At 66.3% G+C, this 229,798-nt stretch carries 206 protein-coding genes and 1 tRNA gene (1 of these 207 cut by a window edge); 108 read left to right on the top strand and 99 right to left on the bottom strand.

What is annotated here, in order from left to right; translation table 11 throughout:
• On the bottom strand, positions 1-543 hold the 5' portion of the coding sequence (locus GTK09_RS01035; protein WP_163460625.1) for a 50S ribosomal protein L21. Its footprint begins 72 nt before the window's first position; 543 of the gene's 615 nt are visible here — the first part of the coding sequence; its start codon is at positions 541-543; its stop codon lies beyond the left edge, outside the window.
• 202 nt (positions 544-745) lie between these two features.
• Positions 746-2,731 carry an aq_1923 C-terminal domain gene (locus GTK09_RS01030; protein WP_163460624.1) on the bottom strand — a complete coding sequence of 662 codons (1,986 nt, stop codon included), beginning with the start codon at positions 2,729-2,731 and terminating at the stop codon, positions 746-748.
• Positions 2,732-2,974: 243 nt separating this feature from the next.
• On the opposite strand from GTK09_RS01030, the gene ahcY reads away from it, so the two are divergent.
• From ahcY to GTK09_RS01010, 4 genes are all read left to right on the top strand, one after another.
• Positions 2,975-4,375: an adenosylhomocysteinase gene (gene ahcY, locus GTK09_RS01025; protein ID WP_163460623.1), complete on the top strand. Its 1,401-nt coding sequence runs from the start codon at positions 2,975-2,977 to the stop codon at positions 4,373-4,375.
• 217 nt (positions 4,376-4,592) lie between these two features.
• Entirely contained in the window at positions 4,593-7,220 is a 2,628-nt protein-coding gene (locus tag GTK09_RS01020; RefSeq protein WP_246217626.1) for a PAS domain-containing sensor histidine kinase, read from the top strand.
• A 109-nt stretch (positions 7,221-7,329) separates the two neighbouring features.
• Positions 7,330-8,865 (top strand): tRNA (adenosine(37)-N6)-threonylcarbamoyltransferase complex ATPase subunit type 1 TsaE, encoded by a 1,536-nt coding sequence (gene tsaE, locus GTK09_RS01015; RefSeq protein WP_163460947.1) that lies wholly within the window; start codon positions 7,330-7,332, stop codon positions 8,863-8,865.
• Between the two features lie 7 nt (positions 8,866-8,872).
• Positions 8,873-9,619: a nucleotidyltransferase family protein gene (locus GTK09_RS01010; RefSeq protein ID WP_163460622.1), complete on the top strand. Its 747-nt coding sequence runs from the start codon at positions 8,873-8,875 to the stop codon at positions 9,617-9,619.
• A gap of 63 nt (positions 9,620-9,682) precedes the next feature.
• Here the strand turns inward: GTK09_RS01010 and GTK09_RS01005 are convergent, their stop codons facing one another.
• From GTK09_RS01005 to gshB, 10 genes are all read right to left on the bottom strand, one after another.
• Positions 9,683-11,833, bottom strand: a complete 2,151-nt coding sequence (locus GTK09_RS01005; RefSeq protein ID WP_163460621.1) for a sodium-translocating pyrophosphatase — start codon at positions 11,831-11,833, stop codon at positions 9,683-9,685.
• A 207-nt stretch (positions 11,834-12,040) separates the two neighbouring features.
• Positions 12,041-13,276 (bottom strand): MFS transporter, encoded by a 1,236-nt coding sequence (locus GTK09_RS01000; protein ID WP_312869528.1) that lies wholly within the window; start codon positions 13,274-13,276, stop codon positions 12,041-12,043.
• Positions 13,273-13,785, bottom strand: coding sequence for a transcription antitermination factor NusB (gene nusB / locus GTK09_RS00995; RefSeq protein ID WP_163460620.1), 513 nt, complete (start codon positions 13,783-13,785; stop codon positions 13,273-13,275). Before nusB ends, GTK09_RS01000 begins: the two co-directional genes overlap by 4 nt.
• Positions 13,786-13,787: 2 nt before the next feature.
• Complete coding sequence (locus GTK09_RS00990) at positions 13,788-14,237, bottom strand: 6,7-dimethyl-8-ribityllumazine synthase (protein ID WP_163460619.1); 450 nt, start codon at positions 14,235-14,237, stop codon at positions 13,788-13,790.
• A gap of 143 nt (positions 14,238-14,380) precedes the next feature.
• Positions 14,381-14,992: a riboflavin synthase gene (locus GTK09_RS00985; RefSeq protein WP_163460618.1), complete on the bottom strand. Its 612-nt coding sequence runs from the start codon at positions 14,990-14,992 to the stop codon at positions 14,381-14,383.
• Positions 14,992-16,140 (bottom strand): bifunctional diaminohydroxyphosphoribosylaminopyrimidine deaminase/5-amino-6-(5-phosphoribosylamino)uracil reductase RibD, encoded by a 1,149-nt coding sequence (gene ribD / locus GTK09_RS00980; protein WP_163460617.1) that lies wholly within the window; start codon positions 16,138-16,140, stop codon positions 14,992-14,994. Before ribD ends, GTK09_RS00985 begins: the two co-directional genes overlap by 1 nt.
• Complete coding sequence (nrdR, locus tag GTK09_RS00975) at positions 16,130-16,648, bottom strand: transcriptional regulator NrdR (protein WP_163460616.1); 519 nt, start codon at positions 16,646-16,648, stop codon at positions 16,130-16,132. Before nrdR ends, ribD begins: the two co-directional genes overlap by 11 nt.
• 97 nt (positions 16,649-16,745) lie before the next feature.
• Entirely contained in the window at positions 16,746-18,062 is a 1,317-nt protein-coding gene (glyA, locus tag GTK09_RS00970) for a serine hydroxymethyltransferase (protein ID WP_163460615.1), read from the bottom strand.
• Positions 18,063-18,448: 386 nt separating this feature from the next.
• A complete protein-coding gene (locus tag GTK09_RS00965; RefSeq protein ID WP_163460614.1) occupies positions 18,449-19,222 on the bottom strand; it encodes an SH3 domain-containing protein in 774 nt (257 codons plus the stop codon).
• Between the two features lie 176 nt (positions 19,223-19,398).
• Complete coding sequence (gene gshB, locus GTK09_RS00960; RefSeq protein ID WP_163460945.1) at positions 19,399-20,337, bottom strand: glutathione synthase; 939 nt, start codon at positions 20,335-20,337, stop codon at positions 19,399-19,401.
• Positions 20,338-20,603: 266 nt separating this feature from the next.
• Between gshB and sthA the strand changes: the two genes are divergently transcribed.
• Positions 20,604-22,028: a Si-specific NAD(P)(+) transhydrogenase gene (gene sthA, locus GTK09_RS00955; protein WP_163460613.1), complete on the top strand. Its 1,425-nt coding sequence runs from the start codon at positions 20,604-20,606 to the stop codon at positions 22,026-22,028.
• Positions 22,029-22,252: 224 nt separating this feature from the next.
• Here the strand turns inward: sthA and GTK09_RS27120 are convergent, their stop codons facing one another.
• Positions 22,253-23,446, bottom strand: coding sequence for an L-tyrosine/L-tryptophan isonitrile synthase family protein (locus tag GTK09_RS27120; protein WP_203560829.1), 1,194 nt, complete (start codon positions 23,444-23,446; stop codon positions 22,253-22,255).
• Positions 23,447-23,846: 400 nt separating this feature from the next.
• Here GTK09_RS27120 and GTK09_RS00940 point away from each other — a divergent pair, with 400 nt between their 5' ends.
• The 8 genes from GTK09_RS00940 (at position 23,847) to greA (ending at position 29,176) form a co-directional block, all read left to right on the top strand.
• Positions 23,847-24,224 (top strand): ArsR/SmtB family transcription factor, encoded by a 378-nt coding sequence (locus GTK09_RS00940; protein ID WP_163460612.1) that lies wholly within the window; start codon positions 23,847-23,849, stop codon positions 24,222-24,224.
• A gap of 25 nt (positions 24,225-24,249) precedes the next feature.
• Positions 24,250-24,780 (top strand): arsenate reductase ArsC, encoded by a 531-nt coding sequence (locus GTK09_RS00935; protein ID WP_163460611.1) that lies wholly within the window; start codon positions 24,250-24,252, stop codon positions 24,778-24,780.
• Entirely contained in the window at positions 24,777-25,484 is a 708-nt protein-coding gene (locus tag GTK09_RS00930; protein ID WP_163460610.1) for an MIP/aquaporin family protein, read from the top strand. The genes GTK09_RS00935 and GTK09_RS00930 overlap by 4 nt, the downstream gene beginning before the upstream one ends.
• Before the next feature lie 40 nt (positions 25,485-25,524).
• Positions 25,525-25,932, top strand: coding sequence for an arsenate reductase (glutaredoxin) (gene arsC, locus GTK09_RS00925; RefSeq protein WP_163460609.1), 408 nt, complete (start codon positions 25,525-25,527; stop codon positions 25,930-25,932).
• A gap of 86 nt (positions 25,933-26,018) precedes the next feature.
• Positions 26,019-26,735, top strand: a complete 717-nt coding sequence (gene arsH, locus GTK09_RS00920) for an arsenical resistance protein ArsH (RefSeq protein ID WP_163460608.1) — start codon at positions 26,019-26,021, stop codon at positions 26,733-26,735.
• Positions 26,736-26,829: 94 nt separating this feature from the next.
• Positions 26,830-27,756, top strand: coding sequence for a class I SAM-dependent methyltransferase (locus GTK09_RS00915; RefSeq protein WP_163460607.1), 927 nt, complete (start codon positions 26,830-26,832; stop codon positions 27,754-27,756).
• Positions 27,753-28,505: a pseudouridine synthase gene (locus GTK09_RS00910; RefSeq protein WP_163460606.1), complete on the top strand. Its 753-nt coding sequence runs from the start codon at positions 27,753-27,755 to the stop codon at positions 28,503-28,505. Before GTK09_RS00915 ends, GTK09_RS00910 begins: the two co-directional genes overlap by 4 nt.
• A gap of 206 nt (positions 28,506-28,711) precedes the next feature.
• Positions 28,712-29,176, top strand: coding sequence for a transcription elongation factor GreA (gene greA, locus GTK09_RS00905; protein ID WP_163460605.1), 465 nt, complete (start codon positions 28,712-28,714; stop codon positions 29,174-29,176).
• 26 nt (positions 29,177-29,202) lie between these two features.
• Here greA and panB read toward each other — a convergent pair whose 3' ends face one another.
• Positions 29,203-30,021: a 3-methyl-2-oxobutanoate hydroxymethyltransferase gene (panB, locus tag GTK09_RS00900; RefSeq protein WP_163460604.1), complete on the bottom strand. Its 819-nt coding sequence runs from the start codon at positions 30,019-30,021 to the stop codon at positions 29,203-29,205.
• Between the two features lie 28 nt (positions 30,022-30,049).
• Entirely contained in the window at positions 30,050-30,898 is an 849-nt protein-coding gene (panC, locus tag GTK09_RS00895) for a pantoate--beta-alanine ligase (protein ID WP_163460603.1), read from the bottom strand.
• A gap of 204 nt (positions 30,899-31,102) precedes the next feature.
• Between panC and GTK09_RS00890 the strand changes: the two genes are divergently transcribed.
• A complete protein-coding gene (locus GTK09_RS00890) occupies positions 31,103-32,332 on the top strand; it encodes an MFS transporter (RefSeq protein WP_163460602.1) in 1,230 nt (409 codons plus the stop codon).
• Positions 32,333-32,341: 9 nt separating this feature from the next.
• Here GTK09_RS00890 and recO read toward each other — a convergent pair whose 3' ends face one another.
• The 7 genes from recO to rpoZ form a co-directional block, all read right to left on the bottom strand.
• A complete protein-coding gene (gene recO, locus GTK09_RS00885) occupies positions 32,342-33,079 on the bottom strand; it encodes a DNA repair protein RecO (protein ID WP_163460601.1) in 738 nt (245 codons plus the stop codon).
• 84 nt (positions 33,080-33,163) lie between these two features.
• Entirely contained in the window at positions 33,164-34,195 is a 1,032-nt protein-coding gene (gene era / locus GTK09_RS00880; protein ID WP_163460600.1) for a GTPase Era, read from the bottom strand.
• Positions 34,192-34,899 carry a ribonuclease III gene (gene rnc / locus GTK09_RS00875; RefSeq protein WP_163460943.1) on the bottom strand — a complete coding sequence of 236 codons (708 nt, stop codon included), beginning with the start codon at positions 34,897-34,899 and terminating at the stop codon, positions 34,192-34,194. The genes era and rnc overlap by 4 nt, the downstream gene beginning before the upstream one ends.
• Positions 34,887-35,621, bottom strand: a complete 735-nt coding sequence (lepB, locus tag GTK09_RS00870; protein ID WP_163460599.1) for a signal peptidase I — start codon at positions 35,619-35,621, stop codon at positions 34,887-34,889. Before lepB ends, rnc begins: the two co-directional genes overlap by 13 nt.
• A gap of 90 nt (positions 35,622-35,711) precedes the next feature.
• Positions 35,712-36,365 (bottom strand): DUF2062 domain-containing protein, encoded by a 654-nt coding sequence (locus GTK09_RS00865; RefSeq protein WP_163460598.1) that lies wholly within the window; start codon positions 36,363-36,365, stop codon positions 35,712-35,714.
• 202 nt (positions 36,366-36,567) lie between these two features.
• Complete coding sequence (locus tag GTK09_RS00860) at positions 36,568-38,781, bottom strand: RelA/SpoT family protein (RefSeq protein ID WP_163460597.1); 2,214 nt, start codon at positions 38,779-38,781, stop codon at positions 36,568-36,570.
• Positions 38,782-38,907: 126 nt separating this feature from the next.
• Complete coding sequence (gene rpoZ / locus GTK09_RS00855; protein WP_163460596.1) at positions 38,908-39,339, bottom strand: DNA-directed RNA polymerase subunit omega; 432 nt, start codon at positions 39,337-39,339, stop codon at positions 38,908-38,910.
• Between the two features lie 390 nt (positions 39,340-39,729).
• Here rpoZ and GTK09_RS00850 point away from each other — a divergent pair, with 390 nt between their 5' ends.
• The 3 genes from GTK09_RS00850 to GTK09_RS00840 all read left to right on the top strand — a co-directional run bounded on the left by GTK09_RS00850 (position 39,730) and on the right by GTK09_RS00840 (position 42,710).
• Entirely contained in the window at positions 39,730-40,317 is a 588-nt protein-coding gene (locus GTK09_RS00850; protein ID WP_163460595.1) for a LabA-like NYN domain-containing protein, read from the top strand.
• 47 nt (positions 40,318-40,364) lie between these two features.
• Positions 40,365-41,048, top strand: coding sequence for a uracil-DNA glycosylase (locus GTK09_RS00845; RefSeq protein ID WP_246217654.1), 684 nt, complete (start codon positions 40,365-40,367; stop codon positions 41,046-41,048).
• 192 nt (positions 41,049-41,240) lie between these two features.
• A complete protein-coding gene (locus tag GTK09_RS00840) occupies positions 41,241-42,710 on the top strand; it encodes a diguanylate cyclase domain-containing protein (protein WP_163460593.1) in 1,470 nt (489 codons plus the stop codon).
• A 4-nt stretch (positions 42,711-42,714) separates the two neighbouring features.
• Here the strand turns inward: GTK09_RS00840 and GTK09_RS00835 are convergent, their stop codons facing one another.
• The gene (locus tag GTK09_RS00835; RefSeq protein WP_163460592.1) at positions 42,715-43,173 is read right to left on the bottom strand and encodes a metallophosphoesterase family protein; all 459 of its coding nucleotides are present in this window, start codon (positions 43,171-43,173) and stop codon (positions 42,715-42,717) included.
• Between the two features lie 112 nt (positions 43,174-43,285).
• On the opposite strand from GTK09_RS00835, the gene GTK09_RS00830 reads away from it, so the two are divergent.
• A complete protein-coding gene (locus GTK09_RS00830; RefSeq protein WP_163460591.1) occupies positions 43,286-44,710 on the top strand; it encodes a DUF2252 domain-containing protein in 1,425 nt (474 codons plus the stop codon).
• 151 nt (positions 44,711-44,861) lie between these two features.
• Here the strand turns inward: GTK09_RS00830 and GTK09_RS00825 are convergent, their stop codons facing one another.
• On the bottom strand, positions 44,862-46,562 hold the full coding sequence (locus GTK09_RS00825) for a hypothetical protein (protein ID WP_163460590.1): 1,701 nt from the start codon (positions 46,560-46,562) through the stop codon (positions 44,862-44,864).
• Positions 46,563-47,014: 452 nt separating this feature from the next.
• Between GTK09_RS00825 and GTK09_RS00820 the strand changes: the two genes are divergently transcribed.
• Both GTK09_RS00820 and GTK09_RS00815 read left to right on the top strand, forming a co-directional pair.
• On the top strand, positions 47,015-47,869 hold the full coding sequence (locus GTK09_RS00820) for a hypothetical protein (protein ID WP_163460589.1): 855 nt from the start codon (positions 47,015-47,017) through the stop codon (positions 47,867-47,869).
• 26 nt (positions 47,870-47,895) lie between these two features.
• Positions 47,896-48,234 carry a hypothetical protein gene (locus tag GTK09_RS00815; protein WP_163460588.1) on the top strand — a complete coding sequence of 113 codons (339 nt, stop codon included), beginning with the start codon at positions 47,896-47,898 and terminating at the stop codon, positions 48,232-48,234.
• 915 nt (positions 48,235-49,149) lie between these two features.
• Here the strand turns inward: GTK09_RS00815 and smpB are convergent.
• Complete coding sequence (gene smpB, locus GTK09_RS00810) at positions 49,150-49,620, bottom strand: SsrA-binding protein SmpB (RefSeq protein ID WP_163460587.1); 471 nt, start codon at positions 49,618-49,620, stop codon at positions 49,150-49,152.
• 161 nt (positions 49,621-49,781) lie between these two features.
• A complete protein-coding gene (gene dapA / locus GTK09_RS00805) occupies positions 49,782-50,663 on the bottom strand; it encodes a 4-hydroxy-tetrahydrodipicolinate synthase (RefSeq protein WP_163460942.1) in 882 nt (293 codons plus the stop codon).
• Between the two features lie 312 nt (positions 50,664-50,975).
• Here dapA and GTK09_RS00800 point away from each other — a divergent pair, with 312 nt between their 5' ends.
• Together GTK09_RS00800 and GTK09_RS00795 are read left to right on the top strand one after the other, a co-directional pair.
• Positions 50,976-53,165: a lytic transglycosylase domain-containing protein gene (locus GTK09_RS00800; protein WP_203560826.1), complete on the top strand. Its 2,190-nt coding sequence runs from the start codon at positions 50,976-50,978 to the stop codon at positions 53,163-53,165.
• Positions 53,166-53,329: 164 nt separating this feature from the next.
• Positions 53,330-54,217 carry an alpha/beta fold hydrolase gene (locus GTK09_RS00795; RefSeq protein ID WP_163460586.1) on the top strand — a complete coding sequence of 296 codons (888 nt, stop codon included), beginning with the start codon at positions 53,330-53,332 and terminating at the stop codon, positions 54,215-54,217.
• A gap of 214 nt (positions 54,218-54,431) precedes the next feature.
• On the opposite strand, the gene GTK09_RS00790 is transcribed toward GTK09_RS00795, so the two are convergent.
• Together GTK09_RS00790 and GTK09_RS00785 are read right to left on the bottom strand one after the other, a co-directional pair.
• Entirely contained in the window at positions 54,432-55,397 is a 966-nt protein-coding gene (locus GTK09_RS00790; RefSeq protein ID WP_163460585.1) for a prephenate dehydratase, read from the bottom strand.
• Between the two features lie 4 nt (positions 55,398-55,401).
• Positions 55,402-56,130: a 3-deoxy-manno-octulosonate cytidylyltransferase gene (locus GTK09_RS00785; protein ID WP_163460584.1), complete on the bottom strand. Its 729-nt coding sequence runs from the start codon at positions 56,128-56,130 to the stop codon at positions 55,402-55,404.
• A gap of 195 nt (positions 56,131-56,325) precedes the next feature.
• On the opposite strand from GTK09_RS00785, the gene GTK09_RS27950 reads away from it, so the two are divergent.
• The 10 genes from GTK09_RS27950 (at position 56,326) to GTK09_RS00735 (ending at position 68,268) form a co-directional block, all read left to right on the top strand.
• Entirely contained in the window at positions 56,326-57,606 is a 1,281-nt protein-coding gene (locus tag GTK09_RS27950) for a c-type cytochrome (RefSeq protein ID WP_163460583.1), read from the top strand.
• 220 nt (positions 57,607-57,826) lie between these two features.
• Positions 57,827-59,848 (top strand): extracellular solute-binding protein, encoded by a 2,022-nt coding sequence (locus GTK09_RS00775; RefSeq protein WP_246217625.1) that lies wholly within the window; start codon positions 57,827-57,829, stop codon positions 59,846-59,848.
• A complete protein-coding gene (locus GTK09_RS00770; protein ID WP_312869525.1) occupies positions 59,812-61,725 on the top strand; it encodes an extracellular solute-binding protein in 1,914 nt (637 codons plus the stop codon). Before GTK09_RS00775 ends, GTK09_RS00770 begins: the two co-directional genes overlap by 37 nt.
• A 172-nt stretch (positions 61,726-61,897) precedes the next feature.
• Positions 61,898-63,025: a microcin C ABC transporter permease YejB gene (locus tag GTK09_RS00765; RefSeq protein ID WP_163460581.1), complete on the top strand. Its 1,128-nt coding sequence runs from the start codon at positions 61,898-61,900 to the stop codon at positions 63,023-63,025.
• A 1-nt stretch (position 63,026) separates the two neighbouring features.
• On the top strand, positions 63,027-64,259 hold the full coding sequence (locus tag GTK09_RS00760; RefSeq protein WP_163460580.1) for an ABC transporter permease: 1,233 nt from the start codon (positions 63,027-63,029) through the stop codon (positions 64,257-64,259).
• Positions 64,260-64,274: 15 nt separating this feature from the next.
• A complete protein-coding gene (locus GTK09_RS00755) occupies positions 64,275-64,559 on the top strand; it encodes a hypothetical protein (RefSeq protein ID WP_163460579.1) in 285 nt (94 codons plus the stop codon).
• A gap of 165 nt (positions 64,560-64,724) precedes the next feature.
• Positions 64,725-66,386, top strand: a complete 1,662-nt coding sequence (locus GTK09_RS00750; protein ID WP_163460578.1) for an ABC transporter ATP-binding protein — start codon at positions 64,725-64,727, stop codon at positions 66,384-66,386.
• Entirely contained in the window at positions 66,383-67,045 is a 663-nt protein-coding gene (locus GTK09_RS00745) for an NUDIX domain-containing protein (protein WP_163460577.1), read from the top strand. Before GTK09_RS00750 ends, GTK09_RS00745 begins: the two co-directional genes overlap by 4 nt.
• Entirely contained in the window at positions 67,042-67,983 is a 942-nt protein-coding gene (locus GTK09_RS00740) for a 2-hydroxyacid dehydrogenase (RefSeq protein WP_163460576.1), read from the top strand. Before GTK09_RS00745 ends, GTK09_RS00740 begins: the two co-directional genes overlap by 4 nt.
• Positions 67,984-68,004: 21 nt before the next feature.
• Positions 68,005-68,268 carry a hypothetical protein gene (locus GTK09_RS00735; protein WP_246217624.1) on the top strand — a complete coding sequence of 88 codons (264 nt, stop codon included), beginning with the start codon at positions 68,005-68,007 and terminating at the stop codon, positions 68,266-68,268.
• A 105-nt stretch (positions 68,269-68,373) separates the two neighbouring features.
• Here the strand turns inward: GTK09_RS00735 and GTK09_RS00730 are convergent, their stop codons facing one another.
• A complete protein-coding gene (locus GTK09_RS00730; RefSeq protein WP_163460575.1) occupies positions 68,374-68,829 on the bottom strand; it encodes a MarR family winged helix-turn-helix transcriptional regulator in 456 nt (151 codons plus the stop codon).
• A gap of 190 nt (positions 68,830-69,019) precedes the next feature.
• Positions 69,020-70,846, bottom strand: a complete 1,827-nt coding sequence (gene typA, locus GTK09_RS00725) for a translational GTPase TypA (RefSeq protein ID WP_163460574.1) — start codon at positions 70,844-70,846, stop codon at positions 69,020-69,022.
• A 392-nt stretch (positions 70,847-71,238) separates the two neighbouring features.
• Here typA and GTK09_RS00720 point away from each other — a divergent pair, with 392 nt between their 5' ends.
• Entirely contained in the window at positions 71,239-71,604 is a 366-nt protein-coding gene (locus tag GTK09_RS00720; RefSeq protein ID WP_163460573.1) for a DUF1344 domain-containing protein, read from the top strand.
• Positions 71,605-71,846: 242 nt separating this feature from the next.
• On the opposite strand, the gene GTK09_RS00715 is transcribed toward GTK09_RS00720, so the two are convergent.
• The 3 genes from GTK09_RS00715 to GTK09_RS00705 form a co-directional block, all read right to left on the bottom strand.
• On the bottom strand, positions 71,847-73,406 hold the full coding sequence (locus GTK09_RS00715) for an alkaline phosphatase D family protein (RefSeq protein ID WP_163460572.1): 1,560 nt from the start codon (positions 73,404-73,406) through the stop codon (positions 71,847-71,849).
• Positions 73,407-73,596: 190 nt separating this feature from the next.
• Positions 73,597-74,202: a hypothetical protein gene (locus GTK09_RS00710; RefSeq protein ID WP_163460571.1), complete on the bottom strand. Its 606-nt coding sequence runs from the start codon at positions 74,200-74,202 to the stop codon at positions 73,597-73,599.
• 43 nt (positions 74,203-74,245) lie between these two features.
• The gene (locus GTK09_RS00705; RefSeq protein WP_163460570.1) at positions 74,246-76,435 is read right to left on the bottom strand and encodes a primosomal protein N'; all 2,190 of its coding nucleotides are present in this window, start codon (positions 76,433-76,435) and stop codon (positions 74,246-74,248) included.
• A gap of 299 nt (positions 76,436-76,734) precedes the next feature.
• Here GTK09_RS00705 and GTK09_RS00700 point away from each other — a divergent pair, with 299 nt between their 5' ends.
• The 3 genes from GTK09_RS00700 to fsa all read left to right on the top strand — a co-directional run bounded on the left by GTK09_RS00700 (position 76,735) and on the right by fsa (position 79,281).
• Positions 76,735-78,279, top strand: a complete 1,545-nt coding sequence (locus GTK09_RS00700; RefSeq protein WP_163460569.1) for a C25 family cysteine peptidase — start codon at positions 76,735-76,737, stop codon at positions 78,277-78,279.
• 1 nt (position 78,280) lies between these two features.
• A complete protein-coding gene (locus tag GTK09_RS00695) occupies positions 78,281-78,529 on the top strand; it encodes an Mtc1 family protein (protein WP_163460568.1) in 249 nt (82 codons plus the stop codon).
• A gap of 98 nt (positions 78,530-78,627) precedes the next feature.
• Positions 78,628-79,281, top strand: coding sequence for a fructose-6-phosphate aldolase (gene fsa / locus GTK09_RS00690; RefSeq protein ID WP_163460567.1), 654 nt, complete (start codon positions 78,628-78,630; stop codon positions 79,279-79,281).
• Positions 79,282-79,387: 106 nt separating this feature from the next.
• Here the strand turns inward: fsa and GTK09_RS00685 are convergent, their stop codons facing one another.
• Together GTK09_RS00685 and dps are read right to left on the bottom strand one after the other, a co-directional pair.
• On the bottom strand, positions 79,388-80,716 hold the full coding sequence (locus GTK09_RS00685) for a cation:proton antiporter (protein WP_203560825.1): 1,329 nt from the start codon (positions 80,714-80,716) through the stop codon (positions 79,388-79,390).
• A 118-nt stretch (positions 80,717-80,834) separates the two neighbouring features.
• The gene (dps, locus tag GTK09_RS00680) at positions 80,835-81,362 is read right to left on the bottom strand and encodes a DNA starvation/stationary phase protection protein Dps (protein WP_163460566.1); all 528 of its coding nucleotides are present in this window, start codon (positions 81,360-81,362) and stop codon (positions 80,835-80,837) included.
• A 209-nt stretch (positions 81,363-81,571) separates the two neighbouring features.
• Between dps and GTK09_RS00675 the strand changes: the two genes are divergently transcribed.
• Positions 81,572-82,246 carry an SDR family oxidoreductase gene (locus GTK09_RS00675; RefSeq protein WP_163460565.1) on the top strand — a complete coding sequence of 225 codons (675 nt, stop codon included), beginning with the start codon at positions 81,572-81,574 and terminating at the stop codon, positions 82,244-82,246.
• Between the two features lie 154 nt (positions 82,247-82,400).
• Here the strand turns inward: GTK09_RS00675 and msrA are convergent, their stop codons facing one another.
• The 4 genes from msrA to GTK09_RS00655 all read right to left on the bottom strand — a co-directional run bounded on the left by msrA (position 82,401) and on the right by GTK09_RS00655 (position 86,459).
• Positions 82,401-83,012: a peptide-methionine (S)-S-oxide reductase MsrA gene (msrA, locus tag GTK09_RS00670; RefSeq protein WP_163460564.1), complete on the bottom strand. Its 612-nt coding sequence runs from the start codon at positions 83,010-83,012 to the stop codon at positions 82,401-82,403.
• 295 nt (positions 83,013-83,307) lie between these two features.
• Entirely contained in the window at positions 83,308-83,733 is a 426-nt protein-coding gene (locus GTK09_RS00665; RefSeq protein ID WP_163460563.1) for a GlcG/HbpS family heme-binding protein, read from the bottom strand.
• A gap of 117 nt (positions 83,734-83,850) precedes the next feature.
• Positions 83,851-84,642 (bottom strand): OmpA family protein, encoded by a 792-nt coding sequence (locus GTK09_RS00660; RefSeq protein WP_163460562.1) that lies wholly within the window; start codon positions 84,640-84,642, stop codon positions 83,851-83,853.
• A gap of 17 nt (positions 84,643-84,659) precedes the next feature.
• Positions 84,660-86,459 (bottom strand): hypothetical protein, encoded by a 1,800-nt coding sequence (locus GTK09_RS00655; protein ID WP_163460561.1) that lies wholly within the window; start codon positions 86,457-86,459, stop codon positions 84,660-84,662.
• A 765-nt stretch (positions 86,460-87,224) separates the two neighbouring features.
• Between GTK09_RS00655 and GTK09_RS00650 the strand changes: the two genes are divergently transcribed.
• The 3 genes from GTK09_RS00650 to GTK09_RS00640 all read left to right on the top strand — a co-directional run bounded on the left by GTK09_RS00650 (position 87,225) and on the right by GTK09_RS00640 (position 89,478).
• The gene (locus GTK09_RS00650) at positions 87,225-88,433 is read left to right on the top strand and encodes a tetratricopeptide repeat protein (RefSeq protein ID WP_163460560.1); all 1,209 of its coding nucleotides are present in this window, start codon (positions 87,225-87,227) and stop codon (positions 88,431-88,433) included.
• Between the two features lie 108 nt (positions 88,434-88,541).
• On the top strand, positions 88,542-88,682 hold the full coding sequence (locus tag GTK09_RS00645; RefSeq protein WP_376767926.1) for a hypothetical protein: 141 nt from the start codon (positions 88,542-88,544) through the stop codon (positions 88,680-88,682).
• Between the two features lie 142 nt (positions 88,683-88,824).
• Entirely contained in the window at positions 88,825-89,478 is a 654-nt protein-coding gene (locus GTK09_RS00640; RefSeq protein WP_163460559.1) for an O-methyltransferase, read from the top strand.
• Between the two features lie 74 nt (positions 89,479-89,552).
• On the opposite strand, the gene GTK09_RS00635 is transcribed toward GTK09_RS00640, so the two are convergent.
• Positions 89,553-90,341: a class I SAM-dependent methyltransferase gene (locus GTK09_RS00635; protein WP_163460558.1), complete on the bottom strand. Its 789-nt coding sequence runs from the start codon at positions 90,339-90,341 to the stop codon at positions 89,553-89,555.
• Positions 90,342-90,544: 203 nt separating this feature from the next.
• On the opposite strand from GTK09_RS00635, the gene GTK09_RS00630 reads away from it, so the two are divergent.
• Positions 90,545-90,760 carry a hypothetical protein gene (locus GTK09_RS00630; RefSeq protein ID WP_163460557.1) on the top strand — a complete coding sequence of 72 codons (216 nt, stop codon included), beginning with the start codon at positions 90,545-90,547 and terminating at the stop codon, positions 90,758-90,760.
• A 251-nt stretch (positions 90,761-91,011) separates the two neighbouring features.
• On the top strand, positions 91,012-92,088 hold the full coding sequence (locus GTK09_RS00625) for a hypothetical protein (protein ID WP_163460556.1): 1,077 nt from the start codon (positions 91,012-91,014) through the stop codon (positions 92,086-92,088).
• Between the two features lie 167 nt (positions 92,089-92,255).
• Here the strand turns inward: GTK09_RS00625 and GTK09_RS00620 are convergent, their stop codons facing one another.
• From GTK09_RS00620 to GTK09_RS00610, 3 genes are all read right to left on the bottom strand, one after another.
• Complete coding sequence (locus tag GTK09_RS00620) at positions 92,256-92,414, bottom strand: DUF3563 family protein (protein WP_163460555.1); 159 nt, start codon at positions 92,412-92,414, stop codon at positions 92,256-92,258.
• A gap of 276 nt (positions 92,415-92,690) precedes the next feature.
• On the bottom strand, positions 92,691-93,728 hold the full coding sequence (locus tag GTK09_RS00615; protein ID WP_163460554.1) for a PRC-barrel domain-containing protein: 1,038 nt from the start codon (positions 93,726-93,728) through the stop codon (positions 92,691-92,693).
• A gap of 489 nt (positions 93,729-94,217) precedes the next feature.
• The gene (locus tag GTK09_RS00610) at positions 94,218-95,720 is read right to left on the bottom strand and encodes a catalase (protein ID WP_163460553.1); all 1,503 of its coding nucleotides are present in this window, start codon (positions 95,718-95,720) and stop codon (positions 94,218-94,220) included.
• Between the two features lie 108 nt (positions 95,721-95,828).
• Between GTK09_RS00610 and GTK09_RS00605 the strand changes: the two genes are divergently transcribed.
• The 3 genes from GTK09_RS00605 (at position 95,829) to GTK09_RS00595 (ending at position 99,242) form a co-directional block, all read left to right on the top strand.
• Entirely contained in the window at positions 95,829-96,737 is a 909-nt protein-coding gene (locus tag GTK09_RS00605; protein WP_163460552.1) for a hydrogen peroxide-inducible genes activator, read from the top strand.
• A gap of 198 nt (positions 96,738-96,935) precedes the next feature.
• Positions 96,936-98,084, top strand: coding sequence for a PQQ-dependent sugar dehydrogenase (locus GTK09_RS00600; RefSeq protein WP_163460551.1), 1,149 nt, complete (start codon positions 96,936-96,938; stop codon positions 98,082-98,084).
• 108 nt (positions 98,085-98,192) lie between these two features.
• Positions 98,193-99,242, top strand: a complete 1,050-nt coding sequence (locus GTK09_RS00595) for a Gfo/Idh/MocA family oxidoreductase (RefSeq protein ID WP_163460550.1) — start codon at positions 98,193-98,195, stop codon at positions 99,240-99,242.
• Between the two features lie 359 nt (positions 99,243-99,601).
• Here GTK09_RS00595 and guaB read toward each other — a convergent pair whose 3' ends face one another.
• Positions 99,602-101,101: an IMP dehydrogenase gene (gene guaB, locus GTK09_RS00590; RefSeq protein ID WP_163460549.1), complete on the bottom strand. Its 1,500-nt coding sequence runs from the start codon at positions 101,099-101,101 to the stop codon at positions 99,602-99,604.
• Positions 101,102-101,393: 292 nt separating this feature from the next.
• On the opposite strand from guaB, the gene purU reads away from it, so the two are divergent.
• Positions 101,394-102,245 (top strand): formyltetrahydrofolate deformylase, encoded by an 852-nt coding sequence (gene purU / locus GTK09_RS00585; RefSeq protein WP_163460548.1) that lies wholly within the window; start codon positions 101,394-101,396, stop codon positions 102,243-102,245.
• Positions 102,246-102,359: 114 nt separating this feature from the next.
• A complete protein-coding gene (locus GTK09_RS00580) occupies positions 102,360-102,779 on the top strand; it encodes a DUF2442 domain-containing protein (protein WP_163460547.1) in 420 nt (139 codons plus the stop codon).
• Positions 102,780-102,927: 148 nt separating this feature from the next.
• On the opposite strand, the gene GTK09_RS00575 is transcribed toward GTK09_RS00580, so the two are convergent.
• Positions 102,928-103,003 (bottom strand) — tRNA-Phe (locus GTK09_RS00575).
• A gap of 231 nt (positions 103,004-103,234) precedes the next feature.
• Here GTK09_RS00575 and GTK09_RS00570 point away from each other — a divergent pair.
• Entirely contained in the window at positions 103,235-103,909 is a 675-nt protein-coding gene (locus tag GTK09_RS00570; protein ID WP_163460546.1) for an HAD family hydrolase, read from the top strand.
• Between the two features lie 88 nt (positions 103,910-103,997).
• On the opposite strand, the gene GTK09_RS00565 is transcribed toward GTK09_RS00570, so the two are convergent.
• Positions 103,998-104,999 carry a KpsF/GutQ family sugar-phosphate isomerase gene (locus GTK09_RS00565; protein ID WP_163460545.1) on the bottom strand — a complete coding sequence of 334 codons (1,002 nt, stop codon included), beginning with the start codon at positions 104,997-104,999 and terminating at the stop codon, positions 103,998-104,000.
• A 222-nt stretch (positions 105,000-105,221) separates the two neighbouring features.
• Here GTK09_RS00565 and GTK09_RS00560 point away from each other — a divergent pair, with 222 nt between their 5' ends.
• Positions 105,222-107,009, top strand: coding sequence for an outer membrane beta-barrel protein (locus tag GTK09_RS00560; protein ID WP_163460544.1), 1,788 nt, complete (start codon positions 105,222-105,224; stop codon positions 107,007-107,009).
• 30 nt (positions 107,010-107,039) lie between these two features.
• Here GTK09_RS00560 and galU read toward each other — a convergent pair whose 3' ends face one another.
• Entirely contained in the window at positions 107,040-107,927 is an 888-nt protein-coding gene (gene galU / locus GTK09_RS00555) for a UTP--glucose-1-phosphate uridylyltransferase GalU (protein WP_163460543.1), read from the bottom strand.
• Positions 107,928-108,253: 326 nt separating this feature from the next.
• Between galU and GTK09_RS00550 the strand changes: the two genes are divergently transcribed.
• A complete protein-coding gene (locus GTK09_RS00550; protein ID WP_246217623.1) occupies positions 108,254-109,465 on the top strand; it encodes a lytic murein transglycosylase in 1,212 nt (403 codons plus the stop codon).
• A 79-nt stretch (positions 109,466-109,544) separates the two neighbouring features.
• Positions 109,545-110,954: an SGNH/GDSL hydrolase family protein gene (locus GTK09_RS00545; protein WP_163460541.1), complete on the top strand. Its 1,410-nt coding sequence runs from the start codon at positions 109,545-109,547 to the stop codon at positions 110,952-110,954.
• A 15-nt stretch (positions 110,955-110,969) separates the two neighbouring features.
• Here the strand turns inward: GTK09_RS00545 and GTK09_RS00540 are convergent, their stop codons facing one another.
• From GTK09_RS00540 to GTK09_RS00530, 3 genes are all read right to left on the bottom strand, one after another.
• A complete protein-coding gene (locus GTK09_RS00540) occupies positions 110,970-112,424 on the bottom strand; it encodes a glutamate synthase subunit beta (RefSeq protein WP_163460936.1) in 1,455 nt (484 codons plus the stop codon).
• 346 nt (positions 112,425-112,770) lie between these two features.
• Positions 112,771-112,980, bottom strand: coding sequence for a hypothetical protein (locus GTK09_RS00535; protein ID WP_163460540.1), 210 nt, complete (start codon positions 112,978-112,980; stop codon positions 112,771-112,773).
• A gap of 318 nt (positions 112,981-113,298) precedes the next feature.
• Positions 113,299-113,553 (bottom strand): hypothetical protein, encoded by a 255-nt coding sequence (locus GTK09_RS00530; RefSeq protein WP_163460539.1) that lies wholly within the window; start codon positions 113,551-113,553, stop codon positions 113,299-113,301.
• 275 nt (positions 113,554-113,828) lie between these two features.
• Between GTK09_RS00530 and GTK09_RS00525 the strand changes: the two genes are divergently transcribed.
• The 3 genes from GTK09_RS00525 to GTK09_RS00515 all read left to right on the top strand — a co-directional run bounded on the left by GTK09_RS00525 (position 113,829) and on the right by GTK09_RS00515 (position 116,354).
• Positions 113,829-114,533 carry a Crp/Fnr family transcriptional regulator gene (locus GTK09_RS00525; protein WP_163460538.1) on the top strand — a complete coding sequence of 235 codons (705 nt, stop codon included), beginning with the start codon at positions 113,829-113,831 and terminating at the stop codon, positions 114,531-114,533.
• A gap of 188 nt (positions 114,534-114,721) precedes the next feature.
• Positions 114,722-115,057: a DUF2794 domain-containing protein gene (locus tag GTK09_RS00520; protein ID WP_246217650.1), complete on the top strand. Its 336-nt coding sequence runs from the start codon at positions 114,722-114,724 to the stop codon at positions 115,055-115,057.
• Between the two features lie 127 nt (positions 115,058-115,184).
• Positions 115,185-116,354 carry a YihY/virulence factor BrkB family protein gene (locus GTK09_RS00515; RefSeq protein WP_163460536.1) on the top strand — a complete coding sequence of 390 codons (1,170 nt, stop codon included), beginning with the start codon at positions 115,185-115,187 and terminating at the stop codon, positions 116,352-116,354.
• A gap of 55 nt (positions 116,355-116,409) precedes the next feature.
• On the opposite strand, the gene GTK09_RS00510 is transcribed toward GTK09_RS00515, so the two are convergent.
• The gene (locus tag GTK09_RS00510; RefSeq protein WP_163460535.1) at positions 116,410-116,988 is read right to left on the bottom strand and encodes a GNAT family N-acetyltransferase; all 579 of its coding nucleotides are present in this window, start codon (positions 116,986-116,988) and stop codon (positions 116,410-116,412) included.
• Positions 116,989-117,308: 320 nt separating this feature from the next.
• Here GTK09_RS00510 and GTK09_RS00505 point away from each other — a divergent pair, with 320 nt between their 5' ends.
• From GTK09_RS00505 to GTK09_RS27310, 5 genes are all read left to right on the top strand, one after another.
• Positions 117,309-119,138: an ABC transporter ATP-binding protein gene (locus GTK09_RS00505; RefSeq protein WP_246217622.1), complete on the top strand. Its 1,830-nt coding sequence runs from the start codon at positions 117,309-117,311 to the stop codon at positions 119,136-119,138.
• Positions 119,139-119,586: 448 nt separating this feature from the next.
• A complete protein-coding gene (gene dapB, locus GTK09_RS00500; RefSeq protein WP_163460534.1) occupies positions 119,587-120,396 on the top strand; it encodes a 4-hydroxy-tetrahydrodipicolinate reductase in 810 nt (269 codons plus the stop codon).
• Positions 120,397-120,464: 68 nt separating this feature from the next.
• The gene (locus GTK09_RS00495; RefSeq protein ID WP_163460533.1) at positions 120,465-121,085 is read left to right on the top strand and encodes a 2,3-bisphosphoglycerate-dependent phosphoglycerate mutase; all 621 of its coding nucleotides are present in this window, start codon (positions 120,465-120,467) and stop codon (positions 121,083-121,085) included.
• An 84-nt stretch (positions 121,086-121,169) separates the two neighbouring features.
• On the top strand, positions 121,170-121,718 hold the full coding sequence (gene fae, locus GTK09_RS00490) for a formaldehyde-activating enzyme (protein ID WP_163460532.1): 549 nt from the start codon (positions 121,170-121,172) through the stop codon (positions 121,716-121,718).
• A gap of 430 nt (positions 121,719-122,148) precedes the next feature.
• Entirely contained in the window at positions 122,149-122,478 is a 330-nt protein-coding gene (locus GTK09_RS27310) for an HNH endonuclease (protein ID WP_163460531.1), read from the top strand.
• Between the two features lie 96 nt (positions 122,479-122,574).
• Here GTK09_RS27310 and GTK09_RS27110 read toward each other — a convergent pair whose 3' ends face one another.
• From GTK09_RS27110 to GTK09_RS00465, 5 genes are all read right to left on the bottom strand, one after another.
• Positions 122,575-122,724, bottom strand: a complete 150-nt coding sequence (locus GTK09_RS27110) for a hypothetical protein (RefSeq protein ID WP_203560823.1) — start codon at positions 122,722-122,724, stop codon at positions 122,575-122,577.
• Between the two features lie 229 nt (positions 122,725-122,953).
• A complete protein-coding gene (minE, locus tag GTK09_RS00480) occupies positions 122,954-123,217 on the bottom strand; it encodes a cell division topological specificity factor MinE (protein WP_163460530.1) in 264 nt (87 codons plus the stop codon).
• Positions 123,214-124,029 (bottom strand): septum site-determining protein MinD, encoded by an 816-nt coding sequence (minD, locus tag GTK09_RS00475; RefSeq protein WP_163460529.1) that lies wholly within the window; start codon positions 124,027-124,029, stop codon positions 123,214-123,216. Before minD ends, minE begins: the two co-directional genes overlap by 4 nt.
• A gap of 34 nt (positions 124,030-124,063) precedes the next feature.
• The gene (gene minC, locus GTK09_RS00470) at positions 124,064-124,834 is read right to left on the bottom strand and encodes a septum site-determining protein MinC (protein ID WP_163460528.1); all 771 of its coding nucleotides are present in this window, start codon (positions 124,832-124,834) and stop codon (positions 124,064-124,066) included.
• Between the two features lie 145 nt (positions 124,835-124,979).
• Entirely contained in the window at positions 124,980-125,657 is a 678-nt protein-coding gene (locus GTK09_RS00465; RefSeq protein ID WP_163460527.1) for a GntR family transcriptional regulator, read from the bottom strand.
• 159 nt (positions 125,658-125,816) lie between these two features.
• Here GTK09_RS00465 and GTK09_RS00460 point away from each other — a divergent pair, with 159 nt between their 5' ends.
• The 5 genes from GTK09_RS00460 to GTK09_RS00440 all read left to right on the top strand — a co-directional run bounded on the left by GTK09_RS00460 (position 125,817) and on the right by GTK09_RS00440 (position 130,952).
• On the top strand, positions 125,817-127,010 hold the full coding sequence (locus GTK09_RS00460; RefSeq protein WP_163460526.1) for a CaiB/BaiF CoA transferase family protein: 1,194 nt from the start codon (positions 125,817-125,819) through the stop codon (positions 127,008-127,010).
• 60 nt (positions 127,011-127,070) lie between these two features.
• Positions 127,071-128,369, top strand: a complete 1,299-nt coding sequence (locus GTK09_RS00455; RefSeq protein WP_163460525.1) for a TRAP transporter large permease — start codon at positions 127,071-127,073, stop codon at positions 128,367-128,369.
• Between the two features lie 26 nt (positions 128,370-128,395).
• Positions 128,396-129,433 (top strand): TRAP transporter substrate-binding protein, encoded by a 1,038-nt coding sequence (locus tag GTK09_RS00450; RefSeq protein WP_163460524.1) that lies wholly within the window; start codon positions 128,396-128,398, stop codon positions 129,431-129,433.
• A 26-nt stretch (positions 129,434-129,459) separates the two neighbouring features.
• Positions 129,460-129,969 carry a TRAP transporter small permease gene (locus GTK09_RS00445; protein ID WP_163460523.1) on the top strand — a complete coding sequence of 170 codons (510 nt, stop codon included), beginning with the start codon at positions 129,460-129,462 and terminating at the stop codon, positions 129,967-129,969.
• A gap of 62 nt (positions 129,970-130,031) precedes the next feature.
• Entirely contained in the window at positions 130,032-130,952 is a 921-nt protein-coding gene (locus GTK09_RS00440; RefSeq protein ID WP_163460522.1) for a hydroxymethylglutaryl-CoA lyase, read from the top strand.
• A gap of 34 nt (positions 130,953-130,986) precedes the next feature.
• On the opposite strand, the gene GTK09_RS00435 is transcribed toward GTK09_RS00440, so the two are convergent.
• From GTK09_RS00435 to GTK09_RS00410, 6 genes are read right to left on the bottom strand one after another with little or no spacing between them, the layout of a single operon-like run.
• Positions 130,987-132,816, bottom strand: coding sequence for an ABC transporter ATP-binding protein (locus GTK09_RS00435; protein ID WP_163460521.1), 1,830 nt, complete (start codon positions 132,814-132,816; stop codon positions 130,987-130,989).
• A gap of 17 nt (positions 132,817-132,833) precedes the next feature.
• Positions 132,834-133,820 (bottom strand): ornithine cyclodeaminase family protein, encoded by a 987-nt coding sequence (locus tag GTK09_RS00430; RefSeq protein ID WP_163460520.1) that lies wholly within the window; start codon positions 133,818-133,820, stop codon positions 132,834-132,836.
• Positions 133,817-135,172, bottom strand: coding sequence for a M20/M25/M40 family metallo-hydrolase (locus GTK09_RS00425; protein ID WP_163460519.1), 1,356 nt, complete (start codon positions 135,170-135,172; stop codon positions 133,817-133,819). The genes GTK09_RS00430 and GTK09_RS00425 overlap by 4 nt, the downstream gene beginning before the upstream one ends.
• Positions 135,173-135,204: 32 nt before the next feature.
• On the bottom strand, positions 135,205-136,125 hold the full coding sequence (locus GTK09_RS00420) for an ABC transporter permease (protein WP_203560822.1): 921 nt from the start codon (positions 136,123-136,125) through the stop codon (positions 135,205-135,207).
• 5 nt (positions 136,126-136,130) lie between these two features.
• Positions 136,131-136,970: an ABC transporter permease gene (locus GTK09_RS00415; protein ID WP_163460518.1), complete on the bottom strand. Its 840-nt coding sequence runs from the start codon at positions 136,968-136,970 to the stop codon at positions 136,131-136,133.
• Between the two features lie 3 nt (positions 136,971-136,973).
• Complete coding sequence (locus GTK09_RS00410) at positions 136,974-138,467, bottom strand: ABC transporter substrate-binding protein (protein WP_163460517.1); 1,494 nt, start codon at positions 138,465-138,467, stop codon at positions 136,974-136,976.
• Positions 138,468-138,602: 135 nt separating this feature from the next.
• Here GTK09_RS00410 and GTK09_RS00405 point away from each other — a divergent pair, with 135 nt between their 5' ends.
• On the top strand, positions 138,603-139,310 hold the full coding sequence (locus GTK09_RS00405) for an FCD domain-containing protein (RefSeq protein ID WP_203560821.1): 708 nt from the start codon (positions 138,603-138,605) through the stop codon (positions 139,308-139,310).
• Between the two features lie 38 nt (positions 139,311-139,348).
• On the opposite strand, the gene GTK09_RS00400 is transcribed toward GTK09_RS00405, so the two are convergent.
• The 5 genes from GTK09_RS00400 to petA all read right to left on the bottom strand — a co-directional run bounded on the left by GTK09_RS00400 (position 139,349) and on the right by petA (position 143,419).
• Complete coding sequence (locus GTK09_RS00400) at positions 139,349-139,891, bottom strand: adenine phosphoribosyltransferase (protein WP_163460516.1); 543 nt, start codon at positions 139,889-139,891, stop codon at positions 139,349-139,351.
• Positions 139,892-139,912: 21 nt separating this feature from the next.
• Positions 139,913-140,233 carry a heme-degrading protein HmuQ gene (gene hmuQ, locus GTK09_RS00395; protein ID WP_163460515.1) on the bottom strand — a complete coding sequence of 107 codons (321 nt, stop codon included), beginning with the start codon at positions 140,231-140,233 and terminating at the stop codon, positions 139,913-139,915.
• Positions 140,234-140,528: 295 nt separating this feature from the next.
• Positions 140,529-141,464 (bottom strand): cytochrome c1, encoded by a 936-nt coding sequence (locus GTK09_RS00390; RefSeq protein WP_163460514.1) that lies wholly within the window; start codon positions 141,462-141,464, stop codon positions 140,529-140,531.
• A 22-nt stretch (positions 141,465-141,486) separates the two neighbouring features.
• Positions 141,487-142,782, bottom strand: coding sequence for a cytochrome b (locus GTK09_RS00385; protein WP_163460513.1), 1,296 nt, complete (start codon positions 142,780-142,782; stop codon positions 141,487-141,489).
• A 19-nt stretch (positions 142,783-142,801) separates the two neighbouring features.
• Complete coding sequence (gene petA, locus GTK09_RS00380; protein ID WP_163460512.1) at positions 142,802-143,419, bottom strand: ubiquinol-cytochrome c reductase iron-sulfur subunit; 618 nt, start codon at positions 143,417-143,419, stop codon at positions 142,802-142,804.
• Between the two features lie 506 nt (positions 143,420-143,925).
• Here petA and GTK09_RS00375 point away from each other — a divergent pair.
• From GTK09_RS00375 to GTK09_RS00365, 3 genes are all read left to right on the top strand, one after another.
• On the top strand, positions 143,926-144,903 hold the full coding sequence (locus tag GTK09_RS00375; RefSeq protein WP_163460511.1) for a helix-turn-helix domain-containing protein: 978 nt from the start codon (positions 143,926-143,928) through the stop codon (positions 144,901-144,903).
• Positions 144,904-145,110: 207 nt separating this feature from the next.
• Positions 145,111-148,614: a S8 family serine peptidase gene (locus tag GTK09_RS00370; protein ID WP_163460510.1), complete on the top strand. Its 3,504-nt coding sequence runs from the start codon at positions 145,111-145,113 to the stop codon at positions 148,612-148,614.
• A gap of 198 nt (positions 148,615-148,812) precedes the next feature.
• Positions 148,813-149,253 (top strand): response regulator, encoded by a 441-nt coding sequence (locus GTK09_RS00365; RefSeq protein WP_163460509.1) that lies wholly within the window; start codon positions 148,813-148,815, stop codon positions 149,251-149,253.
• A gap of 98 nt (positions 149,254-149,351) precedes the next feature.
• Here the strand turns inward: GTK09_RS00365 and GTK09_RS00360 are convergent, their stop codons facing one another.
• From GTK09_RS00360 to betI, 3 genes are read right to left on the bottom strand one after another with little or no spacing between them, the layout of a single operon-like run.
• Positions 149,352-150,029, bottom strand: coding sequence for an endonuclease III domain-containing protein (locus tag GTK09_RS00360; protein ID WP_312869513.1), 678 nt, complete (start codon positions 150,027-150,029; stop codon positions 149,352-149,354).
• A 2-nt stretch (positions 150,030-150,031) separates the two neighbouring features.
• Positions 150,032-151,720 carry a choline dehydrogenase gene (gene betA, locus GTK09_RS00355; protein WP_163460508.1) on the bottom strand — a complete coding sequence of 563 codons (1,689 nt, stop codon included), beginning with the start codon at positions 151,718-151,720 and terminating at the stop codon, positions 150,032-150,034.
• A complete protein-coding gene (betI, locus tag GTK09_RS00350; protein WP_163460507.1) occupies positions 151,717-152,334 on the bottom strand; it encodes a choline-binding transcriptional repressor BetI in 618 nt (205 codons plus the stop codon). The genes betA and betI overlap by 4 nt, the downstream gene beginning before the upstream one ends.
• A gap of 259 nt (positions 152,335-152,593) precedes the next feature.
• Here betI and GTK09_RS00345 point away from each other — a divergent pair, with 259 nt between their 5' ends.
• Together GTK09_RS00345 and GTK09_RS00340 are read left to right on the top strand one after the other, a co-directional pair.
• A complete protein-coding gene (locus GTK09_RS00345; protein ID WP_163460506.1) occupies positions 152,594-154,198 on the top strand; it encodes a bifunctional metallophosphatase/5'-nucleotidase in 1,605 nt (534 codons plus the stop codon).
• Positions 154,199-154,350: 152 nt separating this feature from the next.
• The gene (locus GTK09_RS00340; RefSeq protein ID WP_246217649.1) at positions 154,351-154,899 is read left to right on the top strand and encodes a DUF2585 domain-containing protein; all 549 of its coding nucleotides are present in this window, start codon (positions 154,351-154,353) and stop codon (positions 154,897-154,899) included.
• A 72-nt stretch (positions 154,900-154,971) separates the two neighbouring features.
• Here GTK09_RS00340 and GTK09_RS00335 read toward each other — a convergent pair whose 3' ends face one another.
• The 3 genes from GTK09_RS00335 to GTK09_RS00325 form a co-directional block, all read right to left on the bottom strand.
• Complete coding sequence (locus GTK09_RS00335; RefSeq protein ID WP_163460505.1) at positions 154,972-156,594, bottom strand: alanine/glycine:cation symporter family protein; 1,623 nt, start codon at positions 156,592-156,594, stop codon at positions 154,972-154,974.
• Positions 156,595-156,719: 125 nt separating this feature from the next.
• Positions 156,720-157,151, bottom strand: a complete 432-nt coding sequence (locus tag GTK09_RS00330; RefSeq protein ID WP_163460504.1) for a universal stress protein — start codon at positions 157,149-157,151, stop codon at positions 156,720-156,722.
• Between the two features lie 262 nt (positions 157,152-157,413).
• Entirely contained in the window at positions 157,414-158,646 is a 1,233-nt protein-coding gene (locus GTK09_RS00325) for an ROK family transcriptional regulator (RefSeq protein ID WP_163460503.1), read from the bottom strand.
• Positions 158,647-158,916: 270 nt separating this feature from the next.
• Between GTK09_RS00325 and GTK09_RS00320 the strand changes: the two genes are divergently transcribed.
• The 3 genes from GTK09_RS00320 (at position 158,917) to GTK09_RS00310 (ending at position 161,887) form a co-directional block, all read left to right on the top strand.
• Positions 158,917-159,936, top strand: a complete 1,020-nt coding sequence (locus GTK09_RS00320; RefSeq protein WP_312869512.1) for a sugar ABC transporter substrate-binding protein — start codon at positions 158,917-158,919, stop codon at positions 159,934-159,936.
• Between the two features lie 83 nt (positions 159,937-160,019).
• Positions 160,020-161,105: an ABC transporter permease gene (locus tag GTK09_RS00315; RefSeq protein ID WP_163460502.1), complete on the top strand. Its 1,086-nt coding sequence runs from the start codon at positions 160,020-160,022 to the stop codon at positions 161,103-161,105.
• The gene (locus tag GTK09_RS00310; protein WP_163460501.1) at positions 161,102-161,887 is read left to right on the top strand and encodes an ATP-binding cassette domain-containing protein; all 786 of its coding nucleotides are present in this window, start codon (positions 161,102-161,104) and stop codon (positions 161,885-161,887) included. The genes GTK09_RS00315 and GTK09_RS00310 overlap by 4 nt, the downstream gene beginning before the upstream one ends.
• A 373-nt stretch (positions 161,888-162,260) precedes the next feature.
• On the opposite strand, the gene GTK09_RS00305 is transcribed toward GTK09_RS00310, so the two are convergent.
• The 6 genes from GTK09_RS00305 to GTK09_RS00280 all read right to left on the bottom strand — a co-directional run bounded on the left by GTK09_RS00305 (position 162,261) and on the right by GTK09_RS00280 (position 167,355).
• On the bottom strand, positions 162,261-162,515 hold the full coding sequence (locus GTK09_RS00305; RefSeq protein WP_163460500.1) for a BQ00720 family protein: 255 nt from the start codon (positions 162,513-162,515) through the stop codon (positions 162,261-162,263).
• A gap of 34 nt (positions 162,516-162,549) precedes the next feature.
• Positions 162,550-163,002, bottom strand: a complete 453-nt coding sequence (locus tag GTK09_RS00300) for an Hsp20 family protein (RefSeq protein ID WP_163460499.1) — start codon at positions 163,000-163,002, stop codon at positions 162,550-162,552.
• A gap of 279 nt (positions 163,003-163,281) precedes the next feature.
• Positions 163,282-163,788 carry a peptide-methionine (R)-S-oxide reductase MsrB gene (gene msrB / locus GTK09_RS00295; protein WP_163460498.1) on the bottom strand — a complete coding sequence of 169 codons (507 nt, stop codon included), beginning with the start codon at positions 163,786-163,788 and terminating at the stop codon, positions 163,282-163,284.
• 211 nt (positions 163,789-163,999) lie between these two features.
• Complete coding sequence (locus GTK09_RS00290; RefSeq protein ID WP_163460497.1) at positions 164,000-164,590, bottom strand: fasciclin domain-containing protein; 591 nt, start codon at positions 164,588-164,590, stop codon at positions 164,000-164,002.
• A gap of 420 nt (positions 164,591-165,010) precedes the next feature.
• Positions 165,011-165,445, bottom strand: coding sequence for an alternative ribosome rescue aminoacyl-tRNA hydrolase ArfB (gene arfB / locus GTK09_RS00285; protein ID WP_163460496.1), 435 nt, complete (start codon positions 165,443-165,445; stop codon positions 165,011-165,013).
• 299 nt (positions 165,446-165,744) lie between these two features.
• Positions 165,745-167,355: a phosphoenolpyruvate carboxykinase gene (locus tag GTK09_RS00280; protein WP_163460495.1), complete on the bottom strand. Its 1,611-nt coding sequence runs from the start codon at positions 167,353-167,355 to the stop codon at positions 165,745-165,747.
• Between the two features lie 655 nt (positions 167,356-168,010).
• On the opposite strand from GTK09_RS00280, the gene GTK09_RS00275 reads away from it, so the two are divergent.
• The 5 genes from GTK09_RS00275 to GTK09_RS00255 all read left to right on the top strand — a co-directional run bounded on the left by GTK09_RS00275 (position 168,011) and on the right by GTK09_RS00255 (position 172,258).
• Positions 168,011-168,718: a response regulator transcription factor gene (locus tag GTK09_RS00275; protein WP_163460494.1), complete on the top strand. Its 708-nt coding sequence runs from the start codon at positions 168,011-168,013 to the stop codon at positions 168,716-168,718.
• A gap of 191 nt (positions 168,719-168,909) precedes the next feature.
• Positions 168,910-170,730 carry a sensor histidine kinase gene (locus GTK09_RS00270; protein WP_163460493.1) on the top strand — a complete coding sequence of 607 codons (1,821 nt, stop codon included), beginning with the start codon at positions 168,910-168,912 and terminating at the stop codon, positions 170,728-170,730.
• Positions 170,727-171,179, top strand: a complete 453-nt coding sequence (locus GTK09_RS00265) for an HPr kinase/phosphorylase (protein ID WP_163460492.1) — start codon at positions 170,727-170,729, stop codon at positions 171,177-171,179. The genes GTK09_RS00270 and GTK09_RS00265 overlap by 4 nt, the downstream gene beginning before the upstream one ends.
• A gap of 268 nt (positions 171,180-171,447) precedes the next feature.
• Positions 171,448-171,849 (top strand): PTS sugar transporter subunit IIA, encoded by a 402-nt coding sequence (locus tag GTK09_RS00260; protein ID WP_163460491.1) that lies wholly within the window; start codon positions 171,448-171,450, stop codon positions 171,847-171,849.
• A gap of 127 nt (positions 171,850-171,976) precedes the next feature.
• On the top strand, positions 171,977-172,258 hold the full coding sequence (locus GTK09_RS00255) for an HPr family phosphocarrier protein (protein ID WP_163460930.1): 282 nt from the start codon (positions 171,977-171,979) through the stop codon (positions 172,256-172,258).
• A gap of 430 nt (positions 172,259-172,688) precedes the next feature.
• Here GTK09_RS00255 and GTK09_RS00250 read toward each other — a convergent pair whose 3' ends face one another.
• Complete coding sequence (locus GTK09_RS00250; RefSeq protein ID WP_163460490.1) at positions 172,689-173,060, bottom strand: TIGR02300 family protein; 372 nt, start codon at positions 173,058-173,060, stop codon at positions 172,689-172,691.
• Between the two features lie 310 nt (positions 173,061-173,370).
• On the opposite strand from GTK09_RS00250, the gene aroA reads away from it, so the two are divergent.
• The 3 genes from aroA to rpsA all read left to right on the top strand — a co-directional run bounded on the left by aroA (position 173,371) and on the right by rpsA (position 177,552).
• On the top strand, positions 173,371-174,729 hold the full coding sequence (gene aroA, locus GTK09_RS00245) for a 3-phosphoshikimate 1-carboxyvinyltransferase (protein WP_163460489.1): 1,359 nt from the start codon (positions 173,371-173,373) through the stop codon (positions 174,727-174,729).
• Between the two features lie 171 nt (positions 174,730-174,900).
• On the top strand, positions 174,901-175,554 hold the full coding sequence (gene cmk / locus GTK09_RS00240; RefSeq protein WP_163460488.1) for a (d)CMP kinase: 654 nt from the start codon (positions 174,901-174,903) through the stop codon (positions 175,552-175,554).
• Between the two features lie 294 nt (positions 175,555-175,848).
• Positions 175,849-177,552 carry a 30S ribosomal protein S1 gene (gene rpsA, locus GTK09_RS00235; protein ID WP_163460487.1) on the top strand — a complete coding sequence of 568 codons (1,704 nt, stop codon included), beginning with the start codon at positions 175,849-175,851 and terminating at the stop codon, positions 177,550-177,552.
• Positions 177,553-177,665: 113 nt separating this feature from the next.
• Here the strand turns inward: rpsA and GTK09_RS00230 are convergent, their stop codons facing one another.
• On the bottom strand, positions 177,666-178,745 hold the full coding sequence (locus GTK09_RS00230; RefSeq protein ID WP_163460486.1) for a zinc-binding dehydrogenase: 1,080 nt from the start codon (positions 178,743-178,745) through the stop codon (positions 177,666-177,668).
• Between the two features lie 68 nt (positions 178,746-178,813).
• On the opposite strand from GTK09_RS00230, the gene GTK09_RS00225 reads away from it, so the two are divergent.
• The gene (locus tag GTK09_RS00225; protein WP_163460485.1) at positions 178,814-179,347 is read left to right on the top strand and encodes a TetR/AcrR family transcriptional regulator; all 534 of its coding nucleotides are present in this window, start codon (positions 178,814-178,816) and stop codon (positions 179,345-179,347) included.
• A gap of 33 nt (positions 179,348-179,380) precedes the next feature.
• Here the strand turns inward: GTK09_RS00225 and GTK09_RS00220 are convergent, their stop codons facing one another.
• Positions 179,381-179,914, bottom strand: coding sequence for a glycosyltransferase family protein (locus tag GTK09_RS00220; RefSeq protein WP_163460484.1), 534 nt, complete (start codon positions 179,912-179,914; stop codon positions 179,381-179,383).
• 124 nt (positions 179,915-180,038) lie between these two features.
• Between GTK09_RS00220 and GTK09_RS00215 the strand changes: the two genes are divergently transcribed.
• Positions 180,039-181,196 (top strand): PA0069 family radical SAM protein, encoded by a 1,158-nt coding sequence (locus tag GTK09_RS00215; protein ID WP_163460483.1) that lies wholly within the window; start codon positions 180,039-180,041, stop codon positions 181,194-181,196.
• Between the two features lie 387 nt (positions 181,197-181,583).
• Positions 181,584-182,168, top strand: a complete 585-nt coding sequence (rnhB, locus tag GTK09_RS00210; RefSeq protein ID WP_246217646.1) for a ribonuclease HII — start codon at positions 181,584-181,586, stop codon at positions 182,166-182,168.
• Between the two features lie 86 nt (positions 182,169-182,254).
• Here the strand turns inward: rnhB and GTK09_RS00205 are convergent, their stop codons facing one another.
• The 7 genes from GTK09_RS00205 to GTK09_RS00175 form a co-directional block, all read right to left on the bottom strand.
• Entirely contained in the window at positions 182,255-183,043 is a 789-nt protein-coding gene (locus tag GTK09_RS00205; RefSeq protein ID WP_163460481.1) for a hypothetical protein, read from the bottom strand.
• Positions 183,044-183,116: 73 nt separating this feature from the next.
• Positions 183,117-184,067: an RDD family protein gene (locus tag GTK09_RS00200; RefSeq protein ID WP_163460480.1), complete on the bottom strand. Its 951-nt coding sequence runs from the start codon at positions 184,065-184,067 to the stop codon at positions 183,117-183,119.
• Positions 184,067-185,092 (bottom strand): stage II sporulation protein M, encoded by a 1,026-nt coding sequence (locus tag GTK09_RS00195; RefSeq protein WP_163460479.1) that lies wholly within the window; start codon positions 185,090-185,092, stop codon positions 184,067-184,069. Before GTK09_RS00195 ends, GTK09_RS00200 begins: the two co-directional genes overlap by 1 nt.
• Positions 185,089-186,405: a DUF58 domain-containing protein gene (locus GTK09_RS00190; RefSeq protein WP_163460478.1), complete on the bottom strand. Its 1,317-nt coding sequence runs from the start codon at positions 186,403-186,405 to the stop codon at positions 185,089-185,091. The genes GTK09_RS00195 and GTK09_RS00190 overlap by 4 nt, the downstream gene beginning before the upstream one ends.
• Positions 186,405-187,361 (bottom strand): AAA family ATPase, encoded by a 957-nt coding sequence (locus GTK09_RS00185; RefSeq protein ID WP_163460477.1) that lies wholly within the window; start codon positions 187,359-187,361, stop codon positions 186,405-186,407. Before GTK09_RS00185 ends, GTK09_RS00190 begins: the two co-directional genes overlap by 1 nt.
• Positions 187,315-188,709 (bottom strand): hypothetical protein, encoded by a 1,395-nt coding sequence (locus GTK09_RS00180; protein WP_163460476.1) that lies wholly within the window; start codon positions 188,707-188,709, stop codon positions 187,315-187,317. The genes GTK09_RS00185 and GTK09_RS00180 overlap by 47 nt, the downstream gene beginning before the upstream one ends.
• Entirely contained in the window at positions 188,706-189,407 is a 702-nt protein-coding gene (locus tag GTK09_RS00175) for a DUF4129 domain-containing protein (protein WP_163460475.1), read from the bottom strand. Before GTK09_RS00175 ends, GTK09_RS00180 begins: the two co-directional genes overlap by 4 nt.
• Positions 189,408-189,962: 555 nt before the next feature.
• On the opposite strand from GTK09_RS00175, the gene GTK09_RS00170 reads away from it, so the two are divergent.
• The 7 genes from GTK09_RS00170 to GTK09_RS00140 all read left to right on the top strand — a co-directional run bounded on the left by GTK09_RS00170 (position 189,963) and on the right by GTK09_RS00140 (position 195,742).
• The gene (locus GTK09_RS00170; RefSeq protein ID WP_163460474.1) at positions 189,963-190,355 is read left to right on the top strand and encodes an AGROH133_08824 family phage infection protein; all 393 of its coding nucleotides are present in this window, start codon (positions 189,963-189,965) and stop codon (positions 190,353-190,355) included.
• A gap of 269 nt (positions 190,356-190,624) precedes the next feature.
• Positions 190,625-191,185 (top strand): F0F1 ATP synthase subunit delta, encoded by a 561-nt coding sequence (locus tag GTK09_RS00165; protein ID WP_163460473.1) that lies wholly within the window; start codon positions 190,625-190,627, stop codon positions 191,183-191,185.
• Positions 191,185-192,714 (top strand): F0F1 ATP synthase subunit alpha, encoded by a 1,530-nt coding sequence (atpA, locus tag GTK09_RS00160; RefSeq protein WP_163460472.1) that lies wholly within the window; start codon positions 191,185-191,187, stop codon positions 192,712-192,714. The genes GTK09_RS00165 and atpA overlap by 1 nt, the downstream gene beginning before the upstream one ends.
• Before the next feature lie 73 nt (positions 192,715-192,787).
• Positions 192,788-193,666 carry a F0F1 ATP synthase subunit gamma gene (locus GTK09_RS00155; RefSeq protein WP_163460471.1) on the top strand — a complete coding sequence of 293 codons (879 nt, stop codon included), beginning with the start codon at positions 192,788-192,790 and terminating at the stop codon, positions 193,664-193,666.
• A gap of 27 nt (positions 193,667-193,693) precedes the next feature.
• A complete protein-coding gene (atpD, locus tag GTK09_RS00150; protein WP_163460470.1) occupies positions 193,694-195,133 on the top strand; it encodes a F0F1 ATP synthase subunit beta in 1,440 nt (479 codons plus the stop codon).
• Complete coding sequence (locus GTK09_RS00145; RefSeq protein WP_163460469.1) at positions 195,133-195,360, top strand: eL24 family ribosomal protein; 228 nt, start codon at positions 195,133-195,135, stop codon at positions 195,358-195,360. The genes atpD and GTK09_RS00145 overlap by 1 nt, the downstream gene beginning before the upstream one ends.
• Positions 195,338-195,742, top strand: coding sequence for a F0F1 ATP synthase subunit epsilon (locus tag GTK09_RS00140; RefSeq protein WP_163460468.1), 405 nt, complete (start codon positions 195,338-195,340; stop codon positions 195,740-195,742). The genes GTK09_RS00145 and GTK09_RS00140 overlap by 23 nt, the downstream gene beginning before the upstream one ends.
• Before the next feature lie 139 nt (positions 195,743-195,881).
• On the opposite strand, the gene GTK09_RS00135 is transcribed toward GTK09_RS00140, so the two are convergent.
• Positions 195,882-196,394 carry an RNA pyrophosphohydrolase gene (locus GTK09_RS00135; RefSeq protein ID WP_163460467.1) on the bottom strand — a complete coding sequence of 171 codons (513 nt, stop codon included), beginning with the start codon at positions 196,392-196,394 and terminating at the stop codon, positions 195,882-195,884.
• Positions 196,395-196,623: 229 nt separating this feature from the next.
• On the opposite strand from GTK09_RS00135, the gene cysG reads away from it, so the two are divergent.
• Entirely contained in the window at positions 196,624-198,168 is a 1,545-nt protein-coding gene (gene cysG / locus GTK09_RS00130; RefSeq protein WP_376767925.1) for a siroheme synthase CysG, read from the top strand.
• 77 nt (positions 198,169-198,245) lie between these two features.
• Here cysG and GTK09_RS00125 read toward each other — a convergent pair whose 3' ends face one another.
• Positions 198,246-199,352 (bottom strand): alkene reductase, encoded by a 1,107-nt coding sequence (locus GTK09_RS00125; protein WP_163460466.1) that lies wholly within the window; start codon positions 199,350-199,352, stop codon positions 198,246-198,248.
• 189 nt (positions 199,353-199,541) lie between these two features.
• Here GTK09_RS00125 and GTK09_RS00120 point away from each other — a divergent pair, with 189 nt between their 5' ends.
• From GTK09_RS00120 to GTK09_RS00060, 13 genes are all read left to right on the top strand, one after another.
• Entirely contained in the window at positions 199,542-200,387 is an 846-nt protein-coding gene (locus GTK09_RS00120; protein ID WP_163460465.1) for a 23S rRNA (adenine(2030)-N(6))-methyltransferase RlmJ, read from the top strand.
• A 17-nt stretch (positions 200,388-200,404) separates the two neighbouring features.
• Positions 200,405-201,010 (top strand): hypothetical protein, encoded by a 606-nt coding sequence (locus GTK09_RS00115; protein WP_246217621.1) that lies wholly within the window; start codon positions 200,405-200,407, stop codon positions 201,008-201,010.
• Positions 201,011-201,033: 23 nt separating this feature from the next.
• Positions 201,034-201,633 carry a glutathione S-transferase family protein gene (locus GTK09_RS00110; protein ID WP_163460464.1) on the top strand — a complete coding sequence of 200 codons (600 nt, stop codon included), beginning with the start codon at positions 201,034-201,036 and terminating at the stop codon, positions 201,631-201,633.
• Between the two features lie 298 nt (positions 201,634-201,931).
• Positions 201,932-202,501 carry an OmpA family protein gene (locus GTK09_RS00105; RefSeq protein ID WP_163460463.1) on the top strand — a complete coding sequence of 190 codons (570 nt, stop codon included), beginning with the start codon at positions 201,932-201,934 and terminating at the stop codon, positions 202,499-202,501.
• A gap of 24 nt (positions 202,502-202,525) precedes the next feature.
• The gene (locus tag GTK09_RS00100; RefSeq protein WP_163460462.1) at positions 202,526-203,848 is read left to right on the top strand and encodes a type VI secretion system protein TssA; all 1,323 of its coding nucleotides are present in this window, start codon (positions 202,526-202,528) and stop codon (positions 203,846-203,848) included.
• 105 nt (positions 203,849-203,953) lie between these two features.
• Positions 203,954-204,514, top strand: coding sequence for a type VI secretion system contractile sheath small subunit (gene tssB, locus GTK09_RS00095; protein WP_163460461.1), 561 nt, complete (start codon positions 203,954-203,956; stop codon positions 204,512-204,514).
• Positions 204,515-204,541: 27 nt separating this feature from the next.
• The gene (tssC, locus tag GTK09_RS00090) at positions 204,542-206,071 is read left to right on the top strand and encodes a type VI secretion system contractile sheath large subunit (RefSeq protein ID WP_163460460.1); all 1,530 of its coding nucleotides are present in this window, start codon (positions 204,542-204,544) and stop codon (positions 206,069-206,071) included.
• A 127-nt stretch (positions 206,072-206,198) separates the two neighbouring features.
• The gene (locus GTK09_RS00085) at positions 206,199-206,687 is read left to right on the top strand and encodes an Hcp family type VI secretion system effector (RefSeq protein ID WP_163460459.1); all 489 of its coding nucleotides are present in this window, start codon (positions 206,199-206,201) and stop codon (positions 206,685-206,687) included.
• Positions 206,688-206,800: 113 nt separating this feature from the next.
• A complete protein-coding gene (locus GTK09_RS00080) occupies positions 206,801-207,373 on the top strand; it encodes a GPW/gp25 family protein (RefSeq protein WP_163460458.1) in 573 nt (190 codons plus the stop codon).
• Positions 207,374-207,381: 8 nt separating this feature from the next.
• On the top strand, positions 207,382-209,328 hold the full coding sequence (gene tssF / locus GTK09_RS00075; protein WP_163460457.1) for a type VI secretion system baseplate subunit TssF: 1,947 nt from the start codon (positions 207,382-207,384) through the stop codon (positions 209,326-209,328).
• Positions 209,325-210,416, top strand: a complete 1,092-nt coding sequence (tssG, locus tag GTK09_RS00070; protein WP_163460456.1) for a type VI secretion system baseplate subunit TssG — start codon at positions 209,325-209,327, stop codon at positions 210,414-210,416. The genes tssF and tssG overlap by 4 nt, the downstream gene beginning before the upstream one ends.
• Positions 210,413-213,139 (top strand): type VI secretion system ATPase TssH, encoded by a 2,727-nt coding sequence (gene tssH, locus GTK09_RS00065; protein WP_163460455.1) that lies wholly within the window; start codon positions 210,413-210,415, stop codon positions 213,137-213,139. Before tssG ends, tssH begins: the two co-directional genes overlap by 4 nt.
• 333 nt (positions 213,140-213,472) lie before the next feature.
• A complete protein-coding gene (locus GTK09_RS00060) occupies positions 213,473-214,171 on the top strand; it encodes a hypothetical protein (RefSeq protein WP_163460454.1) in 699 nt (232 codons plus the stop codon).
• 347 nt (positions 214,172-214,518) lie between these two features.
• On the opposite strand, the gene GTK09_RS00055 is transcribed toward GTK09_RS00060, so the two are convergent.
• The 5 genes from GTK09_RS00055 to GTK09_RS00035 form a co-directional block, all read right to left on the bottom strand.
• Positions 214,519-215,355: an FkbM family methyltransferase gene (locus tag GTK09_RS00055; protein ID WP_163460453.1), complete on the bottom strand. Its 837-nt coding sequence runs from the start codon at positions 215,353-215,355 to the stop codon at positions 214,519-214,521.
• Positions 215,352-217,334, bottom strand: coding sequence for a glucans biosynthesis glucosyltransferase MdoH (mdoH, locus tag GTK09_RS00050; RefSeq protein WP_163460452.1), 1,983 nt, complete (start codon positions 217,332-217,334; stop codon positions 215,352-215,354). Before mdoH ends, GTK09_RS00055 begins: the two co-directional genes overlap by 4 nt.
• A 187-nt stretch (positions 217,335-217,521) precedes the next feature.
• Entirely contained in the window at positions 217,522-219,303 is a 1,782-nt protein-coding gene (locus tag GTK09_RS00045) for a CRTAC1 family protein (protein WP_163460451.1), read from the bottom strand.
• Between the two features lie 257 nt (positions 219,304-219,560).
• The gene (locus GTK09_RS00040; RefSeq protein ID WP_163460450.1) at positions 219,561-220,991 is read right to left on the bottom strand and encodes a di-heme oxidoredictase family protein; all 1,431 of its coding nucleotides are present in this window, start codon (positions 220,989-220,991) and stop codon (positions 219,561-219,563) included.
• The gene (locus GTK09_RS00035; protein ID WP_246217620.1) at positions 220,988-222,211 is read right to left on the bottom strand and encodes an ROK family protein; all 1,224 of its coding nucleotides are present in this window, start codon (positions 222,209-222,211) and stop codon (positions 220,988-220,990) included. Before GTK09_RS00035 ends, GTK09_RS00040 begins: the two co-directional genes overlap by 4 nt.
• 182 nt (positions 222,212-222,393) lie before the next feature.
• On the opposite strand from GTK09_RS00035, the gene xylF reads away from it, so the two are divergent.
• From xylF to GTK09_RS00020, 3 genes are all read left to right on the top strand, one after another.
• Positions 222,394-223,446 carry a D-xylose ABC transporter substrate-binding protein gene (xylF, locus tag GTK09_RS00030; protein WP_163460449.1) on the top strand — a complete coding sequence of 351 codons (1,053 nt, stop codon included), beginning with the start codon at positions 222,394-222,396 and terminating at the stop codon, positions 223,444-223,446.
• Positions 223,447-223,676: 230 nt separating this feature from the next.
• Positions 223,677-224,993, top strand: coding sequence for a sugar ABC transporter permease (locus tag GTK09_RS00025; protein ID WP_376767924.1), 1,317 nt, complete (start codon positions 223,677-223,679; stop codon positions 224,991-224,993).
• A gap of 8 nt (positions 224,994-225,001) precedes the next feature.
• Positions 225,002-225,829, top strand: a complete 828-nt coding sequence (locus GTK09_RS00020; RefSeq protein ID WP_163460925.1) for an ATP-binding cassette domain-containing protein — start codon at positions 225,002-225,004, stop codon at positions 225,827-225,829.
• A 90-nt stretch (positions 225,830-225,919) separates the two neighbouring features.
• On the opposite strand, the gene GTK09_RS00015 is transcribed toward GTK09_RS00020, so the two are convergent.
• From GTK09_RS00015 to GTK09_RS00005, 3 genes are all read right to left on the bottom strand, one after another.
• A complete protein-coding gene (locus tag GTK09_RS00015) occupies positions 225,920-226,408 on the bottom strand; it encodes a Kazal-type serine protease inhibitor family protein (RefSeq protein ID WP_163460448.1) in 489 nt (162 codons plus the stop codon).
• A gap of 190 nt (positions 226,409-226,598) precedes the next feature.
• Positions 226,599-227,978 (bottom strand): glutamate--tRNA ligase, encoded by a 1,380-nt coding sequence (gene gltX / locus GTK09_RS00010; RefSeq protein WP_163460447.1) that lies wholly within the window; start codon positions 227,976-227,978, stop codon positions 226,599-226,601.
• A 310-nt stretch (positions 227,979-228,288) separates the two neighbouring features.
• Entirely contained in the window at positions 228,289-229,569 is a 1,281-nt protein-coding gene (locus GTK09_RS00005) for an MFS transporter (protein ID WP_163460446.1), read from the bottom strand.
• Positions 229,570-229,798: the final 229 nt, after the last annotated feature.

Here is a 229,798-nt window from a genome sequence, read left to right as displayed (position 1 = left end):
GTCGATCTTCTCGATGTCCGCATCGGTGAACGCGGCGATCTGCGCGAAGGTGGTGATGCCCTGCGCATTCAGCTGCTTCTCGGCGGCCGGACCGACACCCTTGATGGTCGTCAGCTTGTCGGCCTCGCCGGCTGGCGCCTCGAACATCGGCTTGACGACGATCTCGGTCACGTCGGCGGCCTCAGCGATCTCTTCCTTCGCCGGCTTGGCAGCGGCCTTCGCCTTGCCAGACGGCGCCTTGCCGTCGGTGAGGATCTCGGTGACCCGGATCATCGTCAGGTCCTGGCGATGGCCGCGGGTGCGCTTGGAGTTCTGCCGGCGACGCTTCTTGAAGGAGATGACCTTCTTGCCGCGGGTCTGCTCGACGATCTCGGCCGCCACGGTCGCACCCTCGACGAAGGGAGCACCGATGGAGGAGCCGACCATCAGCACCTCCTTGAAGGTCACGAGGTCGCCGGCCTCGCCGGCCACGCGCTCGATGGTGAACTTGTCTTCCGGGGCGACGCGATACTGCTTGCCGCCGGTTTTGATGACTGCGAACATTTTTTCTCCGTTCGTCAGACAGGCTCTCGTACCTGAATTGGCGCGGGCCGTCTTCTTGTTCAGTCGGTTGCAGGATAAGGCGAATGGGCCATGGACGGACCAATCCCTATAGATCGGCGATGCTATAGTGACCGGCGCGAAAGAGGTCAAGGCTCGAGCGCCGTGCAAGGTGTCTCGGAGACAAAGTCCTCCCGCAGCAGCGTCACCTCGAGCGCGCGGGAATACTCTCGGCAAAGGCCGTTTCGCGCTCTCCGTCGCCGCCCGGGGGCCGCGACGAAGGCTCGGTGGCCTCGCCCGAGCTGCTGCTGCTGTCGCCCGCCCGCGACGGCTCCGACGGAGGTGTCGTGATCGAGCCGCCGGTGGGGCCTGCCTCCGGGCTCACGCCACCGCTCGGCAGTGGGGCGACCGGGCCGGCATCGCCCCGCTCCTCGCTCGGCGCACCCGGCTGGCCGGAATCGCCGGTCGCGGCGCCGGGATCGTTGCCGTCGGCTGCTCCTCCGGCCTCGCCGCCGCCCTCGGCAGGCGGCGCCGCGCCACCGTCCGCCGACGCGCCCGCTTCGGCCGGCTGCGCCGGTTCGTCGCCGCCGAGGATCAGCACCCACAGATCGTCGGTCGCCTTACGAGCCCGATCGAGGGGCAGCACCAGCTTGCCGCTGCCGGCCGCACGGGTGAGTTCGTCGCGAAGCCTTGCTGCGACACGGTCGCCGCCGGCCGCCGCGATCGAGGCCCAGCCATAGGCTCGCATGATGTTACGCGGCATCTCCGCGCCTTCGTAATAGGCATAGGCGAAGCGGCGGATCGTCCCCCAGTCGCGGGTCCGGAACGCCTCGATCTCGCTCGCCCGCTGGCGCTGCCCGACGGGCGTCCGTCGCCAGGTCGCCACCGCCTCGTCCTCCGCGCCGACGATCTCGGCCGGACTGAGGCGCCGGCCGATCGCATCAAGGCTCTCGGCGGCGAAGGCGAGCCCCTCGGCAAGCGCCAGATCGAGGGAGACGTATGTCGGCGCCAGCTTCTCCTGGGCGATCGCCACATAGGGGTTCATGGCGATCGCCTCGGCGAGCAGCGCCACCGCGGTCCGGTTGCCGTCCATTGCCGCCGGCATGATCATTTCCAGCGCCCGGCCGGCATTCTGCGGCGTGCCCCGCCCCTTCAGCAATGTCTCGGCCAGCGCCAGCACCTCGCCGAGCGGCGCGTCCGAGGCGAGTTGGAGCGCCTGCGGAGACAGAAGCGTCTGCGCCACCGTCTGCCCGTCGACGACCTCAGGATCGAGATCCTCGATGTCCTTGGCATCCGCGACGCCGTCGGTGAGCCTGGCGAGGTCGAACGGCTCGGCGGGGCGGAAAACCACCCGTAGTCGGCCGGAATCCTTCAGGAAGGCCTGCACTGCCGCCGACCAGTCACGCGCCTTCTGCTGCAAGGCGGGCGTGGCGCCGCCCGGCAGATCGGCGAACATGCCGGCGATCGCCGCGCCGGCGATGACGGCGGCCGCGCTCCGTGCAGCCTGCGGGCTCAGCCCCTGCTGCCGGCCCAGCACCTCGTAGAGCGCTGGCACGAGCCCCATGTCGGTAAAGGCGACGTCAGCCGAGGCGAGCCGCCCACGAATTTCCGGCCGGCCGCTGCCCGGTTCGCCGTCGATCCGGTCCAGTGGCGCGAGAAAGTGGAACCCCCTCAGATCGGCTTCAAGATCGAAGGCGCCGATGCCGTCGAGGCGCGCCGTCGCCTGCACGACGTAGTCCGCACGCGGGGCGTCGAGATCGAGGCCGACGGTCAGGCTGCCGACGACGATCTTCTTGCCGAGCCTGTCAAGGACCTCGCGCGTCGTCGGATCGAGCGGCAGGCCGCCCGTGTCGACGGCCACGTCGTCGAGGATCATCTGATCGGCGGCGATGCGCATCTGGCCGACCCGGAAATGGACGCTGTCCCGGTCCACTTCGAGCCCGGTCACGACCAGCGAGCGGGTGATCGGATCGTAGCGCCGGCCGTTATAGGTGATCTCGGCGAAGCTGCGCATCGAGGTGACGGCGAAGTCGAAGAGATAGGGCGTATAGGGCAGGACGAGGTCGGCCAGTCCCGCCGGATCGTCGGCGACGCGGTTCTGCTGCAGGGTCGTCTGGGCCGTGGCCGGCGCCGCGACGGACAGGGTCGCAGCCGCCAACGCGAACGACAGCGCGGCGAACTTTCCGGTCATCGTCATCCTCCCAACCGGCCGGCGTTCTCAGCGACGCTTCGGACCGGCGTTACTCTCCTGTGACACCGGCCAATCCTATCCTGCCCGCCGACGGATTCCCAACGCAGAAAATCCGATCAAGACATAAACAAATGTTTATATCCCCTTGTGGCTCTGTGTCTCGCCTGCTAAAGCCAGCGCCAACGCTCGGGTCCGATCCGCGCCCAGTTTCATCATCCACATCAAGGAAGGGAGTTCCCCACCATGAGCGAACAGACCGATTACATCGTCAAGGACATTGCCCTCGCCGATTACGGCCGCAAGGAACTCGACATCGCCGAGACCGAGATGCCGGGCCTGATGGCCTGCCGCGAGGAGTTCGGCGCCGACAAGCCGCTGAAGGGCGCCCGGATCACCGGCTCGCTGCACATGACGATCCAGACCGGCGTTCTCATCGAGACGCTGACGGCGCTCGGCGCCGAGGTCCGCTGGGCCTCCTGCAACATCTTCTCGACCCAGGACCATGCCGCCGCCGCGATCGCCGCCGCCGGCGTCCCGGTCTTCGCGATCAAGGGCGAGACCCTTGAGGAATACTGGACCTACACCGACAAGATCTTCCAGTGGCCGGACGGCCAGCCGTCGAACATGATCCTCGACGATGGCGGCGACGCCACGATGTACATCCTGACCGGCGCCCGCGCCGAGGCCGGCGAGGACGTCCTGTCCAACCCGGGCAGCGAGGAAGAGACCATCCTCTTCGCCCAGATCAAGAAGCGCATGGCCGAGACGCCGGGCTTCTTCACCAAGCAGCGCGATGCCATCAAGGGCGTCACCGAAGAGACGACCACCGGCGTCAACCGTCTCTATCAGCTGCAGAAGAAGGGCCTCCTGCCCTTCCCGGCGATCAACGTCAACGATAGCGTCACCAAGTCGAAGTTCGACAACAAGTACGGCTGCAAGGAGTCGCTGGTCGACGGCATCCGCCGCGGCACCGACGTGATGATGGCCGGCAAGGTCGCGGTCGTCTGCGGCTATGGCGACGTCGGCAAGGGCTCGGCCGCTTCGCTCCAGGGCGCAGGCGCCCGCGTCAAGGTCACCGAGGTCGATCCGATCTGCGCCCTGCAGGCGGCGATGGACGGCTTCGAGGTGGTGCAGCTCGAGGACGTCGTCTCCTCGGCCGACATCTTCATCACCACCACCGGCAACAAGGACGTCATCCGCATCGAGCACATGCGCGAGATGAAGGACATGGCGATCGTCGGCAACATCGGCCACTTCGACAACGAGATTCAGGTGGAAGCCCTGAAGAACCTCAAGTGGACGAACATCAAGCCGCAGGTCGACATGATCGAGTTCGCCAAGGGCAACCGCATGCTGCTCCTCTCCGAGGGCCGCCTGCTCAACCTCGGCAACGCCACCGGCCATCCGAGCTTCGTGATGTCGGCGTCCTTCACCAACCAGACGCTGGCGCAGATCGAGCTCTTCACCAAGGGCGAGCAGTACCAGAACCAGGTCTACGTCCTGCCCAAGCATCTCGATGAAAAGGTCGCCCGCCTGCATCTCGGCAAGCTCGGCGCAAGGTTGTCGGAGCTCACGGAAGAACAGGCAGCCTATATCGGCGTCACCCAGCAGGGCCCTTACAAGCCCGAGCACTACCGCTACTGATTTGCATCTCCCATCAAGGGCGATTCACATGGCCCGGCGAAGCGCAAGCCTCGCCGGGCCATTTCATTTTATCTTTAGTTAAATATTACGGATTGCGCCCGACTCGCCAGCCGCTAATATGTCCGAATCAAGGCTTTCCGATGCGGATTAGAAAGCCTCGACAGAGACGCGTTGAGTTCAGTCTCGATAGCGGCGGCAAAGACGAGGACAGGCTCACATGTCGAAAGACATCGGATCCGGGCGCGGGGGCGCCATCGGATTGCGAACGGATTCCGAAACGGCGAATGCACACGCGGCTCCGCCCAATGCCGTGACTGCCATCATGGCGATCCTCGCCGTCCAGTCTGTCGGGCTGATCTTCCTGCCGGAACGCGCTCTGGCCGCCGAGCCGGGCGCCGCCTTCCAACTGAGCGGGGTGCTTTCAGAGGGCGACCTCCTGCACCTTTCCGTCCTCGCCTTCGTCATCGGCGCGGTGATGCTCGCGGCGACCTTCATGGTCCGCCAGCAGGCTGTCCTGCAAGGCGAAAACGCCGAGCTTCAGGGCCTCCTCCATGACGCACACCTCAGGGCGGACGCCCGCACGGCCCTCCTCGTGGCGGGTGGCGAGCGCATCCTCGTCTTCGCCGGCACCGGGCAGCCGGAGGTCATCGGCCAGATGCCCGGCAGCAATGGCCGCATCCCCGGCGATCCCGAACGCTTCCTGATCTTCGCCGACTGGATGCCGGCCGAAGCGGTTGACCGTCTCGAAGCCGCCATCGCGGCCCTTCTGGACGATGCCAAGCCCTTCCGCATCGCCGTCGACCTCGACGCCGAGTTCGTGGTCGAGGCGGTCGGTCGCACATCGGGCGGCCTCGCAATGGTCAAGTTCACCGTCCTCGAGGGCCTGCGCAAGCGCCTCGACGAGCTGACCAATGCCCTCGCCCGGGCCGAGGCCGAGGTCGAGACGATGCAGCAGCTATTCGACCAGGCGCCCATCGCCCTGTGGATGCGCGACAGGAGCGGCCGGCTGACCTGGGTCAATCGCGCCTATGCGACGGCTGTCGATGCGCCGACGGTCGGCGACGTCCTCGAACGTCAGGTGGAATTCCTCAGCGCCCAGGACCGGCTGCGGGTTGCCAAACAGGTCGCCGAGAACCGGCCCTTCACGGCGAAGCTCTCGACCGTCGTCGAGGCCGACCGCCGCAACTTCAACGTCGTCGAGGCCCTCGGCCCGATCGGCTCGGCGGGCCTTGCCATCGACGTCTCTGAGACCGAGCAGGTCCGCATGGAGCTGCACCAGACGATCGAAAGCCAGTCCGAGACCCTGAACCAGCTCGCGACGGCCGTCGCGCGCTTCGACGAGAAGACCCGCCTGGCCTATTACAACGCCGCCTTCCAGCGCCTGTTCGACCTGACCAATGCCTATCTCGAGACCGAGCCGGACCATGTCACGCTGCTCGATCATCTGCGCACCCGCGGCATCCTGCCGATCGAGAAGCTGGTGCGCTCGGAGATGCGCGAGCAGGACCTCGCCGCCTATCGCGCCACCGAGCCGACCGAAGACATGTGGCATCTCGCCGACGGTCGGACGCTCCGCGTCATCGCGACGCCGCAGCCGCGTGGCGGCGCCACCTGGGTGTTCGAGGACATCACCGAGAAGCTGGAACTCGAGAGCCAGGTGAAGGCGACGGTCCGGCTGCAGCGCGAGACCATCGACTATCTCTCGGAAGCCGTCGCCGTGTTCGGCAGCGACGGGCGGATGCGGCTGTCCAACCCGGCCTTCGCCGACATGTGGGGGATCGATCCCGTCCACCTGGCGAAGGGCGCGCGGATTCAGGCGCTGCCCGATCACTGCCACGTGAACGTGGAGCGGACGCTCGGCCCCGGAGGCGTGGCCGAGCCCGGCCTGTCGCAAGGCTGGCGCCTGTTCGTGGAGCAGGTCACCGCCTTCGACGACCATGGCCGCGACACGTTGCGCGGCGAGATCAGCCTGTCCGACGGCGGCATCTTCAACTACACCATCGTTCCGTTGCCGAACGGTCTGACGATGCTGACCTTCTCCAACATCTCGGAAGCGCGTGCCGCCGAACTGGTCCTGCGCGAGCGCAACGACGCTCTGGAGCAGGCAAACCAGATCAAGACGGATTTCGTCCAGCACGTGAACTACGAGCTGCGTTCGCCGCTGACCAACATCATCGGCTTTTCGGCTCTGCTCCGATCGGCCGAGACCGGGCCGCTGAACGAACGCCAGAGCGAGTATCTCGACTACATCTCTTCCTCGACCTCGACGCTTCTGACCATCGTCAACGACATTCTCGATCTCGCCACGGTCGACGCCGGCATCATGGAACTGGAGCTTTCCGAGGTCGACATCGCCCGCACCGTCGAGCAGGCGGTGGACGGCGTCCGGGACCGCTTCGAGGCAGCCGACATCAGTCTCAGGATCGATCTTGCCGATGCAGGGACGAGCTTCAACGCCGACGGGCACCGGCTGACTCAGATCCTATTCAACCTCCTCTCCAACGCCGCGAATTTCGCCCCGGCCGGCTCGGTCGTCGGCGTCCGCGCCTGGCGTGGCGACGGGCAGATCTCCTTCGAGGTGTCCGACGACGGGCCGGGCATCGCGACGAACCAGATCGACAAGATCTTCGAGCGCTTCGAGGCCGATCCGAGCGGCGGACGACAGTCGGGCGCCGGTCTCGGCCTGTCCATCGTCAAGAGCTTCGTCGAGTTGCATCATGGCCACGTCGAGGTTCGCTCCATGCCGGGGTCGGGCACGGCGGTGATCTGCCATTTCCCGCTCGGCAATTTCCCCCCGGACGAGGACAGCGGCCGCTCCGAACGGTTCAGGGATGCCGCGGAATGATCGCGGCGACGGGGCTTCCCCCATCCGCCCCGCCGATGCACGCGGCGAAGCCATGAACGACGAGAACGAAGCGAAACCTGTGGCGAAACAGTTGGGCACCGCCGTCGATATGGAGAGGGAAATCGCCCGGCTGACGCTTGCCGACGCGAGCGCCACGGAGCGTCTCGGCGTCGACCTCGCGATGGTGGCGAGGCCCGGCGACGTCGTCGCCTTGTCCGGCGATCTCGGCGCCGGCAAGTCGACCCTCGCCCGGGCCTTGATCCGGGCCCTCGCCGACGACGCGGATCTCGAAGTCCCCTCGCCCACCTACACGCTGGTCCAGCCCTACGAGACCGAGCCTCCGGTCGCCCATTTCGACCTTTATCGCCTCGGTTCCGGCGAGGAGCTCGTCGAACTCGGCTTCGCCGAGGCCGCCGCGGCCGGGGTCGTCCTCGTCGAGTGGCCCGACCGCGCGGCCGAGGCCCGCGACGCCGCGACCATCGTCATCGACCTGTCCGTGACGGCGGATGGCGGCCGCCTCGCCGTCGTCGCAGCGACCGGCGCAGCCCAGCCCCGCGTCGAGCGCACTTTGGCCATTCGCCAATTCCTCGCCGCGGCGGGCTTCGATACCGCCCCGCGCCGGCGCTTCTTCGGCGACGCATCGAGCCGGCGCTACGAAACGGTCGCTGCCGGGACGAACACCCTGGTCCTGATGGATGCGCCGCGCCAGCCGGACGGCCCGCCGATCCGTGACGGCCTGCCCTACAGCCGGATTGCCCATCTCGCCGAGGACGTGACGCCCTTCGTCGCCATCGGGACGGCGCTGAAGAAGGCAGGCTTCGCCGCGCCGGCCATCTACCGCGCTGATCTCGACCGGGGCCTGCTCCTGATCGAGCATCTCGGCGCCGGGCAAATCATCGACGCGGAACGACGACCGATCGCCGATCGCTATCTCGAGGCCGCCCGCTTACTTGCCGACTTCCATGGCGTCGCCTGGCCGGGCGAGCTTCAGGTTCCCGGCGCCGGCATCTACCGCGTCCCTGCCTACGACCGCCGCGCCATGACGATCGAGGTCGAACTCTTGCTCGACTGGTACATCCCGGATGCCTTCGGCCGTCCGGCGAGCGAGGACGAGCGGGCGCTCTTTGCAGAATGCTGGAACGCCCTTTTCGACGAACTGGAGCAGGCAGAGACGAGCCTCGTCCTGCGCGACTTCCACTCGCCCAACGTGATCTATCGCCCAAACGCCGAAGGCGTGCACAGGATCGGCCTCATCGACTTCCAGGACGCGCTGATCGGTCCCTCGGCCTACGACGTCGCCTCGCTCGCCCAGGATGCGCGGGTCGACGTTTCGGCCGAGCTCGAAGTCGCGCTGACGGCAGCCTATGTCGCCGGCCGGCGCGCCGAGGATCCAACCTTCGACGCCTTCGCCTTCGAACGCGACTACGCCATCATGGCCGCCCAGCGCGCATCGAAGATTCTGGGAATTTTCGTCCGCCTTCTCAAAAGAGACGGCAAGCCGCAATATCTACGTCACATACCGCGGCTTAAGGGATATCTCGGCCGGACGCTGGGCCATCCCTCCCTGTCCGCCCTCAGCCATCTTTACGGCACCTGGGGCCTCGTCGACGAGACCGGCCCAGGGCGCTACCGCTCGAACGACTGAAAACACCATGCAGATCGCCAAGACCAGGACCCGCCTCAAGCCGAAGACCGCGATGATCCTCGCCGCCGGTCTCGGCAAGCGCATGCGTCCGATCACCTCCACCATGCCCAAGCCGCTGATCGAGGTCCGCGGCCGCGCCCTGATCGACTACGGTCTCGACGCATTGGCGCGCAACGGCGTCGAGACGGTGGTCGTCAACGTCCACTACATGGCCGATCTGATGCGCGCCCATCTGCGGAAGCGCCGGGACATGGAGATCGTCGTCTCCGACGAAACCGACATGCTGCTCGATTCCGGCGGCGGCATCGTCAAGGCTCTGCCCGAATTCGGCACCGATCCGTTCTACGTGCTCAACGCGGACACGTTCTGGATCGACGGCTACCGGGACAATCTCGATCTTCTCGCCGAACTCTGGGACTCCGCCCGGATGGACGTCTCGCTGCTGATTGCCGAGATGCGCCACTCCACCGGCTACGACGGCAATGGCGACTTCGTGATGGATCCGACCGGCCGGCTCTCGCGGGTGCCCGAGCGGGTGGTCTCGCCCTTCATCTATGCCGGCGGCGCCATCCTGAAGCCGGAGTTGTTCGAGGGCATGAAGGCCGAACGCTTTTCGCTGAACCGGATCTTCGATCGCGCGATCGAGGCCGAGCGGCTCTACGGCGTCCGGCTCGACGGCGTCTGGATCACCGTCGGCACCCCCTCCGCCATTCCGCTCGCCGAAGCCGCCTTCCTCGCCAGCGCCGCGGCGTGAGTGAACGGGTGTCCGCGCTCGCCAGCAGATGAAGAAAGGGGCGGCCGAGCCGCCCCTCCCAGATCACTGATGCGCCAGCACCGCCAGCAATAGCAGCGCCACGATGTTGGTGATCTTGATCGCCGGGTTCACCGCCGGGCCCGCCGTATCCTTGTAGGGATCGCCCACCGTGTCGCCGGTGACGGACGCCTTATGGGCGTCGGAGCCCTTCATGTGGCGCACGCCCGCCGCATCGACGAAGCCGTCCTCGAAGGACTTCTTGGCGTTGTCCCAGGCGCCGCCGCCGGAGGTCATCGAGATCGCCACGAAGATGCCGGTGACGATGACCCCGAGCAGCATCGCGCCGACCGCCGAGAAGGCCTGGCTTTTGTCCGAGATCAGATAGACCGCGAAGTAGACGACGATCGGTGCCAGCACCGGCAGCAGCGACGGCACCACCATCTCCTTGATCGCCGCCTTGGTCAGGAGATCGACCGCCCTTGCATAGTCCGGCCGCTCGGTGCCCGCCATGATGCCGGGCTTCTCGCGGAACTGCCGGCGCACCTCTTCGACGACCGAACTCGCCGCCCGGCCGACCGCCGTCATCGCGATGCCGCCGAACAGGAACGGGATCAGGCCACCGAGCAGGAGACCGACGACGACATAGGGGTTGGTGAGCGCGAAGTCCGGCTGGACACCTCGGAAGTACTCGAAACCGTTGCCGGCCTCGGCCTGCTGGACGAAGTACTGGAGGTCGTAGTTGTAGGCGGCAAAGAGCACCAGCGCGCCGAGGCCGGCGGAGCCGATGGCATAGCCCTTGGTCACAGCCTTGGTGGTGTTGCCGACCGCGTCGAGCGCGTCGGTCGAGCGGCGCACGTCGGCGGGAAGACCCGCCATCTCGGCGATGCCGCCGGCATTGTCGGTCACCGGGCCGAAGGCGTCGAGGGCGACGATCATGCCGGCGACGCCGAGCATGGCGGTGACCGCGATGCCGGTGCCGTAGAGGCCGGCGAGCTGGTAGGTCGAGATGATGCCGGCGACGATGACGATCGTCGGCAGCGCCGTCGCCTCGAGCGACACGGCAAGGCCCTGGATGACGTTGGTGCCGTGGCCGGAAACCGAGGCCTCCGAGATCGAACGCACCGGCCGGAAGCCGATGCCGGTGTAGAACTCGGTGATCCAGACGATCAGCCCGGTGACGGCGAGGCCGACGATGCCGCAGATGAACAGGTTGAGGCCGTTGATGGTGATGCCGGCCGAGGACTGGCCGACGTCGCCGAAGCCGACGGTCGCCCAGGTGGCGGCGGCGAGGCCGACGATCGACAGGATTGTCGTCACCCACAGGCCCTTGTAGAGCGCGCCCATGATCGAGCCGTTGGCGCCGAGCCGGACGAAGAAGGTGCCGATGATCGAGGTGATGATGCAGGCGCCGCAGATCGCCAGCGGATAGATCATCACGCTCTCGATGACGGTCGAGCCGGCGAAGAAGATCGCCCCGAGCACCATGGTGGCGACGACGGTCACCGCATAGGTCTCGAACAGATCGGCCGCCATGCCGGCGCAATCGCCGACATTGTCGCCGACATTGTCGGCGATGGTGGCCGGGTTGCGCGGATCGTCCTCGGGAATGCCAGCCTCGACCTTGCCGACGAGGTCGCCGCCGACGTCGGCGCCCTTGGTGAAGATGCCGCCGCCGAGGCGAGCGAAGATCGAGATCAGCGAGGCGCCGAAGCCGAGCGAGACCAGCGCGTCGATGACCGTGCGGTCGGCCGGCTGGAAGCCGAACCAGGCGGTCAGCGCCAGGAAATAGAGGGTGACGCCGAGCAGCGCGAGGCCGGCGACGAGCATGCCGGTGATCGCACCCGACTTGAAGGCGACGCCGAGGCCGGCGCCGAGCGAGCGGGCGGCCGCCTGGGCGGTGCGGACGTTCGCCCGGACCGAGACGTTCATGCCGACGAAGCCGGCGAGGCCGGACAGGATCGCGCCGATGGCAAAGCCCGCGGCGGCGTAGAGAGACAGGAGCAGCCAGGTCAGCGCGAAGACGACGACGCCGACGATGGCGATGGTCGTATATTGCCGGGCGAGATAGGCCTGAGCGCCCTCGCGGATCGCCCCGGCGATCTCCTGCATGCGGGCCGAGCCCTGATCGGCGGCAAGAACGGAGCGTGTAGCCCACATGGCGTAGACGAGCGCCAGCAGCCCGCACAGCGCCACGACCCATAGAATTGTCTGCATGCCGTTTCCTCGCTTGGTCGCAGGCGCTCGGCCGGCGACGATCCCTTTTATGGCTTCGTGAGCCCCGGCCGACTTGCTCCCCCGCGACCAAAGGCAAGCGGAGGTTATATGAGCGCGTCGCCGCGTCAAGCGCAGGGAGTGAAGGCGGGAAATGCAAGGGCAGCGATCGGTCCGGCGGGACCAGCCGGCCCCGTCGCCTCCGCCTGGTCAGCCCGGAAGCAGCCGGGCGCCGGCGCGGCGCGCCTCCAGGGCGATCGCCGCCATGCAGACGAGGGCGATCGGCAGGGCGACGAGGTTCATCGTCTCCCAGCCGCTGGTGACGAAGACCCGTCCCGACATGAACGAGGAAAAGGCCACGGTCGTGAACAGAGCGAGATCGTGAAAGCCTTGCGTCTTGCCCTTCTCGGAAGGCCGGTAGGTGTCGGCGACCATCGCCGTCGCGCCAATGAAGCCGAAGTTCCAGCCGAGACCGAGAAGAACGAGGCCGAGCCAGAACTGCCAGACGGAGATGCCCGACAGGAACACCCCGAAGCTGGCAAGAAGCGCCAGGAGCCCCGCCGCGATGACCCGCTCCTTGCCATAGCGGGCGATCAGCCGACCGGTGAAGAAGCTCGGCCCGAACATCGCCATGACGTGCCACTGGATGCCGAAGAAGCCGATCTCCTGGGGGTGGCCGCAGGCGACGATGGCGAGCGGCGCGCCGGTCATGACGAAGCTCATCATCGCGTAGCTGCCGACGCCGCACAGAAGCGCCGTCAGGAAACGCGGCTGGACGAGGATCTGGGAGAGCGGGCGGGCGGGAGCGGACGGCGCCTCGCCCGGCTCGGCCACGGCCGCGTCGACCACCTTCAGCCGGGACAGCACGAAGACACCGACAAAGCCGAGGATCGAGACGCCGAAGAAGGCGCCGGCAAATTCCGCCGGCCGGAAAAGGCCGGTGGTGAAGTTGACCATCTGCGGGCCGATGACCGCGGCGAACATGCCGCCGGCCAAAACGACGGAGATCGCCCGCGCCTGATAGTCGCGCGGCGCACCGTCAGTCGCGGCGAAGCGATATTGCTGGGTGAAGGCGTTGCCGCAGCCGACCAGCAGCATCGACGCGACGAAGAACCAGAAGGACTGGGCCAGCAGCGCGAAGGCGGCAAGCATCCCGCCGATCGAAACGACCAGCGCCCCGGAGGAAAAGCCGAGCCGCCGCCCGATCGCCCGCATCAGCGCCGCCGCCGGCAGCGCACCGAGCGCGACGCCGACGTTGAAGCCGGTGACCGGCAGCGTCGCCAGCGACTTGTCCTCGAGCAGCAGCCAGGTGCCAGCGAGGCCGCCGGTGGAGATCGCCACCGGGGCGGCCGAGCCGACGATGGCCTGGGCGGCAGCCAGGACGAGGGCATTACGCCGCGCGGTCCTGATCCCCAATCCGCCGACCGGCTCCGCCGCGACGGTCACGGCCGTTCGCGCCTTGCGGCGTTTCCGCCCGCCTCGGGGCGTTGTTCCTTGGCGATCCGGTCGAGCACGGCGTTCACCAGCCGCGGCTCCTCCTCGGTGTAGAAAGCCCGCGCCACGTCGACATATTCGTTGATGATGACTGCGACCGGAACGTCCAGCCGCGAACGGATTTCGAAGACGCCGGCGCGCATCAGCGCCCGCAACGTCGTGTCGAGGCGGGCGAGCGGCCAGTCGGTCGGCAGCGCCTTGTGGATCAGCGGGTCGATTGCCGTCTGCTGACGCACGACGCCCGAGACGACGTCGCGAAACCAGGCAGCATCGGCATCGCGATACTGCTCGCCGTCGATCTCCCGGCCGAGCCGGAAGGATTCGTACTCGGCGACGGTTTCCATCAAGGTCGAACCGCCGACCTCCATCTGATACAGTGCCTGGACGGCGGCGAGGCGCGCTGCGCCCCGCTTGTTGGCGGCCTTCGCCGCCGGCCGTTGCGGCTGCGCGGATTCCACCATCGTCAGGCTCCGAAATGGTCCCGGAGGGCGACCATGCGCAGCGCCGTCCGCGCCGCCTCGCCGCCCTTGTTCTTCCTGTCGGGATCGGCGCGCACCAGCGCCTGTTCCTCGTTCTCGACGGTGAGGATGCCGTTGCCGATGGCAATGCCCTCGTCGACGGAGAGCGACATCAGCGCCCGGGCGGATTCGCCCGCGACGATGTCGAAGTGGAACGTCTCGCCGCGAATGACGCAGCCGAGCGCGACGAAGCCGTCGTAGTCCGTGCCGCCGCCGTCGGCGCCGGACAGGGCGAAGACGATTGCCGCGGGCGCTTCGAGAGCGCCCGGCACGGTGACGACCTCGTAGGTCGCGCCGACTTCCTCGAGTGCGGCCTTGGCGCCAGTCAGGAGATGATCGGCGACGTGCTCGTAATAGCGCGCCTCGACGATCAGGATGTGCGGTTTGGCCGCCATGGGATGTGCCCTTTCAAGGCCTTGTCGCCGCTGGACGCTCTTGCGCGTCTACCGGTCAATCGATGGATCTGCGGATCTTCTGGGCGACGTGGAGCGTAAGATCGAAGGCGGCGCGGAGCCGGAAAAGAAGCGACGCGGTCGCTTCAGCCGGTCGGCGCACCGAACAGGCGCTCGGCATAGCGCGCAATCTGGTCGATCTCAAGATTGACGACGTCGCCGGGCTGCCGTTCGCCCCATGTCGTCACCGCGAGCGAGTGCCGAATGAGCAGGACGTCGAAGACGTCGTCATCGACCGAATTCACCGTCAGCGACGTGCCGTCGAGGCAGACGGAGCCCTTGCGGGCGATGTACTGCTTCAGCTCCTGTGGCGCCCTCAGGCGAAACCGTACCGCCTCCCCCTCGTCATTGCGCGAAACGATCTCCGCCCGGCCGTCGACATGGCCGGAGACGAGATGGCCACCGAGTTCGTCGCCGACCTTCAGGGACCGTTCGAGATTGATCTGCGTCCCCGCCTGCCAGGTGCCGGCGCTGGTCAGCCGCAACGCTTCTTCCCAGGCCTCGACCTCGAACCAGCGAGCGTTCGACGTCGGCTCGGGCAGCGCCGTCACGGTGAGGCAGACCCCGGCGCAGGCGATCGACGCGCCGATGTCGATGCCCCTGGGGTCGTATTCGGTGGCGACGCGGAAGGCCTTGCCCGCCTCGCGCGGCGCGACCTCTTCGATCCGGCCGATGTCGGTGACGATCCCGGTGAACATCAGAGCCTGTCTCCGCAAGAAAATTCGAACCATCTGTCGGCGCCGAAAACGTCCTGGCGCAACAGGTCGAAACGCCGCCGGGCGCCATCGACGTCGATCGGCGCCTTCAGCCCGTCTTCGCCGATCTCGATTGCGCCCTCGGCCAGGATCAGCCGGTCGACCAGCGACGCGTCGAGAAAGCTCGCCGCGATCGTCGCCCCGCCTTCGACCATGATCGAGGTGATGCCCGTCGCGGCGAGATCCTCCAGAAGTTCCGGCAGCGCCACCCGGCCGGTTTCGGGATCCGGGACGCAGGCGACGAAGGAAACGCCCTCCACCGCAAGCGCGGCACGGCGTCCGGCATCGGAACTTTGATAGGTCGCGATCATCGTCGGCACGGTCCGGGCGGTGCGTGCCACCGTCATCTCCGGCGAGGTGCGCAGATGCGGATCGAGGACGATCCGCGCCGGCGAGCGGTCGCCCAAGCCCGGCAACCGGCAGTCGAGCCGCGGATCGTCTTCGAGCGCGGTGCCGGCGCCGACCAGGATGGCGTCGTGGCGAGCCCGCACGAGATGGGTCTGGGCGTCGGAGGTCGGCCCGGTGATCTTCACCTGCCCGCCACCCCGGACGCCGATCCGCCCGTCCCGCGACAGAGCGAGTTTCAGGGTCACTCCCGGCCGGCCGAGGCGGTGCCGGGTGAGATAGCCCTCGATCGTGCGGGCCGCCTCCCCCGCCATCACCTGCGGTGTGACCGAGACGCCGCCCGCAAGCAACATCCCGTGCCCCTTGCCGTTCACCCGCGGATCCGGATCGGCGGCGGCCGAGACCACGCGCGCAATGCCGGCCCTGACGAGGGCCTCGGCGCAGGGCGGCGTGCGGCCGTGATGGGCGCAGGGCTCGAGCGTCACATAGGCCGTCGCGCCGCGCGCCAGTTCGCCCGCCTCGGCCAGGGCGCCGGCCTCGGCATGGGGCCGGCCGCCGAGGGCGGTGACGCCGCGGCCGACGATCCGCGGCCCGCGCCCGTCGCTTTCGTCCCGGACGATCAGCGTGGCGACGGAAGGATTGGTTCCCGTCCGGCCGACATTGCGCATGGCATAGCGGATCGCCGCTGCCATGAAGCGTCGGTCCTCGGGCCGTTCCGGCGAAAAGATCGGATGCTCAGTCGTCATGGGAGTCACTCGGTTCTATCGAGACGGCCGGCGTCGGCGCGATCACAGCCTCCTTGTGGGTCCGCGCCAACTCGCCGATCACCGATTCGAAGTCGCTCGCCTCGGCAAAATCGCGATAGACCGAGGCGAAGCGCACATAGGCGACGTCGTCGAGACCTCTCAGGGCCTCCATCACCATCGCTCCGATCACGTCCGACCGCACCTCGGCCTCGCCCATCTGTTCGAGCCGGCGCACGATGCCGGAAATCATCCGCTCGACCCTCGGGGGATCGACGGGCCGCTTCCTCAACGCGATCTCGATCGAACGGGCGAGCTTGTCGCGCTCGAACGGCACCCGCTTGCCGGATTTCTTCAAGACGTGAAGTTCGCGCAACTGCACCCGCTCGAAAGTGGTGAAGCGGCCCGAACAGTCCGGGCAGACCCGCCGCCGGCGGATCGCCGCGCCATCCTCGGCGGGGCGAGAATCCTTCACCTGGCTGTCCTGGGAGCCGCAAAAGGGACAGCGCATCGTTTCCCCACTCCTGGATTCATACAAAGAAAAGGCCGCGCGAAGGCGGCCTTCTCAGATAAGGATGGTCCGGCTGGCCGAAAAGCTCCCGGCCCGCTCAGATCGCCTGATAGATCGGGAAACGGTCCGTCAGCGCGATGACGCGCTCCTTCACCGACGCCTCGACCTCGGGGTTGCCGTCCTCCGAATTGGACTTGCGCAGGCTGTCCAGCACTTCGAGGATCAGCTTGCCGACCTCGCGGAATTCGGCGGTGCCGAAGCCGCGGCTGGTCGCCGCCGGGGTGCCGAGCCGAATGCCCGACGTGATCATCGGCTTCTGCGGGTCGTTCGGCACGCCGTTCTTGTTGCAGGTGACGTTCGCCCGGCCGAGCGCCTTTTCCGACGCCTTGCCGGTGAGGTTCATCGGGCGCAGGTCGACCAGCATCAGATGGGTGTCGGTGCCGCCGGAGACGATGTCGAGGCCGCCCTCCCGCAGCGTCTCGGCCAGAACCTTGGCATTCTCGCAGACGGCGGCGATGTAGGACTTGAAGCCCGGCTGCAGCGCCTCGCCGAAGGCCACCGCCTTACCGGCGATGACATGCATCAGCGGGCCACCCTGCAGGCCCGGGAAGATCGCGGAATTGATCTTCTTGGCGATCTCCGCGTCGTTGGTCAGAACGATGCCGCCGCGCGGGCCGCGCAGGGTCTTGTGGGTCGTCGAGGTGGCGACGTGGGCATGCGGGAACGGGCTCGGATGATGGCCGGCCGCGACGAGCCCGGCGAAATGCGCCATGTCGACCCAGAGATAGGCGCCGACCTTGTCGGCGATGGCGCGGAAGCGCGCGAAGTCGATCTGCCGCGAATAGGCCGAGCCGCCGGCGACGATCACCTCCGGCTTGGTATCGATCGCCAAGCTCTCGACCTGGTCGTAGTCGATCAGGCCGGTCGAGGTGTCGAGACCGTACTGCACGGCGTTGAACCAGCGGCCGGAGAGGTTGGGCTTGGCGCCATGGGTCAGATGGCCGCCGGCATCGAGGCTCATGCCGAGCAGCGTCGCGCCGGGCTTCGACAGCGCCAGCAGCACCGCCTGGTTGGCCTGGCTGCCGGAATTGGCCTGGACGTTGGCGTATTCGCAGCCGAACAGGGTCTTCACCCGGTCGATCGCCAGTTCCTCGACGATGTCGACATACTGGCAGCCGCCATAGTAGCGCCGGCCGGGATAGCCCTCGGCATATTTGTTGGTGAGGACGGAGCCCTGGGCTTCCATGACGGCGCGCGAGACGATGTTCTCCGAGGCGATCAACTCGATTTCGTGGCGCTGGCGGCCGAGCTCCTTCTCCATGGCGGAGAAGACGTCCGGATCGCTCTCAGAAATGGGGGTCGTGAAGAAACCCGAGAAATCGCTCTTGGCGTCGGCGCTTGGGGCCTGGCTCATGGTGTCACTCTCCTCTGGCGGATGGTCGCTCGGCGGCGGGGCCGGAGCCAGGCGCGAGAAAGCGTACGTGGCTGGCCGCTCACGTGCCGCTTACCACAGCGCCGGGCCATCTCCAAGCAAGCCGACATGCCTGCGCCAAGGTGCAGCTGTTCGCAATGGCCGCGGAGACCGAAATTCGCCCGGCTTTCGCCGAATTCGCTTCTGGTCCGCATCAGTCCGCAGACGATGGACGATCTCGTCCCTCGCAGGATGGCGACCGTGGCGCGTGGCGGACGACCAGTCGCAAAAGCGGCGGCCGGATCTTCGATCCGGCCGCCGGCGCAGCATTTCCTGACGCATGGGCACCTGCGGCGCCGCTCCGTCAGCCATGCGAACCCGCTTCCCCGTCAGTCGACACGATAGAGCGGGACCGGCGGCTTGCCGTCGTTTCCGCCGCGGCCGCCGCGGTCATGGTCGCGGCCCCCGCGATTGCGGTCACCATGGTCCCCACGGCCGCGGCGGTCGAAATCGCCACGGTCCGGCCCGCGGCCGGGACGGTCGAAGTCCGCGCGGTCCGGCCCGCGATCACGATCACGATCACGGAAATCGGGACGCCTGTCGCCACGGTCGCGATCCCGCCCGCGGTCGCCGTAGTCAGGCCCCCGGTGAGGGCCGCGGCCGTCGCGGTCACCCCAATCGCGATCCGGGCCGCGGTCGCCTCGGTGGCGATCCGGGCCGCGATGATCGCGATCCCGGCGATCGCCACGATCCCAATCCGGGCCCCGATGCCCCCGGAAGCGATCGCGGTCGCGGTAGAAGTTGCGGCTGCGATAGTGGTCGCCCCAATAATTGTCGACCGAGAAGGTGATCACCGGCGCGGAATAGGGGTCGAAGTCGTGACGGCCGGAATAGTTGCCGCCGGTCAGTGCGATGTAGTTGGCCGAGATCCAGCCACGCTGGCCGCGGAACCGCACGTCGCACCAGGAGCGGGTCTGCAGGCAGCCGAACACCCTCAGCCCCTCGCCGGCGACGAGAACGTCGACGACCGGATAGTCCGTCGAGGGCCCGGCGCGCAAATTGACGTTGGTGGTCGCGATGGCCTTTTCCGAGGCATGGGCAGAGCCTGCGGGGAGCGCGACGGCGCTCGCCAGCGCCGCCGCTGCGAGAAGCGTCTTCTTCATGATGGGTGTTCCTCCTGCCGAAAAATCCCTGGTCGGGGGCTCCCGACCGTTTCGACTGCAGGAAAACATAGTGCGTCCGAACGGTTCCGTAACGGCGCCTTCATCTGCCGTTCATGTTGAACGGAGACTGAAGGCGCCGTCTGCCGGAAGAATGCCGGCATCGGCCCGGCGTCGCCTCAGAGCCGCGCCTCGATCGCGTCCCAGATCATCGCCGCGATGTCGTTGCCGCCGAAGCGCGAGACCTCGCGGATGCCCGTCGGCGACGTGACGTTGATCTCGGTGAGCAGCCCACCGATGACGTCGATGCCGACGAAGAGGAGGTTGCGCTCCTTCAGCGCCGGCCCGATCCGCGCGCAGATTTCCCGTTCGCGCGCCGTCAGCTCGGTGGCGGTAGCGACGCCGCCGACATGCATGTTGGAGCGTGCGTCGGTCTCGGCCGGGACCCGATTGATCGCACCGGCGACCTCGCCGTCGACGAGGATGATGCGCTTGTCACCCTGGCGCACCTCCTTGAGGTAGCGCTGGACGATGAACGGCTCACGGTAGAGCAGGCCGAAGGTCTCGAAGAACGAGGTGAGGTTGCGGTCCTGCGGGGTGATGTGGAAGACGCCCGCCCCGCCATTGCCGTAGAGCGGCTTCATGATGATATCGCCGAACTCGGCGCGGAACTCCATCACCTCGGCCATGTCCTTGGTGATCAGCGTCTCGGGCATCAGGTCGGGAAATTCGGTGACGAAGATCTTTTCCGGCGCATTTCGCACCTGCGCCGGATCGTTGACCACGAGCGTCTTCGGCTGCACCCGCTCGAGGATGTGGGTCGCCGTGATGTAGGCCATGTCGAAGGGCGGATCCTGGCGCAACAGGACGACGTCCGAGTCGCCGAGATCGCGCTTTTCCGAAGGGCCGAGGGTGAAATGGCTGCCCTCCTCCTCGCGCAGTTCCATCACCTCGCCGCGCACCGTCACCCTGCCGTCGCGCAGCGACAGCCGCTCGGGCGTATAGTGGAACAGCGAGTGCCCGCGCCGCTGCGCTTCGAGGCACATGGCGAAGGTCGAATCGCCCTTGATCGAAATCGACGAGACGTGGTCCATCTGGACGGCGACATCGAGCGCCATGGCGGCATCTCCGCTTAGATCGTGATCGTTGCCGGTGGTGGTAGCGCCGCGCCGGACCGCTGGCAATGTCGGCCGCGTTGATGGATCGGTCACCGCTCGCATCCCATTGCGCCGTGAGCGCAGCGTGGCCTTGCGACGATCCGCCGCCGTTATCCCGGCCGTCAGGCCCGTAAAAGCGTTAGGGTGTATTTGCTGCATTGCAAAAAGCCATTCCGGCAATACCTGGGATCGGACTTTACCAACAATCGTCAAATCGAGGTCCGATCGTGGAGCATTACGACTTCATCGTCATCGGCTCAGGCCCCTCCGGCCGCCGAGCCGCCATCCAGGCCGCCAAGCTGGGGCGAAGCGTCCTCGTCGTCGAACGGGGGCGGAAGGTCGGCGGCGTCTCAGTTCATACCGGCACGATCCCGTCGAAGACCCTGCGCGAGACGGTTCTCAATCTCTCCGGCTGGCGCGAGCGCGGCTTCTACGGCCGGGCCTACCGGGTCAAGAAGGACATCACCGCGAGCGACCTGCGCGATCGCCTGCATCTCACCCTCAGCCACGAGGTCGAGGTGCTGGAACACCAGTTCGCCCGCAACCGCGTCTCGGTGCTGCGCGGCGAGGCGCGCTTCGTCGACGCCCATTCGATCGAGGTCACGGGCGACGAAGGCGACATCCACCATTTCACCGGCGCCAACTTCCTGATCGCCACCGGCACCCACCCGTTCCGGCCGGACTACATCCCCTTCGACGGCAAGACCGTCCTCGACTCGGACGAGATCATCGAGCTCGCCACCCTGCCGCGCTCGATCGCGGTCATCGGCGCCGGCGTCATCGGCGTCGAATATGCGACGATCTTCAACGCCCTCGACGTGAAGGTGACGCTCATCGAGCCGCGCGATTCCATGCTCGACTTCCTCGACAAGGAACTCCTGTCGGACTTCACCTACCAGCTGCGGGACTCAGGCATGGTCCTGCGCTTCGGCCACAAGGTCGAGACGGTGACGAAGACCCCGGACGACTACTGCAAGATCGAGTTCGAGGGCGGCGGCCACGTGCGTGCGCAGATGCTGCTCTTCGCCGCCGGCCGCATGGGTTCGACCCGCGCGCTCAATCTCGAAGCCTGCGGCCTGTCGACCGACCATCGCGGCCGTCTCGCCGTCGATCCCAAGACGCTGCAGACCGCGGTGCCGCACATCTATGCCGCCGGCGACGTCATCGGCTTTCCGAGCCTCGCCTCGACCTCGATGGAACAGGGCCGCGTCGCCGCCTGCCACGCCTTCGGCTTTTCCGCCGTCGAGCCGCCGGAATACTTTCCCTACGGCATCTATTCGGTGCCGGAAATGTCGATGGTCGGCATGACCGAGCGCGAGGTGGCCGAACGCCACATCCCCTACGAGGTCGGAACCGCCCGTTTCCGCGAGACCTCGCGCGGCCACATCATGGGCCTCGACAAGGGCATGCTGAAGATGATCTTCAGCCTGAAGACCCGCCGCCTGCTCGGCTGCCACATCGTCGGCGAGGGCGCCACCGAGTTGATCCACATCGGCCAAGCCGTCCTCAACCTGAAGGGCACGCTCGACTATTTCGTCGAGAACACCTTCAATTATCCCACCCTCGCCGAGGCCTACAAGGTCGCCGCCCTCGACGCCTACAACCGCATGGCCGGCCCCGACGTGGCGCCGCATATTTCGGGCGAGGAGTAGGACCAACTGGACGCGGGAGTTGTTGGGCGGGGTGCAGTCGAGCATGAGCGATGCGAAAGACGCCGATACGGTGGGCAGGTGAGGAACCTGGGGCCGGATACGTCGGCAAAACGCGATCAACCGGTCAGGGCTGATCGTTCTTCCGGGTCTGCGCCACCCCCCGGCGTTCGACGCACTGCCCGATAGCCGGTGGCCGCACTGACCGCCGGCTTCTGGGCGTTATCTCAGGCGGGCCTGTCTTCCAGATAGTGCATGGTGTAGCCGTCCCGATCGGTGATGCGGGTGAACTCGTCGCGCCCGCAGACGAACATTTCGGGTTCCACCGTCATGTAGTGCAGCTTGTATTTCGGACCGAAGCGGATGACGCCGATGCCATGGTAGGGCAACAGGTTCGATCTGAGCTTGTACTCGGGGTAGAGACGCAGGCCGAGCACCGGAATTCCCTTCGTATGGATCGTCGCGCGCAGCGCGCTGGGGAAGAATTCTTCCTCCCAGCGCAGGTCAGCAGCGGCAGCCTTCAGCGCCCGGTATTCGGCGAGGCCCGCCCGCGCCCGGCGATGGAGCTCTTCCGTCGCTTTCCCGGCGCCCGTCCCGCCGAACTGCTCGCGAAGCGCATCGTAACCCAGCTGGCGCTTGGCGGTGTTGATGCTCGCTGCCATGCTGGCGAGCCAGACATCATGAGACTCGGGGCTGAGGCCGTCGGCGAAGGGGTCGTCGTGGAAGCGTGCGGACCAGTGCTCGAAGCTCGCCTGGAATTCCTCGAAGCGACCGGACAGGATCTGCGCCATGTCGTGGAGCTTGATGGTGTCGCCGCAGCCGATCGTCTCGACCATCTGACGCAGAAGATCGACGTAGCGCAGCGCTTCGACGGCGGTCACGCCGAAGGGCAGGCCGTAGAAGGTGCTGTCGGTGACCAGATGGAACACGGCTCCCGCGGGGTACAACTGGCGGATCATCTCGGCGATGTTCGCCATGTGCCGGAGCGAGACCTCCTCGGCGGTCGTCGGCACCGTGAGCTGCAGCCGTTTCACCGGGTTGCGGATGACGCAGAACACGGGAAGCAGGATGCTGATCGGCTCGCCCTTCCCGCAGGCTTCCCTGATCCGACCCTTCCAGATCTCGCTTTCGGCGTAGCGGCTGCGGGAGTTGAACTGGATCGTGCGATGATTGATCAGCTCGAAGATGCGCTCGTGAACGGGCTTGCCGGCCGTCTTCTTCTGGAAGGCCTCCCAATCCAGGCGGCGGATGTGGACGCATTCGGCGAGGATCTGCTCGTCTTCCGGTGCCGTCGGCCGGGTCTTCTGGGGCTGCAGCCTGGGATCGGTCTCGGGCCATGCGTCGTGGAAGCTCAGCCTTGCATCGCTGATGGCCTCGCCATCACGGCCGACGTCGATATAGGACGGTGCGAGATAGTTCATAGGTCTGTTCCTCTGCAATTGGGCTGACGAAATCTGATCCGGCCGGCCGCATTCGGTGAAACGGCCGGAAAAACGGCGTGTCTCGGGCAAGCCCGCTGCCTGGAGCCGGTGCCTGGGCACGGGACTTTGCTTCAGACGCCGGTGATTGCTGAATCAGATCTACCGCGGCTCATCGCGCCGCGCTGTGTCGCGCGTCACGCCCCGGGAGGGACACCGATCGTGGTCCCCGACGTCGTCAAACGGCGTCCGGCGGCGCCCTCGACCGTCGCCCCGACCCGAGCGTCGCAGGCCGTGCCGGCCCCTTTGCTGTTGGCGTGGTGGCTCGCGTAGCCCGACGCCACGAATCCCCAAAATCGGGTCCGGGCTTGAATTCTACAATGATCCTTGTATACTCGTATCCATGGATGATCATCGCGCCGTTTCCGCTCTCGCAGCCCTCGCCCATGCCGACCGCCTCCGGGCGTTTCGCCTGCTGGTCAAGGCGGGGCCTAACGGGCTGCCGTCGGGCGAGATCGCCGAGCGGCTATCGATCATGCCAACGCGGATGAGCTTTCACCTCGCCGGCCTCGATCGCTCCGGCCTCGTCCATTCCTGGCGCGACGGCCGGCAGGTTCGGTACGCCGTGCGCTTCGAAGCGATGCGCGCCCTCCTCGCCTTCCTCGCCGAGGACTGCTGCGACGGACATCCGGAGATCTGCGGCGTCGGCGCCCTCCCGTCATGCGACGAAGGATGCCCGGATGCCGGGAAAACAGCGAAGCGGCGCCAGACCGTCAGCTGAGACATCGTTCCAAAGGGAGGAAGCCATGGCCGACGAAAACTACAACGCCCTGTTCCTGTGCACCGGCAATTCGGCCCGCTCGATCATCGCCGAAAGCATCATGAACCGCGACTTCTCCACCCGCTTCCGCGCCTTTTCGGCCGGCAGCCAGCCGCGCGGCGAAATCCATCCGCTGACGCTCGATCTGTTGCGCCGGCTGAATTTTCCGGTCGAGGGGCTGCGGTCGAAACCCTGGGAGGAGTTCGCCGAGGGCACGGCCGGCGCGCCGCAACTCGACTTCGTCTTCACCGTCTGCGACGATGCCGCGGGCGAGGCCTGCCCGGTCTGGCCGGGCCAGCCGATGAGCGCCCATTGGGGCGTTCCCGACCCCGCCAAGGCAGAAGGCACCCCGGCCGAGCGCGCCCTCGCCTTTGCCGACACCTTCCGCCTGATGAACAACCGGATCTCGATCTTCGGCAGCCTGCCGATCAGGAGCCTCGACAAGATCAGCCTGAAGCGCCGTCTCGACGCCATCGGAACCGGCGCCGCCGAAAATCCGGATAACAAGGTCGCGTGAGCCGCGAGTTCGATCTTCCCCGCCGGCTCGTCGCAGAGGCCCTCGGCACATTGCTCCTCGTCGCGACGGTGGTCGGCTCGGGCATCATGGCCGAGCGGCTGACAGACGACACCGCCCTCGCCCTCCTCGGCAACACGCTGCCGACGGGGGCGATCCTCGTCGTCCTGATCACCATCCTCGGCCCGATCTCCGGCGCCCATTTCAACCCGGCGGTCACGCTCGCGATGCTGCTCCGCGGGGCGATCGGCCGGCATTCGGCCGGCCTCTACGTCGCAGCCCAGATCCTCGGCGGCATCGCCGGCACGGTTGCCGCCCACCTGATGTTCGAAATTCCGGCCCTCGGCCTGTCCGCCCACCTGCGCACAGGGCCCGCCCAGTGGTGGGCGGAGATCGTCGCGACCTTCGGCCTCGTCGGCGTCATCCTCGGCGGCCTCAGGTTCAACGGCCCGGCGATCCCCTGGCTGGTCGGCCTCTACATCACCGCCGCCTACTGGTTTACCGCGTCGACGAGCTTCGCCAATCCGGCGGTCGCCATCGCCCGGGCCTTCACCGACACCTTCTCCGGCATCAGGCCGCTCGACGTTCCGGCCTTCATCCTCGCCGAATGCATTGGCGCGGTGCTCGCCACCGCACTATTTGGCTGGCTGCTGCATCCCGGCACCCGGCTGACCATCCGCGGTGCGCTGCGCGGTGCGGCCGACTGAGCCTTCGCCCCCGATCTACCATCTCGACAGAGAGCTCCCGATGACCGTCACGATCTACCACAACCCGCAATGCGGCACCTCGCGCAACACGCTGGCGATGATCCGCCAGTCGGGCGAGGAGCCGCAGGTGATCGAATATCTGAAGACCCCGCCGAGCCGCGAGACGCTGATCGAGCTTCTCGACATGATGGGCATGAAGCCGCGCGACCTGCTGCGCGAGAAGGGCACGCCCTATCACGAGCTCGGCCTCGACGACCCGGCGCTTTCCGACGAGGAGCTGCTCCAGGCGATGATGGAAAACCCCATCCTGATCAACCGGCCGATCGTCGTCACCGACAAGGGCGTCCGGCTCTGCCGTCCCTCGGAAAAGGTGCTGGAGATCCTGCCGAACCCGGCGATCGGTGCATTCACCAAGGAAGACGGCGAGGTCGTCCAGGCCCGCAACTGACGAGCCGGCCAGCCGCGCACCCCACCGGTGCGACCTCTGCGGCAGGCCAGATGCCCTTCATCAAAACGAACGATCGCTTGCCCCACATGCCCCTTTCAGACCTGCCCAATCTCGTCGACGGCGCCCTCCGGCCCGTCGACCCGGCGCTCTATGCGGCGCCGGGCGATCCCGGCCATGCGCCCCGCATCCTCACTCTCTACGGCTCCCTGCGCGAGCGCTCCTTCTCGCGCTTCGTCGCCGAGGAGGCGGGGCGGCTTCTGACCTTCCTCGGCTGCGAGGTGAAGACCTTCGATCCGCGCGGTCTGCCGCTGCCGGACGCCGCCGGAACCGATCATCCGAAGGTCGCCGAGCTGCGCGATCTCGCGAAGTGGTCGGAGGGAATGGTCTGGGTCAGCCCGGAACGGCACGGGGCGATGACCGGCATCATGAAGGCGCAGATCGACTGGATCCCGTTGTCGGAAGGCGCCGTCCGCCCGACGCAGGGCAAAACGCTGGCGGTAATGCAGGTCTGCGGCGGCTCCCAGAGCTTCAACGCGGTCAACCAGTTGCGCATCCTCGGCCGCTGGATGCGGATGGTGACGATCCCCAACCAGTCCTCCGTGGCGAAGGCCTTCAACGAGTTCGACGAGGCCGGCCGGATGAAGCCGTCGGCCTATTACGCCCGGATCGTCGACGTCTGCGAGGAACTGACGAAGTTCACCTATATGACGCGAGGCCGCTCGGCCGCCCTCACCGATCGCTATTCGGAACGCGTCGAGACGGCCGCCGAATTGTCGAAGCGCGTGAATCAGCGGGCGATCTGAGCCGGCGCGGCGAATCTCGCGGCGCATTCGGCTCCGGCCCATCGGCGGCGACAGGCGCTCTGTGAAAACCGGCCAAAGCTGCTATGGCAACTTGGTGACACAGATCGATCCTTCTCCCCCGCCGCGCAGCGCCGTCTACGGCTCGCCGCCCCCCGACCTCGCGGACGTGCCCGAGGGCGCCGTGCAGCTCTCCCCGCTGCGCCCCGGCGCCGAGACGTTGGAGCACCTGCCCGACGGCACGCTTAGCGAGATCGTCGTCGCCGCGCCTCCCGGCGCGATCGAGCGGCGCTTCGTATTGGCCCATGCGCTGCGCGCGCTGACCCCCGGCGGCTCGTTGACGGCGTTGGCCCCCAAGGCCAAGGGCGGCCAACGCCTGCGCGCCGAACTGGAGGCCTTCGGCTGCGAGGTTTCCGAGCACTTCAAGGCCCGCCACCGCATCTGCGCCGTTCGCCAGCCGAACGCGCCGCACGGCCTCGCCGAGGCGATCGCGGCCGGCTCGCCCGTCACGCTGGAGGGGACCTGCCTTCGCTCGCAGCCCGGCATCTTTTCGTGGGATCGCGTCGATCCGGGCACCTCGCTGCTCTGCCGCCATCTGCCGCCCCTCGCGGGACAGGGCGCGGATCTCGGAGCGGGGCTCGGCATCCTGTCCCTGACCGTCCTTAAATCGCCGCGCGTCGAGGCGCTCACCCTCGTCGAGATCGACCGCCGCGCCGTCGAGGCTTCGAAGGTGAACGTCGTCGATCAGCGCGCGCGCTTCCTGTGGTCCGACGCGCGTCAGGCCGCGCTGGGCGATCTCGACTTCGTCGTCTCCAATCCGCCCTTCCATGCCGAGGGGATCGAGGATCGCGGCCTCGGCCAGGCCTTCATCGTCGCCGCCGGCCGGATGCTGCGTCGCTCCGGCATGCTCTATCTCGTCGCCAACCGCCACATGCCCTACGAAGAGGTGCTGCGCGCGACGTTCCGGACCGTGACGACGCTGGCGGACGAGGCCGGCTACAAGATCTTCGAGGCGCGCAAGTGACGAAGACGCCGACGTCCCGTCTCGACAAGCTCTTGGCCAATCTCGGCTACGCCTCGCGGCGCGAGATCCAGATGCTTGCCAGGAACGGCCACATCCTGCTCGACGGCGCCCCGATCCTGCGGGCCGACACTCGGATCGCCCTGAGGCCCGACCTAGAAACCCGGCTGGTGGTCGACGGCGAGGCCCTCGATCCGTTGCCCGGCGTCGCCCTGATGCTGAACAAGCCGCTCGGCGTCACCTGCTCGCACAAGGAGGCGGGTCCGCTGGTCTACGATCTCCTGCCGACCCGCTGGCGCCGGCGCGATCCCGCCATCTCGACGGTCGGCCGGCTCGACAAGGAGACCTCCGGCCTGTTGCTGATGACCGACGACGGTGCCCTGCTGCACCGGATCATCTCGCCGAAGCGCCATGTCGCCAAGCGCTACCGCGCCCGTCTCGCCCGGCCGCTGACCGGCGGCGAGGCCGAGCTCTTCGCCTCCGGCACCTTGATGCTGGAGGGCGAGGAAAAGCCGCTCGCCCCGGCAAGGCTGGAGATCCTCGGCCCGCAGGAGGCGATCCTGCAAGTCCATGAAGGCCGCTACCATCAGGTCCGCCGGATGTTCGCGGCGGCCGGCAACCATGTCGAAGCGCTGCATCGGGAATCGATCGGCGGCCTGGCCCTGCCCGCCGACCTTCCGCCCGGCGCCTTCCGCCGCCTCGGCGACATCGATCTGGCCGCGATCTTCGCCGAAACAGGCAGCGGCGGCTGACGGCCGCGAACGCAGACGAACGTCCCGCCCGGGATGCCACCACCGCGGCCCCATCCGATCCTCAACGCCGCCGTCAGCAGACCGGCAACGCCGCCCCAGGGCCCGCTTCGCCTCGATCGCTTCGACGGGACGGGTGTTTTGCCCGCCCTCCACGTCTTATATCGTCACCATTGGTTGCAGAATGACCTGCATGGGAGGAACGGTCGATGAGCGTCGCATTCGTCAAGGAACCGAACGAGGACCAGGTCGAGGGCTTGCCGGAGCGCGATCTCGGGACGGAACCGAACTTCGTCACCGACCGGGGCCTCGAGATGCTCGACGCGGAAATTGCCAAAGCCGAGGCATCGCTCGAAACGGCGCGGGAGGCGAACGACAAGATCGCCGTCGCGATGATCAATCGCGACCTCAGATACTGGCGCGCCCGCCGCTCGACCGCGCAGCTCATCGTCCCCGAGGCCGACAGCGACGTCGTCCAGTTCGGCCATAGCGTGACGATCGAGCGCCCGAACGGCAAGGTCCAGACCTACCGCATCGTCGGGATCGACGAGGCGGACCCGGAGGAAGGCCTGATCTCCTACCTGTCGCCTCTCGCCCGCCAGCTCGTCGGCAAGGAAGCGGGAGACACTGTCCGGGCAGGCTCCACCGAGGCGGAAATCGTCTCGATCGAATAAGGGCCGGCGGGCGCGGAGCCCGCGGCTCAGCCCCGCGGCTTGTATGTGTGCTCGGCGGCCGGAAACGTCCGCCCGCGCACCTCCCCGGCATAGGCCTTCACTGCCTCCGAGACCGCTTCGCCGATCGCGCCATAGCGCTTGACGAATTTCGGCACCCGCGCCGTCAGCCCCAGCATGTCGTTGAGGACAAGGATCTGCCCGTCGCAGGCCGCCGACGCCCCGATGCCGATGGTCGGGATCGCGACCGTCCGGGTGATCTCTTCGGCGAGCGGCTCCACCACCCCCTCGATCACCACCGCAAAGGCCCCCGCCCCGGCCACCGCCATCGCATCGCCGAGGATCTTCTCCCGCGCCGCCGCGTCGTGGCCCTGACTGCGAAAGCCGCCGAGCGCGTTCACCGCCTGGGGCGTCAGCCCGACATGCGCCATCACCGGAATGCCGCGGTCGGCAAGAAACGCGATGGTCGGCGCCATATGCGCCCCGCCTTCGAGCTTGACCGCGCCGCAGCCCGTCTCCGCCATCACCCGTGCGGCCGCCCGGAACGCATCTTCGGGCGAAGCTTCGTAGCTGCCGAAGGGCATGTCGACGACGATCAGCGCCTCGGCCGTCGAGTTCACGACCGCCCTGCCGTGGGCGATCATCAGGTCGAGGCTCACGCCGAGCGTCGACTCCATTCCGTGCTCGACCATGCCGAGACTGTCGCCGACCAGGATGAAGTCGACCACCGGATCGACGAGGGGCGCCAGGGCGGCGCTGTAGGCGGTAAGCGAGACGATCGGCTCGCCGCCCTTGCGTGCGAGAATCTCCGGCGCCGTGCGGCGCTTCGCCAGGTTTTGCGCGCTCATCGCCCGCCCTCCGTTCCCAAGGTGTCGTTCAGGCCGGCCGCGCCTCGCGCTGGTCGATCAGGAGCACAGGACCGACCTCTGCCGTCACCAGCACCACCACCGGCCGGTCGATCGTCTCGACCGGGGCAAGGTCGCGCGCGTCGCAGATGTCGAGCGAGCGCAACGTCACGCCCGGCTCGGCGACGATCCTCGCCGTCATCTTCGCCAGGATGCCCGCCGCGTCGCTCTCGCCCGCCTCGATCATCGCCGCTCCCTCGAAGAGCGCCTTCGAGAGCACCCGCGCCGCCTGCCGATCCTGCGGCGAGAGCCGGACGTTGCGCGACGACATCGCCAGCCCGTCCACCTCGCGGACCGTCGGCACGCCGACGATCTCGACCGGGACGTTCAGATCGTCGACCATGCGGCGGATGACGGTGAGCTGCTGGAAATCCTTCTCGCCGAAATAGGCCCGCGTCGGCTGGACGATGTTGAACAGCTTCGCGACCACCGTCGCGACGCCGCTGAAATGACCCGGACGCACCTTGCCGATCAAGATGTCCCCGAGCGGCTTCAGCGAGATCGTCGTCTGCAGCGGCTGCGGATACATCTCCTCGACGCCGGGCGTGAACACCGCATCGACACCTGATTGCGCGAGAAGCGCGAGATCGCGCTCCATGTCGCGGGGATAGGTCGAAAAGTCCTCCGACGGGGCGAACTGCGTCGGGTTGACGAAGATCGAAACGACGGTGATGTCGTTCTCCGCCCGCGCCCGACGCACCAGTTCCAGATGCCCGGCATGCAGGTAGCCCATGGTCGGGACGAGGCCGATACTCCGTCCCGTCTGCCGCGCCCGCCCAAGCGCTGCCCGCAGCGCATCGATCGTGTCGTATCGTTCCACGGGCCTTCGTCCGTTTCCTCGTCGCGAAGGCCTTCTATCGGCTCGGGCCGCCAAGCGGAAGGGCAAAGCCGGCCGCGGGACCTCGAATCCAGCTCGCCCATCGATCGCATTCGCTGATGGCACCTATCGCAATTGCGCGTTTGCCGCCGCGGTTTTGACGGCTACAATTGCAGCGTCGTCAGGTTCGTCCCGAGGTAGATCGTCATGAGCGCCGTTCCCAGCCGAGACAGGCCCGACAACGCCGCCCTGATCGCTATCGGCGCCGGCTGCCTGATCGCGCTCCTGACCTTCGGTCCGCGCTCGGCGATCGGCTTCTTCCAGCTGCCGATGCTGATTGACACCGGCTGGAGCCGCGACGAATTCGCCATCGCCATCGCCATCCAGAACCTCTGCTGGGGCGCGGGGCAGCCGCTTTTCGGCGCCATCGCCGACAAGTGGGGCACCGCGCGCGTTCTGATCCTCTCCGGCCTCCTTTATGCCGCCGGTCTGGCACTGACGGCCGTCGCTCCCTCGCCCTTCTTCCTGACCATCGGCTCCGGCGTCCTCGTCGGCCTCGGCGTCGCCTCCGGCTCCTTCGGCATCGTGCTGGCAGCTTTCGCCCGCCGGGTCTCGGCCGAGCAGCGCTCCTTCGTCTTCGGCCTCGGCACGGCGGCGGGATCGGCCGGAATGTTCCTGTTCGCGCCGCTCTCGCAGGCCCTGATCGACAGCTACGGCTGGTCCGACGCGTTGCTCGTCCTGTCCGCCATCATGCTGCTCGTCCCGCTGCTCTCCTTCGCCCTCAGGGGCAACGGCCAGATCCGACGCGACCTCAAGCCCGAGATCGAGCAGACCATGGGTGCGGCCCTGCGCGAGGCCTTCGCAACCCGCAGCTTCCTCCTGCTCACCTCGGGCTTCTTCGTCTGCGGCTTCCAGGTCGCCTTCATCACCGCGCATTTCCCGGCCTTCCTCGCCGATGTCGGCATCGCGCCGAAATGGGCGGTGATCTCCATGGCGCTGATCGGCTTCTTCAACATCATCGGCTCGATTTCGTCCGGCATCATCGGCCAGCGCGTGTCGAAGCCGCATTTCCTCGCCTGGATCTATATCGGCCGCTCGATCGTCGTGACGGTGTTCCTCCTGACGCCGATCACCCCCGCGACCGTCGTCGTCTTCGCCGTCGTCATGGGCCTTCTGTGGCTTTCCACCGTCCCGCCGACCAATGCCCTCGTCGCCATCATGTTCGGCACGAAATATCTCGGCCTGCTCGGCGGGCTGGTGTTCTTCTCGCACCAGATCGGCTCGTTCCTCGGCGTCTGGCTTGGCGGCTATCTCTACGAGATCTACGGCACCTACGACGTGGTCTGGTGGCTCGGCGTCATCCTCGGCCTCTTCGCAGCGCTAATGCACTGGCCGATCCGGGAGACAGCGGTGGAGCGGCCGGCGCTGGCGCTTTAATGCCCCGGCTCAGCCGACTGGCGGGCGGCCATCCTTCGCCAGGGCAGCCAATAGCCCGTGCCGCGCCTCCGGCTCCTTGATGCCGCGCGGCCCGAAGACGTTGCGGGCGAGGAAGTAACCGGTCAGGCGGAACGCCTCGCGCAGCTCGTCCGCGCCCTCGGCACCGCCCTCCTCTGCCAGAAAAGCCGGCAGGGCGAGCAGCTTGTCGTGCCAGGGCGCGCCGGCCTCGCGGCTGACGGCGCGGCCGGTCTTCGGCGAGACATAGACGAGATCGTCGGTCTGACCGGTCGCTGCGCAGCGCGCGAGATCGAGGCCAAATCCCAGTTCCTCGAGCAAAGCGATCTCGAAGCGCAGCATCAGGGCCGCGACGGTCTGCGGCTCCGTGAGATGCTCGATGAGGACGGCGAGCCCGTCGTAAAGCCGCGGATGCGGGTCGCGCTCGGGCAGAAGCCGGAGATGCGCCGCCGCCAGCTGCACGGCGTTCAGCGCCGCGGCGCTCTCGATCAGCGAGGCGGCGCGGAGCGTCACCGGTTCGAGGATGAAAGTGCCCATGTGCTCGTCGAGTCGCGCCCGCCAATGGGCTTCGACGCTGTTTCCCGGCTGCAGCACCGGTTGCTGGCGCCGCGATCGCCCGCCCCGCACGATGCCCAGATGCCGCCCCCGCGACCGCGTCATCACCTCGGCGATGACGCTCGACTCGCCATGGCGCCGGACGCCGAGAACGATCGCCTCCTCACGCCATTCCATCGATATGTCCCGTCGGGTCGAGAGGCATGATCGGAACCATCAAAGTGCCTGCCGGCGAAGCGACCATCACCAGCCGGCAACCGCTCAGCTCGTGTAGTCGAGCCCCATTTCCCGGTAGCGCTCGGGATCGTCGCCCCAGTTCTCGCGCACCTTCACGAACAGGAACAGATGGACCTTCTGGTCCGCCGCCTCGGTGATCTCCTTGCGGGCGGCCTCGCCGATCGCCTTGATCGTCTCGCCCTTGTGGCCGATGACGATCGCCTTCTGGCTGTCGCGCTCGACATAGATCGTCTGCTCCAGCCGCACCGAGCCGTCGGGCCGGGTCTCCCACAGCTCGGTCTCGACATGGCTGGCATAGGGCAGTTCCTGATGCAGCCGCAGATAGAGCTTCTCGCGGGTGATCTCGGCGGCGAGCTGGCGCAGCGGCAGATCAGAGACCTGGTCTTCCGGATAGTACCAGGGCCCCTCGGGCAGCGCTTTGGCGAGCCAATCCATCAGGTCGCCGCAGCCCGAGCCGTCGAGCGCCGAGATCATGAAGACGCGGTCGAACGCCACCCTGTCGGTGAGTTCCTTGGTCAGGCCCAACAGCTTGTCGCGCTGGATCCGGTCGACCTTGTTGAGAAGCAGCGCCTTGGTCACCGGCCGATCCTTCAGCCGGTCGAGGATCTGCTCCACGTCCTCGCTGATCCCCCGCTCGGAATCGACGATGGCCAGAACGACGTCGGCGTCCCTCGCCCCCGACCAGGCGGTCTTCACCATCGCCCGGTCGAGCCGGCGCTTCGGCTTGAAGACGCCGGGCGTGTCGACGAAGACGATCTGGGCGCCGTCATGCATGGCGATGCCGCGCACCAGCGCACGGGTCGTCTGGACCTTGTGGGTGACGATCGTCACCTTGGTGCCGACCAGCCGGTTGACGAGGGTCGACTTGCCGGCGTTCGGCGCGCCGAGCAGCGCGACGAAGCCCGAGCGCCGCCCGTCCGCCCCGCTACCAGCGGCGACGCCCGCCGCATCCGCGGAGGCACTCTCGGGGCTCTCCGTGCCGGAGTTCTCGTTCGGCGTCCCGTGCGGGGAACCTTCCTCGCCATCCGTCTCGTCGCGGGTCGTCTCGTCGCTCAATCCTGATCCTTCCAGATTCCTTCGCGCCGCAGCACCGCAGCGGCGGCTTCCTGCTCGGCGATCCGCTTCGAGCGGCCCTGCCCTTCGCCCGGCTCGACGCCATCGACGGCGACGCGAATGGTGAACACCGGCTCGTGGTCGGGCCCCGAGCGGTCGATCGTCTCGTAGCGCGGCGCAACCGGACCGCGCTGATGCGCCCATTCCTGCAGCGCCGTCTTCGGGTCGCGCCTCGCGACAACGTCGGCATCGAGACGCTCGCCCCAATGGCGGGTGATGAAGTCACGCGCCGTTTCGAGGCCTTCGCCGAGATAAATGGCGGCGATCAGCGACTCGACGAGGTCGGCGCGAATGTTCTTGGTGCGCTCGCCCTTCAGCTTCTTCAGGTCCGAGCCCTGGCGGACATAGTCGAACAGGCCGATCTCGTCGGCGATCTCGGCGCAGGCATCGGCACTGACGAGCGCGTTGAGCCGCAGCGACAGTTCGCCCTCGTCGGCATCGGGAAACTGCCCGAAGAGACGCTCGGCGATGACGAGACCCAGCACCCGGTCGCCGAGGAATTCCAGCCGCTCGTAGCTCTTCGCGCCACCCTCGCTGGAAAGGCTCGCATGGGTCAAGGCGCGCTCGAAACGCTCCTTGTCACGGATCGGGACGCCGATCCGCTCCTGAAGCTCGTCGAGCGCCTTTTCGCGCTTTACCCGAGCCATGTAAAGAAGCGGCTCGGCCGCAGATCGCTCGGCCACTGCCAGACTTCCAGCGGCGAGACATCGTCCTTGATCGAGAAGAAAATCACCCGCGCCTTGCCGACGAAGTTCTCGAACGGCACGTAGCCGACGTCGAACCGGCTATCCAGCGAGTTGTCGCGATTGTCGCCCATCATGAAGTAGTGGTCCGGCGGCACGACGAATTCGCGGGTGTTGTCGCCCGGCGAGTTCGGCGACAGATCGAGCGTGATGTAGGAGGCGCCGTTGGGCAGGGTCTCGCGATACTGCTCCGCCGTCGTGCCGTCATCGAAGGTAAACTCGCCGGCCGATTCCCGCGGAACCGCCTTGCCGTTCAGATAGAGGATGCCCTCGCGCACCTGCACGTGATCGCCGGGCAGGCCGATCAGGCGCTTGATGTAGTCGACCTCCTCCTCGTGCGGCTTGCGGAAGACGACGACGTCGCCGCGGTTCGGCTCGAAGGACATCAGGCGCCCGTCGAAGACGTCCGGCGAGAACGGAAAGGAGTATTTCGAGAAGCCGTAGCTCCATTTCGAGACGAACAGATAGTCGCCGACCAGCAGCGTCGGCATCATCGACCCGGAGGGGATGGAAAAGGGCTGGAACAGGAAGGTGCGGATGACCAGCGCGAGGAGGAGCGCCTGGATGATGACCTTGACGGTCTCGCCGAAGCCGCCCTTGTCCGTCCGTTCGGCCTGGTCGACCATCGCACTCTCTTCTTGTCAGTTCGCCTTGGAGCGGCGCGGCCGCAGAGCGCCTTCTAACCAGTTGGCGGGCGGGCCGCAACGGCGACGGCGTTAAACTTTGTCCGGCTCCGAGGCGCCGTGTCCACCGGCGTTGCGAGCCTGTTGCATGCGCTGTGCGGCCAGGCGCTCGACCAGCACCTTGCCGGCCTGATCGACGGGCTCGCGCCCCGCCGCGATCTGCCGCCGGCGGTGGGCCTGAAAGCTCTTCACGGCCGAGCGGACGACGACGTAGGACAGCGCTCCGGCGACGAGTCCGAGCGGGATAGAGCCGATCAGCATCGGCTTCACCACCGGATCCCAGATCGCCAGGAGATTGGATGGCGAGAGCGAAGATTCCAGCGTGTCCGGATGCGGTGCGGTGGCGGGTCCCCGCGCGGTGACGAGACGCCCGATTTCGTATGTCGAGGCCCAGATGAACGGAAACGTCGCCGGATTGCCCACGGCCGTCCCGAGGGCGGCGGCCGCCATGTTGCCGGCGACGAGATAGGCGACCGCGAAAGCCAACAGGAAATGGAAGCCGATGAACGGGGTGAAAGAGGCGAAGACGCCCGCGGCAAAGCCGGCGGCCACCGCATGGGGCGCGGCATCGAGACGGATCACCCGCTTGACGAAATAGCGGTAGGAGCGCCTGAACGACCGGCGCGGCCAGAGAAAAGTGCGAAATCGCGCCCAACGGTCTTCGGGCACGCGCCGCCGGAACAACATGGTTCGACAACTCCGAGAGAATTCAACGGACGACGACTTCGCTTCGCTCGTGCATCCATTTGATGAAATGCCGGCCGCCGCCCACCCCGGATGCCTTAAGCCAGCGCTTTGCGGCGAAAGTTTCCCCGTGCCCCAACGGGCGCTCACGATCTTGTCACACCTTGCATGGGCCGTGTCAAAGCGCTCGGCCGAGCCCGAGAGATCAGCCGTTGACGCGCGTGACGTCGGCAACGCAGGGCTTGGCACGCAGCTGCCGGAGCGTCTGTGTGAGATGCTGGATGTCCCAGACCTCGAGCTCGATCACCATCTTGGTGAAATCGGGCGCGGTCGAGATCATCGAAAGATTGTGGATGTTGGCGTCGTTGATGGCGATCGTCTCGGCGATCTCCGCCAACGAGCCCGGCTCGTTCTTCGCCGACAGCATGATGCGAGCCGGGAAACGTTCGCTCATCGCCTCGTCGAGGTCCCATCGCACGTCCACCCAGCGGTCCGGCTCGTCGTCGTAGGCGGTCAGCGCCGGCGACTGGATCGGGTAGATGGTGATCCCCTTGCCGGGGTCGATGATGCCGACGATGCGGTCGCCCGGCACGGCTCCGTCGGGCCCGAAACGCACCGGCATGTCCTCCCCGGCACCGCGGATCGGAATGGCCCTGCCGTTCGTGCGCGCTTTCGCCTTGGAGCGGCCCGGCACGCGGAAGATCATGCCGGCGGCAGTGCGCAGGTTGAACCAACCCTCGTCCTCGCCCTTTTCCGCCGCGCGCGCCGCGCGGCTTTCCTGATAGTCCGGGAACGCCGCCCTCAGGACGTCCGTCGGCTTCAGTTCGCCGCGACCGACCGCGGCCAGAGCATCCTCGATCTCGCGGTGGCCGAGCTTGCCGAGCAGCGGCTTCAGCGCCTCGCGCGAATACATCTTGCCGGCCCGGGCGAAGGTGCGATCGAGGATCTGCTGGCCGATGCCGGAATACTGCTTGCGGATCTGCGTGCGCGCCGCCCGCCGGATCGCCGCGCGGGCCTTGCCGGTGACGGCGATGTTCTCCCAGGCCTGGGGCGGGATCTGGCCCTTGGCGCAGATGATCTCCACCTCGTCGCCATTGGCCAGTTCGGTGACGACCGGCATGATCCGGCCGTCGATCTTGCAGCCGACGCAGTTGTCGCCGACCTCCGAATGAACGGCATAGGCGAAATCGATCGGTGTCGCGCCACGCGGCAGCGCGATCAGCCGCCCCTTCGGCGTGAAGCAGAAGACCTGGTCCTGGAAGAGTTCGAGCTTGGTGTGTTCGAGGAACTCTTCCGGATTGTCGCCGGATGCCAGAAGCTCGATGGTCCGGCGCAGCCAGCCATAGGCATTGGATTCCTTCGACAGATGCACCGCGCCCGACGTCTCGCCGTCCTTGTAGAGGGCGTGGGCGGCGACGCCGTATTCGGCGACGTCGTGCATGTCCTTGGTGCGGATCTGCAGTTCGACGCGTTGGCGCGACGGCCCGACGATGGTGGTGTGGAGCGAGCGGTAGTCGTTCTGCTTCGGCGTCGAGATGTAGTCCTTGAAGCGCCCCGGCACCATCGGCCAGGTGCGGTGGACGATCCCCAGCGTCCGGTAGCAGGCTTCGTCGCTGTCGACGATCACCCGGAAACCGAAGATGTCGGAGAGCTGCTCCAGCGACAGCGCCTTGCGCTGCATCTTGGAGAACACCGAATAGGCGGTCTTCTGCCGGCCGGAGACGCTCGCCTGGATGCCGTTCTCCTTCAGCTTCGCAGTGAGATCCCGCTCGATGGCGGCGATCGTTCCCTCGTGGCGCTCCTTCAGTTCGGCAAGCCGGGCGGTGATCGTCTCGAAGGCATCGAGGTTGAGATGGCGGAACGACAGCTGCTCGAGTTCGTCGCGCATGTCCTGCATGCCCATGCGCCCGGCCAGGGGAGCATAGATGTCCATCGTCTCCTGGGCGATGCGAGCGCGCTTTTCCGGCGCCATCGGCCCGAGGGTGCGCATGTTGTGCAGCCGGTCCGCGAGCTTGACGAGGAGGACGCGGATGTCGTCAGCGATCGCCAGGAGCAGCTTGCGCAGATTCTCCGCCTGCGCCGCCTTCTTCGACACCAGATCGAGCTTTTTCAGCTTGGTCAGGCCCTCGACCAGCTGGCCGATCTTCGGCCCGAACAGCTGGTCGATCTCCTTGCGGGTGGCGTCCGTGTCCTCGATCGTGTCGTGCAGGAGCGCGACGGCCACCGTCGCCTCGTCGAGATGCATGTCGGTGAGGATCGCCGCCACCTCGAGCGGGTGGGAGAAATAGGGATCGCCGCTGGCGCGCTTCTGCGAGCCATGTTTCTGCATGGCGTAGACATAGGCTCTGTTGAGAAGCGCTTCGTCGAGCTCGGGCTTGTAGGCCGCGACCTTCTCGACGAGTTCGTATTGCCGCATCATGGGCTTGGGGCGATCGACTTTGATTGGTGACGGAACGACGAAGGGGGTATCGCCCCATCCGGAACGACACCCCCTAATATAGTGTCAATGCCTGCCGACATTTTAGAGGCAGGCGGCCTCAGCGGCTCAATAATCGTCGGTCTTCTCGGGCGGCACGAGACCTTCGATGCCGGCCAGGAGATCCTCTTCCGACATGCGGTCGAAGGACACCGGCTCGGCATCCTCGGCCGCCGGCTCGACGGCGGCGGGGACCTCCGAGCTCGCCGCGGCGATGAGACGCTGATTCTCCTCGGAGCGACTCTGATCGGGCCGCGGCTCCGGCTCGTCCACCTCGACGTGCTTCTGCAGCGAGTGGATCAGGTCTTCCTTCAAATCGCCGGGCGAGAGCGTCTCGTCGGCGATCTCGCGCAGCGCGACGACGGGGTTCTTGTCGTTGTCGCGATCGATGGTTATGGTCTGTCCTTGCGAGATCTGGCGCGCCCTGTGACTGGCAAGGAGCACCAGCTCGAAGCGGTTCTCGACCTTGTCGACGCAATCTTCTACGGTGACGCGGGCCATGCCTGTCTCCTGCAACGGGTCAAATTCGGTGACGAAGACCCGGACATAGACGTTTCGTCCGCGCGCGGCAAGTACCCCTGCGAACTCACTGGCGGGGCGGTCGGCGGCGGCGGGACAAGTCGGCGGCGGGCCGGCAGCGGCAACGGTGCCGGGTGCCGGAGCGCCCTGGGCCGGGTCTCGAAGCGATCTACCCCTGCCAGCACAGGCAGCAGGGAGCAGATCGGTCCGCATACGGTGCATCCCCCCGATCGGCAGAGGACGGCGCGCCGTCTTGCCGCCGGCCCTTCAAACCTGCTACGGGCGCTGCGTGTGAAGCATCGACTTGCCGATGCCAGAATTCGATATCCGACTATTCAGCTTTACCCCGCTTTCTAACGCGAGTTGCGAAAAATGTTTGATCAACGTGAAAAACTTGCTCTTTTTATCGACGGCGCCAATCTTTACGCAACGTCAAAAAATCTTGGTTTCGACATCGACTATAAAAAGATGCTGAGCTGGTTCCAGCGTCAGGGTTACGTCATTCGCGCCTATTACTATACTGCCTTGATCGAAGACAACGAATACTCCTCGATCCGCCCACTGATCGACTGGCTCGACTATAACGGCTACCGGGTGGTCACCAAGCCGGCGAAGGAGTTCACCGATCCCTCCGGCCGTCGCAAGATCAAGGGCAACATGGACATCGAACTCGCGATCGATGCCATGGAACTGGTCGAGACCGTCGATCACTTCGTTTTGTTTTCCGGCGACGGCGATTTCCGCTCGCTGGTCGAGGCTCTGCAGCGCAAGGGCCGCAAGGTTTCGGTCGTCTCGACACTGAGTTCTTCGCCGCCGATGGTCTCCGACGATCTGCGCCGCCAGGCCGACCACTTCATCGACATCGTCACCCTGCGCGGCGAGATCGGCCGCAATCCTGCCGAGCGCGAGGCCCGCATGGCCCGCCGCGCCGAGGCGGAAACCGAAGACGACGACTACTGAGCCGCAGGCGGGCAGCAGCTTCCATGCCGACCTCGACGACCCAGGCGATGGCTGGCGCCCATCCGGGCACGGCTCATTCCTTCGCCGGCACCTCCGCCGAGCCGTCGCCCGACTGCCCGCGCTGCCCCCGCCTCGCCGCTTTCCGTCACGAATGGCGCGCCAAGGAGCCGTCCTGGCACAATGCGCCGGTGCCGAGCCTCCTGCCGCCCGAAGGGCCGGACGACGTCCGCCTCCTCGTCGTCGGCCTCGCCCCGGGCCTTCGCGGCGCCAACCGCACCGGCCGCCCCTTCACCGGCGACTATGCCGGCGACCTCCTCTATGCGACGCTGACCCGCTACGGCTTCGCCAACGGCCGCTTCGCCGCCCGGCCCGACGACGGGCTGGAACTGATCGGCGCGGCGATCACCAATTCGGTGCGCTGCGTTCCGCCGGAGAACAAGCCCGTCGGCGCCGAGATCAACGCCTGCCGGCCGTTCCTCACAGCGACGATCGACCGCCTGCCCAACCTCCGCGCCATCGTCACCCTCGGCAAGATCGCCCACGATTCCACCGTCCGCACCCTTGGTGGCCGCGTCGCAGCCCACCCCTTCCGTCACGCCGGCGCCACCGATCTTGCCGGTCTGCGCATCTTTTCGAGCTATCACTGCTCGCGCTACAACACCAATACCGGCCGTCTGACGACGGAGATGTTCGAGGCGGTGTTCGAGCAGGTCGCCGGGTTCCTGCGCTAGCAACGGACCGTATGGGCGCATCGCCGCGATCGTCTTGCGCCGCAAGGGCCATGGTCTGCGATCGGAGCGGCCGGATGCAAATCCCGGTTCCGGGACGATTGCGCTGCCGAAACAACGCTTCGTTCATCCTGCTGCATGAGTGCCCCGCCGGCTTATCGAAGTCGTTAAGAGCCGCCGTGTCACGCTTCACCCATGTCGAAGCGCCGCTCCTACCTTCCCGACTCCCGCCGCTGGCTGGCCGTTGCCGTTCCCGCCGGCCTGGCGATCCTGTTGATCGGCGGCCTCGCCTGCCTCCTCCTGGCAATGTCCGTCAGGCAGGCCAACGACCTCGTCATCCAGCGCGATCGGAACCTCGCCGCCTCCGTGCTTCAGCAGGCCTTGCAGAGCATCGCCCGCGACCAGGAGAGCGTGACGGCCTGGGATGAAGCCGTCCTGCATCTTCGCGATCCGATCGATCTGGATTGGCTCGACGACAATATCGGCCTCTGGATGAACATGTATTTCGGACACGAGCGGATCGTCGTGCTCGACCCGCAGGACCGACCGATCTACGCCACGATCGGGAACGAGCGCGTCGACCCGGCAACCTACCAGGAGATCGCGCCGGTCGTGCGGCCTATGATCGCCGCGGTGCGCCGTGCCCTCATCGCCGACGATTGGCGAAGCACCGGTTCCGACGACCGAAGCCCCGGCGCCAAGGACATCCTGGTGATCGGCGGCCACCCTGCCATGGTCGGTGTGAAACCGGTGGTTCCCTCGACCGCCAAGGTCCGGCAGGCGCCCCAGGACGCCTACCTGCATCTCGCGGTCCACTATCTCGACGGCAGCTTCCTGAAGGAACTGCAGCAGCATTACCTTTTCAAGGATGCCCGCTTCTCCTGGCAGGACAGTCCGAAGGCCGACGAATTGTCCTATGGTGTCGTCGACAAGCAGGGCAGGAGCGTCGGCTTCCTGATCTGGAAGGTGCAACTGCCCGGCCAGATCCTGACGGCCCGCATGGCGCCCGCCCTCCTCGGCACTCTCCTCGCCATCCTGCTGGTCGTCGCAGTTCTGGTCGCCGGCCTGCGGAAGGGCGCGCGGGCCCTTCGCGCCAGCGAGGCGCGGGCCCGCCATCTCGCCTATCACGACGTCCTGACCGGCCTGCCGAACCGCGCCTGCTTCAACGAGCGCCTCGCTTCCGCCTGCGCCGCCGGCGCCCCGGGCACCAGCCTCATGCTGCTCGACCTCGACCGCTTCAAGCAGGTCAACGACACGCTCGGCCATCCGGCGGGCGACGCGCTGATCCGCGCCGTCGGGGCGCGGCTCCGGCAGGCCGCACCGGACGGGGCCACCGTCGCCCGGCTGGGCGGCGACGAATTCGCGATCCTCACGCCGCGCATGGCGCCCGCCCATGTCGCGACGCTCTGCGAGACGATCATCGCGGCGATCGGCCAGCCGTTCGAAATCCACGGCGCCGAGGCCGACGTCGGCGTCAGCATCGGCGTCGCCGCGATCGGCAGGGCGGCAACGCCGGACGTGATGATCCGGCGCGCCGACCGCGCCCTCTACCGGGCCAAGCGAGCGGGCGGCGGCTTCTCCGTCGCCGGCGACGACCTCTCGGACGACGGCTTTGCGGACATCTGGGACCTCGATCCGCCGGGCGCAGAGAGCATCGCGGCCTGACCAACTAGCCGATGTCGTGGATCGTGGGCGTCATACCCTCCCCCTCCACCAGCACCGTCGCCACCGTCACCGGCAGCTTGAACCGCCTTCGCCCCGCGCTGCCCGGGTTGAGATACATCACCCCGCCGAGTGTCTCGATGCCCGGCTTGTGCGAATGGCCGGAGATCACCGCGTGATACCCCTCCGCCGCCGGATCGAAGGCGAGGTCGTTCCGGTCGTGGATGACGAAGAACCGCCGCCCGAACAACTCCACCGAAACGGTCTCGGGAAACTCCCGCGCCCACTTCGCCCCGTCGACATTGCCGCGGATCGCCGTCACCGGCGCGATCGCCTCCAGCTGCGGCACGATCTCCGCCGCGCCGATGTCGCCGGCATGGATGATGTGGTCCGCGCCGCCAAGCTGCGCCAGCGCTTCCGGCCGCAACAGTCCGTGGGTGTCCGAGATGATCCCGACGATCGGCATGGCTCTCTCCCCTCCTGTCGATTGCGCGCTCCGCCCATCCGCATGCGCCAGCAATCACGGAACGGCACCCCCGCCGCAGCGTTCCCTATCGAAGCGCAACGAAGGACGGACCATGGCCAAGGGGCAGAAGAAGCAGACGCCGGCGACGAAATCGAAAAAGGTCGAGGTCAAGCCGTCCCGCAAGGCGGAAGGCCGCGTCGAGGCGTTCCGTGCCCTGTCGGCCCGCGTCGCCGCCGGCGAGCAGCTCGTCCCGCCGCTGCACCTCACCGGCCAGGCCCGCCGCGAACATGTCCGCTCCACCCTGCGCGAGGACCACGCCCAGCGCATCGAGCAGCGCAGCGATGCCGCCCGGATGAAGTTCGACGAGCTCGCGAACGACTTCTTCAAGTTCTTCCGCGGCACCGCCCTCCTGTTCTACCGCGACATGGTCGGCGAGGATGCCGACATGCCCTCGGTCATGGCGCTCGGCGACGTCCATCCGGAAAACTTCGGCGTCATGCCCGACGAGCACGGCGCGCCGATCTTCGGCGTCAACGATTTCGACGAGACGATCTACGCCCCCTTCACCTTCGACCTGAAGCGCGGCGCCGTCGGCTTCTGGATCGCCGCCCGCGAGGAAGGCGGCCTGAAGCGCAAGAAGCGGCGCAAGATCGTCGAGGCCTTCGTCAAGGGCTACTTCAAAGCCATGGAGGCCTACGCCGACCATGCGACGGAGAAGAACGAGAGCTACCGGATGGACAACTCCCCCAAGGTGATCCAGCGCCTGTTCGAGGAAGCCTGGGAGGAGCGCGAGGCCTGGCTCTGGGAGGACTATCTCGACGGCTCCGGCCGGGGCTTCCGCGCCTCGGACGAACTGCAGCCGATCTCCGGCGAGATCGACAAGTTCCAGAAGGCCATGGACGACCTCGCCAAGGCCAACAACATCGACGCGCCGAAGCGCGCGGGCGAGCTGAAGGTCAAGGACGTCTGCATGCGCCACGGCCAGGGCACCGCGTCGCTGGGCCTGCCGCGCTACTACGTCCTGATCGAGGGCCCGTCCAAGGACGCCACCGACGACCTCATCATCGAGTTCAAGAGCGCCCGCCGCTCCGCCCTCGACGGCCTCGCCCCGCCGTCGGACTTCAACGCCGGCGACAAGGCCGACCGCATCGCCCACGGCCAGGCGGTGCAACTCGCCCATGGCGACATCTTCTACGGCGCCGTGACGATCGACGGCGAAAGCTTCATGAGCCGCGAGCGCGCCCCCTTCCGCGACGACATCGACCTCGACGAACTCAGCTACCCCACCTGGAAGGAATACGCCGAAGTCTGCGGCGCGGTGCTGGCCCAGGCCCACGCCCTCTCCGACGATCTCGGCCAGATCGACTACGACATCGAACCCTCCATCGTCGCCGCCGCCACCCCGCGCGCCCTCTTCATCGCCGACCTCGTCCGCTTCGCCGAAGAAGCCTCCGACCGCCTCGAAAAAGACCACGCCTTCTTCCGCGAAGACCACGCGCTGGGGGCGTTTGATAGTATTGATATGGTTTATCGGTGAGGGTGGCGGACGGCGCCGATCATTAAGTCAGTATTCATCACGTTCTAGCCTTTAAAAGACAGTTTGCCTTAAATAACAAAAAGTAAAAATCAGCCGTAAATGATAGATTAGTCAGAATCGACTGACAATAATTATAATTGCACGAGTATATTCATCGAATATCCATTATCTTGCCTACCTGCTCTTTGGTCAAGGGTGTGTCGGGCTTGCCTTTTCTAAAATGATTTCGCATGATTCCATACTTGATGCCAATTTCCGACACGACTTGGTCGATGTCAGATTTCACCTCTTCCTTCTTCGCCCGACCGACTATGGTAACGATCGCAGAGCGGTAATACTCTGCCAAGTTCAGTATCACCGATTCTAGATACGAAGGCATCCGACCGGCGTGTACCAACTGGTTTCGGGCGCGGTAAACACGGTGGATTTGCCACCGCACGCGATCATAGTGATCATCCATCGTACAGTTAACCGCCCTAATCGTCCTATAGTCGCGCTGAAGCTTGAAAAGCCGATGTAACGCAAGGGGATTGCTGGCCAGCAGCTTGCACAAATTTTGTTGGTAGGGTGCGTTCTCGGACAGGAAAATTAATTCGGCAAATGCTTCTTGACCGTGCGCCTCGGTAGGCATCGACATAATAATTTTGTTGAGCCGACTCCGATAACGCGGGAGCAACTCGTTGTAGGTCGCGATGACTTGGCGGCGGGCGTGCCGCATGACGATGCACGGCACAATCAGCTTCGCGTAGTGTACGATGCGCGCAACTTCGCTCGGTTCGCTTAGCAACACCTCAATCGCGGACCAAAGAGAAATTAGCCGGTTCTCTGAATTGAAGGAGGTTCGCGCTAATGCGGCGGTTCGGATCGAACTGACGAGTCGCTCCGTCGACGGCTCGTCGAAGTTGCCCACAATATCCGCAGCATAGTTGCTGATGGTACGAGCGCGCGGTACGCGCCTTACCTTCTTCGATGTAGAGATCGGGCGAGGTTTCTCGTTAAAGAAGTCAGACTTTGTGATTGCCCTGCCTGATTGCGCTCGATGGAGCGTGACGTGCATCGTCTGCCCCCACTCACAGTGCATTCCGTGCGGATCGAGAAACACGATAGCCCGCTGCGCGCTAAGGACCTGATAGGCCGAGTCCATTGCCGATTCGGGGTCGAGTGTTTCCACCGACCAATCCAGCACAGACGGCAATAGGTGGGCGTTTTGGTTCTGATCGAGGGTAGCCTCATAGGCGCTACCAGTAATTCGCATTGATGCGTTGAAGCCCAGACCGCGCAGGTAGTTTCCTAAATCACGAGTAACGCCGACCTGAACAAGATAACGGTGATTTTTTCCGTCGAACGTGCCGAGGAATTTTTCGAGCGTCTTGCGCCCCATCCTCACCACAGACCGGGCAAAGAATGTTTCCTCTACGACGTGCCTGATATGGTTTCGCTCATAGCCCAGGTTGATCAGATGCGAGCAGTAAAAGCCAATCAGCTTGCGGTAGTCCATGCGCTGTTTCGGTTGATCGAAAAGCGTCAACAGCAGGTGCTCGATCGTCGCCTTGTAATCTACGGCGATAAGCTTCTCGATGAACTCCAGATGCGACGAAAAATCATCCAAGGAGAAGCTGGTGCCGAGCAGCGTCAGCAAAGAGTCGATCTCGTCGGCCGCCAAGCTCTGCGCCGCCGGATCTTTGGCGAAAGACCACTTCATCTCGTCGACAATTGGGTCAAGAACGGCGCGGGGAACACGCTGGTCGCGAACGTCGTCGATCAGATCAAGCGCCTCATGGACGCGGGCAATAGTATCGAGGGAATAGACCCGAAAGCTTTCAAAAGTCGTCGGGGTCAGCATCTCGCTCATAAGCTGAGCGAATAGAAGGATGCCACGGCTACCGTCCGTATCCGGCCATTTATCTTTCGGTAGACGCATGATCCCCCCCCCACCCAGCACCCGCAAGGACCAGAGTATTTTAGGGACCAGCGGCCTTCAAGTGCACTCATTCGAATGCAAGGACTTCGAGCAGTACGCCAGGGCATGCGGCGTCGCTCCAGCTAATCACGTCAGCGACGACAGGGGCTAGTTCGAAACGAATTTTGTCTGACCGACCGGAATGAGCGCGAAGCTTGGGCCCGGGGTCTCTCCAATACCGATTCGATGGCAATCGCCGCTATATCGCAGCCTATCACGTCGCCCAAGGCAATACTTTTATTCTAGCAAGAACCGTCGTCTACTCGCATTTTATATATGATCCGGGCTGCGATGCCCCTCGCGTTCCCGACAGAGTACCGATTCGCAAGATATGCTGGTGGACAATGAACGATACGGAGCGTGAAATCATCATTCTCAAATCTACTTGGGAAATGATTGATGGAATGGTCAATTGGACGATGTTCGTAAAGACCGATCAGCGTGAGCCGTCTAATTTAATGTTTCAGACCAGCGAACAGGCACGGCTGTTTGTCATCCTGCTCGGCGACTTCCTATCCGAGATACGAGCGTTCAAGGGAGATCCCGTGCCCCTTGGTCTCAAACCGGCCCCCAGCAATGCCCGTCCTTCCGATCTAACGTTCCTTTTTCATCTACGTCAGGTTTGCACTGATCCAAAGCTTGGTCGCGATACGACGAGGCTTTCATCGACGGTCGAGGCATTTGCGAGCTGGCTTGAGCGAGAGTTTACGGCAACGGGTGTGAACCTACCCGCGATTGGCGTCGTTGCGGATTTGCGGGTCACGCGCCTTCGCTACATCAAGATGTGCAGCGACATGGCTAAGCACAACCTGGCTCGGCTCGCGACGAATGTCGGGCATCTGCGTAAGCTGCTCGATCGGGCCGGGCACTCTGTGAGCGAACAGGAGGCGTACCTTGCGGTCGAAAATTTCTTCGAATGGTTCCACCAAGACATTTTCTTCTATCATTCAAGTCAGATCGGCGAGTTCCTGAACAACATCCGCTGGTCAATCTACGACTATCTTCAGACTGAATTCCGGCGTTCATTCCATGTCCCGACGAATTCGACCGCCGACGTTACGAGATATAGCTATCTCGTTCCAGCGGAGATCGACGAACCAGTGGCTGTTGCGATGTATTGGGACGCTATGAACCGGTCGCGGTCCCAGCCTTACATGCAGCGATTCTCGATCCCGGACTACATGAAGCTGCGCTATTGAGGTTTCTCAACCAACAAGAGGACTACATGAGCGATGAGGCCGATGACGGCTCTCCCTGGGTGGCTGTCCTAAACCTGTCGCTCGCCTTTTCACCCCTTGAGGTTGGCAACCCGATCAATCTGAATGTCAGCTTCCGCGAACTGCTTTTGTACGGAGGAAAGGCCAACACGGGCGCAGAGCTGCCGCCTCCTTCCACGGTCGGCACCCCGTTTAAGTTCGGGCGCCGTCTTCATCGCCTCGTCTTTGTTGGGCCCCGTCCCGAGAATGACGAGCCCGCGAAGGTCGCCGCCATCCTGTCCCGATCACGCGCAGCCTCTCCGCGTCGTCATCCTCGGCCCGCAAGGGGCGGGGCCTCGCCCGGTTAGGGGCAGTCCGGTTCCGGACGGGCGTCCTGCCGGTATCCGATCGGCGGCGGAAGCGGGGAGGCATGGATCCCCGTGCTGAAGCACGAGGATGACGAAACGGGGAGGGACGCCGCCTCGTCATGTGGCGTGACGAGCGCGGCAACGGCGCAGAGACAAGGGGTTGCGCTCCGCCGCATGGGCGCCCGCGAAAAAAGATATCCCCGCCCCCAGTCACCACCCCTACAATCCCCTCGCCGCCGTCCCGAGGGACACGAATGATCGCCGGGATCGTTCGGGACGGCGGGCGGTGTCCGCGGCGTGGCCCCTTCCGGAGGGGTTTGCGTCCCGGACGGGTCATGGCTCCGCCGGCCCCTCGCGTACTATGGCGCGGGTGCGGATCGGTCCGCTTGAGGTCGCCGTGCTGAAAAGGCGTGGCGGGTGAAGCGCCGGCAGCCGGTGAGCGCATTCGGTGCGGCCCTGCGGCGAAAGCCGCGAAAGGCCGGGCAGGATGTGGCAAGCCCCAAGGGCCCGCAAAGACACCGCGCGGAGCGCCGGAGGCGAGCCGTTAGACTTTGAATATCGGAGGGCTTGCCTCCGGCGTTCCGCTGTCCTCTCCGTTTGGGGCAGCCTGATCGCTGCGGCGCTTTTCGAAGCGCCCCGGCGAGGAGACTGCAGCCAAACTCGGGGCGCCCCGCGCTGCCGGGGTCTTTGCGCGGGCCTCGCGTCCAGGGGGCGGAGCGGCGGGGTTCGTGGCTTTCGCGGCGGCGCGTCCGTCGATGTCCGGGAGGGCGAAACCATCCCCGCATCGTCATTCTCGGGCCCCGTCCCGAGAATCCAGGGGCGGCGTCTCCACCCGGTCCCCGTGACGCTCCGACCCGCACCGGAGCAAGCCCGGAAACAGGGACCGAAAGGCCGGCATCGAAGGCCCGAAAGCCCTCAGCCTTCCTTCAGGATCCGCGCCTTCTGGCGGTTCCATTCGCGCTCCTTGATGGTCTGGCGCTTGTCGGGGGCGTTCTTGCCCTTGGCGACGGCGAGTTCCATCTTGGCCATGCCGCGATCGTCGAAATAGATCTTCAGCGGCACCAGCGTCATGCCGTCCCGCTGCACGGCGCCGGCGAGCTTGTTCAGCTGGGTCCGGTGGACCAGGAGCTTGCGGCGGCGTTTCGGGTTGTGGTTGAAGCGGTTGGCTTGCAGATATTCCGGCAGGTTGGAATTGATCAGCCAGAGCTCGCCCTGTTCTTCGGTCGCATAGGCCTCGGCGATCGACGCCTTGCCCTCGCGCAGCGACTTCACCTCGGTGCCGGTGAGAACCAGCCCCGCCTCGAGCGTCTCGATGATCTCGTAGTTGAACCGCGCCTTGCGGTTTTCGGCCGCGACGTTCGAATCGGCGGCTTTTTTTTTGGCCATGGTTCAATGCGATGCGCGTGAAGCGCACGTCCTTTTGAGTTGGGGCGGTGACCCGACATCTGGTCCCTGCCGGTCGACGCCACCAGGGGGGACCGCCGCAGCGCAGCCGCGCCGCTTGCCGCAGATCGTAGCACGGCAGGCGGCGGCGCGGGGCCGGATCGTCAGTTGACGAGACCTGCGTGGGCGAGCGCCCGGTCGATCGCCTCGCCGGTCGCAGCCTCGACCGGCACCAGCGGCAGGCGCACGGAATTGGCCACCTTGCCGAGCCTGTCGAGGGCGTATTTCACCCCCGTCGGGCTCGGCTCGATGAACAGCGCCTTGTGCAGCGGCATCAGCCGGTCCTGGATCTCGACCGCCGCCGCATAGTCGCCGCGGGCGCAGGCGGCCTGCATTTCGGCGCAGAGCCTCGGCGCGACATTCGCCGTCACCGAGATGCAGCCATGGCCGCCATGGGCGTTGAAGCCGAGCGCCGTCGAATCCTCGCCGGACAGCTGGACGAAATCCGTGCCGCAGGTCAGCCGCTGTTCGGAGACCCGGTCGACCTTGGCGGTGGCGTCCTTGACGCCGACGATATTGGCGAAATCGCTCGCCAGCCGGCCCATGGTTTCCGGGGTCATGTCGATGATCGAGCGTCCTGGGATGTTGTAGATCAGGATCGGCAGCGACACCGCCTTGGCGATCGCGGCATAGTGAGCGTAGAGCCCGCGCTGGTTCGGCTTGTTGTAATAGGGGGTCACGACGAGGAGCCCGTCGGCCCCGGCCTTTTCGGCGAAGACCGCGAGGTCGATCGCCTCGTGGGTGTTGTTCGAGCCGGCTCCGGCAATCACGGGAACGCGACCGGCGGCGACCTTGACGCAGACCTCGACGACGCGCTTGTGTTCGTCATGGCTGAGCGTCGGGCTCTCGCCGGTGGTGCCGACGGGTACGAGCCCCTTCGAGCCTTCGGCGATCTGCCATTCGACGAAGTCGGCGAAGGTCTCCTCCGCGAACGTGCCGTCCCCGGCGAAGGGCGTCACCAGTGCCGGAATCGAGCCATTGAACATCATTCACTCCCACTCCTCCGGGACTTATGCCGCGGAGTTCGTTTTTATCGCCGAAAGAGCTGCAGCCCGGCCGCGCGACAGGGAACGGCGGCCTCCCGGGCCAGCGGCGCGAACCGTCGCAAGGCTGTCGCTGGTGGGCGACCATATTGAAGCTCGAAAGGGGAAACAAGCGGCCTCGTCGTCGTCCGGAGCTTCGGGAAGAATGCGGACGGTAACAGGAGCTTAACGGCGATCGTGGAAGAATTGACAACCATGCCGGAAACGAAATCGCCGGCGCTCCGACCGACGTTTCGACACCCGATGAGGATGTTCATGCCGAAGCCCTCGCGCCTTGCCCGACTGCTGCTGGTGTCGCTGGCGACCTCGCTGGTCGCGCAGCCTTCTCTCGCGCAGACGGACTTCCTGCCCGATCTCGGCCCCGTGCCGACCGCGCGGCCGGGCGGCGTCGCCATGGGCGTCGGCCTCGATACCGGCCGGTTCGGCGCCGCGGTGCCGGCCCCGATCCCCGCGGGCATTCCCGTTCCCCGCCGGCCGCCGGCCGCGCAGGTTCCGGCCGATGCGACCGCCTTTACCGCCTCGATCGCGGCGATGCCGCGCAGCATGTCGCCGGTCGCGGCGGTCAATGGCCATCTCAAGGACGGGCTGCAGGCGCTTTCCGACGGTAATGCCCGCCGCGCCCGCTCGATCCGCGAGGGCATGACGCCCGGCTCCCTCGACCGCGACATTCTCACCTGGGCGATCGCCCTCGCCGGCGGCAGCGACGTGCCGGCGATCGACATCGCCAATGCCGCCCGCTCGCTCGCCGGCTGGCCGGGCATGAAGGCGCTGCGGATCAATTCCGAAAAGGCGATCTGGCGGGAAGACCGCCCCGCCCGCGAGGTGATCTCCGCTTTCGCCGGCAGCACGCCGGAAAGCCCCGAGGGCGCCATGGCCCTGGCGAAGGCCTATCTCGCCGTCGGCGAGGTCGGCCGCGCCAAGCAGCTGATCCAGAAGAGCTGGCGAACCGAGGTGATGGACCGCTCGACCGAGAGCCGGATGCTGTCGACCTTCGGCACGCTGCTCGGCCGCAGCGACCACAAGCATCGCATGGACATGCTGCTCTACCGCGAGCGGGTGAGCGACGCGGCCCGCGTCGCCAAGCTGGCGGGGGCGAGCGAACTCTACGCCGCCCGTGCGGCGGTGATCCGCAACGAGGGCAATGCCGGACGGCTGCTCGCCGCCGTGCCGCGCTCGCAGCGCTCGGACCCAGGTTATCTCCTCGCGGCGGTCGAACTGAATCGCAAGGCCCACAAGGTCGACGAGGCCGCCGAAATCCTGGCGAACTCGCCGCGCGATCCGTCCACGCTGATCGATCCCGACGCCTGGTGGAACGAGCGGCGCATCGTCGCCCGCGACCTTCTCGATCTCGGCAAGGCGAAACAGGCCTACCGCATCGCCGCCGGCCATTCGGCGCTCGATTCGACCGAGGCGGTGGAAGCCGAGTTCCATGCCGGCTGGATCGCCCTGCGCTTCCTCGGCGATCCCGCCACGGCGTCGCAGCACTTCGCCCGCATCGTCCAGATGTCGAACAAGCCGCTGTCCCTGTCGCGGGGCTATTACTGGCTCGGACGGGCCGCCGAGGCGGCGCGATCGAGCAGCGCCGGCGGCTACTACCAGCGCGCCGCCCATTACGGCGCCACCTATTACGGCCAGCTCGCCGCCTCGCGCCTCGGCCATCGGCCCGGCCCGATCGCCTTTCCGAATCCGAGCAATGCCGAGCGGCAGCGCTTCGCGTCCCGGCCGGCTGTCAGGGCGATCCAGCGGCTCGAGCAGATCGGCTCGGACTGGCGGGCGGATATCCTCTATCGTGGCCTCGCCGAAGAACTCGACAGCCCCGGCGAGCTCGCTCTTCTATCGGTCATGGCGGAGCGGCGCGGCGACCATCATCTCGTGCTGCAGGTGGGCAAGATCGCCTACTGGCGCGGTATCGACGCGCCTGCCCTCGCCTTTCCGATCGGCGTGATCCCGGAAAGCGCCAACATCTCGGCCTCGGGCAAGGCGCTGGCCTATGCCATCGCCCGCCAGGAAAGCGCCTTCAACCCGAAGGCCCGCTCGCCGGTCGGCGCGCTCGGCCTGTTGCAGCTGATGCCGGGCACGGCCAAGAGCATGGCCCGCAAGGTCGGCGTCGCCTATTCGCCGCAGCGCCTGACCGCCGATCCCGGCTACAACGCGACCCTCGGCGCGCAGTACCTCGGCGACCAGATCGACAACTTCGCCGGCTCCTACGTGCTCACCTTCGTCGCCTACAATGCCGGCCCGCGCCGGGCGCGCGAATGGATCGAGCGGTTCGGCGATCCGCGTGGCATGTCGCTCGACCAGGTGGTCGACTGGGTGGAGCGCATCCCCTACACCGAGACGCGCAACTACGTGCAGCGGATCATGGAGAACTATCAGGTCTACAAGATGCGCCTCGGCGCGCCCTTCTCGATCGAGGGAGACCTCGTCAACGGCCGTCGGGGCTGAGGGCGAGACGGCCATGGCGTGATCGTCGCGGTGGCTGCGGCCGCGCGGCGACCACGGTCGTGTAAATTCGGATCGCCGGCTCGAAACCGGCCGCCGGTGCGATAGCTCGAACGTGGTCGGCGGGGAGCAGACGGGTTTCGCCGCCTGATACGGGAGCAGCGGCAATGACGACCACGGAAGGCGAACCCTTCTTCTACGATCACGACGGACTGCGGCTGGCCGGCCGGCTGTGGGGCGAGATCGGCGAGGCTGGCGATGCCGGCGCGCCGCTGCCGATCGTCTGCCTGCCCGGCCTCACTCGAAATTCCCGCGACTTCACCGAATTTGCCCATGCGATCCGGGCGCAGAAGCCCGCCCAACCCCTCGTCGCGTTGGACTATCGCGGCCGCGGCCTGTCACAATACGCCTCCGGCCCCGAAGCCTACACGGTGCCCAGCGAGGCCACCGACACACTCGCCGGCCTCGACCATCTCGGCATTTCCCGCGCTGTCTTCGTCGGCACCTCGCGCGGTGCGCTGGTCATCCACCTCATCGCGGCGATGCGCCTTTCAGCCATTGCCGGCGCCGTCTTCAACGACGCAGGCCCGCGCATCGAGACCGCAGGCCTCCGGCAGATCCGCGACACGGTGGGTGTGGTGGAATCTTTCCCGGATTGGCCGACCGCCGTCGCAGCCGTGGCGTCGTCGCTCGGCCCGACCTTTCCGGCCATGGGCCGCGGAGATTTCGAACGCATGGCTCGCGCCGGCTTCAGAGAGCGCGATGGGACGATCGTCGGCGATTACGATCCCCGCCTCCTGGAGCCGCTGCGGGCGATGGACCTCGCCACCGACCTGCCGGAACTCTGGGAGCTGTTCGATCTGATGAAGGCGATTCCATCGTTCGTCGTTCGCGGCGAGAACTCGGCGTTGTTCTCCGCCGAGACGTTGAGCGAAATGACGCGGCGCCATGACGCCATCGAAACAGTCACGGTGGCCGGCCAGGGCCACGCCCCATTCCTCGAAACGGCGGGGCTTCCCGAGCGCATACTGGGATTTGCCCAGCGGTGCCGATGAGAGGCGTCGGAGCAGAAGCCCCCTCATCATGAGGTGCGCAGCGAAGCTGAGCCTCGAAGGGCGAGGAGGCTTCTGCCGGCACCGCACTCGGACCATGCGAGCGAGGGATCCCACGTTTGTGCGGCGCCCTCGCCCTTCGAGGCTCGCTACGCTCGCACCTCAGGATGAGGGCGACTGAGATGGCGAGCCTGCTTAAGGGCGACGTCAGCCCCCCTCACTCACCGGGCAGCAGCAGCGCCTGACGATTCTCGGCCCCGCGGTAGACTCCGAGATTGCGGTATTCGGCGGAGAAGAAGCGCAGCTCCTCCAGCGCCCGGCCGAGTGCCGGATCGTGCGGATGGCCCTCGACGTCGGCATAAAACAGCGTCGCCGAGAAGCTGCCGCCGAGCTGATAGCTTTCCAGCTTGGTCATGTTGATGCCGTTGGTGGCAAAACCGCCGAGCGCCTTGTAGAGCGCCGCCGGAATGTTCCTCACCCGGAAGACGAAGGTGGTGACGACGTCGCGGCTGACCATCTGGCTGCCATCGTCGCTTTTCTTCGGATCGCGCGCTGCCCAGAGGCTGAGGCGCTGCTCGTCCGGGTCGGCGAAGGGCTGCTGGCCGGGATTGGCGAGGATGACGAAACGGGTGACGTTGTTCGCCGAATCCTCGACGTCCTCTTCCAGAATCGACAGGCCATAGTATTCGGCAGCCAGCCGTGGCGCCAGCGCGCCACGCGTTCGGTCCCCGGCCTCCGACACCTCGCGGGCGGCCCCGGCCGTGTCGCCCGAGACCTGCGGTTTCCAGCCCTGCGCCCGCAGATATTTCCGGCACTGGCCGAGCGCATGGATATGGCTGGAGACGCTGAGGATCTCGCTGCGCTTTACGCCCGGCAGCGCCATCAGCTGAAAATGGATCGGCATGAAATATTCGCCGACGATCTGCAGCCCCGAATCCGGCATCAGGAGGTGGATGTCGGCGACGCGGCCGGCCAGCGTGTTCTCGATCGGGATCATCGCCCGCGCGACCCGGCGCTCGCGACCGTCATGCTCGACGGTGCCACCCTTCAGCGCCGCGAAGGCATCGTCGAAGGACGGGCACGGCAGCGCCTCGTAGACATCGCCGAAGACGTCGCGGACAGCCATGTCGGAGTTGGCGCCGGGTTCGCCCTGGAAGGCGATCATCGGACGGTCGTCGGCCATGGGGTCATGCTCCATAGATTTCGCGCGCCCGGGCAAGATCGTCCGGCCCGTCGACGCCGAGCGGCACCGTATCGACGATTTCGGCGTCGATTCGCATCCCGTTTTCCAGCGCCCGCAATTGTTCCAGCTTTTCGCGGCGTTCCAGCACCGAGGGTGCGAGCGAGACGAATCGCTCGAGGCTCTCGCGGCGATAGGCGTAGAGGCCGATGTGGTGATAGTGCGGCCCCTCCCCCCAGGGCGCCGTGGCGCGAGTGAAGTAGAGCGCATTCAGCCGCCTCGGCCCGGTCGGCGAGCCGACGAGCTTGACGACGTTCGGGTTCACCCGCTCGGCATCGTGAACGATCTCGGCGGCAAGCGTCGCGATGTCGCAGGCCGGATTTTCGAACGGCGCCAGCGCACTGCGGATCGTCTCCGGCTCGACCGTCGGCAGATCCCCCTGGACATTGATGATCGTCTCGGCCTCGCGCTTCGGATCGACTGCCTGCAGGGCTTCATGGATGCGGTCGGAGCCCGACTGGTGATCGATCGAGGTCATCACCGCCTCGAAACCCGCCGCCTCGACGGCCCGGCGGATTTCTTCGGCGTCGGTGGCGACGACGACGCGGCCTGCCGCTGCCGCGACCGCCCGCTCGGCGACGCGCACGACCATCGGCTTACCAGCGATGTCGGCAAGGGCCTTTTTGGGGAGCCGCGTCGAGCCGAGGCGGGCGGGAATGAGGATGAGTGTCGACATGGCGGGCTGCCCGAAATCCTTAATCGTTCTTCGAAGCTTGAGCCGAAGTTTGGAAAGTGACAAAAGACCCCGGCGGCGCGCCTTTTACAGGTGTTGCCTTGAATCGGCAAAAACCCTACGGTCCGGCGCGTCTCACCTGGGGGTCTGCCGAGACGGCTGAGTTGTGGCATTTGATGGGGAGGGTCAGTCCCGCCAATGGATTCGTTTGAGGCCAACAAGATCTTCGGCGCCATCCTCGGCACCGTCTTCGTTCTGTTCGGAGGCAGCATTCTTGCCGAAGGGCTGTTCCATTCCGAGGCGCCGGAACAGCCGGGCTACGAGATCGTCGCCGCGGAGCCCTCCGAGGGCGGCGCCGGTGCGCCGGCAGCCGCGGCGGAAGATCCGCCGATCGCTGCCCTTCTGCAGACCGCTGACGCCGGTGCCGGCGAGGCTGTGTTCAAGAAGTGCACCGCCTGTCACTCGGGCGAGAAGGGCGGCCCGAACAAGGTCGGCCCGCATCTCTGGGACGTCGTGACGCGGCCCGTCGCCTCCGTCTCGGACTTTTCCTATTCCGCGGCCATGCAGGAGTTCTCCCAGGGCGGTTCGGTTCACTGGGACTACGACCACCTCTATGAGTTCCTGAAGGACCCCAAGGCCGACGTCCCGGGCACCAAGATGGGCTTTGCCGGCATCAAGAGCCCGGAAGATCGTGCCAATTTGATCGCCTATCTGCACACGCTGTCGGACAGCCCCGCACCGCTGCCCGAGGCTCCGGCCGAAGGCGAGGCGGCGGCAGGCGGCGGCGAACAGGCGGCGGAAGTCACCGATCCGGCGACGACCACCAAGATGGGCGAAGGCGGCGAAGAGACTCAGGCTCCGGCAGAGGCCGGCACCGCCCCCGAATCAGCCCCGGTCGAAAGCGGCGAGGCGACCATGTCGGCCGAGGGCGTCCAGGGCGAACAGCCGGCTCCTCCGGCCGCCGCTGCCTCCGGCGAGGCGCAGAACCAGCCCGCAGCGGGCAGCGAGCCGAACGCTTCGGGCGCTGACGGCGCCGCCGCGCAGCCGGCGGCACCCGCAGCTGAAAGCGACCAGGCCGCTGCCGGCAACGCCGGCGAAGCGGCGTCCGCCGAGGGCGGTGCGACGCAGGTCGCTCTCGCCGGAGATCCCGCGGCCGGCGAGAAGGTGTTCAACAAGTGCCGAGCCTGCCATGCGGTCGGCGAAGGCGCCAAGAACAAGATCGGGCCGGAGCTGAACGGCATCGTCGGCGAGAAGATCGCGGCCGTCGAAGGCTACAGCTTCTCCTCGGCGCTGCAGGACTACGCCAAGGAGCACCCGACCTGGACGGTCGAGGAACTGCACGCCTGGCTCGCCAACCCGAAGGCGGTCGCGCCCGGCACCAAGATGACGTTTCCAGGCCTCAAGAACCCCAAGGAAATCGACGACGTCATCGCCTACCTCGCCAGCTTCGACGAGAACGGCGCCCAGGCGGGCCAGTGATCCGCCGCTTTTTCGGCTCGCCATCCTGCCATGCCGCAAAGCCCCGGTTCGTCGCCGGGGCTTTCGCTTTTCCCGGCCGCCGTCCATCCGACCGGCCGAGCTCGCAGGCTCGCCGCCGAGATGAACGAATCGTCACTTGGCAGGGTACCCCGATGGTCGCCATAAAGCTGTGCGACACCGGATTCTCGACAGAACGGAACGCTCTTTCGGAGACATGCCCTTGCCGATCCTGACGCGCGCTGCCCATTTCCTCGCCACGTCATGCATTGCCCTTGGACTTTCGATTCCAGCCGGCCATGCACAGGATCAGGGAGGCGCCGCGATCGGCGAAACGGCGCCGCCGGCGGCGCAGGGTGCTCCTGCGGCCGAGCCCGGCGCCGCTTCCGCGCCGGCGAACGACCAGTCTGCGGCGGCTGCCCCCGCCGCTTCGTCCGTAGCAACGCCCGATCTTTCGTCGGCCGGTGAATGGCAGACCTCGATGTCGCTGACCGAACCGTCGAAATATCCGCCGGACTTCCAGCATTACGACTATGTCAATCCCGATGCGCCGAAGGGCGGGACACTGAATTCAGTCGCCACCGGTTCCTATGACAGCTTCAACCCCTTCGTCGTGCGCGGCACGCCGGCTGCGGGTCTCGTCAATTTCGGCGGCGGCCTCCTCTACGACACGCTGATGGAGCAGTCCACGGACGAGGCGTCTGTCTCCCATGCGATGATCGCCGAGGCGGTGCGCTTTCCGGAAGACGATTCCTTCGTCACCTTCCGGCTGAACCCGAAGGCGCGTTTTCACGACGGCGAGCCGATCACCGTCGAGGACGTGATCTGGAGCTTCGACACGCTGAAGGAGCTTCATCCCCAGTGGGCGACCTACTACAAGAACGTCGTCAAGGCGGAGAAGACCGGCGAGCGCGAGGTGACCTTCACCTTCGACCAGACCGGAAATCGCGAGCTGCCACACATCATGGGGGACCTCACGGTCCTGCCGAAGCACTGGTGGGAGGGTTCCGGCCCCGACGGCAAGACGCGCGACATCTCGCAACCCTCGCTGGAGCCGCCTCTGGGCTCCGGTCCCTATAAGATCGGCCGCTTCGTCACCGGCCAGTCGATCGAATGGGACCGGGTCGAGGACTATTGGGGCGCCGACGTCGCCACCCATAAGGGCCGCTACAACTACGACAAGATCGACTACACCTACATCCGCGATTCCAACGCCGCCTGGGAAGCCTTCAAGAAGGGCGGCCTCAACGACTACCGGATCGAGAACAGCTCGCGCCGCTGGTCGACCGAATACGACTTCCCGGCGTTCCAAGCGGGCCAGGTGAAGAAGACGACGATCCCGTCTCACCAGGTGGAATCGATGCAGGCCTATGTGATGAACAACCGTCTGCCGAAGTTTCAGGACCGCCGGGTCCGTCAGGCGTTGACCCTCGCCTTCAATTTCGAGGACATGAACCGGACGCTGTTCTTCGGCCTCAATCAACGAATATCGAGCCATTTCGCCAATAGCGAACTTGCGGCGACTGGTTTGCCGAGCGAGCGCGAACTGAAATTTCTCGAGCCCTTGAAGAGCGAGATCCCGCCGGAAGTCTTCACGAAAGAGTTCGAACTGCCCGTCTATGAAGACAATCGATCCGTACGCGACAATCTGCGCCAAGCGCTCGAGCTGTTGAAAGAGGCCGGTTACGAACTCAAGGGGACAAAGCTGGTCGACGCCAAGACGGGCCAGCAGTTCTCGATCGAGATGCTCGGCAACGATCCCACCGACGCCCGGGTCCTGCAGCCCTATGCCGACAGCCTGAAGCGGCTCGGCATCGATGCCTCGATCCGCATCGTCGATACCAACCAGTTCATCGAGCGCCTGACGAATTTCGATTTCGAAATGGTCGGGATGAAGTACTATCCGCAGTCGATGTCACCGGGCAACGAACAGCGGGACTTCTGGTCGAGCGGGGCCGCCGACGCGCCCGGCAGCCGCAACTATGCCGGCATCAAGAACCCGGCGACCGACAAGCTGATCAACGACATCGTCTACGCCAAGGAGCGTGACGACCTCGTCGCCGCGACGCGGGCGCTCGATCGGGTGATGCTGTGGGAGTATTACGTCGTCCCCCAATGGTACCGGGCGGAGACGTGGCTGGCCTATTGGGACAAGTTCGGCATGTCGGGCAGGCGCCCGGGCTATAGCGAGATCGATCCCTTCGCCTGGTGGATCAAGAGCGCCGAGAAGGCTGCGACGAACTGATGGGCACGACGTTCCGCTTCACCCGCCGCGGCTTCGGCCAGATGGCTCTCGGCCTCGCCGCATCCGCCGCCCTGCCCGGCCGCGGCTTCGCCGCCTCCCCGGTCGAGACGCCGCTGCATGGCCTGTCGGCTTTCGGCGACCTGAAATACCCGGCCGACTTCGCCAATTTCGATTACGCCACGCCGGATGCTCCTGCGGGCGGCCAGTTCAACATGTCGGTGCCGAACTGGATCCTCAACCAGTCGCCGCTCACCTTCGACACGCTCAATACCTTCGTCCTCAAGGGCAACGCGCCGCCACGGATCGAGAAGCTCTACGACGCGCTGATGACGTCGTCCCTCGACGAGCCGGACGCGCTCTACTGCGCGCTGGCAAGCTCGGTGAGCATTTCGGCGGATCGCAACTCATACGTCTTCGCGCTGCGGCCCGAAGCGGCGTTCTCGACCGGCGCCAAGGTGACGGCGGAAGACGTCGTCTTCAGCTACGAGACGTTCAAGGAGAAGGGCCATCCCTCCCTGCAGATCACCCTGCAGGAAGTTGTCGAGGTCGTCGCCGACGCACCGGATCAGGTGCGCCTGGTCTTTTCCGGCAAGCAGACCGACCAGGACGCCCTCGGCGCCTTCGGCATGCCGATCGTGCCGAAGGCGTTCTTCGCCGATACGCCGTTCGAAAGCGTCACCTCCAAGGCGATTCCTGGCAGCGGCCGCTTCGAGATCGGCGCCATGGAATTCGGCCGCTACATCGAATACCGCAAGCGGCAGGACTACTGGGCGAAGGAGATGGGCTTCGCCCGGGGGCTCGACCATATCGACACGATCCGCATCGAGTTCTTCCGCGACCGGACAGTCGCCTTCGAAGCCTTCAAGAAGGGCAACATCGCCTTTCGCGAGGAATTCACTTCGAAAACCTGGGCGACCGACTACGGCTTCCCGGCAGTGGTCGAAGGCAAGGTGATCAAGCGCGAGTTCCCGCGCGAAAAGACCCCGACCTTCCAGTGCTGGGCGCTGAACCAGCGCCGCGAGCGCTTCGCCGATCGCAACGTGCGCCGCGCCATCAATCTGTGCTTCGACTTCGAATGGACGAATGCGCAGATGTTCTACGGCATCTACCGGCATTCGGACTCGTGCTTCGAGACGTCCGACTTCAAGGCGGAAGGACCGCCCTCGCCGGCCGAGCTGAAGATCCTCGAGCCGCTGCGCGACAAGCTGCCGGAGGAGGTCTTCGGCGACGTCTGGACGCAGCCCGTCTCGGACGGCTCGGGCCGCGACCGGGCGCGGCTGCGCGAGGCTCTCGCGTTGTTCGCCGAGGCAGGCTGGAAACAGACGGGAGGCCGGCTGGTCGACGCGGCGGGCCAGCCCTTCACCCTCGAATACATGATCGACGACCAAGGATTCGAGCGGGTCTATTCGAAGTTCATCCAGAATCTGAAGGCGGTCGGGGTGGACGCCTCCTTCCGCCTCGTCGACGGCGCCCAGTATCAGGAGCGCAAGAACCGCTTCGACTTCGACCTGATCGGCGCCGCCTTCTCGCTCGGCTCGACCCCGACACGGGACACGCTGGTCGGCTTGTTCGGAAGCCTCACCAAGGACCGGGAAGGCTCCAACAACTTCGTCGGCATGGCCGATCCGGCTGTCGACGCGCTGATCGACGTCGTCAACCGGGCTGAGGACCGCAAGAGCCTGACGATGGCCATGCGGGCGCTCGACCGGGTGCTGCGCGCCCGCTTCGACTGGATCCCGAACATCCATTCGGAAAGCCACCGCGCCGCCTACTGGGACATGTTCGGCTTCAGGGAGCCTAAGCCCGACTATGGCTGGCCGGTCGAGCGGCTGTGGTGGTTCGATGCAAAGAAGGCCGAGACGCTCGGCAAGGCTTGAGTAAGCCTCTCCGGAAAGAGTGGTCCCGGGGATCGGGCGGACGGATCGGTCCACGCGACGAGCGCCCTTTTGCGCCCGGCCACGCTTTTGGTTAACAACGGTAAAGACTTGCGAATTCCGCGCCGCCGACCGTGAGGGCCGAGCGACGCCAACCGGAGACGTGAAACCCCTCATGGGCGCCTACATCCTCCGCCGATTGCTGTTGATGATCCCGACGATCCTCGGGATCATGGCGATCTCCTTCGTCGTCGTTCAATTCGCGCCGGGGGGCCCCATCGAGCAGGTGGTGGCGAGCCTGCGCGGCGAGGCCGGCGGGGCCGCCGACCGGGTCTCCGGCGGGGGGTCGGACTTCGGCTCCTCCTCCAGCAACCAGGATTCCGGCTATCGCGGCGCGCAGGGGCTCGATCCGGCCTTCATCAAAAGGCTGGAGCAGCAGTTCGGCTTCGACAAGCCGCCGCTCGAACGCTTCGGCCTGATGATCTGGAACTACGCCCGCTTCGACTTCGGCGAGAGCTATTTCCGTTCGATCGGCGTGTGGGACCTGATCCTGGAAAAGATGCCGGTGTCGATCTCGCTCGGCCTGTGGATCACCCTGATTTCCTACCTGATCTCGATCCCGCTCGGCATCCGCAAAGCCCTGAAGGACGGCTCGTCCTTCGACGTCTGGACCTCCGGCATCGTCATCGTCGCCTATGCGATCCCCGGCTTCATCTTCGCCGTCCTCCTGATGGTGCTCTTCGCCGGCGGGTCTTTCCTCGACTGGTTCCCCTTGCGCGGACTTCTGTCGGACGGCGTCAGCGGCGCCTGGTGCGCCCCCTGGTCGGCGAAGTTCGCCCCGTCCGACTGCGTGACCCAGACCATTCCGGACTATTTCTGGCACCTGACCTTGCCGCTGATCGCGCTGTCGCTGTCGGCCTTCGCGACGACCACGCTGCTCACCAAGAACTCCTTCCTCGACGAGATCGGCAAGCAATACGTCACCACCGCCCGGGCCAAGGGATTGACGGAGAGCCGCGTCCTTTATGGCCACGTCTTCCGCAACGCCATGCTGATCATCATCGCCGGCTTTCCCAGCGCCTTCATCTCCGCCTTCTTCACCGGCTCGCTGCTCATCGAGACGATCTTCTCCCTCGACGGGCTCGGCTATCTCGGCTTCGATTCGATCTACAAGCGCGACTATCCCGTGGTCTTCGCCACCCTCTACATCTTTTCGCTGATCGGCCTGATCACCACGCTGATCTCGGACCTGACCTACACATGGGTCGATCCCCGGATCGACTTCGAAAAGCGGGAGGTCTGAGATGGACGACGCTCTGCGCGATCGCCTGAAACAGGAGCACGAGGGCCGCGAACTTCCCGAGGAACGGGCCGCGGACATTGCCCGCGAGCAGACGAGCGGCATCGCCCAACTCGCGCCGGCAGGCGAACTCGTCAAGCGGCCGCGCTTGTCGCCGATCAACCGGCGCCGCTGGCGGAACTTCAAGGCGAACAGGCGCGGCTACTGGTCGCTCTGGATCTTCGGGTTCCTCTTCATCGTCACGCTGTTCGCCGAATTCGTCGCCAACGACCGGCCGCTTCTGGTCGAGTACAAGGGCGAATTCTACTACCCCGTCTTCGTCGACTATCCCGAAGAGGTCTTCGGCGGTTTCCTGCCGGTGACGGATTACCGCGACCCGGTGAACATCGAAGAAATCAACGCCAATGGCTGGATGATCTGGCCGCCGATCCGCTATTCCTACGATACCAAGAACCTCGAGCCGCCGACGCCCGCCCCCTCGGCGCCCTTCTGGACTCTGTCACAGGAGGAACGGTGCGCGGGCTACGCCCAAGGCGTCGACGATCCCGGCTGTACCATCGGCAACATGAACTGGCTGGGCACGGACGATCAGGTCCGCGACGTCCTCGCCCGGGTGATCTACGGTTTCCGCATCTCGGTGCTCTTCGGCCTGGCGCTCACCATCGGCTCGGCCTTCATCGGCGTCGCGGCCGGCGCCGTCCAGGGCTATTTCGGCGGCTGGGTGGACCTGATCTTCCAGCGCTTCATCGAGATCTGGTCGTCGATCCCGGTTCTCTATCTGCTCTTGATCATCGCCGCCGTCCTGCCGCCCGGCTTCTGGGTACTGCTCGGCATCATGATGCTGTTCTCCTGGGTGGCCTTCGTCGGCGTCGTCCGGGCAGAGTTCCTGCGCGCGCGCAATTTCGAATACGTCAACGCGGCGCGGGCGCTCGGCGTCGGCAACTTCACCATCATGTTCCGCCACCTCCTGCCCAACGCCATGGTGGCGACGCTGACCTTCCTGCCGTTCATCCTGTCGGGCTCGATCACCACCTTGACGGCGCTCGACTTCCTCGGGCTCGGTCTGCCGCCGGGATCGCCCTCGCTCGGCGAACTGCTGGCCCAGGGCAAGAACAACCTGCAGGCGCCCTGGCTCGGATTTTCAGGCTTCCTCGTCCTTGCCCTGATGCTATCCTTGCTCGTCTTCATCGGCGAGGCGGTTCGCGACGCTTTCGATCCGCGCAAGAGCTTCGGGTGAGGCGAGGAGGTGACGATGGGTGAGATCGGCCGGATCACGAAGACGGTCAGCGTCGACGAGCTGCCGGAGGACATCCGCTCGAAGTTCGTCTCGGGTACGCCGGTGAGCGTGACGTTCGAGGGGGAAATGAACCCATCGGCGACACGGCACGAGGCAGAAGGAGCTCCGCCGTTCTCACCCGAAGAAATCGAGCGGCGAAAGGAAGCCATCCGAAAGCTCTGGGGGGTCGGAGCGGATCTTGGAACGACGACGGAAGAAGCCGTCGCGAGAATCCGGGCACTCCGGGACGAGTGGGATTGATATTGCCGCTCGTCTACGTCGGAAGCGGGGTGCGACGTCCTCTTGTCCAACGATCTGCGGCTGCGGTGTCCGGAAGGGCTGGCCCGCCTATCCATCGAAGAGGCGGAGAAAGAACTCCTGTGATCCACTTCCATTTCTCTGCGCCGGCCACTCGGAGTTTGCGATTTGTCTGAGCTGAACCCTGAGCCGCGGCTCGTCTCGACGAGCCCCCTCCTCTCCGTCGAGAACCTCTCCGTCGCCTTCAGCCAGGGCGGCAAGACGACGCTCGCTGTCGACGAGGTCTCCTTCTCGATCGCCAAGGGCGAGACGCTGGCCCTCGTCGGCGAGTCCGGGTCCGGCAAGTCGGTCTCTGCCCTGTCGATCTTGAAACTCCTGCCCTATCCGGCGGCGAGCCATCCCAGCGGCGCTGTCTATTTCGACGGCGAGAACCTCATCGACGACGACGAGCGCGATCTTCGCAAGGTGCGCGGCAATCGCATCTCGATGATCTTCCAGGAGCCGATGTCCTCGCTGAACCCGCTGCACACGGTCGAGAAGCAGGTCGGCGAGGTCTTGAAGCTGCATCGCGGGTTCGGCGACAAGGCGGCGCGCGAGCGTACGCTGGAGCTGCTCTCGAAGGTCGGCATCCGCAATGCCGAGGAGCGCCTCGGCGCCTATCCGCACCAGCTGTCCGGTGGCCAGCGCCAGCGCGTGATGATCGCCATGGCACTCGCCAACGATCCGGACCTCCTGATCGCCGACGAGCCGACCACCGCCCTCGACGTGACGGTGCAGGCACAGATCCTGGAGCTCTTGAAGGCGCTGCAGGCCGAACGCGGCATGGCGATGCTGTTCATCACCCACGACCTCGGCATCGTGCGGCGCATCGCCGATCGGGTCTGCGTGATGTATCGCGGCAAGATCGTCGAAGAGGGGGCGACCCGGACGATCTTCGACACGCCCCGGCACGGCTATACGAAACATCTGCTGGCTGCCGAGCCGAAGGGCCACCCGCCCGCCGCCAACGTCAACGCGCCGGTCGTCATGGAAGCCGAGGACGTCAAGGTCTGGTTCCCGATCCGCACGGGGCTGCTGCGCCGCGTCACCGGCCACGTCAAGGCCGTGGACGGCATCGACCTCACCATCCGCGCCGGTCAGACCGTCGGCGTCGTCGGCGAATCGGGTTCCGGCAAGACGACACTCGGCCTCGCCCTTTCGCGGATGATCTCCTCCACCGGCGAGATCCGCTTCGACGGCGAGCGCATCGACGACCGGTCCTTCGGCTCGATGCGCCCGCTGCGCCGGCAGATGCAGATCGTCTTCCAGGACCCCTACGGCTCGCTCTCGCCGCGCATGTCTGTCGCCGACATCGTCGCCGAGGGCCTGTCGATCCACGAACGCGGCCTGTCGGCGGAGGAGCGGGACCGCCGCGTCGTCGACGTCCTGCGCGAGGTCGGGCTCGACGCGGCCGCCCGCTTCCGCTTCCCGCACGAATTTTCCGGCGGCCAGCGTCAGCGCATCGCCATCGCCCGGGCGATGATCCTCAAGCCCCGCTTCGTCATGCTGGACGAACCGACCTCGGCCCTCGACATGAGCGTCCAGGCGCAGGTGGTAGACCTCCTGCGCGACCTGCAGAAGCGCCACGACCTCGCCTATCTGTTCATCTCCCACGATCTGAAGGTCGTGAGGGCCCTGGCTAACGAGGTGATCGTCATGCGAAACGGCAAGGTGGTGGAGCGCGGGCCGGCGGTGGAGATCTTCGATCGTCCGCGCACCGACTACACCAAGGCATTGATGGCAGCCGCCTTTGACATCAAGGCGGCGCCGACGGGAGTCGTTTCCGAATGAGCGGACATTACCGCGACCAGTTGACCGATCAGCCGCTCGCTTTCGAGGTGCTGCGGGAGGAGCTGATCCATCGCGGCTTCCGCGACTTCAAGCAGCTGACGATCGAACATGATCCCCTCGACGGCGGCGCCCGGATCGGACCGATGGAGCGGGAATATCTCGCGACCGGTCCCGTCGCCGTGATCGTGCCCTACGACCCTGCCCGTGACGCCATCGTCGTCATCCGGCAGTTCCGCCTCGCCGCCGCTCTCGACACCCCCAACGCCGCGGCGGTGGAACTTCCCGCCGGCATGGTCGATCCGGGCGAGAACATCGCCGAGGCCGCGGCGCGGGAACTTCAGGAAGAGACCGGCCTTGCGCCGCTCGCCATCGAGCGCTGCTTCTCGATGCTGCCATCCCCCGGCCTCACCGACGAGCACGCCCACATCTTCCTGGCGATCGTCGACGCCGGCGAACTCGAAACGAGCGCCGGCAAGGACGACGAGCACGAGGACATCCGCCCCATCCTCGCGCCGGTCGAGGATCTGATCGCGGCGGTCGACGACGGCCGCATCGAAAACGGCTATCTCATCGCCTGCACCCACTGGTTCGCCCGCAAGGGCAGGGCCCGGGCCCAGGCCCTCCAGGGAACGCTCTTCGACAGCGAAGGTGACGCATGACCATTCTTCTTTCCGTCACCGGCTTCGATCCCTCCCGCTGGTGGCAGGCCCTGCACGATGCCGCGCCCGAGCAAAAGATCGTCGTCGACGCCGCCGAGGCCGGTAACGAGCCGATCGACTATGCCGTCGTCTGGAAGCAGCCGCCGGGGCTGTTGGCGACGCTTCCCGGCCTGAAGGCGATCTTTTCCCTCGGTGCCGGCGTCGATCACATTCTCGCCGATCGCGAACTTCCCGATGTGCCGATCGTCAGGATCGTCGCCGACGACCTGAAGGAGCGGATGAGCGAATTCGTCGTCTGGCGGGTGCTCGATCATTTCCGCCGCGGCCGGGCCTATCGCCAGCAGCAGGCCCAGAAGATCTGGCACGAGCGCATGCAGCCGGCGGCCCGCGAAATCACCGTCGGCATCATGGGCCTCGGCGTTCTCGGGCTCGACGCGGCGGCGAAGCTGAAGGTCCTCGGCTTTGAAGTCGCCGGCTGGAGCCGCAGCGAGAAGACCGCTCCGGATGTCCGGACCTTCGCCGGCGACGCGGGCCTCGGCCCCTTTCTCGCCGCCAGCGACATTCTCGTCGTCCTCCTGCCGCTGACCGCGGGGACCCGCGGCATCATCGACGCGACGCTACTGTCGCGCATGAAGCGCGAGACGCCGCTCGGCGGCCCGGTGCTGATCAATGCCGGCCGCGGCGGTCTGCAGGACGAGACGGCGATCCTGGCCGCGCTCGACGAGGACCGATTGATGGAGGCTTCGCTGGACGTCTTTACCGTCGAGCCCTTGCCGGCGGAGTCGCGATTGTGGAGCCATCCGAAGGTCTTCGTCACGCCCCATGCTGCGGCGCTGTCCGACCCGGATTCGCTGGCGCCGATCATCATGCGGCAGATCGCGGCCCATGAGCGCGGCGAGCCTCTCGAAAATGTCGTCGACCGGCGGGCCGGATACTGAGATCGCAAGGCGTTTGCCAAAATGGCCATCGTCTCCCGGCAGGCGAACCTTTCCCGGCCCGTCTTCGTTAAGGCGACGAAACGGACTCAACGCCAGGAGGACAGCATGGCCGAACGCGACACGACCAAACAGCGGCACGATCAGCCTGGAGAATCCGCCCGCGAAAAACAGACCGAGGCGGAAAAGGTCGAGCATGAAGAGGAAGAGCTCGATGAAGCTCTGGATGAGACCTTTCCGGCATCGGATCCCGTCTCACCCTCCAGGATCGATGGGCCGAACAACTGATCCACACCGAGGACCATCTTTCTGCCGTCCATCTGGGCCAGGCTTGGCGGCGCCGCGCCTCCGCTTCGCAGGAGCGGCGCGGTATGTCTTGCTTGGCCAGTTCTCTCAGTCGTCTCGGTTTGCCGTCTTCGTCGCCATCCGCTCGGCCAGCGCCGCCAACTCTCCCCGCAGTTGGCCGAGGTCATCCGGCGCAAGGCCCGTCTGGCATTCGACCACCTGCTGGACGTCATAGACGGCCGATTCCAGCGTCGCGCCTTCGGGCGTCAGGGTGATGTGGATCACCCGCCTGTCGGTGCGGTCACGCTGCCGCGCGATCAGGCCGTGCTCTTCGAGGCGATCGAGAAGCGGACTGATGGCATTGGCCGACAGTTGCAGTCGCTGCGCAATCTCTCTCGATGTCGAATTCCCCTCCTGCCAAAGCACCAGCATGACCAGATATTGCGGGTAGGTCAGCTCCAGTTGCGCAAGTAGCGGCCTGTAGGCTCGGGTGACCGCGTTGGTCGCAGCATAGAGAGCGAAGCAGAGCTGCTCGTCGAGACGCAACTTTTTTTCATCGATCATCGAAATCGTCCTTGCATGGCGGGCAGCGATGCTTCCACCATGAGCTACTTGGCCACCACCAGTCTGGCCAGCCGCGCGAATGAGAGCGGCTTCTTCAAAGTGACCATGAAGCGCATCCGCGTGGTAAAAGCAAAGAGCCCCGGTGCGTTTCCGCAGCCGGGGCTCAACTTATCGTCGGTCAGCCGATGTGTCAGGCAGCCTTGCGGCTCTTGTCGAAGCGCTTGCGCTCGTTGGAGTCGAGATAGAGCTTGCGCAGCCGGATGGTCTTCGGCGTCACCTCGACGAGTTCGTCATCCTGGATCCAGGAGAGTGCGCGGTCGAGGGTCATGCGAATCGGCGGGGTCAGCTTGATCGCCTCGTCCTTGCCCGACGCACGCATGTTGGTCAGCTTCTTGCCTTTGAGAACATTGACCTCGAGATCGTTCTCACGGGTGTGGATGCCGACGATCATGCCGGCATAGACCTTGACGCCGCTTTCGATCACCATCGGGCCGCGATCTTCCAGATGGAACATCGCGAAGGCTACGCTCTCGCCCGCGTCGGTGGAGATCAGGACGCCGGTGTTACGACCGGCGAGCTCGCCCTTGTAAGGCTGGTAGGAGTGAAACAGCCGGTTCATGATGGCCGTGCCACGAGTGTCGGTGAGAAGCTCCGACTGATAGCCGATGAGGCCGCGAGTCGGTGCGAGGAAGACCAGACGCTGGCGGTCGCCACCCGAGGGGCGCAGCTCCTTCATCTCGGCCTTGCGCTCGGACATCTTTTGGACGACGACGCCGGCATGCTCCTCGTCGACGTCGATGACGACCTCTTCGATCGGCTCCAACTTCTCGCCGTTCTCGCCTTCCTGCATGACGACGCGCGGACGCGAGATGCCGAGTTCGAAGCCTTCGCGGCGCATGGTCTCGATAAGCACCGCGAGCTGCAGTTCGCCGCGGCCGGAGACGTAGAACGAATCCTTGTCGGCCGCTTCCTCGATCTTCAGCGCGACGTTGCCCTCGGCCTCCTTGAGCAGCCGGTCGCGGATGACGCGGCTCGTCACCTTGTCGCCTTCGGTGCCGGCAAGCGGCGAATCGTTGACGATGAAGGACATCGTCACCGTCGGCGGATCGATCGGCTGGGCGTGCAGCGGCTCGGAGACAGCAGGGTCGCAGAAGGTGTCGGCGACGGTGCCCTTCTGCAGACCGGCGATGGCGACGATGTCGCCCGCCTCGGCGTATTCCAGCGGCACGCGCTCGAGACCCCGAAACGCGAGAATCTTGGAGATCCGGCCGGTTTCCAGCTGCTTGCCGTCATTGTTGAGCACTTTGACAGCCTGGTTCGGCTTGATCGAGCCGGCCTGGATGCGCCCGGTGATCAACCGGCCGAGGAAGGGGTTGGCCTCTAGGATCGTGCCGATCATCTTGAACGGCTCATCCTTGCCGGCGGTGTCCGGCTCCGGCACGTGCTTGAGGATCAGGTCGAACAGCGGCTCAAGACCCTTGTCCTGCGGGCCTTCCGGCTGCTCGGCCATCCAGCCGCCACGGCCCGAGCCGTAGAGGACCGGGAAGTCGAGCTGTTCCTCGGTCGCGTCGAGGGCAACGAACAGGTCGAAGATCTCGTTCAGCACTTCCTGGTGGCGCTCGTCGTGGCGGTCGATCTTGTTGATCGCGACGATCGGCTTCAGACCGACCTTCAGCGCCTTGCCGAGGACGAACTTGGTCTGTGGCATCGGGCCTTCCGACGCATCGACCAGGATGACGGCGCCGTCGACCATGTTGAGGATGCGCTCCACCTCGCCGCCGAAATCGGCGTGGCCGGGCGTATCGACGATGTTGATGCGGGTGTCCTTCCACTCGACCGACGTCGCCTTGGCGAGGATGGTGATCCCGCGCTCTTTTTCGAGGTCGTTGGAATCCATCGCCCGCTCTTCCTGGCGCTGGTTGTCGCGGAAGGTGCCGGACTGGGCAAGGAGCTTGTCGACGAGGGTGGTCTTGCCGTGGTCGACATGCGCGATGATCGCGATGTTGCGAAGCTTCATAAAGATATCCGGTTCAAGTCGCGCCGAGAGCCCCGCCGGCAGGCAGGGCGCTGGGTTTGCGGCGATCTAGTTGTGGCGATCGGGGCTCGCGTGAGCCAATACACGATTTTTTGCAACTGCGAAAGCCGCAGACAACAGCTTCTTGCCACATGTCGCACGGTCGCTGTGTCGTGTGCCTCACCATTCGCAATTGCGGAGGTTTTGCGGCCAGTGAACATTATTTCTTCTTCATTTGCGACAGACTAGGCCTGCGAATAGCGTCTGCCTCGAAGCCGGGAAGCGCCGGCGGCGTTCTGTTCGAACGCCGTGACACGACGCGACCTGACGGCTTCGCATTCGCCGGTTTCGTTGCGGGCATCCCGCTCGCCGGCTCATTTACGAGGATGCGCGAGATGCGTAGTCTCACCCTTCCACTCACCCTTGCCGCCTGCCTGATTGCCAGCGCCCCCGCCTTCGCGGCGTCGTCGTCGAGCATGTCGAACGACACGACGTCGAAGGGCACCGTGTCCGCCGGCACGATGTCCTCTGGCTCGGCGGCAAAACACCTCGCCAGCAACAAGACCTCCAGCCACGTGACGACCGGCAAGATCAAGTCGATCGACACGGCGACCAACATGCTGACGCTCACCAACGGCAAGAAATTCACCCTGCCGAGCGAGATGACGACGTCATCTCTGAAGTCCGGCGAGCGCGTCAAGGTCAGCTATCGGACGAGCGGCAAATCGATGGAAGCCACGTCGGTGGTCGCCGCGAAGTAGCCTTCGCACGACGCGTCGCCGTCACGCAGCCGCGGCAATCAGAGACCGGGACCAGGCATCCCCGAGGCCTTCGTTCGTTTCCGAGCTTTCAGGCCCAAGACGGCGCCGCAGGCCTTTCCACACCGCCATCGCTGGCGGGATCCCCCTCTCCCGCCAGCGCAAAAAAGACCGGAGGCAGCACCTCCGGTCTTTCCGTGTTCCCTACAAGGCCTCAGCCACCGGCCGCGGCCGCGGTTTTCCCTTTACCCGTTGCGGACCGGCTGCAGCGTGGTCTTCCACAGCTCGTTGTCGTCCGTGTCCATGAGGCGGACGGTCAGTTCCTCGCTGGCGCCGTCGATGTCGACGATGCCGAAGAACTGCAGGCCGGCCGAGGGCGCGAGATTGACCTGCCCGGCTTCGGGCGCCTTCACGTATTTGACCTCCGGGCCGAAGGTCATGTCGAGGTCGTTCGGTCCGAAGGTACCGGCATGGATCGGGCCGGAGACGAACTCCCAGAACGGCTCGAAATCCTGGAACGCGGCGCGCTCCGGCGAATAGTGGTGAGCGGCGGTGTAGTGGACGTCGGCCGTCAGCCAGACCGTGTTGGCGATGCCGGCCGACTTGATGAAGCGCAGCAGATCGGCGAACTCCAGTTCGCGGCCCTTCGGCGTGCCCTTGTCGCCATTGGCGACGGCTTCCCACTTCTCGCCGTCCGGCACCAGGAGGCCGATCGGCATGTCGGAGGCGATCACCTTCCAGGTGGCGTTCGAATTGGCGAGTTCCCGCTTCAGCCAGGCGATCTGCTCCGGACCCATCATCTGCGCGGCCGGCGACATCTCGCTCTCGAGGTTGGCGCCATTCGGACCCCGATAGCTTCTGAGGTCGAGGAAGAAGACGTCGAGCATCGGCCCGTAGGCGATCTTGCGGTAGATCCGGCCGGGCTCGCTCGGCACGTAGCGGATCGGCGTCATCTCGTGGAACGCGCGGGCGGCGCGGGCCGCGAGGACATGGATGTTCTTCTCGCTGTAGCGATCGTCGGCGGACAGGTCCTTGGAGGCCGACCAGTTGTTCAGGACCTCGTGGTCGTCCCACTGGAAGAAGGTCGGCACGCTGGCGTTCAGCTCGCGGACGTTCTTGTCCAGCATGTTGTATTTCCACTGGCCGCGATATTCGTCGAGCGTCTCGGCGACCTTGGTCTTCTCGGGGATGACGAGGTTCTTCCAGAGCGTGCCGTCCGGCAGCTCGACGCTCTCCTTCAGCGGGCCATCGGCATAGATCGTGTCGCCCGAATGCAGGAAGAAGTCCGGCTGGTGCTTCGCCATGGTGCCATAGGCCCTCATGCCGCCACGGTCCTCGTCGATGCCCCAGCCCTGGCCGACGGTGTCGCCCGACCACACGAATTTGACCGAGCGGCGCGAAGCGGGCGCGGTGCGGAAACGGCCGACGATCGGATCGGAGACGCCGTTTGCGTCGGCAAGATCGGTCGCGATGGCCCGCCAGAAGATCTCCTGGTCCGACGGCAAGTCCTCGATCAGCCGCTTGACGGTGAAGTCGGAGGCCGGCGAGGTGGTCAGCGCGTGCAGCTTCCGGGCGTTCTGGAAGCTCTCGGTCGTCGCCCACTCGAAGTCGATCCGGGCGGGACGGTCGACCCGCGTCCAGACCATGCCCGAGGAAGCGTCGACGTCGCCCGTCTGGACGCCGTGGGTAAATTGCGGCCGCGCCGCGGCGCGGCTGATGCGGGGCATGGCAAAGGAGGAGCCGGCTGCGAGCGCGGCGACGCCGCTCTGTGCCAGAAAGCGGCGTCGGGTGAGGGAAAGCGCCATTTTTGAACCTTTCGAATCCGGATTGGACCGGACGCACATTCGAAAGATTCCATGTCAGCGGCTTCTCGCCGGCGTGACACTTTCGCGACGGCCGGAACTGCCGACCGGTCCGGCGTTGCGGCGCCCCTTCGACGCCAGCGGGCCAGTCGTTGTCGCTGCCCAAGACTGCGGCTGCGCAGCTGAGGCCACCTTACTGGCAGTTGCCGCGAACCGGCACTTCTTCCTTCTTGTCTCCCCAGAAGACGGTCATCGTGCCGGTGTATTGGAGCTGATCGTTCAGCTTCGCCTTGCCGGTCAGAACGAGGCCGACGGAAATGCGCGGCTCGCCGGTCGCGCGCCAATTGGTGACGACGGAGTTTTCCTTGCCGGCCGAGGTCTTGCCCTTTTCGAGCTCGCGCACGAGACCGTTCGCCATGACGTAGCCGCGCTCGAGCGGTTGTCCCTCGCCGTTCGAATCCGCCACCATGGTCACGAAGACGAACCGTCCATAGCCGGCGTCGGCACCGTGACCCGGGCCGCCCGGCTCGCCGGGCAGCTTCTCGGCAGGCTTGGCGCCGTCGCTCCGCACGAAGGTGCAGCGGCTGACGATCGGCGCCCAATCGAGCTCGCCGAGCTTCAGCGCGCGCGGTGTCAGGCCTGAGGACGGGTCCTGGCTCTGGCCGGGCTTCGGCGCGGCGAAGGGCGATGTCTCGAGGTCGATGCCGCCGGGCTGCGGCGCCTGAGCGCCGGCCGTCGCACCGGCGGCGATCACCAAGATCACGGCCGAAGTCCACCGAAGCGCTTGCGTCATCGTCATTTTGGATGCCTTCCCACAATGCCGCCCTTGCCGTTTTCCTGTCTCACAGAAAGCTTTGTGGGTCCATGTCGATTTGTATCTGGACCGATCCGCGCGGGCGTGGCGCCTTGGCAAGTGTCTCGCGCAGATAGGCCTGGATCGGCGCGCGGCGGCTCGCCTCGACAAGCAGGCGGAAGCGATGTCGCCCGCGGACCACGGCGAGCGGCGCCTCGGCCGGACCCAGCATCTCGATTTCCGGCATCTCCGGCGCGGCCTTGCGGATATCGCGGGCGTGCGCCTCGGCATCGGCACGCCGGTCAGCGGAAACGATGATCGCCGCGAGCCGTCCGAAGGGCGGCAGCGCGTTGCGGCGACGCTCGTCGATCTCGCTGTCGTAGAAGCTCTCCGGATCGCTCGCGATCAGCGCCTGCATCACCGGATGCTGGGGCTGGAAGGTCTGGATCAGCCCGCGGCTGGCAAGTCCCGTCCGACCGGCGCGGCCGGTCACCTGATGCAGCAGCTGGAAGGTGCGCTCGGCGGCACGAGGATCGCCATTGGCGAGGCCGAGATCGGCGTCGATCGCGCCCACCAGCGTCATCTTCGGGAAGTGGTGGCCTTTCGCCACCAGTTGCGTGCCGATGACAATGTCGGCCTCGCCGTCGGCGACCGCCTCGAGTTCGCGGCGCAGCCGCCGCGGGCCGCCGGCAATGTCGGAGGAAAGGACGATGGTGCGCGCTTCGGCAAAATCCTCGACGATCTCCTCGGCGATGCGTTCCACCCCAGGCCCGCAAGCGACCAGATGATCCAGCGTCCCACATTCCGGGCACGCCTCCGGGCGCGGCGTCGAGAAGCCGCAATGATGGCACTGGAGAACGCCCCGCAGCCGGTGATCCACCAGCCAGGTCGAGCAGTTGTGGCACTGGAACCGATGGCCGCAGACCCGGCAGAGCGTCAGGGGCGCATAGCCGCGCCGATTGAGGAACAAGAGTGCCTGTTCGCCGCGCGCCAAGGTCTTCCTGATCTCGGTCTCGAGGACGGGTGAAACGAAACGACCCCTGGCGGGGGGATGACGCCGCATGTCGACGAGGGAGAGCTCCGGCAAGGCGGCATCGCCATGCCGCGCCTTCAGCCGGACATGGCCGTAGCGGCCGCTGACGGCATTGACGCGTGTTTCGATCGAGGGCGTGGCAGAGGCCAGGATCACCGGAAAGCCGCCGAGCGAGGCACGCACCACCGCCATGTCGCGGGCGTGGTAGAAGGTGCGATCCTCCTGCTTGTAGGCCGGGTCGTGCTCCTCGTCGACGACGACGAGGCCGAGCTCCTTGAACGGCAGGAACAGCGAGGAGCGCGCGCCGGCGACGATCCTGACCCGCCCCTCCGCCACCTGCCGCCAGATCGCCTCGCGCTTCTTCGGCGGAACGTCGGAATGCCATTCGGCCGGCGGCGCGCCGAAGCGCGCATGGAAGCGGTCGATGAAGCTCTGGGTGAGCGCGATCTCCGGCAGGAGGATCAGCACCTGCTTGCCGGCGTCGAGCGCCGCGGCGACGGCTTCGAAATAGACCTCGGTCTTTCCGGAACCGGTCGCGCCTTCGAGCAGCAGCGGCTGAAAACAGCCCTTCCCGACGGCATCGACGAGCTCGCCGGCGGCCTGCGCCTGATCCTCGCTGAGGGTGGCGCGGCCGTAAGCCGTATCCGGCTCGGCAACGGCCGGCGGAGGCGGAAAGCGCACGGTCCGGAAGACGCCCTGCTTCAGCAGCCCGTCGACCACCGAAGTGCTGACGCCGGCGGCATGGGCGAGCCCGCTCTTCGACCAGGCCGGCGCCTCCTCAGCCGTCGCCAGGACGCGCTGGCGGGCCGACGTGATCCGATCGGGCTCCTGCCCCGTCGCCTCGATGCCTTCGACCCAAGCTTCCGGATCGAAGGCGGCCGGCGCCCGCAGCGCCATCCTGACGACGAGTCCTGGTGGCGAAAGGGTGTAGTCCGCCACCCAGTCGACGAAGCGGCGCATGGTCTCGTCCAGCGGCGGGCAGTCGAAGACATGGATGATCGGCCGTAGTTTCTTCGTATCCACCGCATCGGTCGGCCCGTCCCAGACGACGCCCGCGACCTGCCGCGGCCCGAGCGGCACCTGGACGATCGAGCCCGGGCGCACGGACATCCCCTCCGGCACCGTATAGGAATAGGGCCGGTCGGCGGGCAGCGGCACCAGGACGGGAACCACGGCTTCGGGAAAGAGCTGGTCGGTGAGGTTCAAGGCATCTCCGGGAAGCAAGGCCGCCGGGCGTTTCCGACGAATCGTCCGTCCGTGCCGCCCAGCTTACGAAGCCACGGCGGCGACGGGAACCGCGAAGCGGGACGCGCTGGTCCACCAGCCTCGGAGAGAAGCCGAGCAACACCAACGACCGGGTTCCATGATGGTGGGTCGCAAGGATTTACAAAGACAATTGCAACGGGAATAGTGCGGACTCACCGACGCCTGTGCCCTTACGTCACCTTGCGTCGTCGATTTCGGTCGGATGCAGCATCATCGATGCTGAAACAGGGAGGTGTTCAATGGCAACGGACAAGGTCGTCATCGCGAATCGTACGGCGATGCATGCGCAATACGGCATCGCCGGCGTGCAGGCGATCGACGCCGCCTTGGCGAAGCTGATCGCCGCGGATCTCAAGCGCGGCATCAAGACCGATGTCGTCGACATCTCCCATTCCGGGGAGATGACAGGCTTCGGAGGCTTTGCAGTCGTCGCACCCACCGACGAGCGGGGCGCAAAGCAGGCGGTGGACGCGATCTGCGGAAGGCTCAATCCCGACTATGTCATGCTGCTCGGCGGACCCGACATCGTTCCGCATATCGCGCTGGACCGGATCCGGGGTGTGACGGATTCCGACGCTACCACCGAGAGCGACCTCCCTTACGCCTCCCCGGCCCCGTTCAGCCGCAGCGCCCAGCGCTACCTCAACGTCACCCGCGTCGTTTCCCGCCTGCCGACGCCGCGCGGTACGGCGACAGCCGATGCTCTCGTCATACTCCTCGACGCCAGCGCCGCTCACGTCACTCGTCCGGCGGGCGATCTGATCGATTTCTTCTCGATCACCGCCGATAGCTGGCTCGCATCGACGCAGCTCAGCCTCAATTCGGTCTTCGGCCGACACCAGGGCCTCTATATCGCCCCCCAGGACGGTCATCAGACAATCGACCCGGACCTGAAGCGGCTGCCGCATTTCATCAACTGCCACGGCGCGCAAAACGACTGGCGGTTCTATGGCGAAAAGAACGGCGTCTTCCCGGTGGCGATGGAAAGCGCCCTGACGGAACCGCATGTCGGACCTGGCACGGTCGTGGCCGCCGAATGCTGCTACGGGGCCGAATTGTACGATCACACGATCAATGGCTGGCAACAGCCGATCTGCATGAGCTACCTGCTGAAGGGCGCGGCAGCCTTCATGGGCAGCACCAACATCGCCTATGGACCGGCGGCGTCGAACGGCCAGGCCGACCTGATCTGCCAGTCCTTCCTCGAAAACGTTCTGGCCGGCGCATCCGTCGGCCGCGCCATGTTGCAGGCGCGCCAGCATTTCGTCTCGACTCAGGCGATGTCGACGCCGGTCAATCTCAAGACGCTCGCCCAGTTCGTGCTTTACGGAGATCCTTCGCTCCATGTGACGCTGCCGGCCTCCGACGGATCGCAAGAGGAAGATGACGATGCTTTCGCCGCGCTGTCGGACGAAGTGGACGGGAAGATCGCTCGCAAGGCGCGCCGGATGGCTCTGGACAGCGACGGCCGGGCGATCGCGAGCGCAGCGACCTTTGCAGGCACGCCCGCCGACGTGCCGGCCGAAACCGAACGCCGGCTTCGCGAGATCGCCAGGTCCCATCACTTCGTCATCGAGCCGAAGGTCTACCACGTCAGCGGAGGATCGGGGTTTCGCGCCACCGCCAAACGCCTCGGCCGCGAGCGGAAGGTCGCCATCGCCGTAGAGCGGGCCGAAACGCCGTTTCGTACCGATACCGGCGTCGAGCTGCCTTCCTACCGCGCCTTCGTTGCCCATATAATGGACGACGGCCTCACGAGGGTCGAGATTTCCGAAAGCCGCTGAGATGAAACCGAAGCAAGTCGAGATGGAAGGCCATGTGAGCCTGTCGACGGTGGATTACGGGTCGAAGAGCGAGCGCGCCGTCCTCACCTTAAAAACTGCCGATGGGGCGACCTACGTCCTGCGCAAGGACGGAGCGCCGGCCTTCGGCGACCACAGCCTCGATCCTCTGATCGGCGGAAACTTCACCGTCGAGGGTGTCGCCGTGGGCGATCTCCTGCTGGTCCAATCCTGGACTCACGCCGAAGGCTGACGACAGATCCTGCCGCGCGCACCGTATAGCGTTTGCGGAGGGACTCCTGTTATGGAGCCGTCACGACACATCCCAGCCGCCACATAGAGGGACATACCATGAAATTCTTCGTCGATACCGCCGACGTCGCCGAGATCCGCGAGCTGGCGGAAGCCGGCCTGCTCGACGGCGTCACCACCAACCCGTCGCTCATCAAGAAGGCCAACCGGCCGATGACGGACATCATCGCCGAGATCTGCGAGATCGTCGACGGCCCGGTTTCGGCCGAAGTCGCCGCCACCGACACGCAGGAGATGATCCGCGAGGGCAAGTTCCTCGCCGGCATCGCCGACAATGTCTGCATCAAGCTGCCGCTGACCATGGACGGACTGAAGGCCTGTAACGAGCTGACCAACGAGGGCTTCCTCGTCAATGTCACGCTTTGCTTCTCGGCGGTCCAGGCGCTGCTGGCGGCGAAAGCCGGCGCGACCTTCATCTCGCCCTTCATCGGCCGCCTCGACGACATCAATATCGACGGCATGGAACTCATCGCCGACATCCGCCGGATCTACGACAATTACGGCTTCGATACCGAAATCCTCGCCGCGTCGATCCGCACGATGAACCACGTGCGCGAGGCCGCTCTGATCGGCGCAGACGTCGCCACCGTGCCGCCGGCAACGCTGAAGGGCCTCGTCAAGCATCCGCTGACGGACAAGGGCCTGGAAACGTTCCTCGCCGACTGGAAGGCGACCGGCCAGACCATCGGCTGATCGAACGATGCGACCGCGTCCGCGATGACGCGGTCCGCCATCGACGCCCCGGCAGGCCGACAGCGGCTTTCCGGGGCGTTTTTGCGTCATTCCACTGGTCCCGGGGTCATCCCTTTGCGGTTGCCGTTCCCTCGCCTGCCGCCTCGCGCTCGGCGATCTCCTCCCGCGACGGGTCGCCCGCTTCCGGACGCACCACGCGCTTGACCAGGCGCTCCAGCGTCAGCCCCTGGACGAGCACCGAGAAGATCACCACCGCATAGGTCGCCGTGACGATCAGGTCGCGCTGCGGCCCGGTCGGCAGCGACAGCGCCAAAGCGACCGAGATGCCGCCGCGCACGCCGCCCCAGGTGAGCACGGCGACGATACCGCGCGAGAACCGCTCGCGCAGGCGGACGATCTGGAACGGCAGGTAGACGGCGAAGAACCGGCCGGAGAGCACCAGCGGGATCGCCAGCCCGGCGAGCGCCGCGGTCTGCCAGGTGAAGTCGACGACCAAGAGTTCCAGGCCGATCAGCATGAACAGGACGGCGTTGAGGATGTCGTCGATCAGCGTCCAGAAGCCATGCAGATAGCGCTGGGTAAGGTCGCTCATCGCATAGGTGACGCCCCGGTCGCCGATCAGGAGCCCCGCCACCACCACGGCGATCGGGCCGGACAGGCCAAGCTGATGGGCCGCGGCGTAGGTGCCCATCACCAAAGCGAGCGAGATCAGTACCTCGACCGGATAGTCGTCGATCTTCAGCATCATGCGGTAGGCGACATAGCCGGTGAGCGCGCCGAAGACCGCGCCGCCGAAGGCCTCGACCACGAAATGCTCGATCGCCAGCGAAAAGGTCAGGTGTTCGCCGGATGTGCCAGCAGCAAGGCCGACGAGGATGGTGAAGACGACGACGCCGACGCCGTCGTTGAACAGCGATTCCCCCGCCATGTCGATCTCGAGCCGCTTCGGCACGCCGCTGATCGTCTTCAGCGTCGCCAGCACGGCGACCGGATCGGTCGGCGAGATCAGGGCGCCGAAGACCAGCGCCCAGGTGAAGCCGATGGGCAAGCCGACGGCGGCCGCGAGATAGTAGAAGCCGGTGCCGCAGATCGCCGTCGAGATGACGACGCCGAAGGTCGCCATCAACCCGACCGACAGGCTGCGCGCCTTCAGGGCGTCCCAGTCGACATGCAGCGCCCCGGCGAAGAGGAGGAAGCCAAGCATCCCCTCCATCAGCGTCTCGTTGAAGTCGATGCCCGCGACCGTGTCGCGAATGGCGGTCGGAAATCCGAGGCCCGGCAAAGCCAGGGACAGGGCCATCAGCAGGAGCGAGGCGGCGAGCGCGAGGATCAAGAGCCCAGCATTGCTCGGCAGGTGGAGATAGCGCTTGTTGAAATAACCGAACAGGGCGGCGAGAACGAGAAGCAGGGCGGCCAGATCGAACAGGCTCAGCATGGAGGGCTCCGGTCGGATCGTCGAGCGACGGGCGACAAAAAAGGGCGACGCCGCGCGCCGCCCTTCTCCAGGATCATCAAACGCGCCGGAACACCAGTTCCGCCGCGCTTCCAGCCGGTCAGGACTGGAAATGGCTTTCCATGAAGTAAATCGACTTGTCGAGGCCGCGCCCGACCGCCGTCAACAGATCCTCGGTGAGCGGATCGCCGGCCTCGGAGGCCTCCTCGATGCCCTTTTCGACCGCGGCACTCCAGGCGGCGTAGCTGTCGGTGAGCCGCTTCAGGTGATCCTCGGACTTGACCAGGTCGAGCGGGTAAGGCTCGAGAATCGAATTCTCGACGGCCGCCTGCACCGTGCCATGAGCCTGGCCGCCGATCGCCGTCAGGCGCTCGGCGATGGTGTCGACATAGCCTTCCGTCAGCTCGTGCAGCTCGTCGAACAGCTTGTGCACGGCGATGAAGTTCATGCCCTTGACGTTCCAGTGGGCCTGCTTGGTCTGGTAGGTGATGTCGACGGCCGTCGCCAGATGAACCTGCAGGAGTTCGACCATCGCGCCGCGGATGTTTTCGGAAATCGGGTTCTTGGTCGGATGAAGATTGGTCTTGCCGGTCTTCTCGGCTTTGTCGCTCTTGTTGCCCTTGGCCATGGGTGGTCCCTTCTCGAACATGGAAACGCATGCGGACCGTCGATGACGGCCCGCGGGAAACTCGCTCGATAACCAGTGCCAGGGGTCGAAGTTCCGAAATCCCCGCTCAGTTCGGACCGAATCTCACCTCTCGAAAGCTGTCCGCCGCGGTTGCGCGGCCGGCTCGCCGCGCCAGATGCGTCCTAGACCATTGAAAGGAGACGGAAATCATGAAGACGATGCTCATCACCGGCGCGTCGAGCGGCATCGGCGAGGCAACGGCGAGGCGCGCCATCGAGGCCGGCTACCGGGTGGGGCTCGCCGCCCGGCGCAGGGACAAGCTCGACGGCCTCGTCGCCGAACTCGGCGCGGACAATGCCCTCGCCGTTTCCTGCGACGTCACCGACTTCGCCTCACAACAGGCGGCGGTGGCGGCCGTGGTCGAGCGCTTCAGCGGGCTCGACGTCCTCTTTGCCAATGCCGGCATCGGCTCGACGGGCGCCGGAACGGCCGGCGGCGACCCGGAGGAATGGCGGCGGATGGTGCTGACCAACGTGCTCGGCGTCATGTACAGCGTCAAGGCCGCGCACGAGGCCATCGTCGCCGCCAAGGGTCACATCCTGATCACCAGTTCCGGCGCGGGCCGCAAGGTCATCCCCGGCTCGGTCTATGGCGCGACGAAGTGGGCGATGTCCGGCTATGGCGCCAATCTGCGCGAGGAGATGCGCGAAAAGCGCGTGAAGGTGACGCTGATCGAGCCCGGCATGGTCGACACGCCGTTCTTCGACGAGCCGAAACCAGGAGCGCTCGTGGCCGACGACATCGCCCGGGCGGTCGTCTACGCCCTGTCCCAGCCGGACAACGTGCTCGCCGGCGAGATCTGGGTCGAACCCCTCAACCGTTGAGGCGGGTCGAACGACAGTCGGCGCAACCTGCTTCCGGTCGCGCCGCCTTCACGCATTCGAACGGCTTACGAGGACATCCCTGTGCCAGCAGAGCTGCACGGGTCTCCCCCACGGGATCGGGCCGCCAAGTGCGGGTGCGGCTCTGCTCCGACCCTCAGCCCATATGGTCCTTGATGCCCATGAAGGCCTTGTCGCCCCAGACCTCTTCGACCCGGGCGTTGCGGCGGCAGCCGGTGCGGTAGAACTTATATTTCACCGGGCTCTTCTTGTAATAATCCTGGTGGTAGCCTTCCGCTTCCCAGAACCTCGGGGCCGTCGTGACCTCGGTCGCCACGGTGCCGAGATCCTGCTTCACCGCGGCCTCGGACGCCTTCGCCTCTTTCAGCTGCGCGGGCGAGGTCGCGTAGATTGCCGTCGTGTAGGCGTAACCGCGGTCGCAGAACTGACCGCCGTCGTCGGTCGGATCGACCGAGTGCCAGAAGACGTCGAGGAGCGTGTCGTAACTGACCTTCGACGGATCGTAGGTGACGCGGACCGCCTCGCGGAATCCTTCGTGATCGTAATAGGTCGGGTTCTCGGCCTCGCCGCCGATATAGCCCGAGGTGGTGTCGAGAACGCCGGCCAGATGGTCGAAGTCACTTTCGACGCACCAGAAGCAACCGCCGGCAAAGATCGCCGTCTCGGTATTCTGGGCGCCGGCCGGCATGACGAAACCGAGCGACAGCATGGCAGCACCCGCGAGCGCCAGAGAGATTTTCCGCTTCATTCCCGTCTCCATGATTGGCCCGCCTCCACGACTGCCCGCACGTAAGATCGGCCGATCTTCACGACCGGCCCGGACGAGACGGGGCCCAACTCCGGCCCGCCCATCCAGCACCGGTGCGAGTGTCGGCGCCGATCGTCTTCGCCGATACGCGCCGCCGGCTGAATGGAACGAACTTCGCACGGAATGCCGCGATTGTTTCAATCCGGCGAGATCACTTCCACCGTGAACGGCCGCCGGATGCTCCGGGCCCCGAGCCTCGTTCGGGGCCCGAAGATCGGTTCCATGCCCGAGTGGCTCAGCCGCCGTCGGCCGCAAAGCCGGCCGCTTCGATGCCGGCGATCGCCGCCGCCTCGTCGTTGTCCGACGTATCGCCGGTGACGCCGACCGCGCCGAGGATCTCGCCGTCCTGCCCTTTCACCAACACGCCGCCCGGCACCGGCACCAGCACACCCTTGGCCAGCGCGTTCATCGCCTGGATGAAATAGGCCTGTTCCTCGGCTCGCTTGTTGAGCGCGCGCGAGCCCATGCCGAGGCCGACGGCGCCGTTGGCCTTGCCGATGGCGATGTCCGGCCGCATGCGCGACGAGCCGTCCGAGCGCTCCAGCGCGATCAGGGCGCCGCCTTGATCGAGTACGGCGACGGTCAGCGGCTTGAAGCCCTTGGCGATGCCGGCCTTCATGGCTTCGGCGATGATGATGCGGGCCTTTTCGAGCGTCAGCATGATGTCTCCTCTTGTTGCGAGGTCGGACATAGGACCTGCCGGGGCGGCCGTCACCTCCTGCGTCGCGCTTCTTGCGCCGCGGAGGCCGACGCGCCGCCCGCAATCACCGGGGCGCGATTACCGGTCGACCAGGAGGATCTGCACCCGGCGGTTTTCCGCTCCGTCCGGATCGTAGGGGTTCTTCAGGTCCCGCTCGCCGCGCCCCGAGGCGACGAAACGGCCGCGCGGCAGCCCCGAAGCGCGCACCAGCGCATCGGCGAGGGATTCGGCCCGGCGCTGGGACAAGGCGGAATTATAGGCGTCGCTGCCGGCGGCGTCGGTATGGCCGAGGAGCACGAATCGTTTTTCGGCGAGCCTCGGATCGCCGAGCGCCGTCGCCAGTTCGAAGATCTTGCCGTATTCGGAGGACAGCGGCTGGTCGTCGTCATAGGCGAAGAGCACCTCGATATCGATCGAGGGGAGCGGCTTGGATTCCTCGACTGCGAATTTGCGCCGGGCCTGCTGCGCCGCCTCGGGCGTCGCCGCCGACCGGACCGCTGCAGGCTCCAGCTCCTCCTCGATGACGCCCAGATTCTGCAGATCGTCGAGCGAGAAGGACTTCGCCGACTTCTGCGCGCCGCCGGCGCAGTCGGCGCCGCCGCTGACGAGGCAGTCGCTCAGCGAAGTCGCCGAGGCTGTTTCGGCGGTCGACGGACTGGCGACGGCGCGGTTCGACCCACCATCCGACGGCGCGACGGAATCGAGATCGAAACTGTCGAGCGTCATCGTCTGAGCGAATGAAGCGCCACCGGACGTGGCGAGGGCCAGGCCGCAAGCGGCCAGAAGGCGCAGCGCTCGCCGCCGGCCGTCCGCGCCGCATCCCCGAGCCTGCTTTCCACCCGTTGCGACCATCTCCGTCTCCATCGTCATTACCACCTCCGCTGTCTTCAGTTCACCTTTTCCACCGAGCCGAAGGCGTAGCCGACGCCGCCGGGCAGCGTCGCAGTCGCCGAGCGGCGGTCGCTTTCGAGCATGTCGCGCACGTTGCGGAGCCAGCCGACGACGTCCTGGCTCGTCGGCTCCGCGACGCAGCTGGAACAGAACAGGACGATCTTGTTCAGGCCCAGCGGATCGGCGTCCTGCAGGACGAGCTTCTTGCGGGTGCGCGGCGATGCCTCATAAGCCGTCGCGCCGCCCGATGCTTCGCTGGTCTCGAAGATCTCGACCGGGATCGGCGTCACCTTGCCGGCGCCGAAGCCGAAAAAGGCCGGGGTGCACTGGCGCACCAGGGCGCGCAGGGCCAGACGGTCGCCGCTGCGACCAACGGAAGGCTCGACCGAAAAGTCGAGGATCTCGCCATTTTCCAGGCAGGCCGGCGGCGGCGGCTCGATCGGCTCCGGGTCGGCGACGGCAACGTCCGGTCCGGAGCCCGATCCACCGCCCGTTCCGTCGGCCTCGTCCGGCGTGATCGGCACGGGCACGGTCGGAACCGTGCCGTCCGCGCGCGGTGTCGGGTCGGTGGAGACGCCGTCCTCGGGCCCGTCCGTCCCCGCGACCGGCTCGGTCGCTCCGTCGGGCGCGTCTCCTGGCGCAGCGTCGCCCCGGTCTTCTGCCGGCCCGGGCGCTTCGGCTCGATCGCTCGTGCCATCGCCGGCCTGCCCCGGCGCGTCGGGGATCTGCGGCTGTTCGGGTACGTTCTCCACCACCGCCTGCGGCCTCTCGCGGCAGGCGTCGAAATCGTCCGTCTCGGCGGCAACCGAGAAGCGCTGCCGCGACAGGAGCCGGCCGCGAGACTGCAGCGAGGCAAGAACGTCGAGCGTGTCGTCCGGCTCGTCCGGCACGGTGAAGGCGAGTTCCAGCGTCGCCGCGTCGCCCTCTTCCGCTGGCTCGCCGAGGAGAAGGTCCGGCAGGTCCCGATCGACCCGTCCGGTACCGACATCCATCTGCCCGGTGCCGTAATAGGCATCCTGGAAACGCTCGACCGCCCGGTCGAGATAGGCGCAGGCCGGCTTCTTCCCGCTCCTCACATAGACCCCGGAAGCACTCTTCAGCCGCGGCGCGAGAGCTTGGAGGACAAGCCCGTAGGCTCCTTCGAGGGTCAGATAGTCGCGCGCGCTGCGGCTGTCCGGCTTGGGTTCGAGGCTGTCGAGGGCGAGGTTGAAGGCGATGCTGCGGTTACAGCCATAGGCGCCGCCGGCGCCGCGGGCAAAGACCGAAAGGTCGATCCGCGCGACGCCCGGCTCCGGGCGCGACGCCTTGAGGACGATCGGAAGCGTCGACGAGCCGAGCCGGTCGAGAGCCGTCGCAAGCTGGATCCGGTCGACCCTGCCCAGCCCGGAGATCGGGGCAAGCGCCCCCGCGTCGCCCGCGGCACTGACGTCGACCGCCACCCGCCGGGCCTCGCGCAGACCGGTGAGTACCAGCTGGTTGATCCGCTGCCGGTCGTTTGCGGAGAAATGCGGGTCGTTGATCGGCAGGCCGTAGAACGTGACGGTGTAGGGCTTCGCCTCGCTCGGCCCGATGCAGTTGCGCGTCACGACGTCGGCGACGGTGTCGCGCAGGCGCTCCTCGATGAGGGCGAGCGTGTCGCCCGATTCCTCCGCCCGGGCCGCCGCACCGGAGGCGGACCACACGGTGGCCGCGACGGCCAGGGCCATCGATGCCCGACCGAGCCCGTGGGCAGCCCGGCCGGCAGCGGACACCACGGCGATCGCATTTCCAAACGCCCGCGAACCAACACCAGCCATGCCAACCCTTTCGTCACGCAGCGGCACCAGTGGAAGTGCCAGAGCCGCTTTCGCAGCTCTTCGTCGGGCACGCCCACGGACGCATTGCCTCTCTTGTCCTGACACGAGGCACCGCCGCCGTACCGAACCGTCGTCCCGGCATCGCCGCCGTCGAGGGCGAAGATGGAGAAGCGGGAGGCCGATCCGGCACGACGAAGGGATCGACGCATGCCCCTCGACGTCTTGTCGCAGGTCACGTTTCGCCAAATGAGGATGTCGCGCCATCCATCCCATTGATCGTTCCTCGTCCAGCGTGGCTGCGCGAAACGAATTTGCGGCACGGTCTGCCAATGCCGCGCCCGCGCGCGTCCCGCCCCTTGCAGCCGCCCCGGCCACGCCTCACCCAAGGGAAGATAGCAGCTCGGCCGGTCGATGGAAATGACACTCCGGCAGGCCACAAGACTCGCTGCAATCGTGGGATTTCATGTCTTGACGCGGCGCGTCGAATATCATCATTGAGACCCGTTCGAAAAGCCTGCATGGCTTTCATCTGACCGTCCAACGGCGGCCCTGACCGGTCGAAGTCCCCTTTGCGGAGCAACCCGACGAAAGCCATTGACACGCGAACGGACGAAACCTCAAAGGGCGCGTGACCGAGGTGAGCGACATGCCGCGCAAGCAGCGGATGGCTCGCCATTGTCGCCGATGGCCCCAAATGTCATTGGCCGCTCCGCCGATGCGAGGGTTGGGTAATTGTTGTTTGGAAAAAAGAACGGGCGAGCGACCTTGACAAAAGCCGACCCTGCCGAGCTGCTGAAGCAAGGCGTGAACCTCAGGAACTCCGGTGACTTGCGCGCCGCCGAAACGGCTCTATCGGCGGCGAAAGACGCCATGCCGGAGCACTTTCAGCCGAGCTACGAGCTCGGCATCCTGTACCAGAACGAGAAGCGCAAGGCCGAAGCTCTCGCGGCTTTCTCTTACGCCTACGAGAGAGATCCGTCCGAACCCCGGGTCGTCATGGCATTCGCCCTGCATCTGGTGACCGATGGCCATACGCAGGCAGCACTCGACGTCCTGGAGATGGCGCGCCCGAGAAAGCTCGAAATGATGCGCAATATCGGCCTCGCATCACACTTCGTCCGGTTCGCGACAGACTTCCGCCTGGAACAGGCACAGGCGCTGGCAGATCAGGCCCGGGCCGCCTACCTGCCGCTCAAGGACGTCGCGGCGAGAATCCAGAACGCCGTGCAGAACAAGGCCCCCTTCGCGATGATCCGCTTCGGCGATGGCGAGGGCACGTGGTTGCATCGCTCGACCCGCGACGAGGTTCGCTACAGCGCCCTGTACGAACGCAACCGACAGGAATTCTGGAACGTCTGGTTCGGCGCCGATCAGGCGTCCGAACAGGGTGCGTTCTATGCCACCCTCTCCGATCTCAGACACCTCGCCAAGACCGCCGACATCATCGGCGCCCCGTCGATCAACTGGATCAAGCACGAATACGAGATCGCCAGCCTGCGCGGCGTCCCCGGAACGCTGAACGCCTTGCGCTGCGCCCTCGAAGTCAAGTCACGCCAGACGGCCCTCTATGCGGAGTCGCTCCACTATCAGCTGGACTCCTCCGGCTTCCTGCGCGAACTCTTGAATTCGCAGACCCGGATCGGCGTGATGTCCTGCCACCCGGCCATCGTCGACTTCATGAAGGCGGAGTTCGGGCTGAAGAACGTCGACTATTACCCCATTCCCGGCGAGCCCTCGCGGCGGCATCTGCATGGTGACTCGACGATCACTGGCCGCCATTTCCCCGACTACTTCCGCAAGACCATGAGCCTGATCGACCAAAACGACCATCAGCGCGGCCAGGTGGTGCTCGTCGGTGGCGGCATCCTCGGCAAGCTCTACGCACTGCGCCTCAAGCAGGCGGGAGCGATTGCGCTGGACATCGGCTCGCTGGCGGACAAGTGGATGGGCAAGAAGACTCGGCCGGGATTCTAGCGCGAACTCGGCCACGCAGCCATCATTGCCGATCTGAATGCCCGCGACGCAAAAATCGTCATCTCGCGGCATCCCAGACTGGCTGCGCCGCTCGCGATCGACGAGGAGATGTACAAATGGCGTCATCTGATCGAGGTCTCTTTCTGCAATATCAAGGAAGTAAAGCGCATCGCCATACGCGCCGACAAAACCGACACGAGCTTCGCCGCCTTCATCCAGATCACTGCAGCCGACATCCTTTCGTGCTGAACCTCAACGGGCCCTAGAAAGACGACGACGGCGCGGATATCAATGGCAAGCAAGGATCGCTTGTGTTAGCGACCTGCTTGAGGTCAATCCAATCGGCCTGTCTCGGTGAAAACGCGGCCCGCCTCTAAGAGGAGAGTAATGAGTGACTGAAACACTTTCTTTCGTCAAAGACTATTACGGCCACGGCCGAACCATCAAGGAGCGGACCCCGATCTGGCACGACGGAAGCGAAATTCCGTGGATTACCTACCCAGCACTTTTGTATCTGATGCAGCTGGACTATTCAAATAAGAGTATTTTCGAATACGGAGCGGGCAACTCAACGCTGTTCTGGTCCAAGCGCGCGCGGGTTGTTACCAGCGTCGAGCACGAGAAAGAATGGTTCGAGAAGATTTCGCAAAATCTGCCTCCCCATTGCAGCATCCGACTTGCAAGCGGCGCAGACTATGTCAAAAGTGCTGAGGAACAGGCGCCGTACGACGTGATCGTGATTGACGGCCGTTGGCGTTACGACTGCGCAAGCGTCGCCCATCGGTACCTCGCAATCAACGGCATGATCATCCTCGATAATTCGGATCGGCACGCCCCGGCCGCCGCGCTGCTGCGCGGTCACGGCCTCATTCAGATCGACATGATTGGTAGATCGCCGATCAGCAAGTCCGTCCAATGCACGTCGCTTTTCCTGACCCGGGGCTTCGACTTCCCCCCGAAGAACGGCGTCCAGCCGCAGCCCGTGCTGGGAATGGACGACCCAGGAGACATAGCCGCCAAGAACAAACCCGGGGCATATGCCTGAGGAGAGAACTTCGAGTTCGCTTTCGCGACTGAAGGTGGCGTGATTTTCGCGCCGCCTTTCTCTGTTTCCTGCCGCTATTTGCGAATAACGAAAGCAAAATGCGAAGCGAACATGAGCTTCATCAGATTGGTGCGAACCGCGTCGGCCCCAATGCGTTCGCCAAATTCCTCGATCGCGCGCATGACACCATTGTCCGGCCGTAACTCCGGCGAGACGGAGTTCTCGTTCGTACCGCTGGTAACGATGAGAAGCCGCCGAAACAGGAAGGTGAAAGCATCGAAACGTGGATACACCACTTCGAGGTTCAGCCCCGCCGAGGCGCTCGCCAGCTTCAGCCCGTAGGGCGTGAAGTTGAACGTGCTGTAGTCGTGCATCTGCTCGAGCTGCGATACTGAACCGACGATCGCCCCGCCAGGTTTGAGAATGCGGGCGAGCTCGCTGAAAGTCGCCGGTATGTTGGGCAGGTGCTCAAACACCTGCATGGAGAAAACGACGTCGAAGGAGGCATCTTCGAACGGGATGTTGATCCCGTCGTAGAAGACGATGTCGCCAATCGTCTCGGCGGCCGAACGAGCACCGGAGGACATTCCTTCCGCATAGTTCAGGCCGGTCCAACTCAAGCCGCTGCTTTCGCATCTTGCTCGATAGGCGCCAGTTCCACATCCGAAGTCGAGAAGTGATCTCGCCCCCTTCTCCACCTCGGCCGGGAAAAGCTCGACTGGACTTGATACCCGCTCAGCCGAAACGATCGGCCCGATCTCTTTGTAGAACGAGCCGTCCATGACCATTTTTTCGCCGGTGCTGAGGATCGCCCTCACCATCGCAGCGAGCATGTCGGCAGCAGGTATTTCGTTACGCGTCATTGATGCCACTCGGAAAAAAGGGTTTCTCTCGGACCCTAGCGAGTGGCCGCGGCGATGTCCATGAACGAAGTTGAACTGGCAAGGCTTCGAATTCATACGTCAGCGGATGAGGGGGGCGATTGGTCTGATCTGACGAGTGGGCTTGGTTGAGAAGCCCCCCGTGATTAGCCTCTCGATTGCCGAAGCGGCATTCCCGAAGTCGCATGCTCGACATCTTGGTCGAAACCGACAAGGGCCATGGCCGCATTGAGGAGCGCCGGGTCGCCGTCCTGCGCGACGTCGACTGGCTCTGCAGCCGGCGTCGCTTTGCCCGAAACGGTCGCTTCAGTGGGGACTTCGTCAAATCGCCGCAACAGGATTATATAGTCCGCGGCCCACCCTCACGCATGGAGGACATGCTTCTTGGCAACGTCATGTGAGAACGAAGAACAAGAAAACACGGTCCCGAAGCACCGAATGGGCGGCATCCGACCGATTGTCTAGGTATCATGAACTAATCCGCCGGACCGGCATCATATCGCGAGGGCAGTCGGGCTATTTTTCTTCACCGAAAATACGCCTCGGAGCATTACGCGAGTTCGACAGAATGGCTCGGGCATCCGCCAATCTCCAGTTGGCGCCTCGCCATCCTCAACAGAGTATACACGTGATCATTCCGGGAAATCGTTGAATGCTGCTTCTAGTTTCAGGATCGCATTCCGCCTACAGTCGCTTCGGATTTGCAACCGTGCAGGCGATCGCCCGCGCGGCCTATGGTGCCATCCAGCCGGCGCAGTTCTCCAAGCTCGAACAGTTCTATAGCGCCTACAAGGATCGCAAGAGCGACGCCCTGGTCGCCTTCATCCAAGCCGGCGATGAGCGTATTGCAAAGCTCCTTCAAAGAACGCAGTCGAAGATCGTTCTCTTCGAGGATGACTTGGCGAACATCGTCGGGCGAATGATGACCGACCCCCGACATACTTTCCGAAAGTCGGTCTCTGCCGCCACGATGGCTTCCGCCTCGCTGGCCCATCTGGCCGAAACGACCAACGCCGTGGTCTATCCCTGCCCCACGCCGCAATCCCTGATGTTGCCGTTCGTTCAGTCCCTGGCTTGGTTCTTCGGGATCGAACCGGACCAGGCGCTCGTGGACAAGGTGGCGGCCTCGATGAAGCTCGGATCGATCACCCCGCGCATGACGATCATCGAAGCGATGAACGCCTTTGCCTCGGACTTTTCGGAGGCACAAGCAGTTCTTGAGGACCTCGATGCGAAGCAGATCGCGGTGTTGGAGGCATTGCAGAAGTTCTACGTCGTGAGGGTCGGCGAGGATGCCGGCGAGACGGTCTCCTGGCCGGTCCACGCCCTGTTCGACCCGCGCAACCGCGACGACTTTCTCCCCGACGAGATCGAGATGCAGGGCAAGGCGCGGAGCCTGATCAGCGGGCCCGAATACCGTCTCGCGCCGGGCTCCTGGCTGACCGAGGTCGTCATCGGCGTCAGCGAAAACCTCTCCGGCAACAAGATCGTTTGGACGATCATGGAGGGCAAGACGGTGCGCACCCGACTGGACGTGGAGCTGCCGCCCGAGGGACGACTGGCACTTACCCAGGCCTTCACCGTCGCAGATCCCTGCAGCCCCATATCCTTCGTCTTCGACATGAAGGAAGGGGCGATCGAAGGACGATTTTCGATCCAGTCCATCCGGCTGCGGCGACTGCGGGAACAGTCCCTGCCACTCCCCGAAGAGATGGCCGCAGCAGGCTGAGGAGCAGCGCACTCGCGCTGCCCTCCCGGGACCGCGGGCCAAGGCTTGGGCCGAGGACGAGCGTCAATGGCAAGCGCGGTTATCAAAGGCCTCGATGGTCGGGGCCTCGCCAACCGGATGGCGGCTTCGACGGCTGCGCCGGTCGAACGATCAGGCGGCCGTGGCCGTCAGTAGATCCGGCCCGAAGCGTCGAACAGGCCGCGGTCGATCTCGCGCTGGCGGCGCTCGAGATCGGAGATCGAGACCGACTGCTCGAGATAGCGGCGTTCGCGCGACTGGCGGTTCTGGGCGCCGAAGGCAGTGCGGAGCTTGTCTGTGAATTTCATGGCTTTTCTCCTTCGTTGCCATGAAGGTAAGCGGTCTTGTGCAGCGCAGCAATCCGCCTGGCCGCAAGGCTCCCATGCAGCGATGCGACCCGATCGGTCGCGCCCTCGTAGCAATCGGTCCTGCTGCACAAAGCCGGGCGCTTCGAACGCCGCCCGGCGAAAGGGGCTTGCAAATCTTGCCGCCAAATCGCCGACGACAGCTCCGGCCCACGAAAAAGGCCGGCGCCTCGGCGCCGGCCTCGAATTGCATAAAAGATGGAAGGGTTCGGACCGAACTCAGACGCTGCCGAGCGTGATGGTGCGGTCGGAATCGAGCAGCGGATACTGATCCGTGTCGAATTCCTGCAGGCCCTCGATCTGGTTCTCCGAGATGCCCTGCGCAACGAAGTTGCCGTTCTCGGCGATCAGCGAGGACAGCGGGATCGCGACTTCCTTCTCGCCCATGCCGAGGAAACCACCCGAACCGATGACGGCGAAGAGCTTTCCGTCGATGTTGGCGACGTTCTGGATGTCGCCGAGCATGTTGCCGTTCGTCCCGACGATGTCGTACTCGGTGATCTCGTCGACGGTCATCTGGATCTCGCGGGCCGCGTCGACCGCGACTGCGATGAAGAGATCGGCTTCATTACGCTGGGTTCCGGCCTGCTGCGAGGTGCTGGCGGTGTTGACGGCATCATCCTGCGAAGCGGTCGTCTGGTTCTGCGCGTCAGCAGTGTCCCGCTCCATTGCATTGCCTTCAGAATCCTCATAGCGGATCTGCGGCTGGCCTTCCGGCTGGTTGACGGTCACATTGGCTTCTTCGCGCTCGTAGCGGATTTCCGGCCGCTGATCGGCCCCCTGGATATTGACCTGCGGCTGCGCCTGCTGAACGGCGACATTGGCCTGGGTGCCATCGTCATTGGTCTCGACGGCGGACTGATCGGCCTCGCCGACATTGACGGTCGGCTCGCCCTGCGAGACGCTGACCTGCGGCTGCGACTGGCTGACATCGACCTGCGGATCCGGCATGCGAACCGTGATCACCGGCTGCGGGATGTCCACCGTCACGTTCGGCGCAGGCTGGCGAACGGTGATGGTCGGGCGCGGCTGCGTCACGTCGACATTTGGCTGCGCCTGATCCACCGTAACGTCCGGCTCGGGAACGTTGACGCGAACTTCCGGCGCATCGGGCTGGACGACGACGTCGGCCTCGGCGCCCTGAGCGTTTTCACGCGTGGTGTCGTTGGCGTTCTGCGCGGTGTTGGTCTGAGCGAAAGCAGCGGGCGCCACCAGGATCGAGCTCATGAACAGTGCGGCTTTGAGATTATTTCTCATGAATTCTCCAAAATCGTTTCGTCTTGCACGACGATCTGTCGTGCAACTCCCTTGGTCAATCATGAAATGGCGTCACCGTTCCAAAGTTTTTTTCGCGATTTGCGTCGCAGCCAAACATTGACGCTTCTTCTTCGTAATATCATTTTAAAGGCTTATGATGTCTTAAACACCCTGAATTACAATCGTTATACTATCATTTCCGCTGGCGCTCTGACGCTTCCCAGCATTGGGAAACCGACAGACGCGGCGGATAATTTGCCGATGCCGGCGTCGTCGCCCCCGACCTACGCCTCCATCGGCACCCATTGCCTTGCGGCGCCACCGCCCGGCGCGTCGCGTTTCCGGCTCCAAATGCGGCGAAGCGAGCGGAGACGCGCGGGCGCAGCATGAAGCAGGACGAGGGAGCCACTGTCCGGCCCCAAACGAAGAAGGCCGGGATCGCTCCCGGCCTTGTCGATTTTCCAGATTTTGCAGACGGCAGACGGAAGCCTATTCGGCCGCTGCGCTGTGGCTGGTCGACAGGCTCGCCTCGGCGTCGTCGCGGCCCTGCTCGGCGATCGCCTTGCGCACGCCGGCACCGTAGTCCGGATGCACCTTCTCGAAATGGGCGAGCTGCCGGTCGACGATGAACTGCGGCACCCCCTGCATCGCGCCGGCGATGTTGCCGAACAGGCGCTGCTTCTGGCCGTCGTCGAACAGCTCGAACAGGGCCCGGGGCTGCGAATAGTGATCGGCGTGGCCGCGATAGTCGTGACGGCCGACCTGGCCGGCATATTTGTGCGGCGGCTCCTCGACGGAGGGGTCCTCCACCGGGCCGTTGAACGAGTTCGGCTCGTAGTAGGCGTCCGGATTGGTCGCCAGGCCGAGCGTCATCTCGCCGCCCTGGTGGTAGTGGTGGACCGGGCTCTTCGGCTTGTTCACCGACAGCGTGTCGTAATGGGTGCCGATGCGGTAGCGGTGGGCGTCCGGATAGGAGAACAGGCGACCCTGCAGCATCCGGTCCGGCGAGAAGCCGATGCCCGGCACCACGTTCGACGGGTTGAAGGCCGACTGCTCGACTTCGACGAAGTAGTTTTCCGGGTTGCGGTTGAGCTCCATCTCGCCGACCTTGATCAGCGGATACATCGAATGCGGCCAGACCTTGGTCAGGTCGAAGGCGGACCAGCCGGTCTTCTCTTCGAACTGTTCCTCCTCACCCTCGGGCATCACCTGGATGAACATCGTCCACTTCGGGAAGCGGCCTTCCTCGATCATCCCGTAGAGGGCTTCCTGATAGCTCTCGCGCGACTTGGCGATGACCTTCTCGGCCTCTTCATTGACGAAATGCGCGTGACCCTGCTGGGTCTTGAAGTGGAACTTCACCCAGAAGCGCTCGCCATTGTCGTTCCAGAGCGAGAAGGTGTGCGAGCCGTAGCCGTTCATGCGGCTGGGGTCGGTCGGAATGCCGCGGTCGGACATCAGGATCGTCACCTGATGCAGCGATTCTGGGCAGAGCGACCAGAAGTCCCACATCGCCGTCGCCGAGCGCAGATTGGTGCGCGGATGGCGCTTCTGGGTGTGGATGAAGTCCGGGAACTTGTAGGGGTCGGCGACGAAGAACACCGGCGTGTTGTTGCCGACGAGGTCCCAATTGCCCTCCTCTGTGTAGAACTTCAACGAGAAGCCGCGCACGTCGCGCTCGGCGTCCGCCGCGCCCTGCTCGCCGGCGACGGTCGAGAATCGGGCGAACATCTCCGTCTGCGAGCCGGGCTTGAAGACCTTGGCGCGGCTGTACTTGGTGACGTCCTCGGTGACGGTCAGCGTGCCGTAGGCACCCCAGCCCTTGGCGTGGACGACCCGCTCGGGAACGCGCTCGCGGTTCTGGTGCGCCAGCTTCTCGATCAGCTGGTAGTCCTCGAGGAGCACCGGTCCGTTGCGGCCGACGGTTTTGGCGTTCTGGTTGCTGGACACCGGCGCGCCGGACGTCGTCGTCAATCTCGGGCGATCAGTCATGATGGCCTCCCTTCGGGTTTGGAATCTTTCCAGGGCGCACCATAATGATCACACCGATAATCTCCAATCGTATTTCCATGCAGCCTCGATCGGCTTATCTTATCGGGCATGATCACCATCCGACAGCTCCGCTACTTTCAGGCGCTCAGCGAGGCGCTGCATTTCGGCCGCGCGGCGAAGCGCCTCAACATCAGCCAGCCGGCGCTGTCCGGGCAGATCGCGCAGATGGAGGCGGAGATGCAGTCGGCGCTGTTCACCCGTGGCGCTGCCGGCATTAGCCTGACCGCCGACGGCGAGATCGTCGCCGAACGCGTCCGCCGCATCCTGGCCGAAGTCCGCGAACTGGAAAGCCTCGCCGACCGCAGTGCCGGCCTTCTCGGCAAGCGCCTTCGGGTGGGGATGATCGCGACGGTCGCCCCGTATCTCCTCCCTCGCCTGCTGTCGTCCTTGGCGCGAGCCTATCCCAAGCTCGAATGCCAGGTGCGCGAGAGCATCACCGCGCGGCTGATCTCCGATCTGAGGAGCGGGGAAATCGACTGCGCCGTCGTCGCCCTGCCGCTGGATTACACGGATGTCGAGACCATCCCCCTGTTCGAAGACCCTTTTCATCTCGCAGTGCCGGCAAAAGAGGCGGCCGCGCTCCCTCGGCCCGTTCCTGTCGACCAGCTCGGATCACAGCGCATGATCCTCCTCGAGGAAGGACATTGCATGCGCGCGCAGGCCCTCGACGTCTGCCGCATCGCCGGCGACAGCGAGCTGGCGAGCCTTGCGGCGACGAGCCTGACGACGATCCTGCGGATGGTGGCGGGCGGCCTCGGCTCGACGCTGCTGCCGGAAATGGCGGTCACCGACGAGGCCCGCAGCGACGACATTGCCATCCTGCCGATCCAAGACCCCGCCCCCTACCGCCAGCTGGTTCTGGTCTTCCGGCCGACCTCGGTACGGCGCCGGGATCTCGAAGCCTTTGCCGAGATCATCTGCCGGTCCGTGGGAAAGCCCTGCAAGGGCGCGGCTTGAAGGAGCCGCCCGCTTCCGGCCGACCCCATTCCCGCCAGTACGGTCACGACAGGGTGAAGCCGGATTGACCGGCTGCGGGGCCCCGCTGCGCCATTCAGCCCCATATCGCTCACACGAACCCCGTGCCGATGGCGCAGCATCCGGACAGGCTCGCCCTGCCGGTCGCGCTTCGGCCAAATCCATTCTCGCGAGGATCAGATGTTCACGAATTCCCAATTCAAGCGGATCGCCGCCGCGCCGCTCCTCGGCGCCATCCTCTTTGCCGTTCCCGCGGCAGCGCAGACGACCCTGACGGCAGCGAGCGGCATGAAGATCGACGTCGCCCCCGTTGCCGAATTCGACGAGCCTTGGGCGATGACGTTCCTGCCCGACGGCTCGATGCTCGTCACAGAGAAGGCCGGCACGCTCATGCATGTCTCGGCCGACGGCAGCGAGAAGACGCCGGTCTCCGGTGTTCCGGCCGTCGCCTATGGCGGCCAGGGCGGCCTCGGCGACGTCGTGCTGCATCCGAACTTTGCCGAGAACAGTCTCGTCTACATCTCCTTTGCCGAGGAAGGCGAAGGCGGCCAGGGCGCTGCCGTCGCCCGCGGCAAGCTCGTGACCGAGGGCGAGCGGCCGCAGCTTGAGAATCTCGAGGTGATCTGGCGGCAGCAACCGAAGGTCTCCGGCCAGGGCCACTATTCCCATCGCATCGCCTTCGGGCCCGACGGGATGATGTTCGTCACCTCCGGCGACCGCCAGAAGATGACGCCGGCTCAGGACATGGACACCAATCTCGGCAAGATCGTCCGCCTGCACGACGACGGCGCGATTCCCAGCGACAATCCGTTTCAGGACCAGGGCGAGATTGCCAAACAGTTCTGGACCGTCGGCAACCGCAACATGCTCGGCATCGACTTCACGTCCGATGGCCAGCTTTGGGTCCACGAAATGGGTCCGCGCGGCGGCGACGAATTAAACCGCATCGAGCGCGGCGAGAACTACGGCTGGCCGGTCGTCTCGAACGGCGTCAACTATGACGGCAGCCCCATTCCCGACCACGACACCCGGCCCGAATTCAACGCCCCGGAAGTCTCCTGGACGCCGGTGATCGCGCCGGCCGGCTTCGTCATCTATGACGGCGAAATGTTTCCTGAGTGGCAGGGCGACGGCTTCATCGGCGGCCTGCGCAGCCAGGGCCTCGTCCATGTCCAGCTGGATGGTGACAGCGCCCGCGAAGTCGAGCGCTTCGACCTGGGCAACCGCATCCGCGAGGTCGAACAGGGACCCGACGGGGCGATGTGGCTTCTCGAAGACGGAGCCGGCGGCCGCCTTCTCAAGCTGACGCCGGAAGGGGCCGCCGGCTGAGGCCTTCGCGCAGCCCGCTTCCGGCTCGCCGGAAAACCCTCTAGTCTTCGGAATGTGGTGGCAGGCCGCGCGGCGCGGCCTGCCCCTCCCCAGACTGGAGCATCGGGAATGACATCCACCCCCATCCGCTGGGGCGTGATCGGCACGGGCAACATCGCCCGGCGCTTTGCCGGTGATCTCGCCCATTCGAGCAGCGGCGTGCTCGCCGCTGTCGGCTCGCGGGACGGAACCCGCGCCTTCGCCTTCACGGCGGCTTTCGGCAGCGGCATCCATGCCGACGAGACGGCAAAGATCCTCGCCCGGCCGGACATCGATGCGATCTATGTCGGCACGGTTAACCGCGCCCACCACGAGATCGCCATCGCGGCGCTCGAAGCCGGCAAACCGGTGCTGGTCGAAAAGCCCCTCGCCCCGACGCCCGCCGAGGCAAAGGCGATCGGCGATCTCGCGGAACGCCGCGGCCTCCTCGCCATGGAGGCGATGTGGATGGTGTTCACGCCGGGGATCGTCCGGTTGAAGGCGCTGATTGCCGATGGGGCGATCGGTTCGCCCAGAAGCCTCTCCGCCAACCTCTCCTACGCAAGGGCCTATCGCCCCGAACTCGAACTCTTCGACGCCGAGACCGGTGGCGCGCTCCTCGATCTCGGCGTCTATCCGATCGCCCTCGCCCTCCATCTCTTCGGATCGGCGGACGAGACCGCCCCGATCGTGGAGCGCAACCACGCGGGGAGCGTGCGCCAGGCGGCGCTCGTCACCCGGCATGGACAGGTCCTGACGAAGCTCTCCTGCGGCTTCGAGACCGAAGGTCCGAACGGCGCGATGGTCTCGGGCGAGCACGGCCGCATCGCGCTTGCCGGACCGTTCTTCTGCCCGCCGGCCCTGATGCTCAAGCGGCACCTCGCCGGCACCCCGCTCGACCCTCGCGGCGACGGTCCGGCCGGCGAGGACTTGCCGCTGGACGAGCCGCCCGCCGATTCGCCGCTACGGCCGGGAACGCTCCCGACGCCGATCGTCGGCAGCGGCCTGCAATATCAGGCCGACCACTTTGCCGCGTGCCTGCGAGCCGGATCGACGCAAAGCCCCGTCCACCCGCTCTCGGCAAGCCTCGCGGCCATCGAGATCATGGAGAGGGCGAGGCGCTCCGCGCCGGCGCTCTGAGGGCTACGAGACTCGCACATCTCAGAGAGGCGCCGTAGGCAAGCCCATGCCAGGCGGCGTCGACGTGGACGGGTGATGGCGAAACGTCGCAGCTTCGTCATTCTCGGACCCCTTCCCGAGAATCCTGGGGCGGTTGCCACGACCTTCGATGCCGCGAAGGCCACCAAGCGGAGACGATAGGCGCCCTACGATCGCTGGATTCTCGGGAAGGGGCCCGAGAATGACGAACCGTTGAGGTGGGCGCCTCCAATTTCGACTCCCCGGCATCTCGCACGTCGCCGCAGCACGGCGCTGGAACGGCCTCTGCGATGCTTGAATGCAAGTAGCCTAAAGGCAGCGTCGTCCCGCCCCCGCCGCCCTCAATTCCCCGGATAGTTCGGGCTTTCCCGCGTGATCGTCACGTCGTGGGGGTGGCTTTCGCGCAGGCCCGCATTGGAGATGCGGATGAAGCGGGCGCGCGTGCGCAGCTGTTCCAGATCGGCGGCGCCGACATAGCCCATCGCCGCCCGGAGGCCGCCGGCGAGTTGATGCAGGACAGCCGCGACCTGGCCCTTGTAGGCGACCTGACCCTCGATGCCCTCGGGGACCAGCTTCAGCGTGTCGCGCACTTCGGCCTGGAAGTAGCGGTCGGCCGAGCCGCGTGCCATGGCGCCGACCGAGCCCATGCCGCGATAGGCTTTGTAGGAGCGTCCCTGATGGAGATAGATCTCGCCCGGGCTCTCGTCCGTGCCGGCGAGCAGCGAGCCGACCATGGCGGCCGATGCGCCCGCCGCCAGCGCCTTGGCGATGTCGCCGGAAAACTTGATGCCGCCGTCGGCAATGATCGGGATGCCGGCCTTGTCGGCCGCTTCCGCCGCGCTCATGATCGCCGAAAGCTGCGGCATGCCGACGCCTGCGACGACCCGCGTCGTGCAGATCGAGCCCGGGCCGATGCCGACCTTGACGCCGTCGGCGCCGACGTCGATCAGCGCCTTGGTGCCGTCGGCGGTGGCGACGTTGCCGGCGATGATCTGGACGGCGTTGGACAACTGCCGAACCCGGCCCACCGCGTCCAGCACGCGCTGGGAATGGCCGTGGGCGGTGTCGATGACGATGAGGTCGACGCCGGCGTCGATCAGCCGCTCGGCCCGCTCGAAGCCGTCGTCGCCGACCGAGGTCGCCGCGGCGGCCAGCAGCCGACCATGCGGATCCTTTGCGGCGTTCGGATTGAGCTGGGACTTCTCGATGTCCTTGACGGTGATCAGGCCGATGCAGTTGTCCTCGGCATCGACCACGACGAGCTTCTCGATCCGGTGCTGATGGAGCAGCCGCTTGGCCTCCTCCTGATCGACCGATTCGCGCACGGTGATCAGCGGCTTCTTGGTCATCAGCTCGGCGATCGGCTGGGAATCCTCGGTGGCGAAGCGCACGTCGCGATTGGTCAGGATGCCGACGAGCCGCCCCCGAGTCTGGCCGCCGCGCCCGCCATTCTCGACGACGGGAATGCCGGAGATGTGGTGCGAGGCCATCAGCGCCCGGGCATCGCCGAGTGTCGCCTCCGGCCCGATGGTCACCGGATTGACCACCATGCCGCTCTCGAACTTCTTCACCTGCCGCACTTCCTCGGCCTGCTCGATCGGCGTCAGATTGCGGTGGATGACGCCGATGCCGCCGGCCTGGGCCATGGCGATGGCGAGCCGCGACTCGGTGACGGTGTCCATCGCCGCCGAGATGATCGGCAGGCTCAACTCCAGCGTCTTGGTGATCTTCGTGCGGAGGTTGGTCTGATTCGGCAGGACCTCCGAATGGCCGGGCTGCAGCAGTACGTCGTCGAAGGTGAGCGCCGTCGCGCCGGTTGGGGTCTCGATGATCTGGGCCATGCCATGCCTCCGGCAAAGGCGGACCGCCTTCGCAACGCGTCAAAAGGGATGGCAAGGGCTGCTACCACGCGTTCATGACAATGGGAAGCATGGCCGGCCAAGAAGTCACCGAGAAGGCTGGGGTTTCCCCGCAAGATAAGGCCCGTCGCGAAGACACAGCGTCCGACGATGGCGCAAGGGCGGCGATTCGCTGGAAAGCATCGCCGTCTTCTTCTAATCAGGCGGCGAAAGCCGGCGCCGCGCCTCGGTTCGTCACCGGGTGGTGGGACGGCAACGGATCACGAGGCGAGCCATGGCCAAGAGCACCATCATCACCCTGTCCTGCGAGGACCGCCCCGGCATCGTCGCCGGGCTGACGACCGAATTGTTCGAGGCCGGCGCCAACATCGCCGAGAGCGCCCAGTTCTGGGACCGCGATTCGGGCCGCTTCTTTCTGAGGATCGCCGCCGACTTTCAGGCGGACGTCGCGCGCGACAGCCTCGAGCGCCAGCTCTCCCCCCTCGCCGACCGCTTCGGCATGCATCTGAAGATCCGCGACGCGGCGCGGCGGCCGAAGATCATCGTCATGGTCTCGGCCTTCGACCACACGCTCCTGCATCTCCTCTACCAGATCCGCGTCGGTTGGCTGGATGCCGAGGTGGTCGCCATCGTCTCCAACCGCGAAAACAGCCGCGAGACGGCCGAGGCCGCGGGCATCCCCTTCCACCACTGGCCGGTAACCAAGGAGACCAAGGCCGAGCAGGAGGAAAAGCTCCTGAAGCTCGTCCGCGAAACGGACTGCGACCTCGTCGTCCTCGCCCGCTACATGCAGATCCTCTCCGACAACCTGTCCCGGCGGCTCTCCGGCAAGGTGATCAACATCCACCACTCCTTCCTGCCGAGCTTCAAGGGCGCCAAGCCCTACCACCAGGCCCACCAGCGCGGCGTCAAGCTGATCGGCGCGACGGCCCACTACGTCACCGCCGACCTCGACGAAGGACCGATCATCGAGCAGGAGACCGAGCGGGTCTCCCACGCCCTCTCGGCGGACGATCTCGTCGCCGTCGGCCGCGACATCGAGGCCCGCGTGTTGGCGCGGGCCGTGAAGCTGCATCTGGAGGGACGCGTGATGCTGAACGGGACGCGGACGGTGGTGTTCGGGTGACCGCGCTCCAGACCGTCCCGCGCATCCGATCACCGCGTTGAAAACCCATGCGCAGGGCCGTCGCCCTCGTTAGCGAGAACCGCGTCGCCCCACTGTCCGAATGGAGAGCCATTCATGGCAAGTGAACTCACCGACGAAGCCATCGATCTGGCGATCGAGCGCGGCGGCCAGCTCGAGGCGAGCTTTCCGACCCCCAGTTCCGCGCGTTACGACGCGGCATCCGGCCGGATCGTGGTCGAATTCACCAACGGATCGGCCTTCATGGTTCCAGCGCGCGCGCTGCAAGACCTTGAGAATGCCTCGAACGAAGATCTCGCCGCCGTCGAGATCGAGAACGGCTACGCCTTGCGCTGGGACCGGCTCGATGTCGACTTCACGATTCCAGGTCTCATGGCAGGCATGTTCGGCACGGCGCGTTTCATGGCCTCGGCAGCCGGTCGAGCGCGATCGACGGCCAAGGCGGAAGCCGCCCGCAAGAACGGCCGCAAGGGCGGGCAACCGCGAAAGGTGATCGCAGGGACTTCGTCTGCTTGAATCATGCGATGCCATGAGGCCGGAGGATTTGCCGCAATCAGCCGGAAGCGAAGCAAACCGTCTTGGCGGAAGCCGGCTCCCAGCGACTTGACGCAGTCCTATGAGGGACCCAGACATATGTGACGTGTCGGACCGGACACTGTTAGAATGGTGCCCGGGACTGGAATCGAACCAGTGACACTGCGATTTTCAGTCGCATGCTCTACCAACTGAGCTACCCGGGCGCCGCCGCCGAGGGTCGCTCACAGGCGTTCTGTGATCACCGATCCGGCGGGGAGTGGCGGCCTTATAGAAAAGCTCGTGGCGCCTGTCCAGCGCCAATCCCATGCCGGGCATGGAGTTTTTCATTTTCGTGACGTGCGCCCTCCAACCCATCGGCGCGCGCGACGTGGCAGGGCGCCCCGATGAGGCTATGTTCGGTGGTGACGCTTCATATCCCCGCCCCGGAGGCCCGCATGCGCCAACGTCCCGCCTTCCTGTTCGATCTCGACGGCACGCTGGTCGACAGCGTCTATCAGCACGTCCTGTCCTGGAAGGACGCCCTCGACGCGGAGGGAATCGCGCTGTCGGTCTGGCGCATCCACCGCAAGATCGGCATGAGCGGCGGGCTGTTCACCAACCAGCTGCTGCGCGAGATCGGCGAGGAGATCACCGAGGAAAAGCGCGAGCGGCTGCGCCAGGCTCATGCGGAGGCCTACCAGACCCATTCGAGGAGCGTCGTGCCGCTGCCCGGCGCGCGCGAACTCCTCGACACGCTGACGCGGGAAAAGCTTGCCTGGGCGATCGCCACGAGCGGACGGATGGAAACGGCCAAGCACAATCTCGACCGGCTCGGGGTCGACCCCGAAGAGGTTGCGGTCGTCACCCGCGACGCGGTCACCTATGCCAAGCCCGAGCCCGACCTCTTCATCGCCGCGGCCGAGCGGCTCGGTGTGCCGATCGAAGGCTCGATGGTGATCGGCGATTCGATCTGGGACATGCTCGCCGCCCAGCGCTGCCGGGCGCTCGGCGTCGGACTTTTGTCGGGCGGCTATGGCGGGGAAGAACTGGAGCGCGCCGGCGCCTTCCGCGTCTACGAGGACCCGGCCGGCATGCTCGACCATCTCGACGAGGTCGGCGGCCGGACCTGAGCCGGCCTTCGAGCCGGCCGCGGAGAGACGATCAGAAAGGCGAGACGATCAGCGGGACAGGCGGATCAGGCGCCGAGGCGCCTGCCGGTCAGGCGACGCCGAGGCGCAGCAAGTCGTGCAGGTGGACGATGCCGACCGGCCGGCCCTCGCGCACCACCATCATCGCGGTGATGTTGCGGGTGTTGATCATTTCCAGCGCCGCGACGGCAAGCGTGTCCGGCCGGATCGTCTGCGGGCCGGCGGTCATCACCTGATCGACGGTGCGCGACAAAAGCGCGGCATCGAGATTTCGGCGCAAGTCGCCGTCGGTGATGATTCCCTTCAGACGGCCATCCTCGCCGATCACGCCGACGCAGCCGAAACCCTTGCGCGACATGACGATGATCGCTTCCGACATCAGCGTGCCCGAAGCGCAGAGCGGCATCGCCTCGCCGGTGTGCATGATGTCGGAGACGTGCTTCAGGCTCGCGCCGAGCTGGCCGCCGGGATGGAAGACGTGGAAATCGTCCGGCGTGAAGCCGCGCCGTTCGAGCAGCGCCACGGCCAGTGCGTCGCCCATGACGAGCTGCATGGTCGAGGAAGAGGTCGGCGCCAGGCCTAGCGGGCAGGCTTCCGTCACCCGCGGCAGCTGCAGCGTCACGTCCGCCTCGCGGGCAAGCGTCGAGTTCGGCCGCGAGGTGACGGCGATCAGCGGGATGCGGAACCGCCGGGAATAGGCGACGATGCCATAGAGTTCGGCGGTCTCGCCGGACCACGACATGGCGAGGATCGCGTCGTCCTTGCCGATCATGCCGAGATCGCCGTGATTGGCCTCAGAAGGATGGACGAAGAATGAGGGCGTGCCGGTCGAGGCGAAGGTCGAGGCGATCTTCGAGCCGATGTGGCCGCTCTTGCCGACGCCGGTGACGATCAGCCGGCCACTGACCGCCCCGATCAGGTCGAGCGCCCGCTCGAAGCTCGCCGCCATGTCCGTCTTGATCAGCACCGACAGGGCCTTCAGCGCCTCGATCTCGGTTTCGATCGTATTGGCGGCGGAACGGGACCCTGCATGGTCGTCGGCGGCAAGGGACTGGGCGATCGGCAAGGACATGTCGCTTTTTTCTCGTCTTGGCCCGGCATGCGGCGGAAAAGCCGCGGCGCCCGGCAATGATATCACGCTCTCGGCCATGTGAGGCAAACGTGACCATATCGGGACCAGAGCGGCAATTCCTGTTTCGCGCAACCGCCGACGGTTAGCTTCCGGTTAACAGAGTGTCCGATCGGCAACAATCGGTCACTTCTCCTGAAGATCGCCGCCGGCCACGCAGCCGGCGTGACGTCCTATAGATGCTGGGCAAGCGCGACGATGGGCCAGAGCCGGGGACATGTCCTCTTTCCGATGCTGCTGATCGCGGCCGGCCTCGGCGCGCCCTCGCCCGGCCTCGCCCAGCAGGTCCTTTCCAGCGACGAGTTGCGCGAGAGCGTCGACACGCCGCCCGAGCAGGCGCGGCTTGGCGATCCCGATGGCGACCTGATCGAGGCTCTCGGCGCCTACGACCGGCAGAGGCTGGTCTCTCCCGACGAAAAGGGCAAGGATCCGTCCAAGCTGCGCGACGTCGCCAACCCCGTCGCCGAGGACAGGGCCGTGGACATGGCGGCACCGGACGAGCCGGCCGCGCCGAAAAAGCCGAAACGCAGCTTCGATCTCATGGAAGCGGCGCCACGGATGCTCGACGAGGGCCGCTCGCCGGCGGCCCGGCCCTCGAACCGCGCAGCGACGCCGGCCATGCGCAGCGACGCCCGGCGCGACGCCGACGGCCGTCCGGTCGACGACACGCGAACCGGCACGACGGACCGAGAGGACGGTCTGCCGGATCTCGCCAATCCGACGCTCGGCGCCGGCATCGCCGACGAGACTCTGCCGGCCCAGTCGACCTTGCGCCAGAACCGCGCCGTCGAAACCATCGACCGGCTGCGTCGGTTGAAGCGTTCGGACGCCGATGACCCCTTCGCGCCGGTCGGAACCAGGGTCGGCACCTTCATCCTCTATCCCGAGCTGATCGAGACCGTCGGCGTTTCGAACAACCTCGACAACGACGCCGCGGCGACCAAGGGCGCCTTCAGCGAGACGATCCTGTCGTCGCGCCTCGTCTCCGACTGGGCGACGAACCAGGCCGAGTTCAATTCGCGCTTCGCCTATCGGCACGACTTCGCCGGGGAGACGCGGCAGGACCCCAGCGCCTCCGCCGACGGGCGTTTGCGCCTCGACATATCGCACGACACGATCGCGACCTTCCGCGGCGCCCTCGACTTTCAGCGTGAGGACTATTCCGACGTCCTCGACGATGCGACGCTGTCGGGCCGGGCCGGCGTCCTGTCGGGCTCGGTGGCGGCGGAAGTCTCCCACGATTTTCATCCGGTGAGCGTCGCCGGCACGCTGACGGCGGCGCGCAAATCTTATTTCAGCCTGCCGGATGGCAGCGTCGACGAGGACTATACGACGCTGACGGCCGCGCTGAGAACCGGATATGACGTGTCCCCCGCGCTTCAGCCATTCGTCGAAGCCAGCGTCGGACGGCGGATCTTCGACGTCGCCGCGCCCGACGGGCGGGAGACCGGCGACCGGGACGCTTGGCTGCCGGCGCTCAGAGCCGGCATCGGCATCGACCTGCGCGACAAGCTGAGGGGCGAAGTCGCCCTCGGCTACGCCTGGAACGTTCCCGACGACGCGGCGGTCGAGACCACCGCCTCGCCGACCCTCGACGCCAGCCTCGTCTGGTCGCCGCAACGCGGCACCGACGTGACTTTGTCCGGCCGCACCAGCTTCGAGCCGGAGCTGACCGGACAATCGGCGAAGACGAACTACGAAACCTCGCTCGCCATCGCCCATTCCCTGAGCGCCCGCACCACGCTGACCGCCGCCGCCAGCTTCGGCTACGAGGATTCGACGGTTCCCGACGAAGACAAGATGCTCTTGTCCGGCGAGGCCGGCTTCACCTACTGGCTCAACCGGCAGTTCGCCTTGACCGGTTCCTACGAGCACCGCCGGTCCTTCGCCGTCGTGGAAAGCGATCGCTACAGCGCCGATACCGTCAAGCTCGGCGTCACCCTGCAGCGTTGAGGCGGCGCGAGCCGCCAAAGCGCTCCGATGTCACTCCGCCGGCTTCACCGTCTGCATCAGCTTTTCCATGTTGCCGATGACCTTCTCGCGAATGTCCGGCCGATAGAGCGCGAAGGCGACGTTCGCCTCGATGAAGCCTTCCTTCGACCCGCAGTCGAAGGTGCGGCCGGTAAACGGATAGGCGGCGAAGTTCTGGCTCTCCGCCAGCTTCAGCATCCCGTCGGTCAGCTGGATCTCGTTGCCCGCGCCCTTTTCCTGGGTGGCGAGGATGTCGAAGATCTCCGGTTGCAGGATGTAGCGCCCGGAGATCGAGAAGTTCGACGGCGCGTCCTCGGGCTTGGGCTTTTCGACCATGCCGGTGATCTTGAAGCCGTTGCCGACGGCATCGCCCTTGCCGACGATGCCGTATTTGTGGGTCTCCTGCGGATCGCACTCCTCGACCGAGATGACGTTGCCGCCGGTCTTTTCATAGAGTGCCACCATTTCGGCGAGGCAGCCCCGCTCGGCCTGCATGATCATGTCCGGCAGAAGGATCGCGAATGGCTCGTTGCCGACGAGGTCGCGGGCGCACCAGATCGCATGGCCGAGGCCGAGCGGCGCCTGCTGGCGGGTGAAGCTCGCCGTGCCGGGTTTCGGCTGGAGATCGTCGAGAAGCTTCAGCTCGGCGGTCTTGCCGCGCTCGGCCAGCGTATTGGAAAGCTCGACCTGGATGTCGAAATAGTCCTCGATCACGCCCTTGTTGCGGCCGGTAACGAAGATCAGATGGTCGATCCCGGCTTCCTGCGCCTCGTCGACGACGTATTGGATGACGGGCCGGTCGACGACCGTCAGCATCTCCTTCGGGATCGCCTTCGTCGCCGGCAGGAAGCGTGTTCCCAGACCGGCAACGGGAAATACTGCTTTGCGGACCTTCTTCATCGGACAGGCATCTCCTCGAATTGCGACCAAACGTCCCGGTCTGAGCCGGCGACAAACATCTTGCGGCGGCAGCCAAAGTCAACAGCCGCCTTCCATGCCCGCAAAACCGACTATCACGACACCGATGCGGCGCTGACGGAAAATTAACGACGTCGTTAACCGCGCCGAGGCATCGGCGCTGTCCGTCTTGCCCGCGGGCGCGGCCCCGGCCGGCGAAAAGCGAGGAGATGGTAAACATCCCGTTAACGTCTTTGCTGCAGAATTGCCGTTCTCTTGTTGAACGATGCCAAGCCGAGAGGAAAGCAATGCAACACACAAGGACAACGATGAACCTCGCCCGCCTGGCCGCCGGACTGTTCGCCCTCATTCTCGTCGCCGGGATCGGGACGCCGGCAAGCGCCGACGCCGGCTTCGTGCGCTGGATCCAGAGTTTCGAGAACGTCGCGGCAAAATCCGGCGTCTCGCGCGAGGTCTATCGCGCGGCGTTCGCCGGGATCACCGAGCCCGATGCCGAGGTGCTTCAGAAGGCCCGCTACCAGCCCGAGTTCCGCGACAAGGTCTGGGACTACATCGACAACCGGGTCAATGACGAGCAGGTCGCCAGGGGCCGTGCCGCCCGGGCGCAGCTGTCGACCTGGCTCGACCGGATCGAGAAGCAGTTCGGCGTCGACCGGGACATCCTCCTCGCCATCTGGTCGATGGAGACCAATTACGGCCAGATCCTCGAGCGCAAGGACGTGATGCGCTCGCTGCCCCGCTCGCTGGCGACGCTGGCCTATCTCGACAAGTCGCGGGCGAAGTTCGCCCGCGAGCAGTTGATCGCGGCGCTGAAGATCGCCCAGTCCGGCGACATCAAAGTCAGCGAACTCATCAGCTCCTGGGCCGGCGCCATGGGCCACACCCAGTTCATTCCGACCAGCTATCGCGCCTACAAGGTCGACATGGATGGCGACGGCCATGCCAACATCTGGGAGTCCATCCCCGACGCACTGGCAACCGCCGCCAACCTCCTGCGCAAGAACGGCTGGCAGTCGGGCCGGACATGGGGCTACGAGGTCGTCGTGCCGGACAAGTATCGCGGCAAGCTCGAGCGCGACAATCGCAGCATCTCGCAGTGGGCGAGCCTCGGCTTCCGACGCGCCAACGGCCGGCCGTTCCCCGACGGCGGCGAACGGGCCAATCTCGTTCGCCTGGCCGGCGACAACGGCCCCGCCTTCCTGATGACCAAGAACTTCTTCGTCATCAAGCGCTACAACAATGCCGACAAATACGCCCTTGCGGTCGGCCTTCTCGGCGACCAGATCGGCGGCTATCCCGGCCTCGTCGTCGATTGGCCGCGCGGCTACACGCCCCTGTCGACCGACGAACGCTACGAGTTGCAGAAGCACCTGTCGCGCTTCGGCCTCTACGATGGCAAGATCGACGGCAAGATCGGCTCGGGATCGAAAGCGGCGATCATGGCGTTGCAGCAACAGGCAGGCATGGCGCAGGATGGCAATGCCTCGAAGGCGCTACTCGAATTCCTTCGCAAGCGTTAACTTGCGAAGGAAACGCCGGCCAGCGGCCCGATTGCCGCCCGCCGGCATGGCCGGCGGCAATCGGCACGGGACGGTGTGGATGAGTTTGCGAAGCGTGACGAACATGGGAGTGCGGCCCGGAGCTGGCCGCGGGGCGGGCACCGCCGCGTTGGTCGCACTCTCTCTCCTGGCGTTCCTCGTCGTCACCGTCCCCCCCTCCTCTGCCGTCGCACAGGAGCGGCCGCGCACCATCCTCGACATGCTGTTCGGCAACAGCCCGCAGAAGCAGCGGAACCGACCGTACCGCATCGACAACCGCAATACCGTGCGGGAGGAACCGCGGCCCTCGCACCGGCAGACGCCGCGGCGCAGCCAGCGCAAGTCCCGCTCGAGCGATCCGGCACCGCAGGCTTCGGCCCGTGCGCCGGCGCAGCCAGCCGTTGCCGAGAAGGCGGAAGACGCCAAGGTCGTCCTTGTCGTCGGCGACTTTCTCGCCGCGTCTCTCGCGAATGGCCTGAAGGATGTCTATGCCGATCGCCGGATGGTCACCGTCAAGGCAGCTGCGAACGGCTCGTCCGGCCTCGTGCGGCAGGACCACTACGACTGGCCGGAAAAGCTGGGGCCGCTGATCGAGGAGAACCATCCGGCGGTCGTGGTGATGATGATCGGTTCCAACGATCGCCAGCCGATCTACGGCGAGAATGGCACGCTGTCCCTGCGCTCGCCGGAATGGAACGCCGAATACGAGCGCCGCGTCGGCGAGATCGCCGACATCACCGCGAAGCATCAGGTGCCGCTGGTCTGGGTTGGTGCGCCGCCGTTCAAGTTCGACCGGATGAGCGAGGACATGGTCTATTTCAACGACCTGTACCGCCGGGCCGCGCAGCGGGTCTCCGGGGAATATGTCGACGTCTGGGAAGGCTTCGTCGACGAGAACGACGACTTCATATATTCGGGCCCGAGCGTCGGCGGGCAGACGGTCCAGCTGCGCAATTCCGACGGCATCACCATGACCGAGGCCGGCAACGACAAGCTCGCCTTCTTTGCCCAGAAGGCGATCGATCGCTTCGTCGCGACGGAAACGCCGGCCGAGGCATTGAGCGCCGGCGGCGCGATCGTGCTTCCGCCGCTCGCCAGCGCCGCGACGGCGGTGCGCTCGCCGCCGGTCTCGCTCGCCGATCCCTCGCTTGACGGCGGCGACGCCCTCCTCGGCGGGGGCGCCACCCGTATCGGCCTGTCGCTGGAGCCGTCGCCACGCGACAAGCTGGTCCTGAACGGCCGCGGCACCGGAAATGTCGACGGCCGGGCCGACGATTTCGCCTGGAACGACAAGTCGTCCGCCGTCTCCACCGGCGAGAAGCCGGTTGCCTACAAGGGCTCGCTCGATCTGACGAAGATCCGCCGGGAGCAGGGCATCAAGCCCCTGCCCGAGATGCCGACGATCCTCGACGCGATCATGGACGACTGGTCGCAGAGCAACGCCGAGGCCGAGCCCAAGGGCAACAGGTAATCCTGCCGACGCGCGTCAGCGCGGCAGCGTCGTCGCCCCCATCAGGTCGAGGTCGATCGCCCGGGCGGCCTGGCGCCCCTCACGGATCGCCCACACCACCAGCGACTGGCCGCGGCGCGCGTCGCCCGCGGCGTAGACCTTTTCCATCGAGGTCAGATAGCGCTCGTCGTCGGCGACGATCGAGACGTTGCCGCGACGATCCGCCCTGGTCTTCACCCCCTCGCCCGCATCGGCGAGGAAGCCGGACGCGAAGGGACCGGCAAAGCCGATGGCGATGAAGGCGAGATCGGCCTTGATGACGAACTCGGTGCCGGGAACCGGCCGGCGCGCCTCGTCCACCTCGGCGCATTTGACGCCGGTCAGCACCCCGTCCTCGCCGACGAATTCCAGCGTCGCCACCCGAAATTCGCGGATCGCGCCCTCGGCCTGGCTGGAAGACGTCCGCATCTTCGTCGCCCAATAGGGCCAGACGGTCAGCTTGTCCTCGGTCTGCGGCGGTTGCGGCCGAATGTCGAGCTGCGTCACCTTGACGGCGCCCTGCCGGAAGGCGGTGCCGACGCAGTCCGACGCGGTGTCGCCGCCGCCGACGACGACGACGTGCTTGCCGCCGGCCCAGATCTCCTCGGCCTGCCAGCCGGAGCTCTGCACCGGTTCGCCGCCCACCCGGCGGTTCTGCTGGACGAGATAGGGCATCGCGTCATAGACGCCGGTCAGGCCCTCCCGCGGAATGCCGCTGTCGCGCGGGGTTTCCGAGCCGCCGCAGAACAGCACGGCGTCGTATTCCGCGACGAGCGCCTCGACCGTCTTGTCGACGCCGACATTGACGCCGCAATTGAAGGTGACGCCCTCCCCGGACATCTGCTCGACCCGCTTGTCGATCCAGTGCTTCTCCATCTTGAAGTCCGGAATGCCGTAGCGCATCAGGCCGCCCGGCCGGGACTCGCGCTCATAGACGTCGACCTCGTGGCCGGCACGGCCGAGCTGCTGGGCCGCGGCGAGCCCTGCCGGGCCCGAGCCGATCACCGCCACGCGCTTGCCGGTCTTCTCGCTCGCCGGCTGCGGCTTGATCAGGCCAAGCTTGTAGGCCTTGTCGGCAATCGCCTGCTCGACGGTCTTGATGGCGACCGGCGTGTCCTCGAGGTTCAGCGTACAGGCTTCCTCGCAAGGGGCGGGACAGATCCTCCCCGTGAACTCGGGGAAATTGTTGGTCGAGTGCAGATTGCTGATCGCCGTTTCCCAGTCGCCGGCATAGACGAGGTCGTTCCAGTCGGGAATCTGGTTGTGGATCGGGCAACCCGTCGGGCCGTGGCAATAGGGGATGCCGCAATCCATGCAGCGCGCCGCCTGCTTGCCGACCTCTTCGTCGGACATCGGCAGCGTGAATTCGCGGAAATGGCGGATCCGATCCGATGCCGGCTGATATTTGTGGGTCTGACGGTCGATTTCGAGAAATCCAGTCACCTTGCCCATGTTCGCCCCCAGCTTTGCCGCTTCGAATCCGCCGTTCATGACGCGCATTTCGCCAGCCGCCGGCACGATCGAGATGCTGCGGTGCACGACATTCTAGCGGTGCTCTTTTCGTTAGGACAGCACTACTGCCCCATTCACGCGTTTCCGGCAAGCCCTCCGGCAGAGGCCTCGTGTCGACGCGCAGGTCTCGTTGCTGCCGATCACACGAATGGCGCCGGCGCCAGTCCGCTCTTATCGCATCTTCGAAGCTTTCAAAACTCGGCCGTGAAAATGCCGGGCGAAAAGCCATGACCCCAGGGCTCGAGGGGAGACCCGGGGTTATGGCGGCTCGGCGCGGTAACGGCGATCAGTTGCAGATCTTCACTTTCATCCAACGGTAGATCGGCCTGCCGTGGCGGTCGTAGCCGACGAAGATCTTCTGCTTCTCCCAGTGGCAGTCGCCATAGCCGCCCGCGAAGCTGTAGTTCGGCCAGTAGCCATCGGCATTGGCGCCGGACATCGACATCGTGGAGACGAGGGCGAACGTCGCGAAAGCGAGGGTGGTCTTGCGGATCATGGGGTGTTCCTTCGAGGTGGGATGGCGCTTGATGCGGGGGCGTCCTGAGAGGGACGTCGACTCGTCTCGTCCGCAGATGAAGTGACCCTACCGGCGGCCCGTCCCGCCCTCAGTGATCCGCGTCACACCGCGGGCGGGCGCTGACGGCCCGGCCGGCGCGAGCTGCCAGCGGCGAGGGCCTCGACGGACCGTTTGGTCGGGATCCTCGGCAGCGTCGAATCGTCATCGTGGTCGCGGCGTTCCTGCCGTTCCGAATGCATTTGCCCCCGGGCTCTGACGAACCCGAGGGCATTGTGACTTCGACATCGCGGGAGATCTTCAGAAGCAGACCTTGACGACCTTGAACTTGTAGATCGGATGGCCGAATTTGTTGTAGCGGATGAAGACCTTCCGCTTGACGAACCTGCAGTGGCCGAAGCCGACGTTCTTCTTGACGACGAAGCTCTTGTAGTGGCCGCCGTGATGGCCGTGGCCGTAGCCGCCGAATTTCGCACCGTGGGCCTGCGCGGCGCCGAGGGAAGCGCCGGCAACGACGGCGGTGGTGGCGAGGGTGATGATGGCCTTGCGGAACATGATGTCTTGCCTTTCGGGTTCGAGCCGGTCGGGCCGGCCTTTCGGGGTGGTCGGGCCGGCCTTTCGGGGTGGTCGGCGGTTCGTTTCGTCCGCCGATGAAGTGACCCTACCGATCGTGCCGCCCGGCCTCAGTGACCGGCGTCACACCGCACGCGCCGCCGGCCACCGCGGCGATCGATCGCTGGCCTCCGCGCCCCGGTCGCCCTCCTCCCGCGTGACACTGTTTCGGCCTGCTTCTATGCTTCGCCGCTCAGACCTCGAGCCTGGGAACGTTGATGGCCACTGCCCGGAATCCGAGCGAAAAGCTCGCCGCCCTGTCCCGCTGCATGGTCTTCGAGGCGCTTTCCCAGGACATGCGCGAGGAGCTGGTTGCCCACGCCTATTCGAAGGGCTACGCCGCCGGTGACCTGATCTTCGCGGCGGGAGACGGCGGCCAGACGATGATGGCCGTCCTGAAGGGTACGGTGCGCATCGGGCTCGTCACCGCGACCGCGCGGGATCTCGTCCTGACCGATTGTCACCAGGGCGACGTCTTCGGCGAGGTCGCCCTGTTCGACGGCGGCCCGCGCTCCGCCGATGCGCGGGCGACGACGAACGTCGAATTGCTCGTCCTCGAACGGCGGGACGTCCTCGCCGTCCTGGAGCGCCACCCGGCGGGCGCCCTGCGGCTTCTGGAGCTTCTGTGCGCCAGACTGCGGCGCTCCGACGAGCGGATGATCGAGCTCGCCTTCCTCGACATCTCGACCCGCCTCGCTCTGGCGCTCCTGCGCATTCTCGAATCGCCGAACCATGCCTTTGCGAAGCGCCCCGTGCGGCTCTCGCTGTCGCAGACCGAACTCGCCAACATGATCGGCAGCGCCCGGGAGAACGTCAATCGCTGCCTGAAATCCTGGGAGAAGCGGGAGATCGTCGATCTCAAGGACGGCTGGTTGATCATCACCGACGAAAAGAGCCTGCGGCTGCTCGCCGATCGGGAATAGGCCCCTTATCTGGGGCAGGAACGGGTGGCAGGTTGCGCGTCGCAGCGGCCGGGCCGCGCGGCAATCTCGACTTTGCCCGCAGCGTGGTTTCATGTCACCATCTTGTCATGCTTGAAGACTCCGCAGGAGTCCTACGGACAGGGGCAATCTTGACGCAATCTCCCGTGAATGGCGGGGCTTCGGCCGATCTGGTCGCTTTTCCGACCGCCAATGCCCGCGCCGCCGTCGTTTCCTTCGACCGGCGGGAACTGTCGCAGATCCTCGGCGTCTACGGCCGCATGGTCGCCTCCGGCGAGTGGCGCGACTATGCGATCGACATGCTGAAGGACCGCGCGGTGTTCTCGATCTTCCGCCGGACGAGCGAGATGCCGCTCTACCGGATCGTCAAGGATCCAAAGCTCGCCCGCCGCCAGGGTGCCTATCAGGTGGTCGCCGCCGGCGGCGTCGTCCTGAAACGCGGGCATGAGCTTGCCGCGGTGCTGAAGGTCTTCGACCGTAATCTGCGTGTCGCGGAGAACGGCTGACGGCTGTTCTGGCCCGTCTTCGCGAACCTGATCGTTGCCCGCCTAATCAATGGTCGCAGCGCGCGCACCTTTGGTCTTTCCGTTGCCGCGATAGATCCCTCGCTCGGGAAGCAAACGGGGCGGGACCATGCCGATCACGACAGTCAACAGCTCCGGTGAGATTCGCGCCGGTGAACTCGGACTGAGGGCGCACAGCCCGACCGAGATACCGGCGGCCGGTTGGAAGCACATCCTTCTGCGGGTCTATTCGGAAATCGGCAAGGATCGGGTGCTCCTGGTTGCCGCAGGCGTCACCTATTACCTCTTGCTCGCCATGGTTCCGGCCATGGCCGCGATCGTCTCCGTCTACGGCCTGTTCGCCGATCCGGCGACGGTGAAGAGCAACATCGACCAGTTGTCGAGCCTGTTGCCCAGCGGGGCCGTCGAGGTGATCGACCAGCAGCTGCAGCGCCTGATCGACGCGGCCGACGGAACGCTGGGGCTCTCCCTGGTCGTCTCGCTGGCGATTTCGCTGTGGAGCGCCAATGCCGGCGTGAAGGCGCTGTTCGAGGCGATGAACGTCGCCTATGACGAGACCGAGAAGCGCTCCTTCGTCCAGCTGACGCTCGCCTCCTTCGCCTTCACCCTCTGCCTCGTCGCGGCGGCCCTGTTGCTGGTCGCCATGACGGTCATCCTGCCGGTGGTTCTCGACAGCGTCGGTCTCGGCAGCACCACCGAATGGGCGATCTCGGCCGGCGGCATTCTGGCGGCCTTCGTCGTCGTCTCCCTCGGCATCTCCGCGCTCTATCGCTGGGGCCCCAGCCGGGAGACGGCCAAGTGGAACTGGATCACCCCCGGCTCGGTGCTCGCCGTCGTCGTCATCGCGATCGTCTCGCTGGCGTTTTCCTATTACACCGCGAATTTCGGCTCCTACGACGCTACTTACGGTTCCCTCGGCGCACTGATCGGCATGATGACCTGGATCTGGCTGACGATGATCGTCCTCATCGTCGGCGGCGAACTGAACTCGGAGATGGAACACCAGACGGCGCGCGACACGACGACGGGACCGGAACAACCGATGGGGAGCCGCGGCGCGACGATGGCCGACAGCGTCGCCGACGGGGCGATGGCCGGCGGCCGCCTGTTCGTCGAGAAGGACCCGTCGCTGAAGCGGGAGATTGACGCGCTCTATGCCGGCGCCGGGGAGCGCAGACGCAATCGCGAGCAACGCCGGGAATGGGTCGCCGCCGCGGTGCCGGCCGGCCTCGCCCTCATCGCGCTTGTCGGGCTTTCGCGTTCGGGCCGCGGAGCCTGATCGGCATTGTGGTCGACCCAGCTCATGAAGGTCCAAACCCGCCGTCGCGCCGCCTTCAAGTCCCATGCGGCGGCGCGCTGAAATCGCCGGGATAGACGGTCTCGTCGGGAATGGTGTCGGCCCCGTTCCCGAGCGGTCGCTGCATCAGGACGGTGTCGATCCAGCGGCCGAATTTCAGCCCGGTGGCCGGCATGGTGCCGATCATCTGGAATCCCGTCTTCCGGTGCAGCCCGATCGAGCCTTGATTGGCGCTGTCGCCGATCACCGCCAGCATCTGGCGAAAGCCGAGGCGCTCGCATTTTTCGACGAGCCGCGTCAGAAGCGCCGTTCCGACGCCTCTCCCCCGTGCCGACGGTGCGAGATAGATCGAATCTTCGACCAGCCAGTTATAGGCGGGTCTGGCGCGATAGCCGCCGGCATAGGCGTAGCCGAGCACCGTTCCGCCATCGCCCTCGGCGACGAGATAGGGATAGTGCTTCGCCCGCATCTCCTCGAAGCGCCGCATCATTTCCGCTTCGTCTGGCGGGATCAATTCGTATGTCGCGGTGCCGGTCAGGACCTCCCGCTCGTAGATCGCCGTGATCGCCGAAAGATCGTCCGGATGGGCGGGACGAAGAACATAAGCGCCGGACACGGCAGATCCTTTCCTTCCGATCGGCAAAGGCCGACATCACGGCCGCAAGTGAGTCGACGCTCTGGCGGCACCGATCCCGTTACAGACCAGGCGAAGGCCGAGCCAGCCGCCATTCGAACACCGGCCGATTTTGCCTCACATCCCCGAAAAATCCACCACGATCAGTGCAATCCTGCAACGTTCCGGCGGTCTTCTGGCCATGCCGAGGACGCATTTCGACACCTCGCCCATTGCGAGGTCGGTGCGCTTGGGCATAAGCCCTCAATTCGATCGCGCGTGCCAAGGCGCAACCAACCCGCCACCGGCGACCGGACGAGAGATTGACCAAGACGGCGACCAAAACGAAGAAGCTCTCCATCATCGCGCCGGAAAAGCGCGGGCTGGTGATCGGACTGATCGGGCGCATCATGCGCGAGAACGGCCACCTCTTCGTGCGCCAGTACGCGGTCGCGATCGGCTGCCTGATCGCCGCAGCGGGCTGTACGGCGTTCCTCGCCTGGATCATGCGCGACGTGATCGACAAGATCTTCGTGCAGCAGAACCGCACGGCGATCTACAGCCTACCGGCCATCGTCTTCCTCACCTTCGCCATTCGCGGCCTTGCCAATTATGGCCAGGCGGTGGTGCTGGCGCGGATCGGCAACAACATCGTCGCCCGCTATCAGCGGCGGCTGTTCGCCCACATCACCGAGTTGTCGGTCGACTTCTTCGCCGAGAACCGCTCGGCCCATCTCGCCGCACGGATCAATCAGAACGTCTCCGGCATCCGCGACACGCTGAACCTCACCGTCACCTCGCTCGCCCGCGACGCCCTCACCCTCGTCTTCCTGGTCTTCGTGATGATCTGGCAGGATCCGGTGCTGTCGGGCATCGCCCTGCTCGCCGGGCCGCCGATCGTCCTGATGATCGGCGGGCTCGCCCGGAAGCTGAGGGCGGCGACCCGTCAGGCGATCGACATCAACGCCCGGGTCCTCGCCTCGATGCAGGAGGCGGCGCAGGGCATCACCGTGGTCAAGGCCTTCACCATGGAGGCGCCGCTGCGCGAGCGGATCGAGCGCCTGATCCTGAAGGCCGAGGAACGCTCCAACAAGATCGCCGGCATTACCGAGCGGACCAGCCCGGTGACGGAGATGCTCGCCGGCCTCGCGATCGCCGGCGTCATCGGCTATTCCGGCTACCGGGCCGTGGTCTACGGCTACTCGCCGGGCTCGATGTTCGCCTTCATCACGGCGCTGCTGCTCGCCTATGATCCGGCGCGGCGGCTCGCCAAGCTGCAGGTGCAGCTGGAGCGCGCCCTCGTCAACGCCTCGATGATCTACGAGATCCTCGACATGGAGCCGCGACAGGCCGACGCGCCGGACGCCAAGGAGCTCAAGGCCGAGCGCGGCGAGATCGCCTTCAGGAACGTCTCCTTCGGCTATTACCCGGGCGAAAGCGTGCTGCGCGACCTCTCCTTCGTGGCGCCGGCCGGCAAGACGACGGCGCTGATCGGCGCATCGGGCGGCGGCAAGTCGACCATCGTCGCCCTGCTCCAGCGGTTCTACGACGTTCAGGAGGGCGCGATCACCGTCGACGGCGAGGACATCCGCAACGTCACCAAGCGCTCCCTGCGCTCGAAGATCGCCTATGTTCCCCAGGCGCCGTATCTCTTCGAGGGCACGATCCGCGAGAACATCCGGCTGGGGCGGCCGGACGCCACCGACGAAGAGATCGCCGAAGCCGCCCGCCAGGCCCAGGCCGAGGAATTCATCCTGGCAGCGCCCCAGGGCTACGACACGCCCGTCGGCGAGAACGGCATGACGCTTTCCGGCGGCCAGCGCCAGCGCCTGTCGATCGCCCGGGCGCTCGTCCGGAACGCCCCGATCCTCCTTCTCGACGAGGCGACTTCGGCGCTCGACACCCGCTCCGAGACGCTGGTCCAGGCGGCCCTCGACGCGGCGATGAAGAACCGCACCGTCATCGTCGTCGCGCACCGGCTTTCGACCATCACCAACGCCGATCAGATCCTGGTCGTCGACGGCGGCCAGATCGTCGAGCGCGGCACGCATCGTGATCTCGTCGATCGCGAGGAAGGCCATTACGCCCGGTTCTACGGCCTGCAGTCGGGTGGCAGCCGGCGATCGGCTGATTTGGCAGGGGCAAGGGGCTGAGGGGTGTCCGGCGTTCTTGCCGGGGACATCGACGCTTTGACGGCGTTTGCGAATGAAGTATTCAGGCGGCCGAAGAACCGAACGCCAGAAACCCGAAAGGTCGTCATTCTCGGGCGCGTCCCTACAGCATTCACACATCTCAGAGGGGCTTCATCGGTAAGCCGGTGCCAGGCGATGCCACCGTTGCAGGGGTGGCGAATCTCCGCAGCTTCGTCATTCTCGGGCCCCGTCCCGAGATTCCAGGGGCACCCACCGCAACATCGCTCGCTTCCACCTTCTGCAGCGGAAGCTGCCTTCTGCAGCTGAAACCATTCGCGCCCGGCGATCTCTGGATTCTCGGGACGGGGCCCGAGAATGACGACGCGTTGGGTCCCGAGGATGACGGCAGTAACGTGAGTGGCCGAACGCCGATGGTTGTCACCTCACCGCCTGAAAAGGAATCCAACCCATGAAGCTCGTCGTCCTCGGAGCCGCCGGCCGGATGGGCCGCACGCTCGTCAAGGTAATTTCCGAGACCGAAGGCGCCTCCCTGCATGCCGCGCTGGAGCGTGACGGCTCCCCGGCGCTCGGCAGCGACGCGGGCCTTCTCGCCGGGATCGGCGAGATTGGGGTGACGGTTACGGGTGACATCGACACCGCGCTCGAAGGCGCGGCTGGCATCGTCGACTTCACTGCCCCGGCCGTCTCCGTCCACATCGCAAAAAGAGCCGCGGAGCGCCGCCTCGTCCACGTCATCGGCACCACCGGCTTCGAGGCCGAGGCGGACGCAGAGATCGCCGCGGCGGCGGAGAATGGCGCGACGATCGTCAAATCCGGCAACATGAGCCTCGGCGTCAATCTCCTCGCCGTGCTGGTCGAACAGGCGGCGAGAGCGCTCGGTCCCGACGCCTTCGACATCGAGGTTCTGGAGATGCATCACCGGCACAAGGTCGACGCGCCCTCGGGCACCGCGTTCCTCCTCGGCGAGGCGGCGGCGAAGGGCCGCGGCATCGCGCTGGCGGATCACTCGGTGCGGGTCCGCGACGGCATCACCGGAGCTCGCGAGGCGGGCACGATCGGCTTTGCGACGCTGCGCGGCGGCTCCGTGGTCGGTGAGCATTCGGTGATCCTTGCCGGCGAAGGCGAGCGGATCGAACTGTCCCATGCCGCCGGCGACCGGACGATTTTCGCCAGGGGCGCCATCAAGGCAGCGCTCTGGGCCTGGGAAAAGCCGGCGGGCCTCTATTCGATGCGCGACGTCCTCGGCCTTTCCGGCTGACGGCGCGCGACTTTCCGGCTCGCCCGCGCTACAAACTCAACCGACGATTCCATGGAAAGGCAGCCTCGATGTCCCGCATTCTCGTCCTCGTCCGACACGGCCAAAGCGAGTGGAACCTGAAGAACCTCTTCACCGGCTGGAAGGACCCGGGGCTCACGGAAAAGGGCGTCGAGGAGGCGAAATCCGCTGGCCGCAAGCTGAAGGAAGAAGGCTTCGTCTTCGACACCGCCTTCACCAGCGAGCTCTCGCGGGCCCAGCGCACCCTGGACCTGATGCTGGAGGAACTCGGCCAGACGGGGCTTGCCATCACCCGCGACGTCGCCCTCAACGAACGCGACTATGGCGATCTCTCCGGCCTCAACAAGGACGACGCCCGCAAGAAGTGGGGCGAGGAGCAGGTGCATGTCTGGCGCCGCTCCTACGACACCCCCCCTCCGGGCGGCGAGAGCCTGAAGGACACGGGCGCGCGGGTCTGGCCCTATTTCATCCATGACATCCTGCCGAAGGTGATGGCCGGCGGAACCGTCGTCGTCGCCGCCCACGGCAACTCGCTGCGCGCCCTCGTGATGGCGCTGGACGGGATGACGCCGGACCAGATCGTCGCCGAAGAGATCGCGACGGGGGTGCCGATCCTCTACCGCCTGAACGCCGATACGACGGTGGCGGAAAAGCGCGTCCTGAAAGACTGAAAGGCAAGCCGTCCGTCCGCGACGTTTGAGCCCTCAGCCTCGGTTTGATACCCCCGGCCCCGGTGGGACAAGGAGTGACTTCTCATGAGCGAAAAAATCATCATGCGCACCGGCGAGGCACTCGTCGCAGGCGGTCCTCCGGGGACCGCGGCCGAGCCGGAAGTCGTCATCGGCGCGCTGGACGGCCCTGTCGGCACCGCGCTGGCGACGCTGACGGGCGATCAGGTGAAGGGCCACAGCCGCGTCTTCGCGCTGCTCAACACCGACATCATGGTGCGCCCGGCGACGCTCTGCGTCTCCAAGGTGACGGTGGACGACCCGAAATACACCAACATCCTGATGGGCACGGTGCAGTTCGCCATCGCCAACGGCGTCCTCGACGCGGTGCGCGAAGGCATCCTGCCGAAGGATCAGGTCAACGATCTCGGCATCATCTGCTCGGTCTGGCTGGCGCCGACCATCGTCGACGTGAAGGACCTCGACCACAAGGTGCTCTTCGACATCCATCGCGAGGGCATGAAGAAGGCGATCGCCAAGGCGATGCGGAACGAGCCGTCGATCGACTGGCTGCTCGAGAACCAGGATCAGATCGTCCACAAATACTACCAGATGGGCCTCGACGGGAAGATCTGAGGACGCTGGACCGGCCGTCATCCTGCTCGTTCCGCTTGGTTCATGAGCCCGTCCTTTCCACAGCGTCGGAGCGGACGGGCCGAACATCAAAGTCTCGTCATCCCGGCCCCCGAGCCGGGATCCATGCCTCTGCATCGACACGTCTATTCGGTTCAGAATCAATCAGTTGGCATCCCATCCTTGCGGCAGTCTCGCCGATTTGGAATGGATCCCGGCTCAGGGGCCGGGATGACGAGACGTGAGGGTCTTTGCGACTCCGGCACCGTCGAGAGACTGGGACACTGCCGAAAGGCGACAGCCGGCCGGGCGGTGTCGGATAGTTGAGACTATTGTCGACATCGGTCAGAGCAGCCTTGGCTGGCGCGACGGCGGGGCCGGCACAAAGCATCGCAGGTGACGCCGTCCACGCCCCGCCCCATCTTCCCCGTCGATGCCCAGACGACCTTTCGATCGCGCCGCAGGCCCGCCCCTCGCCTCCGCTGCCGCTTCGGCGCCCGCCACCTGCTGGCTCTGCGGCCGGCCCCTTGGCCGCCGGGTCGAATGGCACCACCCGCTGCCCAAGAGCCGCGGCGGGCGGACGACCGAGCCGGTCCACCCGATCTGCCACCGCACGCTCCACGCCACCTTCACCAATCACGAGCTCGCCCGCATGTCCGCGGCCGGCGAACCGGTCGCCGGGAGCCCGGAACTGCAGCCGTTCCTGCGCTGGATCGCCGGCAAACCGCCGGATTTTCACGCGCCGACGAAGCGGCGGCGGTGACGATGCAGAGAGGCGCCCGCCGGGGGATCCGGCGGACGCCTCGAATGTCGTGGATGCAGGCGGTTCCGGCCTGCTTGCCTGATCCGGCCCTGCGCCTCAGCGCTGGGCGGCTTCCTCGCAGGCCTGGACGTGCTTTTCCAGCGCCTCGTTTGGCAGGAAGCCGGCGATCGAGCGGATGTCGCGCTTTTCGAACTTCGGCATCTTCTGCAGTTCCTGCAGTCGAGTGATCAGCTGTGCTCGGCTCATCATTCTCTCCTTTCGACTTGCCGGCCCCTGGCCTCATGCCGAAGGGGCGGCGCTTCAGAACACGATCCCGGAAAGTCGCAGACTGTTCGGATCAGATCGTGCGCAAAAACCGATGCACGATCCCGAAAAGTCGACGACTTTCCGATGGGCCATGCGTCAGATCAACGTGTCGGAGCGCGATAGGCTCCCATTGAGCCGGACCGCGCTCCCGCGGAGCTTCTAGGTGGCCTCAGGCCGCCCGGACGCTGGCCGTCACCGGGATTTCGATGTCGACCTCGAGGGTCGAAACGTTCTCGCCCCGCTGCATCGTGACGTTCACCTTGTCCTGGTCGAGTTGGACGTGTCGGGCGATCACCGCGAGGATCTCCTCGCGCAACAGGCCGACGAGGTCGGAATGCCCCACCTGGGCGCGTTCGTGGGCGAGAAGGACCTGCAGTCGCTCGCGCGCCATCGGCGCGGAGCTCCGCCTGTTCAGGAAGCTGAAGAGGCTCATGCGGCCCTCCGACCGAAAAGCTTGTTCATGAAGCCGCGGCGCTCGCCCGGGATGGTCATCGGCACCTGTTCGCCGGCGAGCCGGCGCGCGGCGTCGCGATAGGCGAGCGCGGGTGCGCAGGTGACGTCGGCGAGCGTCACGGGGGAGCCGAGATTGGAAGCGCGCAGCACGTCCATCGATTCGGGAATGATGCCGAGCAGCGGGATCGACAGGATCTCCAAGACGTCGTCGACCTTCAGCATGTCGCCGCGCTCGGCCCGGGCCGGATCGTAGCGGGTGAGAAGCAGGTGCTTCTCCATCCGCTCGCCATTCTCGGCCTTCTTGGTCTTGGCGTCGAGCAGGCCGATGATGCGGTCGGAATCGCGCACCGAGGAGACTTCCGGATTGGTCACCACGACGGCGGTGTCGGCATGGCGCATGGCGAGCGTGGCGCCGCGCTCGATGCCGGCCGGCGAATCGCAGATGATCCAGTCGAACGTCTTGCGCAGTTCGTCGATCACCCGCTCGACGCCCTCGGCCGTCAGGTTGTCCTTGTCGCGGGTCTGGGACGCCGGCAGAAGGTACAGCGTCTCCAGCCGCTTGTCGCGGATCAACGCCTGGCTGAGCTTGGCATCGCCCTGGACGACGTTGATCAGATCGTAGACCACCCGGCGCTCGGCCCCCATCACGAGGTCGAGATTGCGCAAGCCCACGTCGAAGTCGACGACGACGGTCTTCTCGCCCCTTTGGGCGAGCGCCGCCCCGAGGGCGGCCGTCGACGTCGTCTTGCCGACGCCACCCTTGCCCGATGTCACCACGATCACTTTCGCCATGTCATTCTCCTGCTATTGCCCAGCCGTCATGGCCTCAGGCCAGCCTTTCGGCTTTGATGGTGTCGCCTTCGAGCCAGACCACGACGGGCTGGCCGCGATGTTGGGGATCCATGTCGTCGGGCATTTTGTAGAGCCCGTCGATCGCCAGAAGCTCGGCCTCCAGCTTGCGGCAGAAAATCCGCGCGGAGGCATTGCCGACCGAGCCGGCCAGCGCCCGACCGCGCAGCGTGCCGTAGATGTGGATCGAACCGCCGGCGACGACTTCCGCCCCCGAGGCGACGGAGCCGAGAATGGTGACGTCGCCCTCGGGAAAGATCACCGACTGGCCGGAGCGCACCGGCTCGGTGATCACGATGGAGGAGGCCGCGCGCTGCGCATGGACCTCGATGGCGGGCTCGGCCTTTTTCGGCGGCTCCGCGGTCTGGCTGTCGCTGGCCGTCGGTGCCGGCGCCGGGGTGGGTTCGGGCTCGATGTCGCCGGCCGGACGGCCGCCCTTCATCAGCGGCGGCATGTTGGGAGCGAGGACCGAGCCGCGCACGCCCTCGATCCCCATGACGCGCACGCCGCGCTCGCCGAGTTCGCCGAGCAGGTCCTTCAGGTCGGCCTGCGTGACGTCGACGCCCTCGAGGTCGAGGACGATCGGGCGGCCGAGAAAGAAGCCGGTGGAGCGAGCGGCGAGATCGTCGAGCCGCTCCAGCCAGTTGGAGAACGGCAGCTCGGGCGACAGCACCAGCGCCAGGAACGACCGTCCCTTGAGGCGGATCGGGCGGGTGTCGGTCAGCGTCTTGGCAAGCGTCTTCGTCATGGTCCACGGTATCTGTTGGCGAAAGGAGCCGGTTAACGAGGGTTAACCATTGGAGTTTGCGCCGGGCTGACTCTCGCCGGCATGGGACGTCGTCGGGGGGACGGAGCCGAACGTGGCCGGCGGCCGCGGTCGCCGCACGATCCCTTTACTGCTCGGCCGCGAGGCTGTTGCGGGCCCCGAGGATATGGGCCCGCATCACCGCCTCGGCCCAGGCCGGATCGCGCGAGACGAGCGCCGCGATGAGCTGGCGGTGCTCGAACAGACTGCGCTCGAACTCCTGACGCGAGAACCGCGCATAGGTGTTGATGAGGAAGCCGATGTTCATCAACCGGGCGGCCGATTCGGCCAGCGTCACGTTGCGCGATGCCGCGAGAATCCGCCGGTGGAAGGCCTGGTTGAGCGCGGAGACCCGCTCGACGCCCGCCTCGTCCGCCTCCCAGCTCAGGCCGGAAGCCGCCTCCATCCCGCGCTGGAGTTCCTCCAGTTCGTCGAGGTCGCGCTGGTCGCGCCGCTGTGCCGCAAGACCCGCCGCCGTGCTCTCCAGAAGCGCCCGGACCTCGTAGATCTCCGAAACTTCGCCTTGGGTGCGGTGCTTCACCACGGTGCCCGAATGCGGCGTCATGTCGACGAAGCCGTCGCCGGCGAGCCGCACGATGGCCGAGCGGACCGGCGTGCGGCTCGCCCCGAAGCGCTCGGCGAGAACGGCCTCGGTGATCTTCTCGCCGGGCGCCAGACGGCCGCCGACGATCTCCCGCCGGATCTCCTCATAGACCCGGTCGGCCATGCGAAGCCCTGCCCTGCCGTCTTGCTTCGGTGATGCCATCTTTCGCCTCGTTGGATACAATTTCAGGGCTTTGGCGGAGGCACACCCTAAATCTATTGACCGATTGGATACAATGAGCTTCACTATCGGACGGAAGTGACGGCGCCGTTGGGAGAGGGCGCGAGGGGTGGCTTGCACGCCCCGTCATCGGGAGGAAGGATGCCAGGACCGCTCGCGGGAATCCGCGTTCTCGAAATGGGCCAGCTGATCGCCGGCCCGTTCTGCGGGCAGCTGCTCGCCGATTTCGGTGCCGAGGTCGTCAAGATCGAGCCGCCGAAGGCCGGCGACGCCATGCGCCAGTGGGGGCGGACGGACGCCGAGGGCCGCCCGCTGTGGTGGCCGGTCATCGCCCGGGGCAAGAAGTCGCTGACGCTCGACCTTCGCAAGCCCGAAGCCCAGGGCGTCGTGCGCGAACTCGCGGCAAAGACCGACATCCTGGTGGAGAACTTCCGCGTCGGCCGCATGGAGGAGTGGGGCCTCGGCTACGACGCGCTGAAGGCGATCAATCCGGCGCTGATCATGGTCCGCGTCACCGGTTTCGGCCAGACCGGCCCCTATGCGGATCGCGCCGGTTTCGCCTCGGTGTGCGAGGCGATGGGTGGCCTGCGCTACATCGCCGGCTATCCCGACCGCCCGCCGGTCCGCGCCGGCATCTCGATCGGCGACACGCTGGCCGGCCAGAGCGGCTTTCAGGGCGCCCTCCTGGCGCTTCATCACAGACAGCGCACCGGAGAAGGCCAGATGGTCGACGCCTCGATCTTCGAGGCAGTGCTGTCGGTGATGGAAAGCGTCGTCTCCGAATATGACGGCGGCGGCCACGTGCGCGAGCGTTCCGGCAGTTTTCTGCCCGGCATCGCCCCGTCCAACGCCTATCCGACCGGGGACGGCGAGACGGTGATTATCGGCGCCAATCAGGACAGCCTGTTCCGCCGCCTGTCGCAGGCGATGGGCCGGCCGGAACTCGCCGAGGACGAGCGCTTCGCCAACCACCGTGCCCGCGGCCGCAACCAGAGCGAATGCGATGCCGTCGTCGCCGAATGGACGGCGAAGCACACCGCCCACGAGATCGTCGACCTCCTGGCGGAGGCCGGTGTTCCGGCCGGCCTCACCTACAAGGCACCGGACATGCTGGACGATCCGCACTTCCAGGCGCGTCAGTCGATCACCCGGGTCGAGGATCCGCAGATCGGGCCGATCGCCATGCAGAACGTCTTTCCCAAGCTCTCGGCCTCGCCGGGGGGAATCGAGCGCACCGGCCCGGAACTCGGCGAGCACACCGACGCGGTGCTTGGCGGATGGCTCGGCTACGACGACGCGAAGATCGCCGATCTGAGGGCTGCCCATGTCGTCTGAGCGTAGGTCGTCTGAGCGCAGGTTCGAGCTTTCGGCCTCTGCGAGTGCAGGAGCATCGCGATGATCGAGCCGGTGATCGTCGTCGTCATCATGCTGGCGCTGATCGCAATCGGCGCGCCGATCTTCCTCGCCCTCGGCGCCGCCGGTCTCGCCGGCCTCTACATGACCCGCGGCACCATGGCCTTCTTCTTCGGGCCGACCTCGCTGTTCGGGCAGCTCAACAGTTTCGAGCTTCTCGCCCTGCCGCTCTTCGTCCTGATGGGCAACTTCCTCGCCGCCACACCGGTCGGGGCGAACCTCTTCCGTGCCGCGGTAATCTGGCTGCAATGGCTGCGCGGCGGGCTGGCGATCGCGACGATCGGCGCCTCGGCGGTGTTCGGGGCAGTCAGCGGCGTCTCCATCGCCGGCGTCGCCGCCGTGGGGTCGATCGCCGTGCCGCAGATGCTCGACCGGGGCTATTCGCGGACGCTTGCCGCCGGCAGCGTCGTCAGCTCCGGCGCCCTCGCCATGCTGATCCCGCCGAGCGTCCCCTTGATCATCTACGGCGCTGTCTCGTCCGTCTCGGTGGCGGATCTCTTCATCGGCGGCATCGTGCCCGGCATCACCCTGGCCCTGGCGCTGTCGGTCTACGTCTACTTCCGGGCGCTGCTGAATCCGTCCGAGGCGCCGCGCGGCGAGCGGGTGGAATATTCCTGGGGCGACCGGCTGAGGGCCCTCGGGGGCATCTGGCACGCCGCCCTCCTGGTCGTCCTCGTCCTCGGGGCGATCTATTCCGGCATCGCGACGCCGAGCGAGGCCGCGGCCTTCGGCGCCGTCGGGGCATTTCTCGTCGCCGTCGCGATCTTCCGCTGCCTCGACGCCAAGGGGATCGTCGCGGTCCTCGCGTCGAGCGCCCGCATCTCCGGCGCGATCCTCATCATCATGGGCTGCGCCCGCATCTTCGGCGACTATCTCAACCTCGTGCGGGTGCCCGACACGATCGCCAGCCTTTTGATCGGCACCGACCTGCCGCCGGAAGCGATCCTGATGCTGATCATGCTGGCCCTCGTCGCGCTCGGCATGCTGGTCGACGCCGTCTCGCTGATCGTCGTGACGACGCCGATCCTTCTGCCGCTGATCACGACGCTCGGCTACGATCCGCTGTGGTTCGGGATCATTCTGGTGATGAACCTCGAGATCGCCGTGATCACCCCGCCGGTCGGCCTCAATCTCTACACCCTGAAGGCCGTCGCGCCGATGCTGAAGATCGAGGAAATCGTCCGCTCGGTCATTCCCTTCGTCGTCATCCAGTTCCTGATGCTGGCGCTGTTCGTCCTGTTTCCGGCGCTCAGCCTGTGGCTGCCCAATCTCGTCAAGTAAACCGTCTTCATCTGGGAGGAAGAAACATGACCATCGACAGACGCAAGTTCCTGATCAGCACCGGCGCTGTATCCGCCGGCGCCGCGTTCGGGCTCAGGCCGGGACCGGCCCGGGCGCAGACGACGCTCACCGGCGTCACCTACCTGCCGCCCTCCTACGAGGATCTCGCCTTCGGCAGCCAGGGCTTCGTCGACTACGTCAACGAGAAGCATGGCGACGCGGTCAAGATCGACTTCTACGATTCCGGCCGCCTGCTCTCGGCCGACGAGCAGCTTCCGGCGCTGCGCTCCGGCAATATCGACTTCATGTTCCACACCACGAGCTACATCACCCGCTCGCTGCCGATCCTAGGGATCATGGGGCTGCCCGGCGTCGTCGGGCCGCTCTACGAGAATCCGGACCGTCTGAAGCGCGGCTCGCCGCTGTTCGAGCTGATGAACCAGGAACTCGGCAAGCAGGGGATCACCGCGCTGTCCTTCGGCGGCGGCATCATGGAGCCGGAAATCATCTGGAGCACCGGCGCTCCCGGCATCCGCGATCTCGAGGACATCGGCGGCAAGCGCGTGCGCGTCGTCTCCTTCGAGGCGACGAAAGCGATCGAGGACTTTGGCGGCGCGGCGGTGCGCATCCCCTCCTCCGAACTCTATCTGGCGCTCCAGCGCGGCACGGTGGACGCCGCCGTCGCGACGGTCTCCACGATCAACGGCCGCTCGATCCAGGAGCAGGTCAAGCAGGTGCTGCGCATCCCGGTCACCGCCTTCGCCATCGGCATCTTCGTCAAGACCGACCGCTGGGAGGCGATGGACGAGGGCGCGCGGAGCGCGTTGACGGAAGCTGCCGAATGGTTCGACACCCATAGCGCCAAGGCCGCCAACGAGGACTATTACAAGAAGCAGTACTGGCCGAAGTTCGAGGCGCTCGGCATGGACGTGATCGAGCCCGACCAGGCGATGCTCGACCGCTTCGCCGAAGTCAGCGTCAACGTCCGCGAGGCGTGGATCGCCGACGTCGGCGAAGAAGTCGGCAACAAGGCGATCGACCTCGCCATGGGCAAGGCCAGCTAGGCGGGATGATGCGGGGAGAGGACGCAATGACGAGCAATCCGGTCGTCAGGGCCATCGATGGGCTCTCGAGGCTGTTGCAGTTCGGCGGCGTCCTCGCCCTCGCCTTCATGGCGGTCACCGTCACCTATGACGCGCTGATGCGTTACGTCTTCGCCGCGCCGACGTCCTGGAGCCTGGAGATCAACTCGTTCCTGATCGTCTATCTGGCGCTGATGACGGCGGCGGACGTCGAGCGGCGCGGCGAGCACATCGGCATCACCCTCCTGCCGGATGCCATGCGCCCGAAGGGCCGGCTGGCGCTGCGGATCGTCGTCGCCGTCGTCGGCGCCGGCTTCTGCGCCATCCTGACATGGCGCGGTTTCCTGATGGCGCGGGACGCGTTCTCCTATGGAGAACGCGTCTCCTCCGCCTTCGGCACACCCTACTTCATCCCCTATGCCATGCTGCCGATCGGCTTCGGGATGCTGGCGCTGCAGTTCGTGCTCAACGTCCTGCGGCCGACGAAGCCGCGCGACGAGACCGTCCATCAGGTCTGAACCGGCGACGGCGGTGGTCACGGCGGCATGGTCCCCGGCGAGAACGATGAAGGAGCAATGTCATGACGCACCGATCGGGTTCGGTCACGCTGCTCGAGGTCGCCCCGCGCGACGGCTTCCAGTCGATCGCCGCGCCCTTGCCGACGGGGGAGAAGATCGCCATCGCCGAGAGGCTGCTCGACGCCGGCGTGACGCGCATGGAGCTCGGCTCCTTCGTCAGCCCCAAGGCAATACCGCAGATGGCCGACATGGCCGAGATCGCCGCCCATTTCAAAGGCCGTGAAGGCTGCCGGCTGTCGGTGCTGGTGCCGAACGCCAAGGGCGCCTCGCTGGCGCTCGCGGGCGGCTACCGCGACCTCGTCTTCGTCGTCTCGGTCTCTGAAGCTCACAACCGCAACAATGTCCGCCAGTCCGTCGCTCAATCCCTCGACCAGCTCCGGGCGATCGTGGCGGAGATGGGCGACGGAGGCGAGAGACTGCGCGTCGACCTCGCCACCAGCTTCGATTGCCCGTTTACCGGCGCTGTGCCGCTCGACGCCGTCCGGCGCGTCTTCGCCGAGGCGCTGTCGATCGCTCCCAAGGCCGAATTCGCCCTCTGCGACACCACCGGCCGGGCCGATCCCCTGACCGTGGCGCGGCGCTTCGAGACGGTGATGGCGGACGGGCCGGCGGATGCAGTTTGGGCGTTCCACGGTCACGACACCTTCGGCATGGGCGTCGCCAACGCCTTGTTCGCCCACTCGGCCGGCGTGTCGATCATCGAAGGCGCGGCCGGCGGGCTCGGCGGCTGCCCCTTCGCGCCGGGGGCGACGGGCAACACCGCCACGGAAGACCTGCACTTCGCCTTCGAGGAGGGCGGCATCGCCACCGGCATCGACCGCGAGAGACTGCTGGCGGCGGCCGACCGGATTGCCGCGCTGCCCGGCGGCAAGACTGCCAGCCATCTGCGCAACGTCCCGCGCAAGCGCGCCCTCGCCGGCTGAGCCGGCCACGGGCGACCATGCGCGCGTCCAAGCCTCACGCCGTCGCCCGTTCCTCGTCCCAGACCGCGACCCTGTGGCCGGGCGAGACGCCACGCCACTGCCGCGCCGGCGGCGCATAATCGAACGGGCGGATCGGGTTCTTCACCTCGCTGTCGTCGATCTCCCGGCGCCGGCCTCTTTGGCTGGGGTCGGGGATCGGCACGGCGGCGAGCAGGCGCTTTGTATAGGGATGCTGCGGGTTCTCGAAGATCGCCGCGCGCGGCCCGATCTCGACGATCTCGCCGAGATACATCACCGCGACGCGGTGGGCGATCCGCTCGACCACGGCCATGTCGTGGGAGATGAACAGGAAGGCGAGGCCGAGACCCTGCTGCAGGTCGAGCATCAGGTTGATCACCTGCGCCTTGATCGAGACGTCGAGCGCCGACACCGCCTCGTCGGCAATGATCAGCTTCGGCGCGAGGGCGAGCGCGCGGGCGATGCAGATGCGCTGGCGCTGGCCGCCGGAGAATTCGTGCGGGTAGCGCGCTGCCATGGCGGGATCGAGCCCCACGCGCGGCAGGAGTTCGGCGACCTTCTGCCGGGCTTCGTCAGGGGTGGCGATGCGATGGACGAGCATCGGCTCGGCGATCGCCGCGCCGACCCGCATGCGCGGGTCGAGACTGGCGAACGGATCCTGAAAGATCATCTGGACGCGGCGACGCAGGAAGCCGAGCTCGGAGCGCTTCAGCGCCAGGACGTCGCGGCCTTCGAGTTCGACCTTGCCGGACACCGCCTCGGTGAGGCGCATGATTGCCCGGCCCGTCGTCGACTTCCCACAACCGGATTCGCCGACGAGCGCCAGCGTCTCGCCGGCGAAAAGGTCGAAGGAGACGTTTTCCACTGCATGAACCCGGCCGGTGACGCGGCCGAAGAAACCGGACGCCATGTCGAAACGGGCGGAGAGATCGCGCACCCTGAGAAGCGGCGTCTCGGCCGCCGGGGGCGCTGCAACGGCCTCGCCGACGCCGTCCGCCTTCCCGGTCTCGCCATCGACCAGCGGAAAACGCACCGGCAGGGTCGTGCCGCGCATCGATCCGAGTTCGGGCACCGCCGAGAGCAGCGCCCGCGTATAGGGCTCGCGCGGGGCGCGGAACAGCGACGCGGTGTCGCCGGCCTCGACGACGCGGCCGTTCGACATTACCGCCATGCGGTCGGCGACCTCGGCGACGACGCCCATGTCGTGGGTGATGAACAGGACGGCGAGGTCCTCCTCCTCGCGCAGGATCTCGATCAGGGCCAGGATCTGCGCCTGGATGGTCACGTCGAGGGCCGTCGTCGGCTCGTCGGCGATCAAAAGCTTTGGCCGGCAGGCGAGTGCGATGGCGATCATCACCCGCTGGCGCATGCCGCCCGACAGCTGATGGGGATATTCGCCGAACCGCCGCGCGGCCGCGGCGATGCGAACCCTGTCGAGCATGCGCAAGGTCTCCGCCTTGGCCTCGCGGAACGACATCTTCTCGTGCTCAATCAGCACCTCGGAGATCTGGTCGCCGATCGTCAGCGCCGGGTTGAGGCTGGACATCGGCTCCTGGAAGATCATCGCGATCTCGTTGCCGCGCACGGCCCGCATCGCCTGCTCGGGCAACGCCAGGAGGTCGCGGCCTTGGAGCTCGACGCGACCGGAGACCCGCGCGGCCTTCCGCGGCAGAAGCCGCATCATCGCCAGCGCCGTGACGCTCTTGCCCGAGCCGGATTCGCCGACCAGGGCCAGGGTCTCGCGCGGCGCGATGTCGAACGAGACGCCGCCGACCACAGGCTGCCACGCGCCCTGCCCGAAGAAGGACACCCGAAGGTCCTCGACGCGGATGATCGGCTCGGTCATGGGCGCTCTTGCCGAAATCAAACGAATGGCAGGAGGGCGCCGATCCCCTCCATCTCGGCCTGCCGCAAGACACGGGCGGCGAGCGCAATGTCGAACAGGTTGAGCCCGAAGCTCGAAAAGTAGATCGAGGACTTTTCGGGCGGGCGCCAGCGGTCGACCACGAGTTGGGAGAGATCGGCGGAGACCCGACCCGGTTCGAACCGCTTGGCGCGATACATCTGGAACAGGCTCTTCGCGCTCCTCTCGGCGAAGTCGCCCCACAGGTCGACGACGACGTGGTCGAACCCCACGATCGCTTCGAAGGACACCTCGTTGTAGCCGATCTGGACCACCAGCCGGCCCGGACGGACGACATCCGGGCCGAGGAGAGGTTCGGGGGAAGTCGTGCAGCAGAGGACGACGTCGGCGGGCTCGATCGCCCCCTTGATTGTTTCAGCGGCAAGCAGCGCCGGGCCGTTGCCATCAGACAGTTCCGTCAGCAGCACATCGCGCCGCTCGGTCGTCCGGTTCCACAGCCGGATCTCGGTAACCTCGGGAAACAGCGCCCGGATCATCTCCACATGCGCCCTCGCCTGCGCGCCGGCGCCGAGCACGGCGACGCGCCGGATCGTACCCTTGGGCAGCATGTCCATTGCGATCGCCGTGACGGCAGCCGTCCGCATGCGGGTGAGCAGCGCGCTCTCGACGAGGCCGAGCGGCCGGCCGTCGCTCAGCCGGTTGACGAAGGTCGCGCTGGTGATGCTCGGCAGATCGCCGACGGGCGCTGCCCGATGCATCGCCCATTTCAGCCCGGCGGCATCGATGTCGCCGCCGAGCGAGGCCGGCAGGCCATAGGCGTTTTCGCGGGCGTCGCCGCTGACGGGGAGAACGCTTTCGGCGACCATCGACGCTTTGCCAGAGCGCAGCAGCCGCGTCGCCTCGCGCACGTCCTCGACCGCCAGGCGGAAATCTGCGCCGCCTGCGGCAAGGACGTCGGCGCGCGACAGATAGCGGATCTGGATCATGCCTCTTCGTCTCCCGCCCGGCCCATGGAGCAAAGCCAAAGCGCGACGGATTTCAGGAAGCGCGGATAACCTTCGAGGGTGAGGAATTCGTCGACGCCATGGGCGTTGCCGCCCCGCCCCGCACCGCCGATGAGGAACGAGCCGGCATGGGGCGCGAAGGCATAGGCCGGCGCCGCCCCGATCGCCCAGGGCCAGAGCTGCGGCGTCCCGGACGTCTGCGCATAGGCGGCGAGCAGCGCTGAAACGCCGGCCGAGTTGCGGGCGAAGCGATGGCCCGGATAGGCGTCGGCGACCTCCGGGAAGAGGCCGTCGAGCCCCTCGTCCGCCAGCCTGCGGCGGTAGGCTTCGACGAATGTCGCCGGATCGAGACCCGGCGGGCAGCGCAGATCGAAGCCCGCCTCGGCCGATCGCGGGATCACCGCATCGCCCTCGGCCGGATCAGTGGCAAGGCTGGAGATCGTCGCCGACGCCGTCGTCAGCACACGGGTCAGCAGTGCCGCGGCGTCGCCGTCGATCGCGTAGCGACCCGCCTTGCGGAAGCGCAGCTCGGCCTCCGGATCGAAGGTCGTGGCGAGCTCGACGACGAGCGCCCTCGCCTCCTCGTCCAGTTCGATCGCGCCGAGCCGGCCGGTCGGCGGCCTCCCGAAGAGCGCCAGCGCTTCGACGAGCCGGCTCGCCGGATTGGCAATCCACGGGGCGTTGCTCGAATGGATCGCCGCCGACGGCCCGCCCCAGCCGCCGCCCGCGACGCAGATGCGGCCCTTGGCGATGCCGGAAAAGCCGAGATAGAGCCGCGGTGGCCCGCCGCCATATTCGCAGAAGGAGGGAAACAGCCCGGCGAGCGCCGGGCGGACGGGGCATTCGGGATCGGCCAGATAGTCGCGCAGCGCGCCGCTGCCGCTTTCCTCCTGGCCTTCGAGGAGGATCTCGACATTGACCGGAAGCGCATCCCGGTCGGCGAGATCCTTCACCACCGCCAGCATGCCGGCGAGCGGGCCCTTGTTGTTCTCCGCCCCCCGCGCGACGAAGCTCGGCCCGATACCGTCGAGATCGACCATGCCGCCCTCGAACGGCGGAACCTGCCAGCCCGAGGCGTCGGCAGGCATGACGTCGTACATGTTGTAGAGAATGACGGTGTTCGCAGCACCGACATCGAGCCGCGCATGGATCACCGGCGGCCTGCTTCGGCTGGACGCCGCCGAGACGATTTCGGCGCCGAGTTCGGCCCGAAGCCAGTCCGTCAAGGCGTCGGACTGGCGCTTCATCCCCGCCGCGTTCCCCTTGACCGAGGGGATGGCGCACCACGCCCGGGTCAGCTCCAGCGCCTGCTCCGTCAGGCCTCGATCCGACATGGCTTCATCCGCCAGAGCCTGCGGGGCACCCGTCACAGCCGGATCCTCGGATTGAGAAAGACATAGGCGACGTCGACGAGGAAGTTCATCACCACGAAGGTAAAGGCCGCGAAGAGGACGACGGCCTGGACCACCGGAAAATCCTTCGTCTGGATCGAATCCACCGCCAGCCGACCGATCCCCGGCCAGGCGAAGATGATCTCGGTGATCAGCGCGCCGCCGAGCAGCGAGGCGAAATACATGCCCTGGACGGTGATCACCGGGATCAGCGCATTGCGCAGGGCATGGTGGACGACGATGCGCCAGTTGGAAATGCCCTTCGCCCTTGCGGTGCGGATGTAGTTTTCCCCGAGCACCTCGATGAGGCTCGCCCTGACCAGCCGGGTGATCGCGCTGAAGTAATAGGCGCCGAGCGCCAGCGACGGCAGGACGAGCTGCTGCGCCGTGCCGATCCCGCCGCTCGGCAGCCAGCGCAGATTCAGCGAAAAGACGATGATCAGGAGAAGCGCCAGCCAGAACACCGGGATTGCTTGGCCGAGCAGCGAGATCACCCGGATGACGAAGTCGATGGCGCTGTTCTGCCGGACGGCGGCGATCGTGCCGAGCAGAAAGCCGAGCAGCGAACTCCACAGGAGCGCCGCCATGGCGAGAAGCGCCGTCGCCGGCAGCCGCTCGAACAGAAGCTCGATGGCCGGGCGCTGAAAGCGCAGCGACCGGCCGAATTCGCCGGACAGAACGCCGCCGACGAAGCGCAGATACTGGACGAGGATCGGATCGTCGTAGCCCATCGCGTGGCGGAAGACCTCGATCTCGGCGCGGCTCGCCTCCGGCGGCATCATCACCGCCGCCGGATCGCCGGTCAGGAACAGGGCGAAGAAGACGATCAGCGAGACGCCGACCATGACGATGAGCCCCTGCAGCGCGCGTCCGGCGATGAACAACAGAGCTTTCAAAGGATCTATGCTGCCCTTTTGTCGGCCTGGCGCACCAGCCAGTCGCCGAGAAGGTTGCAGCCGACGACCAGCGCTCCGATCGCGAGGCCCGGATAGAGCACGAGCCAGTTCGCCAGGAGGATGAAGGATCGCCCCTCGCCGATGAGGTTGCCGAGCGTCGGCGTGGGCGGCTGGACGCCGAGGCCGAGGAACCCGACCGAGGCTTCGAGGATGATCAGCCGCGGCAGGTCGAGCGTCAGGAGCACGGTCTGCGGACCGGCGATGTTGGGCAGGACGTGGCGGAAGATGATCCCCGCATCGGAAACGCCGATGGCGCGGCAGGCTTCGACATATTCGAGCTCGCGCACCTCGAGCGTGCGCGCCCGCGCGACCCTTGCGAACACCGCCCAGCCGGTGACGCCGAGCACCAGGACGAGGTTTCCGATCGACGGTCCGACCACGGCGACGATCAGCAGAATCAAAAGGATGAACGGGATCGCCAGTTGCACGTCGACGGCGCGCATGACGACGAGGTCGATCCAGCCGCCGAAATAGCCCGCAATCATGCCGAGAAACGTGCCGGTGACCACCGAGATCACCGCGGCGAGGAGCACGATGCCCAGCGAGATCGCCGTTCCGAGGCCGAGCCGGGCGAGAAGGTCGCGCCCGAGCTGATCGGTGCCCAGCGGATGCAGCTGGCCGTCCACCACCGACATGGGCGGCCGGAAGGTCGCGGAAAGGACGCCCCGGTCAGGGTCGAGAGGCCAGAACAGCGGGACGAGGATGGACATTGCAACGACGGCCGAGAGAAGCGTCACGGCGAGGACGGCGTCGGCGTTGCGACGAACGCTCCAGAACCGCGTCATCGCCTATCGGGTCAGCTTGATGTCGTAGACCGGGATACGAGCGTCCGGCCGGCCGGCGAACTCGACGTCCTTGGCTTTGCCGTAAAGCGCGTCCTCCTGATAGAGGGTCAGAAGCGGCACGGTTTCGGCGGCGACCTTCTGGATCTCTTCGAGCACCTTCTTTCGTGCCTCGGGGTCGACGATCTTGCGGCTTTCGTCGAGCAGCGAGTCGAGTTCGGGCACGTCGGCGGTCGAATAAGGCTCGCCGCTGCGCATGATGGCGTAGACCGCGGCGTCCGCATCGAGGGTCTGGGTGGATCCCCAGCCGAGCATGAAGATCGGGCCCTTGCGCGGCACATCCTGGGTATAGACCGACCAGTCGAGAACTTCCTGCTCGACCTTGACGCCGACATCGCCGAACTGTTGGGCGATCGCCTGCGCGACCTCCGAATCCTTCATGTAGCGATGGGTCGACTGCATCTTGATGGAGAAGCCGTCGGGATGGCCGGCCTCGGCCAGGAGTTGCCTGGCCTTAGCGGGATCGTAGGGTGTCGGCGGAATGTCGAGATAGCCGAAATCGGCTGGGCCGACCTGCGTGCCCTTCACCGTCGCCATGCCGCGCAGGATGTTGTCGACGATGCTCTTCCGGTCGATCGCCGCGTCGAGCGCCTGCCGCACCTTCAGATCGTCGAGCGGCGCCTCCTTCATCACGAGGCCGAGATAGACCGTGAGACCGCCATTCTTGACGAGCACGAGGTCGGCGTCGGGGCTCTGTTCGATGATCGGCACGAGGTCGACCGGGACGCTCTCGATGAAATCGGCCTCGCCGGTCAGAAGCGCCGTGACGCGGGCGGTGCCGTCGGGAATGGCCCGCCATGTGACCATGCCGATCGAGGGCGTCCCACGCCAATAGTCGGCATTGGCCTGAAGGACGACGTGCTGATCGGGGACGAATTCGACGAACTCGTAGGGCCCCGTGCCGACCGGCTTGCGGGCGAATTCGTCGTTGCCGACCTCCTTCACGTATTTTGGCGGCACGACATAGGTGGGGTAGCGGCTCATCCGCGTCGGCAGCAGCGGATCCGGACCATCGGTCTTGATACGCACCGTATACGGGTCCACGACCTCGACGCCCGACACGGTACGGATGTAGGAAAGCGTCGGCGCGTTCGCCGCAGGGTCGATGATCCGGTCGATGGTGAACTTCACAGCCTCGGCGTCGAAGTCCTCTCCGTTGTGGAATTTCACGCCTTTACGGAGCTTGAACTCCCAAGTGGTGTCGTCCAATGGCTTCCACGACTCAGCGAGTCCTGCCACAAGCTTCATGTCCTCGCCGCGCATCACGAGCGTGTCGAAGATGTTGTCGACGATCGTCGCTGCCTCGCGCAGGAAGCCTGGATCCAACGCCGTGGTCGAAACCGCGCGCCCAATGGTGATTTCGCTCTCCTGGGCCGAGGCAGCGGATAACGGGGTCAACAACCCTGCAACTGCCAGGAAGAGGACTCTGATGTGCTTCATGGCGAACGCATCTCCAAGTGGTGCTGGCGAGGGGACGTTACAGCGTGACGGATCGGGAGGGCAAGGTCCTATGATATATCCAACAGGGTACGCGTTGCGCGGCCCGATCGGATCGCAAGAAACGAGGCAAGGCGGTTGAAGAAGGAAGCAGAAGGGGCACTGAGCTCGCTGACCGCAGCACCGCGCAAGAGCCTGGTCGGCCATGTCGAGGAGGTTCTACGCCAGGCCCTGATCGAGGGGCGGCTGCAGCCCGGAACGCGGTTGGTGACTCGCGAATTGGCCGGAAGTCTGGGCATGAGCATCACGCCGGTGCGCGAGGCGTTGGTGCGCTTTGCAGCATCCGGTGTCCTCACCGCCGAGCCCTCCCAGTCGTTCCGTGTGCCACGGCTGACCGGCGAGCAATATTCGGAGATCGCCGAGGTGCGGAAGTCGGTGGAAGGTCTGGCGGCGGCCAAGGCGGCCGAGCGAATATCCACCGACGAGATCGAGCGCATGGAGACGTTGCTCGAGCAATATCTTGCCGCGCGGTCGACGGATGATGCCCATCTGGCGCTTCGGCTCAACAAGGAGTTTCGCTTCGTGCTCTATCGGGCCGCGAACATGCCGACTCTCCTCAGCTTGATCGAGATGCTGTGGCTGATGGCAGGCCCGGGTTTCAACTATCTCTTCGTTGGCGAACGCCCACCGACGTTCGAACACAAGAATTACGACGATTTGTTGAACGCCCTGAGGTCGAAACAACCGCAAGAGGCACACGTGGCGATCCACCGCGCCATCGACGACGGCGCGGCACAGGTCCTCGAGGCGATCGCCAAGCGGGACGGAGCGACCAGCGCCACCTGACGCCCGCCATCGCCAGGGCCGCGGCTCTCCGGACCCGATCAGTGCCCCGCGAATGCGACGAGGGTCTTGACGGAAACGCCGAGATCTTCGAGCCGCTTGCGACCGCCGAGTTCCGGCAGGTCGATGACGAAACATGCTCCGACGATCTCGGCGCCGAGCTCACGCAGCAGCTTGACCGCGCCCTCGGCGGTTCCGCCGGTGGCGATCAGATCGTCCGTCAACAGGACCCGCGTTCCCGGCGCCACCGCATCGCGGTGCATCTCCATCTCGTCGACCCCGTATTCCAGGCTGTAGGCGACGCGGATCGTCTCGTGCGGCAGCTTGCCCTTCTTGCGGATCGGCACGAAGCCGGCGGATAGCTGATGGGACAGCGCACCGCCGAGAATGAAGCCACGGGCCTCGATGCCCGCCACCAGCGCGACGCCTTCGTCCTTATAGGGTGCGACCATCGCATCCACCGCGGCCCGGAACGTCTCCGGGCTCGCCAGCAGGGTGGTGATGTCGCGAAACATAATGCCGGGCTTGGGATAGTCCGGGATCGTTCGGATGGCGGCGACGAAGTCGACCGTCGATGCGGACATGGTGTTCATCTCGGTTCGCGCTCAGGCGGCCTTACCAATGGTCTGGATCACTTCGAAGCCTTCGAAGTTCGGATGGCCGTCATAGAGGGGACGGGTGCCGCCGGCGCTGCCGTGAGCGGCACGGAAAGCCTCCGAGCGCGTCCAGGCGACGAAGGCCTCTTCGCTCTCCCACACCGTATGCGAGGAGTACAGCCGGTGCCCCTCTCCTTCGGGCCCTTTTAGCATGTGGAACTCGACGAAGCCCGGAACCTCCTTCAGCTTCGAATCGCGGTTCAGCCACATGGACTCGAATTCCGCCTCGGCGCCGGGCAGGACCTTGAAGCGGTTCATCGCGATAAACATCGATTACTCCTTTTGCTGTCGGCAGGGACGCGCCCGGTGGGGAAGCTCGGAGAGGTTTTTCGGCTCTCGCGGAGCCGAATGCAAGCCGGTCCGGCCAGCTTCGGCAAGGCCGCCGCCGAATGCTTCATACCTGCGGCCAGGAAGAATGGGCTACGGGTATGAAGCACGCGCGGCGATTGAGCTTAGCCCCTTGGCGCCGGTTAAAGACCGGGACCGACGGTACAGTGAAAGAGAACGAAAAAGGGGGCCTCGTCGGCCCCCTCGATATCGAAACGCCACGGCTTTTTGCCGTAGCTCAGTGCGCCGTGCCGGCCCAGACGCGGCGCTTGACCGCGAAGAGCAGCCCCGCGAAAACGACGAGGAAGATCATCACCACGAAGCCCGTCGCCTTGCGCTCCGCGAGATGCGGCTCGGCGGCCCACATCATGAACGCCGCAACGTCCCTGGAATACTGGTCCACCGTCTGTGGCGAGCCGTCCGGATATTCGACCTGGTCGTCGCCGATCGGCGGCGGCATGGCCAGCGCCGGACCGGAGATGAAGTACGGGTTGTAGTAGGTACCCGGCTGAAGCGATTCCGCAATGGCCTGCGGTGGCTCCTGGTCATAGCCCGTCAGAAGCGCGTGGATGTAGTCGGGCCCCGCCTCCTGGTACTGGGTGCCGAGGTCGAAGACGAAGGTCGGAAAACCTCGCTCCACCGCGCGCGCCTTGGCGATCAGCGAGAGATCCGGCGGCGCCGCGCCCCCGTTCGCAGCCGCGGCCGCGGCCGTGTTCGGGAATGGCGAGGGGAAGTAGTCGGACGGAATCCCTGGCCGTTCGAACATCTCGCCGTCGCCGTTCGGTCCGTCCTGCACAGTGTACTCGGCCGCGAAGGCCTTCACCTGCGCCTCCGAATAACCGAGAGCCTCGAGGTTGCGGAAGGCGACGAGCCGCATGCCGTGGCACGCCGAGCAGACCTCTTTATAGACCTTCAGGCCACGCTGCAGCTGGGCGACGTCCCAATGGCCGAACGGACCCGCAAAGGACCAGTTCAACTGCTCGGGATGCCGCAGCGGATAGTGCGGCGTCTCGGCATGACCCTCTTCGGCCGCCTCGGCGCTGGCATCCTGGCCGGCCGCAGCCTCTTCGGATGCGGTGTTTTCCGTCGGTCCCTGGCCATCCTGGGCCTGCGCAAAGCTCAATGGAGCAAAGGCGAGGCCGGCAGCCAGCAGAGCTGGCAGGAGTTTTCTCATCGGTCGTTCCCCCACTCGTCCGTCAGCCTTTGGTTTCCGGTGCCGCCGCGGCGCCCGCGGGCGTCCCGCCACCGGCATTCCTGGCCAGCACCGCCTCGGTAATCGAGCCGGGCAACCGTCGTGGCGTCTCGACAAGACCGAGCACCGGCAGGACGATCAGGAAATGGCCGAAATAGTAGATGGTGCCGATCAGCGCCAAGGTCGGGTAGATGCCTTCCGCAGGACGTGAGCCGAGCCACCCGAGGAAGATGCAGTCCACCACCATGATCCAGAAGAAGATCTTGTAGACCGGGCGGAAGGCGGTCGAGCGAACGCGCGACGTGTCGAGCCAGGGCAGGAAGAACAGCACCAGGATCGAGCCGAACATGACGAGCACGCCGCCGAGCTTGGAGTCGATCGGGCCGATATTGAAGGTGATCGCCCGCAGCATCGCGTAGAAGGGCAGGAAGTACCATTCCGGAACGATGTGCGACGGCGTCTTCAGCGGGTTCGCCTCGACGTAGTTGTCCGGGTGGCCGAGATAGTTCGGCATGTAGAACAGCATGTAGGCGAAGATGATCAGGAACACGACCATGGCGAAGCCGTCCTTCACCGTCGCATGCGGCGAGAAGGGCACGGTGTCCTTGGACGACTTGACCTCGACGCCCGTCGGGTTCGTCTGGCCGGTCACATGCAGCGCCCAGACATGCAGGATGACCACGCCGGCGATCATGAACGGCAGCAGATAATGCAACGAGAAGAAGCGGTTGAGCGTCGCGTTGTCGACGGCGAAGCCGCCGAGGAGAAGCTGCTGGATCGGATCGCCGATCAGCGGGAAGGCGGTGAAGAAGCCGGTGATCACCGTCGCGCCCCAGAAGGACATCTGGCCCCAGGGCAGCACGTAGCCCATGAAGGCGGTCGCCATCATCAGGAGGAAGATGATCACGCCGAGGATCCACAGGATCTCGCGCGGCGCTTTATAGGAGCCGTAATAGAGGCCGCGGAAGATGTGGATGTAGACGGCGACGAAGAAGAACGACGCGCCGTTGGCGTGCATGTAGCGCAGCATCCAACCCCAGTTGACGTCGCGCATGATCTTCTCGACCGAATCGAAGGCGATGGCCGAATTCGCCGCGTAGTGCATGGCGAGAACGACGCCGGTCAGGATCTGCAGCACCAGGAACAGCGCCAGAATGCCGCCGAAGGTATAGGCGTAGTTCAGATTGCGCGGCACCGGATAGGCGACGAAGGAATCGTAGACCAGCCGAGGAAGCGGCAGCCGGGCGTCCAGCCACTGCATCAAGCCCTTGGAGGGAACGTAGGAAGAATGACCACTCATCGGTATTGCTGCCCCCCGGTCAGCCGATTCGTATGTTGGTGTCGGTGGTGAAGGCGTAAGGCGGGATCGCCATGTTCTCCGGCGCCGGCCCCTGCCGGATGCGGCCGGCGGTGTCGTAGTGCGAGCCGTGGCACGGGCAGAACCAGCCGTCGTAGTCGCCCGACGTGCCGAGCGGGATGCAGCCGAGATGGGTGCAGACGCCGACCATTATCAGCCACTGCTCACGTGCAGGCGACATGCCGTCAGCGGCCGCCGCGCCCTCTCCGCCGGAAGGCTGGGCGCCGCCACCGGTCGCGCGGTTGGCATCGGTCGCCGGGGCATCGGCAGGAAGGTTGGCGTTGCGGGCGACGGGATCCTTCAGATCGTCGAGGTTGACCGACTTGGCCTCCTCGACTTCCTGCGCCGTGCGGTGGCGAATGAAGATCGGCTTGCCGCGCCACTTGGCGGTGATCGACTGACCTTCGGCCACCTGGCTGACGTCGACGTCGATCTCGGCCAGCGCCAGCGTCGCGGCATCCGGATTCATCTGGTCGATGAACGGCCAGATCGCGGCGGCGGCACCGACGGCACCGGCAGCACCCGTGGCGATGTAGAGGAAATCCCGGCGATTCGGTTCGGCGGTGTCGTGGACGCTCACGGTCGCTGCAACTCCCTGGACATTGGACCGGCGTGGCCGGCCGGCCGGCTGACGAATTCGGCATTGCCGCGACATGCGGATGGCCAGAACACGAACAACCACACCCCCGCCGCGACGATTGGAGCGGTTCTATGCGCGAACCTCGGCGCTTGTCCAGTACCGATGCTGCCGCAATGGCAACGTGTCGCTGCATCGCACCCGCGGGCCTTGCCCGAAGCTGCGCACCGTCAAGGCCCCGAGCGGCCGGTTGCGGCGAAAAGCCGGGACGGATGCTGTCTCCGCCTCTTGGGAAGGCAATGACAAACCGTTGTTAACCGTGATTGATTAGAGCTAAACGCTTGTATCGATGAGCGATTGACCTCGCCTGCACGGTCGACGTCGCCACGGTTCGCAGGAGGTCGGCGATTTCAGCGGAGAAAGAAGAGGCGTCAACGCGGAGATTGCCGCCTTCTCCGGTCAGCGCATCGCTGGGCATGGAGACCTTGCGGGGAGAAGAGAGGTTCGAGATGTGGCGGACGCTCGTGCGGCCGTTGTTCGACGTCCGGCCGATCGGCAGCGACCTCTCCAGCTTTTCCGGCGGCGCCGACATCCTGCATGCGGGAACCGTGCTGCTCTCCCGGACGGCGGCGACGGCTCAGTGCTTTCACCGCGAAATTCCGAAATACTCCACGCCCGAATGGGACCATATCGTCGTCCAGCTCTACGAAACCGGCGGCTATGTCGGGGACTGCGCGGGCGAATCGATCGGCATCGAAGCCGGCGAAATCAGCGTCCTCGATCTCGGCCGCCCCTTCGAAACCACCGCCACCGACTTTTCCAACGTCACGCTCCTCATCCCGCGCGAGGTCTGTGCCAGAGCCCAGGGCGGGCTCTTCCATGGCCGCCGGCTCGGGCACGATTCGGTTATGACGCCGCTGGTGCGCAGTCACATGACCTTTCTCGCCGATAACGCCCCGAGGCTGACGGGCGCGGAGATGGGCGCCGGCGTCGAGGCTCTGCTGACGCTGATGAACGCCTCGGCCGGACGGGACGGCGATGCACGGGCGCGGGCCGCGCTCGCCGCAAGCCTCAGGCAGAAGATCGTCCAGTTCATCGACGAGAGACTGGCCGATTCTGAACTCTCGCCCGCCGCGATCGCCTCGGGCTGCGGGCTGTCCCGGGCGAGCCTCTACCGTCTGGCGGAGGTCGACGACGGCATCGCCGCCCTCGTCCAGTCCCGGCGTCTGTCGCGCGCCTTCGATCTGATCGTCGATGCGTCGGCGCGGGCCGCGCGCATCGACGACATCTGCCATTCGGTCGGCTTTGCCAGCGCGGCGCATTTCTCCCGCGCCTTCAAGGCCTGCTACGGCGTTTCGCCGCGGGACCTGCGTGCCCTCGCCAGCCAGCGCGTCGACTGTTCCTTCCTGAAGCGCGACCGCCGTCTCGCCGACTGGACGCTTTCCATGCGGCAGCTCTACGAGCGTCTTCTTGCCCAAGGCGGGTGAAAGCTGCCCCCGTCGCGCCAATTGGCACTCCTCTCCTTGCCGACAGTTGCGAAAGCGCAACGGTGTCTCGCTTTGGCGGCGGCGATCGCCGCCTGAGACGCTGGGTCAAGTCGCGCGCCACGCTTCGCGCTAATGCCTCCGCGGCCGCGCCGGGAGTGCGGCGAAAAGGGGGCGTCGACGCCCCGGTTTCTGGGGACTGACGCTGTCATGCGTGTCGAAACTCTCTGTGGCACCCTCCTTCGAACGATTCTCGCCGCGACGACGGCGCTCGTCGCGCCGAACATGGTCCGCTCTGCCGCCGCCCAACCCTTTGCGGCCGTTGGCCTCGACGTCCAACCGGGCGACGGCGCCGCGATCGCGAAGGCGCTGGCAGAGGCGGCGAATCACGGCGAACGCTCGCTCTTCGCGTCGGTGATCGAGAACACGCGGCTCACGCCCTGGCGCGCGAGCGCGATCTTCGGTGCCGCGAGGGCGCAGGCCCCTGCCCTCGAAACCAAGCTGCAGAAGGCCTCACAAGCCGGACTGGAACTTGCGACCCGCGCCCGAGCGGCCGCATCCGCAACGGCGGGCGTGCCGCTGCCCCCCGGCGCCGACGCCTCGGTGCCCGTCGACACGCTTTCGGAAGAGGACGCCAATTTCGGCTGGAAGATGATCGGCGCCGACATGGCCGCGCGGCTGGGCCTGACCGGCGCCGGCGTCACCGTCGGCACGGTCGATTCCGGCATCGACATCCGTCCCGACGGCACCACCCACCCGGAACTCGAAGGCCGGGTCGATCCCCGCTCCTACAGCTATCTCTATTGGGTCAACCGGCACATGACGGTCGAGCCCAACCCCGACGGCAGCTTCGATCCTGCGGAGATCGCCGCGCTCGGCGATCAGGAGGGCGTGAACGGGTCGATGGACGTTTCGGGTCACGGCACCCACGTCGCCGGCATCATCGGCGCGGCCCATGACGGCGTCGGCATGGTCGGCGTTGCACCGGGGGCCAACCTCCTCGCCATCGCCGCGGTCCCGGCCAACGGGTTCGTGACGATGCCGGATGGCGAACCGCTGATCGTCGAGGGCGAGCCCTTGCCGTGGTGGCAGGTCCAATTTTGCGGCACCGAGACCTTCCTGACGACCGTCTGCAATCCGAAGTTTCCCGATGGCCGTTCGCCGACGGCCGAGGCGATCGACTATCTCGCATCGCAGGCGGACGTGCGGGTCAGCAACGGTTCCTTCGGCCCGAATTTTCCCGAAGGCTCCGTCACCGCGGACGTCACCGAGACCGTTCAGGACGGCGATGCCCTGCGCAACTATGTCGAGGCAGGCAAGATCTGGGTCGCAGCGGCCGGCAACGCCTATCTCGATTCGCCGATCCAGGCTTCCAACCCCGATGGCCTCGGCCTTCTGCCCTTCATCTCGCCGGAAAACGCCGGCGTCCTCAACGAGGCGGGATTTCCGGTCATCGACGATGGCGGTCTCGGCCTCGACTATTCGGATCTGACGCCCGAGGCGCTCGCGGCCCGCGAAGCGGAGACCGGCGAGGCCCTTGGCCGGATCGTCGTGGTCGTCGCCGTCGACGCCAGGAAGGAAATCTCGTCCTATTCCAACCGCTGCGGCGTCACCGCCGAATGGTGCCTCGCCGCACCGGGTGGCGACACCGACCGCGATCCGAACGTTCCCGACCCGCAGCGCGGCATCCTCTCCAGCGTCCCCGTCGATGTCGCGGAGACCGAGGCCCTGCCGGAAGGCACCGGCTACGATTTCTACGACGGCACCTCGATGGCCGCGCCGCACGTCGCCGGTGCGCTGGCGATCATGATCGAGGCGTATCCCTATTTCACCCCTGGCAAGCTCGTCGACATCATGTTCGAGACCGCCGAAGACCTCGGTGCCGTCGGCGTCGACGAAATCTACGGGCACGGCCTGATGCGGCTCGACCGGGCCTTGTCGGGACCGATTGCGATCGATCCGAACTCGACCGACGACTACGTCACCGACATTCCCTTCGATCACCAGTGGCTGTTCGACTTCGCCTCCGCCGGCGGGATGGTGAAGGCGGGCGACGGGACGCTGGCGGTCGGGCGCGAGGCGGCGGTCGCCTTTGCCGGACGCACGTCGATCGAGGGCGGCAAGTTCCAGGTAGACGGCTACTACGAGACCGCCGCAACCGACATCGGCCTTGACGGCACCCTCGGCGGGACGGGCGTCATCGCCAGCGACGTCACGGTCGCAGGGACTCTCGCTCCCGGCAATTCGCCCGGAACGTTGGCCGTCGCCGGCAATGTCACCCTCACCGATACGGCGCGGACCGAGATCGAGGTCGACGGCGCGGGCACCGGCAACGGCGCTGGCAGTTACGACCGGCTCGTCCTCCTCGGCAACGGCGCTACCTTCGCCGCCAACGGCGTGCTGGCGCCGATGCTGCGCGGCATCTCGGCCCCGGCGACCAACGCCTACACACCGCCGCTCGGCATGCCCTATTCGATCGTCATTGCCCCCGATGGACAGGTGACGGGGTCGTTCGACGGGATCGAACAGCCGAATGCCGGCCTTCTCGCCGGCTCGCGCTTCGACGTCGTCTACGGCTCGAAAGCGGTCACGCTCGTCGCCACGCCGAGCGACTATGGCGATCTCGCCGCACTCGGGCTGTCCCAGAGCGCGGCGGCGCGGGCCGTCGGCGGCGCGCTGCAGTCGCTTCGCCCTGTCGCCGGCGTGCGGCCGAGCGACGAGGTCGCGGCTCTTCTCGATCCGGTCTATCTTGCGGGCGCCGATCAGCTCGCCGCCGGCCTCGATGCCAGCGCCGGGACGATCTATGTCGACGCCGGTCATGAGAGCCTGCGCTCGATCGGCCGCTTCGCCGATACGATAGGCCATCACCAAGGCAACGCCCTGTACGAGACTGAAGATGCGACCTCAGACCCGTTCTGGAGCGCGGTGATCGGCTCTTCGGTCGACGTCGACAATGGCGGCGAGGGCTACGACGCCAAGACCGGTGGCTTCGTCCTCGGTGCCGAAGGCGAAGTCGGCGGCAGCTTCACCGGCCTGCAGTCCGTCTGGCTCGGCGGCGCCCTTTCCTACACCCGCACCAACCTCGACGACGACCACGGTTCCGCCGACCTCGACAGCTACCAGGCGGCCGTCTACGGCTCGGCCAAGCTGGACGCGTTCGTCCTGAGAGGCGCCGTCGGCTTCGGCCATGTCGAGGCGGATCTCGTCCGCTCGACCCTGGTGTCGAGCCAGAGCACCTCGCCCGACGGCAATGGCGGCTTCGCCGAGATCAATCTCGGCCTTCCCCTGGCGAGCGACGTTGGCGTCTTCCTGCCGAGCGTCGGCATCGGCTATCGCGGCTTCCGGCGCAGCTCGGTCTCCGAGGACGGCGCCTTCGGCCTCGATCTCGCGGCGAAGACCTTCGAGGAGGGATACGTCACGGCGGGCCTCGCCTGGCAGCAATCCTACCTTCTGAACGGCATGACGCTGAAGCCGACGGTCTCTGTCGCCTATCGCGGCGATTTCCTCGACATCACCGACTCGCAAAACGCGTCGCTCATCGGCGCCGGCTTCGAGAGCGCCGGAGAAAACGTCGGGGCGAATGCCCTACTCGCCTCCGCCGGCGCGGAGCTCGCCTTCAGCGATCGCCTGTCAGCGGGCCTGCGCTACGAGACAGAGCAGCGTGCGCATCTGTCCGAACACGCGGTGAAGTTCGACTTCAGCTTGCGCTGGTGACGATCGCGGCATGCGCATCGCCGCGATGCCATGCCGCCTTGCTGCCATCGCCAGAGAGACGACGCCGGACCCCGAACACGCCCCGAGGCCGGCGTCGTCCTTCTTCGCCTGCAAGCAAAACCCACCAATAGGGTGGAGCCAGCGCTGATCGTGTGGTTTTCCCCGCTCTTCACGCCGTTGAAACGGCGTTACCAAATCTTGACCAGTCATCGCTCGATTATCGCGATTCCTTTTCTTGCAACGCAACCAAAGCTCAAGTCGAACATTGGTTGGCCAAGGAAGGGCAATCTCATGACCATACTCATTCTGGAAGACGAACCGATCATCGCCGTTGATCTCGAAGAGATCGTCTGCTCTTGCCAGTACGGAAATGTCGTCGTGGCAGCGACGCTGAGCGATGCTCTGCGGTACGTTGCGGAGTCCGGCGGGGACATCGACTTCGCGCTGCTCGATCTGCAGCTCGGACGCGACGGGACGACGTCCCTGCCGCTGGCGCGGCTGCTGATGCGGTCCAACGTGCCGTTCTGCTTCGTCTCGGCGACGACGGAGGCCATCCCGACGGATATGAATGCCGTCCCCCAGATCGCGAAGCCCTTCGAGCCGGCTGAAATCGAGGCGGTGCTGCCGCTCGCGGCCTGATAGTGGCGGCAGTACACTGAGATGAAAAAGTGGGGCCGGGTCGCGAAAGCGGGCCGGCTTTTCGCATGTGCGGCCGCGATCCGTCGTTCGGCTCGCGCTCATCCGGTCGCGGTAAAATACCCGCAATGATCGTTCAGGAAGCACGTCCCGCATTTCGGCCGCCGCGCGACGCAGATCGCCTTGCCGAACTGGATCAGCCAGAAATGCCCGTCGCGGCGCGCCCAGGGCGGCGCCTGCTCCTCCAGTTGCCGCGCCGTCTCGTCGGCGGTTCTCGCCTCGGTAAGGCCGATGCGGTTCGCCACCCGGTGGACATGGGTGTCGACGGCGATCACGTCCTTTTCGAAGGTGAAGCTGAGGACGATGTCGGCGCATTTGCGCCCGATGCCGGGAAGCCGCATCAGCCCCTCGCGCGTCTGCGGAACGATCCCGCCGAGGTCGTCGAGCAGGACATGACAGAGGCGCCGGATGTTCCTTGCCTTCGTGTTGTAGAGGCCGCAGGGCTTGATGGCAGCGGCGATCATGCCTTCGGACAGCGCGAGCATTGCCCCGGGCGTCGTCGCCAGAGCGAACAGAGCCTTCGTCGCGGCTGCGGTGTTCGCGTCGCGGCTTTGGGCCGAAAGCAGGCAGGACACGACCGAGCGAAAAGGATCAGGCTGATCCTTCGGGCCCTTGGCCGTCGCAGTGCGGCCCGGCATGTGCTGGGCGAGGCGTCGGAAGACGACTTCGATCTCGTCCCTCGACAGTCCTCCCCCCGAAGCCGAAACCAGCCGTTCCACCTTCAGCGTTGTTTGGTCTGCCAGTCCGGACTGATCCAGGGCTTCATCTCCGGCTCGGGCGCCAGCATGCCTTCGCCGAGAATGTGATCGGCGGCCTTTTCGCCGACCATGATCGAGGGCCCGTTGAGGTTGCCGTTGGTGATGCGCGGGAAGATCGACGAATCGGCCAGCCGCAGCCCCTCGACCCCGATCACCCGGCATTGCGGATCGACCACCGCCAGCGGATCGTCCACAGAGCCGATGCGTGCCGTGCCGCAGGGATGATAGGCGCTCTCGGCATGCTCGGCGATGAAGCGGTCGAGATCGGCGTCCGAGACGGCATCGGCGCCCGGCTGGATCTCCGGCCCGCGATAGGGCTCGAAAGCCTTCTGCCCGTAGATCTCCCGCGTCAGCCGGATCGCCGTGCGGAACTCCTTCCAGTCGTCCGGATGGGACATGTAGTTGAAGCGGATCGATGGCGCCGCCGTCGGATCGGAACTCTTGATGCGCACCTCGCCGCGCGATTTCGAGCGCATCGGCCCGACATGGGCCTGGTAGCCGTGGCCGGGCGCTGCCGCCTTACCGTCATAGCGGATCGCGCCGGGCAGGAAGTGGTACTGGATGTCGGGATATTCGATGCCGGCATCCGAGCGGATGAACGCCGCCGCCTCAAAGTGGTTCGTCGACCCGTGGCCAGTGTGCAGCATCATCCATTCGAGGCCGATGCGGCCCTTCGAGAACAGTCCGAGATAGCCGTTGAGGGTGATCGGCTGGATGCAGGTCTCCTGGATGTAGAGTTCCAGATGATCCTGCAGGTTCTTGCCGACGCCGGCGCGGGAAGCCACGACGTCGATGCCATGGCGGCGTAGCTGCGCCGGGTCGCCGACGCCGGAATGCATCAGCAGGACCGGCGAGTTGATCGAGCCGGCGGCGAGAATCACTTCACGCCGCGCCTTGATGATGCCGGACGCCCGCTTGCCCGAGCCGACGACGACACCCCTCGCCCGGCCGCTCTTGCGATCGATGTCGACCCGCAGCGCCTGCGCATGGACGAGCCGGCAGCTGTCCCGCTCGAGGGCGTCGCGCAGATAGGCGTTGGCGGCCGACCAGCGCCGCCCCTGCCAGATCGTCTGCTGCATCGGGCCGAAGCCTTCCTGGCGCTCGGCATTGTAGTCCTGGGTCTCCGGATAGCCGGCCTGCTTGCCGGCCTCGACGAAGGCCTCGTAGAGCGGGTTCTGCATGTCGCCGTTCTTGACGTGAAGCGGCCCCGCCGTCCCCCGCCACTGAGGATCGACGCCCCGGCCGGCCCCGCCGTGAAAATTTTCCATCCGCTTGAAATAGGGAAGCACGTCGGCATAGGCCCAGCCGGCCGCGCCGCTCTCTGCCCAGTGCTCGTAGTCGAGCGCGTGGCCGCGCACATAGACCATTCCGTTGATCGAGGAGGAGCCGCCGATCACCCGGCCGCGCGGCGTCACCAGCCGCCGGCCCGCCAGCGTCTTCTCCGGCTCGGCCGTATAGCCCCAGTCGTAGCGACGCATGTTCATCGGAAAGGACAGGGCGCCCGGCATCTGGATGAACGGCCCGGCATCGGTGCCGCCGGCCTCGAGCACCAGCACCTCGTGGCGGCCGTTCTCGGACAGGCGATGGGCCAGGGCCGAGCCGGCCGAGCCGGAGCCGACGATGACGTAGTCGGCTTCGTCGATGGTCTTCATTGGTTGAGCTCCGCGTCGATGAAGCGCTCGACCATTTCGGCCGCGCCTTTGGGATCGGGCAGGGTGAGAGGGGTGAGTGCCTGGCGCAGCCAGACGCCGTCGATCATCGCGCCGGTCGCGGCGGCGACGCGGGCCGCCCGCGGCATGCCGACGAGCGGCCTGAGGGCTGAGACGAGGTTGGTTTCGAGCCGGCGGAAATAGATCCGGAGAAGCCGCGCCGCCTCGCCCGAGCGCCGGGCGTAGAGATAGAACACCAGCCAGGCCGACACGCTCTCGCGGCTGAACTGGCTGGGGGCGAAACTGCCCGCCACCACCGCCGCGAGTCTTTGCCGCGGACCGTCAGCCACCGCCAGCCTGCGCGCTACCTCGCCGCGATACTGCCGCAAAAGCCGGCGCATCGCCGCGATCATCACGTCGTCCTTCGAGCCGAAATAGTGATGGATCAGCGCCGGCGAGATGCCCGCCCGCGCGGCGATGTCGGCGACCGTGACGTCGAGCGAGCCCGCCTCGTCGATCGCGGCGATCGTCGCGGCGATGACGGCTTCGCGGCGCGCCTGCTCGACGGGGCGGCGACCGCCGGGTTGGCGTGGGGGCTGGCGGAGAGCGTCTGTCATGGCGGAGACGATAGCAAAGTTGATTGATGAGTCAATCAACGCATTGGCCAGTCTGGAACCCATGGGATCATTTGTGCGTGAAAATCGGCAACAGAGAGGGTCTCTCCGATGATTTCCGCAACTTTCGGCAATCGCCGCGGGGCTGCGATGGCGCAATCGGAACGTCGCAACGGCGGTTTATTCTCACTGCCGCGACGGCTTCGCAGAACCGCGCCGCCTTGCTAGACTTCCACCGATCGACGCCGCCCAAAGGGAGTTCATGATGAAGCACTTGCTCGGATCGGCCGCCGCCATGGCGCTGCTCGCCTTCGGCACGACCGCAGCCTTCGCCGACTTTACGCTCACCATCCTCCACACCAACGACTTCCACAGCCGGGTCGAGCCGATCAACAAATACGATTCGACCTGCGAGGGCGACGACGTCGCCGAGAACAAGTGTTTCGGTGGGTCGGCCCGGCTCTTCACGGCGATCATGGCGGCGAAGCAGGCGGCGGAGAACCCGATCCTCGTCGACGGCGGGGATCAGTTCCAGGGCACGCTGTTCTACACCCAGTACAAGGGCAAGGCCGCGGCCGAGATGATGAACGCCCTGGGCTACGAGGCGATGACCGTCGGCAACCACGAATTCGACGATGGCCCGAAGGTGCTGCGGGATTTCATCAAGGCGGTCGACTTTCCCGTTCTCCTCGCCAATGCCGACGTTTCGAAGGAACCCGAACTCGCCGAAGCGGTGAAGCCCTCGGTCGTGGTGGAGAAGAACGGCCAGAAGATCGGCCTCCTCGGCGTCGCGCCGGCCGATACGGGCGAGCTGTCGAGCCCGGGCAAGGCCATAACCTTCTCCGATCCGGTCGAGGCGCTGAAGCGCGAGGTGAAGACCCTCACCGATCAGGGCGTCGACAAGATCGTCCTGCTCAGCCATTCCGGCTACAGGGAGGACCAGCGGATCGCCGCCGAAGTGCCGGGCCTCGACGTCATCGTCGGCGGCCACAGCCACTCGCTCCTCTCCAACACCGACGACAAGGCCGAAGGCCCCTACCCGACCATGGTGAAGGGTCCGGACGGCCACGACGTACCGATCGTCCAGGCTTACGCCTACGGCAAATATCTCGGCGAATTGACGGTGACCTTCGACGACGCCGGCGTGGTGAAGTCCGCCGCCGGCCAGCCGCTGATCCTCGACGGAAAGATCACCGAGGATTCCAAACTCGCGGAAAGGATCGCCGAACTCGCCAAGCCGCTGGAGGAGATCCGCAAGAAGGTCGTCGCCGAGACGACGCAGCCGATCGACGGCTCGCGCGAGGCCTGCCGGGCGGGCGAATGTCAGATGGGCGACCTCGTCGCCGACGCGATGCTGGACCGGGTGAAGGATCAGGGCGTCGAGATCGCCATCACCAATGGCGGCGGCCTCCGGGCCTCGATCGATGCAGGCCCCGTCACCATGGGCGAGGTGCTCACCGTCCTGCCGTTCCAGAACACGCTGGCGACCTTCAAGCTGAAGGGTGCGGATCTCAAGGCGGCGCTCGAAAACGGCGTCTCCCAGGTCGAGGACGGCGCCGGCCGGTTCCCGCAGGTGGCGGGGCTGCAGTTCACCTGGTCGAAATCGGCCAAGCCGGGCGAGCGGATCAAGGAGGTGATGGTTGAACAGGGCGACGAAACCGTGCCGCTCGACCCCGACGAGACCTATCTCGTCGTCTCCAACAACTACATGCGGACCGGCGGCGACGGCTATACGCCCTTCGCGGAGAAGGCCACCGACGCCTATGATTTCGGCCCGGGGCTCGACGAAGTCCTGGCCGACTATCTTGCCAGGGACAACATCCCCTACGAGCCCTATACGGACGGCCGCATCACCGAGGTGGACTGAGAGCCCCGGAAGAGGCGCCTCCCGCGGTTCCGCCGAGCGATTTGCCGATCCGAGGCGAGCCAGCTAAGCAACATAAAGGCCCGCCCCTGGCGGGCCTTCGCCTGTCCGGAGCCGCTCGCTTGTCCCCAGTCTCGCCCGCCCGATCCCGCCGCCTGCCCTACGTCCTCGCCGGCCTTGGCATCGTCGCCGCAACGGCTGCCATACTCCTCGCCATGGGGCGCAACCCGATCTGCCCCTGCGGCGACGTCAAGCTGTGGTGGGGGGCGGTGAACAGCCCGGAAAACTCCCAGCATCTGTCCGACTGGTATTCGGCCTCGCACCTCATCCACGGCTTCCTGTTCTGCGGCGCGACCTGGCTGGTCTTCCGGCGCTGGGGCCTGGCGCCCCGGCTGATCCTGGCGCTCCTCGTCGAATGCGCCTGGGAGATCGTCGAGAACACCGACGCGGTGATCCAGCACTACCGCGAGACGACGATCTCGCTCGACTACGCCGGCGATTCGATTCTCAACTCGCTGTCGGACATCGGCTTCATGGCGGTCGGCTTCTGGCTCGCCAGCAAGCTGCCGGTCTGGCTGACGGTCCTGATCGCGGTCGGACTGGAGCTCTTCGTCGGCTTCATGATCCGCGACAATCTGGCCCTCAACGTCCTGATGCTGCTGTGGCCGATCGAAGCGGTGAAGACGTGGCAGGGCGGAGCCTGAGACACGCCAAACAAAGAAGCGTCACGCTCGACGGCGTGACGCTTCTGGTCGTTCCGGCGACGCGATCCGCGATCAGGCGGTCGAACCGCTGGCGCTCGCCGCCTTGGGATATTTCGGGATCTCGCCGCCGCGCAGCTTGGCCATGTAGGTGGTCATCTCCCGCTTGACGATCGGCGCCAGGAAGTAGAGCCCGACGATGTTGAAGATGCCCATGGCGAACAGCGAGGCGTCGGAGAAATCGAGCACCGCGCCGAGGCTGACGGCTGCGCCGAGAATGACGAACACGCAGAACAGAACCTTGTAGATCAGCTCGGAGACGTAGTTGTCGCCGAACAGGAAGCACCAGGCCTTCACGCCGTAATAGGACCAGGAGATCATCGTCGAGAAGGCGAAGAGCACGACAGCAAGGCCCAACACATAGGGGAACCAGGTGATCTTGCTGCCGAAGGCCGCAGAGGTCAGCTCGACGCCCGAGAGATTGTTCGCCGTGGCGATCTGCCCGGCTGCCTCGTCCCAGACATAGAGACCGGTCGCCGGATCCTGCTGCAGGACGCCCGAGATGGTGATGACGAGGGCCGTCGCGGTGCAGATGATCACCGTGTCGATGAAGGGCTCCAGCATCGAAACGAAGCCCTCCGTCACCGGATGCTTGGTCTGCACCGCCGAGTGGGCGATGGCCGCCGAGCCGATGCCGGCTTCATTGGAGAAGGTGGCGCGCCTGAGGCCCTGGATCAATGCGCCGATCAGACCGCCGGCGACGCCGAGGCCGGTGAAGGCGCCCTCGAAGATCTCGGCGAAGGCGGCGCCCAATTGATCGATATTGGCGATGATGACGATCAGCGCCGCGCCGAGATAGAGGATGCCCATGAAGGGCACGAGCTTCTCCGTCACCCGCGCGATCGACTTGATACCGCCGACGATGACGAGGAAGACGATGACCGACATGACGAGGCCGGTGATCCAGCCGCGATCGGCGAGGAAGCTCGCGTCACCGCCGGTAATCACGACGAGCTGCGAATGGGCCTGATTGGCCTGGAACATGTTGCCGCCGCCCCAGGAGGCGAGGACGCAGCAGACGGCGAAACAGACGGCCAGAACCTTGCCGAAGGTGGTGTGGCCGATCTCCGCCATGCCCTTCTTCAGGTAATGCATCGGCCCGCCCGAGACGCGCCCGTCCTCATATTCGGTGCGGTATTTGACGCCGAGGGTGCATTCGGTGAATTTCGAGGCCATGCCGAGAAGACCGGACAGGATCATCCAGAAGGTCGCGCCGGGACCGCCGACCGACATGGCGACGGCGACGCCCGCGATATTGCCGAGGCCGACCGTGCCGGAAACCGCCGTCGCCAATGCCTGGAAGTGTGTGACCTCGCCGGCGGCGTCGGGCGAAGTGTAGCGGCCGCGCACCAGATCGATCGCGTGGGGCACCATGCGGAATTGCACGAAGCCGAAATAGACCGTGAAGATTGCCGCCGCGGTGATCAGCCAGAGCACGATCCACGGAAGCTCCGTGCCGGGAATCGGCGCGAAGATGAAGCTGACGAAGGGCGCCGTCACCGGCCCGACGATGCCGTCGACCCAGGCATCGACCGAGGCGGTGCCGCTCCCCTCCTCCGCGGCTTCCTGCGAAAGGGCCGGTCCGGCAAACGTCAGCGCGAGGATCAAGAGCGGAAAGCAGCGGCCGAATACGCGCATGGACGGATTTCCTTAATGATCGAAGAGACGACGTTCCCACGAAAGACGGCGGGCCAACGAAAGACGGCGGGCTAGGGCAAAGTCGATGAAGCGCGCGTGGCGACCGGCCACCGGGCCTAAGATCGTCATGGGACGATCACCGTCGGGATCTTCGCCGCCTGGGCAAGGCCGAGGGTGACGCTGCCGAAGATCTTGTTCTCGATCCCCGACTTCGAAGAGCGACCGACGAAGATCTGGCAGGCGCCCTTGTCCGTCGCGAGGTCGAGGATGACGGCGGTGGGGGAACCGAAACGGATCTCGCTCTCGATCTCGATCCCTGCGGCCTTCAACTCGGCGACGATCGGATCGACCAGCGCGGTCTTCGCACGCTCGAGTTCCTGGCGGCGGCGCATCTTGCGCTCCTCCAACTCCTCCGGAGTGAGAAACGAATAGGGCGACCATTGCAGAACATGGACGAGACAGAGCGTGGCGCCGCTCGCCTTCGCCCGCGTGGCGGCATAGTCCACGGGGTTCCTGTCGATGCCATCATAGGCGACGACGAAGATCTCAGCTGCCATCCTGCCACTCCTCGTGGCGAGCCGACGCCCGCTTTTGCTTCCATCAATTTTCGTTACGGTAACATCAATCTTTCGAATGGCAATCATTTAGGCATGCCGGGAAACGGGCACCCCCGTTTGCGCGTGGATCGATGGCAGATTTCGGTGGTGGAAATGCCGGCCGAACGGTCCCCTGCACCCGGAGGGGTTCCCGCGGCGGAAATCATGGTGACCGAGCCGGCACGGCCCGATTGCCGCTCCTCCACGCGATGGCATGCCCGCATCAGTCGGGGTCGGTGAGGAACACCCTGTGGTCGAGCAGATAATGGGCGAAGAACGGCAGGCTCGCCGAGCCGATCTCGCGGGCGTCGGCACCGATGGTCCCGGCACGCACCGCGACAGGGGAAAGGCCTTGCCGATTGATCCGTTGCAAGGCCGCCTCGGTGCGCTCGACCAGTTGCTGGCGCACATTGCCGGGGAACCGGCCGTCGATCACGGCGGCCTCGAAGTCGTAGACCGAGGTGGCCGAGGCGATCGCATGGGCGAGCCCGTAGGCTGCCCTGTCGAGCCACCGGTCGAGCAGCGGACCGAAACTGTCCCAGGACACCTTGCCGCGCCAGAGCGCCAGAGCGTCGCCGCCTTCGGCCTCGTAGGCCTTTTCGAGCAGATGCAGGGAGGCGAAGTTGATGAGTTGAGCGACGCCCCCCTCCTCCTCGCGCGGCACCGGCATCGAGCCGATGGCGCCGGCGTTGTCCAGCCGGCCCGAGACGAGATCCCCGTTCATCACGATCCCGCCGCCGACGAAAGCCCCGACGAAGAAATAGACGAAGTCGGCCGAGCGGCCCGAGCCGAAGACGTTCTCCGCCGCGCAAGCCGCCGTCGCGTCGTTGGCGACGTCGACGGTGAGGTCCGTCACCACCGCGAGGGCCGACTGCACGTCGAGGTCGCGCCACTCCTCCATCACCGCCGCCGGCGCCCCGATCTCGTCGGCCCACGACCAGAGTTCGTAAGGCAGGGCGACGCCCAGCCCGGTAATCCGCCGCTCGAGCTTGGCCGGCAGCAGAGCCCGCAGCTTCGGCTCGGCGACGGCGACGAATTCGAGCACCTCGCGAACCCGCGGAAACGGATAGGGAATCCGCTCGTGCCCGCGGATCCGCCCGGTGAAGTCCATCAGGACGAGGTCGACGGAACGCCGACCGATCTTCAGGCCGAGCGAGAATGCCCCGTCCGGATTGAGCCGCATCGGGATCGACGGCTGCCCCACCCGCCCGCGCTGGGGCTGATCGCGCAGGACGAGCTCCTCGGCCTCGAGCGCCCGCATGATGACCGAGGCGGTCTGGGGAGAAAGGCCGGTGCGCCGGGCGATCTCGGCCTTAGCGAGACGGCCGTTGCGGCGAATCAGCGAAAGGACGGCACGCTTGTTGTGCGCCCGCAGCCCCGACTGGTTGGAGCCGCGCATGCGGCTTTCGGCCGCATCGCGCCGCTTTTTGAGAAACTGCGAACTCGATGGCTCCATCGTCAAGACTCCCGAGGTCCAGGGCTCCTGCTATCGCAGAAACGAGCGAATCGACCCGCCCGCAATCCCTGGGCGCGACGCTATCATTGCTTCGTATGAGCCACTACCCGCTCGAATCGTTATCGAACTCAATAAATAAATCCATCTGAATTATGTTTGTTGACATCGGCAACTTCATGGTGTTCCCTTTCACCGTCCGGTCGGTGGGAGCTCGACCGGCGGCGCCGGGGAGGATCCGGCGCAACCAACGGTTTCGGGAGGAAATCACACGTGAACATCCGCACTCTCATCGCCGGTTCGATCCTGGCTTCGGGCGCCGCATTCGCCGTTCCGGCCTCGGCTGCCGACATCGGCGCCTGCCTGATCACCAAGACGGACATCAACCCGTTTTTCGTCAAGATGAAGGAAGGCGCCACCGCCGAAGCCGAGAAGCTCGGCATCCGGCTGTCGTCCTATGCCGGCAAGGTCGACGGCGACCACGAAAGCCAGGTCAACGCCGTCGAGACCTGCATCGCCAACGGGGCGAAGGGCATCCTGATCACCGCTTCGGATACCTCGGCCATCACCGACGTCGTCAAGCGTGCCCGCGATCGCGGCATCCTGGTCATCGCACTCGACACCCCGCTCGACCCGGTCGATGCCGCCGATGCGACCTTCGCGACCGACAATTTCGAGGCCGGCCGGCTGATCGGCGCCTGGGCGAAGGCGAGCGTCGAGGATCCGGAAAACGCCAAGATCGCCATGCTCGATCTGAACGAGAGCCAGCCGACCGTCGGCGTCCTGCGCGATCAGGGCTTTCTCGAGGGCTTCGGCATCGACACCGCAGACAAGAGCCGCTGGGGCGACGAGACCGACCCGCGCGTCGTCGGTCACGAGGTGACCCAGGGCAACGAGGAAGGCGGTCTTCGGGCAATGGAGAACCTTCTCCTGCAGGATCCCGAGATCAACGTCGTCTACACGATCAACGAGCCGGCGGCGGCCGGTGCCTACGAGGCGCTGCAGTCGGCAGGCCGGGCCGGCGACGTCCTGATCGTCTCGGTCGACGGCGGCTGCCCGGGCGTCAAGAACGTCCAGGACGGGGTCATCGGCGCGACGTCGCAGCAATATCCGCTCGACATGGCCCGGCTCGGCATCCAGGCGATCGCCAAATTCGCCGAGACCGGGGAGAAGCCGAAGGCTTCGGAAGGCCTCGACTTCACCAATACCGGCGTCAATCTCGTCACCGACAAGCCCGTCGACGGCGTGCCGTCGATTTCCGTCGCGGAGGGTCTCGATCGCTGCTGGGGGTGATCCCGTTGCGAGACTGAACCCCAGTCGAGACGGCAGGCGCGCCTCATCGGGGGCGCGCCGCTTCTCCAGCGAAAGAGGCGAGGATGGTCAGCCAATCGACAGATCACGAGCGCTCAGCTCGTGACGCAGACACGAGCAGCCCCGTATTCGATCGGCCGAAGCGCTCGCTGATCGGACAGATCCAGCATCTGCTCCACAACAATCCGACGCTCGTCCCGGTTCTCATCCTGCTCGCTTCCGTCGTGGTCTTCGCCATCGCCACGGACGGGCGGCTGATCACCGGCCTCGCCATCAAGATCACGCTCGAGCAGGTCTCCATCGTCGGCATCCTCGCCTGCGCGCAGACGCTGGTAATCCTGACGGCCGGCATCGACCTGTCGATCGGCGCCGTGATGGTTCTTTCCTATGTCGCCATGGGCCATCTCGCGGTGACCTATGGCCTGCCCGCGCCCGTCGCCCTTCTCGGCGGCTTCGGCGTCGGGATGGGTCTCGGCGCCGTCTCCGGCCTGCTCGTGACGCGCGTGAAGCTGCCGCCCTTCATCGTCACGCTCGGCATGTGGCAGATCGTCCTCGCCACCGTCTATCTCTATACCGGCTCCCAATCGATCCGCAGCCAGGCCATCGACACCACCGCGCCGCTTCTCAAGCTGTTCGGGGAGCGCGTCTCGATCGGCGGCTGGGACCTGACCATCCTCGGGGCGCCGGTGATCTACGCCGTCGTCCTCATGGTCGCGATCTTCGCCGTCTTTTCCTACATCATGCGGCTGACGGCCTGGGGGCGGCACGTCTATGCCGTGGGCGACGACAAGGAAGCGGCGGACCTCGCCGGCGTGCGCTCCGACAAGGTGATCTTTTCGGTCTACGTCGTCGCCGGCTTCATCGCGGCCTTCGCCGCCTGGGCCGCGATCGGCCGCGTCGGCTCGATCTCGCCGTCCTCCTTCGCCGAGGCCAACCTCGATTCGATCGCCGCCGTGGTGATCGGCGGCACGTCGCTCTTCGGCGGCCGCGGCACGATCCTCGGCTCGCTCTTCGGCGCCCTCACCGTCGGCACCTTCGCGACCGGGCTGAAGCTCGCCGGCGCCGATCCGCAATGGGTTCTCTTCGCTTCCGGCTGTCTGATCATTCTGGCGGTCGCACTCGACCAATGGATCCGGAGGATATCGGCATGAGCGCCCGGCAGCCCACCCTTTCAGGCCGCAACATCGTCAAGAACTACGGCCGCGTCACCGCAATCGATCATGCCGACTTCGATCTCTATCCCGGCGAGATCCTCGCGGTCATCGGCGACAACGGCGCCGGCAAGTCGTCCCTGATCAAGACCCTTTCAGGCGCCGTCGTACCCGACGCCGGGGAAATCCGCTTGAACGGCGAGGTCGTCCACTTCACCTCGCCGATGGAGGCGCGGGAGGCCGGCATCGAGACGGTGTATCAGAACCTCGCCCTCTCGCCGGCCCTGTCGATCGCCGACAACATGTTCCTCGGCCGCGAGATCCGCAAAAGCGGCTTTGCCGGGAAATATCTCCGGATGCTCGACCGCAAGGCGATGGAGCGCATCGCGCGAGACAAGCTCTCCGAACTCGGGCTGATGACCATCCAGAACATCGCCCAGGCGGTGGAGACGCTGTCCGGCGGGCAGCGCCAGGGTGTCGCCGTGGCGCGGGCCGCGGCCTTCGGCTCCAAGGTGATCATTCTCGACGAGCCGACGGCGGCGCTGGGCGTGAAGGAGTCGCGGAAAGTTCTGGAATTGATCCAGGACGTCCGCTCCCGCGGCATGCCGATCGTCCTGATCTCGCACAACATGCCGCATGTGTTCGAGGTCGCCGACCGTATCCACGTCCACCGCCTCGGCAAGCGGCTCTGCGTCATAGACCCGAAGATGGCCACGATGAACGACGCCGTTGCTCTGATGACCGGCGCGAAGAAGCCCGAAACGTCGATGATGGCGGCCTGAGCGACGAAGGAAGTTGTGTCGTCACCGGTGGCGTGGGAGGAAAAGCCGACCCGTGCCCACCCTCTCTTTCAGGGTAGCCTGGCGCTTCCCGCGAGCTGGGCGCCGAGCTGAGCGGAGGCCTGTTGCCCGTTCCGGCCCCGAGAGACGAAACCCGGCTCGCGGAAGCCACAGATCGTGTCAAGAGCCGATGAAAATGGCGCTTCCGTCCGCATCACATTTTGCGTCTTGTCCCCCGCATCGCGCCGAAGTTGCGATGTGTGGGCGGGCGCGTTGGCGCCTTGGCTCGCAGGTTTCCTGTCCCGGGCCGCAGGCCGGTCGCACAAGATCGCTCGGCGGCGACCTCGATCGGGTCGTCGCCAAGCCAATTCCGTCGTCAGTGCAGGCTGACGGTCAGCAGTTCGTTCTGCGAAGCGCTGGCCAGAATGCTGGAGCGATCGTCGGAGACGGCCAGCGGGGTCCCGTCGGCGCCGAACAGTGCCCAGAGCTTCAGCCCGGGCTGGATCGACTTGGCGGCGGGAAACCGGGCGCGCATCTCGTCCGAGGACATCTGGCGCATATAGGCGATCTGCCCCTCGCCGAAGTTGGCGAGGTCGAAGGGGGCAGCGGTGCCGGGAACATGATCAGTCATGGTCGTCTCCTTTCAAGGCAAACGCGAGAACCGGTCATTCGTTGACCGCGATCTCGATTCTCCTGACGATGCGTTCGGGTTCAGGCTTCGCCAGATCGATCAGTAGCAGCCCGTTCTTCAGCTGGGCCCCGATCACCCGCATGCCATCGGCAAGCAGAAAGCACTTTTGGAACTGCCGCGCAGCGATGCCGCGGTGCAGGTATTCCCGTTCGCCGTCATCATCGCTCTGGCGGCCGCGAATGAGGAGTTGATTCTCCTCGACGGTCACTTCGAGATCCTCCGGCAGGAAGCCGGCGACGGCAAGCGTGATGCGGATGAGGTCCCCGACGTCGCAATCCTCGCCCCGATCGAGCGAAGGATCCTTGCGGACCCGCTCAATGTTGTACGGCGGGTAGCCGTCACCACCCTTGGCAATTCGTTCGAGCGTCTTCTCGACGCTGTCGAAACCGAGCAGCAACGGGCTGGAGAAAGGCGTCATACGAGACATCGTTCAAAGCCCTCGTTCAAGCGACTTCACAGGCGACGGCCCATCAGCGGCACCGTCCGCACGACCAATCATATGGCGACGGCCGGGTGCTGCTTCAATGCTCGCCACGAGCGAAGCTGCCCGAGGTCATCCTGCGCCGAAAATCTTCCCAAGAGTTGAAGACGTGCTTCTCGTACTCGCTCGATCGGCCGCGCCAACGCAGCCAGCCGGAACGACGGATTACCGGAGAGCACGGCCGGCGTCATTCGCAGAGAACGAGCTCGGCATCCAGCGCCGGCGTCACGACGCCTGGGCAGCACCCTGCTTGAACTTCAGGGCGACGCCGTTGAGGCAGTGGCGCTTGCCGGTCGGCTTCGGGCCGTCGTTAAAGATATGCCCGAGATGGCCGCCGCAGGTGGCGCAATGGACCTCGGTGCGCGGATAGATCAGCTTGTAGTCGGTCGTCGTGCCGACGGCTTCGTCGGAAATCGGCGCCCAGAAGCTCGGCCAGCCGGTGCCCGAATCGAATTTCGTCTCGGACGAATAGACCGCCGTGTCGCAGCCGGCGCAGCTGTAGATGCCGGACTTCTTGTTGTCGTTCAGCGGGCTCGAGAACGGCCGCTCCGTCGCCTCCTGGCGAAGCACGGCGTACTGGTCCGGCGAAAGCAGCTTCTTCCACTCCGCCTCGGTGCGGGACACCGGAAACTTGCCCTCGGCCGCGCCCGCCCCCTGGCGGCCCAGCGCCACGGCACCGACTGCCGCGACACCGGCAGCAAGGCCGGCCTTGAGAAAATTGCGTCTGATCATCGCCAACAGCTCCATCGTAGCCCGCCATCTCTTCCGAACGAGGATTGAGATGGTGCGTCTTCGGCCTGGCGCCAACGTTCGCGGCGCCGCGGCCCTTCACGAATGTGTTCGGGGACGGAGCGGGGCTTGTTACACCCTGCCCCGCCCCCGTCGCCCGAAAGCCTCCCGGTCGGAAATGTGGCCAACCGACCGGGATGATTTCTGGCGGCGATTACATCTTCGGCATCAGCACGGTGTCGATGACGTGGACGACGCCGTTCGACTGCATGACGTCGGCCTGCGTGACCGTTGCAGTGTTGCCCGAGGCGTCCATCACGACGATGTTCTCACCATCCATCGACAGGGTGATTTCCTCGCCCTCGACCGTCTTGGCCGGATGCTTGCCGCCGTCGTCCTTGATCATCTGCATGGCGGCTTCGGACGTCGCCTTGGCCGGCACCACGTGATAGGTCAGGATCTTCGTCAGCTTGTCCTTGTTCTCCGGCTTCAAGAGCTCGTCGACGGTGCCCGCCGGCAGCTTCTCGAAGGCGGCGTTGGTCGGCGCGAAGACGGTGAAAGGACCATCGCCGCTCAGCGTCTCGGCCAGGCCGGCTGCCTTCACGGCCGCGACGAGCGTGGTCAGGTTGTCGGCCTGCGAGGCGTTTTCGACGATGGTCTTCTGCGGATCCATCGGAGCACCGCCGACCATCGGCATGTCACCGGACTGCGTCGTATCCTGGGCAAGCGCGGCCGGCGCGACGGCGAGCGAGCCGGCGGCGACGAGCGTCGTGATGGCGGCGGCGCGGATCATGGACTTCAACATTGGTGGATTCTCCCGTTTGAAACGTTCGTATCGTGCCCTCTCGGCGGAGGATGCCAAAGCTACGAGACGGGATCCTGCTCGGCTTCCGAGCACTTCTTTCACGCATTCTTTATCGGCCATCGATGCATACTTGGCCGCAGCGAGAGATCACTGCAGCTCCGAAACACGCCCGACGCCATTATATTTTCATGTCGATGGAACCCCCTCGGAAAATTGCGATAATTCTCGCGATATGCGGAAGGAACCGCATGTCGTCGCTGCCGACATCGAGAATCCTCGGTCGATATACTTACCGGCTGCGTCAAGTGGCCGCTGCCCGAGCGATGCATCCACGCCGCGCCCCAGACGTATCGCGCCCGCAACTGTTAGACATGCGCCCCAGCGTCCGTTGCAGACGTCCTCGAAACGTCGCCAGCCCATTCAGTCGCCGACGGAGCGCCGCATCGCCTTGATCTTCGAGCGGCCCTTCTTTTCCTTGATGCGCCGCTCGACCGCCCCCTTCGAGGGCCGGGTCTTCTTGCGCGGCGGCGGGGGTGGGCGCAGAGCCTCGCGCACCAGTTCGGCCAGCCTTTCGCGCGCGTCCTCGCGGTTGCGATCCTGGCTGCGGAAGCGCGACGCTTCGATCAGGACGTCGCCATCCTTGGTCGCGCGCTGTCCCGCCAGCCGGTAGAGCCGGCGCTTCGCTTCAGGCGATATCACCTCGCACTGGCCGGCCAGGAAGCGCAATTGAACGGCGGACGAGACCTTGTTGACGTTCTGGCCGCCAGGGCCCGAAGCGCGGATAAACTGCTCCTCGAGGTCGGCCTCCGGCAGGACGACCGCATTGCTGATCCTGAGATCCCGTGTTTCGGCCATCGCCTTTTCCGTCTTCGAACCGCCGGCGCCCGCGACCCCGATGGGCGGGCCGGCTACCGTCGGACAGTCTGAAGCACGACGCGGGCACCGCGTGAAGGGCGATCGTCCGAACCCGGCCCTTGCCGCCTGTGATTTGCCGTTACGACATCGCCGCGAGCCGGACGATCAGGTCCCGCCGGAAATACATTCGGCACCGGCCGGCAGCTGCAGATGCAGCGCCAGCCGATGCCGTGTTCCCTCCCAGGAAGGTGTCTGGTTCGAACCGGGCGGACGCGCCGAGGCGCCCTCGCCCGTTCGTTCTACTCGGCTGCCAGCGGCAGGGCCGGCGCGGCCTGTGCCACCTGCTCGTCGACATGGGCGGCGAACCGTTCGAAGTTCTTCCGGAACATCGAGACCAGCTTGGCCGCCTGGCGGTCGTAGGCCGCCGCATCGCTCCAGGTCGAGCGCGGGTCGAGAATGCCCGGATCGACACCCTCGACCGCCACCGGCACCTGGAAGCCGAAATTCGCGTCGTTTCGGAACTCGGCCCCGTTCAGGCTGCCGTCGAGCGCGGCCGCGAGCAGCGCCCGCGTCACCTTGATCGGCATGCGCCTACCGGTCCCGTAGGCCCCGCCCGTCCAGCCGGTGTTGACCAGCCAGCAATGGGTGCCGTGGCGGGCGATGAGATCGCGCAGGAGATTGCCGTATTCGCTCGGATGGCGTGGCATGAAGGGCGCGCCGAAGCATGTCGAGAACGTCGCCTCCGGTTCGGTGACGCCCTTTTCGGTTCCGGCGACCTTGGCGGTGTAGCCGGACAGGAAGTGATACATCGCCTCGGCCGGGGTCAGCCTGGCGATCGGCGGCAGGACGCCGAAGGCGTCGGCCGTCAGCATGATGACGTTCTTCGGATGGCCGCCCCGGCCGGTCTCCGACGCATTGGCGATGAAGTGCAGCGGGTAGGCCGCGCGGGTATTCTCGGTCAGCGAGCCGTCGTCGAAGTCGGGGACGCGGTTCTCGTCGAGAACGACGTTTTCCAGGACGGTGCCGAACCGGCGGGTGGTGGCGAAGATCTCCGGTTCCGCCTCGGCCGAGAGGCGAATGGTCTTGGCGTAGCAGCCACCCTCGAAGTTGAAGATGCCGTTTTCGCCCCAGCCATGCTCGTCGTCGCCGATGAGGGTGCGGTGCGGATCGGCCGAAAGCGTCGTCTTGCCCGTCCCCGACAGGCCGAAGAACACCGCGCCGTCGCCGTCGGGGCCGACATTCGCCGAACAGTGCATCGGCATGACGCCGTTCGCCGGCAGCCGCCAGTTCAGCGCGGTGAACACCGACTTCTTCATTTCGCCGGCATAGGAGGTGCCGCCGATCAGGACGATGTTGCGGCTGAGGTCGCAGGCGATGACCGTCTCGGAGCGGCAGCCGTGCCGCTCCGGATCGGCGGTGAAGGACGGCAGGTCGATGATCGTCATCTCCGGCACGAAGCTCTTCAGCGCCTCGGCGGAGGGACGGATCAGGAGATTGCGGATGAACAGCGAGTGCCAGGCATATTCGGTGACGACGCGGACATTGATGGCGTTTTCGGGATCGGCGCCGCCGACGAGATCCTGAACGAAGAGGTCCCGGCCCTTCGCCGCGGCCTTGAAGTCTTCGTAGAGCCGCTCGAAGGCTTCCGGCTCCATCGCGGCGTTGTTGTCCCACCACACCGCCGGCTCAGTATTCTCGTCGCGGACGACGAACTTGTCCTTGGCGGAGCGGCCGGTATGCTTGCCGGTGGTGGCGACGAGGGCGCCATGGGCGGTCAGCCGCGCCTCGCCCCGCTTGACGGCGATCTCGACGAGTTCGGCTTCCGGCAGGTTCCAACGGATGGAGGAAAGCCCCTCCAGCCCCGTCGTTTCGATCCCGACTTGCGGATTTCGCGTCCCGATCTGATCCACCACTCGCCTCCTGAAAACTCGCTCGACCCACCCTGGATTTGACGACAGATAGACGACGGCCCAGTCACCCGCAAGCACTATCGCAATTAAAACTTAACGATATCAGTAATTTAATCGATTAAGTCGGGTTTGACCGCGTTCTAATCGTTTCGATGCTTGAATCTGTGCCGATACTTCATTTCGAGTGACGATCCGGCGGCCTTCGCGGCCGGACGTTCCAGCATGTCACGCAGGGCAGCCGACGCAGCCTGCCGCCCCTGCCGGGACGGGCTGTATTCCCGCTATCTTCTGTTATAGTGACGCGTCGACCGGCCTCTGCTGCGTCGCGCGCCGCGCGCGTCGATGACAGGGCGGATCGATATGCCGAGACGGCGCGGCCGGAGCTTGAAGACGAGCCGGCCCGAGCCTCCTCGGCAGACGCATCGAGGCCATGACATCGGGGCTATGTTGCCGATTTCGCTGTCTGCCACATTTTTATGCGGATTGATGTCAAGTAAGGGGCTCATCTCATGCGTTGGCATGGCTCGACACAGGCGGGAGCAGGCACACCTGCGGCGCCAGACCGTCGGGCCGCCGCCACGCCTGATCCGGCGGCGCTCGCCGCGCGACACCTGTTGCGGTCCGCAGCCGGATCTGAAGACTGGAGAAGTTTGAAATGCCGACAATCGCCCTCGTGGACGACGACCGAAACATTCTGACGTCCGTCTCGATTGCTTTGGAGAACGAGGGTTACCGGGTCGAGACCTATACCGACGGTGCTTCGGCGCTGGAAGGTCTGCAGTCGAGCCCGCCGCATCTCGCCATCTTCGATATCAAGATGCCCCGCATGGACGGAATGGAGCTTTTGCGCCGGCTGCGGCAGAAGTCCGACCTGCCGGTAATCTTCCTCACGTCCAAGGACGAGGAGATCGACGAGCTGTTCGGGCTGAAGATGGGCGCGGACGACTATATCCGCAAACCCTTCTCCCAAAGGCTCCTGGTCGAACGCGTGCGGGCGATCCTGAGGCGCGGCGCCCCACGCGACGTCACCGCCAAGCCGGGCACGACGGCGACGCCGGAATCCTCCCTGGAACGCGGCCAGCTGGTGATGGACCAGGAGCGCCACACCTGCACCTGGAAGGCCAAGCCCGTGACCCTGACGGTCACGGAGTTTCTCATCCTGCACTCGCTGGCGATGCGTCCGGGCGTGGTGAAGAGCCGCGACGCCCTGATGGACGCCGCCTATGACGAGCAGGTCTATGTCGACGACCGCACCATCGACAGCCACATCAAGCGGCTGCGCAAGAAGTTCAAGGCGATCGACGACGACTTCGACATGATCGAAACGCTCTATGGGGTGGGCTACCGCTTCCGCGAGGCGTAGCCGTTCGCATCCACGACAGGTCCCGGCTGCGCCGTGCCGCAGACAGCCGGGGCTCGGTGGCGAACGAAGCCGGCAGCCGCGGGAACCACCAGCGGCGGCGGCACGAAAGCTCCGGCTGAACGCGCCGAACGGGTGCCCTCCGGCGACACCGGATGCGCTCCGAGATCCCCTGGCGCGAGACATGAAGGTCCATGGTTTCGGTATTGGAAGGCGAAGAGAAGCAGGATCACGAAGCGGGTGACCGGCGCCTGCGCCGCGACGCGGCGTTGCGCAAGCGGCTGCGCCGGCTGCCGTTCATTCGCCGTGTGCTCTATCGCGTGCGGTGGCTGCTCGGCCATTCGATCTTCTCGTCGCTGACCCGGCGGATCGTCTTTCTCAACCTCGTGGCGCTGATCGTCCTCGTCACCGGCATCCTCTATCTGAACCAGTTCCGCGCCGGCCTGATCGACGCCCGGGTCGAAAGTCTCCTGACACAGGGCGAGATCATCGCCGCCGCAATCGCCTCCTCGGCGACGGTCGAGACCAATTCGATCACCCTCGATCCGGAAAAGCTGCTCGAGCTTCAGGCCGGAGACACGCTGGCACCCTCGGCGGAGGCGACCGACAGCCTGGACTTTCCGATCAATCCGGAACGGGTCGCGCCGCTCCTCCGGCGGCTGATTTCGCCAACCCGCACCCGGGCGCGCCTCTACGACCGGGACGCCAATCTGATCCTCGATTCCCGCCATCTCTATTCCCGCGGCCAGATCCTGCGTTACGACCTGCCACCGGTCTCTCAGGACGAGCCCGATCCCGCCGGCCGCTTCCTCGACTACCTTCGCAGCATCTTCACCGGCAGCGACCTGCCGATCTATCACGAGGCGCCCGGCGGCTCGGGCACCTCCTATCCCGAGGTGATGAACGCCCTGACCGGCGGCCCGGCCACCGTCGTGCGGGCGACGGAGAACGGCGAGCTGATCGTCTCCGTCGCAGTTCCCATCCAGCGTTTTCGCGCCGTTCTCGGCGTGCTGCTGCTTTCCACCCAGGGCGGCGACATCGACAAGATCGTCCAGGCCGAGCGCATGGCGATCGTGCGTGTCTTCGGCGTCGCGGCCCTCGTCGTCATCGTCTTGTCGACGCTGCTCGCCTCGACCATCGCCACGCCGCTCCGCCGGCTGTCCGCCGCCGCCATCAGGGTGCGCCGGGGCGTGAAGGACCGGGCGGCGATTCCCGATTTCGGCGACCGCACCGACGAGATCGGCAATCTCGCCCGGGCTCTCGGCCAGATGACCCGCTCCCTCTACGCCCGGATCGACGCGATCGAATCCTTCGCCGCCGACGTCAGCCACGAACTGAAGAACCCCCTCACCTCGCTGCGCAGTGCCGTCGAGACGCTGCCGCTCGCCAAGAACGAGACCTCGAAAACCCGGCTGATGGAGATCATCCAGCACGACGTCCGACGCCTCGATCGCCTGATCACCGACATTTCGGACGCCTCGCGCCTCGACGCGGAACTGGCGCGGAATGTTGCCGACAAGGTCGATCTCGCCGCACTGCTGCGCTCCGTCGTCGACGGCGCGCGGGGCCACACGACCATGGGGCGCAAGCTGACGATCAACTTCGAGGCCCAAAAGCTTCCTCCCGCCCAGAGGCAGGGTTACGTGGTGTCGGGGCACGACCTGCGGCTGAGCCAGGTGTTCACCAATCTGATCGAGAATGCCCGCTCCTTCGTGCCGGCAGACGGCGGCCGCATCGACGTTTCGATCCGCCGCCGCGGCCCGCGGGTCGTCGTCGCCATCGAAGACAACGGCCCCGGCATCCAGGCCGAGGACATCGACCGCATTTTCGAGCGCTTCTACACCGATCGCCCCGCCGGCGAGGCCTTCGGCCAGAACTCCGGTCTCGGCCTGTCGATCTCGCGTCAGATCGTCGAAGCTCATGAGGGAACGCTGCGGGCGGAGAACATCGTCGATCCGGCGGCGCCCGGCAGGATTCGCGGCGCCCGTTTCGTCGTCTCGCTGCCGGCCGGATGACCGCGGCGGCCAACCTGCACGCCTGCGCCGTCGCCCTTCGGGGCCGCGGCATCCTGATCCGCGGTCCGGCAGGCAGCGGCAAGTCGGCTCTCGCCCTGGCGCTGTTGCGGCGCGGACCCGCCGCCGGCGTCGAAGCCGAACTCGTCGCCGACGACCGGGTGATCGCCGAGGCGTCGGACGGGACGATCAAACTGTCGGCGCCCGGCAAACTCGCAGGTCTTCTCGAGATCGCCGGTATCGGCATCGTCCGCGAGCCCTTCCGGCAAAGTGCTCCGCTCTGGCTGGTCGTCGATCTCGTCCCGCCCGAGGCGATGATCCGTCATCCGCCGACGCGCACGGCCGAAATCCTCGGCCACGTCGTGCCGTTGCTCAGCCTGCCGCGGCGAGAAGCCGCACTTTCCACCGACATTCTGACCACGCTTGCGATTTCGGGGCGACTGCCTGATTGAACCTTGCAACAGGCGCCATCCCCGATGCTCGCAAAAGCATCAGACGAGCCTAACCGGCGATCATTTCGCTTGCGCATTCGGACAAGGCTGCCAAGATGCCGATCGATCGGCGCAGTGCGTGGCACTTCGTTTCGAGTGCGGAGCTGTCTGCGCGGGAAAGTTCCGCGCGGCGAAGCTGCCGGACCGGCTTTCGAGATCACCATCGGGTAACGGAGAAATCGTGCATGGCAAGTTCCAGTCGAAAACGGATTTGCGAGGCAGCGCCTCGATGATCGGACTGGTCCTCGTCACCCACGGCCGGCTGGCCGATGAGTTCCTCAACGCGGTCGAGCACGTCGTCGGGCCGCAGGATGCGTTCGAGACGATATCGATCGGTCCCGAGGACGATATGGAGCAGCGGCGGATCGACATCGTCGAGGCGGTGGCGCGGGCCGACCGTGGCTCGGGCGTCATCATCCTCACCGACATGTTCGGGGGTACGCCGTCCAATCTCGCGATCTCGGTGATGGAAGGCAGCCGGATCGACGTCCTCGCCGGCGTCAATCTGCCGATGCTGATCAAGCTCGCCAGCGTGCGCGAGGAAAAGCCGATGGCCGAAGCGCTTCTCGCCGCCCAGGAGGCCGGCCGGAAGTACATCAACGTCGCCAGCCGAGTGCTCAGCGGGAACTAGACGAACCGTGCGAAACACCGAGCACAAGAGCGGCAGCGAAGGCCGATCCGAGACGCCACCCTGTGGTTCAGCGTCGTCGTCCGGGCGCGAGCCGACCGGACAGGCCTCGAACGAGGGCGAAGCAGCGTTGCAGGGCGGAGAGGCGAGCCGCACCTTCGCGATCGTCAACAAGCGGGGCCTGCATGCGCGGGCCTCCGCTCGCTTCGTCGAGACGGTCGAGAATTTCGACGCCGAAGTGACGATCACTCGCGACGGCATGAGCGTCGGCGGCCTGTCGATCATGGGCCTGTTGATGCTCGCCGCCAGCCAGGGAACGACGATCGACGTCAGCGCGAGCGGCCCCGAGGCGCATGCCGTGCTCGACGCACTGCAGGAACTGGTGGCCAACCGCTTCGGCGAGGACGGCTGATTCTCCGGCGCACGAAATCGGCTCTCGGCTCCCTCCCGCAAATCTCCTCGCCCCTCGGCCTTGGCCTCATGCGCTGTCTGATCGATCGGATCGGAAGGTGAATCCAAGCCCGCGCGGCGAATGAGCGGATTGGAAGTCCGACGTCCCGACGGGACATTCGGACTTCGTACCAGCGACCGCGATCGTGTTCGACGGCGGGCGCCCCCCTGTACCCCTCATCGCCTCGGCCGTCGGCACCAGGGGCGGAGCGTCATCGCCCGTCCCCTCGAAGCCTACGCCCGACGACACGCGTTCGGGGGACTCGCCACAACGCGGACGCAAGAAAGCCGGCGGGCCCTCAGGCTCCACCGGCTCCTCACTTTCAAGACCGCTCGCTCGCCGGAGACCCTGCCGAACGACCCGCCCGTCGATCCGGATGGGTCGTACGGTCTCAGTCCTCGTCGTCTTCGCGGCCGCCGCCGATGATGTCCGAGACGTCGTCGTCGTCTTCCTCGTCCTCGAGGAAGGTGTCGTCGTCATCGGCATCGTCGGAATCGTCATCGACGTCCGGCAGTCCGTCCGCATCGGAATCGCTCTCTTCCTCCGCGACGTCCTGCAGCGAGACCGTGTCCGGCGTCGCCTCGACCTCGACCGTCTCGGGCTCCTCGACCTCTTCCGGCTCGGGCGCCTTGTCCCCCTCGAAGTAGGAGCGGGGGTACGACTTCCCCGTGAAGGGCGACACGATCGGGTCCTTGTTGAGATCGTAGAATTTGCGTCCGGTTTCGGGGTCGATCCGCTTGGTACCGAGTTCGGGCTTCACCATTACTGCCTCGTCATTCTTGTCTGAATTTCCTTGATGCCGAACGCGGCGACGGGTGCCCTCGATCGCCGGCCAGCGCAACTTTCGCCAAGGCTCTCGTGCCGGTGATCGCGGGTTTCGAGCGGAAATGTCCCCCGCTCGCCGCGCCAGGCCTTGGTCCGGCAAAATCGGCTGGTCCATACGGCCTCGTCCAGCCCTTGTCAAAGGCCGATTGGAACGACAGAAAGGGCCCGATCATCGGGGCCGCGTCCGCGCTCCCCGACAAGGCTCGACGAGCGCCCCCGGGCCGCGCCGTCGCGAGGGAGTGAAGACCATGCAACCAATCGATCAGGCGTTTCGCCCCCTCGCCTCGCGGCGGGCCGGAGCGCTGACCGGCCGGGTCCGCGTCCCGGGCGACAAGTCGATCTCCCACCGGGCGTTCCTCTTCGGTGGGCTCGCCGCCGGCACGACCCGGATCAGCGGGCTGCTCGAAGGCGAGGACGTCCTGGCGACGGGCCGCGCGATGGCCGCGATGGGCGCGCGGATGAAGAAGGACGGCGACGTCTGGATCGTCGACGGCGTCGGCAACGGCGCCCTCCTCGAGCCCGACGGCGTCATCGACTTCGGCAATGCCGGAACCGGCGTGAGGCTCACCATGGGCCTCGTCGGCTCCTATGATTTCGCCGCCACCTTCGTCGGCGATGCCTCCCTGTCGCGGCGGCCGATGGGCCGCGTGCTCGATCCCTTGCGGCTGATGGGAGTGCAGGTGGTTGCCCGCTCCGGCGATCGGCTGCCTCTGTCGATCCACGGGCCGCGGGTCGCCGCGCCGATCTCCTACCGGGTGCCGATGGCCTCGGCGCAGGTGAAATCCGCGGTTCTCCTCGCCGGCCTCAACGCACCGGGCGTGACGACGGTGATCGAGCCGGTGGCGACGCGCGATCATACCGAGAAGATGCTTCTCGGCTTCGGTGCGAAGCTCGACGTCACCGTCGACGCGGAGGGTGCGCGGCACATCGCGCTGGAAGGTCAGGGCCCGCTCAGCGCCGCCGGCGATCTGACGGTGCCCGGCGATCCCTCCTCCGCCGCCTTCCCGCTGGTCGCGGCGCTGATCACGCCGGGCTCCGACGTCGTCATCGAGAACGTCCTGATGAACCCGACGCGCACCGGCCTCATCGAGACGCTGCTCGAAATGGGCGCTTCGATCGAAATCGCCGACCGCCGCAACGAAGGCGGCGAGGACGTCGCCGATTTGCACGTGCGCCACTCGCAGCTGAAAGGCGTCGCCGTACCGCCCGAGCGCGCGCCCTCGATGATCGACGAATATCCGGTGCTGGCCATCGCCGCCGCCTTCGCCGACGGGACGACGCTGATGCAGGGCCTCGACGAGCTTCGCGTCAAGGAAAGCGACCGCCTGTCGGCTGTCGCCAAGGGTTTGGAAGCAAATGGAATTTCCCATGTCGAAGGGAAAGACAGCCTGTCCGTCACCGGCAGACCGGACGGCAAGGGGCTTGGCGGCGGGCGGGTCGATACCCATCTCGACCACAGAATCGCCATGAGTTTCCTCGTTCTCGGCATGGCGAGCGAGGCGCCGGTCACCATCGACGACGTCCGCATGATCGCCACGAGTTTTCCGGAATTCGTCGCGATGATGGCGGGGTTGGGCGCTGCATTGGAGCCGGGATCGCGGAACTGAGGTCTTCGCGGTTTCGGGTCAGGCGTGGATCGGATGTCGTCCGCTCATTCTGTTTTCGCTCTGCTTGCCTTATGGTGCGGGCAGCATCCCCACCGTCGTCCTTCTCAACCGCAACGCGTTGGGCAATTTCCGGCTTGAACAGCCACAGGAAAAAACCGTAGAGCCCGTGTCATGAACCCGCCGCTGACCATCGCCATCGACGGGCCGGCCGCAGCCGGCAAGGGAACGCTGGCAAAGCGCGTCGCGGAGCGTTACCGCCTGCCCTATCTCGACACCGGCCTGATCTACCGGGCGGTCGGCCGCCAGATCGCCAATGCCGGCGCCGATCCGGACGATGCGGATGCGGCCGGCATGTTCGCCCGCCAGCTCGACGTCTCCCATCTCGACGATCCGACGCTGCGGGGTCACGAGGCCGGCGAACTCGCATCCCGCGTCGCCGTGCATGGACCGGTGCGCGAGGCCCTCGTCGCTTTCCAGCGCGGCTTCGCGGCCCGACCCGAAGGCGCCGTTCTCGACGGGCGGGACATCGGCACGGTCATCTGTCCTGAGGCCAGGGTGAAGATCTTCGTCACCGCCTCGGCGGAAGTCCGGGCCCGCCGCCGCACCGACGAACTGCTCGCCCACGGGCGCGACGACGTCGACTACGAGCGCATCCTCGCCGAGGTCCGGGCCCGCGACGAGCGCGACTCCGGCCGCGACGTCGCGCCGCTCAGGCCGGCGGAGGACGCCCACTTGCTGGATACCAGCCAGTTGGATATAGATGGCGCATTCCGTGCCGCCTGCGAAGTCGTCGATCGCGCATTGGCGGCGCTGGACCAGCATTGAGGGGCCGCATCCCTAAGGGAGGCGTGCCCTTTTCGGCTATGAAGGGCGGCGTGTTCCGCCCGACGCGGCCAAGCTGATAAAATTCGTCCGGTCCAGGCTTTTCGAGCGCCGGCCAGCATTGCGCCCACCGCCAATCGCGGTCGGGCCACCCTGGGGGTTTCAGACGATCGGTCGTCGAAACCGCGAGCCTGGAACGGACGACCCGTCAACGATGAACCCGCGCGGGGCGGACACCCCGAGGCGCATGCCCTTTTCACCACACTGACAGGCGGAAAGGGTCCCCAAGGAGAAAGAATGTCTAACCTCAACCCCTCGCGCGAAGACTTCGCTTCGCTGCTCGAAGCCTCATTTCACGAGCAGGACGTTGCCGAAGGCATGGTGGTCAAGGGCACCGTCGTCGCGATCGAAAAGGACATGGCCGTCATCGATGCCGGCCTGAAGGTCGAAGGCCGTGTGCCGCTGAAGGAATTCGGCGCCAAGGGCAAGGACGGCGAGCTGAAGATCGGCGACATCGTCGAGATCTATGTCGAGCGCATCGAGAACGCGCTGGGCGAAGCCGTGCTGTCGCGCGACAAGGCGCGCCGTGAAGAGAGCTGGGTCAAGCTCGAGAAGCAGTTCGAAGCCGGCGAGAAGGTCGAAGGTCAGATCTTCAACCAGGTCAAGGGTGGCTTCACCGTCGATCTCGACGGCGCCGTCGCCTTCCTGCCGCGTTCGCAGGTCGACATCCGGCCGATCCGCGACGTCACCCCGCTGATGAACACGCCGCAGCCCTTCCAGATCCTCAAGATGGACAAGCGCCGCGGCAACATCGTCGTTTCGCGCCGCACCGTCCTCGAAGAGAGCCGCGCCGAGCAGCGCTCCGAGATCGTCCAGAACCTCGAAGAGGGTCAGGTCGTCGAGGGTATCGTCAAGAACATCACCGACTACGGCGCCTTCGTCGACCTCGGCGGCATCGACGGTCTCCTGCACGTCACCGACATGGCCTGGCGCCGCGTCAACCATCCGACCGAGATCCTGCAGATCGGCCAGACGGTGAAGGTCCAGATCATCCGGATCAACCAGGAAACCCACCGTATCTCGCTCGGCATGAAGCAGCTCGAGGCGGATCCCTGGGACGGCATCGGCGTCAAGTATCCGATGGGCGTCAAGGTCACCGGCCGCGTCACCAACATCACCGACTACGGCGCCTTCGTCGAGCTGGAGCCTGGCATCGAGGGCCTCATCCACGTTTCGGAAATGTCCTGGACGAAGAAGAACGTTCATCCGGGCAAGATCCTCGCCACCTCCCAGGAGGTCGAGGTCGTGGTTCTCGAGGTCGACCCGAACAAGCGCCGCATCTCGCTCGGCCTCAAGCAGACCCTGCAGAACCCCTGGGAAGCCTTCCGCGACAAGTTCCCGATCGGCACCCAGGTCGAGGGCGAGGTCAAGAACAAGACCGAGTTCGGCCTGTTCATCGGCCTGGAAGGCGACGTGGACGGCATGGTCCACCTCTCCGACCTCGACTGGAACCGTCCGGGCGAGCAGGTCATCGAGGAGTTCAACAAGGGCGACATGGTCAAGGCCCAGGTCCTCGACGTCGATGTCGACAAGGAGCGTATCTCCCTCGGCATGAAGCAGGTTGCCGGCGATTCGTTCGTCGATGCGGCCGAGGCCGGCGAAATGCGCCGCGGCTCGGTGGTCACCTGCGAGGTCACGGAGATCAAGGACGGCGGCCTGGAAGTGAAGATCGTCGATACCGACTTCACCGCCTTCGTCCGCCGCTCCGACCTTGCCCGCGACCGCGACGAGCAGCGCCCCGAGCGCTTCCAGGTCGGTCAGAAGGTCGATGCCCGCGTCACCCAGTTCGACAAGAAGGCCCGCAAGGTCGGCGTGTCGATCAAGGCGCTGCAGATCGCCGAAGAGAAGGAAGCCGTGCAGCAGTACGGGTCGCAGGACTCCGGCGCTTCGCTCGGCGACATTCTCGGCGCGGCTCTGAAGAACCGCGGCGACGACGAGTAGGATATCGGTTCGCCGGCGGGCATCGCTCCGCCGGCAGCCAATCGAATGTGAAAAGCCCGCGGCGAGCGATCGCCGCGGGCTTTTTCGTCGTGACGGCAAAGGCGTGCCGGCTCCTACCCGTCGGCGACGGTGAGGCCGATCTTGCCGACGTACCCCTTCTCCATGAAGGCCGTCTGCGCCTCACGGATCTGGCGCAGCGGATAGCTCGTCGCCAGCAGCGGCCGGATCTCGCCCGCCTCGATGTAGTGGACGAGGTCGGTGAAGACGTTCTCCGGCTGGTGGGTGCTGCCGAGCAGCGACAGGTCCTTCAGATAGAGAGTGCGAAGGTCGAGCTCGACGATCGGGCCGGCGATCGCTCCGGAGGCGACGTAGCGGCCGAAGGGACGCAAGGCACCGAGAAGCTCCGGCCAGCGCGGCCCGCCGACGAGATCGAGCACCACGTCGAAGGCATCCTCCGGGAAGGCCTCGTCGCGCACGAGGATGTCGTCCGCCCCGATCCGGCGCAGTTCCTCCGCCTTGGCCGCGCTGGTCAGCGCCGTGACATTGGCGCCGCGCCGCTTGGCGAGCTGGATCGCGGCCGAGCCGACACCGCCCGAGGCTCCGGTCACCAGGACACGCTCGGCGCCGAGCCGTGCCCGCTGGACCATTCCCTCCGCCGTCGAGAAGGCGCAGGGGAAGCTCGCCAGTTCGACATCCGACAGGTCCGAGGAAACGGCGACCGCATCGCTCGATGTCGCGAGGGTGAACTCCGCGAAGGCACCGTCATGTTCGGAGCCGAAGGTGACGGTGCGGTGGCGGCCGTCTTCGCCGGCGACGGACTGCAGCGCCCGCACGAGGACGCGCTCGCCGACGCGGCCCTGATCGACCCCGTCGCCCACCCCGACGACCTCGCCGCAGCAATCGGCACCCTGGACGAGCGGGAAGCCGAGCGGCGCGCCGGTCCAACTGCCGCTCGCAGCCGCATCCTCGCCGGCCGACGCGACCGCCGCCTGGGTGTCGCCGCGCACCGCCTTGGAGTACCAGCCGATCCGGGTGTTGACGTCGGTGTTGTTGACGGCCGAGGCCAGCACCCGGATCAGAACCTGACCTTTGCCGGGCCTCGGTCTCTGCAGGTCGTCGCGCCATTCGAGACGGTCCAATCCTCCATGGCCGGTGAGAACCACGCCGCTCATCGTTTCAGCCTGTGCGCTCATCGTCTTGCTCCTTGGTAAAACGTTCGTTCTACTTGAACAGGTAGAGCAAACGTTCTACTTCGTCAACCATGAGCGATTCGACCAAAACTGCGATCGTCACCGGCCTGGAGCAGACCTTCGTGCGCCAGGGCTTCGCCAAGCCGGGCGTCGACGAGTTGCGCGCGGCGGCCGGCGTCAGCCTGCGCACCCTCTACAAATATTACCCGTCCCGCGACGCGATGATCCTCGGCGCGCTGGAGCATCGCCACGGCCGCTATGTGGAACGCCTCCTCGACGGGTTGCCCGCAGATCCGAAGGAGGCGCTCGACGCTGTTCTGGAGCGGGTCGCGGGCTGGATGCGGGAAGAAGCGGGCCATGGCTGCCTCTTCCACGGCGCCGTTGCGGCCATGCCAGAGAGCGACGCACTTCGCGAGCTTCTGGAACGACATAAGGGAGAGATCGCCCGGCGCATGGCGGCCGCGGTCGGTCTGTCGGGAAACGAAGCCGAGCTGACGCTGATCCTCGAAGGGCTCACCCAAAGCTGGGCGCTGAACGGCGAAGACGCGCTGCGGGCCGCCAAGCGGCTGGCCGGCTGCCTCGTGGCCTGCGAACCGAAAAGCTGAGCAATCCGGCGCCACGCGGGGCCGGACGGCAGTTCACCCGCGATGCGCCGGCCGGATCTCCGCGTCGAGCCGCGTCACGGCGACACCCTTCGCCATGCCCTCCAGCGTCGGCACCGAGACGCCCTGCCCCGCCAAGCCGATCGCCTGCTCCTTCCTGACCACGAACCCCTCCGCGATCGCCGTCCTGATCTCGCGGATGCGCTGGAGGAAGCGCGGCCGGTCGATCGCCGCCCGGCGAAAGCGGGCGGACGGCATCTTCGCACGACCCTCCTGGACCCGCTCGACATGCTCGACCACCGCGGCGATCCAGCCGGGGACGAGCCGCGCGCCGGGCTCGACGAACAGGAGCCAATCGCCCTTGGCGGCCCGGATCGCATCGCGCAGCGCCGCGCGCGCGATGACGCGGCAGCCGGTATGGTCGGCGACCTTGCGCGCATCCGCCCCCATGCCCCGGTCGACCAGAACGACCTCCCGGACGATCCCCTCCACCGCTCCCGGCACGAGGCTTCCGAGTGTGGACGCCAGCTTGTGGTCGTCCGGCCCGCAGTCGATGAAAACACTCAGCATCCCCCCGCATAGCCGCAAACACGAGGGCGCGCCAACCCCGATCGCATTTTGTTCTTGTATTGTTCCCGCTTTGGCGTTAGCTGTTTGTTCACGGTATCCGAGGCCCATCCCAGGAGGCGGAGACATGCAGCAGATCATCGCGGCCGACCGCGCAGCTTTCGCCGGCGCAAATGGCGTCGAAGTCGCCAATCATCTCGTCGACGGCGCCAATCTCAGGCTTCCGGCCGATCGCAGGCGCGGGCGTGGAGCCGGGGTCAATCCGTCCGGGCGCTACGAACCCTTTGCCCGGTCGAGCTTCGACGACGGCTGGGACACGCTCGACAGCCTGCCGGCGCTGAAGACCGAGGTGCAGGTCGAGAAGCCGAAGACGATCATCACCCGCAATTCGTCGCCGGACATCTCCTTCGACCGCTCGATCAATCCCTATCGCGGCTGCGAGCATGGCTGCGTCTACTGCTTCGCCCGGCCGACCCACGCTTACATGGGCATGTCGCCAGGCCTCGACTTCGAGACCAAGCTGTTCGCCAAGCCGAACGCCGCGGAACTTCTGGAGCGCGAGCTGGCAAAGCCCGGCTACGAGGTGAAATCGATCGCCATCGGCACCAACACCGATCCCTATCAGCCGATCGAGAAGGACCGGCGCATCATGCGCGAGATCCTCGAAGTGCTGGAGGCGGCGAACCATCCGGTCGGGATCGTCACGAAGTCGGCGCTCGTCACGCGCGACATCGACATTCTCTCGCGCATGGCGGCGAAGGGCCTCGCCAAGGTGGCGCTGTCGGTCACCACCCTCGACAGGACGCTGGCGCGAGCGATGGAGCCGCGGGCGGCGACGCCGGCGCGGCGCCTGGAAGCCATCAAGGCCCTGACCGAGGCCGGCATTCCGGCGATGATCATGACGGCGCCGATCATCCCCGGCCTCAACGATTCCGAGATCGAGCGGCTGCTCGAGGCCGGCGTGACGGCGGGCGCGAAGGAGGCCGGCTACGTGCTGCTCCGCCTGCCGCTGGAGGTGGCGCCGTTGTTCAAGGACTGGCTGCTGCGGCACTATCCGAACCGCTACCGGCACGTCCTGTCGCTGCTGCGCTCGATGCGCGACGGCAAGGACTACGACGCCGAATGGGGCAAGCGGATGCGCGGCTCCGGGCCTTACGCCTTCCAGATCCGCCGCCGCTTCGAGATGGCCGCCCGCAGGCTCGATCTGAACGCCAATCGGCTCCAGCTGAGGACCGACCTCTTCACGCCGCCGAAGAGCGCCGGCGTCCAGCTCGCCCTGCTGTAGAACGCGGCAAGTCATGTCGGCGGGGTTGCCGCATCACCCCTGCCGACGGACCGGTGGCGCTCTTGCCGCCGGACGGGTCCACGCGAGCCCGGCGCTTCCCCTGAGGCGTCCGGCGGGCAAAGGTGGACCTTGCATGGGATCGGAGGATGCGCGAGTCTCCGCCGCACGATGACCGCGCATTCCTCCGATTCTCCTGCACTCACCGACGATGGGGACGCCTCGCAGACGACGGGCCGACCCCGCGTGCCGAAGCGAGCCGCCGCCAAGCCTGCCGCCGCGAAATCCGGCGCAGCCAGCTCCAAGACTGCGAAGGCACCGGCCAAGCCGAAAGCCGGCGGGACCCGTGCACCAGCGCGTTCCGGTCCGGACTTTTCCCGCGAGCGCCAGCTGATCTCGCTTGGGATGCGCTTCGTCGCCGGCGTCGACGAGGCGGGGCGCGGGCCGCTCGCCGGCCCGGTGACGGCAGCCGCCGTCATCCTAGACCCCGACGACATCCCGGACGGCCTCGACGATTCGAAGGCGCTGACCGCCGAGCGCCGGGAAGAGCTGTTCGTCGAGATCGTGGCGAAGGCGACGGTCGCCTCGGCATGCGCCAGTGCCGGCGAGATCGACCGCTTCAACATTCGTGGCGCGACGCTGATCGCCATGCGCCGGGCGATCGCCGCCCTCGGCATTGCGCCGCAATACGTCCTCGTCGACGGTCGCGACGTCCCGCCCGGCTGCGCCTGCCAGGCCTCCGCCGTGATTGGCGGCGACGCGGCGTCCCTGTCGATCGCCGCCGCCTCGATCGTCGCCAAGGTGATGCGCGACCGGATGATGCGTCGGGCCTGCCTGGCATTTCCCGGCTACGGCTTTTCTAGGCACATGGGCTACGGCACGGCAGCCCATCTCGCCGCCATCGAGGCCCATGGCCCCTCGCCGCTGCACCGCATGACGTTCAGCCCGCTGAAGGACCGCTTGCTCCTGCTATAAAGCCTGGGCCAACCGTTCGTATCGTGAGGCACATGTGGCCGACGGCGACTTTGCCGACCCGGCGGCTCAATCGGGATCGGCCAGTCTCAGGCGAAGACGTCGGCGAGGTCGGAGATGCCGACGCCGTCCTTGATCTCGCGCAGCCTCGCATAGGCGACCGCGACGGCGATCGAGGCGAAGGCGGCGGCAAGGCCGCTGACGATCCCTTGCAAGGCGAGGAAGAGGATCGGCGACAGGCCGACGAGGAAGCCGCCGAAGAGGCCGATGGCCAAGCCGACCAGATAAAAGACCACATAGACGAGGATCACGAAGCCGACGAGCGGCCAGCGATAACCCTTGGTGAGCCGCGCGCTGCGGGCGAGCGCGCCGAAACCGGCCCCCTCGACGACGATCGCGGGGACGAAGACCGAAAGGACGCCGAGCAGCCACAGACCCGGCACGATCAGCAGCGCAAAGCCGATCGCGATCAACAGCCAGGCTGCAATGGAAAGAAGGATGAGCGGCAGGATCTGCTTCACGGCGGTGCCGACATAGGCGCCGACGGCGGCCTCCCGTCCTGCTTTCGCGTCGTAGGCGGCGAGGACGAGAACGGCCGTCAGCAGCGAATAGACCAGCAGGGGCACGACCACGACGGCACCGACATAGAGCACCGGGTTTTGCGCGATGAAGGTCTGCGTCGCCTGCTGCGACTGGGCCTCGAAGGTGACGGAGCCGAGGGCGAGATAGCTCGGCAACTGCATCAGGAGACCGGCGACCACGCCGATCAGGCCGAACAGGGCAAGGCGACTGGAGAAGATCTGGAGGGTGTCGCCCATTCTGGCGCCGACGCCGAATCGCGGCTTCGGCAATCTGGTGGCAGTGTCCATGGCCGTCATCTCATGTCCTTTCAGGTCGGTTCTTCCATGGGAGTTGCGAGCGGATGGCTCGTCGTCGTGATCGCGCTCGTCGTCATCGCGGCTCGGGCGCCGGCTCCGGCTCGCGGTGGAACTTGTCGGCCCTTGCCTCGCCCATCAGCTTCTTCTGTTCGAGAAAAGCCCGCTGGGCGACGTAGAAGCTCTTCAGGAACGCCTCCTCCTCGGCCGGTGGCGGTGTCTCCTCGAAGCCGATCTTGGCGCGGATGCGCTCGCCGATGCGGGCGAGCCCCTTCTGCCTTTCGCGGCTGTCCCTCGCCTCCTCGCCGCCGCGCAGGAGCCGCTCCAGCACCTGCAGCTCGTAAGCCCCGTAGTGTTCGAGCTGGGCGGTGGAAAAGACGAAGCGCTCGCGCGCCGTCCGGCCGACCGCCTCGGCGACGTCCGGCAGAAGCAGCGGCCGCGGTTCGAGGACGACGGCAGTGTCTGCGATGAGGTCGCCGATCCGCTGATTGGCCTTGTTGCGCATCGGCACGGCGATGACGACGAGAAGCCAGACCAGCATGAAACCGTTGAACCAGAACGAGTCCTCGCCGCCGCCGAGGAGGAAGGCGGCGGGCAGGAACACCTCGACCTCCTTGGTGAGATTGCGCACGACGATCTGGTGGGTGGAAAGTCCAGAGCCGTCCTTGGAAACCACCCGCAGGCCGAGCATCTTCTTGCCCGGCGTGCGGCCGTTCATCAAAAGCTCGCAGGCGATGTAGTAGGGCGTACCGAAGACGAGGACGAGAAGCGTCGCGAGGGCGGTGAAGGCGGCGCCGCTCACCAGATCGGCGAAGAGCAAGGCGAGGATGATGCCGATCATCGCCGTCGTGGTGATGACGAAGTCGACGAACTGCGCGCCGAAGCGCGCCGCGAGGCCGGCGACGTCGAGATGGAGGGGAACGCCCTCCGGCGGGGCCAGCGTCAGGCGCTTGGGGTTTGCCTCCGGCGGCCGGCGGTGCGCCCTGGTGTCTTGCTTCGATCGCCGGCCGAGGCGCCACCTTGCCATCAGACCGGCTCCGTTTCGACGGCGCTCGCCGCGCCGGTGCCGCGTCCGGCGAGCGCGAACCATAGGGCCCAGCCGAGCCCGGCGCCCCAGCCGATCGCCAGCCGCGCCCAGAACTCGGTCACGACCTGCCGGCCGATCCCTTCGAGAACGCCCGCGACGACGAGCATGATCGCCGCCACGATGGCGAGCTTGACCGCGTCTCGCCCGGCGTGGCGCAGCGCCGCCGAGCGGCTCTTCAGGCCGGGAAACAGCATGGCGTATCCGAGCGACAGCCCACCGGCGCTGGCGATGATGATCGCCGCAAGTTCGGTGACGCCGTGGATGGTCAGCCAGCCCATGAAATCAAGCCCGAGCTGCTTGTCGACGTGAATGGCCACGAAGGCGCCGAGCATGGCGCCGTTGTAGAGAAGCAGGATGACGCTCGGGACGCAGAAGACGATGCCGAGCGCGAAGGCGAACAGCGCCACCTTGGTGTTGTGGGAAAAGAGATAGGTGGCAAAAGCGCCGAGCTCGCCCAGCGGCTGAACGTCTTCCCCGTAGATCACCCGGCGCAGCGCCTCGGCGCTGGCGCCCGGCCCGCGCCCCGAGGCGAGATCGCCCGGAACGAAGGCGTAGAACCAGCTGGCATCGTCGGCCGTCAGGGCATAGGCGGCCACCGCCCCGAAGGCGGTCAGAAAGAAGGCCGCGGCGATCGCCGGCAGCGAACGGCGGACCGCCTGCGGTGCGGAACGGGCGAAGAATCTCGAGACGAGGCCAGAGAGGCTCTCGCGCGGCGCGTAGACGACGAGATAGGCCCGGGCGCAGAGGCTTTCGAGAAAGCGCACGACGGCGAGATCGAGGGATATCTCGCGGGCGACCGACAGCGAGTTCGTCGCCTGGCGGTAGAGCAGCACGAGATCGCGGGCGTCATCGAAGGACAGCCGCGACAGCCCGCGCTTTTCCGCCGCCTCGACGATCGCGGAAAGGCGTTTCCAGTCGGCCTCGCGTTCGTCGCGAAACCGCGTCGAGCGGATGGGGGCGTTCATATCAGCTCCCGCGCCTTGATGTTGAGATAGGTCGAGACGAGCCGCGCGGTGATGCCGCCGGGCTCGGCGTCGACGACGAAGACGCCGAGCCGCGCCAGCCGGTCGAGCACCAGCCGGCGCTCGCGTTCCAGCCCCGCCGCCGCGACGGCGGCGGCCACTTCGCCGAGATCGGTGGCGGTCCGGCGGCCATAGGCCTGCAGCATCGGGTCGCGGGTCGAGACGAAGGCGACGACGTGATGCCGGTTCAGCACCTCGACATTCTCGACCAGAAGCTCGGCGGTGGTGGTGTCGACGAAGTCGGAAAACACCACGACGAGGCAGCGCCGCGACAGGCGCTGGCCGAGATGGGTCATGGCGAGGGTGTGGTTGGTCTCGATCGACCGATAGGTGAGTTCCGCCGCCTTGGAGCGCAGCTGGGCGAAGGCGTGTCGCCCACCCCGCGGCGGCAGATAGAGCCGCGGCCGGGCGTCGAAGGCGTAGAGCCCGACGAGATCGCCGCCCTGGATGCCGGCCCAGCCAAGCGCCAGCGCGGCGTTGATCATGTGATCGATCTTCGGCAGGCCGGCGATCTCCTCGCGCATCAGGTGGCCGTTGTCGAGGGCGAGGACGACGTTGTGGTTCTTCTCGGCCCGCATCTCGCGGGCGACCAGGGCGCCGTGGCGGGCCGAGCGCTTGTAGTCGATGGTGCGGCTGTCCATTCCGGCCACGAAGTCGCGCAGCTGATGGAACTCCGAGCCCTCGCCCCGCATCAACGAGGCCCGGCTGCCGAAGGCCTCGGTGGCGATCTGCACGTCGATTTCCCCGGAGGTGATCGCCCGGACGTTCGGCACCACGACGAGCCGGGTCTCGCAGGGATAGGCGGCGACCATGTCGACCAGTCCGAGCCGGCTCGACCGCAGGATCGCGACTTCGCCGATCGGGAAATGGCCGCGGCGCCCGGCCCTCACGGTCACGGTCGCTCGGGAGCCCTGCCCCACCGGAACGAGCACGAACTGCGGCGGGCCGTCGAGGCCGGGCGGCCAGGCGATGCGTGCCATCGCCGAGCCCGGTTGCGGCCCGCGCTCCTCGGCCGCCGGCCGCAGCCGGAACTCGAGCTCTGCGGCCTCGCCGACGAACAGCTCCCTCGTCGCCGGCGCATCGAGAACGAAGCGCTTCCGACCCGGCGTCAGCAACATGTCGGCGGCGGCCAGGATCGCGAGGACGCCCCACATCGCCTCGACCGCCAGGGCCGGGGCGTCGAGGAAGACGACGAGGCCGAGCGATGCCAGCGCGATCAGGCTGGCGGCGACCAGCAGGCGACGCGAGGGCCGCATCAGCGCGGAGCCGGGATCTGCTCGATGATGGCCGAAAGCACCGAATCCGGGCTGCGGCCTTCGATCTCGGCGGTCGGCGACAGCACGATGCGGTGGCGCATGGTCGGCTGGAACAGGAGCTTGACGTCGTCGGGGATCGCATAGTCGCGACCGTCCAGCGCCGCCCGCGCCCTGACGGCGCCGCACAACCCGTCGGCCGCCCGGGTGGAGACGCCATAGGCGATGTCGACGTCGACGCGCGTCGCCCGGGCGAGAGCGAGAACATAGCGCAGGATTTCGTCGTCGAGGCGGATGGCGTCGACGAGTTCCTGGCCCTCGCGGATGTCGTCGAGGCTCGCCGTCGGCACGATCGCGGCCTTGCGGGCATCGTGGTCGAGCGGCTGACCGGCGTGCCGCCTGAGGATCGAAAGCTCCGCCTCTTCTTCCGGAAAGTCGATCTCGAGCTTGAAGAGGAACCGGTCGAGCTGCGCCTCCGGCAGGGGATAGGTGCCCTGCTGCTCGATCGGGTTCTGGGTGGCGACGACGAAGAACACTTCACCGACCGAGTGGTCGGTGCCGTCGATCGTCACCCGCCGCTCGTTCATCACCTGGAGAAGGGCGGCCTGCGTCTTCGGCGGCGCGCGGTTGATCTCGTCGGAGAGGAGGATGTCGGTGAAGATCGGTCCCTTGACCAGCTCGAACTGCCGCGAACCGAAATCGTAGATGTTCGACCCGATGACGTCGCCCGGCATCAGATCCGGCGTGAACTGGATGCGCTTGAACTGAAGCGACAGTGCCGCCGCGAGGCTCTGGGCGAGCAGCGTCTTCGCCGTTCCCGGCGGGCCCTCGATCAGGCAATGTCCCCGCGCGAACAGGGAGACGAGAAGCAGCTCGACGACCGCCGCCTGCCCCTGCACCGCCTTTTCGATCTCAGCGGCGATCCTGTCGCGCAGGGCCCGCAGCTCGTCCAAAGTCATGCCATGTCTCCTGAATGACCGATTCGAAGGCGGCCAAAGCCTCGAAGCGGGAGCTTCCGCCATGCGGCGAAGCCGTGACCGCAGCATAGGCCGCGTTGAATTTCTCGCCGAGTTCCGGGGCCCGGCGAGAGAGGAACCGGCCGATCGCCGCGGCGTCCTCGCCGGCGCCGCGGGCCCTGCGGCCGGTGCCGAGAAGCGCGCTGGCCAGCGCCTCGACGCGGTCGACGACGTGCCGTTCGACCAGCGCGTCGTCGGCCTTCGCAAGGAGCAGGATGCGCCGCGAGGCGTCGATGGTGCGGCGCTTGGACGCCTCGGCCGGCTCGACGTCCTCCTGTGGGCGGCCGAACCGCCGGCTGCCGCGCCACAGCGCAAGGCCGGTGACGAGGACGACACCGATCCAGAACAGCGAGAAGGGATAGGCGAAGAAGCGGTCGAGATCGCCGATCGTACGCTCGCGCGGATCTTCACCGCCGAGCTCCGACTGGGCCGGAGCCATGGTCGGCCCGCTGGTCGAATCGGTCTCGACGAAGACCTTCGCGTTACCCGCGAAACCCTCGATCACGGAGAGCGCCAAAGCGGCATTGTCGCCGGCGGCAAGGCCGGCATTGTCGAGGAGGTCCGGGTCCGACAACACGAACAGGGCATTTTGCGCGCCGTCGAAGAGGGCGCTCGTGCAGTCGGCGAGCAGCGTTCCGACCTCCCCGCCGCTCTCGTCCCGCAGGACCAGGATGGGGCGGCACTTCTCGTCGAGCGACGGGCTCAGCACCTGGGCGGAATAGAGCGTCGCGGCCTGCTCCAGCAGCCGGTCGTAGTCGGCGTCATAGACCCCGAAGCTGGCAAGGCCCCGCTGCGACAGCCGCGCCACCGGCCGCTCGCCGAAGAAATCCATCGCCCACAGCGGCACGAGGAGTTCCGGATGCACCGCGCCCCGCGAGACGACACCGCCCCGCCATTTCGGCAGCACCGCCAGCATCGGCCCCGCATTCGCCCGCTCGACGAACGCCGCCCTCGAAAGGGGGCGAGGCGCCAGCGCCCCGCGTTCGTCCTCGGTTCCGTCCTCCTGCCGCACCCCCTCGCCCGCGAGCTTGGGATCGTAGATCGGCAGGATGCGAATCGTCCCGGCGGCGCTCGCCTCGTCGATGGCGGGCACGGTCGCGAGACCCTTGACCTTCAGCCAGTGCTCCAGCCCGGCAAAGCCGATGGCGCTGTCTTCCAGCGGCCGACGCCCGCCGAGGACGGCGAGCAGAACGACGACGAGAACCACGGCGGCGAGTATCGCCATGCCCTTGGCGTTCTCGGCCTTGCCGGTTCCCCCGGCCGCTGGCTGGACCGTGGCCCCGACGCTCATCGGCGGGTCCTCCGCAGAAACGGCTCGGCAAGGTCGAGGCAGCGCTGATACTCGGCGATGCCGATGTCGCGGCCGCCGAACAGGACGAGCTCGGTGTTCTCGGCCAACACTTCGAGTTCGCGGCGATGGGCCCAGCTTCCCGGCAGGCGCTGCATCAGCTCGCGGGTGGTCAGCGAGCGCTTCAGGACGATGGCGTTGTCTTCCGCCGCGAGCTTCAGGAAACGCTCGAGCACCAGGCGCAGGCCGCTGCGCGGATCGCTTTCCCGGCGCAGCCTGGCAATGAGGTCGAGGTCGAGTGCCGCCGTTGGCGATCTGGTCGCGGCAGTGGCGGAGGACGAGAATCGCCGGTTGCGAGGGCCCTTGAGATCGGCAAGCTGGCCACGGCCGAGCCAGAGAAGCACCGCGAGGAACAGCCCGCAGAGAACGAGCACCGTCGTCCCGCCCCATTGAAGCGGCGCCGACCGGTCGGTTGCCGGCACCGCCTCCTCGGTCACGGGCGCCTCGTCGAGACCAGACTCGGGCGGGAGATAGCGGATTTCGGTCTGCAGCCTCAGTCCTTCGACCGATTCGAGATAGGCCTTGCCGCCTTCGGAAGGGCCGATGCCCGTCGATGCTTCGGTTTGGGCCGGCGTCTGGCCGTAAGCCTCGACGCCGGCGCTGGCGCCGAGGGCGGCGAGCACGAGCGTCGCCAACGGCACCGTGATTCGGCGAACGCGCGGGAAGCCCGGCAACCCGTTCAAATCGCACCCCGCCCGCGACACGTCGCGTCCGATGCGAAGACCCCGCCGCCTGAGCTCCCCTGGACGGCCAGCGGGCGATGCCGCGTCAGCCGGGCGGGCGGCGCCGTGATCCTCCACGGCCTGGTCGTGAACTTCAGACGCGCTCATTCGCCGGCCGGATGGTCCAAGGTGGATGGGGTAAGTCGGTGCATCGGCGGCAGACACTCGAACAGGATGCGGCCACACCGACGCGAGGCGAGAGCGGCGGCGAACATGAGACGCTGCGCCGCTCGCGCCATATCTGGACGAGACGATCGCTTCGTCCACAGCCGATCTGCCGCCATGCCTCCCCCATCGGCGCCCCAGTAGATCCTCCACGCCGACCCGGCCTTTCGAGGGGCTCGGGAGCCGCGACAAGCGAGATCGCTTGACGTCGAGGGCGCGCAGGGTGTCTTCACCTTGCGCCCTGGCAAGCCCGGGGCCGCCATTTCGCCGGCACGGCGACACGGCCCGCAACATGATAGAGAAAGATCGATGGACTTCACCCTTCCGACGAACCTCGCAGGCTGGCTTCCATTCACGGCAGCCGTCGTTGCGATTCTGCTCGGCCTCGCCGCCCTGTTCGCTCCCAGGCTGATTCTGTCGGCCATCGGCCTTGCCCCGAGCGCCGGAAGCATCGACGCCCTCGGCGGCGCCCGGGCCAGCCTCGCTGGCTTCTGGCTCGGCGTCGGACTCGTCGGCGCCGCCCTTTACGACCAGCCCTTCATCCAGCTGGCTCTCGGCACCGGCTGGCTTTTTTCCGCCTTCGGTCGGCTCGTCTCGCTGCTTACTGACGGCGCGAGCTTGCGCGCAATCTTCTATCTCCTCGTCGAACTTGCACTTGCCTGTGCCGCTCTTGCCCCGGCCTTGGGCTTCATTTCCTCCTGACGCCTCTTCCTGAGCCGGCGGAACTTGTCGAGACACATGCCGCATATCTGCGAAAGCTCCGTGAATAACTCGCAAATCCCGGCGATGAAGCTTGCTCACGCGTGTTGTCGCGGTCAAATCCCTATGCTAGACGGACCCTGTCTCAAGGGGGAGGGCCGGCGCAACGTTGGCAGTCCGCTAGCATCCAACCAACGGTTTCAACACCTTGTAGCGCATGGCAAGTCACGCGCAGCGAGTGTTGAGGAAACGCGAAAGAGAAACGGTCGTCCGTGGCACAATCATCCTCTCCCGTTTCGGGGGTCGCAGACCGCTACGCCCAGTCCCTGTTCGAACTCGCACTCGAAGAGAACGCGCTCGCGACGGTGGAATCCGAGCTTGAATCCTTCGACGCACTGATCAAGGAAAGCGCCGACTTCCGCCGTCTGGTGGAAAGCCCCGCCTTCTCGTCGGACGAGCAGCTCCGCGCCATCGGGGCGATCGTCGCCGAGGCCGGCCCGAGTGAACTCACCGGCAACTTCCTGAAAGTGGTGGCGGGGAATCGGCGACTGTTCGTCCTCCCCGGCATGATCCGCCGTTTCCGCCAGCTCTGCGCCACGCATCGCGGCGAGATCGAGGCCGAGGTCACCAGCGCCCATCCGCTCGACGACGGCCAGCGCGGCGCCCTCGCCGAGGCTCTCGGTTCCTACGCCGGAAAGACGGTGACGATGCGCGAGACGGTCGACCCGACCATCCTCGGCGGGCTGATCGTCAAGATCGGTTCGCGCCAGATCGACACCTCGCTCCGCTCCAAACTCAATTCGCTCAAGCTTGCACTTAAAGAGGTCGGCTGATGGACATCCGCGCCGCGGAAATTTCCGCGATTCTGAAGAACCAGATCAAGAACTTCGGCAACGAGGCGGAAGTCTCGGAAGTCGGCCAGGTTCTGTCGGTCGGTGACGGCATCGCCCGCGTCTACGGCCTCGACAACTGCCAGGCCGGCGAGATGGTCGAATTCCCCGGCGGCATCCAGGGCATGGCGCTGAACCTCGAGGCCGACAATGTCGGCGTCGTGATCTTCGGCTCGGACCGCGAGATCAAGGAAGGCGACACCGTCAAGCGCACCGGCGCCATCGTGGAAGTGCCGGTCGGCAAGGGCCTGCTCGGCCGCGTCGTCGACGGTCTCGGCAATCCGATCGACGGCAAGGGCCCGATCGAGGGCACCGAGCGCCGCCGCGTCGACGTCAAGGCGCCGGGCATCATCCCGCGCAAGTCGGTGCACGAGCCGATGTCGACGGGCCTCAAGGCCATCGACGCGCTGATCCCGATCGGCCGCGGCCAGCGCGAGCTGGTCATCGGCGACCGCCAGACCGGCAAGACCGCGATCCTGCTCGACACCTTCCTCAACCAGAAGCCGGCGCACGACGAGAACCGCGAGAACGACAAGCTCTACTGCATCTACGTCGCCGTCGGCCAGAAGCGCTCCACCGTCGCCCAGTTCGTGCGCACGCTCGAAGAGCGCGGCGCGATGGAATACTCCATCGTCATCGCCGCGACGGCTTCGGAGCCGGCGCCGCTGCAGTACATCGCGCCCTTCACCGGCTGCGCGATGGGCGAGTATTTCCGCGACAACGGCATGCATGCGGTGATCGGCTACGACGACCTGTCCAAGCAGGCCGTCTCCTATCGCCAGATGTCGCTGCTGCTTCGCCGCCCGCCCGGCCGCGAAGCCTATCCGGGCGACGTCTTCTACCTGCATTCGCGCCTGCTCGAGCGCGCCGCCAAGATGGGCGACGATCACGGCAACGGCTCGCTGACGGCGCTGCCGGTCATCGAGACCCAGGCGGGCGACGTCTCGGCCTACATCCCGACCAACGTGATCTCGATCACCGACGGCCAGATCTTCCTTGAGACCACGCTGTTCTACCAGGGCATCCGCCCGGCGGTGAACGTCGGCCTGTCGGTCTCGCGCGTCGGCTCGGCCGCCCAGGTCAAGGCGATGAAGCAGGTCGCCGGCTCGATCAAGGGCGAGCTCGCCCAGTATCGCGAGATGGCCGCCTTCGCCCAGTTCGGTTCCGATCTCGACGCGGCGACCCAGCGCCTGCTCAACCGCGGCGCGCGCCTGACGGAGCTGCTCAAGCAGCCGCAGTTCTCGCCGCTGAAGACCGAAGAGCAGGTGGTGGTGATCTTCGCCGGCACGCAGGGCTATCTCGACAAGCTGAAGGTCTCCCAGGTCGGCGAGTTCGAGGAGGGCCTGCTGGCGGCCATGCGCAGCGAGCACAAGGACGTCCTTGACCAGATCGCCAAGGAAAAGGCCCTGTCGGACGATCTCCGCGGGAAGCTGAAGCAGGCGATCGATTCCTTCGCCAAGACCTTCGCCTGATCCGTAAAACCAGGCATGAGGCCTTGTCCGTCGAACCGGGCAAGGCCACGCCAGCGGGAGACTGCGCCAGACCATGGCATCACTGAAGGACCTTCGAAACCGCATCGCGTCGGTCAAATCCACGCAGAAGATCACCAAGGCCATGCAAATGGTCGCGGCGGCGAAGCTGCGTCGGGCCGAAGAGGCCGCAGCCTCTGCGAGGCCCTATGCCGATCGCATGGCGGCCGTCCTGGCCAACATAGCCGGCGCCGTCGAGGGAGACGGTCCGCCCTTGATGGTCGGCACCGGCAAGGACGACACGCATCTCCTCGTCGTCTTCACGGCCGAACGCGGCCTCGCCGGCGGGTTCAACGCCTCGATCGTCAAGCTGGCGCGCCAGCGCCAGCGCCAGCTCGAGGCCGAGGGTAAGACCGTCAAGTTCCTGGCCGTCGGAAAGAAGGCCTGGGACATGATGCGCCGCGACCTGTCGGACAAGATCGTCGAGCGGGTGGATTTTCGCGAGGTCAAGCAGATCGGCTTCACCGAGGCCGACATGCTCGGCGAGAAGGTCATGGAGCTGTTCGCCAAGGGCGAATTCGACGTCTGCTCGATCGTCTATTCCGCGTTCCAGAACGTCATCACCCAGATCCCGACCGCTCAGCAGATCATCCCCGCCGACCTTTCCGGCGGCGATGAGGCGGGCGAAAAGGGCACGACGTCGGTCTATGAATACGAGCCGGAGCCGGCCGCCATTCTCGACGCCCTGATCCCGCGCAACATCAAGGTCCAGATCCTGCATGCGATGCTCGAGAACGCGGCGTCCGAACAGGGCGCGCGAATGAGCGCCATGGACAACGCGACGCGCAACGCCGGCGACATGATCGACAGGCTGTCGATCTCCTACAACCGCCAGCGCCAGGCGCAGATCACGACGGAACTGGTCGAAATCATTTCGGGCGCCGAAGCGCTCTGACACCGATCGAGAGGAGGCCTTTCAAAAATGGCTGACAAAAACATTGGCCGCGTCCACCAGGTGATCGGCGCCGTCGTCGACGTCGAGTTCGACGACAAGCTGCCGCAGATCCTGAACGCGCTCGAATGCGACAACCACGGCATCCGCCTCGTTCTCGAGGTGGCACAGCATCTCGGCGAGAACACCGTGCGCTGCATCGCCATGGACCTGACCGAGGGTCTGGTCCGCGGCCAGGAAGTGGTCGACACCGGCGAGCCGATCATGGTTCCGGTCGGCGACGGCACGCTCGGCCGCATCATGAACGTCATCGGCGAGCCGATCGACGAGGTCGGTCCGATTTCCTACGAATCGAAGCGCGCCATCCACCAGTCGGCTCCCGCCTATATCGAGCAGTCGCCGGAGAGCCAGATCCTGGTGACCGGCATCAAGGTCATCGACCTTCTGGCGCCCTACGCCCGCGGCGGCAAGATCGGCCTGTTCGGCGGCGCCGGCGTCGGCAAGACGGTGCTGATCCAGGAACTGATCAACAACGTCGCCAAGGCCCATGGCGGCTATTCGGTGTTCGCCGGCGTCGGCGAGCGCACCCGCGAGGGCAACGATCTCTACCACGAGATGATCGAGTCGGGCGTCAACAAGGACCCGCACGAGCATGACGGCTCGGCCGAAGGCTCCAAGGCCGCCCTCGTCTACGGTCAGATGAACGAGCCTCCGGGCGCCCGCGCCCGCGTCGCGCTCACCGGCCTCACCATCGCCGAGCATTTCCGCGACCAGGGCCAGGACGTGTTGTTCTTCGTCGACAACATCTTCCGCTTCACCCAGGCCGGCTCGGAAGTGTCGGCGCTGCTCGGCCGCATTCCCTCGGCGGTGGGCTATCAGCCGACGCTCGCCACCGACATGGGCCAGATGCAGGAGCGCATCACCACGACGACCACCGGTTCGATCACCTCGGTGCAGGCCATCTACGTGCCGGCCGACGATCTGACCGATCCGGCGCCGGCGACCTCCTTCGCCCATCTCGACGCGACGACCGTGCTCAACCGCGCGATCTCGGAAAAGGGCATCTACCCGGCGGTGGATCCGCTGGATTCCACCTCGCGCATGCTGTCGCCGATGATCATCGGCGAGGAGCACTACGAGGTAGCCCGTAACGTCCAGCAGGTGCTGCAGAAGTACAAGTCGCTGCAGGACATCATCGCCATTCTCGGCATGGACGAGCTGTCCGAAGAGGACAAGCTGACGGTCGCCCGCGCCCGCAAGATCGAGCGCTTCCTGTCGCAGCCCTTCTTCGTCGCCGAAGTGTTCACCGGCGCGCCGGGCCAGCTGGTTCCGCTGGAAGACACGATCAAGTCGTTCAAGGGCCTGGTCAACGGCGAGTACGACCATCTCCCCGAGGCCGCCTTCTACATGGTCGGCTCGATCGAGATGGCCGTCGAGAAGGCCAAGAAGCTGGCGCAGGACGCCGCTTGATGAGCGACGATCGCGTACTCCTCGTCGAGAACGCGATCAACGAGACCTGCCCGTGGTCGGGAAAACCGATCGCGGGCGATTCTCTGACGACTTACAACGGCGCGGTCGTCGGCTTCTGCAATCCCGGCTGCCGCGACAAGTTCGAGGCGGCGACGCGCCACTTCGATGCCGCCATGTCCGATGCCGCGATGAAAGAGACGCAAGATGGCCGACAGCTTCCAGTTTGAACTCGTCTCCCCGGAAAAGCTCCTGATGTCGGAGGCCGTGACGGCGGTTTCAGTGCCCGGCTCGGAGGGTTTCTTCACCGTGATGGCGAACCATGCTCCGGTGATGACGACGATCAAGCCCGGCATCGTGCTCGTCACCCCCGAGAGCGGGGCCGAACAGCGCATCTTCGTGCGCGGCGGCTTCGCCGACGTCAATGAGAACGGCCTGACGCTCTTGGCCGAACATGCCGAGCCGGCCGACCAGGTCGACATGGCTGCGCTCGACCAGAGCATCAAGAATGCCGAGGAAGACGTCGCCGACGCGGAAGGCGCCGAGGCCAAGAGCAAGGCTCAGCACGCACTCGATCAACTGCGTGAGGCGCGGGCCGGGCTGGCGGGCTGATCCGGGCGCCGCGCCCGACGATCTCCGATGCTCCGAAACATCCAAGCCCGGGCGGACACCGCTCCGGGCTTTTCCTTTGTTGTCGGCGACACGCGTGGCGAGGCCGGCTCTTGCTGGGGTGCCGTCCGGTCGCAGCGCCCTACCGGCCGAGATGCCGGAACGCCGCGACCACCTCTTCATACACCCCGCGCTTGAACGGCACGATCTCGTCGAGCAGTTCATCCATCGTCTTCCAGCCCCAGCGGTCGAATTCCGGCTCGTGACCACCCGGCGGCGGGTTGATCGCGATCTCGGTCTCTGCGCCTTCGAACCGGAAGGCGAACCAGCGCTGCTTCTGGCCGCGATACTTGCCCTTGAAGGCGACGCCGACGAGGTCGGCGGGCAGGTCGTAGGTGATCCAGCCCTCGGTTTGCGCAAGATAGGAGACGGTCTTCATGCCGGTCTCCTCGTAGAGCTCGCGCTTCGCGGCCTCCAGCGCGTCTTCGCCGGCATCGATGCCGCCCTGCGGCATCTGCCACAGCTTTTCGGCCCCGGTCATCTCGCCCTCGTCCTCGACCAGCCGGCGCCCGGCCCAGGCAAGACCGGCCGGATTGAGCGCCATGATGCCGACGCAGGGGCGATAGGGCAGCGTTTTGGGGTCGACGTTCGGCATGGATTGGCTCCCGGCTCGGCCGGCATGGTTCCGGCCTGAAAGATCGCCGACCTCTATCGCCCTGCGGCGCCGAGGCGCAAGGGCGGGGGTATCGGGGCTCTCGGCGCTGCTGTGCGGGCGGCGGCGAGCACGAACTTGCCATTTCCTTCGCAATTGCGAAAAATGCACCCTCGCCAACCCCGACCCGCCCGACTTATCTTCGTCGGCACCGAGGAAGATGGAACCTGCCATGTCTCTGACACCGATCGTCCCCCCGAGAAAGGACCCGACGCCTGCCCGCCCCAAGCGCATGGGCGAGCTCGCGGTGCTGCCGGTGTTCTTCTCGCTGAAGTGGCGGAGCGTGCTGATGGCCGGGGGCTCTGCGGCGGCGGCCTGGAAGGCGGAAATGCTCGCCGCAGCGGGCGCCCGGGTCGAGCTCTACGCTCCAGCGGACGACCTCGACGCCGAGATGACGGCGCTGCTCGCCGAGATTGGCACCGAGAAGGAGCCGCAGGCCGGGCGCATCCGTCATCACGACCGCCCTTGGGCGCTCGATCTCTTCGCGCCTCGGCCCGATCGCCTCGCCCTCGCCATTCTCGACACCGAGAGCGAGGCGGAAGGCCATGCATTCGCCTGCGCGGCGCGGGCGGCCTCCGTGCCCGTCAATGTCGTCGACAAGCCGGCCTTCTGCGACTTCGCCTTCGGCTCAATCGTCAACCGCTCCCCGGTGGTCGTCGGGATCTCCACCTTCGGCGCGGCGCCGATTCTCGGCCAAGCCATCCGCCGCCGCATCGAGACGCTGCTGCCCCCGGCCTTGTCCGGCTGGGCGGGACTTGCCGCAAAGCTGCGCAACGCCACGATGGAACGCCTCTCCCCCGGCCTCGAGCGCCGGGCATTCTGGGAGCGCTTCACCGACAAGGCGTTTCTCACCCGCGCGCCGGAAGCCGGCGACGAAGCGGAGGCCGGCCGGCTGATCGAGGCCATAGCGGCAGCGCCCAAGGGCGCCTCGGGCCCGAAGGTGGGCAAGGTCACGCTGGTCGGAGCCGGCCCGGGCGAGGCCGAACTTCTGACGTTGAAGGCAGTGCGGGCGCTGCAGGCCGCCGATGTCATCCTCTTTGACGACCTCGTTTCCGACGGGGTGCTCGAACTCGCCCGCCGCGAGGCCAAGCGCATGCTTGTCGGCAAGCGCGCTTCCCGCGAGAGCTGCCGGCAGGAGGACATTAACGCGCTGATGGTGCAGTTCGCCAAGGCCGGCAAGTCGGTCGTCCGCCTGAAGTCTGGCGACGTCTCGGTGTTCGGACGCGCCGGAGAGGAATTGAAGGAGCTGAAGGCCGAGGGCATCCCGGTGTCGATCGTGCCGGGCATCACCGCCGCCTCGGCGCTGGCCGCGAGCTTCAACGTCTCGCTCACCCATCGCGACCATGCCCAGGAGCTGCGCTTCGTCACCGGGCATTCCAAGCAGGGCGGCCTGCCGGAGGACGTCGACTGGCCGGCGCTCGCCAAGCCCAATGCGACGACGATCTTCTACATGGGTGGGCGCATGGCCGGCCGGATCGCCGAGCGGCTGATCACCGAGGGACTTTCGCCGGAAACCCCCGTCGCGGTCGCGGCCAACCTGTCGCGCGAAGACGAGACCCGCGCCGCCGGCCGCCTCGCCGAGCTTGCCGACATGGTGACGACGGTTGGCCTCGACCGGCCGATTCTCATCGGCGTCGGCAACGTCTTCGGCGAGGCTGCGGAGGGGGCAGAACGAGGCACACTTGACGTTGACGCCCGCGCTGCGATGGCCATCTGACGACGCGGCTTTCGTCATATTATTAGGTACGCCCCCCGCGCGAACCGGATCACTCCGGCCGCGCAAGGGCTCGTCGCTCAGGCGGCGTAGCGCCGCTTTTCCTCTTCCGTCAGGGCCGGATAGTCGGTGTAGCCGGTCTCGTCGCCGCCATAGAAGGTCTTTTCGTCAGGTTCGGCGAGCGGCGCGCCGAGGCGGATGCGCTCGACCAGATCGGGATTGGAGATGAACGGCCGGCCGAAACAGGCGAGGTCGATCTCGCCCTTCTCCAGACGCTCCTCGGCAAGGTCGGGCGTGTAGTTGTTGTTGCCCATATAGGTCCCGTCGAAGAGCTTGCGCAGCGACCAGGCCTTGAAGGCATGCGGGTCGCGGTCGCCGCGGGTGGCGCCCTCGATGACGTGGAGATAGGCGAGCCGGCGCGCCGAAAGCTCCTTCACATAGGCGGTGAAGACGGCTTCGGGATCGGAATCCTTCAGATCGTTGGCCGGCGAGACCGGCGAAATGCGGATGCCGGTGCGCTCCGGCCCGAAGACCTTCGTCACCGCATCGACGACCATCAGCGGGAAGCGCAGGCGGTTCTCGATCGAACCGCCAAACTCGTCCGTCCGCCGGTTGGCGCCGTCGCGCAGGAACTGGTCGAGCAGATAGCCATTCGCCGAGTGGATCTCGACGCCGTCGAAGCCGGCGGCCTTGGAATTCTCCGTCGCCTTCACGAAATCGGCGACGACACGCGGCAACTCGCCGGCATCGAGGGCCCGCGGCGTCACGGCGTCCTTCATGCCACCCTCGGTAAAGGCCTGCATCGCCGGCGCGATGGCCGACGGCGCGACCGGCAGCGCCCCGCCCGGCTGCAGGTCCGGATGCGACACCCGGCCGACATGCCAGAGCTGCAATACGATCTTGCCGCCCTCTTCGTGCACGGCGTCGGTGACCTTCTTCCAGGCCGCGACCTGTTCGTCGTTGAAGATGCCCGGCGTCCAGGCATAGCCGCGGCCTTCCGGCGAGATGTTGGTCGCCTCGGTGATGATCAGTCCGGCGCTGGCGCGCTGGCGGTAGTAGTCGACATGCATGTCCTTCGGCACGCCGTCGCTGGTCGCGCGGCTGCGGGTGAGCGGCGCCATGACGACGCGGTTCTGAAGGCTGATCGGCCCGAGGTCGTAGGGCTGTAGGAGGCGGTCGTGTTTCATGATAGCGGAAGTCCTTCGCTGTGGCTCGCCAAAAGCCGGGCCGGGAGATCGCCCGAGGTCGAGCGATCATCCGTTCGCCCTCCATTTGGTGTGCCGCAACAGGACGGAAAGCGCGATGAACGTTGTGTTCGCAGGGAACGGACGGTCGGGCGGCGCGAACAAGCAAAGCCGATCGAGCGGGTCTCAGTCTTGAACTATCGCCATGCCTTCCATGCCGGCAACTTCGCCGACGTCGTCAAGCACGCCCTGTTCTGCCGGCTGGTGCGCTATCTCCAGCGCAAGGACGGAGCGATCCGGATCTACGACACCCATGCGGGACCGGGCCTCTACGATCTCGGCGGCGACGAGGCGGCGCGCACGCTGGAGCACGAATCCGGTATCGCCGCCCTCGCAGCGGCAGATCGGGCGATCCGCGAAAATCCGCTTTTGGCCGACTATTGGGCGGCGATCGAGCCCGATCTCGCAGCCCGTCGCTACCCGGGCTCGCCCCTGATCGCCCGGCGGCTCCTGCGTCCGCAGGATCGCCTGTCGGCCTATGAGCTTCATCCCCAGGATGGCGCAGCGCTCAGGGCACTGTTTGCCGGCGACACGGCGGTGAAGGCGATCGCCCTCGACGGCTGGCTGGCGCTGGGCGCCCATGTGCCGCCGAAGGAAAAGCGCGGCCTCGTACTCGTCGACCCCCCTTACGAAAAGCTGAGCGAGGTGGACGACATCGCGGCCGCCCTTCACAAGGCGATCGCCCGCTGGCGCGGCGGCGTCTATGCCGTCTGGTATCCGATCAAGAAGCCGGCGATGGTCGAAAGGCTGAAGGAAGCCCTCGCCGCAATCGCCCCGGCAGAAATCGTCTTCGCCGAATTCTGCCGCGAGCCGCTCGGCCGCGACGAGCGTTTCGTCGGCACGGGGCTTGCCGTGGTCAATCCGCCCTTCGTCTTCGCCGAAGAGGCCGAGGCGCTGTTCGCGCTGCTCGCCCCGGTGCTGGAGCGCGGCAGCAAGGCAACATATTCCGTCAAAGAATGCCGTTCCCGGCCTTCGTGACAGGCAAAGAGCGGCAAATGGTGCTAGACCTTGCGGCAAAAGTGATCTGGTTGTGCGGGAGTTTTGCCACCATGAACCGGCTTTCGGCCTTCGTCCTGACGCTCGGCGCCCTGTCCGCCGCTGCCGCTTCCTCTCCCGCCGTCGCCGCGGATGTGATGTCGACCTATCGGAGCGAGGCGATCCCGTCGAAGGTCCCGGCCTGCGACGATGCCGCCGTCCTCGGTCAGGTCGAGGATCAGTTCGAATACGGCGCCCCGCGGATGCTCGAGGCGAAGCTCGAGATCCTCGAATTCCAGGGGATGTTCGAGAAGGCCTACCAGCCGCAGCTGCTGAACGACCCCTACCCCGCCGCCAATCCGATCGAGCGGCGCTACTGCCAGGCGAAGGCGCTGATCTCCGATCAAAAGTGGCGCACCGTCTATTACGTCGTCGAGTATCCGATGGGCTTTGCCGCTGCCGGCGACTATCTCGGCATGTTCTCGCCGGCCCGAGCCTGGAAGGCGGAGGGCTGCGTCCTCGGTCTCGACGAGTGGCATGTCTATGGCGCCAACTGCCAGTCGCTTCGCCGCTATCCGCCGGACGCCGCGGTCGCGGACTACCCGGGCTTCGTCTCGAAATACTGAACCAAACCCCCGGATTGCAGCCAATGCGCGTCTATTATTCCTCCGCCTCGCCCTTTGCGGCCAAGGTCCGCATGGCGGCCGAGTACTGCGACCTCGAGATCGAGAGCGTCGCCGTCGACACGGCGGCCGAGCCGGCCGATCTGATCGCCGCCAATCCGCTGGGCAAGATTCCCGCCCTCGTTCTCGACGACGGCACCGCCCTCTACGACTCGCGGGCGATCTGCGACTATTTCGACAAGGCCACCGGCGGGCAGCTCCTGCCCGCGACCCTCGATGCCTGGACCAAGGTGAAGCTGATCGAGGCGACGGCCGACGGCATCGGCGATGCGCTGATCCTTTCCCTTTACGAGGAGCGCTACCGGCCGGCGGACAAGCGCCATCAGCCATGGGTCGACATGCAGATGCGCAAGGCCGATCGCGGCCTCGCCGCGCTCGAGACCCTCCTTGCGGATCTGCCCGAAGACCTGACGACGGCGGATTTCGCTCTCGCCGGCCTGCTCGGGTGGATGTCCTTCCGCTTCAAGGGCAAGCTCGAAGCCGAGCGCCCCGCGCTGGCCAGCTGGCTGGCTGCCTTTCCGGAACGGTTTCCGGCCTTCGCCGAACTCGGTCCGCGCCCCGCCTGACACGAGATTGCCCGCCGGCCCCGGTGCGTCATATCGGCAACCGTCTCGTCCTCGCCGGCTCCATCTGCGCCGGCGAGCGCAGCTTCGAGCCCGAGCGCAGACCGCGCCGGTAGATCTGCCGGCTCGACGGCCCTGCCGGGCCGCGCCCGCAGCATTGCCCTTTCCCTTCGATTTTCCGTGGCTGCACCAACGGTGCCGGCTTCGTTCGACCACGCGCCAAACCCGTCGTTGACACCGTTGATTGCGTCGATTTAAATTGCCGCAACCAATGCGAGAATTACGGGCGACGGGGTTCATCATGGCGCGGCGATCGATTCTGGCCATTTGCCTGGCGACGGCAGTTGCCGCGCCTGTCTGGCTCGCCGGTCCGGCCGGCGCGGATCCAGCCTACGACCGCCGCCACGTGGCCGACTTCCTGGCGAAATCCGCCGACGAGGTGCAGGGCCTCGGCAAGTCCCGCTCGATGCGGCTCGCCGGCACCCGCGGCATCTGCGTCGGGCTCGAATCCGAATGCCGAGCCAAGGCGCCGCCGAAGGGCTTCGACATGCTGATCAATTTCGATCTGGACTCGGCCGCCCTCACCTACGCCGCCCGGGAAAACCTCGACGAAATGGCGGCAGCGCTCGCCGATCAGCGCCTCAGCGCCGTGGGCTTCGTCATCGAGGGCCACACCGATGCCCGCGGCGACGACTGGTACAACGAAGAGCTGTCGCGGCGGCGCGCCGCCTCCGTCCGAAGCTATCTCCTCGCCCGCGGCATCGCGCCCGACAAGATCGAGGCGGTCGGTCTCGGCGAAAGGGTGCCGCGGGTTTCCGATCCCTACGACCCGGTCAACCGCCGGGTGGAGATGCGGGTGAGCGTCCGCTAGCGGCGTCGACAGGGGCGGCGAGCGATGCCGGACCTGGCCGCGATTCTCGAGCCCGTCTCGGACGAAGCGCCCTGCGGGCCGGATCTCGTCGCGGCGAGCGATCTGCAATTCCTGACCTTCCGCGATCGGATCGACGCCCTGTCGCCGACGCGTCTTTCAGGCGGGCGGCTGCTCCGCGAGGACGGCAAGCCCTTCGAGCCGCGCGACATCAAGTTCCGCGACGAGGCGAAGGTCATCGCAGCGCTTCTCGATCGCTCCCGCGACCTTCGTTTCCTCCTGCTGCAGGCCCGGCTCCGTATCTTCACCGGCGACCTTTCCGGCTTTGCCGGAGACATCGCCCTCGCGGCGAATCTCCTGGAAGCCCGATGGGAGCACGTCCACCCGCAAAACGTCCCGCAACGCCGAGTGGAGTTCGAATGTTTCGAACCGCCGATCTCGGGTTCGATCCCCTTGCAATTCGTGCCGCTCCTGCGCGATCGCCGGGCCGACGTCATCCGCTTTCGCCACTTCGTCTTCGCGCTCGGGGAAGCGAAGGGGCCAGAGAACGAGACGACGCCGGACGAGGCGACGATCCGCGCGGCCATCGCCGATCCCGCGAACGCAGCGGCGGTGGCGGCCACGCGCGGCGCCCTCGCGGCGGTCCGCGAAAGCTTCGAGGCGGTCAAGGCGAGTTTCGCCGCCAATGGCCATGGCGGATCGGCGCCGCAGATGAAGGCGTTCCTCGCCGCGGTTGCGCGGATCGCCGCACTTCTGGACGGGGAGAGTGGCGGGGCGCCGGGTCGCGGCGCGTCCGGCGCTGCGGTGCATGTCGAAGCGGGACAGGCCGCCCAGGCGCCCCTGCCGATCGCGGAACTGGCCACCGTGCCGATCGGCGATCATGGCGAAGCGTCCGCGGCGCTCCTTGCGGCCGAAGCCTATTTCGCCCGGGCCGAACCGTCCTCGCCGGTGCTGCTTCTGACCCATCAGGCCCGCAAGCTGATCGGCCGGCCGCTGGTCGAGGCCTTGCAACTTCTCGCCCCCGGGATGGTCGACTCCGCCTCGCTCGGCCTCGACAGCCCTGCCGGATTGGCGCTCGATCTGGCGCGGCTGACGGCGCTGAGCGAGACGGCCCATGACGCCTCCGTCGATCCCCCCGCCGGCGCGCGCGTGCCGCCGCGGCGGGCCTTCGACGCCCCCGATCGCGAGGCGGCGGCCGTGCTGATCGCCAGCGTCGAGGCCTATCTGCGCCTGGCCGAGCCCTCGAGCCCTGTGCCGCTCGTTCTGGCGCGGGCGCGCGCGCTGATCGGATGCGACTTCCTGGCGCTCCTGCCGGAACTGTTTCCCTCGCTGCGCCCGGTCCGGAGCTGATTCATGGTCGGCGCGCGGCAGTCAATTTTCTACAACAGGTTTTGTTTGACTTTTGTTTTCAACTCTGACTTGCTTCGATGACACAATGTCAAGGAGCAGCGAACCATGGCCTCCGATTCCGGTCAGCGCTTCCTCAAACGCAACCGGCCGCCGCGGGTGCAGATCTCCTACGAGGATCCGCACGATTCCAACCGTCGGGTCGAACTGCCTTTCGTGATGGGCGTCATGGCCGACCTGTCCGGCAACGCCTCCCCGAGAGAGAAGCCGCCGGTCGGCGAGCGGTCCTTCGAGCAGGTCGACATGGACACGTTCGACGAGTTCATCGGCAAGGTGAAACCCGCCGTCCGCTTCGCCGTCGACAACAGGCTGAAGGAAGGGAGCGGCGACAAGCTGTCCGTCGAACTCGGCTTCAAGTCGATGGACGACTTCGGCCCGGCCGCCGTCGCGAGAAACGTACCAGCGCTCAAGCGGCTGCTCGAGGCGCGCAAGCAGCTTTCCAACCTGCGCAGCTACATGACCGGCCGCGTCCAGGCCGAGGAGATGTTGCGCCAGCTCTTGGACGATCCGGCCCTGATGGCAGCGCTCAAGGAGCGTAGCCGCATCGCCGCACCTGCCACCGAAATCACCGGCCCGGCCGGCTCGCCCGAGCCCGGCGACGACGCCTGACGAGACGATGAGAGGGAAGACTGCCCGATGAGCGAAACCCAGTCGACCGCAGCCAGGCTCCAGGCCGAGCCGCTCTATGCCCAGGAAAGCCAGGCGGACGCCTTCGCCGCGGCGCTGAAGCAGAGCATCAATCCGTCGAAGTCGGAGGCGCGAGCGAACGAAGTCGATCGCGCCTTCGACACGCTGATCGCCGAGGCGCTGGAGAACGCCGATCTCATCAAGACCGACGTCTACGCGACGCTGGAATCGCTGATCGGCCGGATCGACGACGCCCTTTCGGACCAGATCAACGCGATCATCCACCACCCGACCTTCCAGGAGATCGAAAGCGCCTGGCGAGGGCTGGAATATCTCGTCACCCGTTCCGAAACCGACTCCAACCTCAAACTGAGGGTGATGAACGTCGGCAAGATGGAACTCTACGGCGAACTCGAAAGCTATCAGGGCGCCCGCTGGGATCAGAGCCCGCTGTTCAAGGAAATCTACGAGGCGGAGTTCGGCCAGCTCGGCGGCCAGCCCTATGGCGCGCTGATCGGCGACTACTACTTCGAGAAGTCACCGACCGACATCGCGCTGCTGCGCCATCTCGGCAAGATCGCCGCGGCCTCCCACTGCCCATTCGTCGCCTCCGCCGGCCCGGCGCTGCTCGACATGGAGAGCTGGACCGAACTCTCCACGCCGCGCGACATCTCCACCCTGCTCGACACCCCCGGTTTCGCCGCCTGGAACACGCTGCGGGATTCGGAGAACTCCCGCTATCTCGGCCTTTGCATGCCGCGTGTCCTCGCCCGCGAGCCCTATGGAGCCAAGTCGGTGCCGGTCGAGGAATTCGGCTTCGAAGAAGAGACCGACGGCCATGCCGGGAAAAAATACGCCTGGATGAACGCCGCCTACACCTATGCCGCCAACATCAACCGGGCGTTCAAGGACTATGGCTGGACGGTGCGCATCCGCGGGGTCAATTCCGGCGGCGAGGTCTCCGACCTTCCCACCCACGCCTTCTCGACCAGCGATCCCGATACCGTCGGCGGCAAGATGGTCGACCTGAAATGCGCGACCGAGGTCGCCATCTCCGATCGGCGCGAGGCGGAACTCTCGAAGGCCGGCATCCTGCCGCTGATCCACCGCAAGAACACCGACAAGGCCGCCTTCATCGGCGCCCAGTCGCTCTATCGCCCCAAGACCTACGACGACGCCGACGCGACGGCCTCGGACAACCTCTCCTCGCGCCTCACCTACATGTTCGCGGTGTCGCGTTTCGCCCATTACCTCAAGCAGATGGTCCGCGACCACATCGGCACCTTCAGAGAAGAAGACCAGTTAAGAAACTGGCTGCAGACGTGGATCATGCAGTATGTCGATGGCAGCCCCAAGACGTCGACCGATGCGGAGAAGGCAAAACGCCCGCTCGCTGGGGCCAGCCTGGAGGTTTTCCCCGACGAGGAAAACCCTGGCTACTATGGCGCCCGGTTTCACTTGAGACCGCATTTCCAGCTTGAAGGCATGGATATCGGGCTGAGCCTCGTCTCCAAACTCCCCAAACGAGAAACGGCCTGACGCATCCGCCTCACGACTAGGCCGAAACGCCGCCAAAATATTCTTTTGCCGGGACTTCTTCGGATTCAAGAACAAATGACACCTTTCACGAGTGGAACACCCACCCGACAGGATCGGAGACGCTACGATGTCAGTCGATATATTTCTGAAGATTGATGGTATTCCGGGAGAGACACTGGATCACAGGCATCGAGACGAGATCAGAATTCTTGCTTGGAGTTGGGGCCTGGCACAGAGCGGCACGACTCACATGGGCCCCGGCGCGGGCTCGGGAAAAGTCGCGGTGCAGGACATCACCTTCACAAAAAACTGCGACAAAGCAACGACCAACATCGTGAAGTTCTGCTCCAACGGAAGGCATATTCCGAGCGCGCTACTGACGATACGTAAGGCAGGCGGTGACGCGCCGGTCGAGTATTTCAAGTTGCAAATGAACGACCTCATCGTCTCCTCCTACGCCACCGGCGGAGCGGCCGACGGGTTGGACCAGTTGCAGGAGACGGTGACGCTGAACTTCCGCAAATTCACCGTCACCTACACCGAGCAGACCCAGCAGGGTACGCCCGGCGCGGCGACCGAGGCCACCTGGGACATCGCCGCGAACGTCGGCTCCTGAGCCTGAGTCGCGTGGGGCTGCCGCGACGGCGCGCGTCCCGACGTTGCCATCGCTTCGGTCGGCCGCAGCAGGGCTGGCCGATTTCCCCCGGCTCATGAACCCCGAGCAAGCCCATGTCCCCGCCTCCACTCCCAGATCGCTTCGAGGCCCCGCTGATGCTCGTCTTTTCCGAGCCGCATCGTCGGCGCGAGGAACGTCGACAAGCGCGGCAGAGCCTCCTGGCGCCCCCGGAAAAGGCGCGCGGCCGGTCCGCTCCCGTCCGCGCCGCCACCCGCAAGAGCATCGAGGACGACTTCAAGGAACGGGTGAAGACGCTATCGCGGTCGATCGATCTCGCCTCCGCCTGCGACCTCTCCGCCTATCCGCGCGTCGCCGCCTCGATCCTCAACTACGGCCGCCCGGACGTCACCGGCATGATCGCCGGCACGGGTCGGCTCGGCGATCTCGCCGCTGCTCTGCGCAAGGCCCTGGAGCGCCATGAGCCCGGCATCGTCGACGGGAGCCTCACCATCGGCCCGGCCGAGGAGGCGCCCCATCGCCACGGCTTCGATGCGGTGAGCCAGTCCCTCCGCTTCGAGATCTCCCTCGATCTCGCCTTCGCGCCCCTGCCGATTCCCCTCACCTTCCATGCCGAGATCGACGTCGCCGCCGGCAAGCTCCAGATCGACGTCGCCGGCCCGTCCTGATCACCGCCATGAACGACGCGCTGCTTGCTGCCTTCGAGGAAGAACTGGCGATCCTCTACGAGCGCGCCGAGGAGTTCGCCGTCGAGTTCCCCGGCGTCGCCGAGCAGCTGGGCGGCCTGAAGCGCGGCACCGCCGATCCCGGCATCAAGGCGCTGCTCGAAGGCGCGGCCTTCATGGCGGCGCGGGTGCAGCTGCAGCTCGAGGCCGAGTTTTCCACCTTCACCACCGAGTTCCTCGATCAGATCCTGCCCGGCCATCTGGAGCCGGTGCCCTCTCTCGCCCTCCTCGCCGCCCTGCCGTCCGCGGGAAGCGATGCAGATGCAGCAGGCCGCCTGGTTCCGGCCGGGTCGATCGCCGAAAGCACCCACCGCGATGCTGCCCGCGGCGTCGCCTGCCAGTTCCGCCTGACCAGCCCGATCGCCCTCTGGCCGCTGGAGATCACAGCCGCCGAATACCTGCCCTCGGCTGCCGCGATGCAGGCCTTGGGCGTCGGCTCCGGGCCGCAGGTCGTCGCCGGCCTGAAGATCACGCTGAAGCGCCTTGCCCCCGGCGGCGGCCCCGAGGCCAAGGTGAGACCAATCGGGGAATTGAAGCTCGACGACCTCGTCCTCCACTTGGTCGGCCAGCGCGCCGAACGGGACGCGATCTACGAGCAGCTCTTCGCCCGGCTCTCGGGAATCGCCGTCCGCTACTTGAACGAGACCGGCGATCCGCGCGCGGCCCGGCTGCCGGCTTCGGCCGTCGAGCAGATCGGCTTCTCGCCGGACGAGGCGCTGTTTCCGCCCGACGACCGGGTCTCGCCGGGCTTTGCGCTTTTGCGGGAGTTCTTCGCCTTCCCGGACAAGTATCTCGGCTTCAGACTGACCGGCCTCGGCGCAGCGCTTTGCGGTGTGCGCGCCGACACGATCGACCTCGTCTTCGAGTTCACCGAGGTGGCGGCCTCGCTCGGCGCGCGCGTTTCGGCGAAGAGCTTCCGGCTTTTCGCCGCGCCGGCCGTCAACCTGTTCGAGAAACGATGCGATCGCATCCGCTTGACGGCGGACCGCCACGAACATCACGTCGTGCCGGATCGAAGCGCGCTCCTCGAATACGAGCCGCATCGAATCCTCGGCGTCACGGCGATCTTTTCCGGCAAGGCGGACGGCGCCCCCGTCCTGCCGCTGCACGCCCCCGCCGCGGCGCTTGACGCGACGGGCGGGAAGCGTGGCGGTTCCCTCACCTATACTGCCCGCCGCCTGCCCCGCCGCCCCACCGACCAGGAACGCCGCCACGGCTCGGCCCCGGCCTATCGCGGCACCGATCTGTTTCTCAGCCTCGGCGGAACGGCGGCGGAAGGCCTCGACGCCGCGCCGCGCGAGCTCGCCGTCACGGCGCTCTGCTCCAATCGGCATCTGGCCGGCGAACTCGGGCGCGTTCCCGGCGGCGGCAGGATGCGCCTCCTCGGCAACAGCGAACTGCCGCTCGACACCATCGTCGGGCCGAGCGAGCCGCGGGAATCCGTCGTCGCCGGCCCGCCACGACCCGGCGGCCCGCAGCGCGGCGAGATCCTCTGGCGGCTGATCGGCTTTCTCTCCTTCAACCATACCGGGCTCGCCAGCCCCGATCCGAAAGCCGGTGCCGAGGCGCTGCGAGCCGTGCTGTCGCTTTACGCCGACCTCTCGGACGTCGCGGCGGAGCGGCGGCTGCGCGGCATCCTCGCGCTTTGCTGCCGGCCGGTGACGCGGCGGCTGCGACGGCCCGACGGCTTTCATGGCGCACGCGGCGTCGAGGTGACGGTGACCCTCGACGATGCCGCCTTCGAGGGAGCGGGCGTCATGCTGCTCGGCGCGGTGCTGGAGCGCTTCCTCGCCGATCTTTCCAGCGTCAATTCCTTCACCGAGACGGTGATCGAAACGCCGGCTCGCGGTGTCGTCAAGCGCTGGCCGCCCCGCTCCGGCACGGGACCGGTGCTGTGAGCGCGGCGCCGCTCCACGGCCCACCCGAGCATCTTGCCGCGATCGTCGGGCCGTGGCTCGCGGCCAAGGCCGCCGACGACACGGAAGCCTTGGACCTCATCGTCCTGCTGCGGGCGATCGAGCGCGGCTCGGCGGACAAGCCGCGGATCGGCAAGAGCCGTACCGCCCGTGACGATTGCGTCACGCTCGGCCAGGAGCCCTATGCCGCGTTTCCGGCCGGCAACGTGGCGGCGGTGGAGAAACGCGGCGACCGCCCGCATGTGACGACGCGCTTTCTCGGCCTGTTCGGCCCCCAGGGCGCCCTGCCGCTCGCAACGACGCTCGATGCCATCGACTGGCGGGACAAGGGCGATCCGGCCTTCCTGCGCTTCACCGAAATCGTCTCGAACCGCTTCCTGCAGCTGTTCTTCCGGGCCTTTGCCGACGCCCGCGCCATCGCCCAGAACGACCGCCCCCTCGATGATCGCTTCTACCGCCATCTCGCCGCCGTGGCGGGCTTGCCGCAACCGCGACCCGGCGCGGCCGAGGCGCCCGCGGCGGCGATCGGCGCCGCCTTCGCCGGCCTCCTCTCGGCCCGCGCAAAAACCCCGGCGCAGCTTTCGCAGCTGATCTCGGGCGCCCTTCGCGTCGACGTCCGGGTCGTCGAGCGGGTGCCGACCTGGCTGATCTTCGAGGCGGGCGAGCAGACGCGGCTCGGCGCCGCGCGCTCCAGCCTCGGGCGGGACACCGCGCTCGGCTCCCGCCAACCCTCCATCGCCGACAAGGTGGCGATCGAGATCCGCGCCCGCGACCTTGCCGAATACCGCACGCTGCTGCCCGGCGGCAGGCGGGCCGGCCGGTTGGGCGAACTCGTCTTTCTCGCCCTCGGACGGCGCGTCGAAACCGAGATCCGCCTCGGCATTCCCGCCCATCTCGCACCGCCGATCGCGCTCGGCGAGGCGGGCGAACTCGGCCTCACCGCCTGGGTCTCGCCGGCCAAGCCCGGCCCCGGCGGCGAAACACCCTGGCGCCTCGATGCCCGCTACGTCCCGGCGCCGACCGGCCCGCCCCCCGCGGAAGAGGCCGAGCCTCCAGAGGTTGGACCATGACCGACATCAACTACGAGATCCTCACCGGCAAGCTGACGCCGCTCGCCCACGAGGCCTTCCGCAAGGCGTTCTGGCAGGCCAAGCAGGCCGGCAATCGCAACGTCGAGCTGGCTCACTTTCTCTTCCAGCTGGTCTCGGCCGACGGCTCGGACGTCGCTGCCACCCTCGATCACCTGGACGTTCCGGCCGGCGCGGTGCTCGCCGAACTCACCGAGACGATCGGCCGGGGCAAGCGCAACGTCACAGAGATCCCTTCGATCGCCGGCCCGCTCGGCGAAAGCCTCGATCGGGGCTGGCTCTACGCCTCGCTGCTCTTCGGCTCGGCGGCGATCCGCAGCGGCCACGTGCTTCTCGGCGCCTTGCGGGACGAGGCGTTGCGCAGCATCCTCGCCACCTCGTCGCGCAGCCTTGCAAGGCTCGATCCGGACGCGGTGGCAAACAGCGCCCGCGCCGTATGGAGCCGCTCGGCGGAGGAAGGCCAGCGGCCGGTAGACGGGTCGCAGCTGCCCCAGGCTTCGGGCGATGCCGGACGAGCCGCGAGCAAGAGTGCCGCGCCCGACGATCAGGCCGCCTCCCCCCTCGCCCGCTTCGCAACCGACCTCACGGCGGAGGCGGAAAGCGGCCGCATGGACCCGGTGGTCGGCCGCGACCACGAGATCCGCCAGATCGTCGACGTCCTCCTGCGGCGGCGCCAGAACAACCCGCTGCTCACCGGCGAGGCCGGCGTCGGCAAGACCGCCGTGGTCGAAGGCTTCGCCCAGCGGCTTGCGAGCGGCGACGTCCCGCCCGCCCTTGCCGGCGTCAGGCTCCATGCCCTCGACATCGGGCTGATGCAGGCGGGCGCCTCGGTGAAGGGCGAGTTCGAGCAGCGGCTGCGGGCGCTGGTCGACGAGGTGCAGGCGAGCCCCGAGCCGATCATCCTGTTCGTCGACGAGATCCACACCCTCGTCGGTGCCGGCGGGGCCAAGGGAACGGGCGACGCTGCCAATCTCCTGAAGCCGGCGCTGGCCAGAGGCACCCTGCGCACCATCGGCGCCACCACCTTCGCCGAATATCGTGCCCATATCGAAAGCGACCCGGCGCTCACCCGCAGGTTCCAGCCGATCGAGATCGGCGAGCCGGACATCGCCCGGGCGGCGATCATGCTGCGCGGCCTCGCCCTGCCGATGGAGCGCCATCACAAGGTGCGCATCCTCGACGAAGCCGTCACCGCCGCCGTCTCTTTGTCGGCCCGCTACATCCCGGCCCGGCAGCTGCCGGACAAGGCCGTCAGCCTGCTCGACACCGCCGCCGCCCGCGTCGCCATCAGCCGGACGACCACACCCGCCGCGATCGCCGACCTTGCCGCCGCGATCGCGGCGCTGGAGGTCGAGAAGGCCGCGCTCGGCCGCGAGGCGGCTCTTCGCAACGAGGGCGCCGAGCGCCTCGCAGAGATCGCGGCGGCGATCACCGAGAAGACGGCACTTCGCGAAGACCTCGTCGCCGCCCATGCGGCCGAGGCCGAACTCGTCAAGACGATCGACGCGCTGACGGCGACGCCGGCGGGCGATCCCGCGGGCATCGAGGCGGAGGGCCAGGATTCGGCCGAGCCGGCTCACCCCGACACCGAAGCGTCCCCCGGCTCCCCATCGGACGACACCGCCTGTGAAAACCTCGCGAAAACCCTCGCCGCCCTTGCCGCGATCGATCCGGACCGGCGGATGATTCACGCCCATGTCGACGCCGACGCCGTCGCCTCGGTGGTCTCCGACTGGACCGGCATTCCGGTCGGCCGGATGATGCGCGACGAGGTGGCGACCGTCCTGAAGCTCGCCGATCTCCTGAAGACCCGCGTCATCGGCCAGGATCACGGCCTCGAAACCATCGCCCGCCGCATCGAGACGAGCCGCGCCGGCCTCGACGATCCCGGCAAGCCGGTCGGCGTCTTCCTCCTCTGCGGCCCCTCCGGCGTCGGCAAGACCGAGACGGCGCTGGCGCTGGCCGAAACGCTCTATGGCGGCGAGGAGAACCTCATTACCATCAACATGTCGGAGTTCCAGGAGGCCCACACCGTCTCGCTCCTCAAGGGCGCGCCGCCGGGCTATGTCGGCTATGGCGAGGGCGGAAGGCTGACCGAGGCGGTGCGGCGGCGGCCCTATTCGGTGGTCCTCCTCGACGAGGTCGAAAAGTCCCATCCCGACGTCCACGAGCTGTTCTTCCAGGTCTTCGACAAGGGCTGGATGGAGGACGGCACCGGCCGGCGCATCGATTTCCGCAATACCTTGATCATCCTCACCTCGAATGTCGGCACCGAGGCGATCATGGCCGCCAGCGACGAGGGCCTGACCGACGTCTCGGACGAGGATCTGGACCGGATGCTGCGGCCCGAACTCCTCACCGTCTTCCCGCCGGCCCTTATCGGCCGCATGGTGACCGTGCCCTACCGGCCGCTGTCGCCGGCCATGCTGGAGGCGATCGTCCGCCTGCAACTCGCCCGCATCGTCGCCCGCGTCAGGGAAAGCCAGCGCGCCGTCCTCACCATCGACGACCAGGTCGTCGCCGCCATCGTCGCCCGCTGCCGCGACCCGCAATCCGGCGGCCGCATGATCGACCGCATCGTCACCCAGACGCTTCTGCCGGACCTGTCGCGAAAGTTCCTCGACAGGATGGTGTCGGGGGAGATCGCCAGAACGGCGCATGTGGGGCTGGGGGAGGATGGGGAGTTCATGGTGGAGGTGGGGTGACGAGGAGGCGGCGCCAGAGGAGGCGTCCTTTCTCCTCCTGCGGGAGAGAAAGCGATTTCATCACCTCAGGGCCGAAGCGCTAAGCGATAGAGATCACCGAGAACTTGCGCGGCTCCTCCACCCGTACCGATTGCGGCAGGAGCAATGACACGATCTGTTTCCATTCGCGCGACCTTAAGGACTCAAAACTTCGGCTGAGAGCGAGAAGCGCCTCGCGTAACGCAACAAGACCCACGGGCTCACGACAGAGGCGTAGACGAAGACAATTCCAAAATGAGCGTCACTTGTTGCGTTCGACTCCACAACCGCAGTGAAGGGAGGTAGGTGTGGGGGATGCAGATTCGAAAAGTGATACGGCGGATTGTAGCCGCGCTGGGGACCGCGTTCTTCGTGGTGCTCTATTTCAACATCGAGAATGCCGCCACGCGAATTGGCCTGGGTGATTTGTTAGCAGATGCAATATCGCCGCAAAGTGGAAAAAATATTCTTGTTGATATTGTTTATCACCCGATAACCTTACTTGTATCGCTGTTTGGGCTGGGGGCTGCATTGGGAGTTTGGGTGGACGCGATATTCCTAAACCCAAGCCTCCAACAGAAGCGCACAAAAGATGAATTGCGTCAAAAAGCTGAAAAGTTTGGGCGTGAAGTGGAAATTTGGACATCCAAAGCTTTGTCTGAACTGAAAAACAAGGTTAATGAACTCCCTCGGCTGCCAGAACACGAGGCGAGGGAAGGGGTTCGCTTCGATCGATTTCATGAAATACGCGATGAGAGAAGGAGGAGGATGACAGCTTTATATCTCGATGGATATGCCGCTCAAGTACAGACGTATTTTTTACAAGCCGAAGAATTCGGAATTAATATAGTAAGAAACGACTACACTTGGCATATATCAGACAATTATCAGGCACAAATCGTTTTGCTAAATATAGTAGGGAAACTTTTATCTGAGGGAAAAATCCAAGAAGCTAGGTCAATTGATGGCAATTACGTTAGGAATATAAGCACCCAAATTGGCAATTTTATATAAATTTACTTATTTTTGTAGTTCCGTTAATGCGCAAAGTACAATTCTCACATCTCGCATTCTGCGAGGAGAATTCCAATCCGCAATTCTTTTGACCGCAATTTACCAGAACGCTGCCATCTACATTCACAAATATTTCAGCATTGCCGCAATCTTCCACCTTTATCCCGGCAATGTTAATTTTCTGAGATCCTGCTGCACGTACAAGATAAAACATCATCAATCCTTATAATTGGAAATTTTTACCCAACGGCCGCATGACGGCTAGCACAAACACTGCGATGAGTTCCATTGATTAGTCGTATTCCACAGGCTGCGCTATTTTTCGTCAATCCTTTCTTCCAGAATCGTTAGATGAACGTTGCAAAAGGCGCGCCGCTGATCGCTTCATCGCAGATGGATTGCCTTGCCGGCCCTCCCCCCGACCGACCGCCCCAACAATAAACATCCCCCGAATTCGCCTCATCCGGCAAATTCCGCAGATACGCCTCGATCACCTCCACCGGCTGCCTCTCACCAAACACCCATTCATGGCTCTCGCCCAGCGAGACGTCGAAACGGGCAAAGCCGAGCCGCACCGCCTCCTGCAGCGCCCGAAGCGCCGGGGCGCGGTCCATGGTGACGAATTCGAAGGACAGGGCGGCGGGTGCGTTTTCCGGAGACAGCCCGGCCATAACCTCGACCTCGAAGCCCTCGACGTCGATCTTGACGAAGGCCGGCCGGCCGAAGCGGGCGATCAGATCGTCGAGGGTCGTGCAGTCGACCGTGATCGTCTCGTCCCACACCTGTCCCTCCCAGCCCGAGGCCCCGGCGCTGGCGGCTGCGACGAAGCCGTCGGAGGCCGACGCGACCGTCGGGTTCTGCGTGTTCAGCCGGAGCGTCAGCGTCCCTGCCCTTCGCCCGACGGCCGCGCCGACCACCGTCACCTGCCGCGCGCGCCAGAACTGCCAGCGCAACAGGCGCGCGAGGCGGGGCTGCGCCTCCACCGCGACGACGCGCGCGCCGATCCCGGCGAAGGCCGCGGTGCGGTCGCCGACATGGGCGCCGATGTCGAAGACGAGCTCGCCGGGCCGCACGAAGCCACTGGCGAAACGGCGAAGGCTGTGTCTGTGGCGGCGGTCGAGGCGGTAGACGGCGATGCTGCGGGCGATGCCTCGCCACGCAGCCAGCCGGCCGGCAAGCCTCATGCCCGCTCGCCCTCAGCGGCGAAACCATCCTCGCCGGAGCCGGCCGCAGGGTCTCTCGCCGCACGATCATCGCCCGCCGCCCGCGCCATCGGCCGGCGCCAGCGCCGCGCCTTCGGGCTGACCACGGCGCGCAGCACCGGCGGCATCACCGTTTCTTCCGGAATGGCGAAGAGGCCGAGCCGCGCCGTCAGGCGGCCGAAGGCCGGCGCGGCGGTCGCCACCGTGAACGGCACGGCGAGGACGAGCCCGGCCAGGAACGGCAGCGCCAGAAGAACCGCGGAAATGTTGGCGCCGACGAACAGCGCCGCCGCGAGCGCAAGACCGAGCAGCGTCTGCGGCAGGAGCGCGGCCAGCGCCGTGCCCCAGGCGATGCCCAGCCGGTCGCGGTTCTGGCCGTTCCAGACCACCGTCTTGCCGAAGCAGAGGCCGACGAGGAACACCGAGACATAGACCGCGACGAGCGGCGCCATCAGCATCGAGGCGAGAAGCTCGATCACGGCCGAGCCGAGAAAGCGCGGCGCCCCGCCATAGGCCTTCATCGCCCCCGGCGTCAGGACGACGTCGAGAACGCCGGCGATCTTCGGCGCCACCGACAGGAAGAACAGTGTGACGAACAGCCCCATGCCGAGGACGAGCATCGACGCGTCGTAGCCGCCGGTCAGAGCCTGCGCCGTGGCAGCACAGGTCATGGCGATCCAGGCAAGCGGCGCGATGTACATCAGGATCGCCTGGAGGATCTGGAAGCGGCTGACCGGCAGGAGCCCGGGCTCGATGAGGAAGCGCCAGTACTGCATGTTGCCCTGGCACCATCTGAGATCGCGCTTTTCGAATTCGAGCAGCGTCGGCGGGTTGGTCTCGTAGCTCCGCGTCTCCACCGGGATGACCCGCACCTCGTAGCCGGCGCGCCGCATGTAGACGGCCTCGAGCTGGTCGTGGGACAGGACCGGCCCGCCCAGCGGCGCCGCGCCCGGCAGCACCGGCAGTTCGCAATGCTCGACGAAGGCCGCCGTGCGGATCAGCGCGTTGTGGCCCCAATAGGGCCCGCAATCGGCGCTCCACCAGGCCGAGCCCATGGTGAAGGCGCGCATGCCGTGGCGCATGCCGAACTGGAACAGCCGGGCAAAGCCGCTTTCGGCCGGCATGCCGACGACGAGGCTCTGCAGGATGCCGATGCGGGGATCGTCCTCCATCGCCATCGCCATCTTGACGATCACCGCGCCGCCCATGACGCTGTCGGAATCGAGCGGCAGGAAGAAATCGGATTCGCCAGGCCGGGCTTCGAGGAAGTCGCGCAGATTGCCGGCCTTGAAGCCGCTGTTTTCCTCGCGCCGGCGGTAGATTGGCCGCCGATCCTCCGGCAGGTGATCGAAGAGATGCGCGAAGCGGTCGAATTCCCGCCGCTCAGCGGCGGCGACCATCGCGTCCGAGGTGTCGGAAAGGAGGGCGAAGCGGAAATGGCGCGCCTTGCCGGTCGCCTCCAGGCTGCGGCGCATGGCTTCCAGCCGCGCGAAGATCGGCTCCGGCGCCTCGTTGCGCAGAAACAGCAAGAGGTCGGTCCGGCTCGAAAGCGGCCGGTCAGAGGGACGTCCGTCGGCGCCCCGTCTCTCCGGCATCCGACCCGGTGCCGTGAAATAGGGAAAGACGCTCCTCTCCGCCCGGCCGAGATGGATGACGCAGAGACCGATCACCGCATTCCAGAAGCCCAGAACCGTCCAGGGCGTCGCCAGCAGGAAGCCGGCGAAGATCACCATATCGAGAACGCCGAGCCCGTCGCCGCCGAGAATGCTCAGGAGAATGGCGGCGAGGCCGGCGATGGTCGCAAGATTGAGACCGAGGACGATGAGGCGGCGAAGCCCGATCGAAAGCCCCTCCTGGCGGCTCGGTGCCGTCGGTCCCCCGCCCGCCTCGGCGGCAATGGCGCAGCGGTCGACGTCAGGCGCCCGATAGGGGGTGATCGGGGCGGATGGCGGGCCGAACATGGGAGGGTCTCCAGGGGCTGAAACTGTTTGCCAACATAGGCGCAAGCACTCGGCGTGCACCGCCCCTTCCTACACGTTCCGGATCACTTCATGAGTGATCGTCATCACAGCCGCATGATCGAGAAGCGTGCGGCCATGGCGGCGCCCGTCTCGGCCGCCGGCTGCGAGGGTCTCGTCGATTGCCGCTCTATTCGGCGGGGCGCGACTGCGCCGTCGTCTCGGGGGCCGGCGGTTCCGGCCGATCGGCGTCGGGATACCAGTACCGCGCGGCGACGGCATCGCGGTCGATGAGGACGAAGTTGTCGGCAAACGCCCGGTAGGGATGGCTCCACTCGCCGTCCGGCCATTGCACGCGGATCTCCGCCCGCTCGGCCGTGCCGAGGCCGACATGGACGAAACCCGCAGTGCCCGAGGCATGGCCGCCACCGACCTGGATCGTCCGGTTGAGCGTCTTGGCGCCGATCTTCACCGCCAGCTTCGCACCGATGGCGTCCCGGTTCGCGCCCTTCTGGGTCAGCTTCACCTCGACGAAATTGCCGAGCGGCCGGGCGCCGAAATCGGCCTTGCCGCCGAGATTGCGGAACAGGCTCGCCTTCTGGCCGCGATTGACGACGAGAAGATCCATCGCCCCGTCGAGATTGAAATCGGCGATCAGCGCGCCGCGCCCCTTGGTCGGCAGCGCGATGCCGGCAGCATCGCCCACTTCGGCAAAGCGCCCGTCGAAGCCGCCCATCAGGAGATTGTCCGGATCGTAGGCGGCGAAATCGGGCATCGCCTCGACATTGCCCTTGGCGATGAAGAGATCGAGGGCGGTGTCGTTGTTGAAATCGGCAAAGCCGGCGTGCCAGCCGGTGGAGGGCTTGCCGGCGTCGTGGACGTAAGGCCGGTGGGCCGTCGCGCCGCGCTGAAAGGCCTCGTCGCGATAGGTCGGCGCGTCCTCGAACTCGCGGTCGAGGAACTGCAGCTTGGTGTCGCCCATCGAGGTCAGCGCGTAGTCGGGATAGCCGTCATTGTCGACGTCGCCCTCGGCGATCCCCATGCCCCAGATCGACAGGTGCTGCCAGCCGTCGGCCTTGCGGTAGGGCCGCGGCGCCCGGCCGGGCTCGATGCGCCACAGCTGCTCCTCGCCGCCGCGGTAATATTGCCGGTCGTTGGTAATCCTGAGGCTCGGCTCGCCGGAACGGTTCCAGTCGGTGAACAGCATCGACAGGGCGCAGTAGCCCGGCGATAGCGCGAAGGGCTCGGAATAGTCGGGCGCGGTCGGGCCGCTCGACGCCGCCCTCCCCATGCCATCCGCGCCGCCGGCCGGGTCCGACACCGCTGCGACGGGCGTCGGCCGCTCGCCCGCGCCGACGCCTTTCGGCCGGATCAGCACGTTGTCGGCGCAGGTCCCCCAGGGCGAGCCCGGCGCGGCGCGGTCGACATAGTTGCCGAAGGCGAGGGTCGGATAGCGGTTGCCCGGCTCGAAGATCGCCGAGAACGCCGTGGTCCAGGCCCGGCCGCCGTCGAAATGCCAGGGAAAATTCGCCTTCTCGAAACGGCATTCCGGCAGGCCCTTCAAAAGGATGTTGCCGCCGACGCGCAACAGCACGAGGTCCTGCCGCCCGTCCTGGTCGACGTCGAGCGGATAGGCGCCGGTGACGTTTTGAAGGTCCTTCGGATCGAGATCCTGCGGCACCGTCTCGAAGGAAAGCCTACCGCCGGCCTGTGATCGATTGGCGTAGAACGCCCCCTCCCCTTTGCCGCCGGCGAGGAAGAGGTCCGGGAACCGATCGTCATTGCAGTCGAAAGCCGCGCCGCCCCCGCCGACGAAGAACTCCCACGGGCCGGTGTAGCTGTGGTCGATGCCGGCGGCTTGCGCCTCTTCGTGCAGGATGGGGATGTCGCCGGCAAAGGGCTTGCCGTCTTCGGCCAAGGCCGGGGCAGCGAGGAGAAGGGCGGCGAGGATCGGCAGAAAAGGCCGTGCCATTTTGGCCAAACGGCAGACGCCAGCACCCGTCGCGCCCCCCTCTGTCCTGCCGGACATCTCCCCCACACGGAGGGAGATCGATCTCGCGCGAACGTCCCGGCCAGTCTCCGATGGAAAAAGACGGCTGAAGCGATGACAGGCAGGCGCCGGACGCCGAAGCAGCCGATCTCCCCCCTTGTGGGGGAGATGTCCGGCAGGACAGAGGGGGGTCTGCGGCCTGTCCACCCGCGCGCCGCCTTCAATGTTCGCCATCCCCGTCACTCCCCCACCCGCAGCGTCTTCAGCCAGGCGATCAGCGCCGAGCGGTCGGCCTCGGCGAGCGCGGCATAGCCCCGCCCGCTTGCCTCCGCCTCCGCCCCATGGGCGCGGATCGCCTCGTCGAGCGTCGTGATGTCGCCGCGGTGGCCGTAGGGCGCCGTGTCGGCGAGGCCCCAGAGCTCGGCGGTCACGAACACGTCGCGCTCGACGAAGCGCTGCGCCAGCGTCTCGTTGCCGAGGACGGGCGTGCGGCTGTCGGCGATGCGATGGCGCTTCAGGTCGCCGAACAGCGGCACCATCACCTCGCCCTTGTCGTTGCGCGGCAGGCGCTTCGCCCATTCCAGCGTCGCCAGATCGTAGGTCGCCGGCGTCTCCACGTCGCCGCGCCGCAGCGTTCCCGCCATGTCGACCGGCCCGGGATCCTCGAAGGAAAGGCTCTTCAGCGGCAGGGACGGCCGATGACAGCTTTCGCAGCCGAGTTCGGCGAAGATTTCTCGTCCCCGTGTCGCGGCTTCCGCCCAGGCCTCGTCCTCGGGCACCGCCTCGCGCGGCGGCGCCAGCGTCGCCTGGAAGGCCACCAGCGCCGAGATCTCCCCCGCGCCGAGTTCGTCACTGTTACCGTCGCCGTCGAAGTCGGCCATGCCGGTCCAGCGTGTGCCCCAGCGCTCGTCCGCCTGCATGCCGTGATGCTGGTTCATCGCATTGACGGTAAATTGGCGGAGCGAGGTCATCACGCCCTTCTGGGTGAAGGGGCGCAGCACGAGGTCGTCGTCGACGCCGGCAAGCCCCGACAAGTCGACGGAGCCGTCCGGAAAGGCCGTGATGCGACCGAAGTCGACTCCCTTCGACGAAAGTTCCGCGCGGACCTCTTCGCCCGCATCCCGTGCCCGCCGCAGCGCTTCGCGCCGCTGGGCGGCCAAATCGGCGCTCATCTCCCGTGCCAACAGCTCGACCAGCCCGGCGCCGAAGAGATGATTGGTGCCCCGCTCGTTGGAGAACTGCGCGTCGAGCGTATCGAAATGCGCGCTCTCGAAGCCTTCCGAGACAAAGGCGTTGGCAACGAAGCCGCCCGCTCCGCCGGTCACCGGCTCGTTGTGGCAGGACGAGCAGGCATTGGCGTCCGGGCCGGCGAGCCGCTGGAAGACGAATTCCGCCGGCCGGCGCGGCGCCGTCGGAACGATCGCCTGGGTGGCGTTCGGCCGGCCCGCCCCGTCGAGAGTGGTGAAGCGCGCCTCGAAGAGATCGCGGCCCTTTTCCGCCAGATCCTCGAGCCGCTTCCCCGCGATCGTGCCGGCGAGGGACGCCGGATCGACCCGCTGCTTGATCGCCTTCTCGCTCCAGGCCGGCTCGCCGGCCGCCGCCGAAAGCGGCACCGGACCGATGGCTGCCAGTGCCGCCAAAATCAGTGTCGTTCGCCTCTTGCCCATCATGCCGCCTCCGTCGCTTCCGCCGCTGAGCGGGCGAATTCCTGATCCAGCGCGGCCAGCGCATAGGCGGTCCCCGCGTCGAAGACGAGCGCGTCGGTATCTTCCTCGAGGATCAGCGGCGTATCGCTACCGAGCCCGTCCACCGCGCTCTCGCGGATTCCTTGTCTGATCGACGCTTCGAGGAGATCGATCGCCTGAGCGCCGGAGCCTGTCATGACGATCGGCAGGGGATCGATCATGGTGAAGACCCGGCCGAGGCCGTAGCCGATGGCGTTTCCCGCCGCCTCGAAGGCCGATCGCGCCGCCGGATCGCCGGCCCGCGCGGCATCGGCGAGCCGCTGCATCGCCTCGTCGCCGATCCGGTGGGCCGGGATGTCGCCGTTGCCGGTGGCACTGCGCCAGATCGCATAGTCGCTGGCATAGGCCTCGACGCAGCCTTGATTGCCGCAGCGGCAGAGCGCGCCGCCGGGCATGTGATTGATGTGGCCGAATTCGACGGCGGAGGAGTGCTTGCCCTGGAAGGTCGCGCCGTTGAGCCTCAGGCCCATGCCGACGCCGAAGCCGACGAACAGCGTCGCGAAGTCGAGGCCGGTGAAGTCCGGGCGCCAGCGGAAGGCTTCCGGCATCAGCGAGCAGTCGTTGAGGACGCTGACCTCGGCACCGAGCCGGGCGGAAAGCGGTGCGGCGATCTCGATGTGACGATGCTTCAGCGCCGGCGACCAGACGATGCCGGACAGGTCGCTGAAGGTCTTGCCCTGGACGGCGACGACGACCTTGTCGAGCGCTCGCGGCTCTTCCGCGAGCCGTCCGGTCAGTTCCTTGGCCAGATCGGCGAGGAGATCGACGATGAAGCCGCCGTCTCTTCCGGACAGGTCCACCCCGCGCCGCATTTCGGTGAGTGGCCGGCCGGCATAGTCGCTGATCCGCCCGGAGACCTCGCCGACGGCGATCTTCAGCGCCGCCACCCGCGCTGCCCTGCCGCAGATGGCGAGGCTCTTGCCCGGGCGTCCTCGCCGGGTCGACCGATCGTCTTCCTCGACCTCCGAAAGGAGGCCGCCGCGCAACAGCGCCCCCGAGATCGCCGACGACGCGGAGACCGACAGGCCCGTCGCCTCGCTGACCAGCTTTCGCGTCGTCACGCCGACCCGCCGCAAGTGATCGAGCACCGCCAGCCGATTGTGGACACGGACCATGTCGGCGTCGGTTTTCGCCAGACTGCTCAACGCTCGTTTCCTCTCCTCCGCTCGACGCTCTTTTCGGCGTTTGGGCGGCTTTGTTCTGCCACGTTGACATGGATCACAATTGCTGTCACCATTTTTTCCGAGGCTTGGAAAAAGTCTCGGCCGGCGCCACGTCGCCGGGCTCCGTGACGCAAGGGCGCCATGGGCGCCATGGGAGGAAATTCATGAAAACGTTGAAATTCGCGCTTGCCGGCGCGATGTTCTCGATGGCTGCCATGGGCAGCGGCGCCGCCGTCGCACAGGATGGCAAGGACATCACGGTCGGTGTCTCCTGGTCGAACTTCCAGGAGGAGCGCTGGAAGACCGACGAGGCCGCCATCAAGAAGGCCCTCGAGGCCGCCGGCGCCAAATACATCTCGGCCGACGCGCAGTCCTCGGCCGCCAAGCAGCTGACCGACGTCGAGTCGCTGATCACCCAGGGCGCCACTGCGCTGATCATCCTCGCGCAGGATTCGGCGGCGATCGGCCCGGCCGTCCAGACGGCGGCCAACAACGGCATTCCGGTCGTCGGCTACGATCGCCTGATCGAGAATCCGGACGCCTTCTACATCACCTTCGACAACAAGGAAGTCGGCCGCATCCAGGCCCGCGAAGTCCAGAAGGCCCAGCCGGAAGGCAACTACGCCTTCATCAAGGGCTCCTCGTCCGATCCGAACGCCGATTTCCTGTTCTCCGGCCAGATGGAAGTCCTGAAGGACGCCATCGATAGCGGCAAGATCAAGAATGTCGGCGAGGCCTATACGGACGGCTGGCTTCCGGCCAACGCCCAGCAGAACATGGAACAGATCCTGACCGCCAACAACAACAAGGTCGACGCGGTCGTCGCCTCCAACGACGGCACCGCCGGCGGCGCCATCGCGGCGCTCGAGGCACAGGGTCTTGCCGGCACGGTTCCGGTCTCCGGCCAGGACGCCGACCAGGCGGCGCTGAACCGCATCGCCCTCGGGACGCAGACCGTCTCGGTCTGGAAGGACTCCCGCGAACTCGGCAAGCGCGCGGCGGAAATCGCCCTCGAGCTCGCCGCTGGCAAGGAGATGAGCGAAGTGACCGGCGCCGAAGAGTGGGACAGCCCGAACGGCATGAAGCTCCAGTCGATCTTCCTGACCCCGGTGGCAATCACCAAGGACAATCTCGACACCGTCATCGATGCCGGCTGGGTCTCCAAGGAGACCGTCTGCCAGGGCGTCAAGCCGGGTTCGGTTCCGGCCTGCGAATAAGCGCCACAGCCCGATGAGACCGATGGCCGCGGCGTAAAGCTGCGGCCATTTTTCGAGACGACTGCTCTCGACCGACGAGGGCAACTCGGCCATGCTGCCATGAAACAGTGCAGAGGCCACGCGACGAGCCGGTCCGCAGCGACCAGGCTTCAACCAGAACAAGACCGCGCGACGTGCAGGCAGATGACGGCCGAAGGCCGGCTCGACACGATCGTGCAAGGGAGGCGGCATTGAGCGAGGCGACCTCGGACACGTCCCTGACGAGACCCGGCCCCACGGCGGGCGCCGGCGGGTTCAAGGGCTTCATGCGCGCGACGGAGATCGACACGCGCATGCTCGGCATGATCGGCGCGCTGCTGGTCATCTGGGTGGGCTTTCACATTCTTTCCGGCGGCACCTTCCTGACCCCGCGAAACCTCTGGAACCTCTCGGTCCAGACGGCGTCGGTCGGCGTCATGGCGACGGGCATGGTGCTGGTCATCGTCACCCGCAACATCGACCTGTCGGTCGGCTCGATCCTCGGCGTCACCGGCATGATCATGGCCGTGGCCCAGACCCAGTACATCACGCCGATGCTCGGCTACGATTCAGGCTTGGTCTGGATCGCCACGTTGGCGATCGGCCTCGTCTGCGGTCTCCTGATCGGCGGATTGCAGGGCTTCGTCATCGCCTATCTCGGCGTCCCGGCCTTCATCGTTACCCTCGGCGGCCTCCTCGTCTGGCGCGGCGCCGCCTGGTGGGTGGCGTCCGGTCGGACGATCCCGCTCACCGACGACAACTTCAAGCTCCTCGGCGGCGGCTCGGACGGCTCGATCGGCGCCACCTGGAGCTGGATCGTCGCCGCCGCCGCCATCGTCTTCATCGTCTTCGGGGCGCTCGCCGCCCGCCGCCAGCGCAAGCGCTTCAACTTTGCGCAGAAGCCGATGTGGGCAGAGGCCTTCACCCTCGGCATTTCCCTGATCGCGGTGATCGGCGCGACGATGATCGTCAATTCCTATCTCCTGCCCGGCCCGCTTGCCCGCCGCTATGCCGAGACGAACGGCATCACCGTTCCGGAAGGCGGCCTCGAGATCAGCTTCGGCTATGCCATCCCGGTGCTGCTCTTCATCGGCGTCGGCATCGTCATGACCTTCATCACCAGGCGCACCCGCTTCGGCCGCTACGTCTTCGCCATCGGCGGCAATCCCGAAGCCGCCGAGCTCGCCGGCATCAACACCAAGCGCGTGACGCTGATGGTCTTCGCGCTGATGGGCATGCTGGCAGCGGTCGCCGCGGCGATTTCGACGGCGCGCCTCTCATCGGCGACAAACGCGCAAGGCACGCTGGACGAGCTCTACACCATCGCCGCCGCCGTCATCGGCGGCACCTCTCTCGCCGGCGGCGCCGGCACCATCGCCGGCGCCATGCTCGGCGCGCTCGTCATGCAGAGCCTGCAGTCGGGCATGGTGCTTCTCGGCCTCGACACACCGCTGCAGAACATCGTCGTCGGCGCGGTTCTCGTCGTCGCCGTCTGGCTCGATACCCTCTACCGCAGGAGGTCCGCATGAGTACCACGATGGATTCCATCACCGATCACGGTCCGGCCCATCATCACTCCGACGTCGATCGCTCGGGGACGCCGCTCATCGACATGCGCGACATCTCGATCGCCTTCGGCGGCATCCACGCCGTCGATCAGGCCTCGATCGACCTCTACAAGGGCGAGGTCGTCGCCCTGCTCGGCCACAACGGCGCCGGCAAATCGACGCTGATCAAGATCCTGTCCGGCGCCTACAAGCGCGATTCCGGCGAGATCTTCGTGCGCGGCGAAAAGGCCTCGATCGGAAATCCCCGCGATGCGAAAGCCTATGGGATCGAGACGATCTACCAGACGCTCGCTCTCGCCGACAATGTCGACGCCGCCGCCAACCTCTTCCTCGGCCGCGAGATCATGACCCCCTGGGGCACCCTCGACGACGGCGCAATGGAGGCCGAGGCGCGCAAAGTGATGGGGCGGCTCAACCCCAATTTCCGCCGCTTCAAGGAGCCGGTGAAAGCCCTTTCGGGCGGACAGCGCCAGTCGGTAGCGATCGCAAGAGCAATCCTCTTCAACGCCAAGATCCTGATCATGGACGAGCCGACGGCGGCCCTCGGCCCGCAGGAGACGGCGCAGGTCGCCGACCTGATCAAGGAGCTGAAGAAGGAAGAGATCGGCATCTTCCTGATCAGCCACGACATCCACGACGTCTTCGACCTGTCGGACCGTGTCGTCGTGATGAAGAACGGCCAGGTGGTCGGCTCGGCAAAGACCGAGGACGTCACCAAGGACGAGGTCCTCGGCATGATCATCCTCGGCAAATGCCCGCCCGGCGCGACGCCAGGGCCCGGCGCGATGAAGGAGTAGATGAGGCTGCTTCGCACGGGTTCTGTCACCGCGCCATGAGATCGAAGGGCGACGCCAACCGTCGCCCTTTTTTTCATGCCCGGATGAGATTTACTGAAGCGCAGGGCAGCTGCCGCCGGTCTTCGGCTGGACGTTCGTCGCGCCATCGTCCTCGGCCGCGCATGGGGTCGGATACTCTTTCGGTGCGCCGTCCTTGATGCCGCAACTGACGACCTGCATGCACATCCGCCCGTCGTTCGGTTGACCCTCGGTACGCTCGTCCGCCTCGCGTGAGGCGTCCTCGCAACTTCCGGTCGACGCGACGCTCATGCCCGCCGAATGGGCGACACAGGCGGTCGGATAGGTCTTGCCGTCGGTCCCGCAGACCGGCGCGAACTCGCGCGTGCAGGCCGATGGTCGCGGGGCGCAGACACCCACCCGATCCGCGGCATCCGATCCGCCAGTTTCCCCGAGATCGCAGTATTCGTGCTCACCGCATGCCATTCCGCCGCTGCCGCCGCACATGGCGTCGGCCTTGGCGGAAACCGGCATGGCCCAGAGCGTGGCGGCCCCGAAAAGCCCTATCAACAACGCGCGCATTTCACCCTTTCCGAGCCGCTCGATCGCACCGCAATCGACCGGCCGTTTCTCGTGACACTGATGATGACGCCGTCTTCGGCGTAGCCCTGGCAGGCACTGCCCGGGCAGTTCTGCTCTTACCCGCGCGATGATGTCGCTTGGCTGAATGGCACCGCCGAGCGTGCTCGCCCGCGGCGCGGTGTTCGCGCGATCAGGACGTGCCCAGCCGCCGCACCAGCTGCTCCCGCCCGATCAGCGGCAGCAGCGGCCCGAGCTCCGGGCCGTGCTCCAGGCCGGTAATCGCCCGGCGCAGCGGCATGAACAGGGCCTTGCCCTTCGCCCCGGTTTCGGCCTTGATCGCGCTGGTCCAGGCCTTGAAGGTCTCCGGCCCGACCGCGCCCTCGGGCAGCAGCCGCAGGGACGCGGCGCGGAACGCCGCTTCCGCCTCGTCTGCCGCCGGCGGCACGGCAACGTCGCCGAAGACGACCTCCGCCCAGCCCTTGGCATCCGGCACCTTGTCGCAATTGGCGCGCACGGACAGCCAGAAGCCTTCGCCGTCCCTCTCGCTCACCCCCATCCCGGCAAGCCGGCCCTCGACCGCCGCGTAGGGCAGCGCATGGACGATCTCGCGGTTCAACCGGTCGAGTTCCGCCGGATCGAACTTCGACGCCGAGCCGGAGATCGCCCCGAAATCCAGCCGCGCGCCCAGCGCTTCGAGATCGGCCATCGGCTCGATCGAGCCGGACATGCCGACGAGGACGGCGAGCGAGGCCACCGCCATCGGCTCGTAGCCTTCCTCGCGCAGGGTCTCGAGCGACAGAGCGCCGGTGCGCTTCGACAGCCCCTCGCCGCCGACGGTGGTGAGGAGATTGTGGTGGCCGAAGCGCGGCGTCTTCGCACACAATGCGTCAAAGATCGCCGCCTGCACCGCCGTGTTGGTCACATGGTCGTCACCCCGGATGACATGGGTGACGCCCATCTCGGCGTCGTCCACCACCGAGGGCAGCGTATAGAGATAGCTGCCGTCCGCGCGGATCAGCACCGGGTCGGACAGGGAAGCCAGATCGATCACCGTCGACCCACGGATCAGGTCGTCGAAGGCGATCTCGGTGCGCTGCGGCGAGAACGGGTCGGTCGCGAAGTTCGGCAGGAGAAACCGCCAGTGCGGCCGCCGGCCCTCAGCCTCGAACGCCGCCCGTTCCTCCTGCGAAAGCTTCAGCGCCTCGCGGCCATAGACCGGCGGCAGGCCGCGTGCGGCGAGGCGCTTGCGCTTGCGGTCGAGTTCGTCCGGCGTCTCGTAGCAGGGATAGAGCAGCCCGGCGGATTTCAACTTTTCGGCTGCCGCGTCGTAGAGCGCGATCCGCTCCGACTGCCGGGCGGTCTTGTGCGGACGAATGCCGATCCAGGCGAGATCGCGTTCGATGAGATCGGCGAATTCGCGGGTCGACCGCTCCTTGTCGGTATCGTCGAAGCGCAGGACGAAAACGCCGTTCTCCCGGGCCGCGAACAGCCAGTTGAACAGCGCGGTGCGCAGATTGCCGATATGGAGCCGGCCAGTCGGCGACGGGGCGAAGCGGAGAATGACGGTCATGCACGCGACCTACACGAAAGCGGCTGAAGCCGGAAGGTCGGGATAGCGGGCTCCCCCGCCATGGTCGTTCTCGCCCCCCCGGTCGCATGCAGAGGCGCTGTCCTCCCCGCGTCGTCGTTCTCGGGCTCCGTCCCGAGAACCCAGGGGCGGTTGCCGCCACGGCGGATGACGGGGTGCCCATGTGACGGCAACCGATTGTGCCCTACGATGCCTGGATTCTCGGCACGGGGGCCGAGAATGACGAAGCTTTTGACGGCGGCCCCTGCAGCGTTCGCCGTCTCGGCCGCTTCAAGGCTGCGCCCCTTCCCCGTCAGCGCTCGCGCGGCTGCGGATCCACCCGGTCGACGGCGCGCTCGGTGAGCCCCATTGTCACGGGACTCGCCACCTCCACCTGACGCTGCCGCCGGGCGACAAGCGCCATGACAAACGAGATGGCCACGCAATAGAGCCCCATCACGCCGATCTGCAGCGGATAGGAGACCTGCCAGTCGATCAGGACGCCGGTGACGCCGGGCCCGAGCGCCGACGACAGGACCATCAGCGCCACCGTCACCGAGCGCACCGAGCCGAGATGCTTCGTCCCGTAGAGCTCCGGCCACAGCGCGCCGAGCAGCGTCGAGGAGAAGCCGTTGGAAATGCCGAGCAGGATCATGAAGACGAAGATCGCGGCGACGGCGGAAGAGCCCCAGACGACGAAGCAGGCGAGCGCCATCGGCACCAGGAAGAACGGTAAGAGCCGCACCGCCGAGAACCGGTCGACCAGCGAGCCGCAAAGAAGCGCGAAGACCACCGTCGTCGCCGACATCACCGCAAAGCCCGAGGCAAACACCTCGATCGGCCAGCCGCGCAGCTCGGTGAGATAGACCTGGTGGAAGAACAAAGTCGTGCCGATGAAGGGCGGCGCGAGGACGGCGGAAGCGACCAGCCAGAAGGTCGGCGAGGCGACGACTTGCCTGAGCGTCCAGTCGCGCACCGCCGGCCTGTCCCGCACCTTCGGCTCCGACTGCGGATCGCGCTCCTTCATCGTCGTGTAGGCGACCACCGGCAGGGCAACGACGAGGAGAACGGCGCCGCAGGCAAGCCACGTCCCGCGCCAGCCGAGGGTGGCGGCGACGAGGACGAAGATCAGCGGGAACAGCCCGGTGCCGACATGAAAGCCGAGCGAAATGATCGCCATCGCCCGCCCCCGATTGGCGGCGAACCAGCGGCCGGTGGCGGTCATCGCCGTCTCGGTCATCATCCCCTGCCCGAACAGCCGCAAGAGATAGAGCGAGAGAAGCAGCAGCGGCAGGCTGGCCGCGAGCGACATCACCGCCGTCGCCAGCGCTAGGCAGAACACGGTCACGGCCGCCACCTGCCAGGCCTTGAACCGGTCCAACGTCCAACCGAGCGCGGGGAGCGTCGCGGCGCTCGCCAGCGTCGCCGCCATGTAGATCAGCCCGAAATCGCCGTTCGACAGATCGAACTCCCGGCGAATGTCGCCGTTGGAGAGCGAGATGTAGAACGTCTGCCCGAAGGACGAGAAGAAGCAGAGCAGGAACCCGCCGGCCAGCCAGCGGGCGTTCCGGCCCATGAAGGTGAGGAATTCCATGATGGGTCCGATGGGGCGGCAATGGGGCCGCCGTCAGGAGAGAGACGACGTGCTTAGCATTGGATGGGGGAGAGGGTAAACAAGAACAGGCCTATCGTGTTGCCTGTCCTCTTAATCTTCTTTCCATGCTATTTTTGGGAAGGAGGACCGAACCATGGGACCGTCACCATCAAGGAAGTCCGCAGGGCCGCGTGATGCGGCCACCAAGGTTGCGCATCATCGCCTGAGT

Source organism: Jiella pacifica, assembly GCF_010500815.1.
Lineage (GTDB): Bacteria > Pseudomonadota > Alphaproteobacteria > Rhizobiales > Rhizobiaceae > Jiella > Jiella pacifica.
Note: the sequence above shows the minus strand (reverse complement) of the source record. Positions and strands in the feature narration are given on the sequence as shown.

Coding starts and splice junctions, on each gene's coding strand:
- GTK09_RS00665 (WP_163460563.1), bottom strand. CDS start 83,733: ATGCTGACGCTCGAAAAGGCCCGCATCATCATCGCCGAAGCCATGAAG.
- GTK09_RS00595 (WP_163460550.1), top strand. CDS start 98,193: ATGACATCCACCCCCATCCGCTGGGGCGTGATCGGCACGGGCAACATC.
- GTK09_RS00430 (WP_163460520.1), bottom strand. CDS start 133,820: ATGATCCAGATCCGCTATCTGTCGCGCGCCGACGTCCTTGCCGCAGGC.
- GTK09_RS00965 (WP_163460614.1), bottom strand. CDS start 19,222: ATGAAGAAGACGCTTCTCGCAGCGGCGGCGCTGGCGAGCGCCGTCGCG.
- atpD (WP_163460470.1), top strand. CDS start 193,694: ATGGCTGACAAAAACATTGGCCGCGTCCACCAGGTGATCGGCGCCGTC.
- GTK09_RS00940 (WP_163460612.1), top strand. CDS start 23,847: ATGGATGATCATCGCGCCGTTTCCGCTCTCGCAGCCCTCGCCCATGCC.
- GTK09_RS00860 (WP_163460597.1), bottom strand. CDS start 38,781: ATGATGCGGCAATACGAACTCGTCGAGAAGGTCGCGGCCTACAAGCCC.
- glyA (WP_163460615.1), bottom strand. CDS start 18,062: ATGAGCCAGGCCCCAAGCGCCGACGCCAAGAGCGATTTCTCGGGTTTC.
- GTK09_RS00765 (WP_163460581.1), top strand. CDS start 61,898: ATGGGCGCCTACATCCTCCGCCGATTGCTGTTGATGATCCCGACGATC.
- GTK09_RS00740 (WP_163460576.1), top strand. CDS start 67,042: ATGACCATTCTTCTTTCCGTCACCGGCTTCGATCCCTCCCGCTGGTGG.
- GTK09_RS00730 (WP_163460575.1), bottom strand. CDS start 68,829: ATGATCGATGAAAAAAAGTTGCGTCTCGACGAGCAGCTCTGCTTCGCT.
- GTK09_RS00845 (WP_246217654.1), top strand. CDS start 40,365: ATGGCTGGCGCCCATCCGGGCACGGCTCATTCCTTCGCCGGCACCTCC.
- GTK09_RS00530 (WP_163460539.1), bottom strand. CDS start 113,553: ATGTTCCGCAAGGCCATCATCACCCTCGCCACCACCGCCGTCGTTGCC.
- GTK09_RS00890 (WP_163460602.1), top strand. CDS start 31,103: ATGAGCGCCGTTCCCAGCCGAGACAGGCCCGACAACGCCGCCCTGATC.
- GTK09_RS00370 (WP_163460510.1), top strand. CDS start 145,111: ATGCGTGTCGAAACTCTCTGTGGCACCCTCCTTCGAACGATTCTCGCC.
- GTK09_RS00785 (WP_163460584.1), bottom strand. CDS start 56,130: ATGTCGACACTCATCCTCATTCCCGCCCGCCTCGGCTCGACGCGGCTC.
- tssC (WP_163460460.1), top strand. CDS start 204,542: ATGAGCGAAACCCAGTCGACCGCAGCCAGGCTCCAGGCCGAGCCGCTC.
- GTK09_RS00110 (WP_163460464.1), top strand. CDS start 201,034: ATGCGCGTCTATTATTCCTCCGCCTCGCCCTTTGCGGCCAAGGTCCGC.
- GTK09_RS00820 (WP_163460589.1), top strand. CDS start 47,015: ATGAACGATACGGAGCGTGAAATCATCATTCTCAAATCTACTTGGGAA.
- GTK09_RS00710 (WP_163460571.1), bottom strand. CDS start 74,202: ATGACGATGACGCAAGCGCTTCGGTGGACTTCGGCCGTGATCTTGGTG.
- betI (WP_163460507.1), bottom strand. CDS start 152,334: ATGACAGACGCTCTCCGCCAGCCCCCACGCCAACCCGGCGGTCGCCGC.
- GTK09_RS00040 (WP_163460450.1), bottom strand. CDS start 220,991: ATGATGGGCAAGAGGCGAACGACACTGATTTTGGCGGCACTGGCAGCC.
- greA (WP_163460605.1), top strand. CDS start 28,712: ATGAGCGTCGCATTCGTCAAGGAACCGAACGAGGACCAGGTCGAGGGC.
- GTK09_RS00305 (WP_163460500.1), bottom strand. CDS start 162,515: ATGACTGATCATGTTCCCGGCACCGCTGCCCCCTTCGACCTCGCCAAC.
- GTK09_RS27120 (WP_203560829.1), bottom strand. CDS start 23,446: ATGAACTATCTCGCACCGTCCTATATCGACGTCGGCCGTGATGGCGAG.
- GTK09_RS00270 (WP_163460493.1), top strand. CDS start 168,910: ATGGTTTCGGTATTGGAAGGCGAAGAGAAGCAGGATCACGAAGCGGGT.
- GTK09_RS00715 (WP_163460572.1), bottom strand. CDS start 73,406: ATGGCGCTTTCCCTCACCCGACGCCGCTTTCTGGCACAGAGCGGCGTC.
- smpB (WP_163460587.1), bottom strand. CDS start 49,620: ATGGCCAAAAAAAAAGCCGCCGATTCGAACGTCGCGGCCGAAAACCGC.
- GTK09_RS00455 (WP_163460525.1), top strand. CDS start 127,071: ATGATCGAGCCGGTGATCGTCGTCGTCATCATGCTGGCGCTGATCGCA.
- GTK09_RS00300 (WP_163460499.1), bottom strand. CDS start 163,002: ATGTCTCGTATGACGCCTTTCTCCAGCCCGTTGCTGCTCGGTTTCGAC.
- minC (WP_163460528.1), bottom strand. CDS start 124,834: ATGACGAAGACGCTTGCCAAGACGCTGACCGACACCCGCCCGATCCGC.
- GTK09_RS00275 (WP_163460494.1), top strand. CDS start 168,011: ATGCCGACAATCGCCCTCGTGGACGACGACCGAAACATTCTGACGTCC.
- GTK09_RS00660 (WP_163460562.1), bottom strand. CDS start 84,642: ATGACGATGGAGACGGAGATGGTCGCAACGGGTGGAAAGCAGGCTCGG.
- GTK09_RS00375 (WP_163460511.1), top strand. CDS start 143,926: ATGTGGCGGACGCTCGTGCGGCCGTTGTTCGACGTCCGGCCGATCGGC.
- GTK09_RS00325 (WP_163460503.1), bottom strand. CDS start 158,646: ATGGAGCCATCGAGTTCGCAGTTTCTCAAAAAGCGGCGCGATGCGGCC.
- GTK09_RS00550 (WP_246217623.1), top strand. CDS start 108,254: ATGAACCTCGCCCGCCTGGCCGCCGGACTGTTCGCCCTCATTCTCGTC.
- GTK09_RS00465 (WP_163460527.1), bottom strand. CDS start 125,657: ATGGCATCACCGAAGCAAGACGGCAGGGCAGGGCTTCGCATGGCCGAC.
- tssF (WP_163460457.1), top strand. CDS start 207,382: ATGAACGACGCGCTGCTTGCTGCCTTCGAGGAAGAACTGGCGATCCTC.
- rpoZ (WP_163460596.1), bottom strand. CDS start 39,339: ATGGCCCGCGTCACCGTAGAAGATTGCGTCGACAAGGTCGAGAACCGC.
- GTK09_RS00390 (WP_163460514.1), bottom strand. CDS start 141,464: ATGAGAAAACTCCTGCCAGCTCTGCTGGCTGCCGGCCTCGCCTTTGCT.
- GTK09_RS00425 (WP_163460519.1), bottom strand. CDS start 135,172: ATGTCGGATCGAGGCCTGACGGAGCAGGCGCTGGAGCTGACCCGGGCG.
- panB (WP_163460604.1), bottom strand. CDS start 30,021: ATGAGCGCGCAAAACCTGGCGAAGCGCCGCACGGCGCCGGAGATTCTC.
- GTK09_RS00185 (WP_163460477.1), bottom strand. CDS start 187,361: ATGACTTTGGACGAGCTGCGGGCCCTGCGCGACAGGATCGCCGCTGAG.
- dps (WP_163460566.1), bottom strand. CDS start 81,362: ATGGCCAAGGGCAACAAGAGCGACAAAGCCGAGAAGACCGGCAAGACC.
- GTK09_RS00735 (WP_246217624.1), top strand. CDS start 68,005: ATGGCCATCGTCTCCCGGCAGGCGAACCTTTCCCGGCCCGTCTTCGTT.
- GTK09_RS27950 (WP_163460583.1), top strand. CDS start 56,326: ATGGATTCGTTTGAGGCCAACAAGATCTTCGGCGCCATCCTCGGCACC.
- GTK09_RS00865 (WP_163460598.1), bottom strand. CDS start 36,365: ATGTTGTTCCGGCGGCGCGTGCCCGAAGACCGTTGGGCGCGATTTCGC.
- GTK09_RS00005 (WP_163460446.1), bottom strand. CDS start 229,569: ATGGAATTCCTCACCTTCATGGGCCGGAACGCCCGCTGGCTGGCCGGC.
- GTK09_RS00230 (WP_163460486.1), bottom strand. CDS start 178,745: ATGAGCGCACAGGCTGAAACGATGAGCGGCGTGGTTCTCACCGGCCAT.
- GTK09_RS00605 (WP_163460552.1), top strand. CDS start 95,829: ATGATCACCATCCGACAGCTCCGCTACTTTCAGGCGCTCAGCGAGGCG.
- GTK09_RS00985 (WP_163460618.1), bottom strand. CDS start 14,992: ATGTTCACCGGGATCGTCACCGACATCGGCCGGATCGAAGAGGTCGCG.
- cmk (WP_163460488.1), top strand. CDS start 174,901: ATGAACCCGCCGCTGACCATCGCCATCGACGGGCCGGCCGCAGCCGGC.
- GTK09_RS00155 (WP_163460471.1), top strand. CDS start 192,788: ATGGCATCACTGAAGGACCTTCGAAACCGCATCGCGTCGGTCAAATCC.
- GTK09_RS00565 (WP_163460545.1), bottom strand. CDS start 104,999: ATGTCCTTGCCGATCGCCCAGTCCCTTGCCGCCGACGACCATGCAGGG.
- purU (WP_163460548.1), top strand. CDS start 101,394: ATGGCCAAGAGCACCATCATCACCCTGTCCTGCGAGGACCGCCCCGGC.
- GTK09_RS00315 (WP_163460502.1), top strand. CDS start 160,020: ATGGTCAGCCAATCGACAGATCACGAGCGCTCAGCTCGTGACGCAGAC.
- mdoH (WP_163460452.1), bottom strand. CDS start 217,334: ATGTTCGGCCCGCCATCCGCCCCGATCACCCCCTATCGGGCGCCTGAC.
- GTK09_RS01030 (WP_163460624.1), bottom strand. CDS start 2,731: ATGACCGGAAAGTTCGCCGCGCTGTCGTTCGCGTTGGCGGCTGCGACC.
- GTK09_RS00635 (WP_163460558.1), bottom strand. CDS start 90,341: ATGACGCGTAACGAAATACCTGCTGCCGACATGCTCGCTGCGATGGTG.
- msrA (WP_163460564.1), bottom strand. CDS start 83,012: ATGAAGCGGAAAATCTCTCTGGCGCTCGCGGGTGCTGCCATGCTGTCG.
- GTK09_RS00200 (WP_163460480.1), bottom strand. CDS start 184,067: ATGGCAAGGTGGCGCCTCGGCCGGCGATCGAAGCAAGACACCAGGGCG.
- GTK09_RS00795 (WP_163460586.1), top strand. CDS start 53,330: ATGACGACCACGGAAGGCGAACCCTTCTTCTACGATCACGACGGACTG.
- arfB (WP_163460496.1), bottom strand. CDS start 165,445: ATGGCCGAAACACGGGATCTCAGGATCAGCAATGCGGTCGTCCTGCCG.
- dapA (WP_163460942.1), bottom strand. CDS start 50,663: ATGTTCAATGGCTCGATTCCGGCACTGGTGACGCCCTTCGCCGGGGAC.
- GTK09_RS00790 (WP_163460585.1), bottom strand. CDS start 55,397: ATGGCCGACGACCGTCCGATGATCGCCTTCCAGGGCGAACCCGGCGCC.
- GTK09_RS00135 (WP_163460467.1), bottom strand. CDS start 196,394: ATGCCGAACGTCGACCCCAAAACGCTGCCCTATCGCCCCTGCGTCGGC.
- GTK09_RS00385 (WP_163460513.1), bottom strand. CDS start 142,782: ATGAGTGGTCATTCTTCCTACGTTCCCTCCAAGGGCTTGATGCAGTGG.
- GTK09_RS00760 (WP_163460580.1), top strand. CDS start 63,027: ATGGACGACGCTCTGCGCGATCGCCTGAAACAGGAGCACGAGGGCCGC.
- recO (WP_163460601.1), bottom strand. CDS start 33,079: ATGGAATGGCGTGAGGAGGCGATCGTTCTCGGCGTCCGGCGCCATGGC.
- GTK09_RS00645 (WP_376767926.1), top strand. CDS start 88,542: ATGTACAAATGGCGTCATCTGATCGAGGTCTCTTTCTGCAATATCAAG.
- GTK09_RS00115 (WP_246217621.1), top strand. CDS start 200,405: ATGGTGCTAGACCTTGCGGCAAAAGTGATCTGGTTGTGCGGGAGTTTT.
- galU (WP_163460543.1), bottom strand. CDS start 107,927: ATGAAGAAGGTCCGCAAAGCAGTATTTCCCGTTGCCGGTCTGGGAACA.
- dapB (WP_163460534.1), top strand. CDS start 119,587: ATGAAGCTCGTCGTCCTCGGAGCCGCCGGCCGGATGGGCCGCACGCTC.
- GTK09_RS00440 (WP_163460522.1), top strand. CDS start 130,032: ATGACGCACCGATCGGGTTCGGTCACGCTGCTCGAGGTCGCCCCGCGC.
- arsC (WP_163460609.1), top strand. CDS start 25,525: ATGACCGTCACGATCTACCACAACCCGCAATGCGGCACCTCGCGCAAC.
- aroA (WP_163460489.1), top strand. CDS start 173,371: ATGCAACCAATCGATCAGGCGTTTCGCCCCCTCGCCTCGCGGCGGGCC.
- GTK09_RS01010 (WP_163460622.1), top strand. CDS start 8,873: ATGCAGATCGCCAAGACCAGGACCCGCCTCAAGCCGAAGACCGCGATG.
- ahcY (WP_163460623.1), top strand. CDS start 2,975: ATGAGCGAACAGACCGATTACATCGTCAAGGACATTGCCCTCGCCGAT.
- GTK09_RS00220 (WP_163460484.1), bottom strand. CDS start 179,914: ATGCTGAGTGTTTTCATCGACTGCGGGCCGGACGACCACAAGCTGGCG.
- GTK09_RS00310 (WP_163460501.1), top strand. CDS start 161,102: ATGAGCGCCCGGCAGCCCACCCTTTCAGGCCGCAACATCGTCAAGAAC.
- GTK09_RS00695 (WP_163460568.1), top strand. CDS start 78,281: ATGAAACCGAAGCAAGTCGAGATGGAAGGCCATGTGAGCCTGTCGACG.
- minD (WP_163460529.1), bottom strand. CDS start 124,029: ATGGCGAAAGTGATCGTGGTGACATCGGGCAAGGGTGGCGTCGGCAAG.
- fsa (WP_163460567.1), top strand. CDS start 78,628: ATGAAATTCTTCGTCGATACCGCCGACGTCGCCGAGATCCGCGAGCTG.
- GTK09_RS00525 (WP_163460538.1), top strand. CDS start 113,829: ATGGCCACTGCCCGGAATCCGAGCGAAAAGCTCGCCGCCCTGTCCCGC.
- GTK09_RS00825 (WP_163460590.1), bottom strand. CDS start 46,562: ATGAGCGAGATGCTGACCCCGACGACTTTTGAAAGCTTTCGGGTCTAT.
- GTK09_RS00990 (WP_163460619.1), bottom strand. CDS start 14,237: ATGGCGGCCAAACCGCACATCCTGATCGTCGAGGCGCGCTATTACGAG.
- GTK09_RS00125 (WP_163460466.1), bottom strand. CDS start 199,352: ATGAAACACGACCGCCTCCTACAGCCCTACGACCTCGGGCCGATCAGC.
- GTK09_RS01020 (WP_246217626.1), top strand. CDS start 4,593: ATGTCGAAAGACATCGGATCCGGGCGCGGGGGCGCCATCGGATTGCGA.
- GTK09_RS00140 (WP_163460468.1), top strand. CDS start 195,338: ATGGCCGACAGCTTCCAGTTTGAACTCGTCTCCCCGGAAAAGCTCCTG.
- GTK09_RS00435 (WP_163460521.1), bottom strand. CDS start 132,816: ATGACCGAGCCGATCATCCGCGTCGAGGACCTTCGGGTGTCCTTCTTC.
- GTK09_RS00100 (WP_163460462.1), top strand. CDS start 202,526: ATGCCGGACCTGGCCGCGATTCTCGAGCCCGTCTCGGACGAAGCGCCC.
- GTK09_RS00600 (WP_163460551.1), top strand. CDS start 96,936: ATGTTCACGAATTCCCAATTCAAGCGGATCGCCGCCGCGCCGCTCCTC.
- GTK09_RS00415 (WP_163460518.1), bottom strand. CDS start 136,970: ATGACGCGGTTCTGGAGCGTTCGTCGCAACGCCGACGCCGTCCTCGCC.
- GTK09_RS00840 (WP_163460593.1), top strand. CDS start 41,241: ATGTCGAAGCGCCGCTCCTACCTTCCCGACTCCCGCCGCTGGCTGGCC.
- betA (WP_163460508.1), bottom strand. CDS start 151,720: ATGAAGACCATCGACGAAGCCGACTACGTCATCGTCGGCTCCGGCTCG.
- GTK09_RS00615 (WP_163460554.1), bottom strand. CDS start 93,728: ATGAGAAATAATCTCAAAGCCGCACTGTTCATGAGCTCGATCCTGGTG.
- GTK09_RS00535 (WP_163460540.1), bottom strand. CDS start 112,980: ATGATCCGCAAGACCACCCTCGCTTTCGCGACGTTCGCCCTCGTCTCC.
- minE (WP_163460530.1), bottom strand. CDS start 123,217: ATGAGCCTCTTCAGCTTCCTGAACAGGCGGAGCTCCGCGCCGATGGCG.
- GTK09_RS00675 (WP_163460565.1), top strand. CDS start 81,572: ATGAAGACGATGCTCATCACCGGCGCGTCGAGCGGCATCGGCGAGGCA.
- GTK09_RS00265 (WP_163460492.1), top strand. CDS start 170,727: ATGACCGCGGCGGCCAACCTGCACGCCTGCGCCGTCGCCCTTCGGGGC.
- GTK09_RS00570 (WP_163460546.1), top strand. CDS start 103,235: ATGCGCCAACGTCCCGCCTTCCTGTTCGATCTCGACGGCACGCTGGTC.
- GTK09_RS00720 (WP_163460573.1), top strand. CDS start 71,239: ATGCGTAGTCTCACCCTTCCACTCACCCTTGCCGCCTGCCTGATTGCC.
- GTK09_RS00015 (WP_163460448.1), bottom strand. CDS start 226,408: ATGCGCGCGTTGTTGATAGGGCTTTTCGGGGCCGCCACGCTCTGGGCC.
- GTK09_RS00545 (WP_163460541.1), top strand. CDS start 109,545: ATGAGTTTGCGAAGCGTGACGAACATGGGAGTGCGGCCCGGAGCTGGC.
- GTK09_RS00540 (WP_163460936.1), bottom strand. CDS start 112,424: ATGGGCAAGGTGACTGGATTTCTCGAAATCGACCGTCAGACCCACAAA.
- GTK09_RS00745 (WP_163460577.1), top strand. CDS start 66,383: ATGAGCGGACATTACCGCGACCAGTTGACCGATCAGCCGCTCGCTTTC.
- GTK09_RS00190 (WP_163460478.1), bottom strand. CDS start 186,405: ATGCGGCCCTCGCGTCGCCTGCTGGTCGCCGCCAGCCTGATCGCGCTG.
- GTK09_RS00085 (WP_163460459.1), top strand. CDS start 206,199: ATGTCAGTCGATATATTTCTGAAGATTGATGGTATTCCGGGAGAGACA.
- GTK09_RS00330 (WP_163460504.1), bottom strand. CDS start 157,151: ATGGCAGCTGAGATCTTCGTCGTCGCCTATGATGGCATCGACAGGAAC.
- GTK09_RS00335 (WP_163460505.1), bottom strand. CDS start 156,594: ATGCGCGTATTCGGCCGCTGCTTTCCGCTCTTGATCCTCGCGCTGACG.
- GTK09_RS00655 (WP_163460561.1), bottom strand. CDS start 86,459: ATGGCTGGTGTTGGTTCGCGGGCGTTTGGAAATGCGATCGCCGTGGTG.
- GTK09_RS00195 (WP_163460479.1), bottom strand. CDS start 185,092: ATGAACGCCCCCATCCGCTCGACGCGGTTTCGCGACGAACGCGAGGCC.
- GTK09_RS00495 (WP_163460533.1), top strand. CDS start 120,465: ATGTCCCGCATTCTCGTCCTCGTCCGACACGGCCAAAGCGAGTGGAAC.
- GTK09_RS01005 (WP_163460621.1), bottom strand. CDS start 11,833: ATGCAGACAATTCTATGGGTCGTGGCGCTGTGCGGGCTGCTGGCGCTC.
- GTK09_RS00935 (WP_163460611.1), top strand. CDS start 24,250: ATGGCCGACGAAAACTACAACGCCCTGTTCCTGTGCACCGGCAATTCG.
- xylF (WP_163460449.1), top strand. CDS start 222,394: ATGAAAACGTTGAAATTCGCGCTTGCCGGCGCGATGTTCTCGATGGCT.
- GTK09_RS00835 (WP_163460592.1), bottom strand. CDS start 43,173: ATGCCGATCGTCGGGATCATCTCGGACACCCACGGACTGTTGCGGCCG.
- GTK09_RS00045 (WP_163460451.1), bottom strand. CDS start 219,303: ATGGCACGGCCTTTTCTGCCGATCCTCGCCGCCCTTCTCCTCGCTGCC.
- GTK09_RS00225 (WP_163460485.1), top strand. CDS start 178,814: ATGAGCGATTCGACCAAAACTGCGATCGTCACCGGCCTGGAGCAGACC.
- rnc (WP_163460943.1), bottom strand. CDS start 34,899: ATGGCTCGGGTAAAGCGCGAAAAGGCGCTCGACGAGCTTCAGGAGCGG.
- GTK09_RS00205 (WP_163460481.1), bottom strand. CDS start 183,043: ATGACGGCCATGGACACTGCCACCAGATTGCCGAAGCCGCGATTCGGC.
- GTK09_RS00630 (WP_163460557.1), top strand. CDS start 90,545: ATGCTCGACATCTTGGTCGAAACCGACAAGGGCCATGGCCGCATTGAG.
- GTK09_RS00755 (WP_163460579.1), top strand. CDS start 64,275: ATGGGTGAGATCGGCCGGATCACGAAGACGGTCAGCGTCGACGAGCTG.
- tssH (WP_163460455.1), top strand. CDS start 210,413: ATGACCGACATCAACTACGAGATCCTCACCGGCAAGCTGACGCCGCTC.
- GTK09_RS00170 (WP_163460474.1), top strand. CDS start 189,963: ATGGACTTCACCCTTCCGACGAACCTCGCAGGCTGGCTTCCATTCACG.
- guaB (WP_163460549.1), bottom strand. CDS start 101,101: ATGGCCCAGATCATCGAGACCCCAACCGGCGCGACGGCGCTCACCTTC.
- tsaE (WP_163460947.1), top strand. CDS start 7,330: ATGGAGAGGGAAATCGCCCGGCTGACGCTTGCCGACGCGAGCGCCACG.
- rpsA (WP_163460487.1), top strand. CDS start 175,849: ATGTCTAACCTCAACCCCTCGCGCGAAGACTTCGCTTCGCTGCTCGAA.
- GTK09_RS00060 (WP_163460454.1), top strand. CDS start 213,473: ATGCAGATTCGAAAAGTGATACGGCGGATTGTAGCCGCGCTGGGGACC.
- GTK09_RS00445 (WP_163460523.1), top strand. CDS start 129,460: ATGACGAGCAATCCGGTCGTCAGGGCCATCGATGGGCTCTCGAGGCTG.
- GTK09_RS00850 (WP_163460595.1), top strand. CDS start 39,730: ATGTTTGATCAACGTGAAAAACTTGCTCTTTTTATCGACGGCGCCAAT.
- nrdR (WP_163460616.1), bottom strand. CDS start 16,648: ATGCGCTGTCCCTTTTGCGGCTCCCAGGACAGCCAGGTGAAGGATTCT.
- GTK09_RS00685 (WP_203560825.1), bottom strand. CDS start 80,716: ATGCTGAGCCTGTTCGATCTGGCCGCCCTGCTTCTCGTTCTCGCCGCC.
- GTK09_RS00250 (WP_163460490.1), bottom strand. CDS start 173,060: ATGGTGAAGCCCGAACTCGGTACCAAGCGGATCGACCCCGAAACCGGA.
- GTK09_RS00815 (WP_163460588.1), top strand. CDS start 47,896: ATGAGCGATGAGGCCGATGACGGCTCTCCCTGGGTGGCTGTCCTAAAC.
- arsH (WP_163460608.1), top strand. CDS start 26,019: ATGCCCCTTTCAGACCTGCCCAATCTCGTCGACGGCGCCCTCCGGCCC.
- nusB (WP_163460620.1), bottom strand. CDS start 13,785: ATGGTGGAATCCGCGCAGCCGCAACGGCCGGCGGCGAAGGCCGCCAAC.
- gltX (WP_163460447.1), bottom strand. CDS start 227,978: ATGACCGTCATTCTCCGCTTCGCCCCGTCGCCGACTGGCCGGCTCCAT.
- GTK09_RS00345 (WP_163460506.1), top strand. CDS start 152,594: ATGATGAAGCACTTGCTCGGATCGGCCGCCGCCATGGCGCTGCTCGCC.
- GTK09_RS00290 (WP_163460497.1), bottom strand. CDS start 164,590: ATGTTGAAGTCCATGATCCGCGCCGCCGCCATCACGACGCTCGTCGCC.
- gshB (WP_163460945.1), bottom strand. CDS start 20,337: ATGGCGCTCGATGTCGCCGTCCAGATGGACCACGTCTCGTCGATTTCG.
- GTK09_RS00800 (WP_203560826.1), top strand. CDS start 50,976: ATGCCGAAGCCCTCGCGCCTTGCCCGACTGCTGCTGGTGTCGCTGGCG.
- msrB (WP_163460498.1), bottom strand. CDS start 163,788: ATGATCAGACGCAATTTTCTCAAGGCCGGCCTTGCTGCCGGTGTCGCG.
- GTK09_RS00580 (WP_163460547.1), top strand. CDS start 102,360: ATGGCAAGTGAACTCACCGACGAAGCCATCGATCTGGCGATCGAGCGC.
- GTK09_RS00400 (WP_163460516.1), bottom strand. CDS start 139,891: ATGTCCGCATCGACGGTCGACTTCGTCGCCGCCATCCGAACGATCCCG.
- GTK09_RS00260 (WP_163460491.1), top strand. CDS start 171,448: ATGATCGGACTGGTCCTCGTCACCCACGGCCGGCTGGCCGATGAGTTC.
- GTK09_RS00620 (WP_163460555.1), bottom strand. CDS start 92,414: ATGAAATTCACAGACAAGCTCCGCACTGCCTTCGGCGCCCAGAACCGC.
- GTK09_RS00410 (WP_163460517.1), bottom strand. CDS start 138,467: ATGAAGCACATCAGAGTCCTCTTCCTGGCAGTTGCAGGGTTGTTGACC.
- GTK09_RS27110 (WP_203560823.1), bottom strand. CDS start 122,724: ATGAGCCGAGCACAGCTGATCACTCGACTGCAGGAACTGCAGAAGATG.
- fae (WP_163460532.1), top strand. CDS start 121,170: ATGAGCGAAAAAATCATCATGCGCACCGGCGAGGCACTCGTCGCAGGC.
- GTK09_RS00180 (WP_163460476.1), bottom strand. CDS start 188,709: ATGAGCGTCGGGGCCACGGTCCAGCCAGCGGCCGGGGGAACCGGCAAG.
- GTK09_RS00610 (WP_163460553.1), bottom strand. CDS start 95,720: ATGACTGATCGCCCGAGATTGACGACGACGTCCGGCGCGCCGGTGTCC.
- GTK09_RS27310 (WP_163460531.1), top strand. CDS start 122,149: ATGCCCAGACGACCTTTCGATCGCGCCGCAGGCCCGCCCCTCGCCTCC.
- cysG (WP_376767925.1), top strand. CDS start 196,624: ATGTCTCTGACACCGATCGTCCCCCCGAGAAAGGACCCGACGCCTGCC.
- GTK09_RS00625 (WP_163460556.1), top strand. CDS start 91,012: ATGCTGCTTCTAGTTTCAGGATCGCATTCCGCCTACAGTCGCTTCGGA.
- GTK09_RS00215 (WP_163460483.1), top strand. CDS start 180,039: ATGCAGCAGATCATCGCGGCCGACCGCGCAGCTTTCGCCGGCGCAAAT.
- GTK09_RS00450 (WP_163460524.1), top strand. CDS start 128,396: ATGACCATCGACAGACGCAAGTTCCTGATCAGCACCGGCGCTGTATCC.
- atpA (WP_163460472.1), top strand. CDS start 191,185: ATGGACATCCGCGCCGCGGAAATTTCCGCGATTCTGAAGAACCAGATC.
- GTK09_RS00145 (WP_163460469.1), top strand. CDS start 195,133: ATGAGCGACGATCGCGTACTCCTCGTCGAGAACGCGATCAACGAGACC.
- GTK09_RS00055 (WP_163460453.1), bottom strand. CDS start 215,355: ATGAGGCTTGCCGGCCGGCTGGCTGCGTGGCGAGGCATCGCCCGCAGC.
- tssB (WP_163460461.1), top strand. CDS start 203,954: ATGGCCTCCGATTCCGGTCAGCGCTTCCTCAAACGCAACCGGCCGCCG.
- hmuQ (WP_163460515.1), bottom strand. CDS start 140,233: ATGTTTATCGCGATGAACCGCTTCAAGGTCCTGCCCGGCGCCGAGGCG.
- GTK09_RS00700 (WP_163460569.1), top strand. CDS start 76,735: ATGGCAACGGACAAGGTCGTCATCGCGAATCGTACGGCGATGCATGCG.
- typA (WP_163460574.1), bottom strand. CDS start 70,846: ATGAAGCTTCGCAACATCGCGATCATCGCGCATGTCGACCACGGCAAG.
- lepB (WP_163460599.1), bottom strand. CDS start 35,621: ATGGTCGACCAGGCCGAACGGACGGACAAGGGCGGCTTCGGCGAGACC.
- ribD (WP_163460617.1), bottom strand. CDS start 16,140: ATGACGACTGAGCATCCGATCTTTTCGCCGGAACGGCCCGAGGACCGA.
- GTK09_RS00105 (WP_163460463.1), top strand. CDS start 201,932: ATGGCGCGGCGATCGATTCTGGCCATTTGCCTGGCGACGGCAGTTGCC.
- GTK09_RS00515 (WP_163460536.1), top strand. CDS start 115,185: ATGCCGATCACGACAGTCAACAGCTCCGGTGAGATTCGCGCCGGTGAA.
- GTK09_RS00020 (WP_163460925.1), top strand. CDS start 225,002: ATGGATTCCATCACCGATCACGGTCCGGCCCATCATCACTCCGACGTC.
- GTK09_RS00460 (WP_163460526.1), top strand. CDS start 125,817: ATGCCAGGACCGCTCGCGGGAATCCGCGTTCTCGAAATGGGCCAGCTG.
- GTK09_RS00830 (WP_163460591.1), top strand. CDS start 43,286: ATGGCCAAGGGGCAGAAGAAGCAGACGCCGGCGACGAAATCGAAAAAG.
- GTK09_RS00080 (WP_163460458.1), top strand. CDS start 206,801: ATGTCCCCGCCTCCACTCCCAGATCGCTTCGAGGCCCCGCTGATGCTC.